At 70.8% G+C, this 174,017-nt stretch carries 115 protein-coding genes, 3 pseudogenes and 1 riboswitch; of the genes and pseudogenes, 34 read left to right on the forward strand and 84 right to left on the reverse strand.

Annotated elements, in window-relative coordinates; genetic code table 11:
• The 10 genes and pseudogenes from ACWCP6_RS22270 to ACWCP6_RS22315 form a co-directional block, all read right to left on the reverse strand.
• The coding region (locus ACWCP6_RS22270) for a type I polyketide synthase (protein ID WP_450934236.1) at positions 1 to 1,457 on the reverse strand (1,457 nt) is incomplete at its 3' end.
• Complete coding sequence (locus ACWCP6_RS22275; RefSeq protein ID WP_450934237.1) at positions 1,454 to 4,666, reverse strand: amino acid adenylation domain-containing protein; 3,213 nt, start codon at positions 4,664 to 4,666, stop codon at positions 1,454 to 1,456. The genes ACWCP6_RS22270 and ACWCP6_RS22275, both read right to left, overlap by 4 nt.
• A 14-nt stretch (positions 4,667 to 4,680) precedes the next feature.
• Positions 4,681 to 13,413 (reverse strand): amino acid adenylation domain-containing protein, encoded by an 8,733-nt coding sequence (locus ACWCP6_RS22280; protein WP_450934238.1) that lies wholly within the window; start codon positions 13,411 to 13,413, stop codon positions 4,681 to 4,683.
• A gap of 46 nt (positions 13,414 to 13,459) precedes the next feature.
• A complete protein-coding gene (locus ACWCP6_RS22285) occupies positions 13,460 to 21,487 on the reverse strand; it encodes a condensation domain-containing protein (protein ID WP_450934239.1) in 8,028 nt (2,675 codons plus the stop codon).
• Positions 21,484 to 25,983, reverse strand: coding sequence for a MupA/Atu3671 family FMN-dependent luciferase-like monooxygenase (locus tag ACWCP6_RS22290; RefSeq protein WP_450934240.1), 4,500 nt, complete (start codon positions 25,981 to 25,983; stop codon positions 21,484 to 21,486). The genes ACWCP6_RS22285 and ACWCP6_RS22290 overlap by 4 nt, the downstream gene beginning before the upstream one ends.
• A 20-nt stretch (positions 25,984 to 26,003) precedes the next feature.
• Positions 26,004 to 28,019 (reverse strand): AMP-binding protein, encoded by a 2,016-nt coding sequence (locus ACWCP6_RS22295; protein WP_450934241.1) that lies wholly within the window; start codon positions 28,017 to 28,019, stop codon positions 26,004 to 26,006.
• 94 nt (positions 28,020 to 28,113) lie between these two features.
• Entirely contained in the window at positions 28,114 to 28,338 is a 225-nt protein-coding gene (locus ACWCP6_RS22300) for an MbtH family protein (RefSeq protein WP_450934242.1), read from the reverse strand.
• A gap of 1,338 nt (positions 28,339 to 29,676) precedes the next feature.
• Complete coding sequence (locus ACWCP6_RS22305) at positions 29,677 to 29,820, reverse strand: hypothetical protein (RefSeq protein WP_450934243.1); 144 nt, start codon at positions 29,818 to 29,820, stop codon at positions 29,677 to 29,679.
• A 202-nt stretch (positions 29,821 to 30,022) separates the two neighbouring features.
• Positions 30,023 to 31,097: pseudogene (locus tag ACWCP6_RS22310) on the reverse strand (IS630 family transposase).
• A 221-nt stretch (positions 31,098 to 31,318) separates the two neighbouring features.
• On the reverse strand, positions 31,319 to 32,002 hold the full coding sequence (locus ACWCP6_RS22315) for an NADPH-dependent F420 reductase (protein ID WP_450934244.1): 684 nt from the start codon (positions 32,000 to 32,002) through the stop codon (positions 31,319 to 31,321).
• A 74-nt stretch (positions 32,003 to 32,076) separates the two neighbouring features.
• On the opposite strand from ACWCP6_RS22315, the gene ACWCP6_RS22320 reads away from it, so the two are divergent.
• Positions 32,077 to 32,457 carry a winged helix-turn-helix transcriptional regulator gene (locus tag ACWCP6_RS22320; protein ID WP_450934245.1) on the forward strand — a complete coding sequence of 127 codons (381 nt, stop codon included), beginning with the start codon at positions 32,077 to 32,079 and terminating at the stop codon, positions 32,455 to 32,457.
• A gap of 5 nt (positions 32,458 to 32,462) precedes the next feature.
• Here the strand turns inward: ACWCP6_RS22320 and ACWCP6_RS22325 are convergent, their stop codons facing one another.
• The 4 genes from ACWCP6_RS22325 to ACWCP6_RS22340 all read right to left on the reverse strand — a co-directional run bounded on the left by ACWCP6_RS22325 (position 32,463) and on the right by ACWCP6_RS22340 (position 36,370).
• Positions 32,463 to 33,296 (reverse strand): IS5 family transposase, encoded by an 834-nt coding sequence (locus ACWCP6_RS22325; protein WP_450934246.1) that lies wholly within the window; start codon positions 33,294 to 33,296, stop codon positions 32,463 to 32,465.
• 70 nt (positions 33,297 to 33,366) lie between these two features.
• Positions 33,367 to 33,834 (reverse strand): PPC domain-containing DNA-binding protein, encoded by a 468-nt coding sequence (locus tag ACWCP6_RS22330; protein ID WP_450934247.1) that lies wholly within the window; start codon positions 33,832 to 33,834, stop codon positions 33,367 to 33,369.
• A 43-nt stretch (positions 33,835 to 33,877) separates the two neighbouring features.
• On the reverse strand, positions 33,878 to 34,876 hold the full coding sequence (locus ACWCP6_RS22335) for an asparaginase (protein ID WP_450934248.1): 999 nt from the start codon (positions 34,874 to 34,876) through the stop codon (positions 33,878 to 33,880).
• A gap of 75 nt (positions 34,877 to 34,951) precedes the next feature.
• Entirely contained in the window at positions 34,952 to 36,370 is a 1,419-nt protein-coding gene (locus ACWCP6_RS22340) for a helix-turn-helix domain-containing protein (protein WP_450934249.1), read from the reverse strand.
• A gap of 478 nt (positions 36,371 to 36,848) precedes the next feature.
• Between ACWCP6_RS22340 and ACWCP6_RS22345 the strand changes: the two genes are divergently transcribed.
• The 5 genes and pseudogenes from ACWCP6_RS22345 to ACWCP6_RS22365 all read left to right on the forward strand — a co-directional run bounded on the left by ACWCP6_RS22345 (position 36,849) and on the right by ACWCP6_RS22365 (position 41,039).
• Positions 36,849 to 37,043 carry a hypothetical protein gene (locus tag ACWCP6_RS22345; protein ID WP_450934250.1) on the forward strand — a complete coding sequence of 65 codons (195 nt, stop codon included), beginning with the start codon at positions 36,849 to 36,851 and terminating at the stop codon, positions 37,041 to 37,043.
• 271 nt (positions 37,044 to 37,314) lie between these two features.
• On the forward strand, positions 37,315 to 38,259 hold the full coding sequence (locus ACWCP6_RS22350; RefSeq protein WP_450934251.1) for a hypothetical protein: 945 nt from the start codon (positions 37,315 to 37,317) through the stop codon (positions 38,257 to 38,259).
• 79 nt (positions 38,260 to 38,338) lie between these two features.
• A pseudogene (locus ACWCP6_RS22355) lies at positions 38,339 to 39,864 on the forward strand (amino acid permease).
• 324 nt (positions 39,865 to 40,188) lie between these two features.
• Positions 40,189 to 40,512, forward strand: a pseudogene (locus ACWCP6_RS22360) (aminoglycoside phosphotransferase family protein); the annotation flags it as partial.
• A gap of 47 nt (positions 40,513 to 40,559) precedes the next feature.
• Positions 40,560 to 41,039 (forward strand): phosphotransferase family protein, encoded by a 480-nt coding sequence (locus tag ACWCP6_RS22365; RefSeq protein WP_450934350.1) that lies wholly within the window; start codon positions 40,560 to 40,562, stop codon positions 41,037 to 41,039.
• A gap of 1,237 nt (positions 41,040 to 42,276) precedes the next feature.
• On the opposite strand, the gene ACWCP6_RS22370 is transcribed toward ACWCP6_RS22365, so the two are convergent.
• Positions 42,277 to 43,605, reverse strand: coding sequence for a class I SAM-dependent RNA methyltransferase (locus tag ACWCP6_RS22370; protein WP_450934252.1), 1,329 nt, complete (start codon positions 43,603 to 43,605; stop codon positions 42,277 to 42,279).
• Between the two features lie 124 nt (positions 43,606 to 43,729).
• Positions 43,730 to 45,787, reverse strand: a complete 2,058-nt coding sequence (locus ACWCP6_RS22375; RefSeq protein WP_450934253.1) for an APC family permease — start codon at positions 45,785 to 45,787, stop codon at positions 43,730 to 43,732.
• 330 nt (positions 45,788 to 46,117) lie between these two features.
• Here ACWCP6_RS22375 and ACWCP6_RS22380 point away from each other — a divergent pair, with 330 nt between their 5' ends.
• Together ACWCP6_RS22380 and ACWCP6_RS22385 are read left to right on the forward strand one after the other, a co-directional pair.
• Complete coding sequence (locus ACWCP6_RS22380) at positions 46,118 to 46,786, forward strand: potassium channel family protein (RefSeq protein ID WP_450934254.1); 669 nt, start codon at positions 46,118 to 46,120, stop codon at positions 46,784 to 46,786.
• Positions 46,786 to 47,454 carry a potassium channel family protein gene (locus tag ACWCP6_RS22385; protein ID WP_450934255.1) on the forward strand — a complete coding sequence of 223 codons (669 nt, stop codon included), beginning with the start codon at positions 46,786 to 46,788 and terminating at the stop codon, positions 47,452 to 47,454. The genes ACWCP6_RS22380 and ACWCP6_RS22385 overlap by 1 nt, the downstream gene beginning before the upstream one ends.
• Before the next feature lie 118 nt (positions 47,455 to 47,572).
• Here the strand turns inward: ACWCP6_RS22385 and ACWCP6_RS22390 are convergent, their stop codons facing one another.
• The 8 genes from ACWCP6_RS22390 to ACWCP6_RS22425 all read right to left on the reverse strand — a co-directional run bounded on the left by ACWCP6_RS22390 (position 47,573) and on the right by ACWCP6_RS22425 (position 55,424).
• Positions 47,573 to 48,367: a DUF3159 domain-containing protein gene (locus ACWCP6_RS22390; protein WP_450934256.1), complete on the reverse strand. Its 795-nt coding sequence runs from the start codon at positions 48,365 to 48,367 to the stop codon at positions 47,573 to 47,575.
• 3 nt (positions 48,368 to 48,370) lie between these two features.
• On the reverse strand, positions 48,371 to 48,778 hold the full coding sequence (locus tag ACWCP6_RS22395) for an OB-fold nucleic acid binding domain-containing protein (protein ID WP_450934257.1): 408 nt from the start codon (positions 48,776 to 48,778) through the stop codon (positions 48,371 to 48,373).
• A gap of 265 nt (positions 48,779 to 49,043) precedes the next feature.
• Entirely contained in the window at positions 49,044 to 49,763 is a 720-nt protein-coding gene (locus ACWCP6_RS22400; RefSeq protein WP_450934258.1) for a response regulator, read from the reverse strand.
• Between the two features lie 74 nt (positions 49,764 to 49,837).
• Positions 49,838 to 52,381 carry a DUF4118 domain-containing protein gene (locus ACWCP6_RS22405; protein ID WP_450934259.1) on the reverse strand — a complete coding sequence of 848 codons (2,544 nt, stop codon included), beginning with the start codon at positions 52,379 to 52,381 and terminating at the stop codon, positions 49,838 to 49,840.
• Between the two features lie 312 nt (positions 52,382 to 52,693).
• Positions 52,694 to 53,428, reverse strand: coding sequence for an ABC transporter ATP-binding protein (locus ACWCP6_RS22410; protein WP_450934260.1), 735 nt, complete (start codon positions 53,426 to 53,428; stop codon positions 52,694 to 52,696).
• A 103-nt stretch (positions 53,429 to 53,531) separates the two neighbouring features.
• Positions 53,532 to 54,302 carry a DUF3710 domain-containing protein gene (locus ACWCP6_RS22415; protein WP_450934261.1) on the reverse strand — a complete coding sequence of 257 codons (771 nt, stop codon included), beginning with the start codon at positions 54,300 to 54,302 and terminating at the stop codon, positions 53,532 to 53,534.
• A 1-nt stretch (position 54,303) separates the two neighbouring features.
• Positions 54,304 to 54,834 carry a dUTP diphosphatase gene (gene dut, locus ACWCP6_RS22420; RefSeq protein ID WP_450934343.1) on the reverse strand — a complete coding sequence of 177 codons (531 nt, stop codon included), beginning with the start codon at positions 54,832 to 54,834 and terminating at the stop codon, positions 54,304 to 54,306.
• Positions 54,835 to 54,839: 5 nt separating this feature from the next.
• Entirely contained in the window at positions 54,840 to 55,424 is a 585-nt protein-coding gene (locus tag ACWCP6_RS22425) for a PaaI family thioesterase (protein WP_450934262.1), read from the reverse strand.
• Between the two features lie 113 nt (positions 55,425 to 55,537).
• Here ACWCP6_RS22425 and ACWCP6_RS22430 point away from each other — a divergent pair, with 113 nt between their 5' ends.
• Positions 55,538 to 55,996: a DUF3093 domain-containing protein gene (locus ACWCP6_RS22430; protein WP_450934263.1), complete on the forward strand. Its 459-nt coding sequence runs from the start codon at positions 55,538 to 55,540 to the stop codon at positions 55,994 to 55,996.
• Positions 55,997 to 56,167: 171 nt separating this feature from the next.
• Here ACWCP6_RS22430 and ACWCP6_RS22435 read toward each other — a convergent pair whose 3' ends face one another.
• The 4 genes from ACWCP6_RS22435 to ACWCP6_RS22450 all read right to left on the reverse strand — a co-directional run bounded on the left by ACWCP6_RS22435 (position 56,168) and on the right by ACWCP6_RS22450 (position 59,689).
• Positions 56,168 to 57,082, reverse strand: coding sequence for a hypothetical protein (locus ACWCP6_RS22435; RefSeq protein ID WP_450934264.1), 915 nt, complete (start codon positions 57,080 to 57,082; stop codon positions 56,168 to 56,170).
• A 13-nt stretch (positions 57,083 to 57,095) separates the two neighbouring features.
• Positions 57,096 to 57,392, reverse strand: coding sequence for a DUF4193 domain-containing protein (locus ACWCP6_RS22440; protein ID WP_450934265.1), 297 nt, complete (start codon positions 57,390 to 57,392; stop codon positions 57,096 to 57,098).
• Between the two features lie 393 nt (positions 57,393 to 57,785).
• Entirely contained in the window at positions 57,786 to 59,030 is a 1,245-nt protein-coding gene (locus tag ACWCP6_RS22445; RefSeq protein ID WP_450934266.1) for a sensor histidine kinase, read from the reverse strand.
• A gap of 5 nt (positions 59,031 to 59,035) precedes the next feature.
• Positions 59,036 to 59,689, reverse strand: coding sequence for a response regulator transcription factor (locus ACWCP6_RS22450; protein ID WP_450934267.1), 654 nt, complete (start codon positions 59,687 to 59,689; stop codon positions 59,036 to 59,038).
• 403 nt (positions 59,690 to 60,092) lie between these two features.
• On the opposite strand from ACWCP6_RS22450, the gene ACWCP6_RS22455 reads away from it, so the two are divergent.
• Positions 60,093 to 60,266, forward strand: coding sequence for a hypothetical protein (locus ACWCP6_RS22455; protein ID WP_450934268.1), 174 nt, complete (start codon positions 60,093 to 60,095; stop codon positions 60,264 to 60,266).
• A gap of 152 nt (positions 60,267 to 60,418) precedes the next feature.
• Here the strand turns inward: ACWCP6_RS22455 and ACWCP6_RS22460 are convergent, their stop codons facing one another.
• Positions 60,419 to 61,231, reverse strand: coding sequence for an inositol monophosphatase family protein (locus ACWCP6_RS22460; RefSeq protein ID WP_450934269.1), 813 nt, complete (start codon positions 61,229 to 61,231; stop codon positions 60,419 to 60,421).
• A 91-nt stretch (positions 61,232 to 61,322) separates the two neighbouring features.
• A complete protein-coding gene (locus ACWCP6_RS22465) occupies positions 61,323 to 62,450 on the reverse strand; it encodes a ferrochelatase (protein ID WP_450934270.1) in 1,128 nt (375 codons plus the stop codon).
• A gap of 323 nt (positions 62,451 to 62,773) precedes the next feature.
• Between ACWCP6_RS22465 and ACWCP6_RS22470 the strand changes: the two genes are divergently transcribed.
• Together ACWCP6_RS22470 and ACWCP6_RS22475 are read left to right on the forward strand one after the other, a co-directional pair.
• The gene (locus tag ACWCP6_RS22470) at positions 62,774 to 64,009 is read left to right on the forward strand and encodes an MFS transporter (RefSeq protein ID WP_450934271.1); all 1,236 of its coding nucleotides are present in this window, start codon (positions 62,774 to 62,776) and stop codon (positions 64,007 to 64,009) included.
• On the forward strand, positions 63,978 to 65,288 hold the full coding sequence (locus tag ACWCP6_RS22475; protein WP_450934272.1) for a D-arabinono-1,4-lactone oxidase: 1,311 nt from the start codon (positions 63,978 to 63,980) through the stop codon (positions 65,286 to 65,288). The genes ACWCP6_RS22470 and ACWCP6_RS22475 overlap by 32 nt, the downstream gene beginning before the upstream one ends.
• A gap of 11 nt (positions 65,289 to 65,299) precedes the next feature.
• Here the strand turns inward: ACWCP6_RS22475 and ACWCP6_RS22480 are convergent, their stop codons facing one another.
• Positions 65,300 to 66,196, reverse strand: a complete 897-nt coding sequence (locus ACWCP6_RS22480; protein ID WP_450934273.1) for a hypothetical protein — start codon at positions 66,194 to 66,196, stop codon at positions 65,300 to 65,302.
• Between the two features lie 467 nt (positions 66,197 to 66,663).
• Here ACWCP6_RS22480 and sepH point away from each other — a divergent pair, with 467 nt between their 5' ends.
• Complete coding sequence (gene sepH / locus ACWCP6_RS22485; protein ID WP_450934274.1) at positions 66,664 to 67,761, forward strand: septation protein SepH; 1,098 nt, start codon at positions 66,664 to 66,666, stop codon at positions 67,759 to 67,761.
• 202 nt (positions 67,762 to 67,963) lie between these two features.
• On the opposite strand, the gene ACWCP6_RS22490 is transcribed toward sepH, so the two are convergent.
• The gene (locus ACWCP6_RS22490) at positions 67,964 to 68,791 is read right to left on the reverse strand and encodes a sulfurtransferase (RefSeq protein ID WP_450934275.1); all 828 of its coding nucleotides are present in this window, start codon (positions 68,789 to 68,791) and stop codon (positions 67,964 to 67,966) included.
• 314 nt (positions 68,792 to 69,105) lie between these two features.
• Between ACWCP6_RS22490 and ACWCP6_RS22495 the strand changes: the two genes are divergently transcribed.
• On the forward strand, positions 69,106 to 69,915 hold the full coding sequence (locus ACWCP6_RS22495; protein WP_450934276.1) for a VOC family protein: 810 nt from the start codon (positions 69,106 to 69,108) through the stop codon (positions 69,913 to 69,915).
• A 66-nt stretch (positions 69,916 to 69,981) separates the two neighbouring features.
• Here ACWCP6_RS22495 and ACWCP6_RS22500 read toward each other — a convergent pair whose 3' ends face one another.
• The 4 genes from ACWCP6_RS22500 to ACWCP6_RS22515 all read right to left on the reverse strand — a co-directional run bounded on the left by ACWCP6_RS22500 (position 69,982) and on the right by ACWCP6_RS22515 (position 75,945).
• Positions 69,982 to 70,641 carry a thymidine kinase gene (locus ACWCP6_RS22500; RefSeq protein ID WP_450934277.1) on the reverse strand — a complete coding sequence of 220 codons (660 nt, stop codon included), beginning with the start codon at positions 70,639 to 70,641 and terminating at the stop codon, positions 69,982 to 69,984.
• Positions 70,642 to 70,754: 113 nt separating this feature from the next.
• Complete coding sequence (locus tag ACWCP6_RS22505; RefSeq protein WP_450934278.1) at positions 70,755 to 71,951, reverse strand: alkaline phosphatase family protein; 1,197 nt, start codon at positions 71,949 to 71,951, stop codon at positions 70,755 to 70,757.
• A complete protein-coding gene (locus ACWCP6_RS22510) occupies positions 71,951 to 72,547 on the reverse strand; it encodes a DUF5998 family protein (RefSeq protein ID WP_450934279.1) in 597 nt (198 codons plus the stop codon). Before ACWCP6_RS22510 ends, ACWCP6_RS22505 begins: the two co-directional genes overlap by 1 nt.
• A 359-nt stretch (positions 72,548 to 72,906) precedes the next feature.
• Positions 72,907 to 75,945, reverse strand: coding sequence for a GNAT family N-acetyltransferase (locus ACWCP6_RS22515; RefSeq protein WP_450934280.1), 3,039 nt, complete (start codon positions 75,943 to 75,945; stop codon positions 72,907 to 72,909).
• Positions 75,946 to 76,054: 109 nt separating this feature from the next.
• On the opposite strand from ACWCP6_RS22515, the gene ACWCP6_RS22520 reads away from it, so the two are divergent.
• Positions 76,055 to 76,336 (forward strand): HPr family phosphocarrier protein, encoded by a 282-nt coding sequence (locus tag ACWCP6_RS22520; protein WP_450934281.1) that lies wholly within the window; start codon positions 76,055 to 76,057, stop codon positions 76,334 to 76,336.
• Between the two features lie 274 nt (positions 76,337 to 76,610).
• Here ACWCP6_RS22520 and ACWCP6_RS22525 read toward each other — a convergent pair whose 3' ends face one another.
• From ACWCP6_RS22525 to ACWCP6_RS22540, 4 genes are all read right to left on the reverse strand, one after another.
• Positions 76,611 to 77,303 carry a GntR family transcriptional regulator gene (locus ACWCP6_RS22525; RefSeq protein WP_450934282.1) on the reverse strand — a complete coding sequence of 231 codons (693 nt, stop codon included), beginning with the start codon at positions 77,301 to 77,303 and terminating at the stop codon, positions 76,611 to 76,613.
• A gap of 228 nt (positions 77,304 to 77,531) precedes the next feature.
• Positions 77,532 to 78,302, reverse strand: a complete 771-nt coding sequence (locus ACWCP6_RS22530) for a M23 family metallopeptidase (RefSeq protein ID WP_450934283.1) — start codon at positions 78,300 to 78,302, stop codon at positions 77,532 to 77,534.
• 13 nt (positions 78,303 to 78,315) lie between these two features.
• Positions 78,316 to 78,473, reverse strand: a riboswitch (cyclic di-AMP (ydaO/yuaA leader).
• Between the two features lie 245 nt (positions 78,474 to 78,718).
• Complete coding sequence (locus ACWCP6_RS22535) at positions 78,719 to 80,101, reverse strand: M16 family metallopeptidase (RefSeq protein WP_450934344.1); 1,383 nt, start codon at positions 80,099 to 80,101, stop codon at positions 78,719 to 78,721.
• Positions 80,102 to 80,124: 23 nt separating this feature from the next.
• The gene (locus ACWCP6_RS22540; RefSeq protein WP_450934284.1) at positions 80,125 to 81,492 is read right to left on the reverse strand and encodes a M16 family metallopeptidase; all 1,368 of its coding nucleotides are present in this window, start codon (positions 81,490 to 81,492) and stop codon (positions 80,125 to 80,127) included.
• Between the two features lie 497 nt (positions 81,493 to 81,989).
• Between ACWCP6_RS22540 and ACWCP6_RS22545 the strand changes: the two genes are divergently transcribed.
• Complete coding sequence (locus ACWCP6_RS22545) at positions 81,990 to 84,443, forward strand: DNA gyrase/topoisomerase IV subunit A (protein WP_450934285.1); 2,454 nt, start codon at positions 81,990 to 81,992, stop codon at positions 84,441 to 84,443.
• 58 nt (positions 84,444 to 84,501) lie between these two features.
• Here the strand turns inward: ACWCP6_RS22545 and ACWCP6_RS22550 are convergent, their stop codons facing one another.
• Positions 84,502 to 85,662 carry a CobW family GTP-binding protein gene (locus ACWCP6_RS22550; protein ID WP_450934286.1) on the reverse strand — a complete coding sequence of 387 codons (1,161 nt, stop codon included), beginning with the start codon at positions 85,660 to 85,662 and terminating at the stop codon, positions 84,502 to 84,504.
• 157 nt (positions 85,663 to 85,819) lie between these two features.
• A complete protein-coding gene (locus ACWCP6_RS22555) occupies positions 85,820 to 86,992 on the reverse strand; it encodes a citrate synthase (RefSeq protein WP_450934287.1) in 1,173 nt (390 codons plus the stop codon).
• Between the two features lie 111 nt (positions 86,993 to 87,103).
• Here ACWCP6_RS22555 and ACWCP6_RS22560 point away from each other — a divergent pair, with 111 nt between their 5' ends.
• Positions 87,104 to 88,366, forward strand: a complete 1,263-nt coding sequence (locus ACWCP6_RS22560; RefSeq protein ID WP_450934288.1) for a citrate/2-methylcitrate synthase — start codon at positions 87,104 to 87,106, stop codon at positions 88,364 to 88,366.
• 65 nt (positions 88,367 to 88,431) lie between these two features.
• Entirely contained in the window at positions 88,432 to 89,403 is a 972-nt protein-coding gene (locus tag ACWCP6_RS22565) for a sucrase ferredoxin (protein ID WP_450934289.1), read from the forward strand.
• Positions 89,404 to 89,472: 69 nt separating this feature from the next.
• Here ACWCP6_RS22565 and ACWCP6_RS22570 read toward each other — a convergent pair whose 3' ends face one another.
• The 3 genes from ACWCP6_RS22570 to ACWCP6_RS22580 form a co-directional block, all read right to left on the reverse strand.
• The gene (locus ACWCP6_RS22570; protein ID WP_450934290.1) at positions 89,473 to 90,516 is read right to left on the reverse strand and encodes an ABC transporter substrate-binding protein; all 1,044 of its coding nucleotides are present in this window, start codon (positions 90,514 to 90,516) and stop codon (positions 89,473 to 89,475) included.
• Between the two features lie 167 nt (positions 90,517 to 90,683).
• Positions 90,684 to 91,559 carry an ABC transporter permease gene (locus tag ACWCP6_RS22575; RefSeq protein WP_450934291.1) on the reverse strand — a complete coding sequence of 292 codons (876 nt, stop codon included), beginning with the start codon at positions 91,557 to 91,559 and terminating at the stop codon, positions 90,684 to 90,686.
• Entirely contained in the window at positions 91,549 to 92,376 is an 828-nt protein-coding gene (locus ACWCP6_RS22580; RefSeq protein WP_450934292.1) for an ABC transporter ATP-binding protein, read from the reverse strand. The genes ACWCP6_RS22575 and ACWCP6_RS22580 overlap by 11 nt, the downstream gene beginning before the upstream one ends.
• Positions 92,377 to 92,572: 196 nt before the next feature.
• Between ACWCP6_RS22580 and ACWCP6_RS22585 the strand changes: the two genes are divergently transcribed.
• Both ACWCP6_RS22585 and ACWCP6_RS22590 read left to right on the forward strand, forming a co-directional pair.
• Positions 92,573 to 94,165 carry an ATP-binding protein gene (locus tag ACWCP6_RS22585; protein WP_450934293.1) on the forward strand — a complete coding sequence of 531 codons (1,593 nt, stop codon included), beginning with the start codon at positions 92,573 to 92,575 and terminating at the stop codon, positions 94,163 to 94,165.
• Entirely contained in the window at positions 94,162 to 94,854 is a 693-nt protein-coding gene (locus ACWCP6_RS22590) for a response regulator (protein ID WP_450934294.1), read from the forward strand. The genes ACWCP6_RS22585 and ACWCP6_RS22590 overlap by 4 nt, the downstream gene beginning before the upstream one ends.
• Before the next feature lie 86 nt (positions 94,855 to 94,940).
• On the opposite strand, the gene ACWCP6_RS22595 is transcribed toward ACWCP6_RS22590, so the two are convergent.
• The 6 genes from ACWCP6_RS22595 to ACWCP6_RS22620 all read right to left on the reverse strand — a co-directional run bounded on the left by ACWCP6_RS22595 (position 94,941) and on the right by ACWCP6_RS22620 (position 101,790).
• The gene (locus tag ACWCP6_RS22595; protein ID WP_450934295.1) at positions 94,941 to 96,533 is read right to left on the reverse strand and encodes a solute symporter family protein; all 1,593 of its coding nucleotides are present in this window, start codon (positions 96,531 to 96,533) and stop codon (positions 94,941 to 94,943) included.
• Positions 96,530 to 97,075: a DUF485 domain-containing protein gene (locus ACWCP6_RS22600; protein ID WP_450934296.1), complete on the reverse strand. Its 546-nt coding sequence runs from the start codon at positions 97,073 to 97,075 to the stop codon at positions 96,530 to 96,532. The genes ACWCP6_RS22595 and ACWCP6_RS22600 overlap by 4 nt, the downstream gene beginning before the upstream one ends.
• Positions 97,076 to 97,134: 59 nt before the next feature.
• A complete protein-coding gene (locus ACWCP6_RS22605) occupies positions 97,135 to 97,830 on the reverse strand; it encodes a response regulator transcription factor (RefSeq protein WP_450934297.1) in 696 nt (231 codons plus the stop codon).
• The gene (locus ACWCP6_RS22610) at positions 97,827 to 98,978 is read right to left on the reverse strand and encodes a sensor histidine kinase (RefSeq protein WP_450934298.1); all 1,152 of its coding nucleotides are present in this window, start codon (positions 98,976 to 98,978) and stop codon (positions 97,827 to 97,829) included. The genes ACWCP6_RS22605 and ACWCP6_RS22610 overlap by 4 nt, the downstream gene beginning before the upstream one ends.
• The gene (locus ACWCP6_RS22615) at positions 98,975 to 99,499 is read right to left on the reverse strand and encodes a DUF1453 domain-containing protein (RefSeq protein WP_450934299.1); all 525 of its coding nucleotides are present in this window, start codon (positions 99,497 to 99,499) and stop codon (positions 98,975 to 98,977) included. Before ACWCP6_RS22615 ends, ACWCP6_RS22610 begins: the two co-directional genes overlap by 4 nt.
• A gap of 167 nt (positions 99,500 to 99,666) precedes the next feature.
• Positions 99,667 to 101,790, reverse strand: a complete 2,124-nt coding sequence (locus ACWCP6_RS22620; protein ID WP_450934300.1) for a DNA gyrase/topoisomerase IV subunit B — start codon at positions 101,788 to 101,790, stop codon at positions 99,667 to 99,669.
• Positions 101,791 to 102,226: 436 nt separating this feature from the next.
• Between ACWCP6_RS22620 and ACWCP6_RS22625 the strand changes: the two genes are divergently transcribed.
• The gene (locus tag ACWCP6_RS22625) at positions 102,227 to 102,457 is read left to right on the forward strand and encodes a DUF7455 domain-containing protein (RefSeq protein WP_450934301.1); all 231 of its coding nucleotides are present in this window, start codon (positions 102,227 to 102,229) and stop codon (positions 102,455 to 102,457) included.
• Positions 102,458 to 102,622: 165 nt separating this feature from the next.
• Here ACWCP6_RS22625 and ACWCP6_RS22630 read toward each other — a convergent pair whose 3' ends face one another.
• From ACWCP6_RS22630 to ACWCP6_RS22660, 7 genes are all read right to left on the reverse strand, one after another.
• The gene (locus ACWCP6_RS22630) at positions 102,623 to 103,453 is read right to left on the reverse strand and encodes a S1 family serine peptidase (protein ID WP_450934302.1); all 831 of its coding nucleotides are present in this window, start codon (positions 103,451 to 103,453) and stop codon (positions 102,623 to 102,625) included.
• Positions 103,454 to 103,641: 188 nt separating this feature from the next.
• Positions 103,642 to 105,180, reverse strand: coding sequence for an RNA polymerase sigma factor (locus ACWCP6_RS22635; protein ID WP_450934303.1), 1,539 nt, complete (start codon positions 105,178 to 105,180; stop codon positions 103,642 to 103,644).
• Between the two features lie 450 nt (positions 105,181 to 105,630).
• On the reverse strand, positions 105,631 to 106,518 hold the full coding sequence (locus ACWCP6_RS22640; protein WP_450934304.1) for a FadR/GntR family transcriptional regulator: 888 nt from the start codon (positions 106,516 to 106,518) through the stop codon (positions 105,631 to 105,633).
• A 162-nt stretch (positions 106,519 to 106,680) separates the two neighbouring features.
• Positions 106,681 to 108,480, reverse strand: coding sequence for an ATP-binding cassette domain-containing protein (locus ACWCP6_RS22645; protein ID WP_450934305.1), 1,800 nt, complete (start codon positions 108,478 to 108,480; stop codon positions 106,681 to 106,683).
• A gap of 178 nt (positions 108,481 to 108,658) precedes the next feature.
• Complete coding sequence (locus tag ACWCP6_RS22650; protein ID WP_450934306.1) at positions 108,659 to 109,417, reverse strand: NUDIX hydrolase; 759 nt, start codon at positions 109,415 to 109,417, stop codon at positions 108,659 to 108,661.
• A gap of 117 nt (positions 109,418 to 109,534) precedes the next feature.
• Entirely contained in the window at positions 109,535 to 111,610 is a 2,076-nt protein-coding gene (locus ACWCP6_RS22655; protein WP_450934307.1) for a glycogen debranching N-terminal domain-containing protein, read from the reverse strand.
• A gap of 197 nt (positions 111,611 to 111,807) precedes the next feature.
• A complete protein-coding gene (locus ACWCP6_RS22660; RefSeq protein ID WP_450934345.1) occupies positions 111,808 to 113,232 on the reverse strand; it encodes a DUF4192 domain-containing protein in 1,425 nt (474 codons plus the stop codon).
• A gap of 775 nt (positions 113,233 to 114,007) precedes the next feature.
• Here ACWCP6_RS22660 and ACWCP6_RS22665 point away from each other — a divergent pair.
• The 3 genes from ACWCP6_RS22665 to ACWCP6_RS22675 all read left to right on the forward strand — a co-directional run bounded on the left by ACWCP6_RS22665 (position 114,008) and on the right by ACWCP6_RS22675 (position 118,562).
• Positions 114,008 to 114,967, forward strand: coding sequence for a D-2-hydroxyacid dehydrogenase family protein (locus ACWCP6_RS22665; protein WP_450934308.1), 960 nt, complete (start codon positions 114,008 to 114,010; stop codon positions 114,965 to 114,967).
• A 371-nt stretch (positions 114,968 to 115,338) separates the two neighbouring features.
• Entirely contained in the window at positions 115,339 to 117,510 is a 2,172-nt protein-coding gene (locus ACWCP6_RS22670; RefSeq protein ID WP_450934309.1) for a RecQ family ATP-dependent DNA helicase, read from the forward strand.
• Positions 117,511 to 117,926: 416 nt separating this feature from the next.
• The gene (locus tag ACWCP6_RS22675) at positions 117,927 to 118,562 is read left to right on the forward strand and encodes a hypothetical protein (protein WP_450934310.1); all 636 of its coding nucleotides are present in this window, start codon (positions 117,927 to 117,929) and stop codon (positions 118,560 to 118,562) included.
• A 186-nt stretch (positions 118,563 to 118,748) separates the two neighbouring features.
• Here ACWCP6_RS22675 and ACWCP6_RS22680 read toward each other — a convergent pair whose 3' ends face one another.
• From ACWCP6_RS22680 to ACWCP6_RS22690, 3 genes are all read right to left on the reverse strand, one after another.
• Positions 118,749 to 119,393 (reverse strand): hypothetical protein, encoded by a 645-nt coding sequence (locus tag ACWCP6_RS22680; RefSeq protein WP_450934311.1) that lies wholly within the window; start codon positions 119,391 to 119,393, stop codon positions 118,749 to 118,751.
• Between the two features lie 68 nt (positions 119,394 to 119,461).
• Positions 119,462 to 120,163, reverse strand: a complete 702-nt coding sequence (locus ACWCP6_RS22685; RefSeq protein ID WP_450934312.1) for a ribonuclease HII — start codon at positions 120,161 to 120,163, stop codon at positions 119,462 to 119,464.
• Positions 120,164 to 120,351: 188 nt separating this feature from the next.
• Positions 120,352 to 121,041, reverse strand: coding sequence for a TetR/AcrR family transcriptional regulator (locus ACWCP6_RS22690; protein WP_450934313.1), 690 nt, complete (start codon positions 121,039 to 121,041; stop codon positions 120,352 to 120,354).
• Positions 121,042 to 121,201: 160 nt separating this feature from the next.
• Between ACWCP6_RS22690 and ACWCP6_RS22695 the strand changes: the two genes are divergently transcribed.
• Positions 121,202 to 122,749: an MFS transporter gene (locus tag ACWCP6_RS22695; RefSeq protein WP_450934314.1), complete on the forward strand. Its 1,548-nt coding sequence runs from the start codon at positions 121,202 to 121,204 to the stop codon at positions 122,747 to 122,749.
• A gap of 184 nt (positions 122,750 to 122,933) precedes the next feature.
• Here the strand turns inward: ACWCP6_RS22695 and ACWCP6_RS22700 are convergent, their stop codons facing one another.
• The 3 genes from ACWCP6_RS22700 to ACWCP6_RS22710 form a co-directional block, all read right to left on the reverse strand.
• Entirely contained in the window at positions 122,934 to 123,857 is a 924-nt protein-coding gene (locus tag ACWCP6_RS22700) for an ADP-ribosylglycohydrolase family protein (protein ID WP_450934315.1), read from the reverse strand.
• 12 nt (positions 123,858 to 123,869) lie between these two features.
• Positions 123,870 to 124,529 (reverse strand): histidine phosphatase family protein, encoded by a 660-nt coding sequence (locus ACWCP6_RS22705; RefSeq protein ID WP_450934316.1) that lies wholly within the window; start codon positions 124,527 to 124,529, stop codon positions 123,870 to 123,872.
• 174 nt (positions 124,530 to 124,703) lie between these two features.
• Positions 124,704 to 125,309: a YdbC family protein gene (locus tag ACWCP6_RS22710; protein ID WP_450934317.1), complete on the reverse strand. Its 606-nt coding sequence runs from the start codon at positions 125,307 to 125,309 to the stop codon at positions 124,704 to 124,706.
• A gap of 212 nt (positions 125,310 to 125,521) precedes the next feature.
• Between ACWCP6_RS22710 and ACWCP6_RS22715 the strand changes: the two genes are divergently transcribed.
• Entirely contained in the window at positions 125,522 to 126,052 is a 531-nt protein-coding gene (locus ACWCP6_RS22715; RefSeq protein WP_450934346.1) for a TerD family protein, read from the forward strand.
• A gap of 246 nt (positions 126,053 to 126,298) precedes the next feature.
• Here ACWCP6_RS22715 and ACWCP6_RS22720 read toward each other — a convergent pair whose 3' ends face one another.
• The 3 genes from ACWCP6_RS22720 to nrdR form a co-directional block, all read right to left on the reverse strand.
• The gene (locus ACWCP6_RS22720; protein WP_450934318.1) at positions 126,299 to 127,417 is read right to left on the reverse strand and encodes a hypothetical protein; all 1,119 of its coding nucleotides are present in this window, start codon (positions 127,415 to 127,417) and stop codon (positions 126,299 to 126,301) included.
• A gap of 421 nt (positions 127,418 to 127,838) precedes the next feature.
• A complete protein-coding gene (locus ACWCP6_RS22725; RefSeq protein ID WP_450934319.1) occupies positions 127,839 to 130,739 on the reverse strand; it encodes a vitamin B12-dependent ribonucleotide reductase in 2,901 nt (966 codons plus the stop codon).
• A gap of 152 nt (positions 130,740 to 130,891) precedes the next feature.
• Positions 130,892 to 131,446, reverse strand: a complete 555-nt coding sequence (gene nrdR / locus ACWCP6_RS22730) for a transcriptional regulator NrdR (RefSeq protein ID WP_450934347.1) — start codon at positions 131,444 to 131,446, stop codon at positions 130,892 to 130,894.
• A 540-nt stretch (positions 131,447 to 131,986) separates the two neighbouring features.
• Here nrdR and lexA point away from each other — a divergent pair.
• Entirely contained in the window at positions 131,987 to 132,775 is a 789-nt protein-coding gene (gene lexA / locus ACWCP6_RS22735; RefSeq protein ID WP_450934320.1) for a transcriptional repressor LexA, read from the forward strand.
• A gap of 269 nt (positions 132,776 to 133,044) precedes the next feature.
• Here the strand turns inward: lexA and ACWCP6_RS22740 are convergent, their stop codons facing one another.
• From ACWCP6_RS22740 to ACWCP6_RS22760, 5 genes are all read right to left on the reverse strand, one after another.
• On the reverse strand, positions 133,045 to 135,033 hold the full coding sequence (locus ACWCP6_RS22740) for an ATP-dependent DNA helicase (protein ID WP_450934321.1): 1,989 nt from the start codon (positions 135,031 to 135,033) through the stop codon (positions 133,045 to 133,047).
• A 40-nt stretch (positions 135,034 to 135,073) separates the two neighbouring features.
• Positions 135,074 to 137,005: an IucA/IucC family protein gene (locus ACWCP6_RS22745; RefSeq protein ID WP_450934322.1), complete on the reverse strand. Its 1,932-nt coding sequence runs from the start codon at positions 137,003 to 137,005 to the stop codon at positions 135,074 to 135,076.
• 202 nt (positions 137,006 to 137,207) lie between these two features.
• Positions 137,208 to 137,942, reverse strand: coding sequence for a GNAT family N-acetyltransferase (locus ACWCP6_RS22750; protein WP_450934323.1), 735 nt, complete (start codon positions 137,940 to 137,942; stop codon positions 137,208 to 137,210).
• Positions 137,943 to 137,981: 39 nt separating this feature from the next.
• A complete protein-coding gene (locus ACWCP6_RS22755) occupies positions 137,982 to 139,910 on the reverse strand; it encodes an IucA/IucC family protein (protein ID WP_450934324.1) in 1,929 nt (642 codons plus the stop codon).
• A 276-nt stretch (positions 139,911 to 140,186) separates the two neighbouring features.
• Entirely contained in the window at positions 140,187 to 141,542 is a 1,356-nt protein-coding gene (locus ACWCP6_RS22760; RefSeq protein WP_450934325.1) for a diaminobutyrate--2-oxoglutarate transaminase family protein, read from the reverse strand.
• Between the two features lie 313 nt (positions 141,543 to 141,855).
• Between ACWCP6_RS22760 and ACWCP6_RS22765 the strand changes: the two genes are divergently transcribed.
• Entirely contained in the window at positions 141,856 to 143,076 is a 1,221-nt protein-coding gene (locus ACWCP6_RS22765; RefSeq protein ID WP_450934326.1) for a trypsin-like serine peptidase, read from the forward strand.
• A gap of 156 nt (positions 143,077 to 143,232) precedes the next feature.
• Here ACWCP6_RS22765 and hflX read toward each other — a convergent pair whose 3' ends face one another.
• From hflX to miaA, 6 genes are all read right to left on the reverse strand, one after another.
• Positions 143,233 to 144,726: a GTPase HflX gene (gene hflX, locus ACWCP6_RS22770; RefSeq protein ID WP_450934327.1), complete on the reverse strand. Its 1,494-nt coding sequence runs from the start codon at positions 144,724 to 144,726 to the stop codon at positions 143,233 to 143,235.
• Positions 144,727 to 144,980: 254 nt separating this feature from the next.
• Entirely contained in the window at positions 144,981 to 146,543 is a 1,563-nt protein-coding gene (locus ACWCP6_RS22775) for a M1 family metallopeptidase (protein ID WP_450934328.1), read from the reverse strand.
• A 104-nt stretch (positions 146,544 to 146,647) separates the two neighbouring features.
• Positions 146,648 to 148,828, reverse strand: a complete 2,181-nt coding sequence (locus tag ACWCP6_RS22780) for a RelA/SpoT family protein (protein WP_450934329.1) — start codon at positions 148,826 to 148,828, stop codon at positions 146,648 to 146,650.
• Between the two features lie 173 nt (positions 148,829 to 149,001).
• On the reverse strand, positions 149,002 to 149,886 hold the full coding sequence (gene dapF / locus ACWCP6_RS22785) for a diaminopimelate epimerase (protein ID WP_450934330.1): 885 nt from the start codon (positions 149,884 to 149,886) through the stop codon (positions 149,002 to 149,004).
• Between the two features lie 95 nt (positions 149,887 to 149,981).
• The gene (locus tag ACWCP6_RS22790) at positions 149,982 to 150,548 is read right to left on the reverse strand and encodes a hypothetical protein (RefSeq protein WP_450934348.1); all 567 of its coding nucleotides are present in this window, start codon (positions 150,546 to 150,548) and stop codon (positions 149,982 to 149,984) included.
• Between the two features lie 107 nt (positions 150,549 to 150,655).
• On the reverse strand, positions 150,656 to 151,594 hold the full coding sequence (miaA, locus tag ACWCP6_RS22795) for a tRNA (adenosine(37)-N6)-dimethylallyltransferase MiaA (protein WP_450934331.1): 939 nt from the start codon (positions 151,592 to 151,594) through the stop codon (positions 150,656 to 150,658).
• Here miaA and ACWCP6_RS22800 point away from each other — a divergent pair.
• The 3 genes from ACWCP6_RS22800 (at position 151,563) to ACWCP6_RS22810 (ending at position 152,336) form a co-directional block, all read left to right on the forward strand.
• On the forward strand, positions 151,563 to 151,643 hold the full coding sequence (locus ACWCP6_RS22800) for a hypothetical protein (RefSeq protein WP_450934349.1): 81 nt from the start codon (positions 151,563 to 151,565) through the stop codon (positions 151,641 to 151,643). The two genes, miaA and ACWCP6_RS22800, sit on opposite strands and share 32 nt — an antisense overlap.
• A 135-nt stretch (positions 151,644 to 151,778) precedes the next feature.
• Positions 151,779 to 152,021 (forward strand): hypothetical protein, encoded by a 243-nt coding sequence (locus ACWCP6_RS22805; protein WP_450934332.1) that lies wholly within the window; start codon positions 151,779 to 151,781, stop codon positions 152,019 to 152,021.
• 24 nt (positions 152,022 to 152,045) lie between these two features.
• Entirely contained in the window at positions 152,046 to 152,336 is a 291-nt protein-coding gene (locus ACWCP6_RS22810; protein ID WP_450934333.1) for an antitoxin, read from the forward strand.
• Between the two features lie 204 nt (positions 152,337 to 152,540).
• Here the strand turns inward: ACWCP6_RS22810 and ACWCP6_RS22815 are convergent, their stop codons facing one another.
• Both ACWCP6_RS22815 and miaB read right to left on the reverse strand, forming a co-directional pair.
• Positions 152,541 to 153,254, reverse strand: coding sequence for a class III extradiol dioxygenase subunit B-like domain-containing protein (locus tag ACWCP6_RS22815; RefSeq protein ID WP_450934334.1), 714 nt, complete (start codon positions 153,252 to 153,254; stop codon positions 152,541 to 152,543).
• Positions 153,255 to 153,310: 56 nt separating this feature from the next.
• Positions 153,311 to 154,834 carry a tRNA (N6-isopentenyl adenosine(37)-C2)-methylthiotransferase MiaB gene (miaB, locus tag ACWCP6_RS22820; protein ID WP_450934335.1) on the reverse strand — a complete coding sequence of 508 codons (1,524 nt, stop codon included), beginning with the start codon at positions 154,832 to 154,834 and terminating at the stop codon, positions 153,311 to 153,313.
• Between the two features lie 347 nt (positions 154,835 to 155,181).
• On the opposite strand from miaB, the gene ACWCP6_RS22825 reads away from it, so the two are divergent.
• Complete coding sequence (locus ACWCP6_RS22825; RefSeq protein ID WP_450934336.1) at positions 155,182 to 159,471, forward strand: molybdopterin-dependent oxidoreductase; 4,290 nt, start codon at positions 155,182 to 155,184, stop codon at positions 159,469 to 159,471.
• Positions 159,472 to 159,684: 213 nt separating this feature from the next.
• A complete protein-coding gene (locus ACWCP6_RS22830) occupies positions 159,685 to 160,902 on the forward strand; it encodes an alpha/beta hydrolase (RefSeq protein ID WP_450934337.1) in 1,218 nt (405 codons plus the stop codon).
• Here ACWCP6_RS22830 and ACWCP6_RS22835 read toward each other — a convergent pair.
• The gene (locus ACWCP6_RS22835; protein WP_450934338.1) at positions 160,872 to 162,056 is read right to left on the reverse strand and encodes an FAD-dependent oxidoreductase; all 1,185 of its coding nucleotides are present in this window, start codon (positions 162,054 to 162,056) and stop codon (positions 160,872 to 160,874) included. The two genes, ACWCP6_RS22830 and ACWCP6_RS22835, sit on opposite strands and share 31 nt — an antisense overlap.
• Positions 162,057 to 162,395: 339 nt before the next feature.
• Between ACWCP6_RS22835 and ACWCP6_RS22840 the strand changes: the two genes are divergently transcribed.
• Positions 162,396 to 163,148: a thioesterase II family protein gene (locus tag ACWCP6_RS22840; RefSeq protein WP_450934339.1), complete on the forward strand. Its 753-nt coding sequence runs from the start codon at positions 162,396 to 162,398 to the stop codon at positions 163,146 to 163,148.
• On the opposite strand, the gene ACWCP6_RS22845 is transcribed toward ACWCP6_RS22840, so the two are convergent.
• The 3 genes from ACWCP6_RS22845 to ACWCP6_RS22855 form a co-directional block, all read right to left on the reverse strand.
• Positions 163,085 to 163,843 (reverse strand): aspartate/glutamate racemase family protein, encoded by a 759-nt coding sequence (locus ACWCP6_RS22845; protein ID WP_450934340.1) that lies wholly within the window; start codon positions 163,841 to 163,843, stop codon positions 163,085 to 163,087. The genes ACWCP6_RS22840 and ACWCP6_RS22845 overlap by 64 nt on opposite strands.
• Positions 163,840 to 169,464, reverse strand: coding sequence for an amino acid adenylation domain-containing protein (locus ACWCP6_RS22850; protein ID WP_450934341.1), 5,625 nt, complete (start codon positions 169,462 to 169,464; stop codon positions 163,840 to 163,842). Before ACWCP6_RS22850 ends, ACWCP6_RS22845 begins: the two co-directional genes overlap by 4 nt.
• The coding region (locus ACWCP6_RS22855) for an amino acid adenylation domain-containing protein (protein WP_450934342.1) at positions 169,464 to 174,017 on the reverse strand (4,554 nt) is incomplete at its 5' end. The genes ACWCP6_RS22855 and ACWCP6_RS22850, both read right to left, overlap by 1 nt.

A 174,017-nucleotide genomic window follows, 5' to 3' on the forward strand; every position in this document is an offset into this window, starting at 1 on the left:
CGGCGCGCCGAGCGGTCTGCCAGGTGATCCGCCAGGCGCGCCCGCTGGCCCGACAGTGAAGCCGCCGTCTTGCCCGACGTGACAAGTACCTCCCAATCGACCGCCGGTTCGACACCCGAACCCTCAGCGGCCTTGGTCTCCGGCTCAGCTCGGCGCTCCGGCTCGGGGGGCTGCTCGACGATCACGTGCGCGTTGGTGCCGCCCATGCCGAAGGAACTCACCCCGGCCCGCCGTGGCGACGGACCCGACCAGTCACGCAACTCCGAGTTCACGAAGAACGGACTCGACTCGAAATCGATCTCCGGATTCGGCGTCCGGTAATGCAGACTCGGCGGAATCAACCCCCGCTCCACACACAGGACCGCCTTGATGAACCCCGCGACTCCCGCCGCGGTATCGAGGTGGCCCACATTCGTCTTCACCGAACCGAGCGCACAGAACCCCCGCTTCGAGGTCGATGCACCGAACGCCTGGCTCAGCGCGGCGATCTCGATGGGATCTCCGAGCGGTGTCCCCGTCCCATGCGCCTCGACATAGCCGATCGACGCGGCATCGACCCCCGCCACCTGCTGAGCCTCGTAAACGACGCCCGCCTGACCGGTGACACTGGGCGCGGTGAACCCGACCTTGTCCGCACCGTCGTTGTTGACCGCGGAACCGCGAATCACCGCACGGATCGTGTCCCCGTCCCGCACCGCATCCGACAGCCGCTTCAACACCACGAGTCCGACGCCACTGCCGCCGACGGTACCGCGCGCCTCCGCGTCGAACGCCCGGCAATGGCCGTCGGGAGAGAAGATGCTCCCCTCCTGATACTGGTAGCCGCCGCGCTGAAGGACGTTGATCGTCGCCCCACCGGCGAGCGCCACGTCGCATTCGAACTCGAAGAGGCTCTTGCACGCCTGGTGGATCGAGACGAGCGACGTCGAGCATGCCGTGCCGACCGTCATGCTTGGCCCGGTCAGGTTGAGGCGGTAGGAGATCTGGGTGGCGGCGAAGTCCTTGTCGTTGAACAGCGAGATCTGGCGCGCGAACGAGGTCATCAGATCGGTTCGTGGCAGCAGATGGTGGAGGAAGTATCCGCTGCGTCTGATACCGAGGAACACGCCGATCGTGTCCTCGGTCACAACCGGGTCGCAGCCCGCGTCCTCAAGTGCCTCGACGGCCACTTCGAGGAGGAACCGCTGTTGCGGATCCATGATCTCCGCTTCACGCGGCGTGTAGCCGAAGTACGCGGCGTCGAACTCTTCGATCCGTTCGAGAAGTCCGCCCGCACTCACGAGATCCGGATCCGCCAGGATCGCGGGGTCACCGTGTGCGGCGATGACATCGTCGTCGCTGAGGCGGGAGATCGACTCCGTTCCCCGGACGAGGTTCTGCCAGAATTCATCGGCGTTCGCGGCTCCGGGGGCACGCAGTCCCATCCCTACGACGGCGATGCTTCGATCGTCGGTCACTGCTTGTCTCCACTCCGTGCTGCGCCCATCGCCGCGCGGCGCCTTTCGAGTCGACTCTGGACACCGGCGAAAGCCGGCTTGTCCTCGGTCCCGGATATGTACCGGGCCAGAGAGGCGATCGTCGGATATCTGTACAGATCGGTCATGGTGACCCGGTTCGGGTATGCGGCCTTCAACTGACCGAAGACTCGGGCCAGGAGGATCGAATCCCCTCCGATGTCGAAAAACCCGTCGTCGACTCCCGGGCGGGGGACGCCGAGGACTGCCGCCCAGATCGCTGCAATCGCCTTCTCGGTCTCGGTCCCCGGCTCCCGGTAAGCGCGCTGTGCCTGCGCCGGTTCGGGAGAGGGGAGCGCGGCCCAGTCGACTTTTCCATTGGGCGTCAGGGGTACGGTGGCCAGCTCGACGAACGCGGCGGGAATCATGTACTCGGGGAGCGTCGCCCGGATCGCCGCCACTGCGCTCGCCCGATCGAAGCTGTGGCCCGCTTCTGCGACGACGTACGCCACGAGGCGCTTGGTGCCCATCTGGTCCTCGCGCACGACGGCCACCGTGTCACGGACGCCCTTGAGCTTCCTGAGTGCCGCCTCGATCTCTCCCAGCTCGATACGGAAGCCGCGCAGCTTCACCTGGCGGTCGTTCCGGCCGAGATATTCGAGTTCGCCGTGCGGGAGCCAACGGGCCAGGTCTCCCGTACGGAAGAGACGGGCTCCGGGGCGTCCGCCGAACGGATCCGGAACGTAACGCTCGGCGGTCAACGACGGCCGGCTGTGGTAGCCCTGCGAGACGCCTTCGCCCCCGAGATAGAGCTCCCCTGCGATACCCGTCGGGACAGGAACCATCATGGAGTCGAGCACGTACGCCTGGGAGTTTGCGATGGGACGCCCGATGAGGGGCTTCGCGCCGTCCTCGGGAACGAGGGCGAACGTCGAGTACACGGTGTCCTCGGACGGCCCGTACAGGTTGTAGACCTTGCGTACGCCGTCCCGTGCGTAAAGCCGGTCGACGAGATCGCGGGGCAGCGGCTCGCCCGCGAGGTTGACCACCCGTACGCGGTCCGGCAGCTCACCCAGGCGCAGCAGGGTGTCCATCGCCGAGGGGACGGTGTTCACCAGCGTCACGCTGTCGCGGGCGGGCAGGGAAGGCAGGAGGAGCGCGTGCCCCGCGAGGATGACGGTGGCTCCGGTCGTGAGTGGCAGGAAGAGCTCGAATACGGAGAGATCGAAGCAGATCGACGTCGAAGCCAGCGTCCCTTCGAGCTCGTCGGGGGAGAAGACCCCCTGCGCCCACGCGAGAAGTGCCACAACATTACGATGCGTGATCCTTACGCCCTTCGGCGTGCCGGTCGAACCGGAGGTGTAGATCACGAGGGCCACGGACTGTTCGTGCGGGTCTGTGCCGGCGGCCGGGGCCCCGGCCTCGACAGCGGCTTCCCGGTCGTCCTCCCGGTCGACCATCAGCAGCCGGGCCGACGAGCGGGAGAGCGCCTGGCGCGTGGAGGCCTGGGCCAGCACCAGGGTGGGCGCCGCGTCCCTCAGGATCTGGTCGATGCGCGACGGCGGGTACGCGGGATCAAGCGGGACGTACGCCGCCCCCACTTTCCAGGTCGCCAGCAGCGCCGCCGGGAGATCGGCCTCACGGTCGAGACACACACCAACGAACGCCCCGGGGGTCACCCCCGCCGCACGGAGCCGTCGTGCGAAACCGTTGGCGACTGCGTCGAGTTCCGCGTAACTGAGCCGCGCCTCCCCCGCGATGAGCGCCGTCGCATCCGGCGTCGCCGCCGCCTGTGCCTCGAACAGCTGGTGTACAGCGGGCTGTGCCTGGTCGTCGGTCCTCGTTCCGTTCCAGTCGACCAGCAGGCGCTGCCGCTCTTCCTCGCCCACGATCAACAGCTCGCCGAGCGTGCTCCGCGCGTCAGCCAGTCCGGTGAGCAGGACCTGGTAGTGCTCCAGCATCCGCTCGACGGCAGAGGAATCGAACCGATCCTCGTCGAAGGCGAGCTGGAGGGAGATCTGTTCGCCGGGGGCGACCGTCAGCGTGAGCGGGAAGCTCGTCTGCTCCGACATGCGGACCGATTCGACGCGTATCCCTGCGCCGGGGGCGTCGAGTACTGACTCCAGGGGGAAGTTCTCGAACACCACGAGCGACTCGAACAGCGGCACGTCGCCCTGCACGCCCGTCCAGCGCCGGATCTCCGCGAGCGGCGAGTAGCCGTACTCCTCACGCTCGACCTGAGCCACTTGGAGCTCACGGAGCCAGTCGGCCGCGCGCGCCTCGTCGTCGACATGGACGCGCACCGGCAGCGTGTTGAGAAAGCACCCGACCATCGACTCCACACCGTCGATCGACGGCGGGCGGCCCGACGCGACCATCCCGAGCAGGACGTCGCGTTCGCCCCCGTAGCGGCGGAGGAGAACCGCCCACGCGCCCTGCACTAGAGTGCTCAGCGTGATCCGCTCACGCCGCGCGGCGCCCTGAAGGGCCGCCGTGGTCTCGCGCGACAGCAGCACGCGCCGCTTTTCGACGCGGCCGGGCTCCCGGTTGTCGACCGGCGGCCGGTCCACTCCCAACGAGGTCGGCCCGTGCACTCCTGCGAGCGACCGGCGCCAATAGTCCTCCGCCTTGGCGGCATCCTGCGCGCGCAGCCACGCTATGTACTCGCGGTACTCCGTAACCGGGCCGAGCGCTGCCGATCCGCCTTCCACAAGGGCGCGGTAGTGCCGCATGATCTCGCTCATCACGGCCGGCATCGACCAGCCGTCGGAGATCGCGTGATGGCGCGTCCAGAGGAACCGGTGCCGGTCCTCCGAGAGCCGCACCAGGAAGCAGCGCATCAAGGGGGCGCGGGACAGCTCGAAATCCTGCCCGCGGTCCTCCTCCATAAAGGCGTCGAACCGCGTCTCCTGCTCATCGGCGAGCAGGTCGGTCCAGTCCTCCTCGCGCCAGGGAAGGCTCACCCGCCTGCGTACGACCTGCAGCGGCTGGCTCTGATCCAGGCGCATGAACAACGTTCGATGGACGGCGTGACGTGCCGTCACCTCGTCCCAGGCCGCACGAAACGCGTGCACGTCGAGGGGCCCGCAGACATCGAACGCCAGCTGCACGACGTAGACACCGCTGTGGGGGGCAAGCTGCGACTTGAGCAGCATCGCGTGCTGGAGCGGCGACAGCGGATAGATCGCCTCGATGTCGTTCGTCTTGTTCATTGCGTCAGTCAGTCCTAGCTCTCAAGTTCCTCAAGAAGGTCATCGAGCTCCTCTTGGGTCAGGTCGATGTCCGGGAATGCGGACGGATCGAGCCGCAGGCGGCCCGCTCGGCAGTCGTCGAGAACCCGTCGCACCGTGGCGGTGAACCGGTCGGCGAGTGCCTCGATCGTCCCGGTGTCGTGCACCGACTCGCTGAAGGTGAAGTCGATGCGGAGCCGACCGTCCGCCACGATCCCGTTGATGTTCAGCAGGTGCTTGCGCCGTTGCGCCCCGCCGTGCGACGCGCCGACGGATTCGGTGGACAGCGCGAACAGCGAGTCCGGCAGCCGCGAGGCGTCGGCTTGCCCCAGGTAGTTGAAGACGATCTCCGCCTCGCTCCCGCGGCCCAGGCGTACGCGGGTCGACTCGTCCGGCGCCAGATGGCGCAGCAGACCGAACCCGACCCCGCGCCTCGGGACGCTCCTCACCTGTTCCTTCACGGCCCACAGGCCGTCGTCCCCGGTCACGTCGAGGCGCAGCGGATACATCGCCGTGAACCAACCGATGGTGCGCGAGATGTCCACGTCATCGAAGAGCTCCTCGCGGCCGTGGCCCTCCACGTCGACGAGCAGCGCGCGCGAGCCGGTCCACGGTGCGCACGCCTCGGCCAGTGCGTACAGCAGCACCTCGTGCGCATCGGTCCTGTGTACGGCATGCACGTCGCGCATCAGCGTCGTCGTGTCGTCGGCCGAGAGCTCCGCGGTGACCGTCCGTGCCGTCGCCTCGGTGTTCTCCCCGTCGCGCTCGCGCGGCAGCGGCACCGTCGCCGACTCGACCTGGCACGCCCAGTAGTCGAGCTCGCCCCGCGTCTCGTCGTCGGCCGCGTGTGCCTGGAGCCTCGCGACCCACTCCTGGTACGAGGTGGTCTTCGGTGGCAGCCGGACGGAGCGGCCGTCACGCAGCGCCTCGTAGGACGCCTGGAGGTCCTCCATGAGGATGCGCCACGAGATGCCGTCGACGACGGTGTGGTGGATGACGGTGTAGACCTGGTCCTGGCGCCTGCCGCCGTAGCCGATGTAGACCATGCGGATCAGCGGCCCGTGTTCCAGACCCAGATCACTCTGGGTGCGCGCCTGCATGGCGGCGATTGCCTCGGCCCAGGCCGACGGCGGCTCGCTCGTCAGGTCGAGACGGCCGACCGGTGCGGTCCCCTCCTCCGGTGCGCTCGTCCACTGCCGTACGCCGGCCTCGTTGCGGACGAAGCGGTTGCGGAGGGCGTCGTGATGGCGCACTACGGCGTCACGCGCCTGTGCGAGCAGGTCGAGATCGAGGCTGCCGGCGGTGACGTCGACCAGCACCGCCTGGTTGTAGTGGTGTGCGTCGGCGAGCTCCTGCTCGAAGAACCAGCGCTGGATGGGGGCCAGCCCGGTCTCGCCCAGGACGAGGCCCTGATCTGCCCGCGTCCCGGTGCCCTCCTTGGCGACCAGGGCGAGCTCGGCGAGCGTCTGGTGCTGGAAGAGGTCACGGGCGGAGAGGACGATCCCGGCGCTCTTCGCGCGCGAGACCATTTGAATGGCGATGATCGAGTCGCCGCCGAGCCCGAAGAAGTTGTCGTCCGCGCCGACGCGCGGCAGCCGCAGCAGCTCACTCCAGATCTGCGCGAGCCGTGCCTCGACCGGAGTTCGTGGCGCGAGGAAGGCCTCGGCCGGCCGCTGCTCGGTGAGCGGGTCCGGCAGCGCCTTGCGGTCCACCTTTCCGCTGGGCAGCAGCGGCATCGCGGCCAGCTCGACGAACAGAGCCGGGATCATGTAGCGCGGCAGCCGCTCCTCCAGGTGCCCGCGTACGCGCGCCGGGTCGAATCCGTTCGACGCGACCACGTAGCCGACGAGACGCTTGCCGCCGCGCCCGTCGTCGTCGGCCGCGACCGCGGACGTCTTCACGCCGGGCGCGTCCGCGAGCACCGACTCCACTTCGCCGAGTTCCACCCGGAAGCCGTGCACCTTAACCTGGTGATCGCGTCGGCCGATGAACTCCAGTTCACCGTCGGGCCGGTACCGCACGATGTCGCCCGTGCGGTACATCCGCGCCGCGGGATCCGCCGCGAAGGGATCGGTGACGAACCGTTCGGCCGTAAGCTCGGGCCGGTGCAGATAGCCGCGGGCGACGCCGTCACCCGCGATGCACAGCTCGCCGGGTACCCCGACCGGAACCGGGTTCAGCCGCTCGTCCAGTACGTGGACGCGCGTGTTGGAGAGCGGACGGCCGATCGAGTTGCCCGCGCCGGTCACCTCATGGCTGGTGGACCAGATCGTCGCCTCGGTCGGTCCGTAGACGTTGAGCACCCGGCCGCGAACGCTCGCGGACAGCATGGCGCCCAGCGCGGGCGGCAACGCCTCTCCGCCGACGAGCATCCAGTCGAGCCCGTGCAGGGACCTTCGCGCCTCGTCGTCGGACACCATCAGCGCGGCGAGCGACGGGGTGCACTGGAGATGCGTCACCCCGTACCGCTCGATGAGCCCGGCTATGTCTTCGCGCGGCTCCTCCCCGGGTGCGGGCGACACCATCCGGCGCAGGGCATCGAGGTGCTCGAAGCTCGCCAGCACCTCGTCTGTGCCGACGCCAAAGTCGACGAGGCAGGCAATTTCGTCCACTCCGCTCTCACGGAGCCGGTCGACGACGGTCGCGCACTGTTCCGGCGTACCGAAGAGACCGCTGCTGCCGTAATAGCGGTCGAAGGCGTGATCAAGGAGCGCGTCGAGGTCCCTCTCGTCGAAGTCCTCGAGTTCGAGCCCGCGGGAGCGCGCAATGGGACGGACGAGATCGACGGACTCGCGGAGGTAGTTCTTGAATGGCTCGCGCACCGTCCGCCGGACGAAGTCCTCGTCGTCGGATACGAACGTGTGGAGCATCAGCGTGACATGTCCTTCGCCGACATGTCCCGCCTCGGTCCAGGCGGCACGGTACACCTCGATCGCCCGCGCCAGGTCCTCGGGCGACTGCCCGAGGAGGTGCGTCAGCAGGTTGGCGCCGATGGCACCGGCACGACGGAACGTCTCCGGATTGCCCGCCGCCGTGATCCAGACCGGCAGTTCGGACTGCACCGGACGTGGCAGCGTGCGCACCTCGATCTCGTCGCCGGTGCCGGACACCGTGCGCACCGCCTCGCCGCGCCACAGCCTGCGTACCGTGTCGAGATCGCGGAACATGATCTCTTTGCGGTCGGCGAAGTTCTCGGGCGCAAGGGCGAAGTCGTGCGGCTGCCAGCCAGAGGCGATCGAAAGCCCCACCCGCCCGTTGGACAGGTTGTCGATCACGGCCCAGTCTTCGGCGACCCGGATCGGATTGTGCAGCGGGAGTACCAGGCTTCCGGTGCGGATTCCGATCCGGCTGGTGGAGGCGGCGAGGGCGGCCGCGGTGATACCGGGGTTCGGGTAGAGCCCGCCGAACGTTCCGAAGTGCCGCTCCGGAGTCCACACCGCGGCGAAGCCGTGCTCGTCGGCCCAGCGTGCGCCTTCGAGTAGCAGCCGGTACTTGTCGGTCTCGCGCTCGCCGGCGTCGCTCGCGAAGTAGAACAAGCTGAGGTCGACGGACCTGTCGGAGCCGGCTCTGCGGGCCTCGCTCAGCACCAGCTCCTCACCGGCCAGAACGACCTTGAAACCACGCGTGAGCGACCACAGCAGTTCAAGGACCGAGATGTCGAAGGTGTAGTGCGTCAGCGCGAGCCAGGTACCCGGTGCGGAATCGCCGAAGCGGCGGTCCATGGCGGAGAAGAAACCGGCCAGGTTCCGCTGCGCGACCATGACGCCCTTCGGGCGGCCGGTGGACCCCGAGGTGTAGATCACGTACGCGAGGTGCTCGGGGCGGAGCGTACGTGCGGGCGAGGACGCGTCGGCGGTCGCCTGCGTCTTCGGATCGATGAGCTCGACGCCCTCCGGAAGCTCCGCCGAACGGACGCCCGGCGCGACCACGAACCGCAGCCGCGCATCCTCGATCATGTACGCGATCCGGGCGGCGGGAGCCCCGGGGTCCAGCGGAACGTACGCGCCACCCGCCTTGAGCACGGCGAGCATGGCGACGACCATCTCGGCCGAGCGCTCGATCCAGAGGCCGACGAGGACATCCTCGGCGACGCCCCGTGCCCGCAGGACCCGCGCCAGCCGGCTTGCCTCCCGGTCGAGTTCGCCATAGGTGAGGGACTGATTGCCGAACACCAGCGCCGTGGCGTCGGGGTCGGCCTGCGCACGCGCCTCGAAGGCATCGGCCACGAACGGCTCATCGCCTGGAGCCGCGTAGTTCCGGTTCCACTCCGAGAGGATGAGTTCCCGTTCCGGCTCGGTCAGGAGGTCGAACTCGCCGATCTTGGCACCCGGTTCGCAGACGATCGCCCGGACCAGCTCCGTGAAGTGGCCGGCCAGCCGCTCCATCGTGCCCGCATCGAAGAGATCGGTTCGGTACTCGATGCGCCCCACCAGTCCCTCGTCGTTCTCGACCAGGTCGAGCGTGAGGTCGTACTTCGCGAAGGCGCCCGGCAGGGTCAGCGGTTCGATTCCGAGACCGTCCATGTCGAGGCCGTCGCCAGGCGCGGTCTGGTACACGAAGAGCGCCTGGAAGAGCGGGGTGTGCCCGGGGTCCCGCGGCGGGTTCAGCGCCTCGACGAGGCGTTCGAAGGGCAGGTCCTGATGCGTCTGCGCGGCGAGCGTCACCTCGCGCACCCGGCCGAGCAGCTCGTCGAACGACGGGTCGCCGGACAGGTCGGTCCGGATCACCAGCGTATTGAAGAAGCACCCGATGAGGTCCTCGGCCTCGGCCCGCGTCCGGTTCGCGATGGGCGTGCCGACCGCGATGTCCTCCTGGCCCGTGTAGCGCGACAGCAGGACATTGAACGCGGCGAGCAGCGCCATGAACATCGTCGACTGCCGCTCGCCGGAGAGGGCACGCAGCGCGGCCGCGGTGGCGGGGTCGATGGCGATCGGGAGAGTCGCTCCCATAGTGCCCTGAACGGCGGGCCGCGGCCGGTCGGTCGGGAGTTCCAGCAGCGCGGGCAGGCCGCGCAGCTGATCCGTCCAGTACTCCAGCTGCGGCCGGATCTCATCTGCTTCGAGCCGCTGGTTCTGCCAGGAGGCGAAATCGGCGTACTGGATCGCCAGGGGTGCCAGGGGAGACACCTGACCCGCGCGGAACGCCGTGTACAGCGTCGCGGCCTCCTGCCAGAGCACGGCTGTCGACCACCCGTCCGAGACGATGTGGTGCAGACACAAGAGCAGTACGTGCTCCTCGGGCGTGACGCGCAGGATCTCGGCCCGGAACAGCTCGTCGTGTTCGAGGTCGAAGGTGCGCGCGGCGAAATCCTGTGCCCTGGACAGCACGTCCGGGGCGGAAACGTCCACCACCGGGACGTCGATGGAAGAGGCCTCACGCACGATCTGCACGGGAACGCCGTTCACCGACACGAAGTTGGTGCGAAGCGCCTCATGGCGGCGGACCACCTCGCTCAGCGCCCTGACGAGGGGAGCGATCTCCAAGGCGCCCCTGATACGGATGGCCGCGGGGATGTTGTAGGAGGCGTTGGCGCCGTCGACCTGGGAGAGCACCCAGAGACGGCGCTGCGCGTAGGACAGGGGCAGCGGTCCGGTGCGCTCGATCGGCGTGATCGCGTCGTCGGCTCCGACCTTCCCGGCCGCACGCTCGCGGTCGATCAGTTCGGCCAGCTTCGCCACGGTGGGGGCTTCGAACAAGGTGCTGACCTGAAGCCCCACTCGGGTCGCCGCCCGTACCCTGGCAACGACACGGGTGGCGCCCAACGAGTTGCCGCCGAGCGTCTGAAAGAAGTCGTCGTGCGCGCCGACCTTCTCGCAGCCAAGGATGTCCTCCCAGAGCCCCGCCAGCAGGGTCTCCGTCTCCGTGCGCGGCGCGACGTAGCTCTCCGCCCTGGATGCGTCGGGGTCCGGCACCGGCAGTGCCCGCCGGTCCACCTTGCCGTTCGGGGTCAGAGGCAGAACCGGCAAGGTGACGATGGCACCGGGGATCATGTAGTCGGGCAGCTGCGCGCGCAGCTGCTCTCCGAGTGCGGCGGTCTGCAGGTGGGCACCACGGCGCGCGACGACGTACGCCGCGAGGTAGGGGTTGGCGCCGTCGGAACGTACGACGACCACGGCGTCGCTCACGCGCTCACTGCGCAGAAGCACCGTCTCGATCTCGCGGAGCTCCACCCGGTGACCGCGGATCTTCACCTGCTGATCGGCACGGCCCAGGAACACGGCGGCGCCGTCCGGCCGCTGCCGAACCATGTCTCCCGTGCGGTACATGACCGCGCCCGGCTCGCCCGAGAAGGGGTCGGGAAGGAAACGCTCGGCTGTCGCGCCCGACCGCCCCCAGTAGCCACGCGCGACGCCCCGGCCACCGATGTACAGCTCGCCCGGGGCCCCTTCCAGCACCGGACGCAGCTCCGCGTCCAGGATGTAGGTGCGGTAGTTCGACAGTGGACGCCCGATGGGGACGGGTCCGGAGATCGCGTCGGGCGTGGTGAGCGCCAGGGCGCCGACGGCGGTCTCGGTCGGTCCGTAATGGTTGACGACCCGCAGGCCGGGACGCAGCCTCCGCACCTCCTCGGCCAAGGACGCGGGCAGTTCCTCACCGCCGAGTACGAGGCAGGTGGTGGGCAGCAGCTCGGCGCCTTCCTCGGAGTCGAGCAGCGCTGCGAGATGCGAGGGAACGATCTTCAGCATGTCGACGGGCTGCTCGCGGAAACGGCGGACGAGTGCGTCGGCCGACAGGACTTCGTCCGGCGCGGCGAGGAAGAGCGACCGTCCGGTGCACAGGGCACCGAACACCGCGGTGTGCCCGAGGTCGGCAGCCGTGGTCGCCAGGGTGCCCAGTACAGCGTCTTCCGGCAGAGCGAGCTCAGGCAGGACGCCATCGACGTAGGTGCGGATCGCGCGGTGCGGTACGCCGACCGCCTTGGGGCGCCCCGTCGACCCCGAGGTGAAGATGAGGTAGGCGAGGTGCTCCGGATGTATGTGGCCGCCGGGCGGCGTGTCCGGCAGCGAGTCGAGCTCCGAGACGTCGTCCAGGTCGATCACCGGGATCCCGTCCGCTGCTTCGCGAGAGGTCAGACCGCGGTGCGTGATGATCGCCGCCGGACGGGCGTCCTCGATCATCTGGGCGAGGCGGGCGACTGGCAAGGACGGGTCGAGGGGCACGAAGGCGCCGCCCGCCTTAAGTACGGCGAGCAGGGCGATGACGTACTCGACGGAACGCTCGACCAGCAGCCCGACGGGCATGTCGGGGCCGACTCCCCGCGCGCGCAGGGCGTGGGCCAGCCGGTTCGAGGTCCGCTCGACGTCACCGTACGTCAGCCGATTGCCCCCGCACATGACGGCGAGGGCGTCGGGCCGTGCGGCTGCCCAACGCTCGAAGCACGTGTGCACGAGCTGGTCCTCCGCGTGCGGCCGGCTCTCACCGATGCCGTGTGCCAGAACGCGCGCGATCTCCTCCTGATCGGCCAGCCCGAGGTCGCCGACCATCGCCTCGGGATCGGCCACAATCGCGCGGACGACGGAAGCCAGCTGGTCGGCGATCCGTGCCGCCTGCCGTGCCGACACCTGCCCGGTGCGGTGGACGACGCTCAGGGCCGGCTCGCCCTGTGCTCCGTGAGCCACATCAAGGTGGAGGGACGAGCCCACCGGTGGGACGCGGAGCCCCACCATGGACAGGCGCAGGTCACCGAGGCGTACCTCTCCCGGAATCTCGGCGCAGGCGAAGGAGAAGGGGACCGGCTCGGTGGCCTTGGTCCCGTCGAAGGAGAACTGGTCCGCAGGCGCCTCGGCCTGCGCCCTGTCGAGGTCCTTGACGAGAGCCACGAAGGGCAGCGCCGCGTCCATCACGGTGAGGAGTGGGACGGGGCTCTCGAAGGTCCCGACCACGTGCTCCAGCTCGTCCAGACCACGGGACGTCGGGAGGACCGCCGTCACGATCCGGTCGTCGCCGGTGAGCCGCCACAGCAGCACCTGCCAGGCCCCGAGCAGCAGCGCGGGCACCGACCGGCGGAGCTGCGAGGCCACCTGCGCCACCGCTGCGGCCTGCGTCCCGTCGAGAGGAACCCGCACCACACCACTGCCGGCGTCCACCCCGGTCTCGAAGGGCATCCGCATCTCACGTGCGGCGGGCAGCTCGCGCCCGAGCCACGTGTCCATCTGGGCCCGGGCCTCGTCGCTGCCGACCTGCTCGTGCAGCCACTCCGCCGCGTCCAGGTACTGCAGTGACACCTCGTCCTGCGCCTGCCCGCCGAGTGCGGCGGCGAAGTCTTCGAAGACCACGGCAAATGACCGGCGGTCGACGAACATCCCGGAGGCCGTCAGCACGAGAACGGACCGGCCGGGGCCCACCATGAGGCGTGCCCGGACCGGGTCGGCGTATCCCCCTCCTGCGGACGGACGATGTGCGTCCTCGTCGGCCCCCCGCTCGACCGCGTCGGCCGCGGCGAGCGCATCGTCCGGAAGGACATCGTCGATCCATTCCGACTCGACGCCGTCATCCACCAGTTGCAGGGGAGTCGCGAGGCCGGACACCGGCACTAGGCGTGAGCGCAACGACTCGTGACGCTCGATCACGGTGCGCACCGCGCGCACGAGCTCGGACCGCTGCGTCGGCCCCTCCAGCGCGATACGGCACTGTGCACGGCGCCCGGCGGCGTGCGACCACACGTGGGCCTGCGGAGGCGAAAGCCGAAAGCCGGCCATCGGCGTACGTTCGAGATCGGGGTCGTTCATCGTTTTGCGATTCTCCATTGATGTCAGCCGACAAAGGCGGGCGGTATCAGCCGTTTTCTGCGACCGATTCCGGAGAGCTCATGTCTCCGAGCGCCACCACGATCTTGCGCGGGCCAACGAACGGACGACGTGAGTGCGCGACGAGCATGTTGTCGATGACCAGCACATCGCCTTCCTGCCACTGGAATGCGCGCGATTCACGGTCCATCAATTCACGAATCTCGTTCACCACGCCGTCCTCGATCACCGAGCCGTCACCCCAGTAGACGTTGCGCGGCATGCCCGCTTCGCCGTAGAGGTCGACGAGTGACTGCCGGGTCTCGGCGTCGAGGCAGGAGACGTGGTGCAGCGCCAGCTGGTTGAAGAAGACCATGTCCCCGGTACGCGGGTGCGGCAGGACCGCGTCGGCCACCCGCCAGGTCTTCAGGGTGCCGTTGGGGCTCCACTCGAACCCCATTCCGGCCTCGGTGCACTTGCGTTCCACCTCGGCCGGATCGTCGGTGCCATAGAAACGGGACCAGCTCACATCGACCGACTCGATGAAGTTTCGGACGTAGCGCAGCTTCTTCGTCTCGAACTGCTCGACCAGCTCCGGGCGAAGCTTGGCGTACACCTTGCGGCAGTCGACGATCGGTGTCTCGCCGCCTTCCCGGGGCGCCACGATGCACGAGAAGAACTGACGCATGGGCCAGGTGTGCAGATGCGAGCTCTCGTTGTGGAAGAGGATCGACTGGTCCTCGGGGTAGGGGGTCGACTTGTAGATCTGGTCGGACTCCCCCTCGCGGGGCAGGTCTCCGTACTCCCGGAAGAGTGTCGGACAGATCGCGCCCGCGGCCTCTTCGAACTGGGCCACCGAGCCGCCGTGGAAGCCTCGCAGCAGCAAGGCCCCGTGGCGGTGGAGGTAGGACTCCACAAGATCCCGGTTCGCTCGGAGCCAGCCGGGCAGATCGACGCCGTCGCCTGCGGGCTCCAGAACGAGGGGCGTCTCCGGCAGGCCGGGCAGGAAGCCCGTTTTCACCGGATTGATCTGCGTGATTTCCACCGAGCGCCGCTTCGCACTGCGCAGCGACTGGAGCCTCGACGTCTTGGAATTCGCCTCGGTCATGTTCCTTAACCTCACCTCGTCGTCGGTCTCCATCCGCAGCGATCCGATGCGCTCTTCCGGCGTATTCGCCGCACTCGCCAGAAGCTGAACGAGGTGCGCCGACATACGTTCCACAGTGGACGCGTCGAAGAGTTCCGCGTTGTAGATGAACGTTCCTACGATTCCCTGTTCCTGTTCTTCCATGAACAGCGTCAGGTCGAATTTCGTATGCAGCGCATCGACTTCGATCGTATGCGCCACGATTCCGGGAAGCTCAAGCGTGATGTTCAGCTTCTGCAGCAGGAAGAGAACCTGGAACAGCGGCGTGTAGCCCGGATTCCGCCCCTGTCGCATTTCGTCGACAAGCGTCAGGAACGGCAGGTCCTGATGCGCGTAGGCGTCGACGGACGTGGCACGCACACGTTCCAGGAGCTCCCTGAAGGTAGGATTCCCCGCCAGGTCGGTACGCAGCACGAGGTTGTTCACGAACATGCCGATCATCTGCTCGAAGACGGCGCGTGTGCGGTTCGCGTTCGTCGTTCCCACTGCGATGTCGGTCGTGCCGGCATAGCGCGAGAGGAGCACCTTGAACGAGGCGAGCAGCACCATAAACAAGGTGGCGCCCTCGCCTCGACCGAGCGCGTCGAGCCGCGCGGACAGCTCCGGGGGGACGACGAAGCGGTGTACGGCGTTGCAGATGTTCTGCTTGTCGGGCCGCGGCCGGTCCGTCGGCAGTTCGAGCAGCGGAGGCAGCCCCGCGAGCTTGCGCCTCCAGTACTGGAGCTGCTCGTCGAAGACCTCACCCTCGAGCCACCGCCGCTGCCACTGCGCGAAGTCCACGTACTGGTGGTCCAGCGGCGGCAGCGACGACGGCTCGTCCCGCGCGAACGACGAGTACAGCGTGACCAGCTCATTGACCAATACACCGAGTGACCAGCCGTCGGAGACGATGTGGTGGATGTTGACGAGGAGTACGTGATCCTCGTCGCTGATCCGCAGCAGTGCCACCCGGATGAGCGGACCGGTTTCCAGGTCGAACACACTGCGCGCATGCTCCTGGGCCAGGTCGTGGATCTGGTTCTCGCGTACCTCGCGAACCGGCAGCTCCACGGTGAAGTCCTCGCGGACCCGCTGCACCGGAGTGCCGTCCACCGAGTGGATGGTGGTGCGCAGCACTTCGTGCCGGCTGATCACCTCGTGCAGGCTGCGCCGCAGCGAGTCGATCTCCAGCCTGCCGACCAGGCGCACCGCGCCCGGAATGTTGTACGTCGCGCCAGGCCCGTTGAACTGCTCGGCGAGCCACAGCGACTGCTGGCCGAACGACAGCGGCAGCACGGCGTCCCGCGAAACGCGCAGCAGCGGGACATCCGTGTGCGCGCCACCGCGCTTCGCCTCGCGCACCTTCTCTGCAAGCCCGGCGACCGTCGGCGCGTCGAACAACGCCTTGACCGCGAGATCCACGGAGAACCGACGGCGGACACGCGCGATCACCTGTGAGGCCAGGAGCGAGTCACCACCGAGGCGGTGGAAGTCGTCGTGCGGACCGACGTCTTCAGTTCCGAAGAGCTGCCGGAAGATGGCGAGGAGTTCAGCCTCGACGTCTTCGCCGGTCCGCGTTCCCTCCGCCTGGCGGGCCTGGCGCAGCGCACGGCGCCGGTCGGCGCGGGCGGCCAGCGCCGCACCGGGGTCCTCGGACGCCACGAAGACGACTCCGGTCCGGCCGAGGGCGCGGTCGACCGAGCACACGTCACCGTCGTCCATCCAGTGAATCGACGTGTTCCCGGTCCGCTCGGGCTGAGGGCCGACGAGAGCATCGAGGAAGCCGCCGACGGCCGCGGACGTCAACGTGCCCTTCCCGCCGCTGACCGACTCCCCCGGGGACACGAACGCGACATGCCGGACTCCGGCGTCGGCAGCCGCGCTGTCGATGGCGAGCGCGGCCTGCGCCTGAGCGGACACTTCAGCCCGAAGCTCTGCCGGTGTCCACTCTGACGAGGCGCCCCCGGCCGTCGGCTCCACGGCGTGGACGATGCCGTCCACGCCGCCGAAGCGTGTCCTGGCGACGGCGATGACCTCGGCGAACTGCTCGGGCGAGGTCAGGTCCGCCGAGGTCACGAGAACCTCGGCCCCGTGCGCTTCGAGCTCGCGGACCTGGTCGATCAGCGTCCGGTTGGCGCCGAGGATCTCCCCGGCCCTGCGTGCCTGATACGCGGCGAACTCCGGAGTGCCGATGGCCTCCGGCTGCTGCGCGAGCACGAGACCGTAGTCCGTCGAGGCCCGCGCGGCCTGGTTCCGGGGGAACGACACGACGTCCGCGAACGGCTGCTCACCCAGTACCCGATCCCAGGTGTCGAGTGAGATCAGCGGCGAACGCGTCCTGACCTCCTCGTCCTCGAAGAACCACCATCCTTCGGCGAGGCCCCACAGCATCTCGACCCACCGCAGGGACACGACGGCCTCCACGAGGCACAGCATGCCGCTCGGGGCGAGGAGGCCCCGCAGATTCCGTGTCGTCTCGTCGATCCGCGGTGTCGCGTGGACCACGTCGAAACCGATGATGACGTCGAAGGAGTACGGGTCGAGGCCCTGGGCCGTGGGGTCCTTGGAGATGTCGAAGACCTGGCAGTGCATGCCGGCGAACCCGTAGTCGGCGGCCGCCTGCCGGGCGCGCCGGACGAAGGAGCTACCGAGGTCGGTGAACGTGTACCGCACGTTTCGCCCTCGCAGCAGCGGGGCGACGAGTCGGGTCAACTGGCCGTTTCCGCCGCCGACTTCCAGAATTCTGAGCGGACGGCCCACGGTGGAGTCGGCCAGTCGGGCCAGCAGCCGGCCCAGGAGGGAGGCGTAGACGCCGTAGTTGCTCCCGTCCAGCAACCCTCGGAAGGCGGTCTCCAGCCGCTTCGGGTCTCCGTCGGGGAAGAGCACCCCGACGGCGTCGATGTCACCGCTCAGCGCTGCCGGGTAGTGACGCACGCAGTGTTCGAGGAACGTGATGGTGTCGTCGAAGCCGGGCAGTTGCTCCAGAGCGGTCCGCGTGTCCACGAAGTCCGCCGCTTCGCGGCCGACGAGGACCTCGATGCGGTCCCCGTCGCGGCGGATGATCCCGTCCTCGCGGAGGACCTCGAGGAAGAAGTCGAGGAACTTGTCGAACTTGGGCAGGATCCGCATCCGGTCGGCGATCTCCGAGCGCCGGTGGACTCGTCCCGGGTTCAGGTCGACACCCGCCGCGACCAGCGCGTCGTACACATACCCGCCGCAGAGCCGGTTCAGCGTCCGCTCGACGCGACCTCGGTCCGGACCCGAGTCCGATGCGGCCGCTATCTCCCGCTCGATCCGGGCGAGCGACTTGGCATCGTCACGTACAGGGGCCGCGACGGCGCCACCGAGTCCGGCTGTGGCCTCGGCCAGAGCACGCCCCCAACCGGTGGAATCGTCAAGCCAGTGCGGCCACTCGTCACGGACGGGTACCGGTCGTCGCCCAACGAGAGTGAGCCGCGACCGGTGAGTCGCCGCGAAGTGGCGGGCCAGACTCGCCGAGACACCGGCGAACCCGCCGGTGACGATGAGGCTCGCCGCCTCTCGGACATGGTCGAGCGGCTCATCGGGCAGAGATCCGTACGTCTCCGTGTAGCGCGCGCCCTCGCGATAGGCGACAACGGCATCGCTCAGCCCTGTCGCGACCTCCATGACGATCCGCTTGGCGGAAGCCGGCAGGTTCTCGTCGATGTCCAGGCAGGCGATGGCGAGTTCCGGGTGGTCGTCCGCGCCAGCCCGGCAGAACCCGCTCAGCGTGCTCTTGGCGACCGAAGGAAGGTCGCCGGGCACCACCGCGTGCAAGCGGTCCGAGACCACGGCGAGCCGCACGGGGGCGTCGGCCATGCGCCCGGCGAGGGCCTGGACCCACGCCGCCGCCTTGCCCAGCCCGTCCCGCTGAGCCGCGTCGAAGTCCTCGGCCTGCCCGCGCGCGCACGTGAGTACGACGGAGCCGGGCAGCCAGCCCTGTTTCTCCAGCGCGTCGAGCAAACTGTCGATGTCCTCGGGGCGCGAGGGATCGATCACATAGCCCTCGTCGGTTTCGGAGAAGGCCGCGCCGCTGCGGACCGAGACCACCGACTGGTTCGCTTCGACAAGCTCGTGCGCCAAGGCGCGCCCGAACTCATCCTCGTCCCCCGCCAGCAGCCATGTGCCGCGTTCCCGGAGCGCGGCATCTGCGACGGCGCCGTCCAACGGGGCCGGTCCCCACCCGGGTACGAAGTGGGCCGCCTCCTGCTGGTCCTGACCGGTAACGGGCTGGACCTCACCGGTGTTCCCGGCAACGACGGACTTCCTCGGGTCCGAGTCGATCCAGTGGCGCTGCCGCTCGAACGGATAGCCGGGCAGCGGAAGGCGGTGACGCCGCTGTCCCTCCCAGAACCCGTCCCACGCGACGGGGACGCCGGCGCAGTACAGGGAACCAAGGGCCGAGAGCAACGCCTCGCCGTCGGTCCTCGCGTCGCTTCCACCACGCCCGGAGGTCACGATCCGCAGTGGATCGACCCCCGTGCGCCGCACCATCGGGGTGAGCGTCCGCCCCGGACCCACCTCCAGGAACAAGTGCTGCGGGTCCTGGGCGATGGTGCGCACGGCATCGGCGAACCGCACCGTGCCACGCATCTGGCGTGCCCAGTACGCGGGATCGCAGATCTCGGCCGCGTCGAGGACCCGACCCGTCAGACACGACACGACGGGAATGCTCGGCGCGTTCCGTTCGACATGCGCGACACGGGCCTCGAAGGCCCGAGCCACGTCGTCGAGCATCGACGAGTGGAACGCGTGTGAGGTGCGCAGACGCCGGTGCTCCACCCCCCGCGCCGCCAACCGCTGTTCGAGTGCCTCGATCGCCTCGTACGGGCCGGAAGCCACGCACTGCCGCGGGTCGTTGACCGCCGCCAGCGAGCAGTCACCCAGCAGGGGTGCGAGCGAAAGCTCGTCGAGGGAGACAGCGACCATCGCTCCGGCCGGCAGATCGTTCATCGCCCGAGCCCGGTCGATGACCAGGTCCAGAGCATCCTCCACCCGGAACACCCCGGCCAGCGTCGCGGCGACGTACTCACCGAGGCTGTGCCCGAGTAGGACGGACGGCTGCACGCCCCAGGCCTGCCACACCCGGGCCATGGCGAGCGAGACGGTGAAGAGCGCGGGCTGGGTGAGCCAGGTCTCGTCGAGCCGTGCCCGCTCACGTTCCTCGGTCGCGGCGGACGGATGGATCACCTCGCGCAGGTCGACGCCGAGCCGCCCCGCGGCGTGCTGGGCGCAGCGGTCGACCTCTCGGCGGAACGTGTCCTCCCCCTCGTACAGGCTCGCGAACATACGCAGCTGCTGCGCGCCCTGCCCCGGGAAGACGAACGCGACCCGGGGCTGGTCCGTTTCCTGCTCCCCGGAGAGCAGAGCCTCAGGAGTCCCCCCTTCGAGCGCGGCGATCGCCTGCGCTCGGCTGCCGCAGACGAACGCACGGCGGTGCGCATAGGCGCGGCGTCCACTGCTGAGAGTGAAGGCGAGATCCGGCAGTGCCGCTTCGTCGGCCTGCTGGAATACCGTCACGAGATCGCGGGTCGCACGATCGAGCGCCTCAGCCGAGCGGGCGGAGACAACGATCAACTGCTCGCTGCGCGACTCCCCCGATGCCTCCCGGACAGGTGCCTCCTCCAGCACCACATGCGCGTTCGTGCCACCGATGCCGAAGGAACTCACGCCGGCGCGGCGGGGAGCGTCGGAGGACGGCCAGGGGCGGCGCCGCGTGTTCACGTAGAAAGGGCTGCTGTCGAAGTCGATCGCGGGATTCGGACGCTTGAAGTGCAGCGTGGGCGGAAGCTCCGCGTGGCGCAGCGTCTGGACGGCCTTGATCAGGCCGCTCACACCCGCGGCCACATCGAGGTGTCCGACGTTCGTCTTGACCGAACCGATCGCGCAGTACTGCTGCTGATCGGTTTTCTCGCGGTACGCCCTTGTGAGGCCCGCGATCTCGATGGGGTCGCCAATGACCGTCCCCGTCCCATGGGCCTCGACGTAGCCGACCGTCTCGGCGGGGACCTCGGCGAACGCGAGTGCGTCGGCGATGACAGCGGCCTGGCCGGTCACGCTGGGAGCGGTGAATCCGGCCTTGGACGCTCCGTCGTTGTTGACGGCCGAACCCCGGAGCACGGCCCATATGTTGTCGCCGTCGGCGTGCGCGTCCTCGAGACGCTTGAGCAGGACGAGTCCCACCCCGCTGCCGAAGATCGTCCCCCCGGCACGGGCGTCGAACGCACGGCAGTGGCCGTCGGGCGAGGAGATTCCGCCCTCGTGGTAGGTGTAGCCGACACCGTTGGGTAGGACCGCGCTGGCACCACCGGCGATCGTGAGATCGCAGTCATAGGCCAGCAGTGCCCTGCAGGCCTGATGGACGGCTACGAGCGAGGTCGAGCATGCGGTGTCGACGCCGATGCTGGGGCCCGTCAGATTGAACTTGTGCGAGATCCGGGTCGGCGCGAAACCCTTGTCGCTGGCGTAGAAGATCCGCTGCATCCCGACCTGTTGCACGATCTCTGGTCTGCTGAGCACATTGTTGACGAGGTACGAAGGGAAACCGACGCCGACGTAGACCCCGGTGAGCTGTTTCAGGCTGTCCGGGTTGTAGCCCGCGTTGTCGAACAACGCCTGCGTGCACTCCAGCAGCATCCTGTGCTGGGGGTCGAGAATCGACGCCTCCATCGGTGTGAGGCCGAAGAACTCGGCGTCGAACCGGTCCATCTCCTCGAGGATGCTTGCCGCCGGCACATAGTGGGGATCGAGGAGCTGCTCCGCCTCGACACCGGCCGCCAGGAGATCGTCCTCCGACAGCCGGGAAATCGATTCGATCCCCTCGGCGATGTTGCGCCAAAACTCCTCTGGATCACCCGCTCCGGGGAAACGGCAGGCCATGCCGATGATCGCGACGTGCTGACTGTCGTCGCTCAAGTGCTGATCGCTCACGAACCCTGCCTCCTGCGCTGCCGTTGACGAACGGCAGCCTTCTGCTTGCTCGCCCGGCTCTCGGCACCTGCGGCCAGCGTCTGGACACCGGTCTCTCCGCCCGCGCTGATATGTGCCGCGAGCCCGGCGATCGTCGGGAAAGTGAACAGGTCGACCAGTTCGACCTGGCCGAGTCCCGCCGTGGTGATACGCGCGTGCATCTTCGCGGCTAGCAGTGAATGGCCACCGACTTCGAAGAAGTTCTCGTGGATGCCGACGCCCTCGCGTTCGAGCAGTTCCTGCCAGATCTTCTGGAGCGAGCTCTCGATCTGGTTGCGCGGCGCCAGATAGGTGCCCCGGCCGCCACCCTTGGCCTCCTTCGCCAGCCTGACGAGCGCGCCACGATCGACCTTGCCGTTCAGCGTCAGCGGCAGACGGTCCACCGCGACAATGCGCGAGGGCACCATGTACTCGGGCAGCTTGTTCCGGGCGTGAGCGCGCACACTCGACTCGTCGTAAGCCGCCGTCTCGCGCGCTACGGCGAACGCGACAAGCCCCATGTCGCCGTCGCGATCCGGTAGGGCGACCACGGTGCAGCTCGCGAGTGCCGGGTGCGAGCCGAGTACGGCCTCGATCTCGCCGAACTCGATACGGAAGCCACGTACCTTCACCTGGTGATCGGCGCGGCCGAGGAACTCGAAGCGGCCGCCGCCCAGGGGACGGACGATGTCGCCCGTCCGGTACATCCTGGCACCCGGCCGGTCGGTGAACGGATCAGGTAGGAACCTCTCGGCGGTCAGCGCGGGCTTGTTCCAATATCCTCGGCCCACGCCGGTCCCGCCGATGTACAGCTCTCCCTGGACTCCGATCGGCACCGGCTTGAGCTGCGCGTCGAGAACATAGAGCCAGGTGTTCACGATGGGGCCGCCGACCGTCACGCGGCCGTGGCTGTCCGGTTCGAGCCGTTGCACCGCCGACCAGACACAGGTCTCCGTTGGGCCGTACATGTTGAATACGTCGGCCATTCCGGCGTCCCGCAATTGCGCGACAAGATCCGGCGGTGACGCGTCTCCTCCGACGAGGAGGGTGCTCAACGTGCTTCCGGCTGATGAACCGCTTTCCCGGTCGAGGAGGAGCAGGCGCGCGAATGCGGGCGTGCACTGCATGTGCGTGACGCCATGCAGTGCGATGGCCTCGGTGAGCGTACGGGATGGCCTGGCAGGGACCTTCGCCAGTGCGCGCTTGACACTCGCGATGTTGCCGAGTGTCTCGAGTGCCACATTGTCGGGGACACCGAAGTCGATGAGGCAGGCGATCTCGTCCACCCCGGTCGCGGCCAATTCGCGGACGAAGGCAGCGCAGGACTCCGGGGTCCCGAACAGCGCGCTGGTGTTGAAGTAGCGCTCGAAGGCATGCTCGACGATCACTTCGCGATGTCGCACGGGATCGAGTCCGAGGCCCTTCGCGATCCCCTGCATCAGATCGATCGAACTGCGGAGATAGTTCTTGAAGGGCTCGCTGACCGCCTCGCGCACAACGTCGATGTCAGGGTGGACGAAGGTGTGCAGCATCAGCGTCACCACACCCTCGTCATGGCCGGCAGCGGTCCGCGCCGCGCGGTAGACACCGATCTTGCGGGCCAGCTCCTGCACGTTCTGCCCCAGCAGGTGGGTCAGGAGGTTCGCGCCGGTCGCACCTGCTCTACGGAATGTCTCGTCGCTGCCCGCGGCCGTCGCCCACACAGGGAGTTCGGGTTGTACGGGACGCGGGAGCGTGCTCACCTCGATGTCGGCACCGACCCCGTTCCGGCGCTGAACGGCCTCCCCACGCCAGAGCCTGCGGACGACATCCATGTCGTCCCACATCGACTCCTTGCGCGAGGAGAATCGTTCCGGTGCGAGAACGAAGTCATTGGGCTGCCATCCTGAGGCAAATGACAGACCGACACGGCCGTCGGACAGATTGTCGACCGCCGCCCATTCCTCCGCGACTCGGAGCGGATCCTGCAGTGGAAGAACGACACTTCCGGCACGTATCTCGACGTTGTCCGTCACAGCCGCGACGGCGCCGGCGAGGACCGAGGGATTCGGGTACGCGCCACCGAACGTGTGGAAATGCCGTTCGGGAACCCATACGGCGCGAAAATCATGGACGTCCGCGAAGCGGGCTCCGTCGAGCAGCAGCCGGTACAGGTCCTTCCCCTTCTGCTCGCCGGAGTCGGCAGCGAAATATAAGAGGCTGAAGTCGACGGGGCGCGGCTGTGCCTCCATGAGCCGCGGAGCAGGAGCCTCTGCCTGGGAGGTCCACAGCCCGGGCTCGATGACGACCTTGTATCCCCGGCAGAGTGTCCAGAGGAGTTCGAGGACGGATATGTCGAAGCAGACGCTCGTCACTGCCAGCCACACGGGCTGCCCGTCAGCGGTCCGGGGTTCGCTCCCCACGGCTCGGTCGAGACCCGCGAACAGGTTGAGAACATTGCGCCGGGTCACCATCACGCCTTTGGGACGGCCGGTGGAACCCGAGGTATAGATGACGTAGGCGAGTGCCTCGGCCGAGTTCCCGTGAAGGGGCTCGGGTTCGAGCCGCTCCGTCTCGCTCTCGAGGCTGTGCAGGGACAGGACGTCTCCGTCGTACGAACTCAGGGCGCGACGTCCCGGCTCGTCCACCACACAGAGCGCCACATCGGCGTCCTCGGCCATATATGCGATCCGGTCCTGCGGGTAGGCAGGATCCAGCGGGACGTAGGCGCCGCCGGCCCGCGCGACCGCGAGCAAGGCCACCACGAGGGCCGCTGACCGTTCGATGCACAGACCGACACGGACTTCCTCCCGCACACCGCGTGCACGGAGCGCCGCGGCGAACCGACCGACGCTGGCTGACAGTTCTTCGTACGTCAGCGCCTCGCCGTCACAAACCAGGGCCGTCGCCCGTGGAGTCCGCAGCACTTGCGCATCGAACTGTTCGAGCCATGTGCGCCCGTCGACGTCGATCCGCGAGCCGCTCGCCTCGTGGATCAGCGCCCGCTGCTCGCCCTGGGACATCGAAGGCAGCGACGAAACACGCGCGTCGGGACGCGCGGCGATCTCACCGAGCAGTGCGAGGTAGCCGCGCGCCAGGCGCTCGACCGTCGAGTCCTCGAACAGGTCAACGTTGTACGTCCATGAGCAGACGAATCGCCCTCCTGCCTGGTGAACGGACAGCACGATGTCGAACGGCGCACCGCGCTGGCCCGACGAGGAGAGCGCCTCCAGCGGCACCGCCTGCCCGGCGGGACGCGTCTGCTGCCACACGTACATCACCTGGAAGAACGGTGAACGACTCGGGTCGCGCAAGGGGCTCAGCCGCTCGACGAGAAGCGGGAAGGGATAGGGGTGGTCAAGAGCGCGCAGGAGTGTCGAGCGCGTGCTGCCGAGGACCTCGGTGAACGTCGGGTCACCCCGCAGATCACCGCGTACGACGACCGGATCGGCGAAGAAGCCCACGGTGTCCTGCGTCTGCGGTGCGCGCCGCCCCGCGGCCGGTGTACCCACGATCACGTCGTCGGATCCGGTGTACTTCTGCAGCAGCACCTGGAACGCCGCCAGAAAGAGCATGTTCGGCGTCGCGTCGAACTCACTCGCGATCCGGGCGAACCTCTGCGACAGCGCGGGGTCCACCTCGACCGAGAGACGGCCACCACGCATGGTCTGGGCCGGCGGACGGGGACGGTCGAACGGCAGGTTCATCACCGGCACACTGCCGCCGAGTTGCTCTCGCCAGAACCCGAGATTCCGTTCCGCCTCGGGCCCGGTGAGCCAGGCGCCCTCACTACGCACATGCTGCACGAACTGCGTCGCGACGGGCCCCGATTGAGCCTCGCCTCCCGCTGTCAGCAGGCGGTAGGCGGTCAGCCATTCGTCGACGATCACGTCGATCGACCAGAGATCCGCGGCGATGTGATGGACGACGATCACCAGCACGGGCCGCTCGTCGTCCGGACCGGTGCGCACCAGCATCGCCCTGACGGGCAGATCACGTTCGAGATCGAAAGGGAGGTCCATGAACGCCTCTACGACGCTCTCGACCGTGTCTTGCGTCGCGGTCTCCTCGGTGAGGATCCGCGTCGGAACCTCACGCGCCGACTGGGTCGGGTCACCCTCCCCCCACGTGTACGTCGTACGCAGGATCGCGTGGCGCCCCACCACTTCGCGCAGGGCGGCGTCCAGTTCCGCCGCATCCATGGCGCTCACGGCACGCGCCGCGAAGGCGAGGTTGTAAGCCGCGCTGTCCGGCGTCACACGCTGGTGAAGAAGGAGGCTCTGCTGGCCGGCGGTGAGGGGGTACGAGCCGGACGGCTCGCTCCCACGCTCCAGGAAGGCCTGAAGCTCGTCCCTACGGCCACGCACCATGTCGAGGAGCTCGGGCGTCAGTGCGTCGCGTGAGCCCCGGCACTGCAGCCGCCCGTTCTCCAGGAACACCCGCACGCCTTGCACGGCTAGCGAACTGAGCAGCTCGGAGGCGCTGTCCGGCTCCTTCATGTCCTTCCCCCTCCCGCTCATCACCCGAGATCAACCTGAATTTCGTCGTCCGCCTCTCGCGTCGCTTCGCGACGGCGGATGAGCTCCGCGCATTCCTCGACCGTATGCACAGTGGCGACATCGGACAGCGTCAGTTCATATCCACTGCTGTCCCTCAGGTCGGCGAGTACGCGGACCGCCCTGAGGGAATCGCCGCCGAGCTCGAAGAACCGGTCGTGGATCCCTACCTTTTCCGCACCGAGGGCCCGCCCCCAGGAATCGGCGACGGCTTGCTCCACCGCATCGCGTGGTGCGGTGTACGGCCTACGGAAACGTGTCTCGCGCGTGTACTCGCCCGCGAGATAGGCGGCCCTGACCGCAGAGCGCTGTAGCTTTCCGCTCGATGTACGGCGGATTCCTCCACGCGGCACGAAGACGATCTCATGCACGGCCACTTCATGGTGTTCACCGATACGAGCACGAATCGTCTCGGTGATCTCGTGGCGGTCGCCCTCCGACATCCTCGGGGTCGCCTCCACAGCCAGTACGAGTTGCTCCTCGTCGCCTTCGTCGACGGAAAAGGCAACACACCGACCACTCCGCCCGGAAGACGGGTAGGCCTCCTCGGCCGTCATCTCCAGGTCATGCGGGTAGTGGTTGCGCCCACGGAGAATGATGAGGTCCTTCAAACGGCCGGTCACGAACAGTTCACCTGCTCGTACGAAGCCGAAGTCGCCGGTGCGCAGGAATGGCCCCTCACCGGTATCGGCGAGGGTTACCCGGAACGTCGACTCGGTTTCCTCACCGCGATTCCAGTAGCCCTGCGCGGCGCTTCCACCACTGACCCATATCTCGCCCACCACACCATCCGGGCAAGGTATGCACGTCTCCGGGTCGACGATCTCCACACGCTGTTCGGGGTCGGCACTGGCACCGCAGCCTACGACGGTGCGTGCCTGCCCTCCCAAAACCGCCTCGACCGCGCGGTTCTGTTCGAGCTCCGCCGCGTCCAGTGACACTACGGAGGATCCTCCGGAGTTTGCGGTCACCACAAGCGTGTTCTCGGCGAGGCCGAACGAAGGATAGAAGGCGTCCCGCCGGAATCCAGCGGGAGCGAATGCCCGGGCGAACCTGTCGAGCGTGTCCGCGCGCACCGGCTCTGCCCCTGAAATGGCGACGCGCCAGTTCGAAAGGTCGAGCGCCGCAACCTCTTCCGGCGCCGACATCGCCGCCCGTGCACACATTTCATAGGCGAAGTCAGGCGCGGCGCTCACATACGCACCGTAGTGAGACATGGCCCGCACCCAGCGCAAGGGATCACGTAGAAAAGCGAGCGGCGTAAAGAGTTGCGCGCGACCTCCACAGAAGAGGGCCATGAGAATTCCGCCGATGAGCCCCATGTCGTGATAGGGCGGCAGCCAGAAGACCCCGTTCATTCTGCCTTCGATGCCGTACACGTCGCGTCCGGCCCGCAGATTCCGCAACAGGTTGCGGTGCGAGAGCATCACGCCCTTCGGGCGGCCCGTCGAGCCGGACGTGTATTGCAGCACGGCAAGGTCTTCGGGCGACGTGCGCGGCGGGACCCAGGAATCCGCGAGGTCCGTGTCCACCGTAGGAGTCACGATCCACTCCACTCCCGCGAGTCCGCCCCATGGAGCGCCTCCCGCCGCGGCCATGGTCTCAGGGTCGACCAGCACGCAGCGCGGTTGGGCGTCTTCCACGATGGCATGTATGCGTTCCCAGCCGCGGTTCAGTCGTGTCTTCTCCGGTGGATACGCGGGTACGGCCACCATTCCGGCCAGCATGCTCGCGTAGACACCGACGATGTAATCGATACCCGGCTGGTTGAGTACGAGAATCCGGTCGCCGCGCTGCGCAGTTCCCTGAATGCGAGCGGCAAGGGCTCGGGAACGTCGGAAGAGTTCCTCGTTCGTCAGCGGCCGCTCGTGAGGTTCATGCCCGCCCGAGAATCTGTCAAGGAAGGTATAAGTGACGCCCGCGGGCTCGTCTTCCGAGCGTCGCTGCAGCAGGACATTCAGATCGGTTTCGGCTCTCACGTTAGTCTGGACGACCCTTCTCAGTGGAAAGCAAAAACATGTCGCCACATTCAAAAACCACGCGCAAGGTCCCACAGGCCGGCACTGATGAGGCTCAGCCTGCGTCTACCGGGCGCGTCTGCTCGCGAAGGCTGAGCGGGCGCATGTCGGTCCACACCTCATTGATATAGCCCAGACAGTCGCTCTTCGGGCCGGAGAAGCCCGCTGCGCGCCAACCGTTCGGAATTGAACGGCCCGTAAACCAGATAGAGTATTGACCTTCATGGTTAACGACGACTTGATAAGTCTTCCCGTCTTCGTTGACGTGGTCGTCCTGCACTCTCGTCAGTCCCCCCAGCTCTCGTGAAGTGCGTATTCCGAAGCCTGTCGAATGCAGAAAACCCTACCTATTGTTGACACAGCTCGACGAGGCTCCGCATCTGCCGTGATTACGTAAAGGTGAACCGTGTCACAGCGATCGCGATCCCCACTTGGAGCGCGACGACGCAGGCGGATCCCTTTGCTCGACCGGTGATACCTTATCGCTGCCTTGCGGGGCGGCAGGCCAGTCAAGACAGTTTCACAGTCACCAAAGCGCAGCAGTACATGCTCCAGCGCAATAGGGGTAAGGAGCAGGGGCAGTGCGTGAACGGCGCGTTCACGCTCATCGTCTACACGGGCCCGCTCAAGTTCCGCTTGCTCGAATCGTCTATTCGGCTGAGTGAACATGCCCTCCCCCAGCGCAAAGGCTGATTTGAGGGAAATTGAGATGCCGGGGCGCTTCTCTGGGAGGTGCGGCTTCGACCATGGATGTGCCATTTATGCTCAATATCGCCTATGCGGAATTTTCAATGCCGGCTGCGACGCATGCTCGTTCGGGCAGCTTGAGCGTCTGAGGCTCGATGCAGCCCTCGTGGATCGCCGTGCCGGTGAGGCTGGTGTTCGCCACCATTGACACCCTCGCAACGGTGCGGTGACTTGCCTGCATCGCGCTACACCGTCCCAGGAGTGACTGATCGGACACATGCTGGTACAGAGCGTATGCGTGATCCACTGCTCACTGAACAGGGAATGCGAAAATCTGCGCGATCTTTTCCCTTGCTCCAGTCACCCAGACACGCGGGTGCAGGGTTGCTGGGCAACGGGCGCCGCTCCCCTCTCGATCGACTCCGTTCCCTTATGGCCAGAAATGTGCACCGCCGGAGCACCCAGTGGGTTCGAGAGGCACACGGTGACAGCCGGCAGCCGTCAGGTAACGGCTTGCAGCACACTGCTTTGAGGTGGACGGTCATCAGGTCACGGCCGGGAAGAACTGCGAAGGAAACCACCACCTCCAGCACTACTTGCCTCCACATGGTCGTGTCGGTTCGGAGCTCTATGGCAACTTTGCTTGATCTAAGGGGAGTTGGCACATCACGCCCGTGATATCACTCTGGTAATGCGTCGCACCGCGAAGGAGTGCGCCAGCTTGGCGAGCCGAGGCCGCATTGGTGCCGCAGGCCGAAGTCGCGTTAGCCTCGATCCTTCATTGGCTGGTCGGCGGTGATCGTCTGGACTGGATGCCCGTTATGTCCTCCCTGTCGGTGAGGCGGGCCGTCGCGTGACGCTGCGGGTGCGCCGGGCTCCACGGGCCCGGGGACTGTTCTCCTTCCCTGCTTGTCGCGGTGGTGACCGGTCGTCAGGGGGCGGCCGGAAGTCTTGTGAGGCGCTGCCATGTCTGGGCGAAGGCTTCGGCCCAGGGCCAGGTGCGGTCGATGTGGATCCGGCGGCGGCGTGCGTGGCGGACGTAGCGGGCCGGCACGCTGTAGAGGCGGTGGCGCATGGTGTCGGGCTCGGCGAGGGCGATCGCGCCAGGGGCGCGCTCCGACGGGGAACAGCCCGGCGAGTGCCGCGGTTAGCCCGCTCCGGTCGGCGACCTGGTGCAGCAGCACCACCCCCGCGTGTCCGACCTGCCCCTTGCCATCGGCGGTCACGGACAGCCGCCGACTCCACCCTGTACGCTTACTGACTTCGGCGTATTAGGGTCAGTTCGATCTGTCGAGAGCGAGGCCCGTCCCGGCGAGGAACCCGTCGAGGATGCTGTGCCGGTACTGCAGCGCCTTGAGCCGCCTGCGGAGCAGAATCTCCAGCTCGCTCAGGGTGTGTGCGGCCAGGTTGGCCAGGCTCCGCTTGATATGCGCCCACAGGCCCTCGACCGGGTTGAGCTCGGGCGCGTACCCGGGCAGCAGGACCACCGTGAGCCATTCCCGCTCGGCCACGAACGCCTTCATTGCCCTGGAGATGTGGGTGCTCAGCCGGTCCCACACCACGATCAGCGGGGCCCTGAGCAGTTGGTGGGCGCCGTCGAGCAGGCGGATGTAGTCCCTCTCGCTCAGCGAGCGGCGCTCGCCATTGCGGCCGGTATGCCGACGCAGCCGGTAGCACAGGCGGGCGGGCAGGCCTGGCCGGAAGCAGAGCAGCCCGGCCACCGAGAGCCGTCCCCGGCTGCGGCCGGACACCTTGACCTTCGGGGTGATGCCGCGCCGGCCCCAGGTGCGGCCCTTGGGCGGACGACCGGTCACGCCCGCTTCGTCCTCGAAGCAGATGAACGCCCCGGTCGCCGCCCGGAGGGTTTTACCTCCTGCCCGGTCACCTCCCGCCACATGGCGACGGCTTCCTCGTCACGCTCAGCGGCGGGTCTGTCCGGCATCTGCACGCTGTAGCCCATCCGGTGCAGCAGCCGGGTCACCCCGGGGAGACGCTGTAGGAGATGTGGAACTTCCGCCCGATCAGCGTGCGCACCCGGGCAGCAGTCCACACCTGATCGTCCGCCCATCCATGCGCGGCCGGCCCCTTTTCCAGCCAGGCGGCGAGCCTGGCCTGCAGGTGCGGGCCGAGCCGGCAGTCGTAGCCCGACGGCCCCTTGGAACGCAGCGCCTCGCGCCCGCCCGTCCTCCAGACGCGACGCCACTGGTAGACGGACTTCTCACTCACCCGTAACTCCCGGGCGATGCACGGGACTTCCACGCCCTTCTCGAAGAGGTCAACGGCCCGCATCCGTACCTCTTCCCGGCGCCTGCGCTGCTCGGAGGTCAGCCCGCCCCCGTCCGGATACCGCATGCCTTCGGCATAGCAGCTCGGACGGACCGCGTCACCGGTCCCGACACAGATACAGACCCCGAAACGCCGAAATCAGTACTCACCAGAAAGGTGCCCTTGATCTCTGCATGGATACGACGTCGCAATCGCATCCTCGCAGGTCAGCAGCACCTTTCGCTAACTCCGCGTCAGATCGCCCTCAAGGGCTGAATACCCGAGGTTGAGACGATCTCTAAGAACCCCTAACGGAAAGCCGCCGTGCCGCCCTCCGCTTCCTGGTGGCTCGGTCCGGCCGCGTATGCCAGCGGAGGGGCGATTGCCTGGGCGTCCGCTCCCTCGCCCACCCATAGCGCGATGAAGAGCGCGGCGGTCGCTTCCAGGAGTCCCGCACGTTCGAGACCACCGCCAGCCACGGGTTCACAGCCCATGTCCCGTACCAACTCACGCACACGCTCGAGGGCAGTCTCGTCGTCTCCGCAGACCGGAACGGCCAGTGGTCGCCCATCGAAGACGGGCGGCCGCATGCGCCACACGCCCTCGTGGCAGAGGTTGAAAGCCTTGACCACGTGGGCTCCCGGTGCCGCGGCAGCCAGTTGCTGCGCGGCTGAGGGGCCTCCTTCCGTCAGCAGCCGGAAGCCCGGCCCAACCGGGTTGGAGCAGTCGAGCAGCACCTTGCCCTCCAGGGCCGCGTCCAGGTCCCCTGCCACGTCTACTCCCGCCCCGAAGGGCAGCGCGGCCAACACCACCTGCCCGGACTCGGCCGCTGCGCGCAGACTGGCAGGCTTCGCGCTGCCTCCGATGCGCGTCGCGAGCCGCTCCGCCTTGTGTGCGTCCCGTCCCCCGATAATCACCTCGTGCCCGGCCCGCACCCAGTGGGTGGCGAGCGCGTCGGCCATGTTGCCCGTGCCCAGTACACCGATTCTCATCACGCGGTCCCTCTCCGTACCTGCTTCGACCGTTCACACCGACGCTAGAAGGCGGTTCGGGCACCATTTGGTACGTGACGACCGACGCCTTCCTCGCCGACTGCCGCGCCCGCCTCGCCTTCGACCTGCTCTCCAACACCTGGAACGCCGTGGTGCTCTGGGCGCTGCGTGACCGTCCCAGGCGCCCGGTCGAACTACGGGAGCGGATCGGGGGCATCAGCTCCAAGGTCCTCACCGAGACTTTGCGGCGGCTGCAGTTCAACGGACTGGTCGACCGGCAGGAATACCCCGACGCGCCATCGCGGGTCGAGTACCAGCTCACCGCTCTGGGCCGGACCTTGCTGGCGCCCATCGACGCCGTCGGTGCATGGGCCTTCGAGTACGGCGATGAGGTTATGGCAGCCCAGGAAGCAGCATGTACTCCCGAGCCGCAGTTCCCTCGTCCAACTTGCTAGACGGGTTAACAGCGTGAGCGCAGACGCCGCCAGCAGATGAGGGCACATCCCAGGATGAGGAAGGCTTCGTGAATGTCGTCGCGGATCTCCCAGCGGATCCGCAGGCGGCGGAACCAGTGCAGGTGAGCGAATGCGCGCTCCACGACCCAGCGTTGGGTGCCCAGTCCGGAACCGTGCTCGGTGCCCCGGCGGGCGATCAGCGGCTTCACACCGAGATCCCAGACCATGCGGCGGTACTTGTCATGGTCGTAGCCGCGGTCGCCCAGCACCATGTCCGGGCGGCGCCGGGGCCGGCCGCGCTTGCCCCGCACCGGCGGCACCGCTTCGAGCAGCGGGATGAGCTGGGTGACATCGTTGCGGTTGCCGCCAGTCAGCGTGGCCGCAAGCGGGATGCCAGTGGCATCGGTGATCAGATGGTGTTTGCTACCGGTTCTGCCCCGGTCAACAGGACTTCGTCCCGTCTTCGAACCCCCCTTCAACGCCCGGATGTGGGAGCCGTCGACGGCTGCCCGGGAGAAGTCCAAAACGTTCGCGCTGCGGAGCTTGGCAAGGAGGACCTCGTGCAACCGGGGCCACACCCCGGCCTCAGACCACTCGGCCAGGCGGCGCCAGCAGGTCATGCCCGAGCCGAAGACGAGTTCCTGCGGCAGATGCTCCCACGAGATCCCGGTGTGCAGGACAAACAGAATGCCCTGGAAGACCAGCCGGTCCGGATGCCGCTTGCGTCCCGGGTGCCGGGCCCGACGCTCGACCTTGGGCAGCAGCGACTCGATCACCGCCCACAGCTCGTCGTCGACTTCCCACGGCTTCGGCCGCACCACCCCGCACCCCCGGATCATCAATCCCGGAGTGATCCAACCCCCTCGAAGATCATTTCGTTAGGAATTCTAACTGTGGGGCGCGAGCAGCTCAGTGTGCAGCGCCAAAGGTGAGCAGGGGCACGTCGTACAGCGCGGGGTTGCGCGGCCGGGTCATGGTCGGCGCGACGACCTCAACCACGAAGAGCTCGCTGAGGAACTGGACCTTGGCGCTCAGTAGGTGGCTGGTGCGGCCGTCAGCCGATTGTGCCTTGAGGCCGGCGGAAACGTGGATATGCGGGAGGACGCCGCCGGTTTCCGGATCGTGGGCGAGGGTGCCAGCGCCGAATGCCTCAACGTTGGTGACGTACGTCTTGGCCCAGACGGGGGCGTCTGGGTCGACCAACTTCTCGCAGGCTCCGACGATTTCCGCTTCGGCGAAGGCGCCGATGAACGAGGGAACGTAGCCCTGGCGTATTCCGTTCTCACGGCAGAACACGGAGAGCATGTCGAAGAAGTCCTCGCCGTGGTCGAAGGTGACGCCGAAGGTGCGGCCGATGGTCAGTTCGTGGGCGCGCATGCGGGAATCCTTAGAGTCTGAAGGCGGGCTGTTGAGCGGCGGGTCATTCTGCGAAGGTTGCGAACGCTTCGGTGATCGTGCTGTGGTCGGCGTCCTGGGCCAGCAGCGCATGGAGCAGGAGCCTCGCCTGGTACGGGCCAAGGTCGTCGGCCGGGATGAGACCGCGGCCGATAAGGTCCTTCTCTGATCCGGGGAAGCTGTACGTTCCGGTCAGGACGGGGCCGTTGCCGATGCGCGAGGCGAGTACCACAGGAATGCGCGAGGCGAGCTCACCCAGTGCCTCGACGAGCGGCTGCGGGACATGGCCAACGCCGAAGCCAGCAACGACGAGGCCGTCGCACTGGCCGTCCCACGCGTGCAGCAGGGTGCCGTCGTCGCCGAGGCTGACGGTGTACAGACCCACGCGCGCGTCACGGCTCGGTGGCTGCACCACACTGTGCCGACGTGGCAGGGGCATTGTCAGGCGTACATGGTCTTCGGCGACGCGGCCGATGGGGCCTGTGCCAGGTGAGGTGAAGGCTGCGGGGCTGGTGCTGTGCGCCTTGCGGACGTGCCGGGCCGCGTGGATCTCGTCGTTCAGGAGGACCAGAGCGCCGGCTCCGCGTAGCTGGGGCTCGGCTGCGGCAAGAATGGCTGCGTACAGGTTGGCAGGTCCGTCGGGTCCGGCCATGGTGGGGTTGCGCATGGCGCCGGTGACGATGAGCGGCTGGTCGCGGCCGTGGTGGAGGTCGAGGAAGAACGCGGTCTCCTCAATGGTGTCCGTGCCCTGCGTGATCACGACTCCGTCGATGTCGCCACCATCGAGGTTCTTGTCGATTGCCGCGCTGAGTTCGGTGAGGTCGTCGAAGGTGAGCGAGGCGCCGGGGACTCGGCGGAAGTCGTGCACACGCAGATGGATGCCGCGGTGGTCCAGGCCGGGGACGGCTGCGAGGAGGTCTTGGGCAGACAGGGCTGGTACGACACCTCCGGTCGTGGGGTCGGTGGTCATGGCGATGGTGCCGCCCAGTGAGTAGACCGCCACCGTTGTTGTCGCGTCGGCCATTGCCCCGACTTCCCTTCCGTACCTGCCCGCTCGCATTTCAGTGGATCTCAGTCGACGGAGATCGTTTGGTGCAGGTTATCGGGTCTCCTCGGGATGGCCGCCAGCCTCGGGCTGTAGTTCAGCGGCCACGTAGGAGCAGGCAATGTCCAGGGCGTCGAGGCTGAGGTGGCGGCTGCGGGGTCTGGCCAGCCCTGTGGTGCCCTCGGCTGCGAGCTGTCGGCAGCGGCGGGTCAGCCACGGGCGGTCGAGGCCGAGGTAGTCCGCGGTTGCTGCCAGCCGTTGTCCAGGCGTCGATCCTGCGGTGATCGTGTGTGCCTGCGCGTGCCCGGTGAGGTCCGTGAACGTCCTCAGCATGGGAGCTGCGGCGGCCAGAGCGGTCTGGGGTGAGGGCTCGGCACGCACCCAAGTAGCGATGGCGGCGCGGTGTCCGGGGACCAGTGCGAAACCGTCCGTCTGCTGGAGGTCTGGCTCGTCGGTGAGCCAGGTCGTGACGCCGTACGACTCCATTAATGCGAGCGCGAGGAACAGCAGAACACGCTCGTACGTAGGCGAGGCAGTGATCTCGGAACGGGGGACGCAGAAGGCGCGCCCGACCCCGCTGTGGGCCCGTCTGGGAGCCATCTCCTGGAGGTAGCGGTGCTTGTGTTGGAAGATCAGCCATGTCGCGGCCTCTTCCCCGCGCTGTTCGCGGGTCCAGAAGACCGGGTCGTCGGCCAGTGCATCGCGCTGTTCGAGGATGAACGAGGCACACATCTGGGAGCCGACGAGCATCTGCGATCCGTCGGCGAGGCTGTCTCGGGCGGGCAGCGTGCCGTTGTGTTCTGACGGGGGCTGCGGTGGAGGAGCCAGCAGATCGTGGAGGGTCGTATCGTCGCCAAGAATGGCGGAATCGAACCCCGCTACAGCCCACAGGATTCCGTAGGTGAGGTCGTCGAGTTCGTAGGCCGCGGGGATGGCGAGGAAGTCGCCCGCCTGGTGCCGGTCGCCTTGGCGTGCGTCCATGACGAAGTGCCGTCGTGTCCCGTCGACGGTGCGGGAGGTGGCGAGCAGTGCCCGGAGCGGCATTCGGCTCCATGCCTCGGTGTCCGTGTTCGGCGAGAGCCACAGCGTGTTGCCGCGGAGTGAGGCGGCCGGTGTGGTTAGCGCGGGCAGCATCGTGGGAGCGAGATTGCGGCCGCCGGGCAGGAGCAGGTGGCCTGGTCCCTCTGTGAGCGTCTCACCGGTGTCCAGGCTTACAGGTGGCTGAGCCCGGCGAGGAAGCGGCAGTGGAGAGATCTCGGGAGGTACCCCGAGGCCGGAGAGGAACTCGGCGATCTTGTCGATATTGGTGAGGCGTCGGCGTCCCGCTTCGAGCATGGAGAGGAACGCTTGGCTGAGCCCCGTGAGCTGAGCGATGTCGTCTTGACGCAGGGATCCATGCTGGCGGATCAGGCGCGTCGCCTTGCTGAAGTCCCAGGAAGCTAAGGCTTGTTGAACGTCGACGTTCCGCCACACGCGTTCTGGTACGAAAGGAGCGGCCGGAACCAGGCTATGTGAGCGAAGGCAAGCCGAGCACAGTGTTCCCGAGTTGTACTGGCTCAGTTGGCAGCCGCACCGTTCACAGCTTCGCGGCGACTGCGCGAGCACCTCTGCCTCCCTGCTGAGCCTGGCCCTGCGGCCTCAACTTCCCCTGGCGAAACCGAAATCACCCCAGTGATATCACCTGGGAAATGTGTGCACAGGACGTTTTCCCATCACTCTGGGACTCACGCAGTGCACAGTGCGGACGAACCGTCCAGAGCGGATCTTTCGGGCGCGCACATGCCCTTCGCGCTGCGAGTTCCCTGTTGTCCGTGAACTCGTCCACCGGAGTCCAAGGTGCCCTCGGCCTTACACGTACGGCTGGCGCAGCCCCTGTCGCTGGGGCGCTCGGCGAAGACAGGATGGCGCCGGCGATCTCGTGGTGACACGCGCGCCTTCTCGGGGGTGGACCGTGGTCGTTAGCCTCTCCGCCGTCGTGCTCCTGGGCGTGATCGTCTTCCTCCTCGTGAAGAAGGCCGGCCTGAACATCGGCCACGCCATCGCGTGCATCTTGTTCGGCTTCTTCCTCGCCGGGAGCTCCGCGGCACCGAGCATCCGGGACGGGGTACAGGGCGCAGTCCAGTTGATCGCAAAGCTCGACTTCTAGATCGACCGTCGGGGGGCAGGCGAGCTTTCGGCTCCCCTCCCTTACCCCTGGGCCCTGACGGTCTCTCCACTACCGGATGTGATCCGAGGATCCTTGATGACGCCGAGACCAGATGCATCTCTGAGCCTGGCCGTGCATATGGTGACCTCTGCCGCACCGCCACCGTCCGCACGTCCCGTGCTGGCGCTGACGGACGGCGAGCGCCTCCGAGTCGTACGAGGAATCGCTCAGCGCGGTGGGCCCCACCTCTTCGTGCACGAGCGTGGCCGCCATGAGTAACCGCAGAGCGGTCCTGGATCGACACCCGGCCCGTGACGACAACCAACTGCGCGTGGTGGTGGAAGACGCAGCGATGGGCCGTTGGGAAGGCGCCCGGGAGTTGCTGACTGCCACGGGACAGGACTGGGACCGGCGCATCTTCCGGCTCCAGGTCCTCGCCCGCGTAGGTGCGCGGCTGACGTTTGCCGACACGTGGGCACAAGCTGAGCCGCGATCTCCGCATGCTCTTGCCCTTCTCGCCAACGTTTTGACCTTGCGTTCCATGGCCAGCGGTCGAGGGCGGGGGCGCGGTGACGCCATGGAGCAGGCATGGGCGACATGTGATGCTGCCGCAGACGCGATGCCAGACGACCCGTCGCCGCACGTTGTCATGCTCGCGTTAACGCGCTTTCACTCGCCGCCCCGTGACCGCGAGTGGCGCACCACGGTGCGACAGCTGTGGCATCAGGTGAAGCTGCGCGATCCGTGGAATCGGGAGGCGCACCATGAACTCCTCACCTACATGTTCCCCTCCTGGCACGGGACGGGAGGAGAGATGTTCCACTGGGTGCAGGAACAGTGCACTCAGGCCCCTCGTGGCCTTCCGGTGCACGTTCTGCCCCTGGTCGCTCTCGCCGAGTCGCACCGGCAGCGGATGGAAGCGGAGGGGCACCGCTATGGACTGACCATCCACCCGTGGACGGACAATCCGTCGACCTGGCAGGCGTGGGACAACTGGTGGTCGCATCGGGCACCGAGGCGGCCTCACGCCGCATTCCACGAGGACGCCAACTACCTCGCCCACGCTCTGTCGTTCGCCAACCGGCACCGCGAAGCCGGAGAGGTCTTCGACGCAATCGGCCCGTACGCCACTGACGTGCCATGGACCTACTGCGGTGACGCCCGAACGCTGTTCGCGCGGCATCGCACCTGGGCCGTCAAAGCCTCCGCGCCGTGATCCGCGCCGCGACCGAAATGCCTCAATCCCGCGTTCATCCTCACCAGTTCATTCCTACCGAGATGAAGGAACCAGCCGAATGCCTTTGGACATGCCGAGCGTCACGCCCTCGGAAGAGGAGCGTCTCGCCGAACTCGGTATCACCCAGACCCTGGACCGTTCCATGTCCGGGCGCCAGAACTTCGCCGTCTCGTTCACGATCATCAGCATCCTGTCCGGCTGCCTGACCATGTACGGCTTCGGCATGAACACCGGCGGCCCTGCCTTGATCATGTGGGGGTGGGTGCTCGTCGGACTGATGACGCTGTTCGTCGGGCTGGCCATGGCGGAGGTCTGCTCGTCATATCCGACCTCGGCCGGCCTCTACTTCTGGGCCCACAAGCTCGCCCCCGCAAGTCCGCGCCCGCCTGGGCATGGTTCACCGGCTGGTTCAACACGCTCGGGCAGGTCGCAGTGACCGCGGGCATCGACTTCGGCGCCGCCTCCTTCCTCAACGCCTACCTCAACCTCCAGTTCGGCTACGCCGCTACCCCCGGCCACACCATCACGCTGTTCGGCCTGATTCTCTTGCTGCACGCGGTGGTGAACACCTTCCGGGTGCGTATCGTCGGCTTCTTCAACACCGCCTCCGTGTGGTGGCACCTGATCGGCGTCGTCGTGATCGTCGGCGCGCTCCTGGCCGTCCCGGACCGGCACCAGTCGCCGCAGTTCGTCTTCACAGAGTTCGTCAACAACACCGGCTGGGGCTCGGCCGTCTATGTGGCTCTGATCGGGCTGCTGATGGCCCAGTACACCTTCACCGGCTACGACGCCTCCGCCCACATGACGGAGGAGACGAAGAACGCCTCCGTGGAGGGACCGAGAGGGATCGTCCGCTCGATCCTCGTCTCCTGGGCGGCCGGGTTCGTCCTTCTGTTCGGCCTGACCTTCGCCATCCAGTCCTACAGCGGCTCCCTGGAATCAGAGACCGGGGTGCCGCCGGCTCAGATCTTCATGGACGCCTTCGGCGCGAGCACCGGCAAGTTGATGCTCCTCATCGTGATCGGCGCCCAGCTGTTCTGCGGCATGGCGTCCGTGACAGCCAACTCCCGGATGATCTACGCCTTCTCACGGGACGGCGCGCTGCCCTTCTCCAAGGTGTGGCACAAGCTCCACCCCGGCACCCGCACTCCCACGAACGCGGTCTGGCTCGCCGCCGGCGGGGCTTTCGTCCTCGGCCTGCCCTACCTCTTCAACACCACCGCGTACGCCGCGGTCACCTCGATCGCCACGATCGGCCTTTACATCGCCTACGTCGTGCCCACCCTCCTGCGTCTGCGCCAGGGCGACACCTTCCGGCGCGGCCCGTGGCACCTGGGCCGATGGTCCAAGCCAGTCGGCGTGATCGCCGTGCTGTGGGTCGCAATGATCACCGTACTGTTCATGCTGCCCCAGGCCAGCCCTGTGACCGTCGAGACGTTCAACTACGCACCCATCGCCGTGGGAGTGGTACTCGCCTTCGCCGGCACCTGGTGGCTCGCCTCCGCCCGGAAGTGGTTCCTCAACCCGGCTCACCCGAGGAACGCTGCACCGCTCCACCCCCTATCGCAGGGAGCCACTCGATAGTGGGGCTGTTATCGGCCAGCCACTGGAGCGGGCCGCTTGGCTGTGGCGGCGAGCGACTATCCCTCGCCGCCACAGCCGTCACCGCCCCGCAGCCCTCGTTCGTCCCCGATAGCGCTCAGGCTCGACGCTGTGGGCGGCGGCCGAGAAAGGCGTGGCCAACGGCTGGCTGTTCACGGCAGCCGCGCTGTCAGTGGCTCCTGGCATCCTGCACCCCCGCACATAACCCTGGGAATCGACATGATCACTCACGGTTGCGGAGGGTCGTTGTCGCGTACAGAAAGGCGCACCGCCATGAAGACCCTGCCCGAGGCGTTCCATGGCCTCATGGCCACAGTGACCGACGCATACAGGGTCACCGCCGAGCACTTCCGGCCCGACGGTCTTCGCGCCTCGGTGTGGGAGATCGAAGGTCCGGACGGCACCCGGTGGTTCGCCAAGCAGCACGCAGGGCCCAAGCTGCACCGTCGGGAGGTGGAGGCGTATCAGAGATGGGTCGGAGTCCTCGGGCCGGACCGTGCCCCCGCCCTGATCGCCTCCGATGCCGAGGCCCGGATGCTGCTGGTCACCGCCGTCCCCGGAGGAAGCCTGGACCGGCTTCGCCTGCCGGCGGAGCAGGAGCGGGAGGCATACCGGCAGGCCGGCCTGCTGCTGGCGGCCTGCATGCCGCGGACACCGGGCAACCTCCGTCAGACGCGGTGGAAGAGGACTGGGACGAGGCGCTCACGAAGCTGCTGGACGGCGCCGCCCGCTATGTGCCCGCGGACGACATCGCACTGCTGCGCTCTCTGGCCCTGCCGGCTCCTGTCAGCCTGGCGAAAGTGGTGGCGCACGGGGATTACATGCCGAAGAACTGGGTGTGGGAGGAGCGGGAACAGCGGCTGCGGATCATCGACTTCGAGCGCACCCAGCTCGAGGCCGCGGCACGCCGGGACCTGAGCCGACTGCACTACCGGATCTTGCATCACCGGCCAGACCTGGCTGCCGCCTTCTACAGCGGATACGGGCGCCCTCTGCCTCCCGAGGAATTGCACGCGCGCATGGCGTACGCCGTCTTGGACGCGCTGGACTCGGTGTGCTGGGGCGTTGCCCACCGCGACATCGGCCTGGTCGACGAAGCCCACGCAATGATCACGAACCTGCGTGCGGAATGCATCCGCCGCGTCCAGGGGCGGTGACCGGCATGCAGGAGGCCGCGCGGTTGCCTCTGCGGCTCCGAACAGCAGCACCATCTGCGATTGAACTTGCGAGCTTCATCGACAAACACCTAGTCAGGACTCTGCGATTCGAATTCGCAGCGTCATTTAGGCGATGGCGCCGATATCGACTTCATGCTTGGCCTAATTTACCGAGCCACACACCACCACGGACAGATCTGCAGCTCAATATCATTGCAGCTTCCCGTCAGCATCTGCGGCTCTATCCGCAGCACCACCACGGCACGCTGAACGTCATTGCCTCGGTCTACCGAAGTGTGCGCACCTCTACGGTCTCAAACCGCAGCACCACCGCGGCCACAGAGGCTCGATGTGGGTGATGACGGGCGTGCACTCACCTCTGCAGTTCCGAATCGCAGCACCACCGCGGATCTTCCTGGGCCAAGAACCTCAGCAAGGGCCCCACACCGCCCTGCGCGAACCGCAGCACCATCACTGCATCAAGCCCGGCGAAGAACTACCCAGCGCGGTGTACTGCCCTACGATCTCGAACCGCAGCACTATTGCGGCGAGGCACCGCCCACCGACGTTACGCAGGTCGACCTCCTGCCTGTGTTCCAAACTTCGGCACCACCGCGGCTCCGCACCGAAGTCCTGGTCGGTCTCCCAGGCGAGTTACCTCTGTGATTCCGAACCGCAGCACCATCACGGCAGCGTCCGCCCGTGCCTGTACACCCCGCACTCGGGAACCATCTCTGCGGTTCCGAACCGCATCACCATCACGGCTGCGGTAACAACCCGACTGAGTCGCCAGGACCGTGACTGCTCCTGTGGTCGGTGGCATATGCGTCTATGGAGCAGGCGGACGGCAGCATAGCGGCGGATCCCGGGATAGCCAATCCGGGGATCCGCCGCTTCATTGGTGCTCCACCGCCGTCCCATGACAGCCACACCGAAAGGCAACATCACAACGACATCCCACATCCCCCACTCCGTCCGCCCTGCCTCCGGCAAGACGCACGACTCGGCGGGTTCCCCGACCGCCACGATGCTCCGTACCAAAGCTCTCGTTGAGCGCATGAAAGCCGCCCCTGTCCCCGAATTACCTCGGAAGCGCGGGCGGCCTTCACATGTCTGACACCTTGTCAGAAAATGCGTCAGGCGTGCGTCATACATGCGTCACGTGCGTCGCTCGTGCGTCACGATATCGCCCGTAACGCCCAGAGCGCACATAATGCACACTCAACGAAACCGCAGGTCAGCGGCCCTTCCCAGCGGGCTCAAGAATCGCCACGCACTCCACATGATGCGTCATGGGAAACAGATCGAACGCCCGCAGCGTCCGCACCTTGTAGCCGCCGTCGCGGAAGTACGCCAGGTCCCGGGCCAGCGCAGCGGGGTCGCAGGCCACGTACGCGATGCGGCGCGCGCCCAGTGAGGAGATGTGTTCGACCGTCTTCCTGCCGGCGCCCGCGCGGGGCGGGTCCAGGACGATGAGGTCGACCTCGGTGATGCCGGTGCGCGGGAGGACGGAATCGACCTTGCCCTGTTCGATGCGGACCCGGTCGAAGCCGGCGAGGTTGTGGCGGGCGTCCTCGACCGCACGCTTGCCGGACTCGATGCCGAGGACCGCGCCCTTCTCGCCGAGGCGGTCGGCGAGGGCGCCGGCGAAGAGGCCCACGCCGCAATAGAGGTCCAGGGCCATCTCGCCCTTGCGCGGCAGCAGGCCCTGCATGACGGCCTTGACCAGGGTGTCGGCGGCCTTCGGGTGCACCTGCCAGAAGCCACCGCTGGCGACCCGGTAGGTGCGGTCGTCGGCGCGCTCACGCACGAACGCGCGGCCGTGGACGCGGTGGATGCCGCCGTCCTTCTCGTCGACGCGCATCACGGAGACGGGCTTGTCGAGTTCGACGAGGGGCAGGCGTGCGCCCGGGCGGGGCTCCAGGATCACCATGCGGTCCTGGGATCCCGTCGCGGCGATCGCCTCCACGGAGGCCATGCCGGACCAGTCCCGGTCCTCGATGCCGAGTTCGCTGACGCCGGGCGCCGCGATCATGCAGTGTTCGATCGGTTCGACCTCGTGGGAGCGGTGGCGGCGCAGCCCGGCATTGCCGTCAGCGTCCACCGCGTACTGCACCCGCGTCCGCCACTGCGGCACCTCCCCCGTGGGCAGCTTGTCGCCCTCGGCAGGCATGACCGTGCCGTCCCAGCCGGCCTGCTCGGGCGTGAGGCCCGCGAGACGCTGGAGCTGCTCGGTGATGACCTCGCCCTTCAGGCGGCGCTGGGCGCCCGGCTTGGCGTGCTGCCAGTCGCAGCCGCCGCAGCGGCCGGGGCCCGCGTAGGGGCAGGGCGCCTCCACCCGGTCCTTGGAGGGGTCCAAGACGCGCACCGCGTCGGCACGCAGGAAGCGTGAGTCCTCCTCGCCCTCGGTCACCCGTGCGACGACCTTCTCTCCCGGCAGGGCGTGCCGGACGAACAGCACCTGGCCCTCGGAGGTGCGGGCGATGCAGTGACCGCCGTGGGCGACGGGGCCGATCTCGACCTCGTACTCCTCCCCCACCAGCGACTTCTTCTGTTCGTGCTGCATGGCGGGGTCGACTCCAAGGGACGGTGAGGGGACGGGCGGCTGCGCGTGCCGGGGTAGCGGTACGGCCGGGCAACAGCCCACCAGTCTACGTGGGTGTCGTCCGGCCGTTCGCCATGCGGGAGGGTCAGCCCTTGGTGCTCGGCTCCCGGGCCTGCTTCTCCGCCGGGGAGACCGGTCCGCGGCGCACCGCGCCGGGCGCGCTCCACTCCTGGCGCCTGCGGGCCCGCTTCTTGGCGACCTCGGAGGACTCCAGCTGGTAGGGCACGGAGGTGACCATGATGCCGGGGGTGAACAGGAGACGGCCCTTGAGGCGGAGCGCGCTCTGGTTGTGCAGGAGGTGCTCGTACCAGTGGCCGACGACGTACTCGGGGATGATCACGCTGACCGCGTCGCGCGGCGACTCGAGGCGCAGCCGCTTGACGTGCTCGATGACGGGCCGGGTGATCTCGCGGTACGGCGAGTCGAGGACCTTCAGCGGTACGTCGATGCCGCGCCGCTCCCACTCGGCCCTGAGGGCCTTGGTCTCCGCAGGATCGACGTTGACGGTGAGTGCCTCGAGGGTGTCCGTGCGCATCAGCTTGGCGTAGGCGATGGCACGCAGCGTGGGCCGGTGGATCTTGGAGACGAGGACGACGGAGTGCACCCGGGAGGGGCGGACCACGTCGTCGGTGGGCTCCTCGGGGGCGGCGATCTCATCGGCCACGCGGTCGTAGTGGCGGCGGATCGCGGTCATCGTCGCGTAGAAGATGCACATGCCCAGCAGGGCGACCCAGGCGCCGTGCGTGAACTTGGTGACGAGGACGACGACGAGGACCAGGCCCGTGAAGAAGGCGCCGAAGGTGTTGATCGCGCGGGAGCGCTTCATGCGGCGGCGCGCGGCGGGGTCGGTCTCGGCGGCCAGGTGGCGGTTCCAGTGCCGCACCATGCCGGTCTGGCTGAGCGTGAAGGAGACGAAGACGCCGACGATGTAGAGCTGGATCAGCCGGGTCGAGTCGGCCCCGTAGATGACGGTCAGCAGCGCGGCGGCGCCGGCGAGGAGCACGATGCCGTTGGAGAAGGCGAGCCGGTCGCCGCGGGTGTGCAGCTGGCGCGGCAGGTAGCGGTCCTGCGCGAGGATCGAGCCGAGCAGCGGGAAGCCGTTGTACGCGGTGTTGGCGGCGAGGAACAGCACGAGTGCGGTGGCCGCCGCGAGAACGACGAACAGGAAGCTGCCCTTGCCGAAGACGGCCTCGGCGACCTGCGAGATCACGGGGTTCTGGACGTAGCCGTGGCCGACGGGGACACCGTGCTGGAGAAGGTCGGTGGCCGGGTTCTCGGCCATGCGGACCTTGGTGCTCATGGCGAGCGCGATGATGCCGCAGAACATGGTGACGGCGAGCCCGCCCATGAGCGCCAGCGTGGTCGCGGCGTTCTTGGACTTGGGCTTGCGGAAGGCCGGCACGCCGTTGCTGATCGCCTCGACGCCGGTGAGCGCGGCACAGCCGGAGGAGAAGGCGCGCAGCAGCAGGAAGACCAGCGCGAAGCCGGCGAGGCCCTGGTGCTCGGCCTTGACGACGAAGCCGGAGGTCGGCGCATGCATGGTGTCGCCGAGGACGAACCCGCGGAACGCGCCCCAGGCGATCATGATGAAGACGCCGGCGACGAAGACGTACGTGGGGATCGCGAAGAGCTTTCCGGACTCCTTGACCCCGCGCAGGTTCATGAGGGTGAGCAGCACGATCACGGCGGTGGCGCAGAGCACCTTGTGCTCGACGACGAACGGGATCGCGGAGCCGAGGTTCTCGATGCCGGAGGCGATGGAGACGGCGACGGTCAGGACGTAGTCGACGAGGAGCGCACTGGCGACGGTGAGGCCGGCCCTCGGCCCCAGGTTGGTGGTCGCCACCTCGTAGTCGCCGCCGCCGCTCGGGTAGGCGTGCACGTTCTGCCGGTAGGAGGCCACCACCGTGAACATCAGCACGACGACCGCGACGGCGATCCACGGGCTGAAGTGGTAGGCCGACACGCCCGCGATCGAGAGGACCAGCAGTACCTCCCCTGGCGCGTATGCGACGGAGGACAGCGGGTCGGAGGCGAAGACGGGGAGGGCGATGCGCTTCGGCAGGAGAGTCTCTCCGAGCCGGTCACTGCGCAGTGCGCGCCCGATCAGGATTCGTTTGGGCACGTCGGTCAGTTTGGACACAGCAGAGGATCGTAAGCGGTCGATGCGGGAGCAGCCCACCCGCCGTCTCAAACAGTGACCCACTCGGCATCGATGGGTGCATTTGCGCAGTCGGACCGGCACTCTCCGAAACCGTGTGCGGGGTCTCCGGCGGGTCGGCCGGTGTCCGGGAGGCCGGTCGCCCGGGCGGGCCGTCTCCGGCCGCCCGGTGGCCGGAAAGGTGCTCGATGCACGAGGGTGCCTGCCGCGGACCGTGCGTGTGTAGCTTGGGCGTCGGTCTGACACTGTTAGGCCTGAGGTCTGAGACCGTTAAGCATCGGACAAAAACGATTGACAGCCGGAAGGACGGTCGTGCACATCGTCATCATGGGCTGCGGGAGAGTGGGTTCCGCTCTCGCCCAGACCCTGGAGCAACAGGGGCACACGGTCGCCGTGATCGACCAGGACCCCACGGCCTTCCGCCGCCTGGGCTCGGGGTTCGGCGGCCGCCGGGTCACCGGGGTCGGTTTCGACCAGGACACCCTGCGTGAGGCCGGTATCGAGGAGGCGGGCGCCTTCGCCGCCGTCTCCAGCGGCGACAACTCGAACATCATCGCCGCGCGCGTCGCCCGGGAGATGTTCGGCATCGAGAACGTCGCGGCCCGGATCTACGACCCCCGGCGCGCCGAGGTCTACCAGCGCCTGGGCATCCCCACGGTCGCCACGGTGCGCTGGACCGCCGACCAGATGCTGCGCCGGCTGCTGCCGTCCGGGGCCGAGCCGCTGTGGCGTGACCCCACGGGTGGTGTGCAGCTCGCCGAGGTGCACGCTTCCTCGGCGTGGGTCGGGCACAAGATCAGCCGGATGCAGGAGGAGACGGGCGTCCGGGTCGCCTTTCTCACACGTCTGGGCGAGGCGATCGTGCCGACGTCCCAGACGGTGCTCCAGGAGGGCGACCTCGTCCACGTGATGATGCGGACGGACGAGGTCGAGAAGGTCGAGGCGGCGTTCGCCCAGGGCCCTGAGGAGGGCGGTCACTGATGAGGGTCGCCATTGCCGGAGCGGGCGCGGTGGGACGTTCCATCGCCGGTGAGCTCCTGGAGAACGGTCACGAGGTCCTGCTCATCGACAAGGCGCCGACGGCCATCTCCGTCGAGCGCGTGCCGCAGGCCGAGTGGCTGCTGGCCGATGCCTGTGAGATCACCTCGCTGGACGAGGCCGCGCTGCAGCGCTGCAACGTGGTGATCGCGGCCACCGGCGACGACAAGGTCAACCTGGTCGTCTCGCTCCTCGCCAAGACGGAGTACGCGGTGCCGCGGGTCGTCGCCCGGGTGAACAACCCGAAGAACGAGTGGCTGTTCAACGAGGCCTGGGGCGTCGACGTCGCCGTCTCCACACCGCGCCTGATGTCGGCCCTGGTCGAGGAGGCGGTGAGCGTCGGCGACCTGGTCCGGCTGCTGCGCTTCAGCCACGGCGACGCCAACCTCGTCGAGCTGACGCTGCCGCCCGAGTCGGCCCTCGCCGGTACCCAGGTGGGTGACGTGGAGTGGCCCGAGGACACCTCCCTGGTCACCATCATCCGCGGCACCCGCGTCCTCGCCCCGAGCCGCGAGGACTCGCTGGAGGCGGGCGACGAGCTCCTCTTCGTCGCGGCCCAGGCCCGCGAGGAGCAGCTGGAGGACCTGCTCTCGGTGCGCCGGGAGGACTGAGCCGACGGCCTGCACATGCCGATGGGGCGCCCGGAGGGTTCCGGGCGCCCCATCGGCGTACAGCGGGTCCGTGTGCGGCGGGAACGGCGGTGAGTGGCCGTGCCGCGCGTGGGTGGGGTCAGCTCTCGCGGCGGTGCCGGCCCGTGGTCTCCCGGCGCTCCTGCTCGGACTGCTCCGCCGACTGCGCCTGCTCCGCCTGCCGGGCCTTCTCGGCCTCCTCCTGAGCCTCCATCTCCGCGAAGACGTCGATGGGAGCGGGGGCCTTGGCGAGGAAGACCCAGGTGAGCCAGACCGCCAGCAGGAACGGCGGGATCTTCAGACCGATCAGCACCCAGCCCAGCTGGGTCGTGTCGGCCCACCAGTACAGCGGGAAGAGGATCGCGCACTTGGCGAGGAGGATCAGACCCCAGGCCCAACTGGCCTTCGCGTAGGCCTTCTTGCGGCCCGGATTGCGGGTGCGCCAGGAGAGGTTCTCCTTGAAGACCGGGCCGAGGATGAGGCCGATCAGGGGGACGCCCGCGAGGGTCGTGATGATGTAGGCGAGTGCCAGGCCGAGCGTGTACAGCATGCCCGGGAGGTAGAAGTCCTTGGCGTTGCCGGTCATCATCGCGAAGACGACACCGAAGGCCACTCCGAAGACGCCGCTGAAGGCGTGCTTGACGGTGTCCCGCATCGCCAGCCGGACCACGACCAGCAGCAGGGAGACGGCGAGAGCCGCGATGGCCGCGAGGTGCAGGTCCTTGTTGACCGTGTAGATCGCCACGAACAGCAGGCCCGGGACGACGGTCTCCACCATGCCCCGCACGCCGCCGAACGCCTCGAGGAGCGCTGCCTCGGTGACCGCCCGGGAGTCGCCCGGTCCCGGGTCCTCCTGGCTGGTCCGCTGATCGGTCGGCTTGTCGAGGGACGTCACCGGCTACTCCCGTCCGAGGGGTCGGAGTTCGTACTTGGGGTTGAAGAGCACGCGGCGGCCCCGGCTCATCGAGATCCGGCCCGATGCGATCAGCCTGCGCCCCGGTTCGATCCCGACGATGGACCGCCGGCCGAGCCACACCACGTCCAGGGCGTCCGAACCGTCGAACAGCTCGGCCTCCAGGGCCGGGACCCCGGCCCGTGGTCGCAGAGTGACCGTGCGCAAGGTACCAGTAACCGTGACGATCTCGCGGTCCTGACAGTCACCGATACGGGTGTAGCCCTCGCCGTCGGCGTCCTCACGCAGCTCCTCGGACTCCAGGTGCTCCTGGGAGGCCGAGATGTCGGACAGCCGGTCGAGCATCCGCCGGAACCGGCCCACCGGCTTTTCGGAGCGAGGAACAGCACTCATACAAGAAGCGTACCGGGGGCCACCCAGGCCGTCAGAACCCCCGTCCGTGGAGCGGCGGCAACGGCCCCCGGCCGCCCGGGCGGGCGGCCCCGTTCACTCGGCTCACGGCCCCGCGGATCACGGCTCCCCCACTGCGGGGCGGTGCGGCGGCACGGCTCCCCCGCTGCACGGCCGCACGGCGGCGCGGCGCCGCCGTCACTGCACGGCGGCACAGCCGCATCACTGCACGGCTGCACGCCCGTGCAGCGCCGCGCAGCAACACCGCTCACCGCTCGAACCGGTATCCCATCCCCGGTTCGGTGATGAAGTGCCGCGGATGCGACGGGTCCGTCTCCAGCTTGCGGCGCAACTGGGCCATGTAGACCCGCAGGTAGTTCGTCTCGGTGCCGTAGGACGGCCCCCACACCTCCTGGAGCAGCTGCTTCTGGCTGACCAGCCGCCCGGAGTTGCGGACCAGGACCTCCAGCAGATGCCACTCGGTGGGGGTCAGACGTACGTCGCGGCCGCCGCGGTTGACCTTCTTGGCGGCCAGGTCGACGGTGAAGCCGTCCGTCTCCACGATCACGTCGTCCTCGCCGCCGCCGGTGGTGGGCTCGGCGCGGCGCACGGCGGCGCGCAGCCGGGCCAGCAGCTCGTCCATGCCGAACGGCTTGGTCACGTAGTCGTCGGCCCCGGCGTCCAGCGCCTCGACCTTCTCGTCAGAGCTGTGCCGCGCGGACAGTACGAGGATGGGGACCCGGGTCCAGCCGCGCAGCCCCCTGATCACCTCGACGCCGTCCATGTCGGGCAGACCGAGGTCGAGGACGACGACGTCGGGGTGGCGGGCGGCGGCGAGCTGGAGGGCGGTGGCCCCGTCGGCCGCCGCGTCCACCTCGTACTTGCGAGCCCTGAGGTTGATCACGAGAGCACGCACGATCTGCGGCTCGTCGTCGACCACGAGCACCCTCGTGGGGGTCCGGGGGTCTGCCCCAGAGGAGCGCGGCATGGACGTCTGCCTTTCTGCCGGTACCGGGTTCCCGGCCGGTGGCGGTGGTGAGATCGTGGTCCGGCCCCGTGCCGTCATGATCCGACCTGGACCGTGAGTCCGGCGTCGGCCGCGGGCCGCCCGGCGGCAGCCCGGAGCGTGAGCACCATGGTGAGTCCGCCGCCGGGCGTGTCCTCGGCGTTGAGCGTGCCGCCCATCGCCTCGGCGAAGCCCCGGGCGACGGCGAGGCCAAGGCCCACACCCGCGCCGCGCGGGGCGTCCCCGTAGCGCTGGAAGGGCTCGAAGATGCGGTCCTTGCCGGCGTCCGGGACGCCCGGCCCCCGGTCGACGACGCGGACCTCCACCCGCTCGCCGAGGGTGCTGGCCGCGACCAGCACGGGCTCGTCGCCGGGGCTGTACTTGACCGCGTTCTCGACGATGTTGGCGACCGCGCGCTCCAGCAGGCCCGGGTCGACGGCGACCATCGGCAGGGTCTCGGGAATCTCCAGGAGGACGCTGTCCTCGGGTACGCCGCCCAGCGCCATCGGCACCACCTCGTCCAGGTCGATCTCGCGGATCAGCGGCGTGACGGTGCCGGTCTGGAGGCGTGACATGTCCAGCAGGTTGCCCACGAGATGGTCCAGGCGGTCCGCGCCGTCCTCGATCGCGGCCAGCAGCTCGGCCTGGTCCTCGTCGGACCACACCACGTCGTCGGAGCGCAGCGACGACACCGACGCCTTGATGCCGGCGAGGGGGGTGCGCAGGTCGTGGCTGACGGCGGCGAGCAGCGCGGTGCGGATGCGGTTGCCCTCGGCCAGCACCTTGGCCTGCTCGGCCTCGGACTGCAGACGGCGGCGCTCCACCACGACGGCGGCCTGAGCGGCGAAGGCGGCGAGCACGCGCCGGTCCTCGGCGGGCAGCACCCGGCCGGTCAGGGCCAGCGCCATGTGGTCGCCGACGGGTACGTCCACGTCGGCGTCCTCCGGCCGCTTCACCCGTCGCGGTCCCACGGCGCCGGCGCACGTCCACGGCGCGACGTCGTTCTCCCGCTCCAGCAGCGCTACGGACTCCATGGCGAAGGTCTCCCGGACGCGTTCGAGCAGCGCCTCCAGGCTGGTCTCGCCGCGCAGCACGCTGCCCGCGAGGAAGGACAGGATCTCCGACTCCGCGCGCAGCCGGGCCGCCTGGTGGGTGCGCCTGGCGGCCAGATCCACCACGGAGGCGACGGACACCGCCACGGCGACGAAGATCGCGATGGCGACGATGTTCTTCGGGTCCGCGACGGTGAGGCGGTGCAGGGGCGGCGTGAAGAAGTAGTTCAGCAGCAGGGACCCGAAGGCCGCGGAGGCGAGGGCCGGCAGCAGACCGCCGAGCAACGCGGCGGCGACCGTCAGGGTGAGGAAGAGCAGCATGTCGTTGGCAAGCCCGAGCTCGACGTCGACATGGGTCAGGACGAGCGCCAGCAGGGCCGCCCCGACGACGCCCACGAGCCAGCCCGCGATGATCCTGGACCGGCCGAGGCGGGCGCCGCGCGCCACGGGCAGCCCGCGGCCCTTGGCGGCCTCCTCGTGGGTGACGATGTGCACGTCGATGTCGGGGCCGGACTCGCGGGCCACGGTGGCTCCGACGCCCGGCCCGAAGACGTACTGCCAGGCCTTGCGGCGCGAGGAGCCGAGGACTATCTGCGTGGCGTTCGCCCCTCGGGCGAAGTCCAGCAGCGCGGTCGGGATGTCGTCGCCTATGACGTGGTGGAAGGTTCCGCCCAGGTCCTCGACGAGGGTGCGCTGGACGGCGAGTTCCTTCGGGGACGCCGAGGTCAGGCCGTCGCTGCGGGCGATGTAGACGGCGAGCACCTCTCCGCCGGCGCCCTTCTCGGCGAGCCGGGCGGCGCGGCGGATCAGCGTACGGCCCTCGGGGCCGCCGGTGAGCCCGACGACGATGCGCTCGCGCGAGCCCCAGACCTTCGAGACACGGTGCTCGCTGCGGTACTCCTGGAGGTATTCGTCGACGCGGTCGGCCACCCACAGCAGCGCGAGCTCGCGCAGCGCGGTGAGGTTGCCGGGCCGGAAGTAGTTCGACAGGGCCGCGTCGACCTTGTCGGACTTGTAGATGTTGCCGTGCGCCATACGGCGGCGCAGCGCCTCGGGCGACATGTCGACAAGTTCGATCTGGTCGGCCCGGCGCACCACCTCGTCGGGCACCGTCTCGCGCTGCCGCACCCCGGTGATCGACTCCACGACGTCGCCGAGGGACTCCAGGTGCTGGATGTTCACCGTCGAGACCACGTCGATGCCCGCGGCGAGCAGTTCCTCGACGTCCTGCCAGCGCTTGGGGTTGCGCGAGCCGGGGATGTTCGTGTGCGCCAGCTCGTCGACCAGGGCGACGGCCGGGGCCCGCCGCAGCACCGCGTCGACGTCCATCTCGGTGAAGCCGGCGCCCCGGTACTCCAGCTCACGGCGCGGGATCTGTTCCAGCCCGTGCAGCATCACCTCGGTGCGCGGCCGGTCGTGGTGTTCCACGAAGGCGACCACGCAGTCCGTGCCGCGCTCCACGCGCCGGTGCGCCTCGGACAGCATGTCGTACGTCTTGCCGACGCCCGGTGCCGCACCGAGGTAGATCCGAAGCTTTCCGCGTGCCATGGCTCCATTGTCTTCCCGTTGTAGCCGCGTACGCTGCGTCGATGCCGCCGCGGCCCCGCCGAGGCTACCGCCGGGGAATACGGCAAATCGGGTGGGTGACGGGAAACGGGGGCTCTTTGACAGAACCCTGACGCGGGGCCTGCCGGATCCACCGCATCGGCCGTTCGGACACGGCGCGCGGAAACCCTGTCCCGGTGAGCCGAAGCCCTGTCCGGCACGTCGGTGTCCTGCAGAGGCCCGCGTCCGGCGGGCCGGGCGGCCCGGCAGGCCGCCTGCGGGGCCCTCGAACCGGGCCCGGACGGGCCTGCGCGGTCAGCCCGCCTCGACGACGGTCCCGTCGCTCAGTTCCAGGACCCGATCGGCCAGTCCGAGCAGGGCCGCGTCGTGCGTGGCCACCAGCGCCGTCACGCCCTCGCTGCGCACCACGGCGCGCAGCAGCTGCATCACGGCGTGGCCGGTCTCGGCGTCGAGCTGGCCGGTGGGTTCGTCGGCGATGATCAGTGACGGCTTGTTGGCGAGCGCGCGGGCGATGGCCACCCGCTGCTGCTGCCCGCCGGAGAGCTCTCCGGGCCGCTGCTCGGCGTGGTCGGCGAGCCCGACGAGGCCGAGCAGCAGCCTGACGCGCTCCTCGCGCTCGCGCGGGTCGGCCCTGCGCAGCCGCAGGGGCACGCCGACGTTCTCGGCAGCCGTGAGGATCGGGATCAGCCCGAAGGACTGGAAGACGAAGCCGATGCGGTCGCGGCGCAGCTCCAGGAGGCCGTTCTCGCCGAGTCCCGAGAGGTCGAGGCCGTCGACGGCGACGGTCCCGCCGTCCGGCTCGTCGAGGCCGCCGACGAGATTGAGCAGGGTCGTCTTGCCCGATCCTGAGCGGCCCTTGAGGGCGACCAGCTCCCCGCGCGGAACGGTGAAGGAGACACCGCGCAGGGCATGGACGGCGGACGCCCCGCTTCCGTAGGAGCGGTGGAGGTTCTCGACGCGCACCATCGGCGCGCTCTCCGGCCGCCCGGCCGCGGCCGCCGCGCCGCGCCCGTTCACACTCTCGGTCATCAACGCCCCCCAGCGCCGAGTCACCCGCCCCGACCGGTGCGGGTCCGTCAACGGCCCGCCCCGGTACCTACCGGAACGGGCCGTTCGATCGAAGAACCGCCGGTCAGCGCACCTCGGTGATCTCGGGTCCGCGCTGCAGCTGTCCCATGCCCCCGGAGAACCGGGAGCTGCTCTGGTCCTCCTGCTGCACGCCCTCGGGCACCATCTGGGCGTCGTTCGGCAGCTTCAGGACGATCGGGTCGCGGGGGGCCATGGGGCCCTCACCGCGGACCACGACGGTGTCCCGGAAGATCTGCTCGAGCAGACCGGCTGCCTGCGGCTGCACCGCGCCCTGCCCGGAGATCACACCGCGCAGGAACCAGCGCGGGCCGTCGACGCCGATGAACCGCACCACCTGGAAGCCGCTCGTGCCGTCCGGCAGCTGCACGGGCACCTGGGCCCGCAGCTCCCAGCCCAGCGGGCCCTCGACCTCGTCGATGACCCCGCCCTGCTGGGTGATGCCGGTGGCGATCTCCTCGCGCACCTCGCGCCAGATGCCCTCGCGCTTGGGAGCCGCGAACGCCTGGAGCTGGACGGCGCTGTCACCCAGCACCACCGTGGCCGCGACGATCGCGTCGCCGGCGACCTCCACCCGCAGCTCCATGCCGTCCACGCCGGGCACGAGGATGCCGCCGAGGTCCACCCGGCCCTCGGCGGGCTGGCGTACTTCGGTGCTGTCCCAGGGACCGTCGGGGCGCGGCTCGGGCTCGAGCCTCACGCGCTCCGGCTCTGCCTCGTCCGCGTCGTCCTCGACGTCGTCGACGACCTGCTCGGCCTCGCTCGCCGCGTCCGCCGCGTCCTCAGCGGAGCCCTTCTTCTTGCGACGTCCGAACACGTCACTGTCCTTCCCGGTCGGATACGACCGAAGCGTATCGATTCCCACCCTTGTGACCGTCCGTGTCGACGGTCGTACCGCCGCCCACGGCGGCGTGACCGCCGGTGGACCCGAAGCCCCCCTCGGCACGCGCCGATTCCGGAAGCTCCGCGACCTCGGAGAAGCGCACCCTCTCCACCTGCTGAACGACCAGTTGGGCGATCCGGTCGAAGCGCTCGAACCGCACGCACTCGCGCGGGTCGAGATTCACCACGATCACCTTGATCTCCCCACGGTACCCGGCATCGACCGTCCCCGGGGCATTCACCAGGGCGACACCGCAGCGGGCGGCCAGACCGGAACGGGGATGAACGAAGGCCGCGTACCCCTCGGGGAGCGCGATGGACACACCGGTGGGCAGCACGGCACGCTCACCGGGCGCCAGCTCGCACGCCCGGGTGGTGCGCAGATCGGCTCCGGCGTCCCCGGGATGCGCATACTGCGGAAGCGGAACGTCCGGGTCGGTCCGCTTGATCAGGACGTCCACCGGCATACGCGTCACGGGTTCACCTCGAAGGCGCGGGTCCGGCGGACCTGGTCGGGATCGCTCATGGCGGCCTGGATCTCCTCCGGGCGGCCGTTCTCGATGAAGTGATCCACCTTGACCTCGATGAACAGCGCCTCGGCACGCACCGCCACGGGGCCGTCGGGCCCGCCGATCCGGCCGGTGGCCCGCGAGTAGATCTTGCGCCCGGCGACGGCCGTGACCTCCGCCTCCAGATGCAGCACGGTGTCCACGGGGACGGGCCGCACGAAGTCGGTCTCCAGGCGGCCGGTCACCGCGATGACCCGCAGCAGCCAGTTCAGCGAACCGAGCGTCTCGTCGAGGGCCGTGGCCAGCACGCCGCCGTGCGCGAGGCCCGGCGCGCCCTGGTGGGCGGTCCGGACGGTGAACTCGGCGGTGACGGTGACACCGTCGCCCGCGCGTGCCTCCAGGTGCAGCCCGTGCGGCTGCTCGCTGCCGCAGCCGAAGCAGTGTCCGTAGTGCGAACCGAGGAGTTCGCCGGGGGCGGGCGCGTCGGGGTGGCGCACCGGCGCTATGGCGTCGGCCGGGGGCGTCAGGCCTGCAGAAGTACCACTCACAGGCGCAGACCTTACCCGCCCGTCAGCCTCCCGCCATCGCCCCTCCTACGGCGCTTCGTACGGCGGCCGCCCCGACACGGGAGCGCGGGCCCGTCCGTGCCAAGCTTGACCGCATGGAACTCTCCCCGCCGCCCTACGAAGAACGCCTGACCGCCCCCCGCTCCTGGTGGGCGATCTCGGTCCTGGCGGGGGTCGCGATGGCGCTCATCCTGCTGCCCTTCGGCACGCTGCCGACGCTCGGCGGCCTGGTCGGGGGGACGGCCGCTGCGGCCGTCGTGACCAGCTCCTACGGTTCCCCGCGCATCCGTGTCGTGGCCGGCTCCCTGGTCGCGGGAGAGGCCCGCATCCCGCTGACGGCACTGGGCGAGGCGCACGTCCTGGACGCGGAGGAGGCCCGCGCGTGGCGCATGCACAAGGCCGACCCGCGTGCCTTCATGCTGCTGCGCAGCTACATCCCCACCGCCCTGCGCGTCGAGATCACCGACCCGGACGACCCGACCCCGTACCTGTATCTGTCGACGCGGGAGCCGCAGCGGCTGGCGGACGCGATCGCCGCGGTGCGCAGCGCCTGAGACCGACGACGGCCCGGAGGGCCGGAGTTCCCCGGCGACGTCGGGGAAGGGGTGGTCCACGGCGCCCGCCGGCCCGTCCCGGCCATGCGGTCCGGTGGCGCCGCACCCAGGTGTTCCGGGATACCGGCCCGTCGAGCGCAGGACCGGGGCGTCGGACGGTCGCGTACGGCCCTACTGCCCCGGGAGAGCGGGGCGGCCCGGGTCGTCGGGGGTCTGCCCCTGCGACGGCCAGGGCCTCTGGGCCTTGCGCAGGTCCTTGCGGATGTGGCCCGCGAGCTTCTTCGTGTCACGGCGGTTCATCAGGGCGCCGACGGCCGCACCCACCATGAAGGGCATCAGGTTGGGCATGTTCCTGACCAGACGCTTGGTGATCTGCTGGCGCATCTCCCGCTTCATCTGGCCGCCCAGCGCGACGTTGATCGTCGACGGCTTGGTCACGTCGACGCCGCGCTCCTCCGCCCAGGAGGTCAGGTAGACGGCGGTGCGGTCCTTCAGTCCGCCCGGCGGGCGCAGCCCGTAGACCTCGTGGAGCTCGGCGACGAGCTTCAGCTCGATCGCGGCGACGCCGGTGATCTCGGCCGCCAGCTCGGCGGGCATCGCGGGCGGCACGGGCATCATCGCGGCAGCGCCGATGCCCGCGCCGACGGTCGAGGTGGCGTTTGCAGCGCCGGAGACGAGCTTGTCCGCAAGCTCTTCCGGGCCGAGCCCCGGGAACTGCTTGCGGAGGGTCGCCAGATCGCGCACGGGAACGCGTGGGGCGTTCTCGATGACGCGGTCGGTGAGATAGCCGACGAAGGCCCTGGCCCGGCTCCCGCCCTTGCGTACGCCCTGTCGGACACCGTCCCGGAGGGCGGTCGTGCGGCGCTTGGTCAGGGGCGCCTCGCGACCTTCCCCAGGCGCCTCAGGGGCCTGGGGATGCCCCCACGGGGCGTCGCCGATGGTCTCCAGGGCATCCGCCATCCCGGCGTCCGCCGCTTCGAGCGAGGCCCCCAGGCCTCGCTCGTCGTCGCGCACACCGTCGGGCGGGACGCCGTCCGCACCGCTCCTGCGGAAGCGGCGCTTCCAAGGCGGATTCGAGCCGGTCACGGCCGGTCCTGCCTCAGTCGCAGTCCTTGCAGATCGGCTGACCGTTCTTCTCACGGGACAGCTGGCTGCGGTGGTGCACCAGGAAGCAGCTCATGCAGGTGAACTCGTCCTGCTGCTTGGGCAGCACCCGGACGGCCAGCTCCTCGTTCGAGAGGTCTGCGCCCGGCAGCTCCATGCCCTCAGCGGCCTCGAAGTCGTCGACGTCGATCGCCGAGGCCGACTTGTCGTTCCGCCGGCCCTTCAGTTCTTCGATGCTGTCCTCGTTGACATCGTCATCCGTCTTGCGTGGGGTGTCGTAATCCGTTGCCATGTCGCTCTCCCCCTCTGGGTGTCTGCGGTGTCTCCAGCGCACGTAACGCGTGAGAGGCCGGACTTGTGCCCGACCCGAGGCGGAGATTTTGCCTCACATCAAGGTCTGTTACTCAATCGACACCCAACCGGACTCCGCACGAGTGATCGGCTTGGATGGCGATCGGGACCGTACACGGTCCGAATGTCGCACTTCACGGGCGCCACCCCGTGTACTTCCCGTGATCAAGACCCCTGAAAACCTGGATTTTCCGGGCTTTCTGCGGGAATCTTCGGTCACGGAGAGTGGGGGGCACGAGTGCCCACGTTGTGATCGATCACACATGGCCACTCGACGTGCACGCCCCGAAAATTCCGCGCAAAGCGAACATCGCGGCGTGTCCGAGACATGGTCTCAGATGGGCAGAGTGACCCGCATCACGAGCCCACCCCCCTCACGCGGCTCCGCGATGATACGGCCCCCGTGGGCACGCGCCACCGACCGGGCGATCGAAAGCCCCAGGCCGACGCCCTTGTCGCTCCCGGTGCGCTCGGTGCGCAGCCGCCGGAAGGGCTCGAAGAGGTTGTCGATCTCGTAGGCCGGCACCACGGGTCCCGTGTTCGTGACCACGAGCACCGCCTGGCCGTGCTGGGCCTCCGTCGTGACCTCGACCCAGCCGTCGTCGGGGACGTTGTACCGGACGGCGTTCTGGACCAGGTTCAGGGCGATCCGCTCGAGCAGTACGCCGTTGCCCTGGACGACCGCCGCACCGCGCGTCCCGCGGATCTGCACACCCTTCTGGTCGGCCTCGACGCGCACCTGTTCGATGGCGCGGGAGGCGACCTCGGCGAGGTCCACCGGCTTGCGCTCCACGATCTGGTTGTCGCTGCGGGCGAGCAGCAGCAGGCCCTCGACCAACTGCTCGCTGCGCTCGTTGGTCGCCAGCAGCGTCTTGCCGAGCTGGTGCAGCTCGGGCGGTGCGGCCGGGTCGGAGAGCTGCACCTCCAGCAGCGTGCGGTTGATCGCGAGCGGGGTGCGCAGCTCGTGCGAGGCGTTCCCGACGAACCGCTGCTGGGCCGAGAAGGCACGCTCAAGGCGGTCCAGCATGTCGTCGAAGGTGTCGGCCAGCTCCTTGAGCTCGTCGTCCGGCCCGTCCAGCTCGATGCGCCGGGACAGGTCGGAGCCGGCCACGCGGCGCGCGGTACGCGTGATGCGGCCGAGCGGCGCCAGCACCCGGCCCGCCATCGCGTACCCGAAGGCGAACGCGATCACGCTGAGGCCGAGCAGGGCCAGCAGCGAGCGGCTGAGCAGGTCGTCCAGCGCCTGCTGGCGCTGGTGGTTCACACAGGCGTTCAGCGCGGCGTTGAAGGAGTCCTGGGACCCGGTCGCGGACACCAGCGTGGGGCAGGCGTCGCTGGAGACCGTCACCTTGCCGGAGACGATCTTGAACGGGAGCTCGTTGCCCACGTGCACCGCCTCCGCCGCGAGCAGATAGATGATCGACAGCAGCAGGATGCCGGCGATCAGGAACATCCCGCCGTACAGCAGCGTGAGCCGTATCCGGATGGTCGGGCGCAGCCACGGGAAGGGCGGTTCGGGCGGCCGGGGATGCCAGGTGGGCCTCGGGGGCGCCGCAGGGGGCGCCGGTGTTGCTGCCATCGGGGTCAGATCCGGTAGCCGGAGCCGGGCACGGTCACGATGACGGCGGGCTCGCCGAGCTTGCGGCGCAGCGTCATCACCGTGACCCGCACGACGTTGGTGAACGGGTCGGTGTTCTCGTCCCAGGCCTTCTCCAGGAGCTGCTCGGCGGAGACCACGGCGCCCTCGCTGCGCATCAGCACCTCCAGCACGGCGAACTCCTTCGGCGCGAGCTGCACCTCCCTGCCGTCGCGGAACACCTCGCGGCGGTTCGGGTCGAGCTTGATGCCGGCGCGCTCCAGGACGGGCGGCAGTGGCACGCTCGTGCGCCGCCCGAGGGCCCGCACGCGCGCGGTCAGCTCGCTGAAGGCGAAGGGCTTGGGGAGGTAGTCGTCGGCGCCGATCTCCAGGCCCTCCACGCGGTCGCTGACGTCTCCGGAGGCGGTGAGCATCAGGACGCGGGTCGGCATGCCCAGCTCGACGATCTTGCGGCAGACGTCGTCGCCGTGCACGAGGGGCAGATCGCGGTCGAGGACGACGACGTCGTAGTCGTTGACCCCGATGCGCTCCAGTGCGGCCGCGCCGTCGTACACGACGTCGACGGCCATGGCCTCCCGGCGCAGTCCGGTGGCCACCGCATCGGCGAGCAGCTGCTCGTCCTCGACGACGAGTACGCGCACGTTCGCGTCCTTTCCTCCGGTCACCTGCGGGCGCTCGGGCGCACGCAGGCACGTTCCAATGGTGTGGTGAGGCATCCATCCTGCCTCTTTCGGCCATAAACCGGCGGTAAGGCGCCGATGGGCGGTCCGAGCGCCCGGGAATGCGGGATTTTCTCGCGCGGTTGAGGTTTCCGCGGAAGGGTGCGGGGGGAGGACGACCTCACACCCGCGATCACGCTTTGCATGTGGTGCGCCACGAACAGCACGGGGCACGTCACGAGCCGCTTCCCGCAGGGCGGTGGGGGCGGGTCCGGTGCGGCCCGCCACGCGGTGGGGAAGCAGCGTACGCCCCACGTCGTGATCGCCCCTTCCCAGGGCACACCCCCGTGCCACCGACCCACGACCCAGGACGAGGGGGCGCAACATGGACGCTTTCACCACAGGTCTCCTGCAGCGCATAAGGGCGACCGAGTCCGACCTCACCCGGGCTCGCGAGTCCGGCGACGACTTCCTTGCCGAGGTCGAGCAGGGCGAGCTGGACGATCTCCACCGGCTCGCCGCGGAACACGGCGTAGAGGTCGGCGCTGCGCGCGCCTGACGCACGACGACGTACGTTCGATCCAGTACGTACGTCCGCAGTACGCACGACGCGGGCCCCGGCGATTCCGTCGCCGGGGCCTTCGCGTGCCCGTTCGGAGCGGCGCCGCGCACCCCGGGGCGCGGGGCCGCGGGACGCGCGGCCCGGCGGCATCAGTCGTGCCAGGCTCCCAGGGCCTCCAGGCGGGCCTGGAGGGGCTCGAAGAGGCCGGGCGGGGCCGCGACGGTCAGCTCGCCGGAGAGGGCCTGTCCGGGGCGTCCGCCGGTCAGGGCGCCCGCTTCCCGGGCGATCAGGTCGCCTGCGGCGAAGTCCCAGGGGTTCAGGCCGCGTTCGTAGTACGCGTCGAGCCTGCCCACCGCCACGTCGCACAGGTCGATCGCGGCCGAGCCGCCCCGGCGGATGTCGCGCACCTCGGGGATCAGCTGCCGGACGACCTCGGCCTGCCGGGCGCGGCGCTCCTTGAGGTACCCGAAACCGGTGGCGAGCAGCGCCTGCTCGAACACGGGTGCGGGGCGGACATGCGCGGACGCGTCGTTGACATAAGCCCCCTCGCCCAGGACCGCACGGTAGGTCTCGCCGCGCATCGGGGCGTGCACCACTCCGACGACGGTCTCGCCGTCCTTGCGTGCGGCTATGGACACGGCCCAGCTCGGCAGGCCGTAGAGGTAGTTCACGGTTCCGTCGATCGGGTCGATGACCCACTGGACGCCGCTGCTGCCCTCGGAGCTGGAACCCTCCTCGCCGAGCACCCCGTCGTCGGGCCGGCGCTCGGCGAGCAGGCCGGTGATCAGCTTCTCGGACGCGATGTCCATGTCGGTGACCACATCGACGGCGCTGCTCTTGGTCGCGGCGACGCCCAGGTCGGCGGGGCGCCCGTCGCGCAGGAAGTCGCCCGCGCGGTGGGCGGCCTCGAGGGCGAGCGCGAGCAGCTCGGCCCTGAGCTGCTGGTCGGTCGGGTCTGTCATCGGGGCTCCTTGGGCCGCTCGTCGGTCGTCGGGGGCTTCCCGGCCTGCGTGCCGGCCATCGGAACGCGTCGGTCGTCCGGGAGTCCCGCGCTCATGCATACGGGCTGTCGGCGCCCGCGGCCGCGGGGCGGGGCGCACGGGCCGGGCAGCACCCCATCGGGCACAGGTCGTGGCTCGCGCCCAGCGCGCCCAGGGCGCAGCGCTCCACGGTCCTGCCGCCCTCGGCGGCCGCCCTCTCCACCACCAGGTCCCGGACCGCCGCAGCGAACCGCGGGTCCGCGCCGACGGTGGCCGAGCGGCGGACCGGCAGACCCAGTTCCCCGGCCTTGGCCATGGCCTCGGTGTCGAGGTCGTACAGGACCTCCATGTGGTCCGAGACGAACCCGATGGGGGCCATCACGACGGCCGGTGCTCCGGCGCCGTGCAGCTCCTCCAGGTGGTCGCAGATGTCCGGCTCCAGCCACGGGATGTGCGGGGCGCCGGAGCGGGACTGGTAGACGAGCCGCCAGGAGTGCTCGACACCGGTCCGCTCGCGCACCGCGTCCGCGATCAGCCGGGCGACCTCCAGGTGCTGCGCGACGTAGGCCCCGCCGTCGCCGTGCTCCTCGACCGGGCCCGACGTGTCGGCTGCGGCCGTGGGGATGGAGTGCGTGGTGAAGGCGAGGTGCGCGCCCTCGCGCACCTCGTCTGGGAGGTCGGCGAGGGAGGCGAGGACGCCCTCGACCATGGGCTCGACGAACCCGGGGTGGTTGAAGTAGTGCCGCAGCTTGTCGATCCGGGGCACCTCGAGGCCTTCGGCCTCCAGGGCCGCCAGCGCGTCGGCCAGGTTCTCGCGGTACTGGCGGCAGCCCGAGTACGAGGCGTAGGCACTCGTGGCGAGAACCAGGATGCGGCGGTGACCGTCGGTCACCATCTCGCGGAGGGTGTCCGTCAGGTACGGCGCCCAGTTGCGGTTGCCCCAGTACACCGGCAGGTCCAGGCCGTGGCCGGCGAAGTCCTTGCGGAGCGCGTCCAGCAGGGCACGGTTCTGGTCGTTGATGGGGCTGACCCCGCCGAAGAGGAAGTAGTGCTGCCCCACTTCCTTCAGCCGTTCCTTGGGGATGCCGCGCCCCCGCGTCACGTTCTCCAGGAACGGGACCACGTCGTCGGGGCCTTCGGGGCCGCCGAACGAGAGCAGCAGCAAGGCGTCGTAGGGGGCGGGATCGAGCGCTTCGGACATGCCTCCGATCCTGCCACCCGCCTCCGACAGCCGGGAAACGGGACCGGCGGGTGAACCGCCCGGGGCCATCGGGCGGGGACCGCCGGGGACGGTCCCGAACGGTCTCCGGGGCGGCTTCCCTCGGTCGTAGGGGCCGGTCGCGCGCCGTCGCCGGGCCCGCGTGGGCCCGCGGGCCCACCGGAGCAGACCTGCTGGAAGCCCCCTGGGGCGGCCGGTCCGCAAACCGGGATGGGCCATGCGGGTGACCCGCCGCGCCAGTAAGCTGTATTGGCCACCTACACGCCTTACTCAGCCCCGGACTGAGGTCCGCAACGGAGCGTTCCTTGCCCAGCCCCTATCGCGCCATATTCGCCTCCCCCGGCACCAAGGGGTTCTCGGCGGCGGGTTTCCTCGGACGGATGCCGCTGTCGATGATGGGCATCGGCGTCGTCACGATGGTCTCCCAGCTCACGGGACGGTACGGCCTCGCGGGCGCCCTGTCCGCCACGATCGCGCTGTCCGCGGCGGCGATCGGCCCGCAGATATCCCGGCTGGTCGACCGGTACGGACAGCGCAGGGTGCTGCGCCCGACGACCCTGGTGACGCTCACCGCGGCGGCCGGGCTGCTGCTGGCGGCGCACTTCTCGCTCGCGGACTGGACGCTGTTCCTGTGCGCCGCGCTGATCGGCTGCTGCCCGAGCATCGGCTCGATGACCCGGGCCCGCTGGGCGGCGCTCTACCGGGACACGCCGCAGCTGCACACCGCCTACGCCTTCGAGTCCGTGGTGGACGAGATCTGCTTCATCTTCGGGCCGATCATCTCCATCGGACTGTCCACGGTGTGGTTCCCCGAGGCGGGGCCGCTGCTGGCCGGGATGTTCCTCGCGGCGGGCGTCTTCTGGCTGACGGCCCAGCACGGCACGGAGCCCGTGCCGCACCCGCACGATCACCACACGGGCGGCTCGGCGCTGCGCTCGACGGGCCTGCGGGTTCTTGTCGCCACCTTCGTGGCGACGGGCGCGATCTTCGGCTCGGTCGACGTGGTGACCGTGGCGTTCGCCGACGAGCAGGGCCACAAGGCAGCCGCGAGCATCGTCCTCGCCCTGTACGCGGCGGGCTCCTGCGCCGCGGGCGCCGTGTTCGGACTGCTGCACTTCACGGGGCAGCCCGCCCGGCGCTGGGTCCTGGGCGTCTGTGCCATGGCCGTGAGTATGATCCCCCTCCAACTGGTCGGGAACCTGACGTTTCTGGCCGTGGCGCTGTTCGTCGCGGGCCTGTCCATCGCACCGACGATGATCACGACGATGGCCCTCGTCGAACAGCACGTACCAGGCGCGAAACTGACCGAGGGCATGACCTGGGTGAGCACCGGGCTCGCGGTCGGGGTCGCGTTCGGCTCCTCCGTGGCCGGCTGGGTGATCGACGCGGCCGGTGCGAAGGCCGGGTACGGGGTGCCGGCGGTTGCCGGCGCCGTCGCGGTGGCGGTGGGTTTCCTGGGGTATCGCCGGCTGAAGCGGCCGGTGCCACAGCGGGGAGGGACCCTCGAGCATGGCGAACGGGAACAGCGGCGCGTGGCGTAACTGGGCGGGGAACGTCACCGCCCGACCGGTACGGGAGGTCGCTCCGGCCTCGGTCGACGAACTGTCCGCCGCCGTACGCAGGGCGGCCGAGGACGGCCTGAAGGTGAAGGCCGTCGGCACCGGGCACTCCTTCACGGCGGCCGCCGCGACCGACGGGGTGCTGATACGACCCCAGCTCCTGACCGGCATCCGTGCCGTCGACCGCGAGGCCGGCACGGTCACGGTGGAGGCGGGCACCCCGCTGAAGCGGCTGAACGTGGCGCTGGCCCGCGAAGGCCTGTCGCTCACGAACATGGGCGACATCATGGAGCAGACCGTCGCCGGCGCCACCAGCACCGGCACGCACGGCACGGGCCGCGACTCGGCCTCCATATCGGCCCAGATCCGCGGTCTTGAACTGGTCACCGCCGACGGCTCGGTCCTCACCTGCTCCGAGAAGGAGAACCCGGAGGTCTTCGCGGCCGCCCGGATCGGCATCGGCGCACTCGGCATCGTCACCGCGATCACCTTCGCCGTGGAGCCGGTCTTCCTGCTCTCCGCGCGGGAGGAGCCGATGACCTTCGAAGGGGTCACGGCCGAGTTCGACGAACTCTTCACCGAGAACGAGCACTTCGAGTTCTACTGGTTCCCGCACACCGGGAACTGCAACACCAAACGGAACAACCGCAGCGCGGGCCCGGCCGCACCGCTCGGCACGGTCGGCAGCTGGTTCGAGGACGAGTTCCTCTCCAACGGCGTCTTCCAGGCGGCCAATTCGCTCGGCCGCGCGGTTCCCGCGGCCATCCCGGCGATCGCGCGGCTCTCCAGCCGCGCCCTGTCCGCCCGCACCTACACGGACATCCCCTACAAGGTCTTCACATCCCCGCGCCGGGTGCGCTTCGTGGAGATGGAGTACGCCGTCCCGCGCGCGGCACTCGTCGAGACGCTGCGTGAGCTCAAGGCCATGGTCGACCGCTCGTCGCTGCGCATCAGCTTCCCGGTGGAGGTCCGCACGGCGCCCGCCGACGACATCGCGCTCTCCACGGCCTCGGACCGCGAAAGCGCGTACATCGCCGTCCACATGTACCGGGGCACGCCGTACCAGGCGTACTTCACGGCCGCCGAGCGGATCTTCACCGCGCACGAGGGGCGACCGCACTGGGGGAAGGTGCACACGCGCGACGCGGAGTACTTCGCCGACGCCTACCCGCGTTTCGGCGAGTTCACGGCCCTGCGCGACCGCCTCGACCCGGACCGTCGCTTCGGCAACGCCTACCTGCGGCGCGTCCTGGGCGACTGACGGCCGTACGGCTACGGGGACGACGGGGTGCTCTGCGCCTCCGGTACGTCGCCGGATGTGCCGTCGCCCGACGACGTGGGGTCCGGCGTCGAAGCGCCGGGGGCGGGAGCCGGTGTCGCACCCTCGCCCCCGGTACCGCTCCCCGAGCCTGGCGTGCGGTCCGGGCCGGGACTCGCCGTCCGGTCGCCGCCGGACGGCGAACCCTCCTGACGCCGGGTGCCCTCGCCCATGGAGGTGCCGTCGCGCGGGGTGGCGTCGCCGCCGGTGCCGTGCCGCGAGGTGCCGGATGAGGGCACCGGGGCGGGCGCCGGACGGGAGTTGTGCCCGGTGAGCGCGTCGCCGATCGTGGTCGCCCTGCCGTCGCCGGTGAAATTCCGGCCGGACGCCAGTTCGTACGTCGTGATGCCGCCCATGGCCACGCCGAACACGAGAGCGGCCCCGACGAGGGGCCGCTTCCAGCTCCGGATCCGCGCCCGGTACACGGTGCCCGCGCCGAACCCGCCCGCGGAGTCCGGCGCCCCGGGCCCGCACCGGCCCGCCGCGGCGTCGGGGCCGTACGGGCCCGGGCCGTCGGGTCCGTACGCGGTTCGGGCGCCGAGCCCGTGCGGATCCGCGGCACCGGACTCCGCGGGCTGCCGGACGTCGGGCACCGGGACCTGCCGGGCACTCGGCTTCGCCTGGACCGCGGCCTCCCGTATCTGCTCACCGGTGCGCCGGAAGAAGTGCTGGAACAGCGAACCGCCGCAGGTGGCCACCACACTGACGACACCGGCGCCGAGGATCGTCCCGTACACACCCAGGTTGGCGGCGAGCTTCGCCGCCACCACCGCCGCGACGGCACTGCCCGCGACCTGAGGGACATTCAGATCAAGCCGCCTCTTCCCGTCGGTGTCGGGCTTCACTCCCATGTGCGCACCACTCCGAACCATGCCTCCCTTTCCGGATGTCACACCTGATCCGGGTGTCGGTCGTCCTACTGCACGAAAAGGGGACGTACGGGCGAAGTGATTAGTTCCGTTTCTGGCGATTCCGTGAAGTGCGCCGCGCGCGAACGGCGCACTTCAGGCGCCCGGGGCGGCCAACTCCCCCCTCCTGCGAGAAGTTCGGCGGCGCGGCGATCCACCCGAGTGGCCCGAATGGAGTACTGTTACGAGCCCTGGGTCCGGTCTCCCGCCAGGGTGCCCGGGGCCTTCCAGGATCACCGGGAGGGGGCTCGTTGCACAGGGTGACGAAGTTCGTCACTTAGCGTTGCGAATAGGTAACCGTGCCATAACGGCGATCCAGGGCCCGTGCCCGACACGCCGGGCAACTCGGCAAGGTTGTGGCAGGCTGCACCCGGGCAGGCCACACTCGACTAGCGGAAGCAGCGACGCACGTGACGTCGGCAGGCACCACCCGGGAGGTCCCCATGCCCGAACTGCGTGTCGTGGCCGTCTCCAATGACGGCACACGGCTGGTGCTGAAGGCTGCGGACAGCACGGAGTACACGCTTCCCATCGACGAACGGCTCCGCGCCGCCGTGCGCGGCGACCGTCCCCGCCTCGGCCAGATCGAGATCGAGGTGGAGAGCCATCTCCGCCCCCGCGACATCCAGGCGCGGATACGTGCCGGCGCCTCCGCCGAGGAGGTCGCCCAGCTCGCCGGAATCCCCGTCGACCGTGTACGCCGGTTCGAGGGACCGGTGCTGGCCGAGCGCGCGTTCATGGCCGAGCGGGCTCGTAAGACGCCCGTGCGCCGGCCCGGCGAGAACACCGGGCCGCAGCTCGGAGAGGCCGTGCAGGAGCGGCTGTTGCTGCGCGGCGCCGAGAAGGACAGCGTCCAGTGGGACTCGTGGCGCCGCGACGACGGCACCTGGGAGGTCCTGCTCGTCTACGCGGTCGCAGGTGAGCCGCACTCGGCGAGCTGGACGTACGACCCGCCCCGCCGTCTGGTCCAGGCGGTCGACGACGAAGCGCGCTCCCTCATCGGCGAGTCCGACGACCTCGCCGCGCCCGAGCCCAGCTTTCCCTTCGTGCCGCGGATCGCGCGACTCCCACGCGACCGGCCGCTGGACCGTGCCCTGGATCGGCAGATCGAGCGGCCGAGCCTCCCCTCGCCCTCGCCGGAGCCCGCCGAGGAGAGCATCCCGGCGGAGCAGGGCCGCGATTCACTGACCAGCCTGCTGGAGGCCGTGCCCAGCTTCCGTGGCGATCTTGTGGTGCCCGAGCGGCCCGCGGCGAACGGTGAGCGCGCTCCGGAGGAGCCGGAGCGGGAGGCCGAGGCCGAGGAGCCGCCGGCGCCCGCCGCCTCGGCAGGGGCCGGATCGGCCTACGCCGACGTGCTCATGCCTCGGTCCGTCAGCGCCCACCGGGACCGGCTCGTCGGTGCGACGGACCGGCAGGCCGAGGCGGACGGGGTCCGTCCCGGACGCCGGGCGGCGGTGCCCAGCTGGGACGAGATCGTGTTCGGGACGCGGCGGAAGAAGCAGGAGTAGGGGCAGGTCCGGGGGCCTTCTCACGTATTGGAAGGCCCCCGGGCCTTCTCACCGCGGACCGGCCCGCACGCCGCGAGCCGGTTCCGCACACCCCGGGACCGCTCCACCTGCCGCGTGACCGGCCGTCACCCGACGCAGGGCTCTCCCGCGCCGGACGAGCCGGACTCGCCGGCCTGTCCGGCGGACACGCCCCGGTCTCGGGTCACTGCGGGTCGGGGCCCGTCGCGACGGGGCGGCTGCCGTCGCGGGACCACTCCGACCAGGAGCCGACATAGAGGGCGGCCGGGATGCCGGCGATCTCCAGCGCCAGGACCTGCTGCGCGGCGGAGACACCGGAGCCGCAGTAGACGCCGACCTCGGAATCGCCCGTCGCGCCGAGGGACTTGAAGCGGGCCGCCAGCTCCTCGGCGGGCCGGTAGCGTCCGTCGTCCCCGACGTTCTCCGCGGTCGGCGCCGAGACGGCCCCGGGGATGTGCCCGGCGACCGGATCGATCGGCTCCACCTCCCCGCGGTACCGCTCCGCGGCCCGTGCGTCGAGCAGGACGCCGGACCGCGCGAGAGCCGCCGCCCCGTCCGCGTCCAGCATGGGCACCGCGCCGGGCGCCGGCACGAACGACCCGGGAGCAGGCTCCGCCGACCCCGACTCCACCGGCCCGGACCATGCACCGAAGCCGCCGTCCAGCACCCGCACGGACGGGTGACCCGCCCACCGCAGCATCCACCACGCACGCGCCGCCGCCCAGCCGAGCCCGCCGTCGTAGACCACGACGTCGCGGTCCGCCGAGACCCCGGCGGCGCGCATCGCCGCGCCGAAGACCCCGGGGTCCGGCAGCGGATGGCGGCCGCCATCACCGGCCGGGGCTGCCAGCTCCCCCTCCAGTTCGACGAAGGCCGCCCCCGGGATGTGCGCCGCCTCGTACTCGGGGCGCAGGCTCGGCGAGCCCAACTGGTAGCGGACGTCGAGAAGTACCGGCGGATTCGGTCCCGCAAGCTCGCTCGCGAGTTCGGCTGCGGAGATGATCGGGTTCATGGCCCCATCCTCGCGCACGGAGCGGCCGTCACGGACGGATCCGGACGACGGTTCGGAGGGGATCATTGATGACCACACGGTGTACAGGACCGGGCACACGGTGTACACCTGATGGACACCACCGGGCCACGGTTGCGAAACGGGCGGTACACAGCGAAACGGGCATCCTCCCCGCGGTGTGCCACGCGAGGTGGCACGGCGCGGCCGGACCGCGCCGCGCGGCAGGTGGTGCGAGCATCTGCACGGCGCGCGCACGCGCGACGGTGAAGGGCGCGTCGGCACGCGCCCATGACGGGGTCGAGGAGAGAGTGACGATGACCGAGGCACGGCGGTCGGCCGGCCGGTGGGACAGCGCGGATCAGGGGCGGCACATCCCCGGGATGCCGTGCTGGGTGAGCCTGATGGTGCACGGCATGACGGCCACCCAGGACTTCTACCACGCCTTGTTCGGCTGGGAGTTCCGGCCCGGCCCGCAGCAGCTCGGCCCGTACGTCCGGGCACTGCTCGACGGCAAGGAGGTGGCCGGGATCGGGCAGCTTCCCCCCGACCGGCATCTGCCGATCGCCTGGACGCCGTACCTCGCCTCCGAGGACGTCGACGCGACCGCCGAGCGGGTACGCCACTGCGGCGGCACCGTCGGGGTCGGCCCGCTGGACGCCGCGGAGGCCGGCCGGATGGCCATCGCGGCCGACCCTGCGGGCGCCGTCTTCGGCATCTGGCAGACCGCGGCCCATCTCGGCATGGCGGTCAGCGGGGTGCCCGGGGCCCCGGCCTGGAGCGAGCTCATCACACGCGAGACGGCGACCGTCGCCAAGTTCTACGAGGCCGTCTTCGGCTACGAGGAGGAGGCCGTCGTCTCCGCCGGCTTCGACTATGTGACGCTGCACCTCCAGGGGCGCCCGGTGGCCGCGGTCCACGGCCTCGGCCGGGCGCTGCCGCGCGACCGCGGGGCACACTGGATGACCTACTTCGAAGTCGCCGACGTGGACGAGGTGGTCGAGCGGATCACCGAGCTGGGCGGCCATGTGGTGAAAGCTGCATGGGACGGCGACCGCGGCCGCGTGGCGACGGTGGCCGACCCGGAGGGCGCGGTGTTCACGGTCGTGACGACGGCGGCCGCCTGACGGCGGGCCGGATGTGGCGGGGGGCCTGCGCGTACGCTCCCGGCCCGAGATCCGCCGACCCGGGTCTCAGTCACCCACCGGGACGTCCACCGGGAGCACGTCCGGTGAGAGTGCTCCCGCGCGCGCGGTCGCCGCGGTCATCCGCCGACGGTGGTGCCGACGGCAGAGCACCTCGTAACCCACCTCGTCCGCCGACTGGTTGACGTCCCCGACGACCACCTGTGCACCTTCGACGACCATGCGGCCCCCGACGGTGCGCGCATTGTGGGTGGCCCGGGCGCCGCACCAGCACAGGGCCTCGACCTGGAGGACCTCGACCCGGTCGGCGATTTCGACGAGACGCTGCGAGCCGGGGAACAGTTTGGAGCGGAAGTCGGTGGTGATGCCGAAGGCGAAGACGTCGATGCCCAGGTCGTCCACGACCCGCGCGAGTTGGTCGATCTGTCCGGGCGCGAGGAACTGCGCCTCGTCCGCGATGACATAGTCCGCCCGCGCCCCCCGGGTGAGCGTCTCGACCAGGTACGCGTAGAAGTCGAGGTCGTCCGCGACCTCCACGGCGTCCGTGACGAGGCCGAGCCGCGAGGAGAGCTTGCCCTCACCCGCCCGGTCGTTCCGCGTGAAGATCATGCCCTGGAGGCCGCGCGCCGAGCGGTTGTGCTCGATCTGCAGAGCCAGGGTGCTCTTTCCGCAGTCCATCGTTCCGGAGAAGAACACCAGCTCGGGCATGGGGAGTCGGGAACCTTTCGGCGTGTGGGGTGGGTGGTCGCAATGGGCGAGGAGCGGTGGCGCACCGCGGGCATCGGATACGCGCACCGGCCCCGGCTTCGTGCTTCCGAGGGTCAGGACCGCACTTCGAGGAGCGGAACCAGCTGCTCCATCGCCGTCATCGAACCGTGGTTGCCGACCATGAGGGACTCCTTCGGCTCCCGCTCCGACGCGATGATCAGCACGTCGTCCCGGGCCGCGGCGACGACGTCGCCGATGCGGCCGTACACCCGCTCGTCGACGGCGGGGCCGAACCAGCCGGCGGCGATGGCCTCGTCGCGTCCGGCCACCCAGAACTGCTCGCCGAGCACCTCGCGCCAGCAGGCCAGGACGTCCGCGTGGGCGCCGGGCACCGCGTAGACATGGCGGGCCCGGCCCTCGCCGCCCAGCAGGGCGACACCGGCGCGCAGCTCCCAGTCCTCGTCGAAGTCGATGCGGTGCTCCTCGTCGAACGGGATGTCGATCATGCCGTGGTCCGCGGTGACGTACAGGGCGGTGCGCGGAGGGAGCTGTTCCGCCAGGCGCTGGACGAGGCGGTCGACGTACATCAGCTGGCCGCGCCAGGCGTCCGATTCGACACCGAACCGGTGGCCGTTGCCGTCCAGCTCGGCGTAGTAGGTGTAGACGAGGGACCGGTCGCCGGCGGCGAGCTGTTCGGCCGCGAGGTCCATGCGGTCCTCGCCGGAGAGGCGTCCGTGGAACGTCCCTCCGCTCAGCGCGACCTGGGTGAGCGGGGTGCTCTGGAAGGCCGGGGAGGACACCTGGGCGGTGTGCACGCCCGCCGCGTCGGCCAGCTGGAAGACCGTGGGGTACGGCTGCCAGGCCCTCGGCTCGGTCCACGGGTTCCAACGGAGCTGGTTCATCAGCGTGCCGGTGTCGGGGTTGCGCACGGTGTAGCCGGGCAGGCCGTGCGCGCCCGGGGGCAGTCCGGTGCCGACCGAGGCGAGCGAGGTCGCGGTGGTGGCGGGGTAGCCGGCGGTGAGGGGGCGCCCGGTGCCGCCGCGCGAGCTTCCCAGCAGCGAGGTCATGAACGGGGCCTCGTCCGGGTGCGCCCTCAGCTGCTCCCAGCCGAGGCCGTCCACGAGGAAGACGCAGGCCCGGTCGGTGGGTGCGAGTTCACCGATCGCGGCGGTCGTGCCGGGCACGCCCATGCCCGCGGCGAGCGTCGGCAGCAGGTCGGCGAGCGAGCCGGAGCCGTACTCGGGCAGGGGCGCCGAGCCTACGGCGAGGGGCTCCGGGTGGGGGACGGCGGCGGGAGAGGGGTAGGACATCAGCGGCCGGTGTCCGCGGTCGCCTCGGAGAGCGCCTGGGCGAAGGCGAGGGTCTGTCGCACCGCGTCCGGGCCGTCACCGGCCTCGCTGACCCGCAGGCTGAGGTCGTCCGCTGTCGCGTTGCCCGTGTAGCCGTGGTCCGCCTCGCAGTTCGGGTCGCCGCACGCGGCGGGCTCCAGGTCGATGCGGGAGACGGCCCCCCAGCCGATGGTGAGGACGACCTCGCGCGGCAGGGTGCCCGGCTTGTACGCCTCCGGGTTCGACACCACGCGGCTGACGACCACGGACGAGATCCGGTCGAGCTTCACGGACTCCGTGGACGTGGTCGCGTACGGCGTCGGGGAGGTGTTGTCGGCCGCCTGCTCATCGGTATGGCTCACGATGAAGCGGGTGCCGGTGAGGACGAGCACCGTCACATGGCGGCGCACCTCGTTGGCGTCGAAGGTGGTCTCCTGATGGACCAGGTACGACGCGATGGCCTCGGTGCCTACCGCGGCCTCCACCGCCTCGGCCACGAGAGCCGGGTAGTAGCCGCTGCGCTCGATCGCCGTGCGCAGCCCCTGGGTCGTCGTACTGGTCTTGGCCATGCCGTCCATCCTACGGCCCGATGAGCGGCCTCAGGTCCCGCCCGGAGGCATGGCGCCCGACCGGGAGCGGGCGGCCGGTGTGCGGGAGCCGGCCGCTCCGCGGGGCCCGGCCGTGTGCGGGGTCCGGCGGCGCTCGGGACACCTGTACCGGGGGTTCGCCGGTGCCCCGGGCGGACCGCACGCGGGGACGCCGGTGCCTGGGCGGCCCTTCCCAGGGCCGGGTGGATGCGGAGGCGGCCGGGGTCCAGGAGCCGGGTGTGTCCGGGGCGGCCGGTGTCCGGAGCGGGCCGTGGGCGGGCGCCGTCCGAGTGCGGGACAGGCCGCACACGGGGGCGCCGGCGCCCCGGCGCGACGGGACGCCCGGCCGTTCAGTACGTGGGCAGGGTGCGTGGTCCGAGGTCGTCGCGGGCGGGCGGCGGCGCGAGACGCACGGTGGCTCCGAGCACGGACACCCCGTGCTGGGCGACCACCACGGGCTCCAGGCCGACGTCCACGACCTCGGGGTGGTCGTGCACCAGGAGCGACACCCGGAGCAGCAGCTCCTCCAGGGCGGCCGTGTCGGCGGGGGCGGCGCCGCGCCAGCCGAAGAGGATCGGCGCGGTGCGGATGGACCGGATCACGGACCTGGCGTCCCGGTCGGTGACCGGGATCAGCCGGTGCGCGGTGTCGCCGAGCAGTTCGGACGCGGCCCCGGCCAGCCCGAAGGACAGCACCGCCCCGGCCGTCGGGTCGATCACGGCCCGCACCACCGTGTCGACCCCGCGCGGCGCCATCGTCTGCACGACCGGCCGCAGCTCCTCGGGCTTGCCGAGACTCTCGGTCAACTCGGCGTAGGCCCGCCGCAGTTGCTCCTCGTCGGCGAGATCGAGCCGGACCCCGCCGAGGTCCGCGCGGTGACGCAGGTGCGGTGCGGTGGTCTTGAGGGCGACGGGGTACCCCAGCCTGCGCGCCGCCTGCGCCGCCTCGTCGGGGCCGGACGCGGCCAGCGTGGGCGTCACGGGCACGCCGTACCGGGCGAGCAGCGCGTTCGCGTCCTCCTCGGCGAGCGTGGCCCCACGGGGGTCGTTGTCCCCGGCGTCGAGCAGCCTTGCGATGAGCCCGGCGGCCCCCGCCTCGTCGACGTCGTCGAACTCGGGCACCTTGCCGGGTTCGGCGTCGTCGCGCCGCCACTGCGCGTACTGCACGGCCTCGGCCAGCGCCCGCACAGCCCGCTCGGCGGCCGGGTAGGCGGGGATGCGGGCGGTGGCCGGCATCGTCCGGGGCGCCTCCGGCGCACGCGTCGAGTCCGGCGTGGGCGGCTGCGCGGGGCCCTGCGCCGCTCCGGGCCGCTCACCCGGTGCCCCGGAACCGGGTGTCGCCCCGGCCCACTCCTGCGAGGCCCGGGAGTCCGGTGCCGTCCCGGGCGCCTCCCCGGTCTCCGTACCGGCCACGGGGCGTCGCTCCTCCGGGGGCGCCTCCATGCCAAGGGGACTCACGTCACCGTGGGAGGCACGAGTGCGGCCTTCCGTGCCCGGCGCCGGGAAACGGAACCTCGGCCCGGTCGTCGTCGCCGCCGACAGCGCCTCCGCCAGCCCGCCCAGCTCGACGTGCACCACGAGCACCGGCTTCGCCGGATGCTGTGCAGCCGCCGCGCGCAGGGCCTCGGCGAGCGCCACGTCATCGGCTCCGCCCTCGCCCACCGCGGGGATCGCCGTGACGACGACGGCGTCGCACGCCTCGTCCTCCAGGGCTTCCGTCAGCGCCGCGTAGAAGTCCTCCGGGGTCGCCGCGGTCGTCAGGTCCCGTGGCCGCAGCGGCCGCAGTCCCTCGGAGAGGCACGCGTCGTACGTCAGCAGCCCGAGCGACTCGGAGTTCCCGAGGATCGCCACTCTGGGGCCCGCCGGCAGCGGCTGCCCGGCCAGCAGCAGGCCCGCGTCGACGAGCTCGGTGATGGTGTCGACCCTGATCACCCCGGCCTGCCGGAGCAGCGCGGACACCGTCGCGTGCGGCAGCCGCGTCGCGGGCACGGCGTGCCCGAGCGGCGCGACGCCGCTGTGCCGTGCGCCCTGCACGACGACGAGCGGCTTGGCGGCCGCGGTGCGCCGCGCGAGCCTGGTGAACTTGCGTGGGTTGCCGATCGATTCGAGGTACATCAGCACGACGTCGGTGTCCGGGTCGTCGTACCAGTACTGGACGACGTCGTTGCCGGAGACGTCCGCACGGTTGCCGGCCGACACGAACGTGGAGACACCGGCGACACCGGTCACTCCCCCGCCGCGCCGGTGCAGCCGGGACAGCAGGGCGATCCCGATCGCGCCGGACTGCGTGAAGAGGCCTATCCGGCCGGGCCGCGGCAGTTCGGGCGCGAGGGATGCGTTGAGCAGCACCTCCGGGGACGTGTTCACGACCCCGAAGGCGTTCGGGCCGACGAGGCGCATGCCGTACGAGCGGACCTGGCGGACGAGGGCACGCTGCCGTTCGCGTCCCTCTGCGCCGCTCTCGGCATATCCCGCGGACAGCACGACGACCCCCTGGACGCCGTGCTCACCGCACTCGGCGACCACGTCGGGCACCCGCTCGGCGGGCACGGCCACGACCGCGAGGTCGACGGGCTCGGCGATCTCGCGCACGGAGCGCCGTACGGGCACCCCGTCCAGCTCGGTCTGCTCCGGCGCGAACGCCTTGTTGACGGCGTACAGGCGGCCCGTGAAGCCCGCTCCTGCGAGGTTGGCGAGGACACTGCGGCCGACCCCGCCCGGAGCGCGGCCCACGCCGATCACGGCGACCGAGCCGGGCCGCAGCAGCCGCGCCACCGAGTGCGCCTCGGCGCGCTGCTCGCGCGCACGCTGCACCGCGAGCGAGGCCTCGGTCGGTTCGAGACCGAATTCCAGGCGTACGACGCCGTCCTCGAAGCTGCGCTTCTGCTCGTAGCCGGCGTCCGTGAACACCTTGATCATCCGGGTGTTGGCGGGCAGCACCTCGGCCGCGAAGCGGCGGATGCCGCGCTCCCGGGCGACGGCCGCGATGTGCTCGAGGAGCGCGGAGGCCACGCCGCGGCCCTGGTGGGCGTCCTGCACCAGGAAGGCGACCTCGGCCTCGTCGGCGGGCGCGCTGGCCGGCAGACCGCGGGCGTCGATGCGGTCGTAGCGGACCGTCCCGATGAACTCGCCGCCGATGGTGGCCGCGAGCCCCACCCGGTCCACGTAGTCGTGGTGGGTGAAGCGGCGCACGTCCTTGGCGGACAGCCGCGGGTACGGCGCGAAGAAGCGGTAGTACTTCGACTCGTCCGAGACCTGTTCGTAGAAGCTGACCAGGCGGTCGGCGTCCTGGGTGGTGATCGGCCTGATCCGGGCGGTGCCGCCGTCGCGCAGCACCACGTCGGCCTCCCAGTGAGCAGGGTATTCATGCCGGTCCGACGGGGTCTGCATGGAGTTAGGGTACGGGCACAACCGGCCATCGCACCGGACCCATCGATCACCCACGACGGTATGCCACACTGGTCTAGACAACCCTGTGAAACCTGAAGGGCAGCATCACATGGCTGAGCGCCGCGTCAACGTCGGCTGGGCCGAGGGTCTCCACGCCCGCCCCGCCTCCATCTTCGTCCGTGCCGCCACCGCCGCGGGTGTCCCCGTGACGATCGCCAAGGCCGACGGCAACCCGGTCAACGCCGCCTCCATGCTCGCGGTGCTCAGCCTGGGCGCCGAGGGCGGCGAGGAGATCGTCCTGGCCTCCGACGCCGAGGGCGCCGAGGCGGCCCTGGACCGTCTGGCCAAGCTGGTCGCCGAGGGGCTCGAGGAGCTCCCCGAGACCGTCTGACGGCCCCACAGATCACGGCGGAGCCGCGCGACCCCCGTCCTTTCGGGGGCACGCGCGGCTCCGCGGTTTTGCGCCCTCGCACGAGCCGGTGCCCGCGGTCGAGTGCGGCGCCGTGCGAGCGGCCGGCAATGGGACGGGAACGAAGTGCGAGCTCGGGAAAGAAGCACGCCCCGACAAAGTGTGGCTGGTAATGGACGGCGCCGGAAAATGCGGCCCGGAAAATGGGCAGCAGAATTCCGCCCACTTCGAATACCTCTTGTATACGGCCCCTCTGTTAAAGACGCAGGCCTGCCGTGTTTACGGCATGTTGCGAACTCCTCACGCGGCCCGCGACGGCGTTCGGGCCGAATCGCAGCCGGTGCGCGGACGACGCCCGTTCGGCGTGCAGCGCGGTGAGGGCGCGTGCCCGCTCCGCGTCCCCGCGCGCCACCGCGTCGAGGATCGCCCCGTGCTCGGCCCAGGACTCCGCCGGGCTCGCCGGCGGATCGACGGAGTACATCCAGGCGATCTTGTGCCGCAGCTGGGTGAGCAGGGCGGTCAGACCCGGGCTGCCCGAGGCCTGCGCGAGTGTCTCGTGGAACCAGCCGTCGAGTGACCGCAGATCCTCGCTGTGCCCGCGCCTGGCGCGCTCCTGACCCAGCCTGACCAGGCCGCGGAGCACTTTGAGGTGCCCGTCCGTGCGCCGCTGCGCGGCACGCGCCGCACCCAGGGGCTCCAGCAGCATGCGGACCTCCAGGACGTCGGCGGCCTCCTCCTCGGTGGGCTCGGCGACGCACGCGCCCGCGTGGCGGCGGGTGACCACGAAGCCCTCCGCCTCCAGGGTGCGCAGCGCTTCGCGCACGGGCACCCTGGAGACCCCGTACCGCCGCGCGAGCACTTCCTCGGTGAGCCGCGTTCCGCGCCCGTGGACACCGGCGACGATGTCGTCCCTGATCGCCGTGCATACCGACTGCGCGGGAATACGCATGACCGGACCTCCGCCTTAACCCCCGCGAAACGCGGTCGATTGACGCTCGTTCAGCGACTCTATTGCAGGGAGCGCGAATTTCCGACGGCGGGCCGGATTCCATGGATATTTTTTGGCCAGGGAGGGGCGGGAACGCGGCGCGAAACCGGAACGCGAAAGCCCCGGCTCGGGGAGCCGGGGCTTTCGGGCGTTCTGCGGGATTCCCGGGGCGCAGGACCGGGGCCCGGGTCAGACGTGCAGGCCGTGTGCGCGCAGATAGGCGACGGGGTCCATGTCGGAGCCGTACTCGGGGCTCGTGCGGGCCTCGAAGTGGAGGTGCGGCCCGGTGACGTTGCCGGTGGCTCCGGAGAGGGCGATCTGCTGCCCCGGCGTGACGGACTGTCCGACGGAGACACCGATCGACGACAGGTGCCCGTACATGGTGTACGTGCCGTCGTGCATCTTGATCACTACTTGATTGCCGTACGCGCCGCCCCAGCCGGTGGTGACGACGGTGCCCGCGCCCACGGAGTGCACGGGGGTGCCGGACGCGGCGTGGAAGTCGACGCCGGTGTGGTGCCCCGAGGACCACAGGGAGCTGCTGGCCTGGTAGCCGGTCGATATGTACGAGCCCGTGACCGGCAGGACGAACCGGTTGAGGCGCCTGCGCTCGGCCTCGCGCGCGGCCCGCTCCTTCTCCGCACGCGCCTTCTTCGCGGCGGCCTCGGCCTTGCGCTTGGCCTCCGCCTCCGCCTTCCGCTGCGCGGCGGCCTCGTGGGCGGCCTGCTTCTGGGCGGCGGCCTGCGCGTCGATCTGCTCCGGCAGCGTGTCGCTGATCGTGATGGCCCGGTTCAGCCCGGTGTCGTCGAGCGTGGGCACGGGGTCCGCAGCGAATGCGGGAGCGGCCAGCCCGGCGACGACCCCGGTGGTGGTGAGGGCCGCGACGCCTGCGACCTGTGTGCTCGTACGTGCCAGACGGCTCGGACGACGATGCTTCCCGGTAGCACGGGTGAACGCCATGAAAGAGGCGGGTCCTTTCCTTCCCTCTCGCCTACCGGGTTAGCTGACGGGTTCGGAGCAGGAAGGTCTCCTACGGGCCCCCCTCGGGAGGGAGCCCGATTCACCCCAGGGACTTCATGGGTCCCCGGCTCCCCTGGCTCGCGCCGTACGGGGACTCGGCGATGACTGCCCGGTGCCGCGGGCGCGGCGTACTGCGTGGCGGACAGTCGCGTTGACGCTACGGGGGGCGTCTTTCAATCGACAAACGGAACACCGGTTTTGTAGTGCATGCCACAGGGCAGACGGGCAGCCTCCCCATCAATTCGGACAAACCGCATGACACATGGGCCCCGGCGACACGTATGCCGCCGGGGCCACCTGCACCACCCGTCCGAGGCTCCTGGACCAGTCGGCCGTCAGGAGCCCCGTCCGCTCGACTAGCCCGTCACCACGGTGACTTCACCGATCCCGAGGGCCTTCACGGGCTCCTCGATCTGTGCCGCGTCACCCACGAGGACGGTCACCAGACGGTCCATCGGGAAGGCGTTCACGACCGCGGCCGTGGCCTCCACGGTGCCCGTGGCGGCGAGGCGGCGGTACATCTCCGCCTGGTGGTCGTCCGGCAGATGCTGTTCGACCTGGTCGGCGAGGGTGCCGGCGACGGCCGCCGCCGTCTCGTACTTGAGCGGCGCGACCCCCACGAGGTTCTGCACGGCGACATCGCGCTCGGCGTCCGTCAGACCGCCCTCCGCGAGCGTGCGCAGCACCTGCCAGAGGTCCGCCAGGGCCGGTCCCGTCGACGCGGTGTCCACGGAACCGGAGATGGCGAGCATCGCGGCGCCCGTCGCCCCTCCCGAGGGAGAGGAGGGCGCGGAGCGCAGCACCTGGGTGAACGCCCGTACGCCGTAGGTGTATCCCTTCTCCTCACGCAGCACGCGGTCCAGCCGCGAGGTGAGGGTGCCGCCGAGGCAGTAGGTGCCGAGCACCTGCGCCGGCCACACGCGGTCGTGCCGGTCCGGCCCGACCCGGCCGATGAGCAGCTGCGTCTGCACGGCCCCGGGGCGGTCCACGATGACGACGCGTCCGGTGTCGTCGGCGGTCACCGGGGGCACCGGGTGGGGCTGCGCCGTACCGCCCGTCCAGGTACCCAGGGTCTCGCCGAGGACGGCGTCCAGGTCGACGCCGGAGAGGTCGCCGACGACGACGGCGGTCGCCGTGGCGGGGTGCACGTGCCGCTCGTAGAAGGCACGCACGGCCGCCGCGTCGATCGGCGCGACGGTCTCCTCGGTGCCCTGGCGCGGGCGCGACATGCGCGAGGACGCCGGGAACAGCTGCCTGGACAGCTCCTTGGCGGCGCGCCGGGCCGGGTTGGCCATCTCGTGCGGGATCTCGTCGAGCCGGTTGTTGACCAGCCGCTCGATCTCGCTCTGCTCGAACGCGGGCGCACGCAGGGCGTCCGCGAGCAGTCCGAGCGCCTTGAGGAGCCGGGAGACGGGCACTTCGAGGGCGATCCGCACACCGGGGTGGTCGGCGTGCGTGTCGAAGGTGGCACCGCAGCGCTCCAGCTCCGCTGCGAACTCCTCTGCGGAGAGCTTGTCGGTGCCCTCGGTAAGGGCCCGGGCCATGATCGTGGCCACGCCGTCGAGCCCTTCGGGCTCGGCGTCGAGGGGGCTGTCGAGGAGCACCTCGACGGCGACCACCTGCTGGCCCGGACGATGGCAGCGCAGCACCGTGAGGCCGTTGTCGAGCGTGGCGCGCTGCGGCGCCGGGAACGCCCAGGGCCTGGCCTCGCCCGGCTGCGGCTGGGGGTGGAACTCCATGGATACGTCCGTCGCGGCGTCGGTCACTTCGCCGCCTCCTCGTCTGCGGTCGCGGCGGTCTCTTCGGGGGCGGCGGTGCTGTCGGCGGACTCGACGGGCTCGTAGACGAGCACCGCGCGGTTGTCGGGGCGCAGGCGGGCCTTGGCGATCTCACGGACCTCGTCGGCGGTGACCTCCAGGACGCGCTTGACCGCGGTCAGCGCGAGCTGGGGGTCACCGAACAGGACCGCGTACCGGCACAGTTCGTCGGCGCGGCCCGCGACGGTGCCCAGCCGGTCCAGCCACTCGCGCTCCAACTGGGCCTGGGCACGCTCCATTTCCTCGGGCGTCGGGCCTTCCTCGGCGAAGCGGGCGAGCTCGTCGTCCACGGCGGCCTCGATGACCGGCACCTCGACGTCGCCGGCGGTCTTCACGTCCAGCCAGCCGAGCGACGGGGCACCGGCCAGGCGCAGCAGCCCGAATCCGGCCGCGACGGCGGTGCGGTCGCGCCGCACGAGGCGGTTGTAGAGACGGGACGACTCGCCGCCGCCGAGCACGGTGAGCGCGAGGTCGGCGGCGTCGCACGCGCGGGTGCCGTCCTCCGGCAGCCGGTAGGCGGCCATCAGGGCACGCGCGGGGACCTCTTCCTCGACGACCTCGCGCAGCTCGCTGCCGATGGTCTCGGGCAGCGAGCCGGAGCGCGGAGCGGGCTTGGCGTGGTGCGCCGGGATGGATCCGAAGTACTTCTCGACCCAGGCGAGCGTCTCCACGGGGTCGATGTCGCCGACCACCGACAGCACGGCGTTGTTCGGCGCGTAGTAGGTGCGGAAGAAGTCCCGCGCGTCCTCGAGGGTGGCCGCGTCCAGGTCGGCCATGGAGCCGATGGGGGTGTGGTGGTACGGGTGGCCGTCGGGGTACGAGAGGGCGGTGAGCTTCTCGAACGCGGTGCCGTAGGGGACGTTGTCGTAGCGCTGGCGCCGCTCGTTCTTGACGACGTCCCGCTGGTTGTCCAGCGACTCCTGGTCGAGCGCGGCGAGCAGCGAGCCCATCCGGTCGGCCTCCAGCCAGAGCGCCAGCTCCAGCTGGTGCGTCGGCATGGTCTCGAAGTAGTTGGTGCGCTCGAAGCTGGTGGTGCCGTTCAGCGAGCCGCCTGCGCCCTGCACCAGCTCGAAGTGGCCGTTTCCCTTGACCTGGCCCGAGCCCTGGAACATCAGGTGCTCGAAGAGGTGGGCGAGGCCGGTACGGCCCTTGACCTCGTGGCGCGAGCCGACGTCGTACCAGAGGCAGACCGCGGCGACCGGGGTCAGGTGGTCCTCGGAGAGCACCACGCGCAGGCCGTTGGCCAGGCGGTGCTCGGTCGCTGTCAGGCCGCCGGAGCCGGCCTGCGCTGTGGCCGTGTGACCCATGGGCATGTACGTCCCTTCGATCGCGAAACTGGGGAATTCCCTGCCTGTCCTGCCACTGTATGCAAGCGTGCTGACACCTGGCGAAGTTCCCGGGCCGGGTACGCCGAGAGCGAGCGGCGGGGAACGCCGGTCCGGGTGAGCCGCCCAGCGCTCCGGGGAGGGCCACGGGGCGGGTCCGCGCACAGCTCGGCCGGCGGCCCGGGTGCGGGTGCGCACGTGGCCGGCCGGGGATACGGGCATCGGCGCAGGTGGAAGCGCGTGCACCGGACGGGACGAGGGCGGGCGGCCCGAGCCGAGCGGGGGTACGCCCCGACCGCCCGTGCGGCCCTGCGGCATCCCGTCCGGCGCCGCCGACGCGGGAAGTCCGGGGAGCACGCGGCGAGGACCCGTGGGCGAGCCGGTACGGTCGGGTCGCGGTCCGCGTTGTCGGCGGGCCGGTCCACAATGGTCGCGTCAGAACCGTTCCCCGTTCCGTTCATGTTGGTGAAGGAGCCGCAGCAGCGATGGCCCGCCGCAGCACGAAGACCCCGCCGCCCGACGACTCGTACGAGGAGAAGATCCTCGACATCGACGTCGTCGACGAGATGCAGGGCTCCTTCCTCGAGTACGCGTACTCGGTGATCTACTCCCGGGCCCTGCCGGACGCCCGGGACGGCATGAAGCCCGTGCAGCGCCGCATCGTCTACCAGATGAACGAGATGGGGCTGCGCCCCGAGCGCGGCTATGTGAAGTGCGCCCGTGTCGTCGGCGAGGTCATGGGCAAGCTGCACCCGCACGGCGACGCGTCGATCTACGACGCCCTGGTGCGCATGGCGCAGCCGTTCTCGATGCGTGTGCCGCTGGTCGACGGGCACGGCAACTTCGGCTCGCTGGGCAATGACGACCCGCCGGCCGCCATGCGGTACACGGAGTGCCGGATGGCCGAGGCGACGAGCCTCATGACGGAGTCCATCGACGAGGACACGGTCGACTTCGCCCCGAACTACGACGGCCAGGAGCAGGAGCCGGTGGCACTGCCCGCCGCCTATCCGAACCTACTGGTCAACGGCGCCTCCGGGATCGCCGTCGGCATGGCGACGAACATGCCGCCGCACAATCTGGGCGAGGTCGTCGCGGCCGCCCGCCATCTGATCCGGCACCCGAACGCCGACCTCGAGACCCTGATGAAGTACGTCCCGGGGCCCGACCTGCCGACCGGCGGCCGCATCGTCGGCCTGGCCGGAATCCGCGACGCGTACGAGACGGGCCGCGGCACCTTCAAGATCCGCGCGACGGTCTCGGTCGAGACGGTGACGGCCCGCCGCAAGGGTCTCGTCGTCACGGAGCTGCCGTTCACGGTGGGGCCCGAGAAGGTCATCTCGAAGATCAAGGACCTGGTCGGCTCGAAGAAGCTCCAGGGCATCGCGGACGTCAAGGACCTCACCGACCGTGAGCACGGGCTGCGTCTGGTCATCGAGATCAAGAACGGCTTCGTCCCCGAGGCCGTCCTGGAGCAGCTGTACAAGCTGACGCCGATGGAGGAGTCCTTCGGCATCAACAATGTGGCGCTCGTCGACGGCCAGCCGCTGACGCTGGGTCTGAAGGAGCTGCTGGAGGTCTATCTCGACCACCGCTTCGAAGTGGTGCGGCGCCGCAGCGAGTTCCGGCGCGGCAAGAGGCGTGACCGGCTGCATCTCGTGGAGGGCCTGCTCGTCGCCCTCGTGGACATCGACGAGGTCATCCGGCTCATCCGCTCCAGCGAGAACTCGGCGCAGGCCAAGGAGCGCCTGATCGAGCGCTTCTCGCTGAGCGACGTGCAGACGCAGTACATCCTCGACACCCCGCTGCGCCGCCTCACCAAGTTCGACCGGCTGGAGCTGGAGTCCGAGCGCGACCGGCTGCGTGCGGAGATCGAGGAGCTGACCCGGATCCTGGATTCGGATGCCGAGCTGCGCAAGCTGGTGGGCTCCGAACTGGCCGCTGTGGCGAAGAAGTTCGGCACCGAGCGGCGCACGGTGCTCCTGGAGTCGGCGGGCGCCCCCGCCACAGCCGTGCCGCTCCAGGTGGCCGACGACCCGTGTCGCGTCCTGCTGTCGTCCACCGGCCTGCTGGCGCGCACGGCCACCGGGGAGCCCCTGCCCGAGGACGGCGGCAAGCGCCACAAGCACGACGTGATCGTCTCGGCCGTCCCCGCGACGCAGCGCGGCGAGGTCGGCGCGGTGACGTCGACGGGTCGGCTGCTGCGCCTGCCGGTCATCGACCTGCCGCAGCTCCCGGAGACCGTTCAGGCGCCCACCCTCTCGGGCGGCGCCCCGATTTCGGAATTCCTCTCCCTGGAGGGTGATGAGAAGGTCGTCTGCTTGACGACGCTCGACGAGTCCTCGCCGGGCCTCGCGCTCGGCACGGAACAGGGCGTGGTGAAGAGGGTGGTGCCCGACTACCCGTCCAACAAGGACGAGTTGGAGGTCATCACCCTCAAGGAGGGCGACCGGATCGTCGGCGCGGTCGAGCTGCGCACCGGCGATGAGGACCTGGTCTTCATCACCGACGACGCCCAACTGCTGCGCTACCAGGCCGCCCAGGTGCGCCCGCAGGGCCGCCCCGCGGGAGGCATGGCCGGCATCAAGCTGGCCCAGGGCGCGAAGGTCATCTCGTTCACGGCGGTCGACCCGTCGGCCGACGCGGTGGTGTTCACGGTCGCGGGCTCGCGGGGCACACTCGACGACTCGGTCCACACGACGGCCAAGCTCACCCCGTTCGACCAGTACCCGCGCAAGGGGCGGGCCACGGGCGGCGTGCGCTGCCAGCGGTTCCTGAAGGGCGAGGACTGTCTGAGCCTGGCCTGGGCGGGCCCCACACCCGCGCGTGCGGCGCAGAAGAGCGGCCTGCCGGTGGAACTGCCGGAGCCCGACCCGCGCCGGGACGGCTCGGGCGTGTCGCTCGCGAAGGCGGTGGCGGCGGTGGCAGGACCGGTATAGGCCCCTCGGGTGCCCGGCGGCGCGAGGGCGGCGCCGGGCACCGGGCAGGCAGGTGTGCCTACGCCGGCTCTCCGGCCAGGTCCTGCTCCTGGTCCTGCTCCCGTGCATGGTCCGGCTCCTGCACGTACCGCAGGACGCCCCACATGGTGCGCTCGTCGGCGGTGTCGTGCAGTTCGCCGTCCTGACAGGCCTCCAGCTCCTTGTGGAGGGCGGTGCCGTCGAACCCGGAGCCGATGAGCACCAGCTGCGTCAGTCGGTCCTCGCCCCGCGCCCACGGCTCCGGGTAGAACCGCAGGAACCGCCCGACGGCATGGACCCCGTACTTGTTCCGCGGGTCCGCGGCGCCGAAGTCGACGTACCCCTTGATGCGGTAGAGCCCGTCGGGCCTGCTGTCCAGGAAGTCCATCAGCCGTCGCGGGTGCATCGGAAGCCGCCCGGTGAAGGACACGCTGTCGTATGCGCTGTGCAGATGCGCCGGCGAGCAGCCCGCGCCGTGGTCGTGGTGCACGTCGCAGTCCCCGTGTCCGGCGCCGCCGTCCTGCTGCCCCGCGCCACAGTCCTCCTGGCCCGCGTCGGCGGCAAGGTCGTCGAAGGACAGCTGCCCGATCCGCTCCCCCACGTCGCGGCGGTCGAAGAGCAGCTCGGGGTCGATGCGCCCGTACGAGGCGGGCACCACGGCCGCCTGCGCGGCGAGATCTCCGACGACGCCGAGAATGCGCTCGCGCGCGGACTCCGTGGTCCGGTCCGCCTTGTTGACCACCACGAGGTCGGCGATGGCCAGATGCCGGTCGACCTCGGGGTGACGCTGCCGTGTCGCGTCGAACTCCGCGGCGTCCACGACCTCGACCAGGCCGCCGTACACGATGCGGGGGTTCTCGCTCGCGAGCACCATGCGCACGAGCTCCTGCGGTTCCGCCAGACCGCTCGCCTCGATCACGACGACGTCGATACGGGCCGAGGGCCGCGTCAGCCGCTCCAGGTACTCGTCGAGCTCGCTCGCGTCGACGGCGCAGCACAGACAGCCGTTGCCGAGCGAGACGGTCGAGTCCCCGAGCTGCCCGGCAACGGCCATGGCGTCGATCTCGATCGACCCGAAGTCGTTGACGATGGCGCCGATGCGGCTGCCTCTGCTGCTGTGCAGCAGGTGGTTGAGAAGTGTGGTCTTTCCGGAGCCCAGGAAACCGGCGATGACGACGACCGGGATCTGCTGCTCGCTCAACGTACGGCCTCTCTCACTTCGACGCTCCTGGTGCCCGGCCCAGGATAGGTGGGCTCGGGCAGGCCGGGGAGCGCCACCGGTCACGGCCCGGGGAGAGGCCCCGGTGCCGGGGCCCGGGAAGAGGCGCCGGCACCGGGCGTGGGAGGAGGCAGCCCTCTCACGCCACAGCGAGAGGCACCGGCTGTGGCGGCACCGGCCCCACGTAATGGGCGGCCGGGCGGATGATCTTGCTGTCCTCGGCCTGCTCCAGGATGTTGGCGCTCCAGCCGACCACACGGGCCGACGCAAAGGTGGGCGTGAACATCTCACGCGGCAGTCCGCAGAGCTCCATGACGACGCCCGCGTAGAACTCCACGTTGGTGTGGAGCTCCCTGCCGGGCTTGAGCTCCGCGAGGATCGCCTCGACCTGCCGCTCCACCTCGACGGCGAACTCGACGAGGGGCCCGCCGAACTGCTCCGCGATCCCGCGCAGCATGCGCGAACGCGGGTCCTCGGTCCGGTAGACGGGGTGGCCGAAGCCCATGATGCGATCCCCGGCGAGCACCCGCTCCCGGATCCACGCGTCGATGCGGTCCGGAGTACCGATCGCGTCGAGGGTGTCCAGGGCCCGGCTCGGGGCACCGCCGTGCAGGGGGCCGGACAGGGCTCCGACGGCCCCGACGAGACACGCCGCGGCATCCGCGCCGGTCGACGTGATGACGCGCGCCGTGAAGGTTGATGCATTGAAGCCATGATCAATGGTTGATATCAAGTATTGCTCGACGGCCCTGGCGCGATCGGGGTCCGGCTCCGAACCGGTCATCATGTACAGGTAGTTGGCGGCATACGACAGATCCTCGCGCGGCTCGACGGGGTCGAGGCCACGGCCGAGCCGGTACAGGGCCGTGAGCAGGGTGGGCACGACGGCGCTCGCGGCGAGCGTATCGGCGAGGCGCTGTCCGGCGTCGATGTCGTACACCGGCCTGAAGCCCCGCGCCGCTCCGAACAGGGACAGCGCGGTGCGCAGTCCGGCAAGCGGCCCCGAGGCACGGGCCCCGGCCGCCGCGATGGCCGGAAGCGCTGAGCGCACCTCGTCGGGCAACCGGCGCAGCGTCGCGGTCCGTCCGGCGAACGCCGCGCCCTGCGCCGCCGTCGGGAGCTCGCCGTGGACCATCAGATGCCAGACGTCCTCGAAGCTGCGGGTCCGGGCGAGCTCGACGGCCGAGTACTGGCGGTAGTGGTAGAAGCCTTCGCGCCCGCGGACGTCACCGAGTGCGGTGTCCGTGACGACGACCCCTGCGAGCCCGCGCGGTACGTCGACGGGGGCGGACGTGGTCCCGTTGATCGGCATGATCTTCCTCTTCCTCCCTGGACTTGATGAGACTGTCCATGCTTGACTCAATCTCTGTCAATATTGATTGAATCAATATGCAGAGACGACCGGACGGATACGGTGGAGCCCATGACGGATCAAGAACGCGCCGAACCACACGGGCCCCGGCGGCTGAGCACCAAGGAGACCGCCGAGCTGCTGGGCGTGAAGCCGGAGACCGTGTACGCGTACGTCAGCCGCGGCCAGCTCAGCAGCCGACGGGGCCCCGGCGGCCGCGGCAGCACCTTCGACGCGGGCGAAGTCGAGTCGCTGGCGCGGCGGAACCGGCGCGAACGGCCCGTGATCCACACCACCGATGGCGGTCTGTCCGTCCGTACGCGCATCACCCTGATCGAGGACGATCGCTACTACTACCGTGGCGTCGACGCCACGGAGCTGGCCGCGCGCCACTCCTACGAGGAGGTCGCCGAGTGGCTGTGGACCGGGGTCCTGCGCCCCGGCGTGGAGTTCACCGCGCCCGAGTCCACGGTCACCGCCGCACGCCGAGCGGTTCAGGCCCTGCCGGCACTGAGCGGCCCCACGGACCGCCTGCGGGTGGCGGCGATCGCCGCGGCGGCCACGGACCCCCTGCGCTTCGACCTCTCCGAAGAGGCGGTCCTGGGGGCCGCGCGGACCCTCATCCCCACACTCGTCGCCGCGCTGCCTCCGGCCCTCCGCTCCCACCGGGACGAGGGCCCGCTCGCCAGGCGCCTGTGGGCGCGGCTCACCGGCAGCAAGCCCGACGAGGCGTCACTGCGGGTGCTGGACACGGCTCTTGCCCTGCTCGTGGACCACGATCTCGCCGCATCCACGCTCGCCGTGCGCGTCGCCGCCTCGGCCCGTGCACACGCCTACGCGGCGATCTCGTCCGGCCTCGGCGTCCTGGAGGGCCCCCTGCACGGCGCGGCGAGCGGCCTCGCCCACCGGATGCTGCTGGAGGTGCTGGACCGCGGCAGCGCCGTGCCCGTCGTCGCCGGCGAACTGCGTGCCGGGCGCCGTGTCCCGGGGCTCGGCCACCGGATCTACCAGGGCGAGGACCCCCGCGCGCGGGCGCTCTTCGCCCTGCTGGAGAGCCTCCCCCAGGCCGCTCCCGCCCTGGAGGCGGCTCGCGACATCGTCGCGACCACCGCCCGCCACACGGATCTGCACGCCAACGTGGATCTCGCTCTGGCCGTGTTCACGGTCTCCTCCGCGATGCGCGAGGAGGCGGGCGAGACCGTCTTCGCGGTGGCGCGCACGGCGGGCTGGATCGCCCACGCCCTGGAGGAGTACCAGGAACGCCCACTGCGCATGCGGCCGAGCGGTCTGTACTCGGGCCCCCGCCCGCCGCAGCCGCTCCCCCGCCCCGAGTGAGGTGCTCCGAGTGAGGCGCCCCGGCCCCGGCTTCACCGACCGGGGGCCGGGTTAGGCTCACCCGCGTGACTACGACGTGTGCGACCGCCTCTCGGGATCTCGACGAACCCCTCGCGGGCACCGCGGCCGTCGCGAGGACCTGGCTGCTGATCGAGCAGCCGGGGCCCTGGGGCGCCAAGGCGCTCACCTCGAGCCATCTGGACCCCGCACTGGGGCGTGCCCTGGAAGCCGCGGCGGAGGGCACGGGCGTGCGCATCGCGCTCATCAGACGGCCGGGGCGGCACGCCGACCACCACACGGCCGGACCACGTCAGGTCTATGCCGCCCACACCGATCCCGGAAATCCATGGGTGCGGGCCACAACCGTCGAGGCGCCCGAAGACGTGCTGAAGCTGGACTTCGCGGCGCTGGGCCGGGGCGAGGAGGAGAGCTTCGAGACCGCGCTGCGGGGTATCGCCCACACCGGCGCACCGCTGGCCCTGGTATGCACCAACGCCAAGCGGGACCGGTGCTGTGCCCTGCTCGGCCGGCCGCTCGCCGCGGAGCTCGCGGCATCCGGAGTGGAGGGCGTCTGGGAGGTCACGCATCTCGGCGGGCACCGCTTCGCACCCACGGTGCTGGTGCTGCCCTTCGGATACGCCTACGGCCGGGTCGCTGCCGACTCCGTGCGGGAGATCCTCGGCGCCGTACGGGCCGGGCGCGTGATCACCGAAGGCTGCCGCGGCAGTTCCGCCTGGGAACGGCCCGGGCAGGCCGCGGAGCTCGCGGTGCGCGCCGTCGCGGGCGAGGACACGGCCGGGGCACTGAACGTGCTGGGGATCGAGGGCGGCGGACCGGGCTGGGACGTGACGGTCGGCCACGAGGACGGGCGGCGCTGGCACGTGACCGTCGAGCGGAGTGCCGCATCGCCGCCGCGCCCGGAGAGCTGCGGCAAGGCACCGGGGTCCCCCGCGCGGATGGATGTGGTGGCGGTCCGCGAAGGGGCCGCGGCCGGTGCCACGGCTCCGGCAGGCACGCGGGAGTCCCCGCAGCCGTAGGACTGCGGGGACTCCCTGTCTCGATGGATCAGTCTCTGCCGTACGTCCCGTGGAACGCGACGCCGTGGATCAATTCTTGACGTTCTTGACGAACTCGGTCGTGTACGTCTTCGTCAGGTCGACCTGGGCGTTCTTGAGGTTGGGGTTGAACGACTTGAGGACGCGCTCAACGGTTGCCGGGCCGTCCTTCGGCATCACTCCGTCCGTGGTGAACATCGGAAGCGTGCTCTTGATCGACTCCGCGTAGAGCTTCCGGCCGCCCTGCGCGTAGTCGGCCGGCATCTTCGCCGCGATCTCCTCCGGGCTGTGCGTGGACATCCACTTGAGCGTCCTGACGAACGCGTTGGCCAGCTTCTGCACGGTCTCCTTGTGGCTGTTGGCCCAGTCCGTGTTCATGTACAGGCTCGACGACGGGTAGGGGCCGCCGAGCGCGGCCTTGGAACCCTCGGCGGTGCGCATGTCGACAAGGACCTTGCCGAGCCCCTTGTCGACGATCTGGGCGACAGTCGGGTCCGTGGTCATGCCGCCCTGGATGGAGCCCTGCTGCAGCGCGGAGATGAATGTCTGGCCGGCGCCGACCGCGACCGGGGTGAACTCGCTCGTCCTGACGCCGCTGTTGACCGCCAGGTACTTCGTCAGGAAGTCGGTCGACGAACCGAGGCTCGTCACACCGAGCTTCTTGCCCTTGAAGTCCTTCGGCGACGTCACCTCGTCGGCCGCCTTCTTCGAGACGACCTCGACCTCGCCGGGGGCGTGCGCCAGCTGCACCACCGACTCGACCTGCTTGCCCTTGACCTGGAGATCGAGCGTGTGGTCGTAGAAGCCGACGACGCCCTGCACCTCGCCCGCGACGAGCGAGGTGGTGGCCTGCACACCGGCGGGCTCGGTGAGGAGCTGGACGTTCAGGCCCTCGTCCTTGAAGTAGCCGAGCCGCTGCGTGAGCATCGCCGGCATGTAGATGACCTTGTCCAGGCCGCCCACCATGATCTTGATCTTTCCGCCGGAGTCCTTCCCGCCGGCCGAGGCCGAGTCGCCGCTGCCGCAACCGGTCAGCGTGATGAGAGCGAGCGCCGTGGTGGCAGCGGCGGCGGAGATGCTGAGACTTCTGCGCATATGGGTCACGTCCTTGTGAGCAGGAAGGGAGAGGGGGCGAGGAACGGAGCAGTGCGGAGGACCGGAGAGGCGGGAGACCGCCCCGGGCGTGCGGTGGAGGCAGCGAGAGCCGTGTGGGGCTCGCGAGGACGGCGGCGCGCGATGCGGGCCGATGGGGCGGACGGGCGTCAGCGGTCCGAACCGGCCTGGACGGGCTTCCAGCGGAACAGCCGCTTCTCCAGCACCGTGAGGAGGGCCTCGGCGAGCAGTGCGACGACGGCGAGGATCACCATCGCGGCGTACACACCCGCGGCGTTGAAGGAGTTCTGCGAGGCCGACACGAGCAGGCCGATGCCCTTGGTGGCGCCGATGTACTCGCCGACGATCGCGCCGATCAGCGCGAAGCCGAAGCTGACGTGCAGACTGGTGAAGATCCACGAGGTGGCCGACGGAATGACGACCTGGAGAGTCACCTGACGGTTGCTGGCACCGAGGATGCGCGAGTTGTTGACCAGGTTGCGGTCGACCTCGCGGGCGCCCTGGAAGGCGTTGAAGAAGACCGGGAAGAAGACGAGGACGACGGCGGATGCGACCTTGGAGGCCGGTCCGAGTCCGAACCAGATGAGGAAGATCGGTGCGAGGACGATCCGTGGGAGGGCGTTGAGGACCTTGATGTAGGGCCCCAGCACATCGGCCATGAAGCGCACCCGGCCGAGCGCGATGCCGAACAGCACACCGCCGGTCACACCGATGACCCAGCCGAGCAGGGCCTCGTACAGCGTGTACCAGATCTGCTCCCACAGAGAGCCCTGAGCCGTGCCGTCGACCGCCCAGGTCCTCATCTGGGCCCAGATCTTCGAGGGCATCGAGAAGTTGAAGGCATCGATGACGCCCGCGCGGGCGAACCACTCCCACAGCCCGATCACGGCCACGAGCAGCAGGACACGGGCTGCGTAGACGACGATCCTGCGGTTGCGGGCCGCCTTCTGGCGGGCCGATGTACGGTCCGTGCCGGCGTCCTTGGCCAGGACGGACGACGTTGCGGTGACGGTCTCAGGCGACATGTGCCGCACCCCTTTCGCGCGTGATGCGGACCTCTTCGCCGAGCGAGGCCCAGATCTCCCGGTAGATCTCCAGGAAGCGCGGCTCCAGCCGCACCGACTCGACCTTGCGCGGACGCGGCAGGTCGATCTCGAAGACCTCCTTGACGGTGGCCGGCCCTGCTGTCATGACCACGACCTTGTCGGCGAGTGCGATGGACTCCTCCAGGTCGTGGGTGACGAAGACGACGGAGGCGCCGGTACCGGCCCACAGCTCCAGCAGTTCGTCGGACATCAGTGCACGGGTCTGCACGTCGAGCGCCGAGAAGGGCTCGTCCATGAGGAGGATCTCGGGGTCGTTCACAAAAGTCGCGGCGAGCGCGACACGCTTGCGCTGACCGCCGGAGAGCTGGTGCGGGTAGCGGTCCTCGAAGGCGGCAAGGCCGACGCGCGCCAGCCACTCACGTGCCTTCTCCTTCGCCTGATCCTTCGGCACGCCCCGGAAACGCGGGCCCGCCATCACGTTCGAGAGCACCGTGCGCCACGGGAAGACGGCGTCCTGCTGGAACACGAAGCCGACCTTGTCCCCGATGCCGCGCACCGGCTCACCGGCCACCAGGACCTCACCCTCGGTGGGCTCCTCCAGGCCGCTGACCAGCGTCAGCGTCGTCGACTTACCGCAACCGGTGGGTCCCACCACCGCGACGAACTCACCGCGTCCGACGGTGAGGTCCAGATCCCGTACGGCCGTGTGGAGCGCCCCCGACGGGGTCCGGAAGGCTTTGCTCGCGCCCCGCAGCTCGATGGCGGGGCCGCTCCGTTCGTTGTTCGTCTGGCTCATGGCCGGGACGGTAGATGTGGCCCCGGCCACAGCGTCAGCCTTGCGGTCACAACCCGTTCTTGTGCCCACAACCCCCTGTTGTGCTCGTTTTGCTCGCGCTACAACAACGAATGCGACACAGGGCCTGGGCAGCGGCGCTGTGGCCTGTTTACGTTGCGTTCACAGTCGGGCAACGACCGGGAGACAGGGGCGACGCATGCGCATCAGGTGGCCGCGCCGCGTCTCCGCGCAGGTCCTGGCCGCACAGCTGGCGATCACGACCGCCGTGACGGGGCTGGTGACGGGGCTGTTTCTGGCCCCACTGAGCTCCCAGCTCGACGAGCAGACGATGCGCCAGGCGCTGTCCATCGCACAGACCACCGCCGAGGAACCCGAGATCGCCCGGGACCTGCAGACCACCCCGCCGAGCCGTACGGGCCCGGTGCAGCGGGAGGCCGAACGGATCCGTGTGGCGACCGGAGCACTCTATGTAGTGATCATGGACACCTCGGGGACACGGTGGTCCCATCGGGATCCGGACCGGATCGGTGAGCCCGTCTCGACCAGTCCGCGCGCGCCCCTCGCGGGCCGGAGCGTCATGGAGATCGACAGCGGCACCCTGGGCCGCTCCGCCCGGGCGAAGGTTCCGCTGCGCGACCACGGCCGGATCGTCGGTGCCGTCTCGGTCGGCATCGCCTACGGCAGCGTGCGCAAGCAGCTGCTGAGCGTGGTGCCCGGCCTGCTGATGTACGCAGGCGCGGCCCTGACCGTCGGCGTCCTGGCCGCGATCGGTGTCTCACGCCGACTGCAACGCCGCACGCACGGCCTGGCGTTCGCCGACATCTCGGCGCTCCTCGACGAGCGCGAGGCCATGCTCCACGGCATACGCGAGGGCGTCGTCGCCCTCGACCGGACGGGCCTGATTCGCCTGATCAACGACGAGGCGGAACGTCTCCTCGGAATCGGCGCCGAGTCCATCGGACGCACCGTCGACGACGCCCTGCCACCCGGCCGCACCACCGATGTGCTGGCCGGCCGGGTGGACGGCGCAGACCTGCTCACCGTCAGCGGCGGCCGTGTCCTGGTGGCCAACCGCATGCCCACCGGCGACGACGGGGCCGTGGTGACCCTGCGCGACCGGACCGAACTGGAGTTGCTCGGCCGTGAGCTGGACTCCACGCACGGCCTCCTGGACGCTCTGCGCGCCCAGGACCACGAGCACGCCAACCGCCTGCACACCCTGCTCGGGCTGCTGGAACTCGGCCTGTACGACGAGGCCGTGGACTTCGTGGCCGAGGTCGCCGAGGGACAGCGCGCCTCCGCCGAACAGGTCGCCGAACGCGTCCACGATCCGCTCGTCTCCGCCCTGCTCGTCGGCAAGGCCGCCATCGCCGCGGAGCGCGGCGCCCTGCTCCACGTCTCCCCCGACACCCTCCTTCCCGACCGGGTCGTCGACCCCCGCGACCTGGTCACCGTGCTCGGCAATCTCATCGACAACGCCCTGGACGCCGCGACCCGCATCGAGGTGGAACTGCTGGCCGAGGGGACCACGGCCGTCCTGCGGGTGAGCGACAACGGTCCCGGCGTCCCGCCGGACATGCGCGAGCGCATCTTCGCCGAGGGCTGGACGACCAAGGAACCGCCCGCGCACCGCGGCCGGGGCCTCGGCCTGGCCCTGGTGCGGCGGCTCGCCGAGCGCTACGGCGGCATGGCGAGGGTCACGGCCCGGGCGGGCGGCGGGGCCGTCTTCACCGTCGTACTGCCGGAGGCGCTGAGCGAATCGATGGCTGCTACTGGAGGGACAGGATGATCGACGTCATGGTCGTGGACGACGACTTCCGCGTCGCAGAGATCAACGCGGCATACGTGGCCAAGGTTCCCGGCTTCCGGGTCACCGCCCGGGCCCACACCGCCGCCCAGGCCCTCGCGACCCTGGAACGCGTCTCCGTGGACCTCGTCCTGCTCGACCACTATCTGCCGGACGAGACGGGCCTGACCCTGGTGCGGCGCATGCGGCAGCTCGGGCACTCCTCCGACGTGATCATGGTGACCGCCGCGCGCGATGTGGCGACCGTCCAGGCCGCGATGCGGTACGGCGCACTCCAGTACCTGGTGAAGCCGTTCAGCTTCGCCGGCCTGCGCGCCAAGCTCGACGCCTACGCGGCGCTGCGCCGCACCCTGGACGGCGTGAGCGGCAGCGGCGAGGCCGGTCAGGAGCAGGTGGACCGCATCTTCGGCGCCCTGCGCACCGCCGACGCCGCTCCCGCCGAGCTGCCCAAGGGCCACTCCGCCCCCACCGCCGACCTCATCCGCGGTGTCCTCGACGCGGCCGCGCAGCCGCTCTCCGCCCACGAGGTCGCCACCCGGGCCGGGATCAGCCGCTCGACGGCTCAGCGCTATCTGAAGTATCTGGAACGCGCGGGCCGTATCACCCTCACCCTGAAATACGGCGACACCGGCCGCCCGGAGCACCGGTACACCTGGGCCAAGGCGCACTGAGGCTCCGCGAGCGGCCGGCGCGATCCCCGCCGCGGACCCGACCGGGCCGCCTGCGCGGCGCGGCGGGCAGGGTGATGCGCCGCAGCTCAGACCGCTCCCGCTCCGGTCAGTGAACGGACCTCGGTCTCCGCATGCCTGGCCTCGTCCGGCGGTTCCGGCGATGTGACGGTGCCCAGCCAGCCCGCGAGAAAGCCCAGGGGGATCGAGACCAGCCCGGGGTTCTCCAGGGGGAAGTACTGGAAGTCCACCCCCGGGAACAGGGACGTGGGGCTCCCGGACACCACCGGGGAGAGCACCACAAGGACGAGTGCAGGAGCCAGGCCGCCGTACACCGCCCAGACCGCACCGCGTGTGGTGAAGCTCCGCCAGAACAGCGTGTACAGCAGCACCGGCAGGTTGGCCGAAGCCGCGACCGCGAAGGCGAGGCCGACGAGGAACGCGACGTTCAGGTCCCGGGCGAGCAGCCCGAGGCCGATGGCGGCCACCCCGATGCCGACGGCGGCGACGCGCGCCACCGCGACCTCACTGTGCTGCCTGGCCCCCCTGCGCCGCAGTGAGGCATACAGGTCGTGGGCCACGGACGCCGACGAGGCGAGAGTGATCCCGGCGACCACCGCGAGGATCGTGGCGAAGGCGACGGCGGCCACGACCGCGAACAGCGCCGTTCCCCCCGTCGAGTCCGCGCCGCCGCCGACGTCGAGCGCCAGCAGCGGGACTGCCGTGTTCCCCGATGCGTTGGAGGCACGCACCGTGTTGGATCCCACGATCGCGGCCGCCCCGAAGCCCAGGACGATCGTCATCAGGTAGAAGCCGCCGATGAGACCGATGGCCCAGACGACCGAGCGGCGGGCGGCCCGCGCGGTCGGCACGGTGTAGAAGCGGGACAGGATGTGGGGCAGTCCTGCGGTGCCGAGCAGGAGCGCGAGGCCCAGGCTGATGAAGTCGAAGCGGGCGGTCCAGCTTCCGCCGTACTTCAGGCCGGGCGCCAGAAAGTCCATGCCGTGTCCGCTGTGCGCGGCCGCGGTACGCAGCAGCTGGTCGAAGTCACCGTGGAAGCGGGCGAGGACGAGCACGGTCAGCGTGATGGTGCCGCCCATCAGGAGCACCGCCTTGACGATCTGGATCCATGTGGTGGCCCGCATCCCTCCCAACGACACGTAGATCACCATCAGTGCGCCGACACAGATCACCGTCCACATCTGCGCCGTCCCGCTCCGGCCACCCAGCAGCAGCGCGACCAAGCTGCCCGCCCCGACCATCTGCGCCACCAGATACAGAACGCTCACGGTCACCGACGAGGTTCCCGCCGCGATGCGCACCGGCCGCTCCGCCATCCGGGCCGCCACCACGTCGGCCAGCGTGAACCGGCCGCAGTTGCGGACGAGTTCGGCCACCAGCAGCAGTACGACGAGCCAGGCGACGAGAAAGCCGACCGAGTACAGCAGCCCGTCGTAGCCGAAGAGGGCGATGAGTCCGGAGATACCGAGGAAGGAGGCGGCCGACATGTAGTCACCCGCGATGGCGAAACCGTTCTCCATGGGCGAGAAGAGGCGGCCGCCTGCGTAGAACTCCTCCGCTGAACCCTGCCGGGTCCGGCTTACCCATGTCGTGATCGCCAGCGTGACCGCGACGAATGCGCTGAACAGCAGTAGGGCCAAGGTCTGGTGATGGGCCGTCAAGACATCCCCCGTGTCAGTTCCTGGGTGTCCCAGCGCAGTTCCAGGGCCGCACGGTCACGGCGGAGTCGGGCATGACGTGCATACGCCCAGGTCAGCAGGAACGTGGAGAGGAACTGTGCAAGGCCGGCCAGCATCGCGACGTTCACCGCGCCGACCACGGGCCGCGCCATCAGCCCCGGCGCGACGGTCGCGGTCACCACATAGGCCACGTACCAGGTGAGGAACACCGCGGCCGCAGGGATCACGAACCGGCGGTAGCGGCGGCGCACTTCCTGGAACGCGGCACTGCGCTGCACCTCCAGGTAGACGGCGGCAGCGTCCCGCCGGGGCGCGGCGGAGTGCCGCGGCCCGGCGTGCGGCGAGGCGCCCGTACCGTCCGAATCGCCCCAGCCGTTGGCGAGTACGTCGTACCACGGGTCGTCCCAGGGAGCGTCCGTGTGTCTTCCGGCAGGCCCCGGGTCGATGTCGGACCCTTCGCGCAGCTCCCCCACGCGCTCGGGGCCACCCCCACGGCACGGGGGTAGATGACTCTTCGATTGCATGCCCAAGGATGGACAGATGGGGAAGATCCCGGACTCATCAAATCTGGCATTTCACCCCATCAGGTGATGGAGCTCCCCGGAGGCTTTGCGAGGCCGTGCACGTAGGCGTACCGGACGGCCTGGGCGCGGTCCTTGAGGCCCGCCTTGGCGAACAGGTTGTTGATGTGGGTCTTCACCGTGGCCGTGGAGACATGGAGCCTGCGGGCGATCTCCTGGTTGGTCAGCCCTTCGGCGATCAGTACGAGCACATCGGTCTCGCGCGCCGTGAGGCCGTCCGGGGGTTCGGCCGGGGGTGCAGGGTGCGGCTCGGGCTGGGAGATCCTTTCCAGCAGCCGTCGTTGGATCTGCGGCGACAGGCCTGCGTCTCCGGAGAGCACGCTGTGCACGGCACGCACGATCTCGTCGCCGCCGGCGTCCTTGGTGAGATAGCCCCGCGCACCGGCCTTGATCGCCGGGAACAGCGACTCGTCGTCGGCGAACGTGGTGAGCACGACGACCTGTGTGCCCGGGTACTCGGCCCGGATGCGCCGCGTCGCCTCCACTCCGTCGCAGCGCGGCATGCGCAGGTCCATCAGCACGACGTCCGGGGCGAGTTCGGCGACGAGAGCGACCGCCTCCTCCCCGTCGCCCGCCGACCCGACCACGTCGATACCGGGCAGCAGCCCCAGCAGCATCACGATTCCCTCGCGCACCACGGTCTGGTCGTCGGCGACGACCACGCGGGCGGTCGGCCCCCCGGAGCCGGTTCCGCTCATGCGGGCACCTTCAACGTCACTGCGAAGCCCTTCTCGTACGGCCCTGCGTGCAGCGTCCCGCCCAGCAGCTCGGCGCGCTCCCGCATCCCCAGCAGACCGTACCCGGATCCGGACTCGGCGAGTTCGCCCGGCTTGCCCCCTGAGTCCCTTACGTCCAAGGTCACCGCGTCCGGGCCGTAGTCGAGCCGTACGTCGATATTGGCGCCCGGGGCGTGCTTGCGGACGTTCGTCAGAGCCTCCTGTGCCACCCGGCGGACCGTCTGCGAAGCCTCCGCCGAGAGCGAGCGCCGCTCGCCCCCGACGGACAGCGCCGCCCGGTCGGCGGCACCCACCAGTTCGCACAGGAAGTCCTCCAGCGGGGACATGTCGCCGCGCAGCGCCGAGAGGGCCTGCCGGGTCTCGTCGAGGCCGTCGCGCGCCATGCCCCGTGCGGCGACCACCCGTTCGAGGATCTGTTCGCGGGGGGCGTCCCGCTCGATGAGCAACCTGGCCGCTTCCAGGTGGACCAGTTGGGCGGAAAGGCTGTGTGCGAGCACGTCGTGGATGTCGCGGGCTATACGGGCCCGCTCGGCCAGCGCGGCGGATGCGGCCTCGGCATCACGCGCCGCCCGCTCCTGGGTGAGGAGCCGCTGCGCGTTGCCCCGGGCCTCGGCGTCGAGCCGCAGAACGTATCCGGCGAGGGCGAGCCCGCCGGCGGTGGCCGCTGTGGTGAGCCAGACGTCGTCGTTCACCGCCGCGTACGCCGCAAGTGCCACGGATGACGCGGGCAGTGCCGCCGCGAGTGGCAGCCGCTCCAGTGCGGCGACCGCGCAGCCGCACCACAGGACGAGCGCCGGAACACGGAAGCCGGCCGCCTGAGCGCCGGTCGCGACGGCGAGGAGCAGCACATACAGGGCCAGCGACGGAACCAGCCGCTGCTGGAGCGTCGTGCGGAAGAAACCCCAGCCGGCTGCGCCGCACAGGGCGACCCCGAGGGCCACCACCGCGCTGCCCCAGCCGTGGATCCGGCCGTTCGAGAAGGTGGACCACAGGAAAATGCCGAGGGTGAGTAGACGCGCGGTCCGGGCGAGCAGACGCCGCGGCCGTGAGACTCCGACGTGGCTCAGCGCCTCCCGCGAGGGCCAGATGGTCCAGGTGTTGGGGGTCACACACGGTCCTTCCGCATCGCCACGGACACGCCGCCACCATAGGCGGCCGGTCCGGTGAACGGCAGACTCACCGACCGGGCCCGCCACATCAGCAGCATCGAGCGCATCAGCAGCGACACCGCGAGCGCCAGCAGGACCGCGCCCGTCCCCTGGTGGATGCCGGCCAGAGTCCCCAGGCCCACCAGGCCGATCCGGAGCGCAATGCCGATCACCCACGCGGCGACCGTCGCCTTGGTGCCGCGTGCCCACACCGTGCCGTCGGGCTCCTTCCATATCCGGCTCGTGGTCGCCCAGGCCGCCCCCATGACCAGGCCGACGACCAGTTCGCCGACGAGGAGCAGCACCGATGTCCCCGGGTGGTGCGGGTCGACGAGCCCGCCCTGGCGCACGGACAGGAACGCCATGACGCAGGGGATGAGCCACCACCGCCGGTCCGCGCCGACCTGCTGGGCCCTGAGCTGGCGGAACACCACCAGGACGACCACAGCGGCGATCACCGCGGCATCGAGGAGCGGGGACATCGAGGCCTCCGAAGGGCGAGAGGAGCTGGACCGCAACGCCTTCGAAGGTACGGAAATGCCCAGGCCGGAGGATCGGAGCCGGGGTGGAACGCGGGTGGATCAGGGGTCTCCACCCTCGGGTGGAGACCCCTGTGGTGCGCGGCGGGCCGCACACCGGTGACGACGGGCTATGCGTCGATGCGCGACCGGTCCAGCATGGCCGCGGAGCTGGTGATGAACTCCTTGCGCGGCGCCACCTCGTTGCCCATCAGCAGGTCGAAGACGTTCTCGGCGGAGTCGAGGTCGGCGATGTTGATCCGGCGCAGGGTGCGGTGGCGCGGATCCATCGTCGTCTCGGCCAGCTGGTCGGCGTCCATCTCACCGAGGCCCTTGTACCGCTGGATCGACTCCTTGTACCGCACGCCCTTGCGCTGGAGCTCCAGCAGCGTCTCGCGCAGTTCACGGTCCGAGTAGGTGTAGATGTACTTGTCCTGGCCCTTCTTGGGCTGGGACAGCTCGATCCGGTGCAGCGGCGGAACCGCGGCGAACACCCGGCCCGCCTCCACCATCGGCCGCATGTACCGCTGGAACAGCGTGAGCAGCAGACAGCGGATGTGCGCGCCGTCCACATCGGCGTCGACAAGGAGGATGATCTTGCCGTAGCGGGCTGCGTCGATGTCGAAGGTGCGGCCGGAGCCGGCTCCTATGACCTGGATGATCGCGCCGCACTCGGCGTTCTTCAGCATGTCCGAGACGGACGACTTCTGGACGTTGAGGATCTTGCCGCGGATCGGCAGCAGGGCCTGGAACTCCGAGTTCCGGGCGAGCTTCGCCGTACCGAGCGCGGAGTCCCCCTCGACGATGAACAGCTCGCTGCGCTCCATGTCGTCGCTGCGGCAGTCGGCGAGCTTCGCCGGGAGCGAGGACGATTCGAGCGCGGTCTTCCGCCGCTGCGCCTCCTTGTGCTGGCGGGCCGCGATGCGAGTGCGGGCCGCGGCGACGACCTTCTCCATCACGGACCGGGCCTGCGCCTTGGCGTCACGCTTGCTGGAGGTCAGGAACGCCTTGAGCTCCTTGGCGATGACGTTGGCGACGATCCGGTTGGCGGCCGAGGTGCCCAGCACCTCCTTGGTCTGTCCCTCGAACTGCGGCTCCGCGAGGCGCACGGTGACGACGGCGGTGAGTCCTTCGAGGGCGTCGTCCTTGACGACGTCGTCCTCGGCGACGCGCAGCAGCTTCTGGGACCTGAGCACCTCGTTCATCGTCCTGGTGACGGAGCGCTCGAATCCGGTGACGTGGGTGCCGCCCTTGGGGGTGGCGATGATGTTGACGAACGACTTGAGCGTGGTGTCGTAGCCGGTGCCCCAGCGCAGGGCGACGTCCACGCCGAGTTCCCGGGTGACCTCCGTCGGCGTCATGTGGCCGCGGTCGTCGAGAACCGGGACGGTCTCCTTGAAGGTTCCGTGTCCCGAGAAGCGGAGCACGTCGCAGACGGGCTTGTCGGCGGCGAGGTACTCGCAGAACTCGCTGATGCCTCCGTCGAAGCGGAAGGACTCCTCGCCCTTGCTGCCGCCCTCGCCGAGTCCGTACTCGTCACGGACCACGATGGTCAGGCCGGGGACCAGGAACGCCGTCTGGCGTGCGCGCTGGTGCAGCGTCTCCAGCGAGAGCTTCGCGTCCTTGAGGAAGATCTGGCGGTCGGCCCAGTAGCGCACGCGGGTGCCGGTGCGGGTCTTGGGGATCTTCTTGGCCTTGCGCAGGCCGCTCTTCACGTCGAAGGAGGCACCCGGGCCCTCACCCGCGAAGGCGCCGGGGACACCGCGCCGGAAGCTGATCGCATGGGTGTTGCCGCCGCGGTCCACCTCGACGTCGAGCCGTGCGGACAGGGCGTTCACGACAGAGGCGCCCACGCCGTGCAGACCGCCCGACGCGGCATAGGAGCCGCCACCGAACTTGCCGCCCGCATGCAGCTTCGTCATCACGACCTCGACGCCGGAGAGGCCGGTCTTCGGCTCCACGTCGACGGGGATGCCTCGACCGTTGTCCCGGACCTCGACACTGCCGTCGTCGTGGAGGACGACCTCGATGTGGTCGCAGTAGCCGCCCAGGGCCTCGTCGACGGAGTTGTCGATGATCTCCCAGAGGCAGTGCATCAGGCCACGGCTGTCGGTCGACCCGATGTACATGCCGGGCCGCTTGCGGACGGCCTCGAGACCCTCCAGGACGAGCAGGTGCCGAGCGGTGTAATTGGAACCGTCCCGGTCTGCTCCGGTCAGCAGCGCTGTGGACGGCACGGACGTCTCGGCGGTCACGCGGTTCGCTCCTCGCTGAATTTCAGGTGGGGCCCTTTGGGGTAAGGGGCCGGCGTCGGTCGCCGGTCAGAGGGTACCGAGGCCTGGTAGAGCCGTTGTAACGCCACCCTCGTCCACACTCAGACTAGTCCAGAGTCATACACCTGTTCGATCCCTCGATGGAGTGAAGCGGATATCACGTTCCCTTCGGCGCATGAACCATTTAGCCTCGGGGCACGTCCTCATGAACAACCGGCGACCGCCGGGAGGACCGATCCGAATAACGCGCGAACCCGTAAGACACGAAGACATGCATTACGGCACATTCGCCGCCAACCGGCAGCAGACAGCCGCCTCGGAGAGAAATTTTCGAGGAAAAGCCACGAGCGGGAACGTTTTCGGCCTGGTTGGATGTTGACCCTGGTACGACAGCTCGTCGAGCTAGAGAAGAGGCGACGTGACTACTGTTCTGACCCCCGCGACCCCCCTGACGGCCGCTGACCGGTGCGACCGCTGCGGCGCCCAGGCCTACCTGCGCGTCGTCCTGTTGAGCGGCGGTGAACTGCTCTTCTGCGCCCACCACGGTCGCAAGTTCGAGCCGGAACTCAAGAAGATCGCCGCCGAGATACAGGACGAGACGGAGCGGCTGACCGCCGTTCCGGCGTCCGCGAACGACGACGAACACTGAGGCCCAGCGCCTACGTCGACGAGCCAGCACCGGCACCAGGCCGGTGACCGGGCGGCCACTCCCCACCACGGAGAGTGGCCGCCCGGTCGTAGCGGCTCGTCCCTATCCGCCGGGTCGCGCCCGAGAGCGCGCCCCGCACCTCCGCGACCGGGAAGCCCGGCGCGCTCAGGACACCGGAGAAGTGTCCGAGAGCACACCGGAAATACGGGTGTACACCCCGGGGCTGTCCGCACGCCCGCAGCCGCTTCCCCACGACACCAGGCCGATCAGACGGCCTCCGGCCACCAGGGGACCGCCGCTGTCGCCCTGGCAGGCGTCATGGCCTCCCTGTGGCACTCCCGCGCACAGCATGGAGTCGGGCAGGTACTTGCCGTCCGGCACCCCCGGGTAGGCCCGCTGACAAGACGAGTCGGGCAGCACCTGAACGTCGGCGGCATGCAGAACCTGCGCATACGACCCCACGCCCGTGGTGTCACCCCATCCGTAGACCTTGGCCTGGGTGCCCTCCCGGTACGCGGGGTCTCCGCGCCCCGCCATGGGGATCACATAGCTCGCCGGCAGCGGCGTCTGGAGCGTCAGCGCCGCCATGTCCCCGGCATTGGTCGCACTGTCGTACCCGGGATTGATCCGTACGCTGCGCACCGCGACCTCGGTACCGTTCGTGGTCCGCAGATCCGTGCGCCCGGCGATGACCTTCAGGTCGCGGACCGAACCCGTCGACCCCCCGAGGACGTCCTCACCGACGCAGTGGGCAGCGGTCAGCACGGTCGACCGGCCGACCACGACTCCACCGCAGAACTGGCCCGCCCTCGTACCGCCGAACCGGTCACGACTGGAGAGCGCCACCACCCACGGACTGTCGGCGATCTGGACCGGGTATCCGCCGACTACGACGCTGTCGGCTACGGCGGGAGCCGGGGAAGCCAAGGGCAGCGCGGCTGACGCGGCCAGTGTGGCCATGACCCCGGTCAGCCTTCGGGCGATGGGACGGCGCATGAGCTCTCCTCACTCTGGGTCGCTATGAGATACCCACAGTGATTCAGGGTGCGTCATGCCGCACCCTCAGGCCTCCCGCCGCTGCCCCGCGAGGACACCGGGCGCCGATTTACCCCTCTCCCTCACCCGGGCACGCCGATGGCCCGACCCCTGACGGGGCCGGGCCATCGGCGTCGCCGGGGCGTGGCTCAGTCGAGGTAGTCGCGCAGCACCTGCGAGCGCGACGGGTGACGGAGCTTCGACATCGTCTTCGACTCGATCTGACGGATACGCTCTCGCGTCACGCCGTAGACCTTGCCGATCTCGTCGAGGGTCTTCGGCTGGCCGTCGGTCAGACCGAAGCGCATGGACACGACACCGGCTTCACGCTCGGAGAGCGTGTCGAGCACGGAGTGCAGCTGCTCCTGGAGCAGCGTGAAGCTGACCGCGTCGGCCGGGACGACCGCTTCGGAGTCCTCGATCAGGTCACCGAATTCGCTGTCGCCGTCCTCGCCCAGCGGTGTGTGCAGGGAGATGGGCTCGCGGCCGTACTTCTGGACCTCGATGACCTTCTCCGGGGTCATGTCGAGTTCCTTGGCCAGCTCCTCCGGAGTGGGCTCACGGCCCAGGTCCTGGAGCATCTGGCGCTGCACGCGCGCGAGCTTGTTGATGACCTCGACCATGTGCACCGGGATACGGATGGTGCGGGCCTGGTCGGCCATGGCGCGGGTGATCGCCTGACGAATCCACCAGGTGGCGTACGTCGAGAACTTGTAGCCCTTGGTGTAGTCGAACTTCTCGACCGCGCGGATCAGACCGAGGTTGCCCTCCTGGATGAGGTCCAGGAAGAGCATGCCGCGGCCGGTGTAGCGCTTGGCCAGGGAGACCACCAGACGGAGGTTGGCCTCCAGGAGGTGGTTCTTGGCGCGGCGGCCGTCCTCGGCGATGATCTCCAGCTCACGCTTGAGCTTCGGGGCAAGCTTGTCGGCGTTGGCGAGCTTGTCCTCGGCGAACAGGCCGGCCTCGATGCGCTTGGCGAGCTCGACCTCCTGCTCGGCGTTGAGCAGGGGGACCTTGCCGATCTGCTTCAGGTAGTCCTTGACCGGGTCGGCGGTGGCACCGGCGGCGGCGACCTGCTGCGCGGGCGCGTCGTCCTCGTCCTCGTCGGACAGGACGAAACCCTGGCTGCCCTCCTCGGCGGGCTCCTCAGCGCCGGGCTTGCCCGGGGTCTCCTCGATGGCCTCCTCGTCGAGGAGCTCGTCGGCGTCCTTCTTGGCGGTGGTCTTCTTGGCCGCCGTCTTCTTGGCGGTCGTCTTCTTCGCGACGGCCTTCTTGGCAGTCGTCTTCTTGGCAGCGGCCTTCTTGGCGGGCGCGGCCTCTTCAGCGGGGGCATCGGTCGCCGCAGCCTCGGGGGCGGCGCTCGGCGTGGTCTTCTTGGCCACGACGGGCTTCGCCGCCACGGTCCTCGTGGCGGTGCGCTTGGCCGGGCTCTTCGCTGCGACGCTCTTTCGTGTGCGCTTGGGCTCCGCGGCACTGACCATCAGCGTCACACCCTCTTCCTCGAGGATCTGGTTGAGGCTGCGCAGTACGTTCTTCCACTGAGTGGCCGGAATCTGGTCAGCTTCGAAGGCCCGACGCACGTCATCGCCGGCGATCTGCCCCTCAGCCTTTCCCCGCTCGATGAGCGCCATGACAGAGACGGACTCGGCGATCTCCGGCGGGAGCGTACGGGATGTGCTGGCCGACACGAACAACCTCTCGGAACGTTGGAAAACGGCTTCCGGCCCGGTCCCGTGTGGACCGGAGCCGACGACCGCCGACTTGGGGATGGGTCGACGGCGTGGGCGGGGGCCGGGAAGTTGCACAGCGCCATGAACGACGGCTGTATTCCCTCCTCGGCTGTCACCTCTTAGGTCATCGCACAGTTCCGAGGAGCGTTACGCCCAATCTGCGTGGCCCGAGTCACACCCCGTAAGCGTTCAAAAGCGCGTAGATACGGGCAGAAGCGGTCACACCGTGGACTCCTGACGGGTACCCGCGATCCCCGCGGCCATGTCGGCTCCACCCCTTCGGCGCATCACCGGACCCGTGGCGGGCCCGCCGGGGCGCCACGACGGGTCCGGTGATGCGTGCGCGAGCTGGTGCGGCGCGCACCCTGCCCCGGAATGCGCCGTGGGCGCTGCCGGAGGCCGGGGCGTTCAGTGCTCGCGAGGGGCGGGAACGACGCGCTCCACCTCGGGGTGGACGGTGAGGAGCTGGCGCATGGCCGCCTCGGCGGCCGCGCCGTCGCCGGCGGCGAGGGCGTCGACGATGCGGGTGTGGTGCCCGAGGGACGCGTCGTGGGGGCGCTCGCAGCCGGTGACGGGGCCGCCGGAGACCTGGAGGGCGGCGGAGACGATCCCGGAGAGGTGCTCGAGCATGCGGTTGCCCGCGACCTGGATGAGCAGGGAGTGGAATTCGGCGTCGGCGCGGGAGAACGTGAGGGAGTCGCCCTGTCCGAGGGCGTGACCCATGATCTCGACCATGTCGCCGAGGCGCTGCTGGACGTCTTCCCGGCCGTGGCCGGCGGCGAGGCGGGCGGCGAGCGGCTCGATGGTCCAGCGCAGTTCGCTCAGCTCCCGGCGCTGGTCGTCGCGCTGCGGCCCGAAGGCCCGCCACTCGATGATGTCCGGGTCCAACAGGTTCCAGTCGCTGACCGGACGCACGCGCGTTCCGACATTGGGGCGGGCACTGACCAGGCCCTTGGCCTCGAGGACGCGGAGGGACTCCCGGACGACGGTACGGGAGACCTCGAATCGCTGGCCGATCTCCTCGGGGACGAGCGGACGGTCCGCACCCAGGTCGCCGGAGACGATCATCTGGCCCAGTTGCTGGACCAGTTGACCGTGCAGGCCACGGCCGCGGCTACCCGCGGCCCGCCGGCCGACGCGGCCCAGCTCGGGGTCCGCGCTCTCCCAGGAAGGGGTGCCGATGCGTTCGATGCCGGAGGCCTCCGCGTAGGGGTATCGGTCGAGTTCGCCCGGTCCGACGAGGCCGGAATCCGCGGAGCGGGCGGTGGTCATCATGGTGTGCGCAAGGGTACTCACGGATCCTTTGTCGGCTCCGCTCCCAAGCGCCTTGAGGTCTTTGGTGAAAAGCACACGAAAGGGTGATCGCTTACCTCGCCGCAATTGACGCCTTATCGGAAAGAAATGGGCGTCGGTCGGGACGGTGTGCTCAGCTCGGGTCCGGAAGGGGTCGGACTCCGGTCAACGGGCCCTGCCACGAAGGGCGGTGAGCAGATACGCGCAGAGCAGTGCGGTCACGGACAGCATCAGCGCACCGCCCACCGGTTGCACGATCATCCGCACGCAGGCCTCCATGTACCGCTCGACACCGAACGGCCACTGCACCAGTGCGAGGTCGCGCAGCCGCGCTGGGAAGCCGGCGGCGGTTCGCACGGAAGGTCCCTCCATGGCCTTCTGTACGAGGGGCACGACGACGATCGGAACGCCGAGCACGGCCGCGAGTCCTGCGGTCGTGGAGCGGAACACCCCGGCGGCGAGCACGCCCGCCCAGGCGCATCCGGCGACGAAGGCGATCCAACTCGCCGACAAGGAGAGCCACTCGCCGGGGACCCCGGTGAGCTCGTGTCCGTAGACGAGCTGGAGCGCCGCCGCGTCGCAGCCGACGGTGAGGAAGGCCAGCAGCAGCGCCGTCCCGGCAGCCACGACGAGCTTGGCGCCGAGCAGTCCCAGGCGCCGCGGAACGGTGCCCCGGTCCGCCGCGAGGGCGGGATGGCGGAACTCGTCACCGAAGGCCAGGGCGCCGAGCAGCCCGGCGCCCAGGGCTGCGGGCGGCAGGGGAAGTTCCGGGGGCCAGGCCGCGAGCAGCCGCGGCTGAGCGGTGTGGCCCGTCCTGGCCAGGAGCACCGAGAGGAGGACCGAGCCGACCAGCACGGCGGCGGCGGTGACGTAGCCGGCGGCGATGCCGGTCGCGCGGCGCAGTTCGTAGCGCAGGGGGCGCAGCGGGCTGCGGGGCGGCCGGACGGAGACGACGGGCCGCGGACTCGGTTCCTCCGGCGCGGGGTCGGGGCCTTCGGCGGGGTCCGCCGGGGCGGCCGGAGCCTCTTCGCCGGCGTACTCGGCCGAGGGCCCCCCGGCCGGTGGGACCGTGGCGCCGTGCGGCGCACCCGGCCCCATGTCACCGACCTCGTCGGCCAGTTGGTGGACGAGGATGCCGTGCCGGAACGCGGTCTCGCCGACAGTGGCGCAGCTGGCTCCGTAGACGGACAGCCGGTTGCCCTCCTCCTCGACCACTTCCAGGGAGCGATGCGCCGTTCTCGCCTCCTTGCTGAGCAGGGCGCCGAGCCTGGCGGCGTACGGGCTGCGTACGGCGACTCTCGGGCGGAGCCGGGTGCGGGCGAATTCGGTGGCCGGCTGGTCCGCGACGAGCCGGCCGCGGTCGAGGGTGACGACGTGATCGGCGTGCTGCGCGGCCTCCCGCGGGTCACCGGTGGTGAACAGGACGGTCCCGCCGTCGTCCGCGTGGTCGCGCAGCACCGCGTGCAGCCACTGACCCTCACGGCCGGACAGTCCGTGGGTGGGGGCGTCCAGGACGAGGGTGTGGGGGTCGGCCAGCAGGGCGCAGGCGAGGCCGAGGCGGCGGTCCAGGCCCCGGGAGAGGGTGCCCAGCCGCTCGTCCCGCAGACTCACCAGGCCCACGATGTCGAGGACTTCGTCGGCGCGCTGCACGGGCACTCCGACCGCCGCGCAGAGCATGCGCAGCTGGCCCCGGACGGTGCGTGCCGGGTGGCCCGGTACGTCGCCCAGGTGGACCCCGACCTCGTGCGAGGGGTGGGGGATGCGGTGCAGCGGCCGGCCTCGGAAGTAGGTGATGCCGCGGCCCTGTTGGAGTTCGAGCATCAGTCTCAGCGCGGTCGACTTGCCCGCGGCCGGGGCTCCGAGCAGGGCGGTGACACGTCCGGGGGGCGCCTCGAACGACACGTCGTCGACGGCGGGTGGGAGCTCCTTGCGGGCATTGCTGGTCAGTCCGATGGCCTGGATCATCGCTTCTCTCGCAGGAGGTGCGACCGCTCGGCGGCCGGGGCCCGCCCGCCCGGATCGGGGACGGACGGACCCCGTAGGTACCACAGCAAGATATCGTGACAATTCCGACTTTTCGGTCAGGACTGTCCGCCAGGGGCGTCGCGGGTCCCCGCATCGCCGTCGGCGCGGCGGGGCCGGATCAGACCTCGGGCCGCAGCATCGGCGGGTTGAGCAGCGTGGCACCGCCGGCCCGGAACAGCTGCGCAGGGCGGCCGCCCTGCCGCGTGGTGGTCCCGCCGGTGGGAACGAGGAAGCCCGGGGTGCCCGTCACCTTGCGGTGGAAGTTGCGCGGGTCGAGAACGACACCCCACACCGCCTCGTAGACGCGGCGCAGCTCCCCGACGGTGAACTCGGGCGGGCAGAACGCCGTGGCCAGCGAGGAATACTCGATCTTGGACCGCGCACGCTCCACGCCGTCGGCCAGGATCTGGGCGTGATCGAAGGCGAGTGGCGCGGCCTGCTCGCCCTCTCTGGCGTATCCGCCCTGGTTGAGCAGTTCCCCGACGGGCGCCCAGCGGGCGCTGTGCGCGTCACCGCCCGCCCGGGGTGCCGGGAGGTCCGGGGCGAGTGCGAGGTGCGCCACGCTGACGACGCGCATCCTCGGGTCGCGCTCGGGGTCGCCGTAAGTGGCGAGCTGTTCCAGGTGGGCACCGTTGTCCTGCGCCGGTGCGGACGGGTCGTGGACGCAGAGGCCGGTCTCCTCGACCAGCTCGCGCGCCGCTGCCGCGGCCAGGTCCTCGTCGGCCCGTACGAAGCCACCGGGCAGCGCCCAACGCCCCTGGAAGGGCGGCTCACCACGCCGGACCGCCAGTGCACACAGGGCGTGACGGCGCACGGTCAGCACGACCAGGTCGACGGTGACAGCAAAGGGCGGGAAGGCCGACGGGTCGTAGGGCATGCCGCGATCATAGTCGTCTCCCTGACGATAAACACTCCCTTCCCGGATCGCTTCCGTTTTCTCTTCCCCCGCTTCACCCGAGGTGGCACGGCTCCCGAGCGGGCCGGGGCAAGGCGTTCACACTCCCAGTTGAAGGCCCTGCGCCGCCTCCTCCACCATGGCGAGTCCGCGCCGCGTCACCCTCACCGAGAACGGCGCTCCCGCCACCCGTAGCCCGGTCAGTCCGACCTCCCCCAGCGGCGCGCCGCTCAGGGGACGCAGCGTGACGGTCCCGGCGGGGACGTCCGGGCGGATCCCCACCAGCGTCATCAGGATCTGCACGCCCGCGGCCGCTGCGGTGGCCGCGGGACGACAGGCGGCCGGGTGCGGCAGCGGGGCGCCGCCCTCGGTGCGCGGCTCCCCCGCGAACATCTCGGGAAGCCGGTGGCCGAAGGCATCGGACGCGGCGAGCAGGCCCCGGACGAGCACACAGGCCTCTTCCTCGTGCCCTGCCGCGGCCAGACCTGCGGCGGCTGTCGCCGTCTCCTGCACCCGCACGGCCCCGGCCCGGTGTCCGAACGGGTTGTACAAGGCCTCGCGGGCGCCGAGGCCGCGCAGCCCCCAGCCCGAGTCGATGGCGGGCCCGCCGAGCAGGCGGGCGAGCTGTTCCGTCTGTGCCTTGTCCAGCAACCCCTGCGCGAAGGCTCCGTCTCCGAGGAGGCCGGTGTCGAGGAGGGGAACGGCACCGCAGCCGAGGTGCGTGATCGGACGCCCGTCGTGTCCGAGTGCCGCCGCGGGTCTGCCGCCGCCCGGGCCCTCGGTCCAGAAGTCCTCCCTGAATCTCGTGCGCAGTTCCCCGGCCCACTGCCGCAGTTCGTCGGCGCCCTCGCGGCCACAGGCCTCCAACAGATCGGCGCCGAGCAGCGCGGCGCGATGGGCGTGCGCCTGGGTGTCACAGCGCACCATCCCTCCGGGACGCCGGTCGGCCAGGTATCCCCGGTCGTCGACCGTGACGCGCAGCCAGGCCAGGCAGCGTTCCGCGGTCGGCAGCAGCCCCTCCGTCTCATGGTCGGGCAACCCCCAGCGACGCGCCTCCGCCAGCAGCACCGGGAACATCAGTGTCGCCTCGACGGCCGTCGATCCGGGCGGCAGATGTGGTCCGGAGTCCCGCATCGGGCCGGGGATCAGGCCCGTCCGCGGGCCCGCGGTCTCCTGGGTGCGGGCGAGGGTGCGCAGTGTCCCGGCCGCGAGCCGGGTGCCGAGCGGCAGGGCCATGCGCGCCGCCGTCAGGGCCTCGGCCGCCGCAAGGCCCGGGCGCCACGGGACTCCCCCGGCGAGGTGGACATCGCCCGGATGCGCGTGATCACGCAGCAGCAGGGCCCGCAAGTCCGCCACGCAGACGTCCAGGAGGCCGCGCACCCGGTGGTCGTCGCCGGTGGCCCGGGCCGCGGCGAGGGCCGCCGGGGCCCCTCGGGCCGCGGGACGGGGCGCGGCACCACGCCCCGTCCTCACCTTCAGTTCGAGGGTCCGGGAGCCACCGGGTGGCAGCTCCAGTTCCCAGCGCAGCAGTCCGGCGGAGGCAACCGCGTCGAGTGGGGGCGGGTCGGCCGTGACCGCGGCGTCGCCGTGGGGCGAGACCCAGCGCAGGCCGCTGCCGTGGACGGTGGCAGGCAGCTCTGCCGGCGTCCGGCCGGCAGCCACCGCACCCAGATCGGCCAGGTCCGTGCCGAGCGACACCTCGACGGGCAAGCGCAGTGCGCGGTCGGCCGTGCTGCGCAGGGTGATGCGTTCGGTGCCGTTGGCGTGCCGGATGCACTCGACGATCACGTCGGGGTCCGGGCCCGAGTCGGCGGTCGTGCGCAGGGTCGCCACGAAGCGGACGGCATCGGCGGAGACCGGGCCCGCGCGGGCGATGAGGGGTTGCCGTCCCGCCACCGTCAGACGGCAGCGCGAGAGGAGACGGCGTCCGGCTCTGTAGAAGCCCTCCAGCCCCTGGCCCGTCAACTGCCCCTGTTCCGTGCAGATCACGAGCCCGGGGAGGGCGACTCCGATCAGGGCGGTGTGCACCGGGGGCAGCTGCCCCGGGCGGCTCGGCGGCCTGCCCGGCCGTGGCACCAGCGACGTGCCGGGCCGGGCCGCAATCGCGGGCAGTGCGGGCCGCAACTGGTTCCGGCCCGCGCCGTCGGCTCCAGCGGCAGGGATGAGGGGAGGCATGCGGCGCCTTCTTGTGTGGTCGCGTCGGGTCGGGGGGATGGCAGCGACTCCGGGGTACCGGGGTCGCTGCCCCGTCCGGCGACGCCTGGGCCTGCCTCGCCGCGACCCCGCGTGCCTGCGTCGGCCCGGGGCGGGGCACCGGCGTGGCCCGGCGTCACCGCGGGCCACACAGGTGAACGCAGCGAGCCCACGCCAGGTCACGCCCGCGTCCTGGTGTGACCGGGGCGTCGCCGCGTCGGCGGTCGCCTCCGGGGAGCGTCCTTCGCCGTATTCCTGTTGCCCTGTGGCCCCCGCGCGCCTTCGCCGCTGATCGGCCGGGGCCTGCGCCGCCGAGTCGGCCGGCCTTCCCCGGAGACGGACCGATCGTGGTCGCCGGGACCGGCCGGGCCGGCCAGGGGCTGATCCGGTGACGTGCCTGCGGCAGCCGGTTCGGCCGGGGCCTCGGGAGCGGGAGGGATCCCGGAAGCGGCTCGGTCGGCGTCCCCCGGCCGCAGGCATCGCCTGATCGCCTCCGGGTCGAGACCGTCGTTGCACGCTTCGTGCAGGAGCCGGGCGAAGAGGTATGCAGGGTCCGCGCCGAGCGCCATGGCCAGGGCCTCGCGTGCCTCGAGTTCGTCCCCGCATGACCAGGCGACCCAGCCCGCCAGCGTGAGCGGCGGCGCCGCGAACTCGCCGTAGGGACCGACGCACCGCCGCGCCAGTGTGCGCCACAATCGCAGGGCCGGACCGGCGTCGTCGCCTTCCATCCACTCGGCCGCACGGTCACGCGTCATACGGTCCTGGAGGCCGAGGATCAGTGCGGCTGCTTCGTCGTGCGCGACGAGCCGGTCGTCCCGCCGGTCCGCCTCGCGTGTGCCGCCGACCGGTGGTACCGCCGCCAGCCGCGCCATGATCCGGCCCGCAAGCCCGATGGTCTCGTCGCCGACGACGGAACTCTGGGTGCTGTCCAGCATTCGCGGTACGAGCGTCGAACCGGCAGCGTCCAGCGCGGCCTTCTGACCGGTTGCGGCAGCCGGCTCCCAGGGACTGAGCCGACGGCGGAAGTCCTTCAGCGAGCCCCGCACCTGGAGCCCCGCGTAGGTGGCCGCCGCCGCGAGGACGGAGGTGCCGGGCAGCCCCATGGGCATCCCTGCCGGAGGGCAGCACCGCTCACCGGGGCAGCAGTAGGACCAGAACCGGCCGTCGGAGATGCACAACGCCTCGATGACCGGAACGTCCAGACTGCCGCATGCGATACGCAGCAGCTGGGCCAGCGGGCGAAGGCGCTCCATGACCTGTTGTCCGGATTCCGCATCGGCCGGGTCCTGACAGAGGAAGGCGACGACGGCCTCCGGCCTGCTTCCCGCACGGCGTTCGCCCACCGTCACGAGGCAGCGCGCGAGCTCTTCCGCGACGGACGGCCAGTCCTCGTCGCGTGCGGGGATCCCGAGTCTGGCCCGGGCTCCGAACCGTCCCTGCCCGCTGCGGTCGTGCACGGCGACGAGCACGATGCTGTCCTCGGGCCGGTACCCGAGCAAGTACGGCAGGGCATCGGCGAGTTCCCCGGCCGAGCGCAGAGTGATCTGTTCCGCCCCGGACGCCCCGGCGTCCTGGCCACGGGGGTTCGGTTCCTCCTCGGGCATCCGCCGATGGACAGGTACGTGGGCGCCGGCGCTGAACAAGGGAACGGCCACGCCTTTGTCCGGTGCGGGCTCGGTACCGGTGTAGCCGTGCACCCGGGGCTCCGACCCGGTGCTGGGGGACTCGGCCCCGGCGCTGGCGAACTCGGTCCCGGCGCGCTCCGGAGCCAGGGCCTCTGCCGGGTCCTCGACCCGTGGGTCCGCCGCCTCTGGGTCCGAGCCCGCCGGACGTGCCGCGAGTTCAGGGCGAGCCTCGGAGTGCTCCTCCCCCTCGCGGCGGCAGGCAGCTTCCATGTCGTCGCCGTGACCGAGCGGCCCGGCGGCTTCGCTGTGATTCGTCATGCGGCGACGATCGCGCGGAATCATGGATTCCGGTTGCCCCTGTGGACAAGTCAAGTCAGGGACACGACAGGAGTTTTCCACAGCTTCCGGCCCTCGGTCGCACGATGCCGGCTCCAGCGGGTTCCATGGACGGCATGAGCGGCGGGCGCCATGGACTGTGCGGGAGGGGGCGGGCCGCACTCGACATGATCACGCTGGCCCGCGGGGCGGGTCCGCGGTCCTTGCTCGGCCGCAGGACCCGGGGTGCCTCGGCGTGACGGTCTTGGCCACCTCGCCCCACTCGCCGACCGTCCTGATCTCGACGGCCCTCCCGGTCTGCTCGACGATCCGTTCTCCGGTGCCGTGATCGACCGAGGCAGGATCGTGCTTCCGGGCGGCCCGGGGCTGAATGCCCGCGCCCATGACCACAGCGACTCCGGTTTGGGAGAGAACTGACATGCAATACCGCTGCGCCGTACTCGACGACTTCCAGAACGCCGCCATGGTGTCCGCCGACTGGTCTCCCCTGGCGGACCAGGTGGAGGTCGTGACCTTCTCGGAGCACTTCGGCACCGAGGACGAACTGGCCGCCGCCCTTGCGGACTTCGACGTCGTCGTCACCCTGCGCGAGCGGGTTCCCTTCCCGGGCTCCCTCCTCGCGCGTCTGCCCCGGCTGAAGCTGCTGATCGCCTCCGGGATGCGCAACTCCGTGATCGACTACGCCGCTGCGAGGACGCACGACGTGACCGTGTGCGGTACGGCCAGCTCATCGACCCCGCCCCTGGAACTGACCTGGGCGCTGCTGCTCGGCCTCGCCCGCGGCATCGTCGAGGAGAACAACGCCCTGCGCGGCGGCGGCCCCTGGCAGAGCACCGTGGGTGCCGACCTGCACGGCCGGCGCCTCGGCCTTCTCGGACTCGGCAAGATCGGCAGCCGCGTCGCCCAGGTCGGCCTCGCCTTCGGCATGGAGGTCACTGCCTGGAGCCAGAACCTCACCAAGGAGCGCGCCGACGAGGTCGGCGTGCGGCTGGCCCCGTCCAAGGAGGAGCTCCTCGTGGACAGCGACTTCGTCTCCGTGCATCTCGCGCTCGGCGACCGCACGCGCGGTCTGCTCGGCGCCGCCGAACTCGCCCTCCTCAAGCCGACCGCCTATCTGATCAACACCTCCCGGGCCGCGATCGTGGACCAGGCGGCGCTGCTCGACGCACTGCACGAGGGCCGGATCGCCGGTGCCGGAGTCGATGTCTTCGACGTCGAGCCGCTGCCCGCCGACCACCCGATGCGCACCGCCCCGCGCCTGCTGGCCACGCCGCACCTGGGCTATGTGAGCCGGGCCAACTACGAGCGCTACTACGGCCAGGCCGTCGAGGACATCCGGGCCTGGCTCGACGGCTCACCCGTTCGCGTCCTCGGCTGACCGCCGCGTCGGCAGGGCCCGGCCTCCCGGGCCCGGCCGGCGCGGCGCAGGCCCCGGCTCGCACATCCGCGCCACGCCCGTGCCCTTGGCCCATGTCCGTCCTGCATCCGATCGGAGAGCACACCATGAGCACACCCCGCCGCATGATGAAACCCGGCGTCTTCCTTCCCGCGCCGGGCCACCGCATCGCCGCGCCGACGCCCCGGGCTTTCCGGCCGAGTGGCACTCCGCGAGCGGGCGCGACGACCCACCCCCGGACCCTCGGCCCGCCGACACTTCCACCGAGCCCCGGGCCCTCGGCTCACCGGCCGGAGCCGGGTCGCCCCTCGCCCATTTGCCCGGCCCCCGCCCCCGTCCTGTTGTATGGGGGCATGGAGCACAAGCCGAACCAGGACCTCCGCGCCGCGGCGGACGGGATCCTCGCCCAGCTCGTCGGGGACACGACCGGCCGGGCCCGGCTGCGCGAGGACCAGTGGCGGGCGATCGAGGCCCTGGTCGCCGACAAGCGCAGGGCCCTGGTCGTGCAGCGCACCGGATGGGGCAAGTCCGCGGTGTACTTCGTCGCCACCGCGCTGCTGCGCGCCCGGGGCAGCGGCCCGACCGTGATCGTCTCGCCGCTGCTCGCGCTCATGCGGAACCAGGTGGAGGCGGCGGCGCGGGCCGGAATCCACGCCCGCACCATCAACTCCTCCAACACCGAGGACTGGGAGACCATCCAGGCCGAGGTCTCGGCGGGCGAGGTCGATGTGCTGCTGGTGAGTCCCGAGCGGCTCAACAACCCCGACTTCCGCGACCAGGTGCTGCCCGAGCTCGCCGCGGCGACGGGCCTGCTGGTCGTGGACGAGGCCCACTGCATCTCCGACTGGGGCCACGACTTCCGTCCCGACTACCGACGGCTGCGCACCATGCTCGCCGACCTCCCGTCCGGCGTGCCGGTGCTTGCCACCACGGCCACCGCCAACGCCCGGGTGACCGCCGACGTCGCCGAGCAGCTGGGCACGGGGAGCGGTTCGGACGCACTGGTGCTGCGCGGCCGGCTCGACCGGGACAGCCTCAGCCTCGCCGTGCTGGACCTCCCCGACGCTGCGCACCGGCTGGCCTGGCTCGCCGATCACCTCGACGAGCTGCCCGGCTCCGGAATCATCTACACGCTGACCGTCGCGGCCGCCGAGGAGGTCACGTCGTATCTGCGGCGGCGCGGCCACACCGTCGCCTCGTACACCGGCAAGACGGAGAACGCGGACCGGCAGCAGGCCGAGGCGGACCTGCTCGCCAACCGGGTCAAGGCCCTGGTCGCCACCTCCGCGCTCGGCATGGGCTTCGACAAGCCCGACCTCGGCTTCGTGGTCCACCTCGGTTCGCCCTCCTCGCCCATCGCCTACTACCAGCAGGTCGGCCGCGCCGGCCGTGGCGTCGAACACGCGGAGGTGCTCCTGCTGCCCGGTCGCGAGGACCAGGCGATCTGGGACTACTTCACCTCCGTGGCCTTTCCGCCCGAGGAACTGGTCCGCCGCACGCTGGACGTCCTCGCCCATGCGGACCGGCCGCTCTCGCTGCCGGCGCTCGAACCGCTCGTGGAGCTGCGCCGCTCACGGCTGGAGACCATGCTGAAGGTCCTGGACGTGGACGGCGCAGTTCGCCGGGTGAAGGGCGGATGGATCACCACGGGCGCTGCCTGGGTGTACGACACCGAGCGGTACGCCTGGGTGGCCAAGCAGCGGGAGGCCGAGCAGCAGGCGATGCGCGAGTACGCCGCAACCGGCGACTGCCGGATGGAGTTCCTGCAACGCCAGCTGGACGACGAGGCTGCCGCGCCCTGCGGCCGGTGCGACAATTGTGCAGGCGCCCGGTTCGTCCCCGATGTGTCGTCCACCGCACTCGGTGGTGCGCAGCACGAGCTGAAGCGCAGCGGGGTCGACGTCGAACCGCGCAAGATGTGGCCGACCGGGATGAGCGCGGTCGGCATCGACCTCAAGGGCCGTATCCCGACGGGCGAACAGGCGCAGCCGGGGCGCGCCCTCGGCAGGCTTTCCGACATTGGCTGGGGCAACCGGCTGCGGCCGATGCTCGCGCCGGGTGCGCCGGACGGCCCGGTGCCCGACGACGTCCTCGGCGCCGTCGTGGAGGTGCTTGCCGAATGGGCCAAGGGTCCGGGCGGCTGGGCCACGGGTGAGCCGGGGGCGCCGGCCCGGCCGGCCGGTGTGGTGACCATGCCGTCCCGCACCCGCCCGCAGCTGATCCAGGCCCTGGGTGCCCGTATCGCCGAGATCGGTCGTCTGCCGCTGCTGGGCTCACTGTCCTACGCCGAGGGGACGGGCCATCGACCGGCGCCCCGTTCCAACAGCGCACAGCGGTTGCGTGCCCTCAGCGGGGCGCTCGAGGCACCCCCCTCGCTCGTGGAGGCGCTGCGCGACGCCGACGGGCCCGTCCTGCTGGTCGACGACGCCACCGAGACCGGCTGGACCCTCGCGGTGGCGGCGCGGGTCCTGCGCCGGGCGGGAGCGTCGGGTGTGCTGCCGCTGGTGCTCGCCGTGCAGAGTTGATCCGTCCCGCTCGGGGCGGCCCGCACTCACGGCTCACAGCCCACGGCTCACGGCTCGCGGCTCACGGCTCACGGCTCACGGCTCACGGCTCACGGCTCACGGCTCACAGCCCACGGTTGACGCCTCAGCAGACGTCGGCGTCCGGCCAAATCCGCCCCGGAGAACGGGAATCCGATTTTCCTTCCCTCCCCGCGCGGTGGGCATGCGTCGCACGGCGGCAACCTGGGCAGGGATATAGACGGCGCATCGCCTGATTCCGGTCGACGGTCTCAATTGCTCGTTGCCGCGATCCTGCGCGGCGGGAAGAATTGGACCAGCTCCCCTGCGGCTCGCCGAGGTCTGGTAGGGCTGCGCCGTGGTGCGCTCCCAAGCCCGACCCCTGCCCTCAGTGTGGGCGTGTAGCCGAAGGGAGGACCGTGACCTTCGGATTCGCTGCGTCCAAGGCGGCGTCGATGACCGCGTCGTCGACGTCCGACTCATCCGTCGACTCCGCCAACCGACTCGCCCGGATGCTCGAACCTGCGGAATGGGCGGCCGCGGGCATCCCGCTGCTGCGCAACCCGCGCGAGGTCGTCACCGACCTCCACTCGCGGCATCGCCCCTCGGCGATGACCGCCGTGGTGGCCGTGCTCGACCCCGATGAGCGGCTCAGGGCGAGCGCCTCGTTCAGTCGGCGTGCCTACGCGGTGGACGGCTGGGCGTTCCGGAACGCGCTGCTGGCCCAGCTGCGCCGGGTCATCCCGCACGATCTGCGGCGGCGCACTCCGGTGCGTACGGCCGTGCTGCTCTACTGCCGTGACGGGGACGCGCGTTGGACGGAGGAGGACGGAGCCTGGATGTGGGGGCTGCGTGACGCATGCACACTGCACGGGCTGCGCTGCGGTGCGTACATCACGCTGACCCGTGACGGCTGGCAGGTCCTCGGCGAGGGACGCGGAGGGCGCCGGCCGAGCGCACTGTCGTCGCCGGAACCCCTGGCAGGTGGCGAGCCACCACGGCCACGTACCGGAGGCGTCGCCTCCGAGGTACTGCGCCGCGCGGCCGCCCGCTGACCCGCCGCCCAGGGAACGTTCTGCCGATGGCGCCGGGCCCACGGAGTCCGGCACGCGCAGCTGTCGCGTTGCAGACGCGCGGCACGAAAGCCCCCTGACACACCTCAGGGGGCGCGGTGGTCACCGCACCCCTCTCGAGACGTGCACGGCAGACACGCGGGGCAGGACCCCGCGTGGCTGCCGAAGTCAGACCCCCGCGCCCAGCACCGAGTTGGTCCGCTGCGGGTCGCCGCAGACGATCAGCAGAGCACCGGCCTTGGTCAGGGCCAGTGGCAGGGCGGTGCCGGTGGTTCCGTCGTCCCCGTTGACCGCGACGACGACCACGGAGCGGGGCGCGGCACGGCCGACGGCTGCGGCGTCGGCGTAGAAGATGTCGTCGCCCGCATCGTGCTGAGCCCAGTAGGCGGCCTCTCCGAAGGAGAGTTCGTGGGCCGCCCAGGGGTGCGGCTCGCCCGTGGTGATCACCAGGATGTCACCGGGTGCACGGCCCGAGTCGAGCAGCAGGTCGACGGCCTCTTCGGCGGCGTCGAGCGCTCCCTCGGCAGAGGCCGGGATGAGCTGGACCTGCGGCTTCGCGGACGAAGCGGCCGGGGCGGGGACGGTCGGCTCGGCCGGGGCGGGCGGCCCCGGCTTGGTGGCGTTCGCCTCGCGCGGCGTGCGCTGCGCGGGAGGCATCGGCCGGACAGGACCCGGGCGGCCGGGACGCGGCGGAGCCGCGGGGCGGGGTCCGGGTACGGGGCGGGGGGTCGGCGCGCTGCGGCCGCTGGCCGGAGTGGCGCGGGGACCCTGGGCACTCTCGTGAATCTGAGGCTCCTCGGGAATGAGAGGCATGAGCTGATATTTATCAAACGCCGGTGCGACACGCGTCAGCGGGTGGCACACAAGTGCGACCGGAATCGTCAGAAATCAAAACCGAGCTGGCCCTCGATTTCCGGAACGACGCCGTCCGCCCAGCTGCGGGCCTTCTTGAGGTGCCGCCACTGGGGCAGCCCATCAAGATACGCCCATGACAACCGGTGATAGGGGGTGGGGCCCCACTTCTCCAGTGCGGCCTTGTGCACCGGCGAGGGATAGCCGGCGTTGGCCACGAAGTCGAAGTCTGCATGGTCGATGCCCAGTTCGGCCATCATTTTGTCGCGACGGACCTTGGCGATCACCGATGCCGCAGCAACGGCCACGCAGGAACGGTCACCCTTGATCACCGTACGGACCTGCCAGGGGGCCCCGAGATAGTTGTGCTTCCCGTCGAGGATGACCGCGTCCGGACGGACCGGAAGGCCCTCCAGGGCGCGTACGGCGGCGAGCCGCAGTGCGGCCGTCATCCCCTGTCCGTCGATCTCCTCCGGCGAGGCGTGACCGAGGGCGTACGCCGTGACCCAGCCCTCCAGCACACCCGCCAGCTCGGTACGGCGCTTGGGGGTGAGGAGTTTGGAGTCGGTGAGACCCTCGGGCGGCCGGCGCAGACCGGTGATCGCCGCGCAGACCGTGACCGGACCCGCCCATGCACCGCGTCCCACTTCGTCGATTCCGGCGATGATCTTCGCTCCGGTGGTGGCTCGCAGGGAGCGCTCGACGGTGTGGGTGGGAGGTACGTACGGCATGGCGCAGCTAGCCTACGACGCCGGACGGGCCGTGCGACACCCCCGCCCCTGGTGCAGGCAGGGTTCGGCCGGTTCCGCCCCCTGGCAGCCGCTCGGCCGGCATCTCTCCGTGCACGCACCCCCGGCCTTCCCGCGCACGCACCCCCGGCCTTCCCGTGCGGGAGCGCCGGCCCTCGCGTGCAGGCGCGTCAGCCCCCCACGCGGGAGGCGCGGCCCTTCCGTGCCGCGGCCCCGGCCTCCCGCCCGCGCGGGCCCCGGTCCTCGTGCGGCCCGAGGAGCGGAACCATCACCTGATCGATCATCTGCTCCAAATCGGTCTCGCCCCATTCGCTGCCGCACACTTTGGCGCGGTACATCATCATCGCCGGAATCACGTCGTAGACATACGCGCTCTCGGCACAGGAACGCACTTCGCCGCGCTCGATTCCGCGGCGCACCACGTCCTTGATGAGCTCCACGGTCGGCTGTACGACACCTTCGACGATCACGGCATGGAAGCGCTCCGCCGTGGCCGTATCGCATTCGTGAAGTACGGAGCGAAGGGCGAAACCGGGGCGCGAGTACATGGCGTCGCGGACCTGCCGGCACAGGGCCAGCAGGTCCGCCCGGACGGTGCCGCAGTCCGGGGCACCGTCGAGCTGCGGCAGCCCGGACTGGAGTGCGTCGGCGACGAGGTCCTCCTTGGAGGGCCACCGCCGGTAGACGGCGGCCTTTCCGGTCTGGGCGCCCGCGGCCACGCCTTCCATCGTGAGGCCGCTCCAGCCGACCGTACTGAGCTGCTCCAGCGCCGAGTCGAGGATCGCGCGTTCGAGCACGGCGCCACGGCGGCGTGGGGATGCCCCTTGAGCGGGGGCGGCCGTCCAGCGCGAAGTATCCATCAGCTTCTCTCCGTTGAGCGGTTGTGCGGGGCGTACGGAATCGGAGTCCGCACGTCCGGAAGTGACTTCAGTGAACGGTTGCGTTCACTGTCGTTGACTCACTACCGTTGACGTCGCAGTGAACGGGATCGTTCACTATCGCAGTCGCGGGGGATCCATCATGACGACCTCTCAGTTAATTAAGGATCAACGGCCCGAAGAGGCCCGCCGGGAGGGGCGCCCCGGCATCGCTCTCGCCGTCATCGCAGCCTGCCAACTCATGGTGGTACTCGATGCGACGATTGTGAACATCGCGCTCCCGCACATTCAGGACGCATTGAAGTTCTCGACCACGGATCTCACCTGGGTCGTCAGCGCGTACACGCTCACCTTCGGCGGCCTGCTGCTGCTCGGCGGGCGCGCCGGTGACATCCTCGGCCGCCGCCGCGTCTTCATGACGGGCATCCTGCTCTTCACACTGGCCTCGCTGCTGGGCGGCCTGGCCCAGGAACCCTGGCAGTTGCTGGCCGCGCGCGCCCTGCAGGGCGTCGGTGGCGCGATCGCGTCGCCCACGGCGCTGGCACTCATCACGACGACGTTCCCCGAGGGTCCGGAGCGCAATCGGGCCTTCGGCGTGTTCGCGGCGGTCTCCGCCGGCGGTGGCGCCATCGGGCTGCTGACGGGCGGCATGCTCACCGAGTGGCTGGACTGGCGCTGGGTGCTCTTCGTGAACGTCCCCATCGGTGTCCTGATCGCCGTCCTGGCCCCGCTGTACATATCCGAGTCGGAGCGCCATCCCGGGCGCTTCGACATCGCGGGTGCGCTCACCTCGACGGCGGGCATGGCCTCGCTGGTGTACGGCTTCATCCGTGCCGCCGAGGAGGGCTGGCGGGACTCGCTCACGCTGGGCTCGTTCGGCGCCGCCGTGGTGCTGCTCCTCGCCTTCGCCGCGGTCGAGAGCCGGGCCAGGGAGCCGATCACCCCGCTCCGGATGTTCGCCGACCGCAACCGCTCCGGCACCTATCTGATCATGCTGAGCCTGGCGGCCGCGATGTTCGGCATGTTCTTCTTCATCGTCCTGTTCGTTCAGAACGTGCTGGGCTACACACCGATCGAGGCGGGCCTCGCCTTCCTGCCGGTGACGGCCGCGATCGTGACCGGTGCGGGTCTGTCGCAGCGGCTGCTGCCGGTGCTGGGGCCCAAGCCGTTCATGGTCACCGGCTCAACGCTCGTGGTGGTGGGTCTGGGCTGGCTGACGTTGATCAGCCCGGACAGTTCGTACGTCGGCGGGGTGCTCGGCCCGATGCTGCTGTTCGGGTTCGGTATGGGCCTGAACTTCGTGACCCTGACACTCACCGCGGTGTCCGGTGTCGCGCAGCACGAAGCGGGCGCGGCCTCCGGTCTGCTCAACGCGATGCAGCAGGTGGGCGGCTCGCTGGGACTGTCGATCCTGACCACGGTGTTCGGCACGGCCGGCCGCGACGAGGCGAAGAAGCAGCTGCCCGACTTCCTGGCGCACGCCTCGCCCGAGCAGCAGGCCGCGTTCGCCAAGAAGCACGAGCTGCCCGCGCCTTGGGGCCACGACGTGCTGGCCCACGGCATCGCCACGGCCTTCGTACCGGCCGTCGCGATGGCGGTGCTTGCGCTGGCCACGGCGGCCGTGGTGATCCGGGTCCGCAAGAGCGACCTGGAGGCGCTGGCCGGCACCGCGGGTCCCGCGGGGGGCTGACATCCGGCCTCGCGGAACGCACGGGGGTCGTTCCACGAGTCGGAGATGCCGGTGGTCGTGTGCCCGGGTTTGAGCTCTGGGCATGCGACCACCGGCGGCACAACGGTCGCCACGGTCGCCGAGGGCATCGGCACACCGGAGCGTGGTCGCGGAATCCGCCGGGCCGACGCCCCGGCGTCGGTCTCTAGGCGCCGGTCCGCAGTGCCGGCATCCACTCCGGCAGCGGCTCGGTGCGTTCGGACCACTGCTCGGGCGGCGCCCCGGCCGGGTCGGATGCGACCACACCGCCCACGATCGCGCAGGTCGTGTCCACGTCCCCGCCGACCCTGGCCGTCCCCCAGAAGGCGCCCTCGTAGTCGCCGAGACTGCGTGCCGCGGACCAGAGGGCGAACGGCACGGTGTCATGGGCGCTGGTGCGGCGGCCGCAGCCGAGCACCGCGGCGACGGTGGTCGCGTCGCCGTAGTCGAGCATGTCCCGGGCCCGGCGGAGTCCGGCACCCACGGCGCTGCGCGGCACGAGCGCGATCACGCCGTCGAGCAGGTCCTCCGCGGTGGGCGGGCCCGCGGGGTTGGCCACCAGCGCTGCCGCGGCCGCGACGGCCATCGCCCCGACCACCGCCTCGCGGTGCTGGTGCGTGGGGTAGGCGGAGATCTCCGCCTGGTGCGTCGCCTGCTCGGGGTCGTCCGCGTACCAGGCGCCCAGCGGTGCGATCCGCATCGCGGCGCCATTGCCCCACGAGCCCTGGCCCTTGAACAGCGCCGAGGCGAGTTCGCGCCAGTCGCCGCCCTCGCGCACGAGCCGCAGCAGCCGGTTCACGGCCGGCCCGTAGCCGCGGTCGAAGTCGTGGTGCTCGGCGAAGGACAGCGCGAGCGCGTCCTGGTCGATGCGGTGGTGTGCGGCGAGGACCGAGACGACGGAGCAGGCCATCTCCGTGTCGTCGGTCCACTGCCAGACACCGGTGGGTGTCTCGCGCCGCTTGAGCAGCGGGAAGTGCGCCGGTACGAAGAACTGCGAGCCCAGCGCGTCCCCCACGGCCAGTCCACGCAGGCTGGCCAGGGCACGGTCCAGGCGTCGGTCGTAATGATCGGGAGCGGAGTCAGAGGTCATCGCACTGCCACCTTATCCGGTGACGTCGTAGCGCTCCGGCCTGCGCCAGCGGTCGAAGGGCCGGTCCAGGGTGTACTTGCCGTTCGGACCGAGCTCCAGCATGCGGATCTCCCCGTTCCCCGGGTTCGACAGGCACTCGAAGACCGCGACCGACCAGTGGAACCAGCGCATGCAGAACAGCCGCATGGTGATGCCGTGGGTGACCAGCAGGACGTTCGGCGGATGGTCGGGCGCCTCGAAGCTGCGGTAGAGGCTCTCCAGGAACGCGCCGACCCGGTCGTAGACGTCCGCGCCCGACTCGCCCTGGGCGAAGCGGTAGAAGAAGTGCCCGTAGGTGTCCCGGTACGACTTCTGCTGCACCACGTCGTCCCGGTCCTGCCAGTTCCCCCAGTCCTGCTCCCGCAGGCGCGGCTCCTCCCGGACCCGTACGAGCTCCGGGTCGAGGCGGAAGGCGCGGTACGTCTGCAGCGTGCGGCGGTAGGGCGAGACGTAGACGCTGACGCGTTCCCTGCCGAACAGCTCGCGCAGCCGTACGCCCGCCGCCTCCGCCTGGAACCAGCCGCGCTCGGTCAGCTCCAGCGCGTGGTCGGGCACCCGCTCGTACACGGTGTCATCGGCGTTCCCCACCGACTCTCCGTGCCGGACGAGGACGATGCGCCGTGGTCGTGCCATGGGGCCACCATAGAGCGGCTTCGTTTCCGTCGGGGATGCATCCGGGCTCCATCCGGCGGAAGGCGGCCCCGGGCCGTGGATCCGGGCTGCATCCGGCGGGCAGGGGCCTGGGGAGGGCCACCCCCTGCGGCATCCGCGGCAGACGCGCAGGCGTGGTCCGGGGTACCCCCGTGCTCACACCGTCCAGGACGGCTCCAGGTCGACTATGTCCCCGGTCAGCGCCGCCACGTCCGCCTCGGTCTGGGCGCGCAGGGAGAGCCGTTCGACCCGTTCGGTGCGGTACTTGCCGTGCTCGGCGGCCGAGTGCCACATGGAGAGCACCAGGAACTCGTGGCCCGGAGCCTCGCCGAACAGTCCCCGCACCATGCCCGGCGAGCCGGCCATCGCGGGATTCCAGACCTTCTCCTGCATCAGGGCGAAGTGCTCGGCGCGGTGCGCGTGGATCCGGCAGTGCGCCACTCTGACGAGATCGGCGTCCGTGAAGCGCGGCTCGAAGCCGGTTTTCACGTCGAAACGATGATCGAACAGTTTGGCCTGGACGTCCTTGAACGTGCCAGCCTGCGCCGCGGCCAGCCGGTCGTGGGAGCGCGCCATGAACGAGTCGTAGAAGGCACGGCTCTCCCAGAACGCGAAGATGTGCGCCACCCCCGGCCTTCTCTGGCTCCACCCACCGCCCTGCCCCCGGAACCCCGGCTCCCCCAGAAGCCCCGCCCACTTCCGCTGTCCCCGTTCGAAGCCTCGGCGGTCCAGAACGGTGCAGCGAATCCACTTGACCAGCACCGCGCCATCGTAAGGCCAGGGAGCGTGGCACAGGTCACCCTCGCGGGGGAGTGCATTCGAACCGGCACCTCGGCGCACGCGCCGGTGCGCGCCCCACGCACCACGATCGCGCCTCCCCAGCGATCCGGAGGCCGGTTTTCGGTGCGTGGGATCATGGACAACGGGCATGCACGACACTGCAGTTGACCGAACAGACGACGGAGGGGGACATGATGAGCGGCTTTAACAAGGGGCTCACCAAGGTCGAGGTGGCGATCAAGTGGGACCCCGCCCCGGCCGGCGCACCGCCCCATGATCTAGACCTCGTCGCGGCCACCTACACCGCGGACGCGCCTCACGGGGATCCGGCCTACCTCGTCCACTTCGACAGCCGTTCGCCCGACGGGACCATCGGGCTGGACCGGGACAGCCGCACGGGCCAGGGCTTCGGATTCGACGAGGTCATGACCCTGGAGCTGGACCGGCTGTCGTCGGCGTACACCCGGGTGGTGGTGGGCGTGGCGATACAGCAGCCCGGTGTGCGCCGGACCTTCGGCGACATCGCGAACACGGGGGTCCGGGTGCGTGCGGGACACGACGACCTGGCGACCGACGACTTCGGCTCCGTCGGCGGCGCGACCGCGGCGACCGTCGCGGAATTCAGCAGGGACGCCGACGGCGAGTGGCGGTTCCGCCCGGCTCTGCGGGGCTTCGACACGGACCCGGTGTCCTTCGCACGTTCGATGGGCCGCCCCTCCCTTTGAGCCCCGGGCTACCGGTGGGGATCGATCGATCCCGGGGTGCGGCATTCCTCGTGTGCGCGGTCGCATCCGGCTCGCCCGCGTCGCACCGGATACGCCGCCCTGGTCGTGGGCAAGACGAAGGGGACCGGCCTTCGGCCGGTCCCCTTCGTGAACTGCTGGTCAGCCGTCTGCGCGGACTAGGCCGGACGTTGCATCCGACGCACGTCCCCCAGGGTACTGGTGGAGATCACTTGTTCCTGGCGTGCACTATTCCTCGACATCCGGCTCTCGATCGGGGAACGCACGCAGCCTCAGCTGTGGCGCCCTGTGGTCGGCGAGCCACCGCATCCGGTTGTCATCCGCTGTGAACCCGGCGCGTGCGGTCTGGGTCCATTCCTCTCGGTCGAGGACTTCGAGGTAGGTCGCCCGGAGCGCCTCCTGCTGCGCCGCAGTACACCCCGCAGCATCCGGAGGCTCCGTAGTCAGGTGCTGAGTGAGCACCGCGATCGTGAAGTAGCGCTCGATGGTCGGGCTGAGCGAACCCACATGGCGAGCATGACCTTCCAGGACCACTCCTGAATGGGGGTAGCGAGCGAGGGTGAGACCCATCCCCCCGCAGTCGGTCATCAAATGGAGTAGCCGACCGATGTGGTCGACCATCTCGCTGTCGGTCTCCAGGTCTGCAAGTGCCTCATGGAGTCTCGCGACCGTGGCGACCGTGCCGGCGAAGTATCCGTTGAGGAAGTCGCCGTCGCAGGCCCTGCGAAGCAGCCATCGTCGGGCAGCTGGGTCGTCGAGTCTGCAGAGAGCCTCAACGACGTAGACGCGTCCCCAGCCAGTGACTCGCTCGGCGAGCCAGAGCAGGGCTTCGACTCCTCCGAGCTGACTCTCGAAAGCGTGCGCCGCCAGTGGCCCAAATCGGTTGGACAGCAGCCCGATCGTTTGAATCAACGGGATGTCGTCAGCCGTTCCCACAGCAGCGACCAGGGCCAGCCCAACGGTGACCGAGCATCGGTCGGTACCGTACCGGACCAGCCAGCGGCCCGTCCGGCGAACGCGTTCTCTGTCCACCCGCTCAGCCGCAGCAGCGATGTGCTCGTTGGGGTGAATCGGGACGTAGACGTCGTGGAAAGCGTCGGCCAATTCGCTGGGATGGGCGGAGGCGCTCGCGAAGTGCGCGTCCAGGACGAGCGCCGCGTCCTTGCCGGCCAAGCGCCGGTCCTCAGGTGTGCGCGGGCCTTTCCGATGACGGTGCAAGCCGTCGTCGGGGTACGGCTCCCCGTCGCGATGAAGCGGCTCTCCGGGAGCCAGCTGATGCAGCCGGAGGGCATGGTCGAACAGTGTTGTCGGTGATCCGGGCAGTCCTATCCCGGTCGTCTCGCTCATCGGCGGACGGAGGACTCGATTCTCTTGATCATGGCTCGGAGCATGTCATGCCAGGGCCACTGCCACAAGCCGCTATCAGCACCCGCCACGGTTCGCCGCTTCGGTGGACCGCAACATCGTTGAATCAGTTACGCGGCGCCGCTGACCAACGCATATGGGCTGGCCGCCCCAGGTGCAGGCCCGGGGCGGCCAGGTGTCACTTCTTCTTGCCGGACTTCGTCTGCGACAGTGCACTGCCTGCCACGGACTTCTGCGCCGGGGTCGACTTGGGGCTGTTCAGCTGCTTTCTCCGAACGCAGTCGTGGTGCACCGACCGCAGAAGGGAGGGGCGTCAGCCCAGGGCCGACGCCCCTCCCTCACAGAGAACACGCTTGGGGTTCAGCTACGTCGAATGTTGCATCCGACGCAATTCCGCCCAGTTTCAGCTGCAGCCGCTGGTCGAGCCGCAGCCCTCGCAGATGTAGCAGGAACCGGCGCGCTGCATCTTCGTCCCGCAGGAGAAGCACAGCGGGGCGTCGGCCTGGATGCCCAGCTGCATCTCGACGAGCTCGGCGCTGGTGTGCGCCTGCTGCGGGGCCTGCTTCGCGGCCTCGGTCTCCGCCTTGGGCGTGACGACGGCCTTCGGGGCCTCGATCTGACGCGGTGCGGACTGCGCCAGTCCCTCCACGTCGACGTCGTCGTCGAGGGCCGGCTCATACGAACCGGTCTCCAGGTGACGCTGGCGCTCATCCGCGGAGTGGATGCCGAGCGCCGAACGGGTCTCGAAGGGCAGGAAGTCCAGCGCCAGCCGGCGGAAGATGTAGTCGACGATCGACTGCGCCATCCGCACGTCCGGGTCGTCCGTCATACCGGCCGGCTCGAAGCGCATGTTGGTGAACTTCGAGACGTACGTCTCCAGCGGGACGCCGTACTGCAGACCGACGGAGACGGCGATGGAGAAGGCGTCCATCATGCCCGCGAGCGTCGAGCCCTGCTTGGACATCTTCAGGAAGACCTCGCCGAGACCGTCGTCCGGGTAGGAGTTCGCCGTCATGTAGCCCTCGGCGCCGCCCACCGTGAAGGAGGTGGTGATGCCGGGACGCCCCTTGGGGAGGCGCTTGCGGACCGGGCGGTACTCGACGACCTTCTCGACGGCCTCGCGGATCGTCGCCTCGGTCTTCGCGGTGACCTCGGTCTTCTCCTGCTCCTTCTTCTTGGCGGAGAGGGGCTGGCCGACCTTGCAGTTGTCGCGGTAGATCGCGAGCGCCTTGACGCCCATCTTCCAGGCCTCGAAGTAGACCTCCTCGACGTCCTCGACGGTGGCGGTCTCGGGGAGGTTGACCGTCTTGGAGAGGGCGCCGGAGATCCACGGCTGGATCGCGGCCATCATGCGGACGTGGCCCATCGCGGAGATGGAGCGCTCGCCCATGGCGCAGTCGAAGACCTCGTAGTGCTCGTGCTTGAGGCCGGGGGCGTCGATCACATTGCCGTGCTCGGCGATGTGGGCGACGACCGCCTCGATCTGCTCCTCCTGGTAGCCCAGCCGGCGCAGGGCCTGCGGCACGGTGCCGTTGACGATCTGCATCGAGCCGCCGCCGACCAGCTTCTTGAACTTGACCAGCGCGAGGTCGGGCTCCAGGCCGGTGGTGTCGCAGGACATCGCGAGACCGATGGTGCCGGTCGGGGCGATGACGGAGGCCTGCGAGTTGCGGAAGCCGTTCCTCTCGCCGAGACGGACCACGTCCTGCCAGGCCTCCGTGGCGGCGGCCCAGATGGGGGTGTCCAGGTCGTCCATGCGGACGGCCGTGCCGTTGGCGTCGGCGTGCTGCTTCATGACGCGCAGGTGCGGCTCGGCGTTGCGGGCGTAGCCGTCGTACGGGCCGACGACCGCGGCCAGCTCGGCGGAACGCCGGTACGAGGTGCCGGTCATCAGCGAGGTGATGGCTCCCGCGAGGGCGCGGCCGCCGTCCGAGTCGTACGCGTGGCCGGTCGCCATCAGCAGGGCGCCCAGGTTGGCGTAGCCGATGCCCAGCTGGCGGAAGGCGCGGGTGTTCTCGCCGATCTTCTGGGTCGGGAAGTCCGCGAAGCAGATGGAGATGTCCATCGCGGTGATGACCAGCTCGACGACCTTCGCGAAGCGCTCGACGTCGAAGGACTGGTGGCCCTTGCCGTCGTCCTTCAGGAACTTCATCAGGTTCAGCGAGGCGAGGTTGCAGGACGTGTTGTCCAGGTGCATGTACTCGCTGCACGGGTTCGAGCCGTTGATGCGGCCGGACTCGGGGCAGGTGTGCCAGTGGTTGATGGTGTCGTCGTACTGGATGCCCGGGTCGGCGCAGGCCCAGGCGGCCTCGGCCATCTTGCGGAAGAGCGACTTGGCGTCGACGTCCTCGATGACCTCGCCGGTCATCCGGGCACGCAGGCCGAACGTGCCGCCGGCCTCGACGGCCTTCATGAACTCGTCGTTCACACGGACCGAGTTGTTAGCGTTCTGGTACTGGACGGAGGTGATGTCATCTCCGCCGAGGTCCATGTCGAAGCCCGCGTCGCGGAGGGCGCGGATCTTCTCCTCCTCCTTGACCTTGGTCTCGATGAAGTCCTCGATGTCCGGGTGGTCGACGTCGAGGATGACCATCTTGGCCGCGCGGCGCGTGGCACCACCGGACTTGATCGTTCCTGCAGAGGCGTCGGCACCGCGCATGAAGGAGACCGGGCCGGAGGCGTTGCCGCCGGAGGACAGCAGTTCCTTGGAGGAGCGGATGCGGGAGAGGTTCAGGCCGGCACCGGAGCCGCCCTTGAAGATCATGCCCTCTTCCTTGTACCAGTCGAGGATCGACTCCATGGAGTCGTCGACGGCCAGGATGAAGCAGGCGGAGACCTGCTGGGGCTGCGGCGTTCCGACGTTGAACCACACCGGGGAGTTGAAGCTGAAGATCTGGTGCAGGAGGGCGTGGGCGAGCTCGTGCTCGAAGATCTCGGCGTCGGCGGGCGAGGCGAAGTACTTGTGGTCCTCACCGGCCTTCCGGTACGTCTTCACGATGCGGTCGATGAGCTGCTTCAGGCTCACCTCGCGCTGGGGGGTGCCGACGGCACCGCGGAAGTACTTGCTGGTGACGATGTTGACCGCGTTCACCGACCAGAAGTCGGGGAACTCGACGCCACGCTGCTCGAAGTTGACCGAGCCGTCGCGCCAGTTGGTCATGACGACGTCACGGCGCTCCCAGGCCACCTCGTCGTACGGGTGTACGCCGGGAGTGGTGTGGATGCGCTCGATACGCAGCCCCTTGCCGGCCTTGGTGCCCTTGGCTCGGGAACCTCGTGCCGGGCCGCTCGCCGTCTCTGTCATGCCGCCTCCCTCTATCGGGCTAAAACGCCCTGAAGTGCCCCGTTCTTCCCGTGGCACGGTGTGTCTCTTGCGCCGGGGCACCGCTCTCGCCGCCCCCAGCAGGTCCTGATCGCCGCCGTTCGGCCGGTCCGTCCTGCGGTCCGGCCCGCCGGTCACTCGGCGGCGGTGGCGGGCACGGGAACGTCGACCGTCCCTCCGGGCCCGCTCCCGTCCGCTCCGCGTTCCGCGCCCGCACCCTGCGCGTCCGCGACGGACTGCTGCGCCCGCTCTTCCCTGAGTTCCGCGATGGCGGCCTCGAAGTCCTCCAGCGAGTCGAACGCCCGGTACACGGACGCGAAGCGCAGATAGGCCACGAGGTCGAGTTCCTGCAGCGGGCCGAGTATGGCCAGCCCCACGTCGTGGGTGGTCAGCTCGGCGCTGCCGGTGGCGCGCACCGCCTCCTCGACCCGCTGGCCGAGCTGGGCGAGGGCGTCCTCGGTGACAGGCCGTCCCTGGCACGCCTTGCGCACGCCGTTGATGACCTTGGTGCGGCTGAAGGGTTCCGTCACGCCGCTGCGCTTGACCACCATCAGCGAGCACGTCTCCACCGTCGTGAAACGACGGGAGCAGTCGGGGCACTGGCGGCGCCTGCGGATCGACGTGCCGTCGTCGGTGGTGCGACTGTCGACGACGCGGCTGTCGGGGTGCCTGCAGAAGGGGCAGTGCATAACGTCCATCCCTCCTTCACAGCACGACTCATTGGCCTCGCTGAACCTCATGGGCCCCTCGAAGCAGCCCCAAGCATAGGCGATGCTCCCGACCCCGAAGGACCGGGGACCACAACTTGTGGGCTACAGCTGTAATCCAACCACTACATCTGGGGTTTGCCCGTAAATTCGCCCCGGCGCGTGTCGGATCGTCCGGGGACACGGGCAGCCGCTGGGCGCGGAGGCGAGCGCGACGCGCGCCGCGTCGGGAAGGGGGCCGGTACCGGTCCGGCCGGGCCGTGAATGGCAGACTGGGAACCCCCGGTCGGGGTGGCTCGATCCCGGCGGTGACCCGGCGGTGAAGGGTACCGCAATGAGCCGAATCGACCGGGAACGTCGAGTGGCGCGAGCGGCGCGTGGAATGCGAAGCGGCACTCACTACACCTACGCACATGATCACGTCACACAATCCGCGATTTTTCACTCGAACGTGTGTTTGGCGCAACCTTTCGAAAGCAACTACCGTTGGCAAACTAGGGAGAACATTCGAGAGGGGCCGACGTGACCACCACCGCAGACAGTGCCACCATCACTGCCCAGGACCGCTCCCAGGGCCGACTCGAGGCGGTGCATGCCATGAATGACGCAGCCACGAACCACGAGGGGCCCAAGCCCGCCCGCTCGCTCCCCGGCCGGCCCCCAGGCATCCGGGCTGACAGCACCGGCCTCACCGACCGGCAGCGTCGTGTCATCGAGGTCATCCGGGACTCCGTGCAGCGGCGCGGCTACCCGCCGTCCATGCGTGAGATCGGGCAGGCGGTCGGCCTCTCCAGCACCTCGTCGGTGGCCCATCAGCTGATGGCGCTCGAGCGGAAGGGCTTCCTCCGCCGCGACCCGCACCGGCCGCGTGCGTACGAGGTCCGTGGCTCCGACCAGGCGGCCCCGGTCCAGCCCACCGACACCGCCGGCAAGCCCGCCGCCTCGTACGTTCCGCTGGTGGGCCGTATCGCCGCCGGTGGCCCCATCCTCGCCGAGGAGTCCGTCGAGGATGTGTTCCCCCTCCCCCGGCAGCTGGTCGGCGACGGCGAGCTGTTCGTCCTGAAGGTCGTCGGCGACTCGATGATCGAGGCCGCGATCTGCGACGGCGACTGGGTCACGGTCCGCCGCCAGCCGGTCGCCGAGAACGGCGACATCGTCGCGGCCATGCTCGAAGGCGAGGCCACCGTGAAGCGCTTCAAGCGCGAGGACGGCCACGTCTGGCTCCTCCCGCACAACTCCGCGTACCAGCCCATCCCCGGCGACGAGGCCACGATCCTCGGCAAGGTGGTGGCGGTCCTGCGACGGGTCTGACCCCGCCCCCGACCGGGCCCCGGAACCAACTGCGCCGGTTCCGGGGCCCTGTGCTGTTCCGGGGCCCTTGCTCGTCGGAGGCCCTGGGCCGTTCCGGGCAGAAGGATCGTCCACGCATCCCGCGCCACCGGTTCCCCGGAGGGTGCCCCGGTTCCCGCATGGCTCCCGGCCCCGTCCTGTACGGGTCATCGCGGCCCGGGCCGCCGGCCCGCACCACCCGGACCCGGCGCCCGGGCACCCCTGGGCACCGGGTTCCCCGCCTCCTTCGGCTACTTCCCGTCGGCTGCCGCCGCATCGATCGCGGCCAGCGAGCGGCGGACCTGATTGCGATCCGTGGTGTACCAGAAGTCGGGCAGCGAGGCCTTCAGATAGCTGCCGTAGCGGGCCGTGGCCAGCCGGGGATCCAGCACGGCAACCACCCCGCGGTCGCCCGACGCCCGGACGAGCCGGCCCGCCCCCTGCGCCATCAGCAGTGCGGCGTGGGTGGCGGCGACAGCCATGAACCCATTGCCCCCGGCGTCCTCGACGGCCTTCTGGCGTGCGCTCATCAGCGGGTCGTCCGGGCGCGGGAACGGGATCTTGTCCATGACCACGAGCTGGCAGCTCGCCCCCGGGACGTCCACGCCCTGCCACAGCGAGAGCGTGCCGAACAGACAGGTCCGGGGATCGGCGGCGAAGTTCTTGATCAGCTCGCCCAGCGTCTCCTCCCCCTGCAACAGGATCGGGAACTCCGGGATGCGCGAGCGCAGCTCCTCGGCGGCCGACTGGGCCGCCCGCATGGAGGAGAAGAGCCCCAGGGTCCGGCCGCCCGCCGCCTGGATCAGCTCGGTCAGCTCGTCGAGCATGTCGCCCCGCTCGCCGTCCCGCGCGGGCCGGGCCAGATGCTTGGCGACATAGAGGATGCCCTGCTTGCGGTAGTCGAAGGGCGACCCCACGTCGACGCCCTTCCACACGGGAAGGTCCTCGGAGTCCGTACCCGGCTGCCCTGCCGTGCCCTCCGGGGCGAGGCCGAGGGACGCCCCGACGCCGTTGAAGTCGCCGCCGAGCTTGAGCGTCGCGGAGGTGAGCACCACCGAGCGGTCGGCGAACAGCTTCTCCCGCAGCAGACCCGACACGGACATGGGGGCGACACGCAGAGAGGCGCCGAAGCGGTCGTGGCGCTCGTACCAGACGACGTCGTACTCGGAGCCGTTGGTGATCCGCTCCGCGACGTCGTGCACGGTCTCGACCGAGGCGAGTGCCTGCTTGCGTACGGCGTCCTCGTCCTGGACGGACCGGTCGCGCGTGGACCCCAGGGCCGAGACGACATTGCGGGCGGCGTCCCGCAGGGCCATCAGGGCGTACCCGAGGTCCTCGGGGATCTCCTCCAGCCGGCCCGGGAGCGCCAGCTCCATGAGCCGCTCGAAGCCCTCGGCCGCGGTCTGGAGCTGGTCGGCGACCTTCTCGTCGACCAGTTTGGCGGAACGGCGCACCGCGCGGTTGACCTGGCCGGGTGTGAGCTCGCCGGTCGCGACCCCCGTGACCCGGGAGACCAGCTCGTGTGCCTCGTCGACGATCAGCACCTCGTGCTGCGGGAGGACCGGGGCGCCCTCGATCGCGTCGATGGCGAGCAGCGCGTGATTGGTGACGATCACCTCGGAGAGCTTGGCGCGCTCCCTGGCCATTTCCGCGAAGCACTCCGCGCCGTAGGCACAGCGGCTGGCGCCGACGCACTCGCGGGAGGACACGGACACCTGGGACCAGGCGCGGTCCGAGACACCGGGGGTGAGGTCGTCCCGGTCGCCGGTCTCGGTCTCGTCCGCCCAGTCCCGCATCCGCAGCAGGTCCTGGCCCAGTTTGCTGGTCGGTGCGGCCGCCTCGAACTGGTCGAAGAGGCCGTCCTCCTCGTCCTGGGGCACGCCCTCGTGGAGCCGGTGCAGACACAGATAGTTGGACCGGCCCTTGAGCATGGCGAACTCGGGCCGCCGGCGCAGCAGGGGGTGCAGCGCGTCCACCGTGCGCGGAAGGTCCCGCTCCACCAGCTGGCGCTGAAGGGCCAGCGTGGCGGTGGCCACGACGACCTTCTCCCCGTGCGCCAGCGCCGGCACCAGGTAGCCCAGCGACTTACCGGTGCCGGTGCCTGCCTGGACCAGCAGGTGGGAGCCGTCGTCGATCGCTTCGGCGACGGCTTCGGCCATGGTCACCTGGCCGGGCCGCTCCGTACCGCCGACGGCGGCGACGGCGGCGTGCAGGAGCTCGGGGAGAGAGGGCTTCGTCATAGACCGACAAGGTTACGGGCCGCCACCGACACCACAGCCGTCACGGCCGGTGCAACGGGTTGGGCACCGTGCCGTGCACGGCGGCGTGCGGGCGCTCGGGGCGGTCCCGGTAGCCGTCCATGTGCAGCCGGTTGCGGTTCAGGCAGAGCCGCTCGATACGGGGCGTGAACAGGTCGAACGCCTCGTAGCGCTCCTTCATCTCCGGGAAGCGTGCCTGGTGGCGCAGGATCTCCGAGCGCACCAGCGTCCAGAATTCGGCCTCGGAGACACCCAGCTGCTCCTCGCACAGGGGTGCGAGGTAGCGGAAGACGCCGACGAACAGCCCCGAATGGATGAACTGCGTGAGGAAGGAGGGCGGCTCGGTGAGGAGGACGGCGCGCACGTCGTCGGGCATGGACGCGTGCTCCGGGAGCGGCTCGGCGCTGACGTTGACGTCGTCGACGAAGTCCTTGACGGCCAGCCTGACCGGTACGTCCCGGTCGTCGAACACGACGATGACGTTCTCCCCGTGCGGCGAGAACACGGTGCCGTAGCGGTACAGGAAGTGCAGCAGCGGCGGCAGCAGGGCGGCGAAGAGATGCTGAAGCCAGATGCGCGGCGCGACTCCGGAGCGGGCGACGAGTTCCGCCGTGAAGGCGCGCCCCCGAGGGTCGGTGTGCAGCAGCGAGGCGAGGGTGCGCCCGCGCTCGCCCGGGGCGAGCTGACGGCCGAGCGGCTCGCGCCAGATGGCACCCAGCAGCTCCTTGTACTGGTACGGCACCTCGGGCAGTCCGTCGTAGACAGGGTGCCCGACGGTGACGGAGGCGACCTCCCCGAGGAGGATGACGCCGCACTCGTCGCGCAGGAAGGGGTCACGGTCCCGCAGACCGTGCATCCACGCGGTGACGGCGGGCGCCGCGAGGGTGCGCTCGACGGGGAGGCCCCGCCAGACGAGCGTGTTGAGGACGGACAGCGGCAGTTTCACGGTGTGCCGGTCCGGCCGGGAGATGTTGAGGAACGTGCGGATCGACTGCTGGGGCAGCCGCTCGTCACCGTCGGACGGCAGCGGGACGATGGCGCCCGACGCGACATGGGGGGCGAAGAGCGGCAGCACGACGTCGTCCCACTGCCAGGGGTGCACCGGAAGGTAGAGGTAGTCCTGCGGGTCCAGGCCTCGGTCGCGAAGTGCGGAGGCGAAGGCGTCCCGGGTGTCCTGGGCGAGCTCGCCCGCGTACAACTGCTCGGCCGTGTCGAGTCCCTTGACGCCCCGGTATGCCGCGAGGGCGGAGTGGACCGCGATCCACGGCAGCCGCACGGGCGTACGGGCCTCGGGGGCCCAGCGCCCGGCGTCGCTCGCGGAAAACCCGACGCGACCCTTGTTGAGCACGAGCCAGGGGTGGCCGGTCTGGTGGCCCTCCAGCCGCGCGTAGTCGAGGTCGGCGAGCCGGGCGGCGGGCAGCGCCGCGTGGTCGAGGCGGGTGTCGGCGGCGAGTGTGGCGGTCAGTTCGCGGATCGCGTGGCCGAGCGTCGCGCCGTCGACGTCGAGCGTCCGGCGGGCGCGGATGAGGAAGTCGACGGGGTCGGTGAGGAGACGCGGCGGCGCTTCGCCCTCCGTGAGCGTGATGCTGTCCGGATCGACCCGCCAGCCGTCGTAGGCGCTGCGGAGCGCCCGGAAGGAGAGCCGGTCGGTCTCGGCGTCGAGGGTGATGCCGTAGGCCGGTGCCCGGTCCGGCGAATGGATTCCGCATGCCGGGCCGGCGCCGCCCGGCCCTCCCGCCCCGGCATCGCCCTCGTCCGTCCGCGCCGGCTCCTGTGCAGCTGGGACGGCCTGCGCCAGCGGCACGGGCCGGATGATCTCCTCGTACGCGAACTCACCGATCATCTTCGCAAGCAGTCTGCGCCCCGCCCGGTCCCAGCCGTCCCGGGTCAGCTCGGACGGGTCGTACAGCGCGGGCGGTTCGCCGGAAGTCGGGGCAACGGACGAATTCGGCACGGGAACTCCTCGACAGGGGGACCTGGGCTTGGGGGTGTCCTACGGATCACGCCGGGCGCGCGGGGCCCGGCACGCACGTCTGCCGCGTTGTCGTCGGTCCCCGACGCGCCGCGCCGAGTCCTTCTCCGCCGTGCAACTGCGCGCACCGGAACCCCCTCCCCTCATCCGATCCGATCCGTACGACACCCCTGAGCGAGCGACGCTACTCGGAGTGATCGGGCGAGAACAGTCCGCTCGGGGTCCGGTCGCGGATCATGAGCGCGGCCCGTTTGTCGGGGAGGTCGATCTCCGCCGAGAAGCGGAAGCCTGCGCTGAGGAACGCCGAGACGGAGGGGGTGTTGCGCAGATCGGGTTCCGCGACGACACGCCCACAGGCCCGGCGATGGTCGAGTACGAGACCGGCGACGGCTCTCAGCAGCGTGGTGCCCAGCCCTCGGCCCCTGTCGGAGACACCGCCGATGAGGAGATGGACGCCCGTGTCGTGCGGGCGGGACGGGTAGTGGAGGGCCAGGGGGTCGAGATCCGCACGGTAGATCTCCCAGTAGCTCATGGGGGTGCCGTCGAGGACGCCGAGACAGGGAACGCTGCGTCCGTCGCCCTGGAGTTGGGGTCGCAGATGGTCCTCGGTGACGGACGGGGGCCCTGCCAGATCCCAGAAGGCCGCCACCGCCGGGTCGTTCATCCAGCCGCTGATCATGGGCAGATCGCGTTCGACGCGGACCGGGACGAGGTGGAAGACACCGGCCGGGGTGGTGGCGGGGCCCCAGTCCGCCACGTCGTCCAGCAGGTCTTCGGAGTTCAGGGAGGCCAGTGCGCGGTCCGCGGAGTCGGCGGTCCCGTTGAAGAGGGCCAGCAGCTCGTCGGGCAGCCGCAGGTCGAGGGTGTCCTCGCAGGCGGGCTCGGCCCCTGCGTCGGTGCCGGTGTCGTTGGGGGGCACGGCGACGCTCCTCTCAGGCGGTGGGGTGGGTCGTGGTCCTCAGGGATGGAGGGGGTTGGAGATGGTGACGTAGACGGACTGGGTGTCCACCGGGCCGACGAGTTCGTCGAGGCCGTGCAACCGGGTCAGCAGATTGGCCTTGCAGCGCAGGACCGGTGAGTCGAGCAGCCGGGCCGGCAGCGGCGACCGCAGCTTGTCGCGTCCGGTGGCGACGTCGGTGAGGAAGCGCCGGAAGGCGGCGAGCAGCAGGGGTTCGTCGGCCAGCCGCTGGGATCCGAAGGCGCCGATGAGACCGAGGACGTTGTTGATGGCGAGGTAGTAGGCGAGGCGTTCGTCGGTGACCTCGTCGGAGACGAAGGTGTCGCTGTGGACGCCGATTCCGGGGAGCCGCTTGTCGAGTTCGTCCCGCCGGGAGGCGCGGAAGTAGTAGCCCTGGTTGTCGCGGTACCGGCCGCCCGTGGGCCATCCCTCGGGGTCGAGCAGCAGCACGGTGTTCTGCTGGTGGGCCTCCAGGGCCACACCGGCCTCGCTGTCGAACCAGAGCACCGGGCGCACCACGTGTTCCAGGTAGCGCAGGAACCACTCGGTGGCGACGGCTCCGCGGGTGCGGCCGGTACGTCCGGCGAGCCGGGTGACGATCTCGGCGAGCCGCGACCGCATGGGTGCCTGGCCCTGTCCCGCCGCGCCGGCCGCCGGCCGGGGCGAGACGAGTCCCGCGATGCAGTTGGCGTCGTCCCCTGGGCGGAACGGGTTGTGCCGGATCATCACGTCGAGACCGGGCACGGGCTCGCCGTCCGCGCCCGTGACGGCCAGCCACGCCGGGTCGCGGATGATGTCGAACCCGGGGTGGGCCGCCTGCCACTGCTCGGAGAGGCCGCTGCGCAGGAGCCGGTGGACCTCGACGCCCCGGTGGAGTTCCTTGTGGAGGTTCTCCCGACGGGAGTTGGTGATGCGCAGGCCGAGCGACAGTTTGAGCATGGCCGGTGCGCCGGGGCGGTACAGCGTGCGGACGGAGGAGGTGGGGTACCAGGGGTCACCGTGGGGGCCGAGGTCGCGCAGCAGCCCGGAGTCGAGGAGTGCGGCGGCCTCCGGCCGGTGGGCGATGTCCCGGATCTGCCAGGGGTGCACCGGCAGCGCCGCGTACCCCTCGGGCAGCGCGAGGGTGGGGCCGGCGAGGTCGGCGGCGAGCTGTTCGGCGGGGACAGCGCGGCCGCGGTCGGTCCAGGCGGAGTCGGATGCGCGCACCGAGCGGTGCACGGCCAGCCAGTGCAGAGGGAAGGACCCGCGCAACTCCGGTGAGTAGAGGCGCAGTTCCCCTTCGGAGAGCTCCTCGCGGCTCTTCGGGGTGGGATGCAGCGGATGGCCGAGGAGGAGTGACTGCTCGGCGGAGAGGAAGAGATCGCCTCCGGCGGGGTCGTCCGCTTCGATGGCGGCGTCCGCGGTCGCCGGGCTCCGGCGTTCGTCGAGGAAGACGGCGGTACGGCGCAGCGAGTCGGCGACGCGGCCCACCAGGTCTCCCCCGGAGGCTCCGTCGTCGTGTGCGGTCTCACGGGTGAACAGGGCGGCGAGGGTGACGGCGTCCACCGGCGGCGCCCCCTCGGGGCCGTCCTCGAGGTGGGGCGGCCCGAAGCGGTGCCAACCGCTCGCCGACCAGTACTGCACCGGCACGAGGAGTGCGGTGCCACTGGCGGTGAGGGGGACGCGCAGGGTGCCGTGCTCCGGGGCGGCGATGTCGTTCTCCCGCACCCAGCAGCGGAGGAGGTTCTCGACGGCTGCCGCCTGTGCGGCGGTGTGCGGGTCGGGGTGGTCGAGCAGGTCGGCGGTGATGCCGTGCAGGTGTTCGGCCGCGGTGCCCCCTCCCTGCTGCCGCGGGACCGAACCGGGCTCCGTCGCCACCGAGGTCGGTGTGGTGCACGTTCCTCGCACGGGGGCGTGGGGACGGTCGTCGGGTGCGGGGGTGGCGTTCAAGACGGCTTCCTCATGGGGGTGCTCGGGCTCGCGGGACGGGCCGGGGGCGTGCTGATGGCGGGCGGTTCCTGGTGGTGCGGGTACGGACGCCCTGTGGTGGTGCCGGGGTGTGGGGGGGTGAACGGCTTCCGGATGATCGGCGCTTCGAGTCTCCGTCAGATGTCTCGGATTCCAGTGATTTTCAGAATTTTTCTACGATATGAGAGGTCATCTGCTACATGGTGGCTTCGCTGCCTCGGCAGCCGCAGGGGCGGGTCGCCGCGCCCTGCCGCATGTTCAGAGGTGCTGCTCACGCACCACTGCTTCCAGGGCGTCGGCGAGGCGGTCGACCACCGCGGTGGCCTGTTCGTCGGTGAGGGTGAGAGGCGGCAGGAGCCGCACGACGGCGGCGTGCCGGCCGCCGAGTTCGACGATGAGGCCGCGGTCCAGGCAGGCGCGCTGCAGGGATCTGGCGAGTTCGGGAGCCGGGGGCGGCGGTCCCGGGGCCGTGAGGTCCGCGGCGGTGGGGTCGACGAGCTCGACGCCGATCATCAGACCGCGGCCGCGGACGTCACCGAGGCACGGATGGGTGGCGGCCAGGCCCTGCAGCCGGCCGAGCATCCGGGCGCCGAGCACGGCGGCGCGCTCGGCGAGACGGTTCTCGCGGACGTGGGCGAGGGTCGCCGCGCCGGCGGCCATGGCCAGCTGGTTGCCGCGGAAGGTACCGGCGTGGGCGCCCGGCTCCCAGACGTCGAGGTCGTCGCGGTAGACCACGACGGCCAGGGGGAGGCTGCCGCCGATCGCCTTGGACATCACCATGACGTCCGGGACGATCCCGCTGTGCTCGACGGCCCAGAAGGCACCGGTGCGGCCCACTCCGGACTGCACCTCGTCGACGACGAGGGGGATGTCCCGGGCCTCGGTGATCCGGCGCATCCGGCGCATCCAGTCGTCCGGCGCGGGGATCACGCCCCCCTCCCCCTGGACCGGCTCGAGGATCATTCCGGCGGGCAGCGGGACCCCGGACTTCGGGTCGTCGAGGAGGTTCTCGGTCCAGTGGGCGGCGAGTTCGGCGCCGCGCGGCCCGCCGGTTCCGAAGGGGCAGCGGTAGTCCTGGGGGAACGGCAGCCGGGTGACCCGTACGTCCTGGGCGCCGCCCGAAGCCTCCAGCGCACCGGCCGTCATCCCGTGGTAGGCGCCGGTGAAGGCGAGCAGACCGGTGCGCCCCGTCGCCGTCCGCACGAGCTTGAGCGCTGCCTCCACGGCGTCGGTGCCGGCCGGCCCGCAGAACTGGACGCGGGCACGCTCGGCGAACGCGGGCGGGAGCGTGCGGAACAGCTCCGTCGTGAAGGCGTCCTTGACCGGTGTGGCGAGGTCGAGGACGTGCAACGGGGCGCCGGAGTCGAGGACTTTGCGGATGGCTTCGAGGACCACGGGGTGGTTGTGACCGAGGGCGAGCGTGCCCGCGCCGGAGAGGCAGTCGAGGTAGCGCCGGCCGTCGGCACCCTCGATGGTCAGGCCACGGGCCCGCACGGGGACGATCGGCAGGGCGCGCGCGTAGGTGCGTGCCGCCGATTCGCGTGCGGACTGGCGGCGCAGGATGCCCTCGTGTGCGGCGGGCGCCGCCGCGGGCGCAGGCTCGGTCACGGCCACGACTGCTGGTCCTCCCCTTGTCCATGGGTGAGTTCTCGCCGTTGTCGTCGCTCGCCGTCCGGTGGCGAGTGGGCGAGGCGGGGTGAACACCGGACGCTGGTACCCCGTACGTACCAACGACGGTGACCGCGGGGGATCACGGGCAGAGGGAAGATCCTTGCCGTGACGGAACCGTTGCGGTTCCGTCGGCGGTCCCGGACGGCATCGGCATAGGGTGGTGGGCCGTTCAGCGGACCGGCCGTCGACACGGCAGACCGCGCGCCGTTCACCCTGCTCGGCCGCGCGGAGTTCTCTTACTTCAGGGGGAGTCACCATGCGTTCGATACGCCCGCTCGTCAGCGCCCGCCGTGGGAGGGGCGCGCGGCGCAGAGGTTCCGTGGCGGCGTCCGTCGCCCTGGGCGCCGCACTGGCTCTGACCGCCACGGCCTGCGGTCCGGGTGACAGTGACGCGGGCGCCAAGGCGACCCCCACGGCGTCCCACGCGGGCGACGACAAGATCAGGATCCCGGACGACATCCGCAAGCGGCTCAAGGAGCACGGGATCGATCTGGACAAGTGGAAGCACGGCGACTGGAAGAACTGGAACCGGGACAGGTGGCTGCGTGAGGCGCAGGACTTCGTCAACCCGATCATCGACGGGCTCTGGAACCCGGACCGGATGCGGCGGGCCGAGGACCCCGACAAGGGGGTCCAGGAGAACGACATCTCGGGCGACCAGGGGGTGACCGACCGGACGCCGCTCCCGGTCGTCGCGAAGAGTGTCCGGACTCCGTACCACGACAGCGCGGCCGAGGCGGGGAAGGTCTTCTTCGACTCCCCCGAGGGCACCATGGTCTGTTCGGCGACGGTGGTCGAGGACCCGGCGCACCCGGGCAAGTCCAATCTCGTGTGGACGGCCGGCCACTGTGTGCACGCCGGCAAGAAGGGCGGCTGGTACCGCAACATCGCCTTCGTGCCCGCGTACAACAACCAGTCCATGTCGGGCGCACAGCTGAAGAACGCCACGCGCGAGCAGGTCGCTCCCTACGGCGTGTGGTGGGGCAACTGGGCGCAGACGTCGGCGCAGTGGATCGAGCAGGGTGGTCCGACCGGCGGGCAGGGCGCGCCCTACGACTTCGCGGTCATCCATGTGACGCCGGAGAAGGGCGGTGACGGCAAGTCGCTGGAGGAGACCGTGGGTTCGGCGCTTCCGGTGAACTTCAACGCGCCCGCCGTGCCGCAGATCCCGCGGATGACGGCCGAGGGCTACCCGGCCGCGCCGCCGTACGACGGGCAGAAGCTGTACCAGTGCGCCGACAGGCCCGGGCGGCTGTCGATCGTGAAGAACGAGCCGACCATGTACCGGATCGGGTGCACGATGACCGGCGGCGCCTCGGGCGGCGGCTGGGTGTCGCCGGGTGCGGACGGCAGGCCGGCCCTGGTGTCGAACACGTCGATCGGCCCGGTGACCTCGGGCTGGCTGGCCGGTCCGCACCTGGGCAAGGAGGCCAAGGGCGTCTACCAGTCGGTGAGCAGGAAGTTCGCCGGGCAGTGAGCGGAGCGGGCGGCCCCTGGGCCGGGGTCCGGGGGCGCCGCCCCGGCCGGGGCCCGCGGGCCGCCCGCACATGACCGAGGCCCCGTACCCGAATTGCTCGGGGACGGGGCCTCCTTCATGTCCTGGGCCCGGCTCGGCCGACCGGCCGGCCCGGGGTCAGCGGGCCGCTGCCGGCATGTACGGCGCCAGCTCGGCCGCCAGCTCCTCGTGCACCCGCGCCTTGAGCAGGGTGCCCTCCGGGGTGTGCTCCTCGGAGATCACCTCGCCCTCGTCGTGGGCGCGGGCGACGAGCTTGCCGTGCGTGTAGGGCACGAGCGCCTCGACCTCGACCTCGGGGCGGGGCAGCTCGACGTCGATGAGCGCGCGCAGTTCGTCGATGCCCTGGCCGGTGCGGGCCGAGACGGCGATGGAACGCTTCTCGATCCGCATCAGCCGCTGGAGCACCAGCGGATCGGCCGCGTCGGCCTTGTTGATCACGACGATCTCGGGCACGCCGGTGGCGCCGACGTCGCGGACCACCTCACGGACGGCTGCCAGCTGCTCCTCGGGCGCCGGGTGCGACCCGTCCACCACGTGCAGGATCAGATCGGCGTCGCCGACCTCCTCCATCGTGGAGCGGAACGCCTCGACGAGGTGGTGCGGCAGATGGCGTACGAAGCCGACGGTGTCGGCCAGCGTGTAGCGCCGCCCGCTGGGCGTCTCGGCCCGGCGCACGGTGGGGTCGAGGGTGGCGAACAGTGCGTTCTCCACGAGCACGCCCGCTCCGGTGAGCCGGTTGAGCAGCGAGGACTTGCCGGCGTTGGTGTATCCGGCGATGGCGACCGAGGGCACCTTGTTGCGGCGCCGCTCCTGGCGCTTGATCTCGCGGCCGGTCTTCATCTCCGCGATCTCCCGGCGCATCTTCGCCATCTTCTCGCGGATCCGTCGCCGGTCCGTCTCGATCTTCGTCTCACCGGGACCACGGGTGGCGAGGCCGCCGCCCTTGCCGCCGCCCATCTGCCGGGACAGCGACTGACCCCAGCCGCGCAGCCGCGGCAGCATGTACTGCATCTGCGCGAGGGCCACCTGCGCCTTGCCCTCACGGGACTTGGCGTGCTGGGCGAAGATGTCGAGGATCAGCGCCGTGCGGTCGATGACCTTGACCTTGACGACGTCCTCGAGGTGGATCAGCTGACCCGGTGAGAGCTCACCGTCGCAGATGACCGTGTCGGCGCCGGTCTCGAGCACGATGTCGAGCAGCTCCCTGGCCTTGCCGGAGCCGATGTAGGTCGCGGCGTCCGGCTTGTCCCGGCGCTGGATGACGCCGTCGAGCACGAGCGCGCCCGCGGTCTCCGCGAGGGCGGCCAGCTCGGCGAGGGAGTTCTCGGCGTCCTGGACGGTCCCCGAGGTCCACACACCGACGAGCACGACCCGCTCCAGCCGGAGCTGGCGGTACTCGACCTCGGTGACGTCCTCGAGCTCGGTGGAGAGTCCCGCGACCCGGCGCAGCGCCGCGCGGTCGGAGCGGTCGAACTGTTCGCCGTCCCGCTCTCCGTCGATCTCGTGGCTCCAGGCGACGTCCTCTTCCATCAGGGCATCGGCCCGAAGACCTTCGGTGTAGTTCCGATCAACGCTCTGTGCGTCCTGGGAAGGGGAAGAAGAGGAGGTCATTGGGTCCTTACGTCGTTGGGGAATCCGGATCGCGACGGGCTCCCGCCCGTCATCGTGGTCAACGTCCGGGGCCGCCGGGAGATTCCCCGGCCGCCGCCCGTCCCGGGGCCCGGCCCCGGACGACGGGGCCGGCCGCGCCGCCGACCCGATGATGGTCGCACGGCACGGCCCGTCTCGTCACCTGATTACCGGCCGCTCCGCGAGGGGCCCGCCCGGGCCCCTCCCCCGCCCGTCCCCCGGCGCCGCGCCGGGCGTCAGTGGCGCTTCTTGCCGCGGGGTGACGTGCCGTGGCCTGCGGGGTGCGCGGCCTTCGTCCCGGACTTCCAGCCCGGGTGCCCCGGCATCGCCGGGGTCTTCGCGCCGTACAGCCAGCCCTTGAAGAAACCGGTGAGATCGCGGCCCGCGACGTCGGACGCGAGGTGCACGAAGTCCTGGGTCGTGGCGGTACCGTCACGGTACGTGCTCACCCACTGCCGCTCCAGCTGCTCGAAGGCGCTCTGGCCGATCTCCTGGCGCAGGGCGTAGAGGACGAGCGCGCTGCCGTCGTAGACGACGGGACGGAAGATGCTGATCTTCTGGCCGGGCTGCGGGGGCTTGGGGGCGGCGGGGGGCCCGCCGGCCGCGCGCCAGGCGTCCGACTGCTGGTAGGCGGCCTTCATCCGGTCCTCCATCGGCCGGTCCGCGTGCTCCTGGGCGTACAGGGCCTCGTACCAGGTGGCGTGCCCTTCGTTCAGCCACACGTCGGACCAGCTGTGGGGGCTGACGCTGTCGCCGAACCACTGGTGGGCCAGCTCGTGCACCATGATCGAGTCGACGTACCACGCGGGGTACTCGGGCCGGGTGAAGACCTCCTTCTCGAAGAGCGAGAGCGTCTGGGTCTCGAGTTCGAAGCCGGTCTGCGCCTCGGCGATCACCAGGCCGTAGGCCTCGAAGGGGTAGGCCCCGACCTTCCCCTCCAGCCAGCCGATCTGTGCGGGCGTCTTCTCCAGCCACGGCTCCAGGACCTCACGGTCCTTGGTGGGGACCACATCGCGTACCGGCAGACCGCCGGGCCCCGTGCGGTGCAGCACGGTGGAGCTGCCGATGGAGACCTGCGCCAGCTCGGTGGCCATGGGGTGTGCGCTGCGGTACGTCCAGGTGGTCGTGGCGCCGCTGCGGGTGGTGCCGGTGGGCAGCCCGTTGGCTACGGCGGTGAGGTCCTTGGGCGCGGTGATGCGGAAGGTGAACAGGGCCTTGTCGGAGGGGTGGTCGTTGCAGGGGAACACCCGGTGCGCGACATCGGCCTGGTTGGCCATCGCCAGACCGTCCTTGGTCTGCACCCAGCCGCCTTCCGCGCCCTTCTCGGGCCGGGGGTCGCTGGTGTGCCGCACGGTGATGCGCAGCAGGCCGCCCGCGGGCACCGGTACGGCGGGAGTGACGACCAGGTCCTCGTCGGCGGTCTCGAAGCGTGCGGGTGCTCCGTTCACCTCGACGGAGCCGACCGTGCCGTGTGCGAAGTCGAGGTTGAGGTGGTCGAGTCGCTCGGTGGCGCGGGCGTCGATCCGGGTGACCGCGGTGAGCGGCTTGGTGTTGGAGCCCGGGTAGGTGAAGTCGAGGTCGTAGGAGGTGACGTCGTACCCGGGGTTGCCCAAGTGGGGGAAGAGCCGGTCTCCGATGCCGAGCGGGGTGGCGGGGTCGGGCGCGCTCGCCGCGACGAGGGAGGCGGTCGCGACGGCGGCGATGAGCGCCGTCCCGATCCGACCGGCCCGGCGGGGCGGCCGCGACACTCCTCCCGGTCGGGCGGGCAGCGGGGCCTTGGGGCACGGGGTGAGCAGCATGACCTACCGCTATCAGCGCGCACCCACCGCGTGGTGACGACGCGCGCCGGGCCCACCCGAACGAGGCACGGTGTGCGGGCCCGGCGTGATCCGTACGACAAGCCCTAGCGGGCCGCCGTCGTCCGGTGCCGGGTGCGGCTCACGTCGTACACGCCGGCGACGTCCCGCATCGCGCGCATGAGCACGGGAAGGTGGGCGGCGTCCGGCAGTTGCAGCGTGTAGGTGTGCCGTACGCGCTGCTGGTCGGGGGGTTCGACGATCGCGGACACGATGGCGACGCCCTCCAGCGCGATGACTTCGGTGAGGTCGGCGAGCAGGTGCGGCCGGCCGAACGACTCGACGACGAGCGTGACCCGGTACTCGGAGGTGTCCCCCCAGCGCACGCCCACCTCCGGGCGCCCCAGTTCCTTCATGCGCGCCACCGCGGGACACTCCACGCGGTGCACGGTGACCACGCCGCCGCGGACGGCGAAGGCGGTGACGTCGTCGGGCGGCACCGGTGTACAGCACCCGGCGAGCCGCACGGCGGCCCCGGGGCGGTCGACGACGGCGCCGGCGGTGACGGGCCGGACGGCGGGCGGCCGGGACGGGGCGTGCGGCGCGTGGGTGGCGTGCGGGCTCTGGCGGCGTGCCGGCTGCTCGGCGGGCGGCACCGGGACGGGGTGGGCGGCGAGCCAGCGTCCGATGGCGATCCGTGCGGCGGGGGTGCGCACATGGTCCAGCCACTCCTTGGAGGGCCCGGACGAGGCGTCCTGGCCCATGAGGAGCTGAACGACGTCCCCGTCGCTCAGGACCGTGCTGAGCGTCGCCAGACGGCCGTTGACGCGGGCGCCGATGCAGGCGTGCGCGTCCTCGCCGTACTGCGCGTAGGCGGCGTCGACGCAACTGGCGCCCGCGGGCAGTCCGATCGTGCCGCCGTCGGGCCGGTAGACGGTGACCTCGCGGTCCTGGGCGAGGTCCTCGCGCAGCGTGGACCAGAAGGTGTCCGGGTCGGGTGCCGCCTGCTGCCAGTCGAGCAGCCGGGAGAGCCAGCCGGGGCGGGTGGGGTCCGCGCGCTCGCCCTCGGTGCCCGCGTCGGTGTCGTCGCCGCCCGGTGTGTAGGGGTTGCCCAGCGCGACCACTCCCGCCTCGGCGACCTTGTGCATCTGGTGCGTACGGATGAGGACTTCGGCGACCTCGACGGCCATGGGGGCCCTGCCGAGCGCGTTGGTGCGGGCGCGCGGGAGGGCGACGGCGGTGTGCAGCGACTGGTACAGGTTGAACTTGGGTACGGCGATGAAGTCCTTGAACTCCGAGACCACCGGCGTGAAACAGGTGTGGAGTTCGCCGAGCACGCCGTAGCAGTCGGCGTCCTCGTTCACGAGAACGAGGAGGCGGCCGAAGTCGGCGCCGCGCAGCTCGCCGCGTTTCCTGCGTACCCGGTGCACGGAGACGAAGTGCCTCGGCCTGATGAGGACTTCGGCGTTGATGCCGGCGTCGCGGAGCACGGAGCGCACCTCGTCGGCCATGCCGGCGAGCGGTTCGTCGCCGCGCTCGGCGTTCGCGGCGATCAGTTCGCGCGTCCGTTCGTACTCCTCGGGGTGGAGGATCGCGAAGACCAGGTCCTCCAGCTCCGTCTTGAGGGCCTGGACGCCGAGGCGTTCGGCGAGCGGGATGAGGACGTCCCGGGTGACCCGGGCGATGCGGGCCTGCTTCTCGGGGCGCATGACGCCGAGGGTGCGCATGTTGTGCAGCCGGTCGGCGAGCTTGATGGACATGACACGCACGTCGTTGCCCGTGGCCACGAGCATCTTGCGGAAGGTCTCGGGTTCGGCGGCGGCGCCGTAGTCGACCTTCTCCAGCTTGGTGACGCCGTCGACCAGGTAGCGGACCTCTTCGCCGAACTCCGTGCCCACCTGGTCCAGGGTCACATCGGTGTCCTCGACGGTGTCGTGGAGCAGGGACGCGGTCAAGGTCGTGGTCTCGGCGCCGAGTTCGGCGAGGATCAGGGTGACCGCGAGGGGGTGCGTGATGTACGGCTCGCCGCTCTTGCGCATCTGCCCGCGGTGGGAGGACTCGGCGAGCAGGTAGGCCCTGCGCAGCGGCTCCAGGTCGGCGTCCGGGTGGTGGGCGCGGTGGGCCTCGGCGACATGGCCGATGGCGTCGGGCAGCCGGTCGCGGGTGGCCGGCCCGAGCAGCGCGGCCCGGCCGAGCCGCCGCAGGTCGAGCCGGGGCCGGCTCCGTCTGCGCCCCGCTTCGGGCACCGCCACGCCCGGCGTCACAGGGTTTGTGGCCTCCGCACTCATGGGCACCTCCGGCTGCGTGGACCGGCGGAGCGGCGGGGGCTCCTCGGGCGGTCAGCCCGGGGAGAGGGTCGGGGTGTCCCCGTCGTGGCCGGTGCTTGATGCTACCGAGCCCATCACGCGGTGCTCACCGGCTCTCGCCGAGCGTGAAACGGATCACCCATTCGAGCGAAGGATCAGAGGTTTACGGTTTCGAACCAGCCCGGGTCGATCTCACCCTCGGCGACGATGACGGCCGGTCCCGTCATCTCGATCTCGCCGTCCGGCCGCTCGGTGATCAGCAGCCGACCGCCGGGCAGGTCCACGGTGTAGGTCACCGGAGTGCCGGTCCGTGCCGGGTCGGCGCCGTCACGGCGGGCGGCGGCGATGGCCACGGCGCAGGCACCGGTGCCGCAGGAGCGGGTCTCGCCGGAGCCGCGCTCGTGGACGCGCATCGCCACGTGGCGGGGGCCGCGGTCGACGACGAACTCGACGTTCACCCCGTCCGGGTAGGCGGCCGTGGGGGCGAAGGACGGCGGCGTGAACAGATTGCCGGCGTCCGCGAGGTCGTCGACGAAGGCGACGGCGTGCGGATTGCCCATGTTCACGTTGCGCGCGGGCCAGGTGTGCGCGCCGACGCCGACGGTGACGTCGCCCTCGGCAAGCACCGCCCTGCCCATGCCGACGGTGATGTCGCCGTCGGCGCCGTCCGCCGACTTGGCGATGTGCACGGTCTTCACGCCGCCGCGCGTGGCCACGGCGATGTCACCCTCGGAGACATGGCCGGCGCGCTGGAGGTAGCGCGCGAAGACACGCACGCCGTTGCCGCACATCTCGGCGATCGAGCCGTCGGCGTTGCGGTAGTCCATGAACCACTCGGCCTCGGCGGCCATCGCCCGCGCCTCGGGGTGCGCCGCGGAGCGCACGACGTGCAGCACACCGTCCCCGCCGATGCCCGCGCGGCGGTCGCACAGGGCGGCGGCGAAGGCGGGAGGCAGGTCGACGGTGTTCTCGGGGTCGGGGACGATCACGAAGTCGTTCTCGGTCCCGTGGCCCTTGAGGAATGCGATCCGCGTGCTCATTCCTCGATCGTAAAGGGTCGCCGCGGCACTCGGCCGCGGCCGTCCGAGGGGTGGGCACGGATTCGGGACGGCGCCACGGGCGGCGCGCGCCCGCGTCAGCGCAGGCGGGCCACGCGCAGCACGGCGAGCAGCGCGACCACGGCGACCACCACGGCGTACCCCAGGACGACCCGCCAGTCGGGGCGGCGCCCGGATCCGCGCTGCGGCAGCCCCGGCCAGGTGTGTCCCACACGGCGGGCGGCCATCATGCCCCAGCCCGCGGCGCACGAGAAGATCAGCAGGCCGAGCATGGCCACGACGGGGCCGCCGTCGCCGAACTCGAAGGCCAGCGGGAAGGCGAACATCAGCGAGCCACCCGCGGCGAGCCCCACGATCGGCGCGAGCTGCCACAGGCGCAGCCGGCGCTGGGGGCGCAGCTCGACCTCGACCTCGGGGGCGGTCATCTCGCCCTCGCCCGGGCCGTCGTCGGTCACTCCGCCCGGCGCCGCGTCGGGACCGTCGGATGCCAGGGGCCCGTCGGCGGTCAGCGGGCCGTCGGCCGTCAGCCCGTCCGGGGCGCCCGCCGCGGGGCCCGCGATCCCGTGCCGCGCGCCGTGCGGCTGCGCTCCGAGATCGGTGTCTGGTTCTCCGCCCTGTGCGGTGTCGCGAGGGCCGGCCTCCATCGCCACGCGCCCTCCCACTCCGGACTCCACTGGTCGATCGATGGTTGATGATGGCACGGCGTCAGAGGCCGGGATGACGGCCGGAGCGTCCCGATGCCATCACGTGATCAGGCTGTGACCGGTCGTTCGACCAACGACAGTGCACTCCCGAGGAGTTCCCCGCGGTCGGCTGCCGCCCCGCTCAGCCAGTGCACACGCGGGTCGCGGCGGAACCACGTGTCCTGACGGCGGGCGAAGCGCTTGGTGGCCCGCACGGTCTCGGCGCGGGCCTCGTCCTCGGTGCACTCGCCGGCGAGCGCCGTGAGCACCTGCTGGTAGCCGAGGGCGCGTGACGCCGTACGCCCCTCGCGCAGGCCCTGCGCCTCGAGGGCACGCACCTCGTCGACGAGGCCGGCCTCCCACATGCGGTCGACGCGCACCGCGATGCGCTCGTCGAGCTCGGGGCGCGCCACGTCGACGCCGATCTGGACGGTGTCGTAGACCGAGTCGTGGCCGGGGAGGTTGGCGGTGAAGGGGCGGCCGGTGATCTCGATGACCTCCAGGGCGCGCACGATGCGGCGGCCGTTGCCGGGCAGGATCGCCGCGGCGGCCTTGGGGTCGGCGGCGGCGAGCCGTGCGTGCAGCGCGCCGGGGCCGCGCAGGGCCAGCTCCTCCTCCAGGCGTGCTCGCACGTCCGGGTCGGTGCCGGGGAACTCCAGGTTGTCGATGGCCCCGCGGACGTACAGCCCGGAGCCGCCGACGAGGACGGGGGTGCGGCCCTCGGCGAGCAGCCGGTCGATCTCCGCGCGGGCGAGCCGCTGGTACTCGGCGACGCTCGCCGCCTCGGTCACGTCCCAGATGTCGAGCAGGTGGTGGGGAATGCCTCCGCGCTCCTGCGGGGTCAGCTTGGCGGTGCCGATGTCCATCCCGCGGTAGAGCTGCATGGAGTCGGCGTTGACGACCTCGCCGCCGAGCTGCTGGGCGAGGAAGACACCAAGATCGGACTTTCCGGCCGCGGTCGGCCCGACGACGGCGATGACCCGCGGTGCGGGAGCTGTGCTACTCACCGCCCCAGTCTCGCAAACCTCACGGGTGGTTCCCGAACGAGTTACGTGACGGCGCCGTTCCGAGGTCGTTGCCAGTTGCGAGGTTCCGGCCGCCGGTCTTCGAGAACCGGTGACCCGGGTGGCGCAGAGGGGACGCACCGGGCGGCGCGGGATTTCGCTCACACGAGTACGCTATGGAGTAGTTATGGGCGTTTTTGCACGGTTCCTCCGCAGGTCCAAGGGGACGGAGGAGGCGTCAACCGCCGAGGCCGCGACTGCCGCCGAGACGGTCCACACGGAGGCCGAGGAGGCGAAGGAGACACCGGGAACCGACGCCGGGGACGCCGGGGCCAAGGCCGGCGCCACAGCCGAGGGCGTGGAGATTCCCAAACAGCAGCGCGTCGAGGAGGCTGCCGACAACGAGGCCGGCGAGGGCGCCCGTAAGTAGTACCGCGCGAAGGAAGGTGAACCCGTGGGCTTCAAGGACACGCTGAAGACCAAGCTCGCCCCCGCGAAGGACAAGGTCTCGGACCTCGCGCAGCAGCACGAGGAGAAGTTCGACCGCGGCCTGGACAAGGCCGCCAAGCTGGTCGACGAGAAGACCAAGGGCAAGTACAGCGACAAGATCCACTCGCACACCGACAAGGCGAAGGGCGCCTACGAGCGGTTGGCGCACAAGGAGGACATGCCGCACGAGCAGACGGAAGAGGGCGGTACGACGCCTCCGTCGGCCTCCCCGCCGCCGCCTCCGCCGGCCCCCTGAGCCGCCCACCCGGGGCACCGACCTCGTCACCGGCGGACGGCCGGAGCATTCGCTCTCCGGCCGTCCGCCGTGTGCGTTCCGGGTGGCACTCCGCCGTGAGCGTTCCGGCGGGTGATCGCATGGGTGATCACGGCACGCGGCCCGCCCCGTGTCCTCCGGGCGCGCACGGAGCCCGTCGGCCGCGGCGGACCGGTGCCGGCGCGGCTACGACCAGGCCGCGACCATGTACCCCACGCCGTACGGCGCGCCTTCGTACAGCAGGGCTCCCGTGAGTGCGGCGCCCTCCGCCGCTCCGGCCAGGACCTGCCAGGGGGCACGCCCCGCCGCCTTCAGCTCGGTGCCGAGCACGGCGTCGAGCGCCGTGAGCGCCGCCGTGTCCGCCGCGCCGAGCGCCCGCGCGGCCTCCGTGTCGAAGGCCGCTGCGCGCTCGTCCAGGTATCCCGGCGCCTTCAGGCCGCGGGAGGCACTGCCGTCGCCCATCACCAGCAGGGCCACGCGCTCCGACCGCCCGGCGATCTCCCGGCCGGCCCGGACGCACTGCTCGGTCGCGAGGTCCTGCGGCACGCCGAGGCCCTCCACGGGGCCGGCGGCCCAGTCGGTGCGCGCCAGCAGCCAGGCGGCGACGGCGAGCGAGGGCGGAAGCTCCCGCTGCGCCTCCCGGGGACCTTCACCGCCCAGGTGTACGGAGAGGTCCACACCGAAGCCGCGGAAAGATCCGGGCGTTCCCTCGGCGTACGCACCGGCGCCGCTCTCGTCCGTCGGACCGGCCACGACCAGCCGGTCGGGCCGCGCGGCGGCGAGCACGGCGAGGGTGTCCGAGCATGCGGTGCGCACTGCGGCGAGCTCCGGTGCCGCTCCGGTGGCGACCTCGGGTACGAGCAGCGGCGGACAGGGGCACACGGCGGCGGCAACAAGCATGATCGGCAGCGTAGCCGGGGTACCGGGCGGTGGGGATGCCGCCCGGCTCATGTGGCTCAGTCGCAGCCGCAGCCGCTGCCGGTGGCCACCGGCAGCGGCTCGGGGACGCCGATCTTCGGAAGACCGAGCATCACACCGGCCGGCTTCGCGGCCTCGGCGGCGTTCCGCTTCTCCCAGGCGTCCCCCGCGCGCGTGCGCCGTACGCCCAGGACCTCGCCCTCGGCGAGCAGGTGGTGCGGCGCGGCGTAGGTGATCTCGACGGTCACCACGTCGCCGGGGCGCACCTCCTCGCCTGGCTTGGTGAAGTGGACCAGGCGGTTGTCGGGGGCGCGTCCGGACAGCCGGTGCGTGGCGCCGTCCTTGCGGCCCTCGCCCTCGGCGACCATCAGGTCCAGCGTGCGGCCGACCTGCTTCTTGTTCTCCTCCCAGGAGATCTCCTCCTGAAGGGCGACCAGCCGCTCGTAGCGCGCCTGGACGACCTCCTTGGGGATCTGGTCCTCCATCTCGGCGGCCGGGGTGCCCGGACGCTTGGAGTACTGGAAGGTGAAGGCCTGCGCGAAGCGCGCCTCGCGGACCACGTGCAGGGTCTCCTCGAAGTCCTCCTCGGTCTCGCCGGGGAAGCCCACGATGATGTCGGTGGTGATCGCGGCGTGCGGGATCGCGGCGCGCACCTTCTCGATGATGCCGAGGTAGCGCTCCTGGCGGTACGAGCGGCGCATCGCCTTCAGGACGGTGTCCGAGCCGGACTGCAGCGGCATGTGCAGCTGCGGCATGACGTTGGGGGTCTCGGCCATGGCGGCGATGACGTCGTCCGTGAAGTCGCGCGGGTGGGGCGAGGTGAAGCGGACGCGCTCCAGGCCCTCGATCCGTCCGCAGGCGCGCAGCAGCTTGCTGAAGGCCTCGCGGTCGCCGATGTCACTGCCGTAGGCGTTCACGTTCTGCCCGAGCAGGGTGATCTCCGAGACGCCCTCGCCGACCAGTGCCTCGACCTCCGCGAGGATGTCGCCGGGGCGGCGGTCCTTCTCCTTGCCGCGCAGCGCGGGGACGATGCAGAAGGTGCACGTGTTGTTGCAGCCGACGGAGATGGAGACCCAGGCCGCGTAGGCGCTCTCGCGGCGCGTCGGCAGGGTCGACGGGAACGCCTCCAGGGACTCGGCGATCTCGACCTGCGCCTCCTCCTGCACGCGGGCGCGCTCCAGGAGCACCGGCAGCTTGCCGATGTTGTGCGTGCCGAAGACGACGTCGACCCAGGGCGCCCTCCTGACGATGGTGTCGCGGTCCTTCTGCGCCAGGCAGCCGCCGACGGCGATCTGCATGCCCGGCCGCCTGGCCTTCATCGGTGCGAGCCGGCCGAGGTTGCCGTAGAGCCGGTTGTCGGCGTTCTCGCGCACCGCGCAGGTGTTGAAGACGACGACGTCGGCATCGCCCTCGGCGGCGTCCTCGGACGCCCGCACATAGCCGGCGTCCTCGAGCAGTCCGGCAAGTCGCTCGGAGTCGTGGACGTTCATCTGGCACCCGTAGGTGCGGATCGCATAGGTCTTCATCACGTCCACGGCGTGGCTCCGGTCGCTGCTGCTCATCCCTCCAGGGTAAGGGGCGTCGGAAGGCCCGGGCCCCGTCCCCCGGAGACCGCCGCCGAGGGGCTCCCGCCCCGTGCGGACCGTGTCCGCCGCACCCTGCGCACGGGGCCCGGCGGGGTGGTCGTCCGTCTCCGGCGGCGACCGCGGCGGTGCATCGGCCGGTCCGCCCCTCGGGCCCGCTCGCCTCACACGGCGCGGTGCCGGCGTGTGCGTGGGGCGTAACCCCTGCCGCTCCCGTCGTGTACGGGCCGGAAATTCGATCTTCCTACGGTGCTGGTCGTGGGCCGGCCCGCCACCGGCGGATCGGCCCGGTCCGGGAGGTACACGCACCGCGGGGTGGGGGTTCGGTGGCATCTGGCTCGGAGGACGGCGGGGTCCGCACGGTCTGCTCGTACTGCGGGGTCGGGTGCGGGATCGTGCTGGACGTGGCGCGGGATGCCGACGGGCGCCGCCGTGCGGCGAAGGTGTCCGGGGACAAGGCGCACCCCACGAACTCCGGCCGCCTGTGCACCAAGGGGGCCACGAGCGCGGACATGATGGCCGCGCCCGGGCGTGCGGAGAAGGCGCTGGTGCGTGCCGAGCGTGGCGCCCAGCCGGTCGGGACGGACACGGACGAGGCCATAGCGTCGGTCGCCCGCCGGCTGCGGGCGATCCTGGACGAGCACGGGCCGGACGCCCTGTCCTTCTACGTGTCCGGGCAGATGTCCCTGGAGGCGCAGTACCTGGCGAACAAGCTGGCCAAGGGCTTCGTCCGGACGAACCGGATCGAGTCGAACTCCCGGCTGTGCATGGCCTCCGCCGGATCCGGTTACAAGCTGTCGCTGGGCGCGGACGGGCCGCCCGGCTCCTACCAGGACTTCGACCGGGCGGACGTCTTCTTCGTCATCGGCGCCAACATGGCCGACTGCCACCCGATCCTCTTCCTGCGCATGATGGACCGGGTCAAGTCGGCCGGGGCCAGAGTGATCGTCGTCGACCCGCGCCGCAACGCCACCGCCGACAAGGCCGACCTCTTCCTGCAGATCAGGCCCGGCACCGACCTCGCGCTGCTCAACGGGCTGCTGCACCTGCTGGTCGCGAACGGTCACACCGACGAGGAGTTCATCGCCGAGTTCACCGAGGGCTGGCCGGAGATGCCCGCCTTCCTCGCGGACTACCCGCCCGACCGGGTCGCGGAGATCACCGGCCTCGCGGAGGGCGACATCCGCCGGGCCGCACAGTGGATCGGCGAGGCCGGCGAGTGGATGAGCTGCTGGACCATGGGGCTGAACCAGTCCACCCACGGCACCTGGAACACCAACGCCCTGATCAACCTGCACCTCGCCACCGGCGCCATCTGCCGCCCGGGGTCCGGACCCTTCTCGCTGACCGGCCAGCCCAACGCCATGGGCGGCCGCGAGATGGGCTACATGGGCCCCGGCCTGCCCGGCCAGCGCTCCGTACTGGTCGACACCGAGCGCGCCTTCATCGAGGACCTGTGGAACATCCCCCGGGGTTCACTGCGTACCGAGGTCGGACGCGGCACGGTCGAGATGTTCGAGCAGATGGCCGCCGGCGACATCAAGGCGTGCTGGATCATCTGCACCAACCCGGTCGCATCGGTCGCCAACCGCCGGACCGTCATCGCCGGTCTGGAGGCCGCCGAACTCGTCATCACGCAGGACGTCTTCGCCGAGACCGAGACCAACGCGTACGCCGATGTCGTCCTGCCCGCGACGCTGTGGGCCGAGTCGGACGGCATCATGATCAACTCCGAGCGAAACCTCACCCTCGTGCAAGGGGTCGTCGACCCGCCGGGACAGGCGCTGCCCGACTGGCAGCTGATCGCCCGGGTGGCCTGCGCGATGGGCTTCGCCGAAGCATTCGACTACACCTCGTCCGAGGAGGTGTTCGAGGAGCTCAAGCGGGCGTGGAACCCGGGGACCGGCTGGGACCTGCGCGGCGTGACCTACGAACGGCTGCGCACCACGCCGGTCCAGTGGCCGGCACCGGCCGCCGACGGCCCGGACCGCAGCCCGGTCCGCTACCTCAACGACGGCGTCAGCCAGACGCTCCTGGAACGGGAGGACGGCAGTCGCCCCCGGCTGGCCTTCCCGACCGCGAGCGGACGGGCGCAGTTCTTCCCCCGCCCGCACCTGCCGCCGGCCGAACTCCCGGACGACGACTACCCGTTCGTCCTCAACACGGGCCGCCTCCAGCACCAGTGGCACACGATGACGAAGACCGGAAAGGTCGCCAAGCTCGCCAGGCTCGACCGCGGCCCCTTCGTGGAGGTCCACCCCGAGGACGCCGGCGCCCTCGGGATCGCGGAGGGCGACCACGTGGAGGTCGCCTCCCGCCGGGGGCGCGCCGTGCTGCCCGCGGTGGTCACCGACCGGGTCCGGAGGGGCACCTGTTTCGCCCCCTTCCACTGGAACGACCTGTTCGGCGAGTACCTCAGCATCAACGCCGTCACGAACGACGCCGTCGACCCGGTCTCCTTCCAGCCCGAGTTCAAGGCATGCGCCGTCACGCTCACCAGGACCGCCGCCCCCCTCGCGGCTGCCCGCCCGGACACCCGGCCCGAGGCCGCCCCGACGGCCACCGCGCGCCACGCGGCGCCCGTACTCCCCGCCCCGGCCGCGGCCCCGGCGGACTCCGCCGTCCCCGCACTCGCCACGCTGTTCGGCATCGCCGACCTCGCCCCCGTACCACTGGCCGAGCCGGAGCGCCGCTATCTCTCCGGGTATCTCGCGGGTCTCGCCCTGGCGCCGCCCGACGGAGACGTCCCGGTGCTGCCGCAGGACGCGCCCTTCGCCCCCGACTCCGCGCTGTGGGTCGACGGCGTCCTCGCCGGCATGTTCTCCCGCACCGCCGCGGCCGTCGGCCCCGCGGCCGCCCCGGCGCCCGCGCAGAGCGGCGGACCGGCGGGTGGCACGGCCGTACCGACCCGCCGTCTGCTCATCCTGTGGGCCTCGCAGACCGGCAACGCCGAGGAGTTCGCCGCCATGGCCGCCGCCCAGCTCACCGAGACGGGCCGCACCCCGGAACTGCTGCCCATGGCGGACGTCGCGCCGTCGCAGCTCACCACCGGCACCGACCTGCTGATCGTCACCAGTACCTTCGGCGACGGCGACGCCCCCGACAACGGCGCCGGCTTCTGGCAGGCGCTGTCCGCCCCGGACACCGGACGGCTGGAGGGAATCCGGTACGCCGTGCTCGCCTTCGGCGACTCCGCCTACGACGACTTCTGCGGTCACGGCCGCCGGCTCGACGAACGCTTCGACGCACTCGGGGCCACCCGGCTCGTCGCCCGCGCCGACTGCGAGCCCGACTTCGAGGGCGCCGCCGAGCAGTGGCTCGGCGAGGTCGTCACCGCCCTGGCCGCAGCCGAGGACGGGCGCCCCGTGACCGCGGAGGGAGACGGGTCGAACGCCCCCGGGCCCGGCGACACCGCAGCCGCCGCGACCGCACCGGCCGTCGCCTCCCCGCCGGCCGCACCCGCACATGCACCCGCACCCGCACCCGCACCCGCCGGATTCACCAGGGCATCGCCGTTCGCCACCCTGCTCGTCGGCAACAGGCTGCTGAGCCTGCCGGGTTCCCAGAAGGAGGTACGGCAGTTCGCCTTCGACACCCGCGAGGGCGCACTCGCCCACGACGCCGGTGACGCCCTCGGCGTATGGCCGGCCAACGGCGGCGGTCTCGTCGCCGAATGGCTCGCCCTCACCGGGCTGGACCCCGACGAACCCGTCGACCTCGGCGACGACGCCCGTATCCCCCTCGAAGAAGCACTGCGCACCCGCCTGGACATCGCCCGCATCTCCACCGATCTGCTCAGGTTCGTGGCGGACCGCACCGGCGGCCAGGAGCTGAAGCGCCTGCTGCGGCCCGGCAACAAGGACGCACTGGCGAAGTGGAGTTGGGGCCGCCAGGCCGCCGACGTGGTCGCCGCGTACCCCGTCCGCGCGTCCGCGGCGGAGTGGACCGCCGTGCTCAGGCGCCTCCAGCCCCGTCTGTACTCCATCTCCTCCAGCCCGCTCGCGCACCCCGGCGAGGTCCGTCTCACCGTCTCCGTCGTCCGCTACACCAACGACCTCGGCCGGCACCGCAAGGGTGTGTGCTCGACCTACCTCGCCGACTGTGCGGACGACGGCCCGGTACAGGTCTTCGTACAGCGCTCACCGCACTTCCGCCCGCCCGCCGACCCCGCAACGCCCATGATCATGGTCGGGCCCGGAACCGGCGTGGCACCCTTCGTCGGCTTCCTGGAGGACCGCCGGGCCCGCGGCCACACCGGCCCCAACTGGCTCTTCTTCGGCGAACAGCGGCAGGCCACCGACTTCTACTACCGCGAGGAACTGGAGGCGTTCCGGGCATCCGGCCATCTCGACCGGCTCGACCTCGCCTTCTCCCGCGACCAGCGCAACAAGGTCTACGTCCAGGACCGGATGCGCGAGAACGGCGCCCGCCTGTGGCAGTGGCTCCAGGACGGCGCCCACTTCTACGTCTGCGGCGACGCGGGACGCATGGCCAAGGACGTCGACCAGGCGCTCAGGGAGCTCATCGCCACCCACGGCGGTATGGACGGTGACGAAGCCACCGCCTTCGTCCGGCGCCTGGCCGCGGAGAAGCGCTACGTCCGCGACGTCTACTGACGCCGCCTCCCACCGCACGGAGACCGGTGCCCAGCCCCGTACGGGCCGGGCCGGCTCCGCACCGCGCCGCCCGGAGGCTCGCGGGTGGCACCCGGGTGGGTCAGCCGAACGCCGCAGCTCGTGACGCGCACGGCCGGGGCTCGTTGAGGTGTCGGCGGGCGCCCCGGTCCGGGCCGCCGCCGTGACCTGGGCGTATGCACGGCAGGAGGTTCCATGCAGACTCGTCGCTCCGTACTGCTGGCGGCGGCCACGGGCTTCGTACCGGGCGGCGCCGGGCCGCTGCGTCTGGTGCTGCCGGAGCCCGGCGGACCGTTCGCCGTCGGGACCGTCTCACTGCGGCTGGTCGACACCGCACGTCCCGACCCGTGGGTGGCCGCGCGGCCGAGCCGGGAGCTGATGGTGAGCCTGCGCTACCCGGCCCGCGCCGTGGATGCCTTCCCGACGGCCGCGCAGATACTGCCCGGTGAGGCCGCGGGGTTCGCGGCGCTGAACAACTTCAGCGGGGTGCCCGGCGGCAGGGTCGACTGGTCCGCCACCCGCACCCATGCGCACCAGGGCGCCCCCGTGGACGAGCGGCACGGACCGTACCCGGTCGTCTGCTACTCGCCCGGGGTGCTCGACCCGCGCTCGCTGGGCAGCACGCTCTGCGACGACCTCGCCTCCCGTGGGTACGTCGTGGTGACCATCGACCACACGTATGACGCGTCCGCCGTGCAGTTCCCCGGCGGACGCGTCGAACGCAGCGTGCTGCCCGCGCGGTTCGCCCAGGTCGCACAGGGCCGCGGTGATGCCACGGCGCTGCTGCGCAAGGCCCTGTCCGTGCGGGTGGCCGACGCCCGCTTCGTGCTGGACCAGCTGCCGGGCGCGGCCCAGCGCCGGCTGCTCGGGTGCCTGGACCTGCGCCGGATCGGCATGTTCGGGCACTCGGCCGGCGGCTTCACCGCGGTGCAGACGATGCACGACGACCCGAGGATCGCGGCGGCGGCCGACCTCGACGGTGTCCTCGCCCATGTGCAGGACGACCACGACCCCGGGCATCTGTCCTCGGCGGCTGCCGACGGTCTGGCGCGGCCCTTCCTGCTGATCGGCAAGGAGGGCAACGACCACCGGACGGTGCCCTCCTGGGGTGCGCTGTGGCGGCACAGCACCGGGCGGCGCGAGGAGCTGACCTTGCGCGGCGCGTCGCACGCGACGTACACGGACGCCGTGGCACTGCTCCCCCAGATCGCCCGCCGTCTCGGTCTGCCGCGCAGCACCGTGGTCGAGAACATCGGCACCGTCCCGCCGAGCACCGCGATCCGCACCACCCGCTCCCGCCTGGCGTCGTTCTTCGGCCGCGAGCTGCGGGATGCTCCGGCGGGGCGGGCGGTGCGGTGGGAGGTACGCGGAGCCGGGGCGTCTCACATGCGGGCCGACACCTCGGGCGTGTAGAGCTCCTCGACGCTCAGCGCGCCGGCCAGCGTCGCGAAGTAGCGGTCCATGAGCTGCTGGTCGCCCGCGATGACGCGCAGCATGGACAGCCGGTGCTCGGGCACCTGGAGCTCGGCCACCGACAGCGTGGAGTAGTAGGCGTCGAGCAGCATCTCGTCGCGCTGCACGGCGTACTCCTCCAGGGCGTCCAGCAGCTTCTCCGGGTCGGCCAGGTCGCCGCCGACGCAGTCCGCCAGGAGCTGCGCCTGGCGGAAGGCGTCGGTGATGCCGCGGGCGGTGATGGAGTCCTTGTGGTGGCCCGCGTCGCCCACCAGGGCCCAGCCGAGCCCGGCCGCCTCACGGAAGTAGTTCCGCTGGTCGCCGGTGCCGTGCAGGCGTTCCAGCGGGGACTTGGACGCGATCTTGTGGTGCAGCTCGGGGGCGGTGGTGCGAATCGCCTCCAGGTAGGAGCCCATCGCGTCCTTGCGGACCTGGTCGAATGCGTTCTGCGGGAAGTAGGCCGCGATGAGGGTGGCGTTGTCGTTGGTCGGGACGGTGCCGACCCAGCGGCCCGGCGCCTCGTACAGCTCGAAGCGGTCGGTGACGCCTTCCCAGTACGTGTAGTAGGCACAGGTGGCCGCGGGGTGTTCGACGGTGATGCGGGAGTCGACCAGGCCGGCGACACGGGAGCGCATGCCGTCGGCGCCGACCACCAGGCGCGCATGCTCCTCGGTCTCCCGGCCGTCCGCGGTGCGGCAGCGGACGCCGTTCGCCTGGCCCTCGTCGTCGCAGAGCACGTCGGTGACGGTGCAGCCCTGACGGAACTCCGCTCCCGCGGCGACGGCGGCGTCCGCGAGGATCTCGTCCAGGAGATGGCGCCGGGGCGCGTACGCCGGCCGGTGGCCGTCGACCGGCAGCGAGCACCCCTCGATGCGGATGTCGGCGCACTGGTAGACGGCGCGGTCCAGCGGCGGGCAGCCGGTGGCGATCACCTTGTCGAGCACGCCCCAGCGGCGCAGCAGGGCCACGCCCGGCTGGTGGATGTAGAGCGTGCTGAGGGTGTCCCGGGGGAACTCCGCGCGGTCCACCATCAGCACCCGGTACCCGGCACGGGCGAAGAGCATGGCTGTCGAGGCCCCGGCGCAGCGCGCCCCGACCACGATGACGTCGTACACAGTGGACTCCCTGACCTGCGCTGATCCGCTTCACGTCACGTATCGGTCAGGCACGCTAGGCGGGGTGGTCATTGCGCCGTCATCGGCTTCTTATCGCCGGCCGGTCGCCGGGTGTCGTCCACGGCCCGTCGTCCGGTGTCGTCCACCGCCCGCTGCCGGGTGTCGCCCGCGACCGTTCCCGATGCCCTGCGCCGGCGGTCCCCCATGTCGTCCGCCGGTGCGGCCCGGAGGTCGCGCCGGCCGGTTCCCGACAGGGGCGTGCGGGGCAGTGATAGGACACCGATAGGGCCGCTCGCTACGGTGCGCTACTTCCTTGTGCCGTCTCCCCGAAGGACGACCATGACTGCCTTCCTGGACCCGGAGTGGTTCCGCCGCCCCCGCGCCGTGGCGGACCCGCGGATGCGCCTGATCTGCTTCCCGCACGGCGGCGGCGCCGCCAGTTTCTTCCGCGGGTGGCCGCAGTGGCTGCCCGCGGACGTCGAACTCGTCGCGGTCTGCTACCCCGGCCGGGAGGACCGGATCACGGTGCCGTGCACCGAACGGATGGACGACCTCGCCGACGGCATCACCGATGCGCTGCTGGGCGCCCTGGACCGGCCGTTCGCCTTCTTCGGGCACAGCATGGGCGCATCGGTGGCCCACGAGGTGGCGATGCGGCTGGAGGAGCGGCACGGCAAGTCCGTCACGAGGCTGGTGGTGTCCAGCCGTGGTGCGCCCGCACGGCTGCGGCCCTCGGGGATCTCCCGGGAGAGCGACGAGGTGCTGGTGCGGGACGTGATGGAGCTCGGCGGGACGCTGTCCGCCGCCCTGGACCATCCGGAGCTGCGGGAGTTGCTGCTGCCCATGATCCGCAGCGACTACCGGCTGATCGACGACTACCGGCCCGCCGACCCCGTGCCCCGTATCAAGGCCCCGGTGACCGCTCTGCTCGGCGACCGCGACCCGCATGTCGACGAGGACGACATGCGGGCCTGGTCGGCGGTGACGGACGGGCCCTTCGAGCTGAAGGTCCTGTCGGGCGACCACTTCTACCTGATGGAGCACGCCTCCTCCGTGGTCAGCGAGCTCGGCAGGCTGCTCGGCACGACCTGACGGCCGACCGCCCCGGCCGCGAGCCGGCCCGCGAGCGTACGCAGGGCGTCGACCGTCCGGTCGGCCCCGTACCGCGCCGTCAGCTCCGCCGAGACCAGGTGGAACTCGGTGCAGCCGAGCACGACGCCCGCACAGTCGTAGCGCTCGCGGAGGCGCTCCACCTCGCCGAGCGCCTCGCGGGGCAGCGGCCCCTCGGTCTTCATCCGGTAGATCAGCCGGTGCACGCGCGCCTGGTCGGCCTCGTCGGGCCACACCACCCGGCGGGCCACACCCTCCCAGCCGGGCTGCGACTCGAAGATCCGGGTCCGCCGGCTGCCCTCGGTGGCGAGCATCAGGAACCGGCCTCGGGTGCGGGCGAGTTCCTCCGTGGTCGTCTCCAGCAGGGACATCACGCGCTCGCGCAGCGCCGGATCGAGGTACCGGAGGAAGTGGTGGGCCGTGAAGCACACCACGACCACCTGGTCGGCGCCCCGCTCCACCAACTGCCCTATGCGGTCCGCGAGCCGGCCCGTCATCTCCCGCACCTCGCCCCGCATGATCGCCTCGGTGCGGTCGGGAAAGGCCGGGTCGGAGTCGAGGAGCACACGGGGGCGGGACTGCTCGGGCCCCGGCCACCGCCCCCCGTACACCGTCCGCAGGAACTCGGCGGAGGCCAGCGGCCCCATGCCGCCGAGCACTCCGAGCACTCCCGTCACCGGACGATCCGCGGCGCGAGTCCCGCGCAGATCTCGGCGACCGGTCCCGGATCGAGCATCCGGGAGTGCTCGCAGTCCACTTCCCGGATCTCCAGTTCGCCGTCGAGGAACTCCTTCCACATCTGCGGCTCCGTCCACTCCTGCTGCTTCCGGGTCGCCACCACCAGGAGCATCGGGCCGCGGAAGCGGCCCGGTCCGCGCTCGTTGGTGAGGGTCACGTTGTTCACCATGACGTCCAGCGCCACCGCCCGCTGCGCGGTGTCGAGATGGCGCAGTTCGCTCTCGCCGCGGCCGAGCCAGTCGGTGATCCGGGCCCGCATCAGCTCGGTGGACGGCGGCTCCTGCGGAGCGCCTTCGGGCAGCCCGTGGATGGCGGCGTAGCCCTCGTACATCTCGGTGAGGATCTCCTCGGGCCCGCCCGTGCCGGGCCCGTCGGGCAGGGCCGGATAGGCGTCGAGGACGGCCAGCAGCGCGACCTCCTGGCCCTGCGCCTGGAGCTCGGTCGCCACCGCGTGGGCCATGATCCCGCCCAGCGACCAGCCGAGCAGGTGGTAGGGCCCCTCGGGCTGTACGGCGCGGATCTCCCGGACGTAGTCCGCGGTCATCGCGTCCAGCGACTCCGCCAGCGGCTCCACTCCGTCCAGGCCCCTCGACTGCAGGGCGTAGACGGGGTGTTCGGGACCCAGGGGGCCGAGCAGGGCGGCGTACCGCCAGCTGTATCCGGCGACCGGATGCACGCAGAACAGCGGCGGTGCGCTGCCCGTGCTGCGCAGCGGCAGCATCACGTCGAACCCGCCGTCCCCGCCGTCGGCGAGCTGGGCCGCGAGCCGCGCCGGGGTCGGTGCGGCGAAGACGTCGCGCAGCGCCGGGGAGCCGCCCAGCGTCTCCTTCACCCGGCGGACGAGGCGGGTGGCGAGGAGCGAATGGCCGCCCAGTTCGAAGAAGTTGTCGTCGACGCCGACCTCTTCGGCGCCGAGGACCTCGGCGAACAGACCGCACAGCAGCTCCTCCTGGGGGGAGCGCGGCGGCCGGGTGGCCTGCCCCCGGACCGGGGCGGGCGCGGGCAGGGCGCGGCGGTCCAGCTTGCCGTTGGGCGTCAGCGGCCAGGTGTCGACGACGACGTAGGCGGAGGGCGCCATGTACGACGGCAGCAGCAGGCCGACCTCGTCGCGCAGCGCGGCGACGCTCAGCGCGGGGGCTCCCGGCTCCTGTTGCACGTAGGCGACCAGGCGCCGGTCGCCCGGCCGGTCCTCGCGGACCGTCACCACGGCGCGGGCCACCCCGGCGCAGCTGCCCACGGCGGCCTGGACCTCGCCCGGTTCGATACGGAAGCCACGCACCTTGACCTGGCTGTCGGCGCGCCCGCGGAAGTGCAGCTGCCCGTCCGCGTCCCAGTGGGCGAGGTCGCCGGTGCGGTACATCCGGGTGCCGGGGGTGCCGAAGGGGTCGGCGACGAAGCGCTCGGCGGTCGTGTCCGGCCTGCCCAGATAGCCGCGGGCCACGCCGGAACCGGCGACGTACAGCTCGCCCACCACACCGGCGGGCACGGGCTCCAGGTTCCGGTCGAGGACGTACACCCGCGCCCCGTCGATGGGACGCCCGATGACCGCCGTGCGCCCCGCGGCCTGCGGATCGCGCACCGCGAAGCTGACGTCGCAGGTGGCCTCGGTGGGGCCGTAGGCGTTGATGAGGAGGCGGTCGCGGCCCCAGAACTCGGCGAGTTCCGCGGGGAGTTCCTCGGCGCCGTTGATCATCACGCGCAGTTCGGGCAGTGCGGCGCGGGGCACTTCCGCCAGGACGGACGGCGGGATCATCAGATGCGTGATCCGCCGCCGGCGCAGGACCTCGACGAGTTCCGCCCCGGTGGGGACGGACTCCGGGACGACGAGGCAGCCGCCGCACAGCAGCGACCAGGACAGCTCCGCCACCGACACGTCGAAGCTGGGCGAGGCGAGCTGGAGCGCGCGGCTGCCCTCCCCGGTCGCGTAGTGCGCGGCCTGGTTGGCGGCGAAGGCCGCGAGACCGGTGTGAGGGACCACGACTCCCTTGGGGCGTCCCGTCGATCCGGAGGTGAAGATCGTGTACGCGGGGTGCTCGGCGCGCAGCGGTGTGGTCCGCTCCGCGTCGGTGACGTCCCCGCCGGGCAGGCGGCCCCATGCGGCGGCGGTCGCGGGGTCGTCCATCAGGAGCACGGGGACGCCGTCGGGGCGCGGCAGCGCGTCCGCGAGCCCCGTGGTGCTCACCAGCAGGACGGGGCCGGCGTCCGCCACCATCGCGGACAGCCGCTCGGCCGGATAGTCGGGGTCCAGCGGCAGATACACCGCTCCCGCCTTCTGGACGGCGACGACCGCCTCGACCAGGTGCGCCCCGCGCGGCAGGGCGACGGCGACGGGGCGCTCGGGGCCGGCCCCGTGCGCGATGAACAGCCGGGCCACACGGTTGGCGCGCTCGTTGAGTTCGGTGTAGCTGAGGACCGTGGCGCCGGTGTCGAGGGCCGGGCTGTCGGGGGTCCGCAGCACCTGGCGTTCGAACAGCTCCGGGAAGGTGGCGGGCAGCGGACCCGGGCGCCGCCGGCCGCCGTCCTGGAGCAGGGCGCCGCGCTCGTCCGCGCCGAGCACGTCGAGCCGTCCGACGGCGGTCTTCGGCGCGGCGGCGGCGTGCGCGAGGAGCCGGGCGAGGCGTTCGGTGAGCTGCCGGGCGGTCGCCGGGTCGAAGAGGTCGGCGGCGTACTCGAGCTGTCCGCCGATGCCGGCCGGGCGGCCGTCGTGCGTGCGGGACTCGGTCAGGTTGAAGGCCAGGTCGACCTTGGCGGCGCCCTCGCTGTCCCCCTCGAAGGAGACCTGCAGACCCGGCAGTTCGAGCGCGGCGGCGCCCGTGTTCTGCAGGACGAGCGCGACCTGCGCGAGCGGCGCGTGCGCCAGGGTACGGGCGGGGTTGACCGCCTCCACCACGCGTTCGAAGGGCACGTCCTGATGGGCGTAGGCCGCGAGGTCGGTGCGGCGGACCCGTTCGAGGAGCTCCAGGAAGGTCGGGTCGCCGGAGAGGTCGGTACGCAGTACGAGGCTGTTGATGAAGTAGCCGACGAGCCCTTCCAGGGCCTCGTCGGTGCGGCCGGCGGCGACCGTGCTGACCGGGATGTCGGTGCCCGCGCCGAGCCGTGACAGCAGCACGCCGAGGCCGGCCTGGAGCACCATGAACAGCGTGGTTCCGGACTGCCGGGCCAGGTCGGCGAGCCGCTGGTGCGTTCCGGCGTCCAGTGTGAAGGGGGCCGTCGCTCCGCGGTGGGTGGCGACGGTGGGCCGCGGGTGGTCCAGCGGCAGGTCGAGGAGTTCCGGCGCGCCCTGGAGCTGTCGGCTCCAGTGGGCGATCTGCCGGGAGAGCACGCTCTCGGGGTCGGACTCGGAGCCCAGCAGCTCGCGTTGCCACAGGGCGTAGTCGGCGTACTGCACCGGCAGGGGTTCCCAGTGCGGTGCCTCCCCCCGGCGGCGCGCACCGTACGCCGTGGCGAGGTCCCGCACGAGCGGTGCGAGCGACGAGCCGTCGCCCGCGATGTGGTGCATGAGCAGCAGCAGGACGTGCTCGTGCTCCGAGATCCGCAGCAGCGTCATGCGCAGCGGAGTCTCCCTGGCGAGGTCGAAGCAGTACCCGGTCCGTTCGGCGAGCGCCGCCGCGAGCTCGGCCTCGCCGTCGACGGGGACGAACTCCGTGGGGACGGACGCCGCGTCGGCGGGAAGTACCACCTGGCAGGGCTCGCCGTCCCGGTCGGCGAAGCGGGTGCGCAGTGCCTCGTGCCGGTCCACCACGTCCGCCACCGCCGCGGTCAGCGCCTCGCGGTCGAGCTCACCGCGCAGCCGGAGCGGCAGCGGGATGTTGTACGTGGGGCTCGGGCCCTCCAGCTGGAAGGCGAACCAGAGGCTGCGCTGCGCGTACGACATGGGCAGCCGCTCGGGGCGGGCCGCCGGGGCCAGGGCGGGGCGGCTGGTGTCCGCGCCGGCGATCCGGGCGGCGAGACCGGCGATGGTCGGTGTCTCGAAGACGGTCCGTACGGGGAGTTCCGCGCCGAAGACGGTGCGGATGCGGGCGAGCAGCCGGACGGCGGTGAGCGACTGGCCGCCGAGGGCGAAGAAGCTCTCGTCGTTCCCCGGGCAGGGGCGGCCGAGGACGCTCTCGAAGATCCCGCGGAGCACGTCCTCGGTGACCGCGGTGGCGCCGGTGGCGGCGGTGGTGCGCTGCGGGGTTCCGGTGGTCGCGGGAGCCTCGGCCGTCATGCGCCGGAAGCCCTCGGGGAGCGGGCAGTCGAGGTCGGCGACGTGCCGCTCGGGTGCGCCGACGATGGCGCCGAGCACGGCCGTGAGGGCGCCGAGCACGGCCTCGGCCTCGTCCTTCTCGACGAGGTCCGGACGGTGTTCGAGCTCGACCTCCAGCCGCTCACCGGTGAGTCCGGCGACGAGGCGCAGCGGGTAGTGCGCGGAGTCGTGGCCTCCCGCGACCTCGACGCGTACGCCCGCGTAGGAGGGCCGGGTGCCGTCGTCACCGGGGTAGTTCTCGAAGACGAGGAAGGTGTCGAACAGGTCCCCGTCGCCGGCGATCCGCTGGAGCCGGGCGAGGCCGAGGTGGTGGGCGAGGCCCGCGTGCTGTTCCTGCTGGAGCCGTTCGAGGGTGGCGAGGACGGGGGCGGACGGGTCGAGGCGGACGCGGACGGGGACGGTGTTGATGAACATCCCGATCATCGACTCGATGCCCTCGATCTCCGGCGGCCGGCCGGAGACCAGGGTGCCGAAGACGACGTCGTCGCGGCCGGTGAGCCGGCCGAGCACGACCGCCCAGGCGCCCTGGACCACGGTGTTCACGGTCAGGCCCCGCGCGCGGGCGAACCGTTCCAGCTCTCCGCCGAAGTTCTCGGGGAAGACGGCCCGCACCCGCTCCGGCGGGACCGTGGCCCGGCCCGGGTCGGCGGGTGCGATCAGCGAAGGACCGGGCAGCCCGTCGAGCGCCCGCCGCCAGCCGTCCTCGGCGGCGTCGTCGTCCTGGGCCGCCAGCCAGTCGAAGTAGGTGCGGTACGGCACGGCCGGGGGGAGCGCCACGTCGTCGCCACCGTGTTCGTACAGCGTGAACAGCTCGCGTACGAGGAGCGAGTTGGACCAGCCGTCCAGGAGCAGATGGTGGCTGGAGACGACCAGCCGGTGCCGGTCGGGCGCGGTCCGCAGCAGCGTGAACCGCATCAGCGGCGGCGTCTCCAGCGGGAAGCGGCGGACACGGTCGGCGGCGAGGAACTCCGCCAGCAGCCGCTCGGTGTCACCACCCCCGGCTCCGAGGTCGCGTTCCTCCCAGTGCAGCGGCACGGCACGGTGGATCACCTGGATCGGCTGGCCGTCGGGCCGCTGGCGGAAGCCGGCCCGCAGGTTGGGGTGGCGCCGCAGCAGGGCCGCCGCCGACGCCTTGAGGTGGTCCGCGCGCAGCGGGCCGGTCAGGTCGAGGACCATCTGCACGCCGTAGACATCGACGTCGGTGCCGTCGGCGTCGTCGTGGCCGTCGGACCGGTCGTACCAGGAGTGGAAGAACATGCCTTCCTGGAGGGGCGTCAGTGCGAGGACGTCTTCCAGTACGGACTGCTTTTTCATCAGAGCATCCCCAGTTCTGCTTCCAGTGCGTCGATCTCGTCCTGGGAGAGGCCGAGGGAGAGATCGGAGGGCGTGTGCAGCCCGGTGTCGAGGCCCGCGGTGTGCAGGACGAGGGCGTCCAGCGCCTCGAACCACAGCTCGCCCAGCTCGCGCACGTCCGGTTCGTCGAGGAGTCCGGACGGCCAGGACCAGGTGGCGCGCAGCCGGGGGCCGCCGGGCAGGTCTTCGGTGATCGCGTTGACTTCGAGTGCGTGCGGGACGGCCGCGTCGGCGTCGCGCGGGGCGGGGGACGGCAGCGCGTTCACCATGGTCCACAGGCCGTCGTCGGCTCCGCCCGCCACGGAGAACCGTCCCAGGTAGTTGAAGCCGATCTGCGGTGTGGCGAGGTGGGCGAGCCGGGGCGCGGTGCGCGGGTTGAGGTGGCGGAGCATGCCGTAGCCGACGCCGTTGCCGGGCAGGGCGCGCAGCTGTTCCTTGACCGCCTTGAGGCACGCCCCGACACCGGGCCCGCCCGCCCTGAGCTCCGCCCAGCGCAGCGGGCCGGGGGTCAGCAGGACGGGGTGGATGCTGGTGAACCAGCCGACCGTGGCGGACACGTCCGCGCCCTCCACGACGTCCTCGCGGCCGTGGCCCTCCAGGTCGACGAGGACTCCCCTGGCCGCGAGCTGTCCGCGGCGGCGGCGCCATTCCCGGACGGCGAGGGCGAAGCCGGTGAGCAGGACGTCGTTGACGGAGGCGTGGAACGACGCGGGGACGGTCGTCAGAAGCGGTTCGAGGCGCCGCGGCGGCAGGGTGAGCGTCAGGTCGCGGACGGTGCGCGCCGTGTCGGCGCCCGGGTCCAACGGCCTGATACCGGGCAGCAGTTCGGCACTGCAAGGGTCGGACAGCGCGTCCGTCCACAGCGGGAGTCCGGCCTCCGTCTCCGGCTTCTGAGCCTGCGCGTGGAGCTCCCGGGCCCAGTGCCGGAACGAGGTGCGCACGTCGGAGAGGACCGGTGCACGGTCGTCCCGTGCCGCCTCCCAGGCGGCCTGCAGATCGGGCAGCAGGATGCGCCAGGAGACACCGTCGACGGCGAGATGGTGGATGAGGACGTGCAGCAGTCCGGGGGTGTCCTCCCCTGCGTCGTACCAGACGAGCTGGACCACGGTGCCGCCGGCCGGGTCGAGCCGGCGCCGTGCCCGCTCCCCGTGTTCGGTCAGGGCCGCGTCCCGCTCCTGCGCGGACAGTCCGGTGATGTCCACCCGGTGTACGACGGTGCCGGCGGGCAGAGCGCCCCTGGCGGCCGTCTCCGGCTGCCAGCCGCCGTCGTCGGTGCGGGTCATGCGCAGCCGCAGCACGTCGTGGTGGTCGATCCAGGTCTGTACGGCGCGGGTGAGCCGCTGGGCGCCGAGTGCCGCGGGGACGCGGACCGTCACGGACTGGTTGAAGCCCTCGACGGGGCCCTGCTGGGCGTACAGCCAGTGCATGACCGGTGTCATCGGGAAGGTGCCGGTGCCGTCGTCGGCGCCCCGGCTCCCGCCGTCCGGCGCCAGTTCGCCGGCTGCCGCGGCGAGCGCGGCGACCGTGCGGCACTGGAAGACCTGCTTGACGGTGAGGTCCAGGCCGGCGGCGCGGGCCCGGGAGACCAGGCGGATGGAGCTGATGCTGTCGCCGCCGAGCTCGAAGAAGCTGTCGTCGATGCCGGGCCGGGCGATCCCGAGGACGTCCGCGAAGAGGCCGCACAGGGTCTCCTCGCGCGGTGTGCGCGGGGCGCCCCCGGAGCGTGCCGAGGTGTACTGCGGCGCGGGCAGCGCCTTGTGGTCGAGCTTGCCGTTGGCCGTCAGCGGCAGTGCGTCGAGGGTGACGACGGCGGCCGGGACCATGTAGTCGGGCAGGGCGCCGGACAGATGGGTGCGCAGCTCGGCCGGGGCGGGCGGCGCGGGTCCCCCGGCCGCGGGCACGACGTAGGCGACCAGGCGCTTGTCGCCCGGAGTGTCCTCGCGGACGAGCACGCGGGCCTGGGCGACGGTGTCGTGGGTCTCCAGTACGGCCTCGATCTCGCCGAGTTCGATACGGAATCCGCGGACCTTCACCTGGTCGTCGCCGCGCCCCAGGTACTCGAGCCTGCCGCCACGGGTCCAGCGGGCGATGTCTCCGGTGCGGTACATGCGGGAGCCCGCCGGGCCGTAGGGGTCGGCGACGAAACGCTCCGCGCTCAGGGCGGGCCGGTTCAGATAGCCGCGGGCCTGGCCGGCGCCGGCCACGTACATCTCGCCGGGGACGCCGGGCGGCAGCAGTTCGAGCCGGTCGCCCAGGACGTACACGCGCAGGTCGGGGATGGGGCCGCCGATGAGGCTGCCGGTCTGGCCCGCCGCCTCCCGGGCGTCCAGCGCCAGATGGCTGACGTGCACGGTCGTCTCGGTGATGCCGTACATGTTGACCAGGACGGGAGCGGTGTCGTCGTGCCTGCGGTACCACGGGGCGAGCCGGCCGAGATCGAGGGCCTCGCCGCCGAACACGATCCGGCGCAGCGCCAACCGGTCCCCGACGTCGGGGTGTTCGGCGTCGGCCTGCATCAGCTGGTAGAAGGCCGAGGGCGTCTGGTTGAGGACCGTCACCTGCTCGTCGGCGAGCAGCCGCAGGAAGTCCTCGGGGGAACGGCTGACGGCGTGCGGGACGACGACGAGCCGTCCGCCGTGCAGCAGCGGCCCCCACAGTTCCCATACGGAGAAGTCGAAGGCGTAGGAGTGGAACAGCGTCCACACGTCGTCCGGACCGAAGCCGAACCAGGCGTCGGTGGCGCTGAACAGCCGCACGACGTTGGCGTGCGGGATGACGACGCCCTTGGGCCGGCCGGTCGACCCGGAGGTGTAGATGACGTACGCGGGGCTTGCGGGCGCCGGCCGTTGACCGCGGTCCGCGCCGGTGAGGGGCCCGGGGGCGTACTCGTCGAGGGCGCGCCGGGTCGCCGGGTCGTCGAGCAGGAGTGCCTGGGCCGTCGTGGGCGGCAGGCCGGCCGCGATCTCGGTGGTGCTGACGAGGAGGGAGGCCCGTGAGTCGTCGAGCATGTACGCGATCCGGTCGGCCGGATAGGCGGGGTCGACCGGCACGTACGCCGCGCCCGACTTGACCACGGCGAGGAGCGCCACGACCAGTTCCACGGTCCGCGGCAGTGCGAGTGCCACGAAGCGCTCGGGCCCCGCGCCGCGCTCGATCAGGAGACGGGCCACACGGTTGGCGCGTGCGTCGAGTTCCCGGTAGGTGAGCGACGTGCCCTCGCACACGACGGCCACGGCGTCGGGGGTGCGCGCCACCTGTGCGGCGAACAGCTCGGGCAGCGTGGCCTCGGGGGCCTGCACCACCGCGCCGTTCCACTCGACGAGGAGCTGCCTGCGCTCCTCCGGCGTCAGGACGGTGACCGCGCCCACGGTCCGGTCCGGGTCGGCCGCGGCGGCGTGCAGCATACGGGTCAGACGGCGGGCGATGGCCTCGGCCCCCGGGCGGCCGAAGAGGTCCTCGGCGTACTCCAGGGTTCCGGTCAGGCCCGCGGGCTCGCCGGTGGCGGTGAACTGTTCGCGCAGGCCGACGGAGAGGTCGGACTTGGCGGCCTCCAGCGCGGTCGGCTCGACGGTGACCCGGAGACCGGGCAGGGCGAGCGGGGCGTCCGCGTTGTTCTGGAGGTGCAGCATCACCTGGGCGAGCGGGGTGTGCGAGAGGACGCGCGGGACCCGGGCCGCCTCGACGACGCGTTCGAAGGGCACGTCCTGGTGGGCGTACGCGGCGAGGTCGGTCTCCCGTACGCGGGCGAGGAGTTCGCGGAAGGTCGGGTCGCCGGACACGTCCGTGCGCAGCACGAGCGTGTTGACGAAGAAGCCCACCAGATCGTCCAGCGCCTCGTCGGTGCGCCCCGCCACCGCCGTGCCCAGCGGGATGTCGCTGCCGGCGCCGAGCCGTGAGAGCAGCGCGGCGAGTGCGGCCTGCACCACCATGAAGAGCGTGGTGTCCGTCTCGCGCGCCAGGGCGGCGAGCTTGCGGTGCACGTCCGCGTCGACGGCGAGGGGGACGGTGCTGCCCCGGTGGGTGGCGACGGCGGGGCGGGGGTAGTCGAGGGGCAGTTCCAGCAGATGGGGTACGCCCTCCAACTCCTTCGCCCAGTGCGCGAGCTGTTCGGAGACCAGGCTGGCCGGGTCGTCCTCCTCGCCCAGCAGCTCGCGCTGCCACAGCGTGTAGTCCGCGTACTGGACCGCGAGGGGTTCCCAGTCCGGTCCGCGGCCCGCAGCGCGCGCCGCGTACGCAGCCGAGAGGTCACGCATCAACGGCGCCACCGACCAGCCGTCGCTCGCGATGTGGTGCATCAGGAACAGCAGTACGTGTTCCTGCTGTTCCGGGTCGGGGTCCGGCGCTCCGGGGCGGTCGATGCGGAACAGCGTGACGCGTAACGGGACTTCGGTGGTCAGGTCGAAGCACGCGGCAGCGCGCTCCGTCAGTGCTGCGCGCAGTTCCTCCTCGCCCGCCACGTCGATCCGCTCCACCACCGGCACCGCCTCACCCACCGGCAGCACCACCTGACACGG

The organism is Streptomyces sp. NPDC002004, assembly GCF_053593975.1.

Bases quoted from the DNA above. Each gene is read 5' to 3' on its own strand.
- ACWCP6_RS22530 (WP_450934283.1), bottom strand. From the start codon at position 78,302: ATGGCGTTCACCCGTGCTACCGGGAAGCATCGTCGTCCGAGCCGTCTG.
- ACWCP6_RS22525 (WP_450934282.1), bottom strand. From the start codon at position 77,303: ATGCGTATTCCCGCGCAGTCGGTATGCACGGCGATCAGGGACGACATC.
- ACWCP6_RS22370 (WP_450934252.1), bottom strand. From the start codon at position 43,605: ATGCAGCACGAACAGAAGAAGTCGCTGGTGGGGGAGGAGTACGAGGTC.
- ACWCP6_RS22805 (WP_450934332.1), top strand. From the start codon at position 151,779: ATGGGCGTTTTTGCACGGTTCCTCCGCAGGTCCAAGGGGACGGAGGAG.
- ACWCP6_RS22575 (WP_450934291.1), bottom strand. From the start codon at position 91,559: ATGTCGCCTGAGACCGTCACCGCAACGTCGTCCGTCCTGGCCAAGGAC.
- ACWCP6_RS22580 (WP_450934292.1), bottom strand. From the start codon at position 92,376: ATGAGCCAGACGAACAACGAACGGAGCGGCCCCGCCATCGAGCTGCGG.
- ACWCP6_RS22615 (WP_450934299.1), bottom strand. From the start codon at position 99,499: ATGTCCCCGCTCCTCGATGCCGCGGTGATCGCCGCTGTGGTCGTCCTG.
- ACWCP6_RS22330 (WP_450934247.1), bottom strand. From the start codon at position 33,834: ATGCGCGCCCACGAACTGACCATCGGCCGCACCTTCGGCGTCACCTTC.
- ACWCP6_RS22665 (WP_450934308.1), top strand. From the start codon at position 114,008: ATGCAATACCGCTGCGCCGTACTCGACGACTTCCAGAACGCCGCCATG.
- ACWCP6_RS22475 (WP_450934272.1), top strand. From the start codon at position 63,978: ATGGCGAACGGGAACAGCGGCGCGTGGCGTAACTGGGCGGGGAACGTC.
- ACWCP6_RS22350 (WP_450934251.1), top strand. From the start codon at position 37,315: ATGAGTAACCGCAGAGCGGTCCTGGATCGACACCCGGCCCGTGACGAC.
- ACWCP6_RS22690 (WP_450934313.1), bottom strand. From the start codon at position 121,041: ATGGATACTTCGCGCTGGACGGCCGCCCCCGCTCAAGGGGCATCCCCA.
- ACWCP6_RS22570 (WP_450934290.1), bottom strand. From the start codon at position 90,516: ATGCGCAGAAGTCTCAGCATCTCCGCCGCCGCTGCCACCACGGCGCTC.
- ACWCP6_RS22800 (WP_450934349.1), top strand. From the start codon at position 151,563: ATGACCCGCGGTGCGGGAGCTGTGCTACTCACCGCCCCAGTCTCGCAA.
- ACWCP6_RS22700 (WP_450934315.1), bottom strand. From the start codon at position 123,857: ATGACCTCTGACTCCGCTCCCGATCATTACGACCGACGCCTGGACCGT.
- ACWCP6_RS22680 (WP_450934311.1), bottom strand. From the start codon at position 119,393: ATGCCTCTCATTCCCGAGGAGCCTCAGATTCACGAGAGTGCCCAGGGT.
- ACWCP6_RS22465 (WP_450934270.1), bottom strand. From the start codon at position 62,450: ATGTCCGAAGCGCTCGATCCCGCCCCCTACGACGCCTTGCTGCTGCTC.
- ACWCP6_RS22630 (WP_450934302.1), bottom strand. From the start codon at position 103,453: ATGCGCCGTCCCATCGCCCGAAGGCTGACCGGGGTCATGGCCACACTG.
- ACWCP6_RS22460 (WP_450934269.1), bottom strand. From the start codon at position 61,231: ATGACAGACCCGACCGACCAGCAGCTCAGGGCCGAGCTGCTCGCGCTC.
- ACWCP6_RS22705 (WP_450934316.1), bottom strand. From the start codon at position 124,529: ATGGCACGACCACGGCGCATCGTCCTCGTCCGGCACGGAGAGTCGGTG.
- ACWCP6_RS22535 (WP_450934344.1), bottom strand. From the start codon at position 80,101: ATGGAGTTCCACCCCCAGCCGCAGCCGGGCGAGGCCAGGCCCTGGGCG.
- ACWCP6_RS22840 (WP_450934339.1), top strand. From the start codon at position 162,396: ATGACTGCCTTCCTGGACCCGGAGTGGTTCCGCCGCCCCCGCGCCGTG.
- ACWCP6_RS22335 (WP_450934248.1), bottom strand. From the start codon at position 34,876: ATGGCCGACGCGACAACAACGGTGGCGGTCTACTCACTGGGCGGCACC.
- ACWCP6_RS22325 (WP_450934246.1), bottom strand. From the start codon at position 33,296: ATGATCCGGGGGTGCGGGGTGGTGCGGCCGAAGCCGTGGGAAGTCGAC.
- ACWCP6_RS22410 (WP_450934260.1), bottom strand. From the start codon at position 53,428: ATGACCGAGAGTGTGAACGGGCGCGGCGCGGCGGCCGCGGCCGGGCGG.
- ACWCP6_RS22560 (WP_450934288.1), top strand. From the start codon at position 87,104: ATGACGGATCAAGAACGCGCCGAACCACACGGGCCCCGGCGGCTGAGC.
- ACWCP6_RS22645 (WP_450934305.1), bottom strand. From the start codon at position 108,480: ATGATCCAGGCCATCGGACTGACCAGCAATGCCCGCAAGGAGCTCCCA.
- ACWCP6_RS22480 (WP_450934273.1), bottom strand. From the start codon at position 66,196: ATGGGAGTGAAGCCCGACACCGACGGGAAGAGGCGGCTTGATCTGAAT.
- ACWCP6_RS22590 (WP_450934294.1), top strand. From the start codon at position 94,162: ATGATCGACGTCATGGTCGTGGACGACGACTTCCGCGTCGCAGAGATC.
- ACWCP6_RS22850 (WP_450934341.1), bottom strand. From the start codon at position 169,464: ATGAAAAAGCAGTCCGTACTGGAAGACGTCCTCGCACTGACGCCCCTC.
- ACWCP6_RS22790 (WP_450934348.1), bottom strand. From the start codon at position 150,548: ATGGAGGCCGGCCCTCGCGACACCGCACAGGGCGGAGAACCAGACACC.
- ACWCP6_RS22275 (WP_450934237.1), bottom strand. From the start codon at position 4,666: ATGAACAAGACGAACGACATCGAGGCGATCTATCCGCTGTCGCCGCTC.
- ACWCP6_RS22780 (WP_450934329.1), bottom strand. From the start codon at position 148,828: ATGAGTGCGGAGGCCACAAACCCTGTGACGCCGGGCGTGGCGGTGCCC.
- ACWCP6_RS22555 (WP_450934287.1), bottom strand. From the start codon at position 86,992: ATGCCGATCAACGGGACCACGTCCGCCCCCGTCGACGTACCGCGCGGG.
- ACWCP6_RS22600 (WP_450934296.1), bottom strand. From the start codon at position 97,075: ATGCAATCGAAGAGTCATCTACCCCCGTGCCGTGGGGGTGGCCCCGAG.
- ACWCP6_RS22655 (WP_450934307.1), bottom strand. From the start codon at position 111,610: ATGCCTCCCCTCATCCCTGCCGCTGGAGCCGACGGCGCGGGCCGGAAC.
- ACWCP6_RS22405 (WP_450934259.1), bottom strand. From the start codon at position 52,381: ATGGCACGCGGAAAGCTTCGGATCTACCTCGGTGCGGCACCGGGCGTC.
- ACWCP6_RS22740 (WP_450934321.1), bottom strand. From the start codon at position 135,033: ATGACGAAGCCCTCTCTCCCCGAGCTCCTGCACGCCGCCGTCGCCGCC.
- ACWCP6_RS22455 (WP_450934268.1), top strand. From the start codon at position 60,093: ATGGACGCTTTCACCACAGGTCTCCTGCAGCGCATAAGGGCGACCGAG.
- ACWCP6_RS22585 (WP_450934293.1), top strand. From the start codon at position 92,573: ATGCGCATCAGGTGGCCGCGCCGCGTCTCCGCGCAGGTCCTGGCCGCA.
- ACWCP6_RS22400 (WP_450934258.1), bottom strand. From the start codon at position 49,763: ATGCCGCGCTCCTCTGGGGCAGACCCCCGGACCCCCACGAGGGTGCTC.
- miaB (WP_450934335.1), bottom strand. From the start codon at position 154,834: ATGAGCAGCAGCGACCGGAGCCACGCCGTGGACGTGATGAAGACCTAT.
- dapF (WP_450934330.1), bottom strand. From the start codon at position 149,886: ATGAGCACGCGGATCGCATTCCTCAAGGGCCACGGGACCGAGAACGAC.
- ACWCP6_RS22720 (WP_450934318.1), bottom strand. From the start codon at position 127,417: ATGAGCGAGACGACCGGGATAGGACTGCCCGGATCACCGACAACACTG.
- ACWCP6_RS22775 (WP_450934328.1), bottom strand. From the start codon at position 146,543: ATGCTGCTCACCCCGTGCCCCAAGGCCCCGCTGCCCGCCCGACCGGGA.
- ACWCP6_RS22305 (WP_450934243.1), bottom strand. From the start codon at position 29,820: ATGCGCCACCGCCTCTACAGCGTGCCGGCCCGCTACGTCCGCCACGCA.
- ACWCP6_RS22660 (WP_450934345.1), bottom strand. From the start codon at position 113,232: ATGCCCGAGGAGGAACCGAACCCCCGTGGCCAGGACGCCGGGGCGTCC.
- ACWCP6_RS22670 (WP_450934309.1), top strand. From the start codon at position 115,339: ATGGAGCACAAGCCGAACCAGGACCTCCGCGCCGCGGCGGACGGGATC.
- ACWCP6_RS22505 (WP_450934278.1), bottom strand. From the start codon at position 71,951: ATGTCCTACCCCTCTCCCGCCGCCGTCCCCCACCCGGAGCCCCTCGCC.
- ACWCP6_RS22540 (WP_450934284.1), bottom strand. From the start codon at position 81,492: ATGCCCATGGGTCACACGGCCACAGCGCAGGCCGGCTCCGGCGGCCTG.
- ACWCP6_RS22520 (WP_450934281.1), top strand. From the start codon at position 76,055: ATGGCTGAGCGCCGCGTCAACGTCGGCTGGGCCGAGGGTCTCCACGCC.
- ACWCP6_RS22445 (WP_450934266.1), bottom strand. From the start codon at position 59,030: ATGGCAGCAACACCGGCGCCCCCTGCGGCGCCCCCGAGGCCCACCTGG.
- ACWCP6_RS22605 (WP_450934297.1), bottom strand. From the start codon at position 97,830: ATGAGCGGAACCGGCTCCGGGGGGCCGACCGCCCGCGTGGTCGTCGCC.
- ACWCP6_RS22830 (WP_450934337.1), top strand. From the start codon at position 159,685: ATGCAGACTCGTCGCTCCGTACTGCTGGCGGCGGCCACGGGCTTCGTA.
- ACWCP6_RS22725 (WP_450934319.1), bottom strand. From the start codon at position 130,739: ATGACAGAGACGGCGAGCGGCCCGGCACGAGGTTCCCGAGCCAAGGGC.
- ACWCP6_RS22430 (WP_450934263.1), top strand. From the start codon at position 55,538: ATGGAACTCTCCCCGCCGCCCTACGAAGAACGCCTGACCGCCCCCCGC.
- ACWCP6_RS22290 (WP_450934240.1), bottom strand. From the start codon at position 25,983: ATGAAGGAGCCGGACAGCGCCTCCGAGCTGCTCAGTTCGCTAGCCGTG.
- ACWCP6_RS22515 (WP_450934280.1), bottom strand. From the start codon at position 75,945: ATGCAGACCCCGTCGGACCGGCATGAATACCCTGCTCACTGGGAGGCC.
- ACWCP6_RS22695 (WP_450934314.1), top strand. From the start codon at position 121,202: ATGACGACCTCTCAGTTAATTAAGGATCAACGGCCCGAAGAGGCCCGC.
- ACWCP6_RS22815 (WP_450934334.1), bottom strand. From the start codon at position 153,254: ATGCTTGTTGCCGCCGCCGTGTGCCCCTGTCCGCCGCTGCTCGTACCC.
- ACWCP6_RS22765 (WP_450934326.1), top strand. From the start codon at position 141,856: ATGCGTTCGATACGCCCGCTCGTCAGCGCCCGCCGTGGGAGGGGCGCG.
- ACWCP6_RS22685 (WP_450934312.1), bottom strand. From the start codon at position 120,163: ATGCCGTACGTACCTCCCACCCACACCGTCGAGCGCTCCCTGCGAGCC.
- ACWCP6_RS22385 (WP_450934255.1), top strand. From the start codon at position 46,786: ATGAGGGTCGCCATTGCCGGAGCGGGCGCGGTGGGACGTTCCATCGCC.
- ACWCP6_RS22490 (WP_450934275.1), bottom strand. From the start codon at position 68,791: ATGAACCCGATCATCTCCGCAGCCGAACTCGCGAGCGAGCTTGCGGGA.
- ACWCP6_RS22500 (WP_450934277.1), bottom strand. From the start codon at position 70,641: ATGCCCGAGCTGGTGTTCTTCTCCGGAACGATGGACTGCGGAAAGAGC.
- ACWCP6_RS22495 (WP_450934276.1), top strand. From the start codon at position 69,106: ATGACCGAGGCACGGCGGTCGGCCGGCCGGTGGGACAGCGCGGATCAG.
- ACWCP6_RS22395 (WP_450934257.1), bottom strand. From the start codon at position 48,778: ATGAGTGCTGTTCCTCGCTCCGAAAAGCCGGTGGGCCGGTTCCGGCGG.
- nrdR (WP_450934347.1), bottom strand. From the start codon at position 131,446: ATGCACTGCCCCTTCTGCAGGCACCCCGACAGCCGCGTCGTCGACAGT.
- hflX (WP_450934327.1), bottom strand. From the start codon at position 144,726: ATGACCTCCTCTTCTTCCCCTTCCCAGGACGCACAGAGCGTTGATCGG.
- ACWCP6_RS22545 (WP_450934285.1), top strand. From the start codon at position 81,990: ATGGCCCGCCGCAGCACGAAGACCCCGCCGCCCGACGACTCGTACGAG.
- dut (WP_450934343.1), bottom strand. From the start codon at position 54,834: ATGCCGGTGGACGTCCTGATCAAGCGGACCGACCCGGACGTTCCGCTT.
- ACWCP6_RS22280 (WP_450934238.1), bottom strand. From the start codon at position 13,413: ATGAACGACCCCGATCTCGAACGTACGCCGATGGCCGGCTTTCGGCTT.
- ACWCP6_RS22315 (WP_450934244.1), bottom strand. From the start codon at position 32,002: ATGAGAATCGGTGTACTGGGCACGGGCAACATGGCCGACGCGCTCGCC.
- ACWCP6_RS22510 (WP_450934279.1), bottom strand. From the start codon at position 72,547: ATGGACGGCATGGCCAAGACCAGTACGACGACCCAGGGGCTGCGCACG.
- ACWCP6_RS22715 (WP_450934346.1), top strand. From the start codon at position 125,522: ATGAGCGGCTTTAACAAGGGGCTCACCAAGGTCGAGGTGGCGATCAAG.
- ACWCP6_RS22650 (WP_450934306.1), bottom strand. From the start codon at position 109,417: ATGCCCTACGACCCGTCGGCCTTCCCGCCCTTTGCTGTCACCGTCGAC.
- ACWCP6_RS22440 (WP_450934265.1), bottom strand. From the start codon at position 57,392: ATGGCAACGGATTACGACACCCCACGCAAGACGGATGACGATGTCAAC.